Source organism: Pseudomonas sp. D3-10, from assembly GCF_051132175.1.
Taxonomy (GTDB): Bacteria; Pseudomonadota; Gammaproteobacteria; order Pseudomonadales; family Pseudomonadaceae; genus Aquipseudomonas.
The window spans coordinates 1,252,372-1,482,283 of sequence record NZ_CP071668.1 but is presented as its reverse complement, the minus strand read 5'-3'; the positions used below and the strand labels follow the sequence as shown (position 1 = coordinate 1,482,283).

Here is a 229,912-nt window from a genome sequence, read left to right as displayed (position 1 = left end):
AGTGGTCAGCTTTGGCAGGCGCGAGACTTCAATCAATTGTTTGATCTGCGCCGCACGGGCTTTCTGCTCGGCCTTTTCCTGCTGCTGACGGTTGAGCTCCTGGTCGCGCTTGACCTTTTCGGCCATGGCTTCCTGAGCCGCCCGCTGCTGGGAATCATCCAGTTCGACCTGGCCTTTGTGGGCCAGGCGCTGCTGTTTCTGTTTCTCTTTGCCGACCTGCTTGGCCTGCTTTTGGTTGACCAGCCCTGCTTTGAGCAACTGGTCGCGAAGGGAAAGGCTCATGGTGCTTACTCACTTAGGCAACGGCCTCAGCCACAGCTGGGCAAATTCTTTTCCTGACGTTTGGCTTCGCCCCACAAGGCGTCCAACTCTTCGAGGGTGCAATCTTCCATGGGACGACGGGTGTCGCGCAATGCCTGTTCGATAAATCGGAACCGTCGCTCGAACTTTGCGTTGGCGCCACGCAGGGCAGTCTCGGGATCGACCTTGAGGTGTCGCGCCAGGTTGACCACGCTGAACAACAGGTCACCCACCTCGTCATTGATGGCAGCCGGATCATTGTCCGCCATGGCTTCGAGCACTTCGTCCAGCTCCTCGCGAACCTTGTCCAGTACCGGCAACGGTCCCGGCCAGTCGAACCCCACCTGTGCGGCACGCTTCTGCAACTTTGCCGAACGGGACAAGGCCGGCAGCGCCGCTGGCACATCGTCGAGCAGCGACAATTGCTCGGGCGCCGACGTCTTTTCAGCTCGCTCCTGTGCCTTGATTTCCTCCCAGCGCTGCTTCACCTGCTCTTCGCTCAGGCGCGGAATATCCACGGGCGCATACAACTCGCCGGTGGGAAACACGTGGGGATGGCGACGGATCAGCTTGCGGGTGATGCTGTCGACCACGCCGGCGAACTCGAAACGGTTCTCCTCCCGGGCCAACTGGCTGTAATACACCACTTGGAACAGCAGGTCGCCCAACTCACCCTGCAAATGATCAAGATCGCCACGCTCGATCGCGTCAGCCACTTCATACGCTTCTTCCAAGGTATGGGGAACGATGGTGGCGTATGTTTGCTTGATGTCCCAGGGGCAACCGTACTGCGGGTCCCGCAGCCGGTTCATCAGGTGGAGCAGGTCTTCGAGGCTGTACATCAATCCGTCCCGTCACAAAAAAACATGTGGGAGCGAGCTCCCACATCAACCAAGACAACCAGCGATCAGCCCGGCGTCCGATTACGCCGGGTCTCGATGATGTTCGGCAACTGGGAAATCCGCCCCAGCAACCGCCCCAACGCGTCCAACCCCGGAATCTCGATGGTCAGGGACATCAGCGCGGTGTTGTCTTCCTTGTTCGAGCGGGTATTCACCGCGAGCACGTTGATGCGTTCGTTGAGCAATACCTGGGACACGTCACGCAGCAAGCCGGAACGGTCGTAGGCGCGGATGACGATGTCCACTGGATAAGTGAGCACCGGCACCGGGCCCCAGCTGACCTGGATGATCCGTTCCGGTTCGCGACCCGCCAATTGCAGCACTGACGCACAGTCCTGGCGGTGGATACTCACGCCGCGACCCTGGGTGATGTAGCCGACGATCGCATCCCCCGGCAGCGGCTGGCAGCAACCGGCCATCTGGGTCATCAGGTTGCCCACGCCCTGGATCTGGATGTCGCCGCGTTTGCCCGGCTTGTAGCCGGTGGCCTTGCGCGGAATCAGCTCCAGTTGCTCGTTGCCCCGCTCCGGCTCCACCAGCTGCTGGGCTAGGTTGACCAGTTGCGCAAGGCGCAGGTCGCCGGCACCAAGGGCGGCGAACATGTCCTCGGCGGTCTTCATGTTGGCCTTTTCGGCCAGCTTGTCGAAGTCCACCTGCGGCAGGCCCAGGCGACTCAGCTCGCGTTCGAGCAAGGTCTTGCCGGCGGCGACGTTCTGGTCGCGGGCTTGCAACTTGAACCAATGGACGATTTTCGCCCGTGCCCGCGAGGTGGTGATGTAGCCCAGGTTCGGGTTCAACCAGTCGCGGCTCGGCGTGCCGTGCTTGCTGGTAATGATCTCGACCTGCTCACCGGTTTGCAGGCTGTAGTTGAGCGGCACGATCCGCCCGTTGATCTTGGCGCCACGGCAGTTGTGGCCGATCTCGGTGTGCACCCGGTAGGCGAAATCCAGCGGCGTCGCGCCTTTGGGCAAGTCGATGGCATGGCCGTCAGGCGTGAAGATGTAGACCCGGTCCGGTTCGATATCGACCCGCAATTGCTCGGCGAGGCCGCCGATGTCGCCCAGTTCCTCGTGCCATTCCAGCACTTGGCGCAGCCAGGAGATTTTTTCTTCGTAATGGTTGGAGCCGGACTTGACGTCGGTACCCTTGTATTTCCAGTGGGCACAGACCCCCAGCTCTGCTTCCTCGTGCATGGCGTGGGTGCGGATCTGCACTTCCAGCACCTTGCCCTCCGGGCCGATCACGGCGGTGTGCAACGAGCGGTAGCCGTTTTCCTTGGGGTTGGCGATGTAGTCGTCGAATTCCTTCGGAATGTGCCGCCACAACGTGTGGACGATACCCAGCGCGGTGTAGCAGTCACGCATTTCAGGGACCAGCACGCGAACGGCGCGGACGTCGTAGATCTGGCTGAATTCCAGGCCCTTGCGCTGCATTTTTCGCCAGATGGAATAGATATGCTTGGCCCGGCCGCTGATATCGGCTTCCACGCCGGTGGCCTGCAGCTCTTCGCGCAACTGGGTCATGACGTCGGTGATGAAGCGTTCGCGATCCAGGCGTCGCTCGTGCAGCAACTTGGCGATCTGCTTGTACTGGTCGGGCTCCAGGTAGCGGAAGGACAAATCCTCCAGCTCCCATTTGATGTGACCGATACCCAGGCGATGAGCCAGCGGCGCGTAGATGTCGAATACTTCCCGCGCAACGCGATTGCGCTTCTCGTCGTCGGCGGATTTCACGGCGCGGATCGCGCAGGTACGCTCGGCGAGCTTGATCAACGCGACACGCACGTCGTCGACCATGGCAACGAGCATCTTGCGCAGGTTTTCTACCTGGCCCTGGGTGCCCAGCACCATGGATTGCCGCGGACTGAGGCTGGCGCTGATTGCCGCCATGCGCAGCACACCGTCGATCAGCTTGGCGACCACGGTGCCGAAGCGCTGGCTGACGACCGGCAGTTGGATCTGCCCTTCGCGCACGCCGCGGTACAGCACCGCGGCGACCAGCGAATCCTGGTCCAGCTTGAGGTCGGCGAGGATCTCGGCGATCTCCAGGCCCGTCTGGAAACTCGAGGTGCCTTCGGACCACAGGTTCTTCGCCGCATTGTGTTGCTGCTCCGCCTCGCGAGCGAACTCGCAAGCGGCCTTCAAGGCTTCGCGATCCAGTGCCGTGTCGATACTGACCGCGTGATCGAGCCAAGCCTCGAGATTGATACTGCCGTCAGTGTTGATCGGCTGGTGTGCTCTCACCTGTACCATCTTTACTTACCTTCCCTACGACGCAGATTCAATGCGTCAACATCGCTGACCTTCGTTGCCCGTGTTTCCGCCCAGGGCCGTGGCGGAGTGCACGAACGGGTCAGTCGGACAAGCCATCCTGGCTCGCTTCAAATAACGCCATGGCCTCGACATGCGCCGTCTGAGGAAACATATCGAGAATCCCGGCACGTTTTAACCGGTAGCCCTGCTTGATCAATTCGACCGTGTCCCGCGCCAAAGTTGCCGGGTTGCACGATACATAAACCAACCGCCTGGCACCCAGGGATGCCAGCTTGCGCACCACCTCGAAAGCACCGTCACGGGGTGGGTCCAAGAGTACCGCAGAAAAGCCTTCGCCGATCCATTCGGCCCCCGCCAATGGCTGGGATAAATCGGCCTGAAAAAAAGCAGTGTTATGCAAATTGTTGCTGACGGCGTTGGCCGCGGCACGGTCGACCATGGCTTGCACGCCTTCCACCGCCACCACCTCGCGCACGCTTTTGGCCAGTGGCAAGGCAAAGTTGCCCAGGCCGCAGAACAGGTCCAGCACCCGCTCTTCGGAGCGAGGCGCTAGCCATTGCAAGGCCTGGGCGACCATCGCTTCGTTGACGGCGGCGTTTACCTGGATGAAATCCCCTGGCCGGTAAGCCAGGTCCAGGTCCCAGGTTTCCAGGCGATAGCCCAGGGAGCGTCCCGGATCGACCGGTTGCGGCTCGCCTTCGCCATGCAGCCACAGTTGGGCTTCGTGGAACGCACAAAAATCCTTGAGGATCGTCAGGTCGGCTTCCGACAGTGGCGCCATATGCCGCAACAGCAGCGCGAGGGACGAGCCGGCGAACAATTCCACATGGCCCAACGCCTGGGGCTTGCCCAGGCGACGAAGCATCTGGGGCAAGCGGCTCATGATCGGCTGCAAGGGCTGTACCAGCACCGGACATTGGTCGATGGCGACAATGTCCTGGCTGCCGACGGCACGCAAACCCACTTCGAGCTTCTTCGCTTTCTGATCCCAACGCACTGCCACCCGGGCTCGACGCCGGTAGCCAAACTCCGGCCCGCTCAAGGGCTCGGCCCATTCTTGCGGCTCTACGCCCGCCACCCGTGACAGCTGCTCGGCGAGCATGCGCTGTTTAAGGGCGAGTTGTTCGTTGTGGGGCAGATGCTGCACGCTGCATCCACCGCAGCGACCGGCATGGACACACGGCGCGGCACGACGCAGCTCGCTGGGCGAAAACACCCGTTCAGTGCGGGCCTCGACCACCTTGCCGTGGGCACCGAGCACCCGCGCCTCGACTTCTTCACCGGCCAGGGCGCCGATGACAAACCAGGTGCGCCCGTCGACAAACGCAATGCCCCGGCCATCGTTGGCCAGGCGTTCGATGGTCAAGCGCTGCTTTTTACCGGTGGGCACTTGCGGGGCCCGGCTTCCGCCGCTGGGCTGGAAGCGCAAGCCTCTTTCTTGCTTGGCCATCAGTTGGGCGCGTCGAAAATGCCGGTCGACAGGTAACGGTCGCCACGGTCGCAGATGATCGCGACGATCACCGCATTCTCAACTTCCCGGGACAGGCGCAGCATGCCCGCCACGGCACCGCCCGAAGACACGCCGCAGAAGATGCCTTCTTCCCGCGCCAGGCGCCGGGTCACGTCCTCGGCTTCGCTCTGGGCCATGTCGATGATGCGGTCCACGCGGTCGGCCTGGTAGATCTTCGGCAGATACTCTTCGGGCCAGCGGCGGATGCCGGGGATGGCCGAGCCTTCCATTGGTTGCAGGCCAACGATCTGTACGTTCGGGTTCTGTTCTTTCAAATAGCGCGACGTGCCCATGATGGTGCCGGTGGTGCCCATCGAGCTGACGAAATGGGTGATCGTGCCGTCGGTCTGGCGCCAGATCTCAGGGCCGGTGGTGGTGTAGTGGGCTTCTGGATTGTCGCCGTTGGCGAACTGATCCAACACTTTGCCACGCCCCTCGGCCTGCATGCGTTCGGCCAAGTCCCGGGCGCCCTCCATGCCTTCTTCCTGGGTTACCAGGATCAATTCGGCGCCATAGGCTGTCATCGCGGCCTTACGCTCGGCGCTGGAATTGTCGGGCATGATCAGGATCATCTTGTAGCCCTTGATCGCCGCCGCCATCGCCAGGGCGATGCCGGTATTGCCGGACGTCGCCTCGATCAGCGTATCGCCGGGCTGGATCTGGCCCCGCAACTCGCCGCGGGTGATCATCGACAGCGCCGGTCGGTCCTTGACCGAACCCGCCGGGTTATTCCCTTCGAGCTTGAGCAAAAGCGTATTGCTGGTCGCGCCAGGCAGGCGCTGCAGGCGAACCAGCGGAGTGTTGCCGACGCAATCGGCGATGGTTGGGTACTGCAAAGTCATGGCGTATTCGCAATCCGGGCTGCGGGGGCGCCTATCATACCGGCAAACCGGGCGAGGCCATATCACGCAAAGTGAGGGGGTTATGGCTTATGGGAATAAGCCTTTAGGAATCGGTGCAGTCCCGTGGCGAGGGAGCTTGCTCCCGCTGAGTGGCAAAGCCGCCCCAATCGGGACTTCGCGGTATTTCAGGCCGTTTGTAAGGGGCCACTTCGCGCCCCAGCGGGAACAAGCTCTCTCGCCACGTCGGCGGTGTGCGGCTCAACGGCCAGCAGCCGCAGATTCAAGCGCAACCCTTTCACGCCATTGTGCGCCCACACCCGCCCGCCTTGGCGCTCCACCGCGTTGCGAGCGATGCTCAACCCCAATCCAAACCCGCCGTTCCCTGGCCGGGAGCCATCCAGGCGGATGAACGGATCGAAGATGCGGTTGAGATCCTGCTCGGCCACGCCGCCGCCTTCATCTTCCAGCCACAGCAGCCAGAACCCATCCTCACGCCGACCATCCAGGCGCACAATGCCGCCGGGCGGTGAATGGCGAATAGCGTTACGCAGGATGTTTTCCAAGGCCTGAGCCAAAGTATTGAGGTTGCCTTGCACCCAGCAGCTGGCGTCGACGGCGCATTGCAACTGGCTCGCCGGCCAGCCGGTTTCGTAGCAGGCGTTTTCGGTGAGCATTTCCCACAGCGCCTGGACCTGGATCGCTTCGGCGGGCAACGGCGCCCGGTCGGTATCGAGCCAGGCCAGTTGCAAGGTGTCTTCGACCAGCCCCTGCATGCAGTCGACTTCCCGGGCGACGCGCTCGCGCAGGCGAATCAGGTCCTGCTCACTGTCGCCCGCCACCTGCAAGCGACTCAAGGGCGTGCGCAATTCATGGGACAGGTCTCGCAGCAGTTGCTGTTGCAGGGCGACGGTGGATTGCAGGCGTTCGGACATTTGATCGAAAGCGCGGCCCAGTTCGCCCAGTTCGTCGGCGCGATCGGTGGTACGGGCAGGCAGGCGCACGTTCAACTGATCGGCGCGCCAGGCATTGGCCTGTTCGCGCAGCTGATTGAGCGGCACCACCAGCAAGCGATACAGCCCGACACACAGCAGCAGGGTAAACAGCCCAGGAATGACACCGTTGGTGATCACGCGCCAGAACACTCGATAACGTCCCGGCAGGAAACGCTCGGGCAGTTCGATCACCAAGCTGCCGATGGACGGATTCTCTGGGAAAGGCACCCGCAACCACGGCCGTCCCTTTTTGTGGATGGGCCAATCGAGGCCGCGCAGAAAGGTGAGGCGCTCGATTTCCCTGTCCGTGAGCGGGTGTTCGCTCAGTGACTGCAAGTCACCGCCAATCACCCCTACCCAGCTCGCTTCACGATATTGCATAGCGTAGACCCATTGATCGACGCCCGCGCTTCCATCGGTCAGCCACGCCTGCTCAGCTTCGGCGGCGTATCGCGTGAGGGTGCCGCGGGCTTCGTCCGACAGGAACTGATTGCGCACTTCCATGTAGCGCCCCCAGGACCAGCTCAGCCAGATCATCAGCAAGCAGAACGCTACCAGCAGGCATGCCAGCTTCCAGAACAGCGAGTGCCTGCCGGGCAGGTCAGACCATTTCATCGACAACACTCAAGACATAGCCTTTGCCCCACACCGTGCGCAATTCGCGCTGGGTATAGCCGATGGCCTTGAGCTTGCGGCGTATCTGGCTGACATGCATGTCCAGGCTGCGATCGTGGGGGACGTAACCGCGCTGTAACACGTGCTGGTACAGGAAGGCCTTGCTCAACACTTCTTCGCCGCTGCGGTGCAGCACGTCCAGCAAGCGATATTCGCTGCGCGTCAACCCCGCCCATTGTCCCTGGACCTGCACATCGCTGCGCTCTTCGTCGAAACCCAGATCCTGGCTCTGGCGCAGGATCGCCACCTGGGCCGGACGTCGGTCCAGCGCGACTCGCCGCAGGATGGCCTCGATGCGCACCCGTAGCTCCACCATGCTGAAGGGCTTGGGCAGGTAGTCGTCAGCACCAAGGCGAAAGCCACTGATGCGATCCGCTTCGGCGCCCAGCGCGGACATCAGCAACACCGGCGTCGCCTGGCGCTTGCGCAAATGCGTCAACACCGCGAGACCGTCCAGGCCGGGCAGCAGGATGTCCATCAACACGACGTCAAAAGCCTGCCGGCAGGCGATATCCAGGCCTTCCTGGCCGTTCTGGCACCAAGTGACGTCGAACCCGCTGCGGCCCAGATGCTCATGAACATAAGCACCCAGTACGGGGTCGTCTTCTATGGAAAGGATACGGGGCGGCACGGCGGCGTGGGGGATCATCAGTTTCTGCAAATAATTCTCAGTTGAGCAATTATTCAAGATCGCCTCCCTACAGGCAACCGCCGCGTATCGCCCCGCTCAATCCTGGCAGCGACGCGGATGCACGGCGACATGAATTTTACGGAGAAGGCTCGCCTGCAAATCGCTACACTGCGCAGGTGTTGCGTGCCGGATGCGCGCAAAGCTCAATCAGACCGCTGGATGCAGGAGACAAGGTGTGCTCAAGAAACTGGGAATCAAAGGCCGTGTGCTGTTGCTGACCCTGTTGCCAACCAGCCTGATGGCGCTGGTTCTGGGCGGCTATTTCACCTGGATGCAGCAATCGGACCTGCATGCCCAACTGCTGCAAAGGGGCGAAATGATCGCCGAACAGCTGGCGCCGCTGGTCGCCCCCGCCCTTAGCCGCCAAGACACCGAACTGCTGGAGCGCATCGCCACCCAGTCCCTCGAGCAAGCCGATGTCCGGGCCGTGACCTTCCTGGCCCCCGACCGCGCTCCGCTGGCCCACGCCGGCCCGACCATGCTCAACCGGGCACCGGAAGGCAACAGCAGTCAACTGCTGCAACGCACCGGCAACGACGCCACCCGCTACCTGCTGCCGGTGTTCGGCAAGCACCGCAACCTGGCCGGCGAACTGATCCCCGAAGAGGCCGACCGCCTGCTGGGCTGGGTCGAGCTGGAGTTGTCCCACAGCGGCATGTTGCTGCGCGGTTACCGCAGCCTGTTCGCCAGCCTGCTTCTGATCGCCGCCGGGCTGGGATGCACCGGGCTATTGGCCTTGCGCATGGGCCGCACCATCAACCGTCCGCTGAGCCAGATCAAGCAGGCCGTGGCGCAGCTCAAGGATGGGCACCTGGAAACCCGCCTGCCACCGCTGGGCAGTCAAGAGCTGGATGAATTGGCGTCGGGCATCAATCGCATGGCCGGGACCTTGCAGAACGCCCAGGAGGAATTGCAACACAGCATCGACCAGGCCACCGAAGACGTGCGCCAGAACCTGGAAACCATCGAGATCCAGAACATCGAGCTGGACCTGGCCCGCAAGGAAGCCCTGGAAGCGAGCCGGATCAAATCCGAGTTCCTGGCGAACATGAGCCATGAGATCCGCACGCCGCTCAACGGCATCCTGGGTTTCACCCATCTATTGCAAAAAAGCGAACTGACCCCGCGCCAGCTCGACTACCTGGGCACCATCGAAAAATCCGCCGACAGCCTGCTGGGCATCATCAACGAAATCCTCGACTTCTCGAAGATCGAGGCCGGCAAGCTGGTGCTCGACAGCATCCCGTTCAACTTGCGGGACCTGTTGCAGGACACCCTGACCATCCTCGCCCCCGCCGCCCATGCCAAGCAATTGGAATTGGTGAGCCTGGTCTACCGGGACACGCCGCTGTCGCTGGTGGGCGACCCGCTGCGTCTCAAGCAGATCCTCACCAACCTGGTGAGCAACGCCATCAAGTTCACCCGGGAAGGCACCATCGTCGCCCGCGCGATGCTCGAAGACGAGCACGAAGACAGCGTGCAGCTGCGCATCAGCATCCAGGACACCGGTATCGGCCTGTCCAGCCAGGACGTTCGCGCGTTGTTCCAGGCGTTCAGCCAGGCCGACAACTCCTTGTCCCGGCAACCCGGCGGCACCGGGCTGGGCCTGGTGATTTCCAAGCGGCTGGTGGAACAGATGGGCGGCGAGATCGGCGTGGACAGCACGCCAGGCGAAGGCTCGGAGTTCTGGATCAGCCTGCGCCTGCCCAAGACCCGCGACGACGCCGAGGATCTCCCCGGCCCGCCGTTGCTGGGCCGGCGGGTGGCCGTCCTGGAAAATCACGAGTTGGCGCGCCAGGCTTTGCAGCACCAGCTCGAAGACTGTGGCTTGCAGGTCACGCCGTTCAACACGCTGGAGAACCTGACCAACGGGGTCACGGTTGCTCACCAGACCGAACAGGCCATCGACCTGGCGGTGCTCGGCATCACCAGCAACGACATGCCACCCGAGCGCTTGAACCAGCACATCTGGGACTTGGAACACCTGGGCTGCAAAGTCCTCGTGCTGTGCCCTACCACCGAACAAACGCTGTACCACCTCTCCGTCCCGAACCCCCACAGCCAATTGCAGGCCAAGCCGGCCTGCACGCGCAAGTTGCGGCGGTCGCTTTCCGACCTGGTCAACCCGCGCCCAACGCGCAACGAACCCAATGAACCGGTGGCCAGCCGAGCGCCAAAGGTGCTGTGCGTGGACGACAACCCGGCGAACCTGCTGTTGGTGCAAACCCTGCTCGAGGACCTGGGCGCCCGGGTGCTGGCGGTGGAAAGCGGGTACGCCGCGGTCGAGGCGGTGCAACAGGAAACCTTCGACCTGGTCCTGATGGATGTGCAGATGCCCGGCATGGACGGTCGCCAGAGCACCGAGGCGATCCGCCAATGGGAAAGTGAGCGGCATTGCACACCGCTGCCGATCGTTGCCCTCACTGCCCACGCCATGGCCAACGAAAAACGCGCCCTGCTGCAAAGCGGTATGGATGACTACCTGACCAAGCCCATCAGCGAGCGGCAGCTGGCCCAGGTCGTGCTCAAATGGACCGGCCTGGCCTTGCGCAACCAGGTGCCGGACCGGGGCGCGGACGCCCATCGCAGCGGTGAGCTGCTGGTGCTCGATCATGAAGAAGGCCTGCGCCTGGCCGCCGGCAAGGCCGACTTGGCGGCGGATATGCTGGCGATGCTGCTGGCATCCCTCGAAGCCGACCGGGAGGCGATTCGCCAGGCCAGCGAAGCCAACGATCACAACGCCCTGATCGAGCGGGTCCACCGCCTGCACGGTGCCACGCGCTACTGCGGCGTACCGCAACTGCGCGCGGCCTGCCAGCGCAGCGAAACCCTGCTCAAGCAGAAGGATCCGAAGGCCGCGGCGGCCCTGGAAGACCTGGAGCTGGCCATCAATCGCCTGGCCAGCGAGGCTCGCATCAGTGCCTGACCCACGAAGCGTTGGCCGCCATCGCCACGACCACACTGGATAACATCGCAGCCTGGGCCGCCGGCGCGCCGCAGAACCTGATAGATAGCTGACTCGCCTTTCTTTGAAGCGAGCTTGCTCGCGATAGCAATGGATCAGCCAGCTTTGAAGTGACTGACACACCGCTATCGCGAGCAAGCTGGCTCCCACAGTGAATGGAGTTTCGTCGGCCAACCTTTCATCGAGTCCATGCCCCAGCCATGCCCCGTGCTAGCATGTCGCGCCTATTTGGAGGACCCATGGCCGAACATGATTTTCGCTACACCCTGATGAACCCGCAGCACACCTTGACCGAGGTCCGCGCCCTGGCGCCAGGCCGTTACCAGGTCACTGGCAATGGCGGTTCGATCCAGGCCAACGACGTATTGCTCGTGACCCTCAAGGGCAGCAAGGACCTGTCCATGCGCCTGACCGTGGACACCGTTCGCCATCTGCTCAAGCCAATGGGCCAGTGGACCGCCATGACTACCGGCCCGGTATTCGGCGAACTGGCGATCCACACCTGGCAGGTCAATTGCGACCGCTGCACCAAGGAACTGAGCTTCGAATTCGCCGTCGATGCCAAGCTCGGCACCAAGGCCCAGAAACCGGCCGCCACCGCGCGCATTGCCGAGCTGGGCTGGCAGACGGTCGGCGAGAGGCATCTGTGCCCCCAATGCCAGGAAGCCGCTTGATGAAACGCCTGTTCCTGGCCACGCTGGTCGGCGCTGGCCTGATGGGTTGCGCCGCCGATCCGGTGCAGCTGCAGCAAAACCGCAGCTATATTCTTGAATGGATCGGTGAGCGGCCATTGATGGACTACAGCCACCTGACCATCACCCTCGGCGATGATGGCCGGGCCTATGGCAATGCCGGCTGCAACCATTGGTTTGCGCCCTACACCCTGGAAGGCGACCGGCTGAGTTTCGGCAAGATCGGCAGCACCCGCAAACTCTGCCCCCCGGCAGTGATGGAGCAGGAGACGCGATTCTTGCAGGCGCTACAGAAAGTCGAACGCTGGGATGTTTCCCCCATCGAACAGATGCGTTTCTGGCCCGCCCAGGGCAAGCCGCTGCGCTGGTGGTTGGAGGAAGGCTGAAGCCTTGCCTGACCAGGCACTGGCGAGGGAGTTGCTCCCTCGCCACTGAACCCGCTATTTCAGCGCCTGCAACGCCTCCAGCTTCGCCATCACCGCCGCCGCCGTCTGCTCCCCAAGCAATTGCTCACGCACCTTGCCCTGGTTATCGATGATGTAGGTCACCGGCAATCCTTCGCTGCGAGGGATATCGAAGAATTCGGCCGGGTCCTGGGCCAATACGCTGAAGCGAATCCCCATTTTTTCGCTGGCGCTCCTGAGCTCTTCACCCTGTACCTGATCGAAGTTGACACCGAACACGCCCACGTTTCGACCCTTGAGCTGCTCGGCGAGCGCGTTGAATTCCGGAATTTCAGTGCGGCAGGGTGCGCACCATTCGGCCCAGTAATTGAGCACCACCCATTGTTTGTCCAACCGCTTCGAAGCGATCGGCTGGCCGTTCTGGTCCACCCCATAATCGTTTCCACAGCCGGCGAGCAATAGAATGCCGAAAAAAGCCAGTGCCGCCGCCAATCGCCTTGTCATGTGCCAATCCTTGTCTGAAATGTGAACGCTGGCCGCCCATCACGTGCTAGGCGCCGCGCTGCACAGTAGAATAGCCGCCACCTTACGCAAGATGCGACCTGCTCATGACTGATCTGACGCTTTATCACAACCCGCGCTGCTCCAAATCCCGCGGTGCGCTGGAACTGTTGGAGGCCCGCGGCCTGACGCCCACTGTCATTCGTTATCTGGAAACCCCGCTCGACGCCGAGCAGCTCAAGGCCTTGCTGGGCAAGCTTGGCATCAGCGCGCGGCAATTGCTGCGCACCGGCGAGGACGAGTACAAGGCGCTGGACCTGGCCAACGAGAACCTGGGCGAGAACGATCTGATCGCTGCCATCGTCGCCCATCCAAAGCTCATGGAACGGCCGATCCTCGAAGCCGGCGACAGAGCCGTGATCGGCCGTCCGCCGGAAAAGATTCTGGAGATCCTGCCGTGAGCACGCCGTACATCCTGGTGTTGTATTACAGCCGCAGCGGCTCTACCAACGAAATGGCCCGGCAGATTGCCCGGGGCGTCGAGCAGGCCGGCCTGGAAGCGAGGTTGCGTACGGTGCCGGCGATCTCCGCCGAGTGCGAGGCGGTGTCGCCGGACATTCCGGAACAAGGCCCGCTGTACGCCACGCTCGATGACCTGAAAAATTGCGCCGGCCTGGCCCTCGGCAGCCCGACCCGTTTCGGCAACATGGCCGCGCCGCTGAAATACTTCCTCGACGGCACCAGCAACCTTTGGCTCACCGGAGCCCTCGTCGGCAAGCCGGCCGGCGTGTTTACCTCCACCGCGAGCCTGCATGGCGGCCAGGAAACCACCTTGTTATCGATGATGCTGCCACTGCTGCATCACGGCATGCTGATCACCGGCCTGCCTTACAGCGAGTCGGCCTTGATCGACACCCAGGGCGGCGGTACGCCCTACGGGCCGAGCCACCATGCTGGCGCCGATGGCAAAAGCGGCTTGAACGAACACGAAGTTGCCTTGTGCCGCGCCTTGGGATTGCGCCTGGCGAAAACCGCCCTGTTGCTGGAGAACGGCCGTGGCTAAGAAGCCGAAAATCCTGCCGCCCATCCAATGGCTGGAGCCACGCGTACGCATCGCCCGCGCCGTCAGCCTGCTGTGCTTTTTCGGCTTGGTGGGGTTGCTCAGCGCGTATTACTTGCTCATCGCCGACCTGCACGGCGCGCGCCCGTGGGTGATATTGCTGATCGAATTGGTGCCCCTGCTGATCCTCGCGCCGGGCATGCTCAGCGGCAGCGCCCGCGGGCATTCCTGGATGTGTTTCGTGGTCAATCTGTATTTCATCAAGGGCGCCCTGGCCGCCTACGATCCGAACCGGCATGTGTTCGGCTTGCTGGAAATGGCAGCGAGCGTGGCGGTGTTCTGCTCGGCGTTGCTGTACGTACGCTGGCGGTTTCAGTTGAATCGGCGGTTGGCTGGCGAAGGCGATATCGCCGTTGCCTGATACGCCGCCTTCGCGAGCAGGGCTCGCTCCCACAGTGGACTTGTAAACGCTGAAAATCCCCTGTGAAAGCGGGCTTGCTCCGGGCGGCGTTCCGACGATGGCCGCAACTTGGCCTCAATGATTCACTGTGTAAGCCAGCATCATCGAGATCTGCGACATCGGCCGCCCGCCACTCTCTTCATGCCACTGGTTGAAAGCTGCCTGCACCGTCGCAAGATCCCGCAGGCTCGTGGGGGCTTTGTCGATGATGTCTTGGGCATTGAGCGCCGCTACCACGTCATAACTGGGCACGAATGTGTCCTTGCCCATCATCCGCAGGAAACGCGGTGCCGACAGGCCGCCCAGTTGATGGCCGTGTTTCTTCAGATAAGTCCACAGGCCCACGATGTCAGTCACAGGCCAGTCGGCGACCAGCGCCCCAAAGCTGCCCTTTTCGTGGGCCACGTCCAGGATCAACTGCGCGTTGCGCGGTACGCTCTTGAGCTTGCCCAGGTGGCGAATGATCCGCGCGTCCTGCATCAGCCGCTCCAGGTGCTCGGCGCCCATCAGCACGACTTTCTCCGGATCAAATTTGAAGAACACCTCTTCAAACGCCGGCCACTTGGCGTCCACCAGGCTGTGCTTGAGCCCGGCGCGAAACACCCGCAGGGCCATGGTCGAGAGGTAGCGGTCGTCGCTGATCTTGCGCAGTTGCGCCGGGGTCTTGGGTACAGGCAGGTGGGCTTCCAGTTCAGCCGCCGAACCGAAGCGGTTCAGACAATACTCGTGCAGCCACTTGTAATCGCGCATGCCCTCTCCTGGTATTGAAAAAGAAACGGCGCTCGCAAGCGCCGTGGATAAAACCGGTTGGCAACCTTACAGGTTCACCACATTGACGAACCGCGGCGTGGCGTTTTCGTCGATGCGCAGGTTGGTGAAGTCGAACAGGTTGCGGTCCGCCAGTTGCGACGGGATGACGTTCTGCAAGCCGCGGAAAATGCTCTCGGTACGGCCCGGAGTCTTGCGCTCCCATTCCTGGAGCATTTCCTTGACCACCTGGCGCTGCAGGTTTTCCTGGGAGCCGCACAGGTTGCACGGGATGATCGGGAATTGCTTGAAATCCGAATAGGCCTGGATGTCCTTCTCGTTGCAATACGCCAACGGGCGAATCACCACGTTGCGCCCATCGTCGGCCCGCAGCTTGGGTGGCATGGCCTTGAGCGAGCCGTTGTAGAACATGTTGAGGAAAAAGGTCTCGACGATGTCGTCGCGGTGGTGACCCAGGGCCATTTTGGTCGCGCCAATCTCGTCGGCGAACGTGTAGAGCGTTCCGCGGCGCAAGCGTGAGCACAGCGAACAAGTGGTCTTGCCTTCGGGAATCAGTTCCTTGACCACCGAATAGGTGTCTTTCTCGACGATGTGGTACTCGACGCCCAGCGACTCGAGGTAGGCCGGCAGCACATGTTCCGGGAACCCAGGCTGCTTCTGGTCCATGTTGACCGCGACGATGTCGAACTTGATCGGTGCAACCTTCTGTAAATGCATCAGCACGTCGAGCAAGGTGTAGCTGTCCTTGCCGCCGGACAGGCAGACCATGACCTTGTCGCCGTCCTCGATCATGTTGTAGTCGGCGACCGCCTCACCGGCCAGGCGGCGCAGGCGCTTTTGCAGTTTGTTCTGGTTGACCGTAAGAGTGCCCATGACGCGAAATCCGTGAGGTGTGACGAAAGGCCGGCATTTTACGCAAAAAACTGGCTGTCGGCGAAGGCTGACGACAGGTGCCTTTATGGCGAGGGGATTTATCCCCGTCGGGTTGCGCAACCCTGCGCACAGACCTAACGGCGATTAGCGTTCCCCGCTACAGCGCGATTTGCTCTAAGCGCCCCATCCCCTTGAGGGCCACTCCTTCTTATACTGCGGCATAAGGTCGCACACACTTACAGACCTTTACTTACCTGGCCAATTGGCCCGTAGGCGCTCCGTTGGGGGGCGATGGCAATAACAAAGGAGTGACTGACTATGATCCATCATGTCGTGGGGCTCTTTACCCACCCTGATCAAGAATGGAAGGAAATCCGTGGCGATCAGGAGGAAAGCATCAGCCACATGTACCTCACCCACACGCTGATCCTGGCGGCCATCCCGGCGGTATCGGCGTTCATCGGTACCACGCAGGTAGGATGGGTCATCGGCAATCGTCCACCGGTCATGCTCACCCAGGAAAGCGCCCTGTGGATGACCATCATGTCTTACCTGGCCATGTTGGGCGGCGTGGCGGTGATGGGAGCGTTCATCCACTGGATGGCTCGCACCTATGACGCCAACCCGAGCCTGGCTCGCTGCGTCGCGTTCGCCACGTACACCGCGACACCGCTGTTCATCGGCGGCCTGGCGGCGCTCTATCCCCACATGTGGCTGGGGATGATCGTCGGGACCGCGGCGATCTGCTACACGGTCTACCTGTTGTACGTAGGGCTGCCGACCTTCATGAACATCCCTCAGGACGAAGGTTTCCTGTTTTCCAGTTCGGTGCTGGCCGTGGGTTTGGTGGTGCTGGTGGCGATCATGGCGTTCACGGTGATTGTCTGGGGGCTGGGCGTGGGCCCGGTCTATACCAATTGAAGGATTATTGAAGGATTAAGGCTCTCCAACCAAAATCGATCTGCCACCACAGGCCGCCGCAAGGCGGCCTTCCTCTGTGCGTGGTTCTGCCTGGGACGACCGCTGGGCGCCTCAACGATTCGCAACGGCCAACGCTTGCGGCATACTCGGCTTTCTGGAGACCCGTAAAGCATGCTCGAGCAACTCAATACCCGCGTCGAAGAGTGTTATCAACAAGCTGAATCCTTTTTCAAACGTCCTTTCAAACGTCCGGTGGTCAGCCTCAAGTTGCGCGGCCAAAAGGCCGGTGTCGCGCACCTTCATGAAAATCTGCTGCGCTTCAATCCACAGCTGTACCAGGAGAACGCCGAGGATTTCCTCAAGCAGACGGTGGCCCATGAGGTCGCGCACCTGATCGCCCACCAACTGTTTGGCGACCGTATCCAGGCCCATGGAGAGGAATGGCAACTGATCATGCGTGGGGTCTACGAACTGCCACCCAACCGTTGCCACACCTACGAGATCAAACGCCGTACCGCAACCCGGTACATCTACAAATGCCCTTGCGACGGCAGCGACTTCCCATTCACGGCGCAACGCCACCGCCTGGTGCGCCAGGGGCGGCGGTACTTGTGCCGTAGCTGCCGCAATACTTTGGTGTTCAGTGGGGAGACGCGGGTCGAGTAGCTGTTTTTTGTAGTGTCCAGGCTGACGCTTTCGCGAGCAGGCTCGCTCCCACGCTGGATTTTCGGCGTCCACAAATCACCTGTGGGAGCGAGCCTGCTCGCGATGAGGCCAGAAAGGACGCTACACAACGACCCTGTCATCACGCAGCCCGGCAATCCGCTCCTCACTGAACCCCAACTCACCCAACACCTGGTCCGTGTGCGCTCCCAGCCTCGCGCCGATATGCCGAGGCTCGGGCAGTCCTTCGGAAAACTTCAACGGACAGGCCATCTGCGCCTGAGTCGAACCATCCCCTCGGGGCACCTGCTTGACCAATTCCCGAGCCTGCAATTGCGCATGCCCCACGGCCTCCTCCAGGCTCAGCACCGGCTCGACGCAGGCGTCGACCCTCGCGAACAAGCGGCACAGCTCGTCGAAGTCGTGTTTCTCGAACTCGGCTTGCAGTGCCAGTTTGAGGGCCTGTTGCTGTTCAAGCTTGGGCGATAGCCCCTGGACCGCCAGTTCCGGCCGCCCCAGCGTCTCGCAAAGGGCCTGCATGAAGACCGGCTCCAGGCTGCCCACCGACATCCATCGCCCGTCGCGTGTACGGTAATAGTCATAGAAGCTGCCGCCGTTGAGCACATGATTCTCCCACCCAGGCGTCACATCGCAGGCCAGGTAACCGGCGCCAGCCAGTGCGTTCAGGCTGAAGACGCAATCGGTCATGCTCACGTCCAAGTGCTGCCCCTGCCCGGTCTGCTGACGTGCAATCACCGCGGCCAACAGCCCGATCACCCCGTGCAAAGAGCCGCCGGCGATGTCGGCCACTTGCATCCCCAGCGGCAACGGCCCGCTGCCGACACGCCCGGTGTGGCTCGCCAGACCCGCCAATGCCAGGTAGTTGATGTCATGACCGGCACGCGCCTGATAGGGGCCGGTCTGGCCGTAGCCGGTAATCGACACATAGATCAGCCGCGGATTGATCGCCTTCAGGGCTTCATACCCCAACCCCAATCGCTCCATCACGCCGGGACGGAACTGCTCGAGCAGGATGTCATGGTCGTCCAACAGTCGCTTGATGATTTCCAGCGCCGCCGGTTGCTTGAGGTCCAGGGCCAGGCTGCGCTTGTTGCGGTTGAGGTAGGCATGGCTGGCCGAGACGTCCTGGTCATGGGGCGGCAGAATCCGCAACAGATCCGGACGGTCCGGCGACTCGATCCGCAGCACCTCGGCGCCCATGTCTGCCAGCAACAGCGAGGCGAACGGCCCCGGCAGCAGGGTCGAGAAATCCAGTACCTTGAGCGATGCCAATGGGCCTTGCATGGAAAATCTCCGCTTCGGATGTGCATCCAAGACTAGGCAGGGGCTTGCGTTGAGGCAATTACCAAGCGTGTCGTTTAGGCTGACAAATCCGCTCAATCCAGAGGGCCGTCGTGGCGAGGGAGCTTGCTCCCGCTGGGCTGCGCAGCAGCCCCTTGCGTATTACACGAAGCCCCTCAGTGGCAGGTACATCCTGGGGTCGCTCCGCAACCCAGCGGGAGCAAGCTCCCTCGCCACAAAAAGCACTTCACCCGGAAAGCACGGCCCAACAAAAAACCCGCCGAAGCGGGTTTCTTGTTACGGGCTGAAGCTTACTTGGTTGGCAGCGCGGTTTCGGCCGTTGCAACCGCGTCGTCGTCTTCACGCACGTCGGAGATACCGCGACCACCGGAGGCCAGTTCGGTCTGCAACTGGTCTTCGTCCAGCTCCTTGACCCACTTGGCGACCACGATCGTGGCAACGGCGTTGCCCACCAGGTTGGTCAGGGCACGGGCTTCGGACATGAAGCGGTCGATACCCAGGATCAGCGCCAGGCCCGCCACAGGCAGATGGCCCACGGCCGACAGGGTCGCCGCCAGCACGATGAAACCACTACCGGTCACGCCGGCAGCGCCTTTGGACGACAGCAGCAGGACCAGCAACAGGGTGATCTGATGCGTGATGTCCATTGGAGTGTCGGTGGCCTGGGCGATGAACACCGCGGCCATGGTCAGGTAGATCGAAGTACCGTCGAGGTTGAACGAGTAGCCAGTCGGGATCACCAGACCCACCACGGATTTCTTGGCACCCAGGCGCTCCATCTTGATCAGCATGCGCGGCAGGGCCGATTCCGAGGAGGAGGTACCCAGCACGATCAGCAGTTCTTCACGGATGTAGCGGATCAGCTTGACCACGCTGAAGCCGTGGGCGCGGCAGATGGCGCCCAGCACCACCAGCACGAAGACCACGCAGGTGATGTAGAAGCAGATCATCAGCTGGCCCAGTTGCACCAGCGAACCGACACCGTAGGCGCCGATGGTGAAGGCCATGGCGCCGAACGCACCGATCGGGGCCAGCTTCATGATCATGTTGATGATGATGAACATCACGTGGGCGAAACGGTCGATGAAGTCCAGCACCGGCTTGCCATAAGAACCCAGGCGATGCAGGGCGAAACCGAAGAGCACCGAGAACATCAGCACTTGCAGGATGTCACCGTTGGCGAACGCGCCGACGATGGTGTTAGGGATCACGTTGAGAATGAAGGCAACGATGCTCTGGTCTTTACCGGCATTGATGAAGCCGGCGATCTTGCTGGTGTCCAGGGTCGTTACGTCGATGTGCATGCCGTTGCCCGGTTGCACGACGTTGACCACGACCAGGCCGATCAGCAGGGCAATGGTAGAGACAATTTCGAAATACAGCAGCGCGTAGCCGCCGGTCTTGCCGACCGACTTCATGTTTTGCATGCCGCCGATACCACTGACGACGGTACAGAAGATGATCGGGGCGATGACCATCTTGATCAACTTGATGAACCCGTCACCGAACGGCTTGAGGGCAACGCCGGTCTGCGGGTAGAAGTGGCCGAGCAAAATGCCGATGGCAATGGCTACGATTACCTGGAAATACAGGGATTTGTACAAGGGCTGACGAGTCGTCATGGCAAACCTTCCTCAAGAGTCCCGTATGACAACATCCACCTGTTGTCCACGACACCTCAATTGCGAACCCTCCTGCACTGGAGGGATTTGTTTTGTCGGCTGCACGGGGCAGACCTGCACAGGACATCGCAAGGCCCGTGCCATTTTTAAGAAATGCCCTACAACCCGCGTCCCATAACGTTTTTGTTTATTCATCGTCGATTAAACAGGTGGCGAAGGATGGCGGATTCCCGCCAAGACTCCATTTCTCACTCCTGGATTTGGCGGATATCCGCCTTGTCCAGCGCAGACGCCCTGCTACCATCGCTCGCCTAACGGACGGATCTATGCCTCATGCGCCAACGCACAATTGCCAGCCATTTCGCCCGCGCAGCCCTGGGTGGCGCGCGCCGGCAAGGCTTTGACTATTCGTCGCTGCTGCAACAGCTGGGCATCAGCCCGGAGTTGCTCGACGAGCCGCGGGCACGCATCGCGCCCGAGCAGTTCGCCCGCCTGTTGCAGGCGCTGTGGGTGGCGTTGGGGGACGAATACCTGGGATTCGGCAGCGCCCCGAGTAAACCGGGGACGTTTGCCATGATGTGTCACACGTTGATCCACTGTCGGACCCTGGGCAAAGCCCTGCAACGCGGCCTGTTGTTCTACAGCCTGTTTCCCGATGCGCCGAGCCTGATCCTGGAGAGCGAAGGCGACCGGGTACGGTTGACCCTGGACGAGTCGACGCTACGCGACCCTGATCACTTCCTGGCGGAAAGCCTGCTGGTCATCTGGCATCGCCTCGGCAGTTGGCTGATCGGCCAACGGATCGGCCTGGAACAGGCCACCTTCAGCTACGCCAAGCCCAGCCACGGCGCAGAATACGACCTGCTGTTCCCTTGCCCGCTGGTCTTCGAGGCCCGACGCAGCAGCTTGTTGTTCCATGGTCGCTACCTGGAAATGCCCTTGCTGCAGGACGAGCGAACCCTCAAGCATTTTCTCGAACGCTCCCCCGCCGACCTGCTGTCGCGCCCAGACGACGGCCACAGCCTGACCAGCCAACTGCGCCGCCTCCTCAGCCGCGACACGGCGCGCTGGCCCGACCTGGACACCGTCGCCGCACACCTGCACATCAGCGCCCAGACGCTGCGCCGGCACCTTCGCGAAGAAGGCACCAGCTTTCAGGAGCTCAAGGATCAGTTGCGGCGGGATATCGCCATCTACCATTTGGGCCGGGCGGATCTGTCGTTGCAGCAGATTGCCGAACAGTTGGGATTCTCCGAGCCGTCGGCGTTTCATCGGGCGTTCAAGAAGTGGACCGGGGTGACGCCGGGGGCTTATCGGGAGTTGGAAAACTGATGGGGGATATCCCACTTCTGTGGTGTGCTGCCCTGTGGCGAGGGGATTTATCCCCGCTGGGCTGCGAAGCGGCCCCCTGCATTCTGTCTGACACACCACCGCCACCCATTTGGGGCTACTGCGTAGCCCAGCGGGGATAAATCCCCTCGCCACAGGGGCTCGCGACACACTGAAACGCCACTCAAACCACCGGAAAAAGAATCCGAAACGCCGCGCCGCCCAACTCCGAATCCCCCAGGGTCAATCGCGCGCCGTAGCTTTCGATGATGTCCTTGACCACCGCCAACCCGATTCCCTGCCCCGGATGCTGGCGATCCAATCGCTCGCCCCGTTGGAGAATCCGCGCACGCTGGTCCGGTGGCACACCCGGGCCGTCGTCCTCGACGCTCAACTCCGTACCGCCGAGGGTCTGGTGCATGCTGACCCGAACCTCCCCCAGGCATAGCCGATAAGCGTTCTCCAAAAGGTTGCCGAGCATCTCCAGGAGGGCGCCCTGTTCGATCGGCACCTGGCCCTGCTCAGGCAGATCGAAATCGACCCGAACGCGCTTGTCGCGATAGACCTTGTCGAGGGTGTCGCACAGGCTTTGCAGCACTGGACGCAAGGGCACCTGGTGCCGCACCAGACCGCTTTTACGCAGGCTGGCGCGCTGCAACTGATAGCCGATCTGCTGGCTCATGCGTTCGATCTGGGTTTGCAGCACCCACGCCTGTCCACGGTCCTGGGGGCGCCGGGCCATGTCTTCGCTGACACCTTGCAACACCGCCAGCGGGGTCTTCAGGCTGTGAGCCAGGTCATCGAGGGAGTCCCGATAACGGCTGCGCTGCTCGCGCTCGCTGTGCAACAGGCGGTTGAGGGAGCCGGTCAGGCGCAACAGTTCGCGGGGGTGGGCGGAGCTGAGGCTTTCGCGGGTGCCTGCTTCGATTTCATCCAGCTCCTGGCTCAGGCGCCGCAAGGCGCGCAACCCCCAGGTCAGGCCGATCCACAACAGCGCCAGCAATACCGCCAGGGCAGCGCCAAACCCCAGGTAAAGATTGTCCCGCAGTCCTTGCAAGGTGACCTCATAGTCGCGCACCGGCTGCAGGGTAACGATACTGAACGCCGCGCTCTGGCCGCCCAACAACTTGACCTCGACGTCATAGACGAAGAACTCCTGGCCGTTATCCTCGCGGATCCGCGCGAACTGGTTGCCCTGCCCGTCGTAGCGCGGCACGTAGTTGATGCGCTCTTCCTGGGTCGCCTTCGAACGCCAGACCAGGCGTCCGTCGCGATCATAGATGTAGCCCAACAGCCGGGCATCGGCGAGGTTGTAGCGTTCGTCGGGCAGTTGCGCCGGCATCTTCAGTCGATTGTTTTCCACCCGGGCGGCGGAAATCAGCGTGGTCACATCCGACGCCAGGCGTTGCTCGATGGATTCCTGCAACGCCAGACTGAACGCGCCTTGCATCGCCGGCAGCAACGCCAGCATGAACAACACCGCCAGGGTCATGGCGGCCAGCATCAAGCGCAGCCGCAGGGAACGAATCACTGGCAGCGCTCGTTGAACAGGTAACCCAGGCCCCGCACGGTGTCGATCGGCTTGAAGCCGGCCGGGGCTTCCAGTTTGCGGCGCAAGCGGCCCACCAACACTTCGATGACATTGGGATCGCGCTCGTCGTCATCCGGATACAGCTGCTCCATCAAGCGGTCCTTGGCGACGACCTGCTGGTGATGGCGCATCAGGTATTCGAGGATGCGGTATTCGTAGGCCGTCAGCGCCAGCGGTTCTTCATCGAGGGACGCCTGCTTGCGGTTGAGGTCGAGCAGCAATGGCCCGGCGACGATGGTCGACTGGGTGAAACCGCTGGAGCGGCGCAGCAGGGCGTTGAGCCGGGCCTCCAGCTCTTCGAACTGGAACGGCTTGACCACATAGTCGTCGGCCCCGGCGGCGAGGCCTTCGACCTTGTCCTGCCAGTTGCCGCGGGCGGTCAGGATCAGGATCGGGAAGGACTTGTCCTGGGAACGCAGGCGGCGAATCAGTTCCAGGCCGCTGATACCCGGCAGGCCCAGGTCGATCACCGCCAGGTCATGATTGAACTCGCGGACCTGATACAAGGCCTCTTCGGCATTGGCCACGGCCTGCACCACATGGCCGCTGTCGGTGAGACGGGTTTGCAGGTGATGACGCAACAGCGCTTCGTCTTCGACAACCAATAGTTTCATGGGCCTCTCCCAGGCGATTCAAGACAGCAGGTATCGAACAAGGCGCCGGGTCGTCTTGGGCCGACCCGGCTGCACGTCTCCATTGCCTGCCGCCTAGAACGTGTAGTTCGCGGACAGGTAAGTCTGGGCGCTGCTGGTCAGGTCCAGGGAGCCGACCTTCGCGCCCCCGTGCGGGCTCATCTCAGTGCTGGCATTGCTGCGCAGGTAACGGTACCCCAGTTCCACCGAGGTGTTTCGCGAAATTTGTTGCAGGACGCCGCCCTGCAAGCCAACGGCGTAGCCGATGTCGGTGTCGCGGCTGAAGCCCGGGGAGTCCTGGGTCAACTTGGTCAGCCCCGCCGTGCCACCGCCGAACAATTTGGTGCTGCTGGTCACTGGATAAAACACATCGTAGCTACCCAGCAGGTTTTCCTGGCGCAACTTGATGCCGTTGTGGCTCCCCGACACGTTGTCATAGGTAGCGTAGTAGCGGCCTTGATCGTTCTGCCGGCCCAGGCGCAGGCCGTAGGTGGTGTCCTTGCCAATGACGCCATCGGCGTTCGGATTGCCCAGGTTCCGGTCCAGCGCATTGGATTTCTTGACCTTGTCACTGGTCTGGCCGAGGGTCAGGCTGGCGAAATTGTCATCGGCATGGGCCATGGCAGTGGCACCCAATACAGTGAATGCAAGCAGCAGTTTTTTCATATGAGTCATGATCAGTTCCTTTTGAAGCAAGGGTTGTGTGAAGTCGCCGCCACGATAGCCATTGCTCCCTGAACCCTCCTTGAACGTTCTCTGAACCTGGGCTGAATGAATCGGCTAGTCTGTGTGCACCCACTTTTTTAAGGAGATCGATCATGCGCAGATTGCTTGCCGTTGTACTTCTGGCCTTGAGCAGCGCCAGCCACGCCGCCATCCAGACCCAGGAGATTCCTTACACCAGTGCCGACGGCACGAAGCTGATCGGCTATTACGCCTACGACGACGCGGTCAAGGGCCCGCGCCCGGGCGTGGTGGTGGTGCATGAATGGTGGGGACTGAATGATTACGCCAAGCGCCGCGCCCGCGACCTTGCCGGCCTGGGCTACAGCGCCCTGGCGATCGACATGTACGGTGACGGCAAGAATACCGAGCACCCCAAGGACGCCCTGGCCTTCATGCAGGCCGCGCTCAAGGACGGCAAGGCGGCCAGCGCGCGCTTTCAGGCCGGGCTCGACCTGCTGAAGAAACAACCGCAGACCGATCCGGACAAACTTGCCGCCATCGGCTATTGCTTCGGTGGCAAGGTGGTGCTGGACGCCGCTCGCCAGGGCGTCCCATTGGCTGGCGTGGTGAGTTTCCATGGCGCCCTCGTCACCAAAACCCCGGCCACCCCAGGCAGTGTCAAAGCCAAGATCCTGGTGGAGCACGGCGCGCTGGACAGCATGGTCACCGAAGACAACGTGACCGCGTTCAAGAGCGAGATGGACAAGGCCGGCGCCGACTATAAGTTCGTCAGCCTCGACGGCGCCAAGCACGGCTTCAGCAACCCCGACGCCGACCGTCTGAGCCACGGCGAACATGGCGGGCCGGACATCGGCTACAACAAGGAAGCCGATGAGAAGTCATGGGCGGACATGCAGAAGTTCTTCAAGAAGATTTTCTGACACATACCGTTCTTGTGGCGAGGGAGCTTGCTCCCGCTCGACTGCGTAGCGGTCGCCTACAATCTTGGGGCCGCTTCGCAGCCCAGCGGGAGCAAGCTCCCTCGCCACAAAAGCATCCGGCTCTCAGCCTCTCCCACTACCCAGCCTCAAGCCAACCCGGCAAAATGCCGGGCATGAACCCACTCCCCGCCCTGCCCGCCTGCTGCTCGCCACTGGATGAACAGTGGCTGCTGCCCGATGCCCTGGCCGATACGGTGCTGCTCAGTACTCGTTTCGATCCGCTGCTGCTCGTCGCCGCCGATTTCCCCAACAGCGCCATCGAACCGCCAGCGAGCATCCAGCGCTCGGTGGCCAAGCGCCAGGCGGAGTTCCTCGCCGGGCGAGTCTGCGCCCGGGCGGCCTTGCATCGGCTTGATGGAATCGCCTGTATTCCCGCCATCGGCGAAGACCGCGCGCCGGTGTGGCCCGCTCATGTCAGCGGTTCGATCACCCACAGTACCGGCCGGGCGGCCGCCATTGTCGCGCAGAAGCAGCGTTGGCAAGGGCTGGGCATGGACCTGGAAAACCTGCTCGACCCCGAACGCGCCGAGCGCCTGGCGGGTGAGATCCTCACGCCTGCGGAACTGCTGCGCATGGCGACCGTCTCGCGCGATGATCGTGCGCTGCTGGTTACGCTGACCTTCTCGGTCAAGGAAAGCCTGTTCAAGGCGCTGTACCCGATCGTTGGGCAACGTTTCTATTTCGAACATGCCGAGGTGCTGGAGTGGTCCCATGATGGGCAGGTGCGGCTGCGACTACTGACCGATCTTTCGCCCGAGTGGCGCCATGGCAGTGAGTTGCAAGGGCAGTTCGGGGTGAGGGATGGGCAGTTGTTGAGCCTGGTGGGGATCGAGGCCTGAGACCTCCAGTGCCTGCTCTCGAAGGGGCGGCATAGGCGCCGCACCTTTCAGGACCGATCCTGATGCCTCGGCCAACTCAAGCTGAAACACGCCCCGCCCAGGCTTTTGCTCTTGTTGATCAAGGCCCGGCCGTCATGCCAATGAATGATCCGGCGCACGATCGACAGCCCCAATCCATGGCCACCCGAGGCGCGGGCCCGGCTGTCGTCCAGGCGCAGGAACGGCTTGAATACCCGTTCCCACGCGGCCTCCGGCACCCCCGGCCCGTCATCCTCGACGTCGACCCGGCAGCGCAACTGGCCCACCTGGTAACTCACTGTCACCCGTGATCGGGCATGGCGCATGGCGTTGCCCACCAGATTCTGCAGGGCGCGATGCAGGAAACGCGGCTCAGCCTCGACCCAGGCGTCGTCGCAATCGGCGGCCGACAGGCACAGGCCACGCTCCACCGTGATCCCGGCGCGTAAAGGTCCCAGTTCTTCTATGACCTGATTGACCAGCGCATCCAGATCCACCCGCTGGAAGTTCAACGCCGGCGACCCCTGCTCCAGGCGCGCATACGTCAGCATTTCATCCACCAACCGATCCAGGTCTTCGATGTCGTGGTCCATGCCCGCCAGGTATTTGTCCCGGGCCTCGGGCGTGCTGGCGCTGCCGAGCATTTCCAGGCCGAAACGCAGGCGCGCCACCGGTGTGCGCAATTCGTGGGACACCGCGCGCACCAGCTCCCGCTGGATCGCCAACAACTGCTGCAAGTGCTCGGCCATGGCGTTGAACGCAGCGGCCAGACGCCCCACCGAATCGGCGCCCCGGGCCGGCACGCGGGTCTCCAGGCTGCCCTGGGCAATCTGGGTGGCGGCCGATTCCAGGCCGCGCAGCCGTCGCTCCAACTGGCGTACCAGCAGGTAGACGATCAAACCGATCAGGCTCAAGCCCAGCGCCGCGATCAGCACCAGCCATTCGGGCGGGTACGGATTCATCTGGTACAAGGGGCCGATTTCCAGGACCCACGGCGTGCCAACCATCCCGGCGAATACCCGGATCGAGTCGCCGCCCTTGCCCAGGGCCATCACCGTATCGCCCTCGGACACCCGACGACGCTGGTCTTCGTCCATGTCCGCCTGGTCGACGGTCATCAGGCGCAGATCGAAACCGAAGCCCTTTTCCTGTTTGAGTTGTGCAAGCCGCTCGGGCTGCTCGGCCACCGGGTAACGCACCAGTTCGTCGGCCAGTAAATAGATTGTCGCCCGGGCCAATTGCTCACTGATCTGGCGAACCTCCCCTACCAATGTCAACTGCTCGCCGTCGCTGACCAGCCGATAGACCTTCGCCGCGTGGGGGCCGGTCTGTTCCACCAGGACCTGCCCGCGCAGCACGCGGGTGCGCTGGCCCAGGTCGAGGTCGGCCTGGCTGAGCGCCTGCAGTTCCAGCGGGATGCCCAGCAGGCGCGCCCACACCGCCAGGGCACGACGGCGCTCCGTGCCGTTCATCGGCCGCAGATTATCGGCCATCAAGGAAAACGTGCCATGGGCCAGGCGCTCGCGGTACTGCTCGGCACGCGTCTGGTTGAGCTGATGCAGCGCCAGTACGCCCAGTACCGCGACCAACACCAAGGCCGCGCACATGCCGCCATAGATGCGCAGGAAGATCGAGTTCACGGAGCGGCGTCTACGCAAGCTTCGGGAACGAACAGGTAGCCTTTGCTGCGAATGGTCTTGATCAACCGTGGATGGTCGGGGTCGTCACCGATCTTGGGGCGGATGCGCGAGATGCGCACGTCGATGGAGCGGTCCTGGCCGTCGTAGCCGATCCCGCGCAGGGCAGTGAAGATTTCCTCGCGAGACAGGATGCGTCCGGCATTGGACACCAGCAGCCACAGCAGGTCGAATTCGGCGCTGGTCAGCTCGATCCCCTTGTCCTGCAACCAGGCTTCGCGCAAGGCGTCGTCGACCACCAGCGGCCCGAACTCCAGGCGGCGCGGTTTCTGCGGCACGGACGGCTCCGGCTCGCTGCGCCGCAACAGGGCTTGGATGCGCGCCAGCAACAGACGTGGCCGCACCGGCTTGCAGACGTAGTCATCAGCCCCAAGGTCCAGGCCCTGGATCTGGTCGGTGTCGTCGGTACGCGCCGTCAGCATGAGGATCGGGCCGTCGTAGTGCTCGCGCACTTTGCGGCAGATGCTCAGGCCATCTTCGCCGGGCAGCATCAGGTCGAGGATCACCAGGTCCGGCTGCTCGTCGATGATCCGCTGCGCCGCGACCGCGCCGTTGCCCTCGATGGCGACGCGAAGGCCATTGCTTTCCAGGTATTCGCGGGTCAGCTCGGCCAGACGCTGGTCATCCTCGACAATCAATATCTGCCAGGCTTCTTGTTCCACTGGGGGCCTCTTATTGTTGTGGGGCACATGGAACTCTGTGGGAGCGAGCTTGCTCGCGATGGCGGTGGGTCAGCCAGCATCACCGTTACCGGTCCGACGCTATCGCGAGCAAGCTCGCTCCCACAATGCCCACCGCCCCTCCATCGTTTGTCATGTTAAAGGAGGATAAACACGCCCATGCACCGGCCGATTGTATAAACGCGGCTTGCGCAGAAAACAAGCGGACAAATGCGTTCGGTCGGGCTGGATTTGTGTGGTAACGTCCGCGCCCGCAAAAAACTCCGGCCGGTTTTCGAGTCGTCAGAATCGTTGAAAAAAGGCTCGCTCCAGCTAGGTCGCGGCCTACAGAGGAGTTCCTCGTTTCGCACACAAATTACGCACAGGCTTATCCACAGGCAGCACGTTGATTCATGTCCGAAAACGCATTATCTTGTAGCCCGCCGCGTAAAAAACCCTACATGTAGGGTTTTCGGCCAAAAACCAAACACAAGTCGGATAGAGAATTCAAGCGCTTTTCTCGCCTCTGTCCTTCTGCAACACCGCTGTTTCACAAGTCCAGACCGCCCCTGCGGATGGCAACCGTTTCCAAAGTCGAAAACGACCGGAACGGTACGGGTGTTGCAGTCCTTTGCTGCCACCTTGATAAACCAGGTTCCGAGCCCAGGCTCGCGATCCAAGAACTTCGGATGGACGCGACGCCGCAGGCCCGCGCCCTACTGTCCCGAAGTTGTTATACCCGGCGCCAGTCGGTTGTAGTGCTTCAGGACGGAACGGTGGGCACCGTGATGGTGCCCAAATAAACATAGAGAACGTGGAGACACCCATGCACACCGACACAACTCGCGAGAACCCGCAGGGCACCGCGCCGCTGGCCGCCGATTCGAGCCCGGATCTGTCCGCCACCGCGCCGGGCCAACTGCGCGTGATCAAGCGTAACGGCACTGTCGTTCCCTACACCGATGACAAGATCACCGTCGCCATCACCAAAGCGTTCCTCGCAGTTGAGGGCGGCACCGCTGCCGCCTCGTCGCGAATCCACGACACCGTCGCCCGCCTGACCGAACAGGTCACCGCGACCTTCAAGCGTCGCATGCCTTCGGGCGGCACCATCCACATCGAAGAAATCCAGGACCAGGTCGAACTGGCCCTGATGCGTGCTGGCGAGCAGAAAGTGGCTCGCGACTACGTGATCTACCGTGACTCCCGCGCCAAGGAGCGCGCCACCCGCGCGCCGGCCGACGCGCCGGTCCAGGCTCACCCTTCGATCCGCATCGCACGCGCCGACGGCAGCCTCGCGCCGCTGGACATGGGCCGGCTGAACACCATCGTCACCGAGGCCTGCGAAGGTCTGGAAGAAGTCGATGGCGACCTGATCCAGCGCGAAACCCTGAAGAACCTCTATGACGGCGTCGCCCTCAAGGACGTCAACACCGCCCTGGTGATGACCGCGCGGACCCTGGTGGAACGCGAGCCGAACTACTCGTTCGTGACCGCGCGCCTGCTGATGGACACCCTGCGCGCCGAAGGCCTGAGCTTCCTGGAAGTCGCCGAGAGCGCGACCCACCACGAAATGGCCGACCTGTACGCCAAGGCCCTGCCGGCCTATGTCGCCAAGGGGATCGAGTACGAATTGCTGAACCCTGTCCTGGCCGAATTCGACCTGGAAAAACTCGGCAAGGCGATCAACCACGAGCGTGACCAGCAATTCACCTACCTGGGCCTGCAAACCCTGTACGACCGTTACTTCATCCACAAGGATGGCGTGCGCTTCGAACTGCCGCAGGTCTTCTTCATGCGCGTGGCCATGGGCCTGGCGATCGAAGAGAAGCAGCGTGAAGACCGTGCGATCGAGTTCTACAACCTGTTGTCGTCCTTCGACTACATGGCCTCGACCCCGACCCTGTTCAACGCCGGCACCCTGCGTCCACAGCTGTCGAGCTGCTACCTGACCACCGTGCCGGACGACCTGTCGGGCATCTACGGCGCAATCCACGACAACGCCATGCTGTCCAAATTCGCCGGTGGCCTGGGCAACGACTGGACCCCGGTCCGCGCATTGGGCTCGTACATCAAGGGCACCAACGGCAAATCCCAGGGCGTCGTGCCGTTCCTCAAAGTGGTCAACGACACCGCCGTTGCGGTCAACCAGGGCGGCAAGCGCAAGGGCGCGGTCTGTGCCTACCTGGAAACCTGGCACATGGACATCGAAGAGTTCATCGAGCTGCGCAAGAACACCGGTGATGATCGTCGTCGTACCCACGACATGAACACCGCCAACTGGATCCCTGACCTGTTCATGAAGCGCGTCTTCGATGACGGCAAGTGGACCCTGTTCTCGCCGTCCGAAGTGCCGGACCTGCATGACCTGACCGGCAAGGCCTTCGAAGAGCGCTACGAGTACTACGAAGCCCTGACCGAGTACAACAAGATCAAGCTGTTCAAAGTCGTCCAGGCCAAAGACCTGTGGCGCAAGATGCTGTCGATGCTGTTCGAGACCGGCCACCCATGGCTGACCTTCAAGGACCCGTGCAACCTGCGCAGCCCGCAGCAGCACGTGGGCGTGGTCCACAGCTCGAACCTGTGCACCGAGATCACCTTGAACACCAACAAGGACGAGATTGCGGTCTGCAACCTGGGCTCGATCAACCTGCCGAACCACATCGTCGACGGCAAGCTGGACACCGCCAAGCTGCAACGCACCGTGAACACCGCCGTGCGCATGCTCGACAACGTGATCGACATCAACTACTACTCGGTGCCGCAAGCGAAGAACTCCAACTTCAAGCACCGTCCGGTCGGCCTGGGCATCATGGGCTTCCAGGACGCGCTGTACCTGCAGCACATCCCGTACGGTTCGGACGCTGCGGTCGAGTTCGCCGACAAGTCCATGGAAGCGGTCAGCTACTACGCGATCCAGGCTTCCTGCGACCTGGCCGACGAGCGCGGTTCGTACGAGACGTTCCAGGGTTCGCTGTGGTCCCAGGGCATCCTGCCGCTGGACTCGCAACAGATCCTGATCGCCCAGCGCGGCGAGAAGTACATCGACGTGGATCTGAAGGAAACCCTGGACTGGGCACCGGTTCGCGCCCGTGTGCAGAAAGGCATCCGTAACTCCAACATCATGGCCATCGCACCGACCGCCACCATCGCCAACATCACTGGCGTGTCGCAGTCGATCGAACCGACCTACCAGAACCTGTACGTGAAATCGAACCTGTCGGGCGAATTCACCGTGATCAACCCGTACCTGGTTCGCGACCTCAAGGCCCGCGGCCTGTGGGACTCGGTCATGATCAACGACTTGAAGTACTACGACGGTTCGGTGCAGCAGATCGAGCGCATCCCGCAAGAGCTCAAAGCGCTCTATGCGACCGCGTTCGAAGTGGACACCAAGTGGATCGTAGACGCCGCCAGCCGTCGCCAGAAGTGGATCGACCAGGCTCAGTCGCTGAACCTGTACATCGCCGGCGCCTCGGGCAAGAAGCTGGACGTGACCTACCGCATGGCTTGGTACCGTGGCCTGAAAACGACTTACTACCTCCGTGCCTTGGCCGCCACCAGCACCGAGAAGTCGACCATCAACACCGGCAAGCTGAACGCGGTTTCCGCTGGCGGCAACCACGGTGATGACTCAGTCCTGGCTGCTCCAGCAGGACCTGCGCCAGTGCCAAAAGCCTGCGCGATCGATGAGCCGGATTGCGAAGCTTGCCAATAAGCTGAGCGGGTGGGCGCGTAAAGGCGCCCGCTGAAAGAAGCCCCCCGATAGACCGCTGGTTTATCGGGGGTTTTCTTTTGCCTGGCGAAAAGTAGGCGCCTGGGCCTGCCTCTTCGCGAGCCTGCTCGCGAAGAGGCAGGCCCAAACAATACAAAACTGAAGCTCATGAAAAAGCCCCTCTTTCGAGGGGCTCCTTGTGCAGCTTTCAAGCGACCTTCGGCATCAAGCCATCTGAATGATGGTCTGCATGATGGTGCTCTGGGTAGAGATGGTCTTGGCGTTCGCCTGGTAGTTGCTCTGCGCCTTGATCAGCTCGACCAGTTCGTTGGTCAGGTTGACGTTGGACTCCTCCAGGGAGTTGGAGACGATCGACCCCAGGGTGCCGGTCTGTGGAGCATCGTAGCCCGGGATACCCGAGGCGAACGTTTCCTTCCAGCTGGTGCCGCCTACTGGCTGCAGGCCTTGCTCGTTGGTGAAGCTGGCAAGGGCGATCTGGCCGATCGGCTTGGTCTGGTTGTTGCTGAAGTTGGCGAGCATCACACCGCTGCCATCGATGGTCAGGTTGGTGATCTGGCCGGTGGCGTAGCCGTTCTGGGCAGGAATCGAACGAGCGGTGTCGGCGTTGAACTGAGTGGTGTTGCCCATCGAAATCGTGATGGTCGGTGCGCTGGCGGCGCCGTTGGCGGTCCAGGTTCCGTTGGTCACGGTGCCCGGAACCCAGCCGGTCAACACCAGATCGCTATTGACGGTCGCTGGCGGAGTGGTGACCGTGGTCAACTTGCCGCTCGAATCGAAGTTCATGGTCGAAGGAACAGGCGCGGTCGCACCGGTCGTGGTCGGCAAGCTGCCATTGAGGTTACGACCATCGATCAAGGTATAGACGTTCCAGGTATTGGAGCCTGTCTTGACCATGTATTGGTCCATCGAGTGCTGGTTACCCTGGGTGTCGTAGATCGGGGTGGTGAACTGCTTGGTAAAGGTCGCCGTGTCAGCCGGGTTGAACGCGGCAGTGATCGGCGTCGCCGTCGAGTTCAGGTTGATGGTCGACGAAACCAGGCTGGTGGCTTGCGGCGGCAGGTTCGAGGTGTCGATGCGCAGGTCGGTCAGGATACCGTTGAGGATCTTGCCGTTGGCATCCACGCCATAGCCCTGCAAACGAGCCGTGCCATCGCTGTTGGTGACGTAGCCTTCCTTGTCGGTCTTGAAAGTACCGGCACGGGTGTAGCTCAGGGAGCCGTCGTTGCTCAGGACAAAGAAGCCCTGGCCCTGGATCCCCATGTCCAGCACGTTGCCGGTGTTGTTCACGTCACCCTGGCCGAACTGCTGGGAAACGTTGGCCAGGCGCACGCCGTTGCCGACGGTCTTGCTGCCCGAACCCAGCTTGGTGGCCGAGTAGACGTCTTCGAATTCCGCGCGGGACGATTTGAAACCGGTGGTCGCCACGTTGGCGATGTTGTTGCCGGTCACGTCCAGCTGTTTGTTGGCTGCATAGAGACCGCTAAGGCCGATGTTGAAAGACATGTTGACTCCTTTTGCCGGTTAGTCGGCTCTACATACCAATAGTTTGTACTTTGGACAGGGCGATGCTGCCCAGCCCGGCCAGGTTGAGCATCAGCTCACCGCCCGTCTGGCTGATCGTCACGCTGCTGACCGTGGCCGGCAGGTTGGTGATCAGCGACGTGGCCTTGCCATCGATGGTGGTCGAGGCCGCGAAGGTGTACGTGCCCGACTCTACCGTCGTGCCCGCGTCGTTCTTGCCGTCCCAGATGAAGGCAGAGTTGCCCGACTTCTGGCTGCCCAGGTCGATGGTGCGGACGGTCTTGCCATCCTTGTCCATGATCTTGACGGTGAGGGAGGACACCGCCGCCGGAACCACCACGGTGCCGTTGAGGCTCTTGGAGGTGTCGACCACGGCCTTGTCACCCGGAGCGATCACCGAGCGGCCGACCAGGGACGAAGCCTGCAACGCTTGTGACGAGTTGTAGTTGCCGGCAATGCCGCTCACGGTTTCGTTGAGCGTGGTGATGCCTTCCAGGCTGCTGAATTGCGCCAGTTGGGCCACGAACTCACCGTTGTCCTGGGGTTCCAGCGGGTTCTGGTTTTTCAGCTGGGTCACGAGCAGTTGCAGGAACGCATCCTTGCCCAATTCCTGGTTGCCACTCGCCGCATTGGTCGCCGCACCCAGGCCATCGGCCTTGGTATTGGTCTTGACCGAGGAGTTGGCCAGAATCTCGTTGAGGCTCAAACCGCCTGTTGTATTGGTGACGCTCATATGAATCGCCCCTTATCACTGACCGAGGGTCAGGACCTTCTGCATCATGGTTTTGGCGGTGTTCATCATTTCGACGTTGGTCTGGAACGAACGACTGGCGGAAATCATGTCGGCCATTTCTTCGACGACGTTGACGTTCGGGTAATAGACATAACCCTTGGCGTCCGCGGCCGGATGGTTTGGCTCGTAACGTGCTTCGAGGTTGCTCTGGTCTTCAACGACGCCGAGCACCTGTACGCCCTGCCCCGCCGCGTCCTGGTCCTGGAACAGCGAATCGCTGCCGCCGGATTGGCCACCCTGGAACATGGTGGCGAACACCGGGTGACGGGCGCGGTAGGTCTGGTCGATGCTTGACGAAACGGTCTCGGCGTTGGCGATGTTACTGGCGACGGTGTTCAGGCGAGTGGTCTGGGCACTCATGGCACTGCCGGCGATGTTGAAAACGCTCGCGATCGACATGACTTACTCTCCACGCAGGGCCGATACCAGCCCTTTGAATTTACTGTTGAGCAGGGTGAAGCTGGCTTGGAAGTTCACGGAGTTTTCCGCGTAGTTGGACTGTTCCAGTTGAGCGTCCACGGTGTTCTGGTCGACCGAGGGCTGCATCGGCGTGCGATACATCAACGATTCGTCGCCGCTGCCTACGCCTTCGGCTTCGATATGACGGCTGTTGGTCATGTTCAAGGCGAAGTGGCCGTTCTTGGTCTTCTCGTTCTGCTCGGCGAGTACCTTGGAAAAGTCCAGGTCACGGGCCTTGTAGTTCGGCGTGTCGGCGTTGGCGATGTTGTTGGCCAGGACTTCGGCACGCTGGGCGCGGAAGCTCAGGGCCTGTTCGTGGATACCGAGCGCTTTATCGAAGCTGATGCTCATGTCGGAAACCTTTGGGTGACCAGAATGTACGTACGAAGGCTTTAGCAAGCGCCGTGCCACTTTCCGAAAGCCCGTAAACCGGGGCTTTGCGGGCAACGGCAAAGCGGCAATGCCAGAAAAGCGGCAATCGGTTTCCGCCGGATGCCGCTTTTCTGCCGCTTTCGCAAGATGAATGCATTCCATTGTGGGAGCGAGCCTGCTCGCGAAAGCGGTGTGTCAGTCCGCATCGACATCGCCTGGAATATTGCTTTCGCGAGCAGGCTCGCTCCCACAGGGGCAGCAGCGACCGATAAAAAAAGGGAGCCCCGTGGGGCTCCCTTTTTTTTAACCCAAGCCAATCACTTCGCCTGGTAAATGATCCCCGGGCTGCACTGGACCATCTGGTAATGGTCCGGCAAACCGTTCAACGCCTCGGACGCACCCAGGAACAGATAACCACCCGGCTTCAGGGTGCTGTGGATGCGCATCAGGATGTCCTTCTTCACCTCAGCGGAGAAGTAGATCAACACGTTGCGGCAGAACACGATGTCGAACTTGCCCAGGCTGGCGTAACTGTCCAGCAAGTTGAACGAGCGAAACTCCACGCGGCTCTTGATGGGCGCCTTGACCACCCATTTGCCCGGTCCCTTGGCGTCGAAATAACGTTGCAGGCGATCGGGCGACAGGCCGCGGCCGATGGCCAGGCTGTCGTACTCGCCGGTCTTGCAGTTGTTGAGCATGGTCCCGGACAGGTCGGTGGCGACGATCTGCACGCCGCCTTTCAACTGGCCAATGTTGGTGCGCTCGAACTCATCAATGGACATCGACAAGGAATAAGGTTCCTGCCCCGACGAACAGGCCGCCGACCAGATCCGCAGGCGCTGGCCCGGGCTGGCCTTGATGGCCGCCGGCAATACCTTGTTCTTCAATACCTCAAAGGGATAGGTGTCACGAAACCACAGGGTTTCGTTGGTGGTCATGGCGTCCACGACCATCTCGCGCAAGCCACTGCGCGGCTGGGTCTGGATACGCTGAACCAACTCGCCCAATGACTTGATGCCCTGTTGTTCCATCAACTTATTGAGACGGCTCGACACCAGGTACTGCTTGTTTTCACCAAGCAAGATGCCACAGGCTTTTTCCAGGAAGACCCGGAACTGTTCGAAATCCAAATTACCCGTAGACAAAATACCGCCTCTTTTCACTGTATTGACTTGCCGGGCGCACAACGCGCCCGACCTTTAGCCTGCTGACTTGATTCGCTCGACGACTCGGGAAGCGAGGTCATCGGGCCGGAACTTGGCCAGGAAGTCATCGGCGCCGACCTTCTTGACCATTGCCTGGTTGAACACCCCAGACAACGAAGTATGCAAGATGATGTGCAGCTTTTGCATGCGCGGGTCGCCGCGGATTTCCGATGTCAGCGTGTAGCCGTCCATCTCCGGCATCTCGATGTCGGAGATCATCATCAGGAACTCCTCTTCCGGCTTCTTGCCTTCGTCGACCAGGTTGCGCAGGTAATCCAGCGCTTGCCGCCCATCGTTCAGCGCAATCACTTCGACGCCGACCGTTTGCAGGCAACGCGTGACCTGCTTACGGGCCACCGAGGAGTCGTCGACGGTCAGCACCCGCAGGGAAACCGCCTTGTGCTGGGTCTCGGCATCTATCACGCCAACGGAAATCGTTTCCGGGGTCGGCGCCACTTCGGCGAGGATTTTCTCCACGTCGATGATTTCCACCAACTGGTTATCGACCCGGGTCACCGCCGTGAGGTAGTGGTCGCGGCCGGTCCCTTTGGGTGGTGGATGGATCTCTTCCCAGTTCATGTTGACGATGCGCTCCACCGATCGCACCAGGAACCCTTGGGTCTTGGTGTTGTACTCGGTGATGATCACAAACGGATTGCTCTGGTCCAGCAGTCGGCCGGAACCGGTCGCCATCGCCAGGTCGAGAATCGGGATGGTCGCTCCCCGGATATTCGCCACACCGCACACGACGGGACTGGATTTCGGCATCAGGGTCAGCTTGGGGCATTGCAGCACCTCGCGAACCTTGAACACGTTGATCCCATACAATTGTCGGCCGTCGAGACGGAACAACAACAGCTCCAGGCGATTCTGACCCACCAGCTGTGTGCGCTGGTTTACCGAATCCATCACTCCCGCCATGCCCTGACTCCTACCTAACGCTAATGTGTCCGACGCGCATTCATCACTAAACGGCACGGGGCTTGCTATTGAACCGGCATGAACGCACAAACGACATTTTCTCGACGCCTGACCACTCACTGCCGCCACTGGCTCGGTGCACTGCTGGCTGCCTGCCTGCTCGCTTCGGGCGGTCCTGCCCTTGGTGCCGCTGCGGTAACCTTGCCTGATCTCCTTATCGGCGTCACTCAGGGCTTTCTTGAGTTCACCGTAGAAGACTATCTGGCAACCAGTCAAACCGAAGGTCGCTACGAGATTGAAGTCAACCAGCTCGACCCGCGCCTGCGGATGCCGATGTGCGACAAGGAATTGACTGCCTCGCTGGAGAGCCCGGCCAGGCCCCTGGGCCGCGTCACGGTGAAGGTTCGTTGCGATAGCGCCGCGCCCTGGACGGTGTTCGTGCCCGCTCAAGTGCGCCTGTACCGGGAAATTGTCACCACCACTCGCCCACTCAAGCGGGCCGGGATCGTCGAGCCGCAGGACGTGGTGCTGCGTGAGCGCGACGTCAGCCAGATCAGCCAGGGTTTCCTGACGTCCGTCGATGAGGCCATTGGGCAGAAACTTGTCCGACCAATGGTCGCCGACCAGGTGGTGACCCAGGTGCATCTGGAACAGGCCGAGGTGGTTCGCAAGGGCGACCAGGTGGTCATCACCGCTCGCAGCGGCACCCTGGCCGTGCGGATGCCCGGCGAGGCCCTGGCCAACGGTGGCATGCGCGAACAGATTCGGGTGAAAAACCTCAATTCCCAACGGGTCATCAAGGCACAGGTGATAGCGCCTGGCCAGGTGGAAGTGGCTATGTAAGAGGCTGTAAGGAGGGTAGACAGGCTGGCGCTTGACCTCGGTGTTCCCTAGACTGTGCCTTGTACGAAGGCAAGCGCGGACGTGCGCTCGTTCATTTGAAAAATGAGCCTAAAGTTTTTTTGGGGATGGCCGAAAACATGGCAAGCGTCCAAATACCCAGAGGTTTTTTACCATGGTCATCGATTTCAATCGTTTAAACAGCTCCTCGCCCCTGACAGGCACTGCGCGCACCAGCGCCAGCAAGGAAACCGTCGAAACCGACAAATCCAAGCCAGCCGACCAGGCCGCCACTGTCAGCAACGGGGAATCGGTACACCTCAGCAATGAGGCTCAACAGTTGCAGAAGGTCACTGACAAGCTGCGCGATCAACCTGTCGTCGACAACGCCCGCGTGGCCGCGTTGAAAGCAGCAATCGCCGATGGCAGCTATCAAGTCGACAGCAACCGTGTAGCCAGCAAGCTGCTCAACTTCGAAGCCCAGCGCTAGGCCCCCGCCTGCGCCAGGCTTTTGGACGCTTAAGACCCAAGGCCAGCCATGCACGACACTCATTTATTGCAACTGATCATCGACGACTTCGCTCCAGCGCAACAATTGTTGGAGCTGTTGCAGACCGAAGCCCTGGCATTGCACGGGCGGGACATGCCCCTGCTGGAAAATATTCTGGCGCAAAAGCAGGCATTGATCATTTTGCTCGACCAGCATGGCCGCAAGCGCAGCGAAATCCTCGCCAGCCTCAACCTGCCCGCCGATAACAGTGGCCTTGAGCAATTGGCCAGCCAATCGTCGATCGGCGATCAGCTGTTGTCGCAAAGCGCCGTGCTCAACGACCTGCTCAACCAGTGCCAGGCCGCCAATGCTCGAAACGGCCAGTCTATCCAGATGCAACAGGCCGCTACCGCCAATCAGTTGCGTATTCTCAATGGCGGCGAAATCCCGACGCTCTATGACGCTCGCGGCTCGACCGCGAAAATGGTCAAGCACCGCCCGCTCAGCCAGGCCTGAAGCGAACGATGCCGGAGCACTATCAACGCGCGATACATGCTGGCAAAATGCTGGCTCTTTGTAGTCGTATTTTGCCTGGAGATTGACCCACCGTGTTCAATGCCTCAAACGCGGATGATGCTCCGCAGCCGCCCAAGGTCCTCGCCACCCCTCTGGAAATCTCCGGCAATCTGCGGATGCTGCAAGACAGTCACGACCCGCTGATCATCACCTTCCACGAGCGCAGCCAGCGGTTCCAAAGTTACCTGGTGGATGTCGATCGCGAAACCAACACCATCGCCCTGGACGAAATGATTCCTCGGGACGGTGAACGTTTCCTACTGGCCGGCGAGCCGTTTCGCGTCGAGGGTTTCCATGACGGCGTGCGCATCGCGTGGGAGGGCAACGGCCCATTAACCATTCAGGAATCGAGCGATGGCCGCTGCTATCGCGGCGCCTTGCCTGAAGAAGTGGTTTATCACCAGCGCCGCAACGCCTTCCGGGCCGCATTGAAACTGGCGCAACTGGTGAACGTGGAGTTGGGTGGCGACAAGCTCAAATCACCGGTGAATGGCAAGCTGCTGGATATTTCCGCAACCGGCTGCAAGCTGCGCTTCGATGGCGATATCACTGAACGGCTGCAGCTGGGCCAGGTTTACGAGCGCTTCATCGCCGCCCTACCGTTTGGCAGCATGACCGCGCCGGTGGAGCTGCGCTACCTGCATTTCGAAGAGCGGATCAACACCACGTTCGCAGGCGTGCGCTTCCATAACATCAGCGGCCTGGTACAACGCCAGGTGGAACGCTTCGTGTATCAATTGCAGCGTGAAGCCCGTCGGTTCGATAAAGACGATTTCTGATTTCCGGCGCGCTATAAAAACGGGCAATCCCTTTGCAAGGATTGCCCTTTTTTATGCCGGTCTCAGGGCCTGGCCTGGGTGAAATCGGACGGTGGCAGTTCGTCGTCGGCGCCTTCGGTGACCGGCTCCAATTCAGGTTGAGGCTCGGGCTCGACGTCCGGATTGGGCGAGGCCTGCATCTGCTCCTGCACCACTTGCTCGTCGACCCGCGGATCGAGGCACGCCACCAAGGGTGAACTGGTCATGTTGTCCGGCATGGCCACGTGATGCAGCGGCGCGTCGTCGACCTGGTGCAGGTTGGTGACCGCTTTCGGTCGGATCCGCCATACCAGCAGCAAGGCAAACAGGGCAAAAAAGCCATAGAGCATCTGGCTGCCGTACAGCTTCATCAGCACCCCGGCCACCAACGGGCCGATGCTGGCGCCCACGCCGTAGGTCACTAGCAGCATCGCGGTGAGCGACACCCGGCGATCACCCTCGACGTGGTCATTGGAAAACGCGACCGCCAGCGGGTACAGGCAAAACTGCACCAACGAACAGCAGAAACCGGCGATGAACAATACTTCCAGCGGCGCCTTCGACAGGATGGCCAGCGGTAAGGCACACACCACCAGGGCCAGTGCGAAGCAGCGGATCAACAGGGCCCGATCGTAACGATCCGACAGCCAACCCAGCGGCCATTGCACCAGCAGGCCGGCAAAGATGCAGCAGCCCATGAACAAGCCGACCTGCTCGGTACTCAGGCCCTGCTGGGAGGCGTACAGCGGTGCCAGGCCGTAGAAGGAGCCGACGATCAGCCCGGAGCCCAACACCGTGGTCAACGATTGCGGTACGCGCTTGATAAAGAAGCGCGGCTCCATCGGCGCCGGATGCAACGGCGCCGGGTGAATCCGCCGGGTCAATGCCACCGGCACCAGGCACAGGGCGAAACACAACGCCACCAACATCAGCAATTCAAGGCCCAGGGCCGGATGCATGACCAGGATCAGTTGGCCCAGCACCAGCCCCAGGTAGGAAGCAATCATATAGCCGCTGAACACTACCCCGCGTTGCTTGGCATCGGCCTGCTCGTTGAGCCAGCTTTCGATAACCATGTACTGGCACATCATGCCCAGGCCGACAATCATCCGCAGCACGATCCAGGCCGGCAGCCAGTTCACCAGGCCATGGCCCAATACCGCCGCACCGACGATCCCGGCGCAAGCCGAATAGGCGCGAATATGCCCAACGCGGCCAATCAGCCGGTGGCCGATCTTGCCGCCCAGCACCAGGCCAAAATAGTTCGCCGCCATCAGCGCACCGACCCATAGGCTGTCCACGTTGTCGGCGGCCAGGCGCAGGGCCAGGTAAGTACTCAGAAGGCCTGAGCCGATGAGCATCATCAGCGAGGCGAAATAAAGCGCTCGAAAAGGTTTCCAGATTTGGCGCATCGGCGTTCCGAGCGGCTCCTTGAGGTAAGTAAGGGCTATCTTTGGAAGATAGCCCGAATGCGACGGTTCGTTATGCCTGGGCCGCCAAAACGCGCCGCTCCCAGGGCGTGATTTCGTCAAAGAAACTGGTCAGTTCCAGGGTTTTCGAGGCAACGTAACCTTCGATGAACTCGCTACCGAACAGTTCCTTCGCCAAGTGGCTACGCTTGAGACGTTCAAGCGCTGCATGCAAGGTACATGGCAAAGACAGATTCTCCGGCACCTCGAACTCGCCCTGGATCGCGGCACCCGGTTCCAGGCGATTCTCGATGCCATGGAGCCCCGCCGCCAGACTGGCGGCAATCGCCAGGTAAGGGTTGGCATCGGCTCCCGGCAAGCGGTTCTCGACCCGCCGGGCTACCGGCGCACTCGCAGGAATGCGCAGCCCGGCCGAACGATTGTCATGGGACCAACAGGCATTGTTTGGCGACGCGAATGGATGGCAGAGGCGGTGGTAGGAATTCACGTTTGGCGCGAACAGCGCGGTGAAATCCGCCATGCCGGCCTGCTGCCCGCCAATGAAGTGCCGGAACGTCGCGGTCGGCTCGCCCGCATCGTCGCTGAATACATTGCGACCGCTGCCCAGCTCGACGACGCTCTGGTGAATGTGCATCGAACTGCCCGGCGTTCGCGCCAGCGGCTTGGCCATGCAGACCACCGTCAGGCCATGCTTGAGGGCCACCTCCTTGAGCAAATGCTTGAACAGGAACGTCTGGTCGGCCAACAGCAGAGCATCGCCATGGAGCAGATTGATTTCAAACTGGCTGACGCCCATTTCATGCATGAACGTGTCGCGCGGCAGGCCTAGCGCTGCCATGCACTCATAGACTTCGGTGAAGAACGGTCGCAGGCCGTTGTTGGAACTGATGCTGAACGCCGATTGGCCATCTTCGCGACGACCATCCAGGCCCATCGGCGGCAGGAATGGCTGGGAAGGATCCGGGTTGGGCGCGAACACAAAAAACTCCAGCTCCGTCGCCACCACCGGCGCTAGCCCGAGCGCCGCATATCGAGCGATCACGGCCTTGAGCTGACCGCGCGTCGACAGAGGTGAGCTTTCGCCGCTGAGCTCATCGGCGTCGCAGATCGCCAAGGCGCGTGGCGGATGGCTCCACGGCAGCCGGTGGATCTGCTGTGGATCGGCCACCAACGCCAGGTCGCCGTCGTCACTGCCGTAAAAGCGCGCTGGCGGATATCCGCCCATGATGCATTGCAGCAGCACACCGCGCGCCATCTGCAACCGCCGGCCTTCAAGGAAGCCCTCGGCGCTCATTACCTTGCCCCTGGGTACGCCATTCAAATCCGGCGTGACACATTCAATCTCATCAATGCCCGTCAATCGCTGTGCGAGTGAACACTGGCCATCGGTCGTCATGACGCAATCCTTGTTATGTGCGAGCCGCGAACGGCAACCCGTACAAAATAGGCTCCGGCTGTTCGGAATATCAAGCATCCCGAGACAATAAACATCTGACGGGGATATGGACAGCTCAGGGCAGGTAAAGCCTGAACACCCCACCGCCCAGCACACCGCCATTGGCAATCTCGGTATGCCCGCTCAAGCCGCCACGCTGATGCAACCCGGCGATCCTGGCGGCGAAATACAGGCCAAGGCCGGTGCTGCCGCTGCTGTGGTTGATGCCCTGCACATACTCGGCCTGGCGCTCGATCATTTCGGCCGGGTAGCCTTCGCCGTCGTCATTGATCGTCAGCACCAATTGCCCAGCCTCGTCGCTCACGCTGATCAACAACGCCTGTCGCGCGTGGCGAATGGCATTGTTGATCATGTTGTCGAGCACCGACGCGATCAGCTCACGGTCGAAGAAACCCAGCGGGCTCAGCGGATCGACCTCATAGGTGGCCATGATCCCGCGACTGCGGAACACGTCCTGATGGCCGGCCAACTGCGCTTCGATGAAGTCATCCAGTTCGTGGTAGGCCGGATGCAGCGGCAATTGATTCACGCCCAGCTTGTATAACCCGAGCAACTGCACCAGCAGCCCATTGAGATGGGCAAACTCGAACTCCATCACGCCCTGCTCCGAGGTCTGCCGCGAAGGTTCCGGCAGGCGCTCGAGCCATTGCGTATGAGCCTGCATGAGCAGGGTCAGGGAGTTTTTCATGTCATGCACGGTAGACGCGATCACCGTGGAGAAATCGAGAGCTTGTTCGCTGTCATTCATCGCCAAATGCCTTGCTTCGCAGTTTCTGATAACGCGCAAAACGCGCATCGGTGTCGGGCATCATGCCCACCAGTTTCAGGCAGGCACGGCATTCCTGCAGCAGCTGCGATTCAACACTGGTATCGGTGCCGTGCAGCAGGGATTGCGCCATGTTCAGGGCAATACTGATGTTCTTCGGCTGCAGCTTCAGTGCACGCCGGAACAATTCCCGCGCCTCGGGTAACGCGCCGGTCTTGTAGACACGCACGCCTTCGCGGTTCAGCTCGGCGGCGGCGTTGCCCTGGTTAAGGATATTCGGGTCGTCGGTGAGCTTGGCAATGCCCTGCATCACGGTCGGATCATCGCCATAGATCTCCGCGCAGTTCTTGAGCATCGATTCGCCGGCGCTGGTCTGGCCGAGCATCTGTAGCTGCTTGGCCACCAGCAGCGCGGCTTCGGCACTCATGAACTGTTCCATGCCGTCGAGACGCTGCAAGGCTTGCTCGGTGAGCTTTTCGGCGGTTTCGGCATCATTGAGCAACAGGCTCGTTGCTTTCATCAGCCGCGCCCGGACCTGCAGGCCCGGATCGCTGGGGTTATCTTTCGCCACCGCGCTAAGCGTGGTGTTGATTTCCAGCCTCGTCCGGGTGTCCAGGCCCTTCTCGCTGCCCTTGCTGATCAAGGCATGGGCCAGGCCAAGGTTGCTCTCCGGATCCTTGAATCGCGATTGCGCGCCCTGCCCGACCGCCTGGCGATAGGCTTTCGACGCGGTCTCGTAATCCTCGTTGGTCATCGCCAGCTTGCCCAGCAGCGACTGCCGACGCACCGCCAACGGCGATAACCGCACCGCTTCCTCCAATACGTTCTGGGCCTGCTTCGTGTCGCCTTCAGCCACCAACACGTCGGCCATGCCGTCGTACAGGGCCGGCATCATCGGAAAGACTTTCAGGGCTTTTTCATAGACAGCCTTGGCTTCGCCTATCTGCCCGCGCTTGAACAACAACTTTCCCAACCCCGCGTACGCCCACGGCAACGGGCGATCCGCGATGATGGAGTTGTACAACCGCTCAAGGGCCTCGTTCTGATTCAGGTCGCGCAGCGCATCGGCCCGATAACGCAGGCACAGTGGGCCGTAGCGCGGGTCCTGCTTGCACAGGGCGATGCAAGCATTGAGCACTTCCATCGGCTTGCCACGATCGAGCGCCTGCAGGATCGGTTTGAGCAACGTTTTGCGCTGCTCCAGGCGCTCCAACCGCTGGGCCAGGCCGGAGCGATTGAATGGTTTGGTCAGGTACGCATCCGGCTCATGTTCCAGGGCACTGAGCACCATGGCCTGGCTGGTCTCGGCGGTCACCATGAGAAATACGCTCTCATGGCTGATCAACTTCTCGACCATCAGGTCTTCCAGCACCTGCTGGCCGTTCTTGCGCCCGTCGCCCAGGTGATAATCCTGCAAGATGAAGTCATAACGCTTCTGCGAACACATGCGCAGCGCCACTTCACCGGTATCGGCGGTGTCCACGTCCTTGACGCCCAACTCCCGCAACATCGACCGGACGGAGCTGCGGAAATCCGAGAAATCATCGACGATCAGAAAACTTTTTTGGTGGTACGCCAGCATCGAGGATGTCCAGGCAAATAAGAAAATGAACTCAATGGCAAAACAAACGAAACACCGCCTCACGGCCGGCAAAGCGCGCAGATGATAGACAGCCGCGACGCATACCGCGAGCCGTTCCAGGACGCCGGGACGTCAGGAAAGGAGACTCATCGGGTTATCGGCCGCAAACGGGGTTCCGTTAGAAGATCGTGGGGACTTGCAGGGCTGCGGGATAATAATGGTGTCCCAGGGCAGGTTCGAACTGCCAACCTTCCCCTTAGGAGGGGGATGCTCTATCCAATTGAGCTACTGAGACACGGGTCGACCACGAGAAACGCGGTGCGTTGGACGGCGAGCATGTTAACGGTCACTCTCGCGTTTGTCATGTCGTCGCTGCCTATTAAGTGTAGGCAAATAGTACGACCCTTACGCCACGCCAAGGGAAGGCCGCCCAAATATGGCGCCATTCATCTATCCACAGCCTCCGGGCCTAGGAAATCGGCCTTTTGCCACTATCCTATACGTAACTAGAAAGGCAGACGTTTAGTTGCGTATCGGTTATCCGCCCAACGGTATGGCACAACGACACGATGCAGTGGTCACAAAATGCGGAACCTGTGTGTTTTTCAAACCAGTCCGCATTTTTTGAGAAGAGTACTGGCATAACGCCTTTACCCGGATCAGAATTTGTCACAGAATTGGCGCCAATGATCTGGCAATTTTGAGGCATGATGCGGCCTCTTAACATTCAGGTTGAACATTTGGCAACGGGCCTTGTCCTATCGACATCCTGCGGCCAATCCCCAGAACCGCTCCCCTGAACTAACCGGTTAAATAAATATGCGCCCATTGAAACAGGCAATTTATTCCAGCCGTACGGCTGACAAGTTCGTCGTGCGTCTGCCAGACGGAATGCGGGAACGCATTGCCGAGGTGGCTCGTAATCATCACCGCAGCATGAACTCTGAAATCATCGCGCGCCTTGAGCAAAGCCTGATTCAGGAAGGTGCGTTGGGTGAAGAATTGAGCATGCGCCTGGACAGCCCGGAGCTGTCGCTGCATGAGCGCGAGTTGCTTCAACGCTTCCGACAACTCTCCCATCGCCAGCAGAACGCCCTCGTTTCGCTGATTGCTCATGATGCCGAAATGGCCGCTGACGCGTCCTGATCGTGTCCAGGGTAATAAAGCCAGCTTAACGCTGGCTTTTTTTTCGCCCGGCGTTTGGCGACCTGGGGGGCGGGGAAACCATCACCCAGAAAAAAACCCGCCAGTCAGGCGGGCTTCTTGATAAGCCACTCAGAGCAGGAAAATCGTCGCCAAGCCCAGGAAGATGAAAAACCCGCCGCTGTCCGTCATGGCGGTGATCATCACGCTCGCACCCATTGCTGGGTCGCGCCCCAGGCGCGCCAGGGTCATGGGGATCAAGACGCCCATCAGCGCGGCCAACAGCAGATTGAGCGTCATCGCCGCAGTCATGACCACGCCCAGCGACCAGCTGCCATACAGCAAGTACGCCACGACCCCGATCACCCCTCCCCAGATGACGCCATTGATCAACGCAACGGCCAGTTCCTTGCGCATCAAACGCGATGTATTGCCGGTACTGACCTGGTCCAATGCCATGGCGCGGACAATCATGGTGATGGTCTGGTTGCCGGAGTTACCACCGATACCGGCAACGATGGGCATCAACGCCGCCAGTGCGACCAGCTTTTCGATGGAGCCTTCGAACAGGCCGATGACGCGGGACGCGACAAAAGCCGTGATCAGATTGATCGCCAGCCAGGCCCAACGGTTACGCAGGGACTTCCAGACCGAGGCGAAAATGTCCTCTTCTTCCCGCAGACCCGCCATGCTGAGGACTTCGCTTTCGCTTTCCTCACGGATCAAGTCCACCATTTCGTCGATGGTGAGACGGCCGATCAGCTTGCCGTTCTTGTCCACCACCGGCGCAGAAATCAGGTCGTAACGTTCGAATGCCTGGGCCGCATCGTAGGCGTTTTCGTCAGGATGGAAGCTCACAGGGTCGCTGGCCATCACCTCGGCCACTTGCTTCTCCGGATCGTTGACCAAAAGACGCTTGATAGGCAGAACGCCTTTGAGCACGCCGTCATAATCGACCACGAAGAGTTTGTCGGTATGACCCGGCAATTCCTTGAGTCGCCGCAGATAACGCAAAACCACTTCAAGGCTGACGTCCTCGCGGATCGTCACCATCTCGAAGTCCATCAGCGCACCGACCTGCTCCTCGTCATAGGACAATGCCGAACGCACACGCTCGCGCTGTTGACCATCAAGAGCTTCCATCAGCTCATGGACAACGTCGCGTGGCAATTCGGGGGCAAGGTCGGCGAGCTCGTCGGCGTCCATCTCCTTGGCCGCTGCGAGAAGCTCATGGTCATCCATGTCTGCGATCAGGGTTTCACGAACCGAGTCGGACACTTCGAGCAGGATGTCGCCGTCGCGATCGGCCTGGACCAATTGCCAGACGGTCAGACGCTCTTCCAGCGGCAAGGCTTCAAGGATGTAGGCAACGTCGGCCGAGTGCAGATCATCGAGCTTACGTTGCAACTCGACGAGATTCTGCCGATGTACCAGGTTCTCGACCCGATCGGAATGCGGACCTTCCTGGCGATGCGTGAGGTCTTCCACGACGCGCTGGCGATGCAACAGCTCAACGACTTGAGCGAGGCGATCCTGAAGGCTTTCCTGCGTTTTTTTTACTTCTATTTCAGTCATAGGCGAACTCCACTCCCAGCAGTGGAGCACGCCGGAAGGATCAATCAGTTAATTCATGATTGGCAAAAAGAGATATTGAGTAACTACTGGGTAAGTCCATGAAGATATTCCAAAGCCCCGGCGGGGCTGACGGGCGCAATCATACACCGCTTGGCGCCGTAACACGTTAAAAAATCATGGCAAGAACAAGTGCTTGCGAGACAAACCTGAACACAGGCTGAACGTCTGTTTCTACGACGACTTATCCTGAAAAGAAAACACAGCCCCAGGGAGAAATGTCACAGCTATCCTTTTTTATTTACCGTCAAGGAGGACGGCAGCATGCCCGTAAGCCGCTATCTGTTTCTGCTCGCCACCCTGCCCTGCCTGCCTCTCTGGGCTGCCGATCACGTTGTGCACCGCTGCGAAAACAGTGCTGGGAAAATCACGTTCACAACCCACAGTTGCGAGCCGGGAGAAACCCTGACAATGCAGCAGGTTCATACATACAGCCCGCCCCCTATCGAGCCGATGCTGCCCGAAGCCGAAGGTCGGCAAACATCCAGCAACAAAACCAGACGCAAGGAACCGACCATTGTTGGCCAACTCAAGGACAGCTGTGGAAACCAGATCAACATCAACCAGCGCCGCGAAGCCATCCTGAAGCGACGAATCGTTGTCGGCATGAGCGAACAAGACGTCGTCAGCGCGCTTGGCAAACCGGATACGATCAAGGTTCGAAATTCGAGCACTCGGTACACCTACAAGACACAGAAAGGTCGGAGCGCAGAGGTCGTGTTCGACGAGAAGGGATGCGTGAAAGGCAAATCGTAGACAGCAAAAAGCCCGCGTTAAACGCGGGCTTCTTGGTGTATGGTGCACTCGACAGGATTCGAACCTGTGACCGCTCGGTTCGTAGCCGAGTACTCTATCCAGCTGAGCTACGAGTGCAAGTTGTGGTTTTATACCAGATCACAACTGGTTGAAGCCAAGTTATTTGCATTGCTGCAAGCAACTCTTAAATGGTGCACTCGACAGGATTCGAACCTGTGACCGCTCGGTTCGTAGCCGAGTACTCTATCCAGCTGAGCTACGAGTGCATTTGTTGCCGCGCATTATAGGTCGCCGAATCTTTTTGTAAAGCGCTTTTTTCAGTAATTTCAATCACTTACCGATCAAGCAAGATAACAGCGCACTAAACGAATAATGGCGGAGAACGGGGGATTCGAACCCCCGACACCCTTTTGAGGTGTACTCCCTTAGCAGGGGAGCGCCTTCGGCCACTCGGCCAGCTCTCCGCAACACGGGGCGTATATTAACCACCTTCATCCCCGTTTGCAAACATAAAAATCGATAAAAATTAATGGCTTGGTTCGTCGTCCTTCTCTTTCTTGATACGCAGGTAGATTTCCTCCCGGTGCACAGCGACCTCCTTCGGCGCATTGACGCCGATACGCACTTGGTTTCCTTTGACGCCGAGCACGGTCACGGTGATTTCGCCATCGCCAATAATCAGGCTCTCTGCGCACCGACGGGTCAGAATCAGCATACGTTTCTCCTCACGCGATTCAGTTCAGGAACAACAGTCTGCAAAAAAAGGGCATGGGTCCTACAACCGAAACGCTCGCGGCCCACAGGCCTAGTATTGACCAGCGGGTGCAAAAGAACAGTTTTGGAACATGCCATTCAGAAAAACAAAGGGCGCGGTCGAAGCCGCGCCCTCAGGCAACGCCTTACTCGCCCTGTCGGGCTGCGGCGTCGAGTTCAAAAGCCGTGTGCAGGGCGCGCACGGCGAGTTCCAGGTACTTCTCCTCGATCACCACGGAAACCTTGATTTCCGAGGTGGAGATCATCTGGATATTGATGCTTTCCTTGGCTAGGGACTCGAACATGCGGCTCGCCACGCCCGCGTGGGAGCGCATGCCAACACCAACGATCGAGACCTTGGCAATCTTGGTATCGCCCACCACTTCCCGGGCGCCAATCTCGTCGGCCGTCTTCTTCAGCACGGCTTCGGCGGACTGGTAGTCGTTGCGGTGCACGGTAAAGGTGAAGTCGGTGGTGTTATCGTGCGCAACGTTCTGCACGATCATGTCGACTTCAATGTTGGCGGCACTGATCGGCCCCAGAATCTTGAAGGCCACGCCGGGAGTGTCTGGCACGCCACGGATGGTCAGCTTGGCTTCATCGCGGTTGAAAGCGATGCCGGAAATGATCGGCTGTTCCATGGATTCCTCTTCATCAATAGTAATGAGGGTGCCCGGACCCTCCTTGAAGCTGTGCAGGACGCGCAGCGGAACGTTGTACTTGCCGGCGAATTCAACCGCGCGGATCTGCAATACCTTGGAACCGAGGCTGGCCATTTCCAGCATCTCTTCGAAGGTAATCTTGTCCAGGCGCTGAGCCACGGGCACAACCCGTGGGTCGGTGGTATAGACGCCATCCACATCGGTGTAGATCTGGCACTCGTCAGCCTTGAGGGCTGCTGCCAGCGCGACACCAGTGGTATCGGAACCGCCACGACCAAGGGTGGTGATGTTGCCGTGCTCATCCACACCCTGGAAACCGGCGACAACCACGACACGACCGGCCTTCAGGTCACCACGAATTTTCTGATCGTCGATCTGCAGGATACGCGCTTTGTTATGCGCGCTGTCCGTCAGGATACGGACTTGGTTACCGGTGTAGGACACCGCCGGCACGCCACGCTTGATCAGCGCCATGGCCAGCAAGGCGATGGTCACCTGCTCACCAGTGGAAACGATCACATCCAGCTCGCGGGGGACCGGTTGCTGGTCGCCGCTGATTTGCTTGGCCAGATCGATCAGACGGTTGGTCTCGCCGCTCATTGCCGACAGCACGACCACCAGGTCATCGCCAGCGTCACGGAATTTCTTAACCTTGTCGGCGACTTGTTCGATTCTCTCGACGGTGCCGACCGAGGTGCCTCCAAATTTCTGTACGATCAAAGCCATTTCAAAGCCGCCTCTGCCCGTGAAGGGCGCCCAAATAATCACTCAACAGCGGCCGGGTCCGCCTTGGCGAACCCGGGGCGCCGCCTTAAATACCCTGCTCTACAAATGCAACGGTCTGGGTCAATGCCGCGTCCAGGGCGCCGGCATCGGTACCGCCGCCTTGCGCCATGTCTGGACGACCACCGCCCTTCCCGCCCACTGCCGCAGCGGCCTGCTTCATCAAATCACCGGCTTTGAGTTGGCCAGTCAGGTCTTTGGTCACGCCTGCGACGAGAACGACCTTTTCCTCATGGACACCGCCGAGCAGGATCACTGCGCGGCCGAGTTTGTTTTTCAGTTGATCGACCAGCGCCAACAAGGCCTTGCCGTCTTGGCCGTCGAGACGCGCGGCCAGCACTTTCACGCCCTTGACGTCCACGGCCTGGGCTGACAGATCGTCGCCCGCGGCGCTGGCGGCCTTGGCCTGCAACTGCTCGAGTTGCTTTTCCAGCGCGCGGTTGCGCTCCAGCACAGCCGACAGCTTGTCGATCAGGTTGTCGCGACTGCCCTTGATCAGGCTGGCCGCTTCCTTGAGTTGTTCTTCCGCCGCGTTGAGGTACGCCAGCGCCGCTGCGCCAGTGACGGCCTCGATACGTCGCACGCCGGAGGCCACGCCGCCTTCGCTGATGATCTTCAGCAGGCCGATGTCGCCGGTGCGATTGGCATGGATGCCACCGCACAGCTCAACGGAGAAGTCGCCCATGCTCAGTACACGGACACTGTCCCCATACTTCTCGCCGAACAGCGCCATCGCGCCCTTGCGCTTGGCGGTCTCGATATCGGTTTCTTCGGTTTCTACCGGTGAGTTCTTGCGGATCTGCGCGTTGACAATGTCTTCCAGCGCCTTGATCTGCTCAGGCTTGATGGCTTCGAAGTGGCTGAAGTCGAAGCGCAGGCGCTGGCTGTCCACCAAGGAGCCTTTCTGCTGGACATGCTCGCCCAGCACCTGGCGCAACGCTGCGTGCAGCAAATGCGTGGCGGAGTGGTTCAGGGAAGTCGCGTGGCGAACCTCGGCATCGACATGAGCGGCCACTGGGGCGGCGATCATCAGGCTGCCGGAAGCCAGCACGCCGTGGTGCAGGAAGGCACCGCCGGTCTTGGTGGTATCGCGTACATCGAAGCGCGAGTTGCCCGCCTGCAGGTAACCGCTGTCGCCGATCTGGCCGCCGGATTCGGCGTAGAACGGTGTCTTGTCCAGCACGATCACGCCTTCCTGGCCTTCGCTCAGGATGTCGACCGACTGCCCATCCTTATAGATGGCGACGATCTTGGCCGAACCGGTGGTCGCGGCGTAGCCGGTGAACTCGGTCGCCACGTCAACCTTGACCACGCTGTTGTAGTCCATGCCGAAGGAGCTCGCGGAGCGCGCACGCACACGCTGGGCTTCCATCTCGCGCTCGAAACCTTCCTCGTCGAGGGTCAGGTTGCGCTCGCGGGCGATGTCGCCAGTCAGGTCCATCGGGAAGCCGTAGGTGTCGTACAGTTTGAACACCACATCGCCCGGGACCACGTTACCCTTGAGTTCGGCCAGGTCCTGCTCGAGGATCTTCAGGCCTTGCTCCAGGGTCTTGGCGAACTGCTCTTCTTCGCCCTTGAGCACGCGCTCGATATGCGCCTGTTGGGTCTTGAGTTCCGGGAAGGCTTCGCCCATCTCGGCCACCAGCGCCCCGACGATCTGATAGAAAAAACTACCCTTGGCGCCCAGCTTGTTGCCGTGGCGGCAGGCGCGGCGGATGATCCGGCGCAGCACATAACCGCGGCCTTCGTTGGAAGGCAGTACACCGTCGGCAATCAGGAAGCCGCAGGAACGGATGTGGTCAGCGACTACTTTCAGCGAAGCCTGGTTGTCGTTGGTGCAGCCGATGGCCTTGGCCGACGCGCTCAGCAGGCTCTGGAACAGGTCGATTTCGTAGTTGGAGTGAACGTGCTGCAGCACCGCGCTGATCCGCTCCAGGCCCATGCCGGTGTCCACCGACGGTGCTGGCAGCGGATGCAACACGCCATCGGCGGTGCGGTTGAACTGCATGAAGACGTTGTTCCAGATTTCGATATAGCGGTCACCGTCTTCTTCCGGCGAGCCCGGTGGGCCACCCCAGATGTCGGCGCCGTGATCGTAGAAGATCTCGGTGCAAGGGCCGCATGGGCCGGTGTCACCCATGGTCCAGAAGTTATCCGACGCGTAGGGCGCACCCTTGTTGTCGCCGATGCGCACCATGCGCTCAGCCGGGACACCGACGTCCTTGGTCCAGATGTCATAGGCTTCGTCGTCGGTGGCATAGACCGTTACCCAAAGTTTTTCCTTGGGCAGGTTCAGCCATTTGTCAGACGTGAGGAACGTCCAGGCAAAGGTAATGGCGTCACGCTTGAAATAATCACCGAAGCTGAAGTTGCCCAGCATCTCGAAGAACGTGTGGTGACGAGCGGTATAGCCGACGTTTTCCAGGTCGTTGTGCTTGCCGCCGGCGCGCACGCACTTCTGGCTGCTCACCGCACGGGTGTAGGCACGTTTTTCCTGGCCCAGGAAGCAGTCCTTGAACTGGTTCATCCCCGCGTTGGTGAACAGCAGGGTCGGGTCGTTGCCCGGAATCAAAGAGCTGGAGGCTACTCGGGTGTGGCCTTGCTCTTCGAAGAAGCGAAGGAAGGCTTCACGGATTTCTGCGCTTTTCATTAGGTTCTTCCACGGAGGCTGCGGCCAAAGGCCTGTGCAAAACGTCAACAGACGGAGCAACGGCAAAGGGCCGCATTATATCGGCCCTTCGCGTGGGGTACAGCGTGTTTATGCGATAGAAACTATCAATTACCCCGGTTCCCGGGTCATTGGCGGGAAAATTCGACGAAAGTGGTGATCACGTGATCGATTTGCGCCGCGCTCACGTCCATGTGCGTCACCATTCGCAGCCGTGAAGCCGCGCTGAGCTTGACGCCCCGCTCATCGGCAAACGCCTTGATCGCCTCGGCCCGCTCACCCATTTGCACGTAGACCATGTTGGTATGCACCGGCTCGACCTCGTAGCCCGCCGCGCGCAAGCCTTCGGCGAGCCTCTGAGCATTGGCGTGGTCATCAGCCAGGCGCTGGACGTTATGGTCCAGGGCATACAGCCCCGCCGCAGCGAGGATCCCGGCCTGGCGCATCCCCCCGCCAACCATTTTGCGCAGCCGGCGGGCCTTGCCGATCAGCTCGACCGTGCCGCACAGCACCGAGCCCACCGGAGCCCCCAGCCCCTTGGACAGGCACACCGACACCGAATCGAAATGTTGGGTGATTTCCCGGGCATCGACATTCAGCTTGACGGCGGCGTTGTACAACCGTGCCCCGTCCAGATGAAGGGCAAGCCCATGCTCCTGGGTAAAGCGCCGGGCTCGGGCCAGGTAATCCAGCGACAGCACCTTGCCCTGCATGGTGTTTTCCAGGGCTAGCAGTCGTGTGCGGGCAAAGTGGAAATCGTCGGGCTTGATCGCCGCCGCGACGTGCGCCAGGTCTAACGAGCCATCCCCCTGCACTTCGAGAGGTTGCGGCTGGATCGAACCAAGCACCGCCGCGCCGCCGCCCTCGTATTTGTAGGTGTGGGCTTGCTGGCCGACGATATATTCGTCGCCGCGCTCGCAATGGGCCATCAACCCCAGCAGGTTGCTCATGGTGCCTGAGGGCACGAACAGTGCCGCGGCAAAACCCAGGCGCTCGGCGAGCTCGGCTTCGAGACGGTTGACAGTCGGGTCTTCGCCATACACATCGTCGCCGGTCGGCGCGCTGGCCATGGCATCCAGCATGCCGGCGGAGGGTTGGGTGACCGTGTCGCTGCGAAGATCGATAACACTCATGAATCTGGCCTCGGGTTCTGGTGGGGAAAATTCCCTTTCTAAGGGCAATTACTGCGGGCATGGCGCGGAATAATCAAGCCCAGGACCACACGAACCATCCAAATCACCTGTGGTAGCGAGCTTGCTCGCGATGGCGGCAGTACGTCCACATCGATGCAAGCTGAACCACCGCTATCGCGAGCAAGCTCGCTCCCACAGGGGCTTATGTGTTAAAAATCCTCCGCCGTCACAAAATGTGCCGGCAAAACGTTCTCAGGGCGGGGTGCGATTCCCCACCGGCGGTAATTGCGCGCAATGCGCATAGCCCGCGAGCGCTTGGCACTACACGGCTTTCGCGGTGCAGCGGCAAGGTCAGCAGACCCGGTTTGATCCCGGGGCCGACGGTCATAGTCCGGATGAAGAGAGAACGGGATCGACACCCAAGGGCCGACTGCGACTCTGTGCGCGGCGTACCCTCGAATCCCCTTCGATTCATGACGCCCTGTTTTTTACACAAACAGGAACCAGAACATGCAACCCACCGCAATCGACAGCAAGACCAAAACCCATCCGGGCGAGCGCGTCGCGTTCATCCAGGCCTGCTGGCACAAGGAAATCGTCGACCAGAGCCGCAAAGGCTTCGTCGCCGAAATGATCAGCCAGGGCTACCAGGAAAGCGACATCGACTTCTTCGAAGTCGGCGGTGCCTTTGAAATCCCGCTTCACGCCAAGTTGCTGGCCAAATCCGGCCGTTACGCCGGTATCGTCGCTGCCGGCCTGGTGGTGGATGGCGGGATCTACCGCCACGAGTTTGTCGCCCAATCGGTCATCACCGGCCTGATGCAGGTCCAGTTGGAAACCGAGGTACCGGTGTTCTCGGTCGTGCTGACGCCGCATCACTTCCATGCAGGCGAAGAACACCAGAAGTTTTTCTTCGAGCACTTCGTACACAAGGGTCAGGAAGCGGCGAAGACGTGTGCCGATACGCTGCATAAGACTCGGGCGTTGCGTCGCAGTGAGCAGCGGGCGGTAGCGGTTTAAAAGCCGCTAAAAAACCTGTGGGAGCGAGCTTGCTCGCGATAGCGGTGCTCCAGCCGACATCCTTGTCGCTGACACTCAGCTATCGCGAGCAAGCTCGCTCCCACAGGGGTTCAGCGGCGTGCGTGAGATTCGGGTCAGGCCAAGTTTTCGTCAGTCGCTGGCACGATCAGGATGCCGGCCCGCAAACCATTCTTCACCTTGGGGTTCGGGAAGATGATCCGGGCGCCCTCTTCTTCGATCACCCAGCGGGTCTGGGCGATGTCTTCGGCCAGCACATAGCCTTTATCCAGCTCCGAGAAATTCTCGATGTCCGCGGGCAGATTCAGGCGGAAGCTGTCGCTGTGCTTGATGATTTCCCGCGCCACGCTGAACAGTTGCAGGCCGTCCAGGCTGTCCTCCAGCTCGGGCTCATTGCCTTCGATGATCTGCTGCAGACGGGTTTCCAGCATGTTGACGTTGACGCCGTCGTTTTGCCCGAACGGCCGGGCCTTGCCCAGTTCCAGGGTGAAGGACTCGGCACCGAGCTGGTCGTAGGTGTAGGCGCTGAATACGATGGAGGGCTTGTTCTGCAGCAACACTGCTTCCATGGCCGCCGCGCGCAGGCGCGCCAGTTCACGGCGTGAGTGCTGGCGGCCTTCTTTCCAGGGGTACAGGGCGAACTGCTCGATCTTCGAGCCGCGAATGGCGGTGTGCAGGTCGTAGTGCAGACGGCTGCGGTCCGGCACGCTGAAAAAACTTGCGGCCAGGCGCTCCAGCTCACAGGCGCGCAACGCCTCGGGCCCGCCACTCAACTCATGACGACCATTGAACAGCCGGTTGACGTCCTGCTCGACAAAGCGCTCGCCGCGACGGATTGCCTCGGGATTCCCGAACAGGAACAGAATGCGCGCCCGGGGCTTCAGGTCGCCACGGGCAATGTCATGCAACAGCCGGTCAAGCAATTCGATCGGCGCGGTTTCGTTGCCGTGGATACCCGCCGACAGCAGCAGGTCCAGGCCATTATCCCGGGCTTCGGGCGGCTTGACCTCCAGCGCGCCCTCGCTCAGCCAGCGCATCCGTACGCCTTCGACAGTCAGTTGAGTCTTCTCCGCCGGTTCACGGCCGGCGAGGGTCAGTTCAAGCAGTTTGCCGAGGGCGAGCATAATGCGGTTTCCTTAATGGTCGTGGCCGCAATCCGGGCCATGGACATGGTCATCGTCGCCGACGTCCGCCGGTTCCATTTCCAGTTGCAGGCTGACCAGGTTGGTCGCCAACGGACGCAACAGCAGGTTGGCGTATTCCTCGTCTCCTTCCTCCACGTCGACGCCGATCAGCAACTGACCACGGCCGTCCTGCTGGATCCACAGTTCCTTGCCCTGCCACATCACCGCGACGCGGGTGCAGGAGGTTTCCAGTTGCGTGCCGTCGGTGTCTTCAAGAATCAGCTGCAGGGTATCGCTCATGTTTTTACATTCTCGTCTGGGGGTAAGGCAACGCGCCCTGCTTTGACTGTAGTCAGGTCGCGCGCGCTTTCAATTGATCTGGAAAGGATAGACCGAGCCAAGTTTAAGGATTTGTGTCAGCTCATCCAGGGCCGACCGGCATTCAAGCAGCAACTGCGGGTCCGCCAGGTCGTTTTCGGCCATGCGGTCGCGGTAGTGGCGCTCGACCCACTGGGTCAGCGAATCGTACAGCGGCGCGGTCATGATAACCCCTGGGTTGACGGCGGCCAGCTCGGTTTCGTTCAACGCCACGCGCAACCGCAGGCACGCCGGGCCGCCACCGTTCTGCATGCTTTGCTTGAGGTCGAAGACCTTCACTTCCCGGATGACCCCGCCAGAACCCGTCAGGCCTTGCAGGTACTGCCAGACGCGTTCGTTGCTGCGGCACTCTTCCGGCACGATCAACAGCATCGAGCCATCGGGACGCGAAAGCAATTGGCTGTTGAACAAGTAGGAACGCACCGCGTCATCCACGGTGACCGCCGAACGCGGTACACACACCGACTGAAATTTCCCACCAACCTTGGCGAGTTTGCAGCTCAGCTCGGCCAGCATCGTGTCGGTCTCGAGAAACGCATCCTCGTGATAGAACAACACCTCGCCATTGCCCACTGCGATCACGTCGTTGTGGAAAACCCCCTGGTCGATCACCGCCGGGTTCTGCTGGGCGTAGACCACGCCCTCTTCGCTCAAGCCGTGCAGGCGGGCGACGGCGCGGGACGCTTCGAGGGTCTGGCGCGCCGGGTATTTCTGTGGCGAAGGGAAACGGCTGTCGAATGCACTGCGACCGAACACGAAGAACTCGACACCGGCTTCGCCATAGGCGCGACAGAAACGCGTGTGGTTGGCCGCGCCTTCGTCGCCGAACTGTGCCACCGCCGGCAATGCGGCGTGGTGGGCGAAGTGTTGCGCGTTGGCAAACATCGCCCCCAGCACGCGACTGGTGGTCGGGTGTTCTATGCTGCGGTGGTATTTGCAGTTGAGGTTGGCGGCGGTGAAATGCACGCGACCGTCAGCCGTGTCGGCGCTCGGGCTGACGGTGGCGGCGTTGGCTACCCACATGCTCGAGGCCGAGCAACTGGCAACGAGCAACGGCATGGCTTCTTTGGCGGCCTGCTGGATGACCTGGGCATCGCTGCCGGCAAAGCCCAGCCGGCGCAAAGCCGCTACGTCCGGGCGCTCCTGCGGCGCCAGCACCCCTTGCTGGAACCCCATGTCCATCAGCGCTTTCATTTTCGCCAGGCCTTGCAATGCCGCTTCCTTGGGGTTGGAAGATTGCTGGCTGTTGCTCTGGGAGGCGACGTTGCCGTAGGAAAGCCCGCCGTAGTTATGGGTCGGCCCCACCAGACCGTCAAAGTTGACTTCATAGGATTTCATCAGCGAGGCTCCACGAGAATCTGTTTTTATAGGCATCAGTAAAGACCGCAGTGCGGGCTTCGTCGGATCGCCGCCCGGAGCAGGCTCGCTCCCACAATGGATTGTGCAAATCCCTGTGAGAGCGAGCCTGCTCGCGAAACGGACTACACCATTTTTACGCCAGGCGTCAGGCTCGCCGGCATGACCAGGCTCGGCGTTTCCAGGGAAGCCACCGGATACGAGCAATAATCCGCCGCGTAATAAGCGCTGGCGCGGTGGTTGCCCGAGGCACCGACACCGCCGAACGGCGCGCTGCTGGCGGCGCCGGTCAGTTGTTTGTTCCAGTTGACGATACCGGCGCGGCTTTGCAGCCAGAACTGCTCGTAGCGTTCCTGGGAATCCGAAAGCAAGCCGGCGGCCAGGCCATATTGAGTATTGTTGGCTTCGCTGATCGCGCCCGCGAAATCCTTGTAGCGAATGACCTGCAGCAACGGCCCGAACAATTCCTCGTCGGGGCGCTCGGCCACGGCAGTGACATCGAGGATCCCTGGCGTCAACAACGCAGCCTGGGGTTGCGGCTGGGTCATGGCCAACAGCGGCACGGCGCCCTTGCCCAGTAAATGGTTTTGCGCATCCATCAGAGCCTTCGCGGCGGCAAGGGAAACCACCGAGCCCATGAACGGCGCCGGTTGCTGGTCGAAGGCCCCGACGTCGAGGGTCGAGCTGACCTGCACCAGGCGCGCCAGCAAGGCATCGCCCCAGGCGCCTTCCGGCACCAGCAAGCGGCGCGCGCAGGTGCAGCGCTGGCCGGCGGAAATGAATGCGGACTGGATGATGGTGTACACCGCCGCATCGACGTCGGCCACCTCATCGACCACCAACGGATTGTTGCCACCCATTTCCAGGGCGAGGATCTTGTCCGGGCGACCGGAGAACTGTTGGTGCAGAAGATTGCCGGTACGGCTGGACCCGGTGAAGAACAGCCCGTCGATCCCTGGTTCCGCCGCCAGGGCAATACCGGTTTCCCGCGCGCCTTGCAGCAGGTTCAACACGCCTGCCGGCAGGCCCGCCTCCTCCCAGCACTTGACCGTCAACTCGGCGACTTTCGGCGTCAGCTCACTGGGCTTGAACAACACGCAATTGCCCGCCAGCAGCGCAGGCACAATGTGCCCGTTGGGCAAGTGACCAGGGAAGTTGTAAGGACCGAACACCGCCACCACACCGTGGGGCTTGTGGCGCAGCACGGCGGTAGCGTCGCCCAGAGGGCCGCTTTTCTCGCCGGTGCGCTCGCGGTAGCTCTGCACTGAGATGGCGACTTTGTTGATCATGCTGGTGACTTCGGTGGCGGCTTCCCACAAGGGCTTGCCGGTTTCCTCACCAATGCAACGGGCCAATTCGTCAGCGTGCGTCTTCAGGGTGTCGGCGAACGCTTCCAACACCTGGATGCGCTCATCCAGCGAGCGTCGCGCCCAGTCCGGGAATGCCTGGCGCGCCGCCTGCACGGCGGACTCCACCTGCGCCGCCGTCGCGCCTTTTCCAGACCACAGCACTTGCTGGGTCACCGGGTTCAACGACTCAAAGACGTCGCCCTGGCCTTCCAGCCAACTTCCAGCGATGTACAACGATTTCATTATTTCGACTCCCGAGCGGCAGACAACGCCACGGCACGCACCTGGTCGCCAGCGTTGAGTTGAAGACGTTTGGCGGTCAGTGGATCGACCACCAGGGTGCCCGCGGCGAAACGCGCCGGCGCCGCCGTGATGCGGCAGTCCTGGCATTTGCGGTTATGAATGAGAAATGGCGTGGCGTCATCGCCGGGCGTGCCAACGGCCAGAACCAGCGCCTGGCTGTCGCGGATCGCGCGGATCTTGCCGGTCTCGCACTCGATGGCCGGGCCAGCGTCGAAGATGTCGACGTAGCCCTGGTAACTGAATCCTTCGCTCTTGAGCATCGACAGCGCCGGCTCGGTGTCGGGATGGACCTGGCCGATCACGGCCCGGGCGTCCTCGGACAAGAAGCAGGTGTACAGCGGGAACTTGGGCATCAGCTCGGCGATGAACGCTTTGTTACCGACCCCGGTCAGGTAGTCGGCCTGGCTGAACTCCATCTTGAAGAAGTGCCGGCCCAGGCTTTCCCAGAACGGCGAGCGCCCGTTGTCGTCGGACATGCCGCGCATCTCGGCGATGATCTTGTTGCCGAACAGCTGTGGGAATTCGGCGATGAACAGCAGCCTCGCCTTCGCCAGCATCCGGCCATTGAGGCCATTGCGGTAGTCCGCGTGAAGGAACAGCGAGCACAGCTCGGAATTGCCCGTCAGGTCGTTGGCCAGGAACAACGTCGGGATCTCCCGATAGATGTTCAGCTCTTGGGAAGCACTGACTGTCAGGCCAACCCGGAAGTTGTACCAAGGCTCACGCAACCCCACGGCGCCTGCGATGGCGGAAATACCTACCACGCGACCGTCATCGTCTTCGAGCACGAACAGGTAGTCCGCGTCGCCACGCCCAGCTTCGCCGCGAAAGGTCTTTTCGGCCCAGCCAACCCGATGGGCCAGACGCTCTTCATTGGCCGGCAAGGTGGTCAGGCCGGTGCCGGTGCTGCGGGCCAGGGCGATCAGAGCGGGTAAATCGCTGCTGCGTACGGGACGAACGATCATGCTATCTCCTCGAACGGGCCGCTCATGCCACCCGCGAAAACTGCTGTTTAAACCGCTACCAGGCGCACGCTGGCGCCTTCGCCAACACCCAGGGCTTCGGCTGCTTCCATGTCCAGCGTCACAGGTTTGCCTGGCGCGTAGTCGAGGTCGAGCAATACGGCGCGGTAATCCTGGAGTTGGGCATTGGCCACCAGGTACTGCCGGCCGGCGCCCTTGACGGTTTCGCCGATCTTCACCGGCACCACGCGGCTCTGGGCGATCGAGCGGATCCCCGAGACGCGAGCGTGCAGGGTCGGGCCGCCGTCAAAGATGTCGATGTAGTGATCGGTCTCGAAACCCTCGCGCATCAGGATGTCGAAGGTGATCTGCGCGCGCGGGTGGACCTGGCCCATGGCTTCCTGGGCGGCATCCGGTAACAGCGGTACGTAGATCGGGTAATGCGGCATCAGCTCGGCGAGGAAGGTCCGGCTTTTCAACCCGCACAGGCGCTCGGCTGCGGCATAGTTGAGGTCGAAGAAGTTGCGACCGATGGCGTCCCAGAATGGCGAGTCGCCGTTTTCGTCGCTATAGCCGACGATCTCGGTCACCACCGAATCGGCGAAACGCTCCGGGTGGCTGGCGACAAACAGCAGACGCCCGCGCGAGTTCAGCTCCGACCACGGCGAACCCACCAGTTCCGGGACCACGTAGAAGCTGGTCAGCAAGCTATTGCCGGTCAGGTCGTGGCACTGGGAGAGTACGTGGATCTTGTTGTGGATCTTCAGCTCACGGGAAGCGTGGACGAAGGTCTCGTTGCGGAAGCTGTAGAACGGTTCGGAATAACCCGCCGAAGCGACAATGGCCGAACAGCCGGCCAATCTGCCGGTGGCGGTGTCTTCGAGAACGAAGAAATAACTTTCTTCACCATTGAAGCTGACTTCGGCGGCAAACGAGGCCTCGCTTGCGGCGATCTTGTCGCTCAAGCGTTCCACGTCATCCGGCAAGGAAGTGACACCGATCGGACTGTCCGCAGCCAGACGCTGTACCTCGCCCAGATCAGCCATTTGCGCGGGGCGCATCACCAGCATGGTGTCACTCCTTAACTTGAAATAAAGGGTTCGACCGTAAGATCGATACACAGAAAATAAAACCGGACATTAACCCAGACATTGCAGTGGATCTCCTGTGGGAGCGAGCCTGCTCGCGATGCCGACGGCTCGATCTGCCTGGCGGACCGAGGCGGCCGCAATCGCGAGCAGGCTCGCTCCCACAAAAGCCGGCCCCAATGGAGCCGGACTAGTCTGAACTCAGCCTTGGGTCAACTTCACCGCGGCCCGCTCGAAGCGGTCCAGGCCGGCGTCGATGTCGGCGTCTTCCACCACCAGGCTCGGAGCGAAGCGGATCACGTCCGGGCCGGCTTGCAGGATCATCAGGCCTTCCTGTTCGGCGGCGTTGAAGATGTCCTTGGCCTTGCCCTTCCAGGCGTCGTTCAGCACGCAACCGATCAGCAGACCCAGGCCACGCACTTGGGTGAACAGGCCGTACTTCTCGCCGATCTGCAACAGCCGGGTCTTGAATTTGTCGTGCTTGGCCTTGACGCCATTGAGCACTTCAGGGGTATTGACCACATCGATTACCGCTTCGGCCACCGCGCAGGCCAGCGGGTTGCCGCCGTAGGTGGTGCCGTGGGTGCCGACGACAAGGTGCTTGGCCAGCGCTTCGGTGGTGAGCATCGCCGCGATCGGGAAACCGCCGCCCAGGCTCTTGGCGCTGGTGAGGATGTCCGGGACCACGCCGTAATGCATGTAGGCGAACAGCTCGCCGCTACGGCCCATGCCGGTCTGCACTTCGTCGAAAACCAGCAGTGCGTTGTGTGCATCGCACAGTTCACGGGCGCCCTGCAGGTAGGCCAACTCGGCCGGCAACACACCGCCCTCGCCTTGGATGGGTTCCAGCACCACGGCGCAGGTCTTGTCCGAGACCGCCGCTTTCAGAGCCGCCAGGTCGTTGTAAGGAACGTGGGTGATGCCAGTGATTTTAGGGCCGAAACCATCGGAGTACTTCGACTGTCCGCCTACGTTGACGGTGAACAGCGTCCGGCCGTGGAAACTGTTGAGCGCGGCGATGATTTCATATTTTTCGCTGCCGAACCGATCGAACCCGACCCGGCGGGCCAGCTTGAAAGCGGCCTCGTTGGCTTCGGCGCCGGAGTTGCAGAAGAATGCGCGCTCGGCGAAGGTCGCATCGACCAGTTTATGCGCCAGGCGCAGGGCTGGCTCGTTGGTGAACACGTTTGATACGTGCCACAGCTTATTGGCCTGCTCGGTCAGTGCACCGACCAGCGCCGGGTGGGCATGGCCCAGTACGTTGACCGCGATACCGCCCGCAAAGTCGATCAGCTCGCGACCGGACTGGTCCCACACGCGCGAACCGGCACCACGCACAGGAATGAAGGCTGCAGGTGCATAGTTGGGAACCATCACCTGGTCGAAATCGGCGCGTTGTACCGCGGCTTGCTCAACGGACATCGGAGTCTCCTGAAGAGGAACACCCGCCTGGAACTGGCGAGCTTGGTAAGGATTGTAAGGACAGTTTTCAGCCCGGCCTTGCCGCCAAGCGACAACTTCTTATAGCGCCAACCCACGTTTTGCGCGGGTTTACGGCAATGCGACAAATAGCGTCGCAATGGCGCAGTTTAAACGTTGCGGTTGTATTTGAGGCACCTGCATCCACGTTTCCGCTGCCAGGCACAAAACACCTGTGGGAGCGAGCTTGCTCGCGATGGCGCAGTGTCAGTCACCTTCAGCATTGACTGACACTCCGTCATCGCGAGCAAGCTCGCTCCCACAGTTTTTGTGTTGACCGCTCTATCCGCAGTCTTACCATTTAGCCGCGCTCGGACGGCACTGAAGACAATTCGAACGGGCTGCTGCTACGCCGCTGGTTGCGATCTTCCCGCGGCGTCGCGCCGAAGAAGTTGCGGTAGGCGCTGGAGAAGTGTGGCCCCGAGGAGAAACCACAGGACAGGCCGATCTGGATGATGGATTTGCTGGTCTGCATCAACATCTGCCGGGCCTTGTTCAGGCGCAGCTCCAGGTAATACTGGCTCGGCACGCGATTGAGGTACTGCTTGAAGATCCGCTCCAGCTGCCGGCGGGACACGCACACATGTTGGGCGATCTCGTCGGTGGTCAACGGCTCTTCGATGTTGGCTTCCATCAACAGCACGGCCTGGGTGAGCTTCGGATGACTGGAACCCAAGCGGTTCTGCAACGGAATACGCTGGCGTTCGCCGCCTTCACGGATGCGCTCGACCACCAGTTCTTCCGACACCGCGCCAGCCAGTTCGGCGCCGTGGTCCCGGGCCAGCACCGCCAACAGCAGATCAAGCACCGACATGCCGCCGCAAGCGCTCAGGCGATCGCGGTCCCAATCAAACAAATGGCTGGTGGCGATGACCTTGGGGAAGCGCTCGGAGAAGTCATCTTGCCAGCGCCAGTGAACGGCAGCTCGATAGCCATCGAGCAAACCCAACTGCGCCAGCGGATAGACGCCAGCGGACAAACCGCCGATGACGCAACCCGCGCGCACCAATTGCTTGAGGGCGCTGCTCAGCGGCGAGGCCAGCGTCGTTGGTGGCTCGTCGGCCACCAGAAACAGTTTCTGAAGACCTTCGAGCTTGCCGACCCAGGATTCACCGGGTAACTGCCAAGCGCCCTCGGCCGGTGGCTCGGCTTGCAGGAACGACAATTCGTAGACCACGTCCGGATGCACGCGCTGGGCGACACGCAAGGCCTCCTCGGCCAGCGCCAGCGTCAAGGCTTTAGTGCTGGGCCAAATCAGGAAACCTATTCGATGGGCAGTCATGGCGGGCAATCCGAAGCGAAAACAGTGTTAAAGCCGAAAGCGGCTGCAACCAAACTAGACCATCTGGCGCATGGCGCGCAGCATGATCCAATCCGGTGCGTAACGGGAGCGATTACTTGAGGCTGCCCGACAGAAATTGTTGCAGGCGCTCCGATTGCGGGTTGACCAGCACTTCCCGTGGGTTGCCGCTTTCTTCAACGATGCCTTTGTGCAGGAATACCAACTGGTTCGACACTTCGCGGGCAAAGCCCATTTCATGAGTCACCACCACCATGGTCCGGCCTTCCTGCGCCAACGCCTGCATCACTTTGAGCACGTCGCCCACCAATTCAGGGTCGAGGGCCGAAGTCGGCTCATCGAACAGCATCACCTCCGGCTCCATCGCCAGCGCCCGGGCGATCGCCACGCGCTGCTGCTCGCCGCCGGACATGTGGCCTGGGTAGGCGTCCTTGCGATGGGCCACGCCGACCTTGTTCAGGTAGTGCTCGGCCTTCTCCCGCGCTTCGGCCTTGGCCACGCCCAATACATGCACCGGCGCTTCCATGATGTTTTCCAGGGCGGTCATGTGGGACCACAAGTTGAAGTGCTGGAACACCATCGACAACCGCGAACGCATGCGCTGCAGTTGCTTTGGGTCCGCGGCCTTCATGGCGCCGTCCTTGCCTGCTACGAGCTTCAACTCTTCGTTGTTGAGCAAGATCTTGCCGGCATGGGGTTGCTCAAGCAGGTTGATGCAACGCAGGAAGGTACTCTTGCCGGAGCCACTGGAGCCGATGATGCTGATCACATCGCCGGCGGCGGCTTTCAAGGACACGCCCTTGAGCACTTCGTGACTGCCATAGCGTTTATGCAGGTCTTGGACTTCAAGCTTGTACATGCGGTCGGTTCTCACAAAACGTCAATCGTTGAGCAGTCGATCGGATCGATGCGTTATCAGTGCTTGCGCGGGGCCAGGTAACCCAGCCAGCGGCGCTCGGCCAGCTTGAACAGGCGCACCAGGATGAAGGTCAGGCACAGGTAGAACACGCCGGCCGTGATGTAGGCCTCGAACGGCAAGTAGTACTGCGCATTCACCGTGCGCGCGGCACCAGTGATGTCGATCAAGGTGACGATGGACGCGAGACTGGTGGTCTGCAGCATCATGATCACTTCGTTGCTGTATTGCGGCAGCGCCCGGCGCAGGGCCGAGGGCAGCAGGATCCGGCGATACAGCTTGTAGCGCGACATACCCATCGCCTTGGCCGCCTCGATCTCACCGTTGGGCGTGGCCCGCAGGCTGCCGGCGATGATTTCGGCGGTGTAGGCGCTGGTATTGATGGCGAACGCCAGGCACGCACAGAACGTCGCGCTGGACAGCCACGGCCAGAGGAAGCTTTCGCGCACGACGGCGAACTGCGCCAGCCCGTAATAGATCAGGAACAACTGCACCAGCATCGGCGTGCCGCGAATCACATAGGTGTAGAGCCACGCCGTCATGTTGACGACCGGCTGCTTGGACACCCGCATCAGCCCCAGGGGCAGCGCCGCCAACAGGCCGAAGAACAGCGACAAGGCCAACAGCTTCAGGGTGGTCAGCAAGCCGTTGAAGTACAGCGGCAAGGCTTCAATGATGACGTTGTAGTCGAAGATCATAGATCAGCCGCCCTTACGCCTACCGAGTAGCGCTTCTCAAGGTGACGCAATGCCAGCAACGAAACGCTGGTGATCACCAGGTACATCGCCGCCACTGCGAGGAAGAAGGTGAAAGGCTCGCGGGTGGCATCCGCCGCCTGCTTGGCCTTGAACATCATGTCTTGCAGGCCCACCACGGAAATCAGCGCGGTGGCCTTGGTCAGTACCAACCAGTTGTTGGTGAAGCCCGGGATCGCCAGTCGGATCATCTGCGGCACCATCACCCGGAAAAACACCTGGAACCCACTCATGCCGTACGCCATGCCCGCCTCCGCCTGGCCCTTGGGGATGGCCATGAACGCGCCGCGGAAGGTTTCCGACAGGTAGGCGCCGAAGATGAAACCCAGGGTGCCGATACCGGCCGCCAGCGGATTCAGGTCGATGTAGTCGTCATAGCCAAGCATCGGCGCCACACGGTTGAGCAAGTCCTGGCCGCCGTAGAAAATCAGCAGGATCAACACCAGGTCCGGAATGCCGCGGATTACCGTCGAATACAGGTCGCCCAGCCACGCCAGCCAACGCACCGGCGAGAGGCGCAGCGCGACACCAATCAACCCCAGGACGATGGCCAGGGCCATGGACGACAAGGCGAGCTGAAGCGTCAACCATGCGCCATCGAGGATGACAGCCCCGTAGCCTTTCAACATGATTCAGGTCCTCGAAAGTGGGATGAAAAAATGGCGCAAACCGCAGAAATCCTGTTGCTTGCGCCATTTCGCCGCAGTGGCGGGACGTGTTACTTGCCGTAGATGTCGAAGGCGAAGTATTTATCCTGGATCTGCTTGTACTTGCCGTTCTCGCGAATGGCAGCGATTGCAGTGTTGATCTTGTCTTTCAACGCGTCACCCTTGCGAACCGCGATACCCACGCCGTCACCGAAGTATTTGACATCGGTGAAGGCCGGGCCAACAAACGCAAAGCCTTTGCCCGCGTCAGTCTTCAGGAAACCGTCATCCAACAGCGTGGCGTCGGCCACGGTGCCGTCGAGGCGACCGGCGGAGACGTCCAGGTAGATCTCGTTCTGCGAACCGTACGGCTTGATCTCGGCACCCAGCGGGGCCAGGACTTCACGTGCGAAACGCTCGTGGATCGAACCGCGCTGCACGCCAATGTTCTTGCCCTTGAGCTCGGCCAGGCCGTCGCTGACCTGGGTGCCGGCCTTCATCACCAGACGGGCCGGGGTGTTGTAGTACTTGTTGGTGAAATCAACGGATTTCTTGCGATCTTCAGTGATCGACATCGACGACAGGATCGCGTCGATCTTGCGTACCTTGAGCGCCGGAATCAGGCCGTCGAACTCTTGCTCGACCCACACGCACTTGACCTTCATCTCTTCACACAGCGCATTGCCGATGTCGTAGTCGAAGCCGACGATGCTGCCGTCCGGAGCCTTGGAGGCAAACGGAGGGTAAGCGGCTTCGATACCGATTTTCAGGGGCTTCTCATCAGCGAAGGTCGGCAGGGACAGCACGGACAGTGCCAGGGCGCCAAGCAGCACAAGTTTCTTCATCTTGGGACTCCATCGGTAAAGGGCGAAAACGGCAGAGTGAGCAACAGCCCAATATGCGAATGGGTGGAACGAACTTTGGTGCTGCGTCCGACAAGCGCGCATTTTATTCAACGCAGGCCACGACGAGCGAGTGATCGGCATTCTAACGACAGGCCCGAAGCCGATATTTCTTCAATGCGACAACAAATTACAGAAGCACCGAGAAAGCTGTTCGAGCACATTGACAGCCCCGCAAATACATGCAAGAGCAAAGGAAAGGGAACCGATCCATGCTGCAAATAGCGGGCCCATTATTGGCAAACCCTTCTAATCCGGCAAGCACAGCGTGTCGGCTTGTTTTTCGAGATGCGTGAAAACGCCCTGCGACGGGGCTTGGCGTTTCACATCGCCCCGTTGTGGCGCCTTTGGTTACACATTTCGAAACGTCGGTAACGTTCAGACGCTTCTTACATTGAACGCCGATCTTTATTCATCCATCAAACCCGTGGCGAGGGAGCTTGCTCCCGCTGGGCTGCGCAGCAGCCCCAAAAGCCAGGCACCGCGTTTGTTCAGGCATACCGCATTGACCGGTTTACGACTGCTGCGCAGCCGAGCGGGAGCAAGCTCCCTCGCCACAAAGGCACCACACTTCAAGCCCTCCCAGCGCGCCCATAAAAAAACCCCGCCCGGCAAATACCGGGCGGGGCTCTTGGGTACTACATGCGACCGTCAGGCGACGTTCATGGTCTTGTGCGTCTCGATCAGGTGCGCCACCACACCCGGATCGGCCAGGGTGGAAATATCACCCAAACCGTCGTATTCCGCCGTGGCAATCTTGCGCAGGATGCGGCGCATGATCTTGCCGGAACGGGTCTTCGGCAGGCCCGGCGCCCACTGAATGACATCCGGCGAGGCAATCGGACCGATCTCCTTGCGCACCCAGTTCTTCAGTTCCAGGCGCAGGGCCTCGCTGGTCTCTTCGCCGGCATTGAGGGTGACGTAGACATAAATGCCCTGCCCCTTGATGTCATGCGGCACACCCACGACCGCCGCTTCGGCGACTTTCGGGTGAGCGACCATTGCGCTCTCGATCTCGGCGGTGCCCATGCGGTGACCCGACACGTTGAGTACGTCATCCACCCGGCCGGTGATCCAGTAGTAGCCGTCCTCGTCGCGACGCGCACCGTCGCCGGTGAAATACATGCCGCTGAAGGTCTTGAAATAGGTATCGACAAAACGGTCATGGTCGCCGTACAGGGTACGCGCCTGGCCTGGCCACGAATCGAGGATCACCAGGTTGCCTTCGGCAGCGCCTTCGACCAGGTTGCCGAGGTTGTCCACCAGTGCCGGCACCACACCGAAGAACGGCCGAGTAGCGGAACCTGGCTTCAGCGCCGTAGCGCCTGGCAACGGGCTGATCAGCACACCGCCCGTTTCGGTCTGCCACCATGTATCGACGATCGGGCAACGCTCCTTGCCGACATTCTTGTGGTACCAATCCCACGCTTCCGGGTTGATTGGCTCACCCACCGAACCCAGCAGGCGCAGGCTGCTGCCATCGGCGCCTTCGACGGCGGCGGTGCCAGAGGCCATCATCGCGCGAATAGCGGTAGGCGCGGTGTAGAGAATATTGACCTTGTGCTTGTCGATCACCTTGGCCACCCGGGTGATGTCCGGGTAGTTCGGCACGCCCTCGAACAGCACCGTGGTCGCGCCGTTGGCCAGCGGGCCATAGACGATGTAGCTGTGGCCGGTGACCCAGCCCACGTCGGCGGTGCACCAGTAGATCTCGCCTGGCTTGTAGTCGAACACCCGCTCATGGGTCAGCGCGGCGTACAACAAGTAGCCAGCCGTGGTGTGCTGCACGCCCTTGGGCTTGCCGGTGGAACCGGAGGTGTAGAGGATGAACAGGGCCTCTTCGGCGCCCATTTCCTTCGGCGCGCATACGGTGCCGGCGACCTTCATCAGGTCCTCGTACCAGATGTCGCGGTGCTGGTTCCACTTGATGTTGCCCGCCGTGCGCTTGCACACGATGACTTTCTGGATGCTGCTGGTTTCCGGGTTGGTCAGCGCATCGTCAACGTTCGCCTTGAGCGGGATTTTCTTGCCAGCACGAATGCCTTCGTCGGCGGTGATCACCACTTTGGATTTGCAGTCGATGATCCGGCCGGCCAGTGCTTCAGGGGAGAAACCGCCGAACACCACCGAGTGAATCGCGCCGATGCGGGTACAGGCCAGCATCGCTACCACGGCCTCGGGGATCATCGGCATGTAGATGGTCACCACGTCGCCACGATGCACGTCCTGCCCGCGCAAGGCGTTGGCGAACTTGCAGACTTCTTCGTGCAGCTCGCGATAGGTGATATTGCGGCTCTCGGAAGGATCGTCGCCTTCCCAGATGATCGCGACTTGATCGCCGCGCTCGGCCAGGTGTCGGTCGAGGCAGTTATAGGAAACGTTCAAGGTGCCATCGGCAAACCACTTGATGTCGACATGGTGGTCGTCGAAAGAAGTCTGCTTCACCGTGGTGAAAGGCTTGATCCAATCGAGGCGCTTGGCCTGCTCGCGCCAGAAGCCGTCCGGGTTGACGACCGACTGCTGGTACATGGCCTTGTAGGTCGCCTCGTCAGTCAGCGTATTGGCCGCTACCTCGGGACGAACGGGATACACAGAAGCCGCACTCATCTTTCTTACCTCGGTGACAATAGTTGTTTTTGTATGATCCCGTTGTAGCCCGGGGCGGGCCTATAGAACCATTCGACGATGGTAGTAACAAGTCCCTACAAAATGTCGGTACTAACTGGCAAACGCACTTGAAGATATCTTCATGTGGCGAGCAAGCCTGCTCGCGAAGGCGCTGGGTCAGCCATCATCGATCCAACGAAAAGTCAGCCGATTGTTACCAGATCAACCAACAGTGTTTATCAAAACCGAGTCTGTTTGCCCCCGCCCCCAACTTCTAAAATCCACCTCGCCAACCGGCAAACACGATTGACGCAACACAGCCCCCACGAAGGCCGTTGATCCAACTTCCAAAACTCGCTCCACACGCAGCCCCAAAAAGGCTGCGTGCCCCCACTCGACCTCAACAAAGGTGAAATACAGATGAAAGCTTTATGGGTTCTGGTCCTCGGCAGCCTCTGCACCACCGCGATGGCTGACGAAACCCCGACCGATCTCGCGCAGCAAAAACCGGCTATCGAGGAGTACACCTACTCCAGCCACTTGGACATTGCCAAGGTCCTTTCCATGAGCACGATCCCGAACGTTTGCGAAGTGGTCCCGGCAACAATGGAATACGAAGACTCCAAGGGCCAACGCCACATCCTGCGCTACCGCGTCCTGGGCAACGGTTGTTCCGACAGCTGATCACAACCAGCAATCCCACGGCCCGATACCGATCGGGCCTGGTTGTGTCTGGAGCCACCAAAAAGCGCCAGAAAACACAACATGTAGTGCAAAACGGCAAAAATCGATCATTTTGTGATCAAAAAAAGTCGTCACCCTATCCATGCGAAAAAAAACTTCAGCGGTCAAAGCCTTGTAAACCCGCGCTCCCATGCGGATACGCCCCTCACCACCCCTCCCGTGAGCTATTTCGCCGCACCACGTAGGCAAAAAAGTCCTTATAATGCCGCCTTAAACGGGCCTGCAATATTCCCTTACAGGGATCACGCCAGCCTGGAGCCAACGCAGGGGGCAATCGCCTTCCCGCTCTACCGCCGCTCCGGAATGACCCGTACATTTTTCTGTTTATTGCCTGCGTCAGCTGCTGCAACAAACGATTTTTCAAGATCCACCGCGGCCAGTAGGCCTTATCGGGCATCTGGCCCTCACGCAGGAGACGACACGTCATGCTGAGCTGGGACGAATTCGACAAAGAAGACGGCGAAGTTGCCGTAAAAGGCGCCAACGCCGGCCACGCTTCTGAAGCCAACATGGACCGCCTCGACAGCGCCGGCGGTGCCGCCGCCCTCGAAGCCCGCGCCGTGACGGCCAGCGACTCGGCCGCGATCATTCGCGCCAAGGCGGCCCTCGACAAACTCGACGTCGCCGAAGGCCTCGCCGAACTCGAAGGCGCCTCCGCCCGTGTCGCCGTCGATGAAAAGCGCATGATCAACTGCCGCGCCGACCTCAACCAGCTCGTGCCATTCAAATACGACTGGGCCTGGCAGAAGTACCTGGACGGCTGCGCAAACCACTGGATGCCGCAAGAAGTCAACATGACCGCCGACATCGCCCTCTGGAAAAACCCGGAAGGCCTGACCGACGACGAACGCCGCATCGTAATGCGCAACCTGGGCTTCTTCTCTACCGCCGACTCCCTGGTTGCCAACAACCTGGTCCTGGCCGTGTACCGCCTGATCACCAACCCGGAATGCCGCCAGTACATCCTGCGCCAGGCGTTCGAAGAGGCGATCCACACCCACGCCTACCAGTACTGCATCGAATCGCTGGCCATGGATGAAGGCGAAATCTTCAACATGTACCACGAGATCCCATCGGTCGCGAAGAAAGCCGCCTGGGGCCTGAAATACACCCGTTCGATCTCCGATCCGAAGTTCGAAACCGGCACCCCGGAAACCGACAAAGAGCTGCTGCGCAACCTGATCGCCTACTACTGCGTTCTGGAAGGCATCTTCTTCTACTGCGGCTTCACCCAGATCCTGTCCATGGGCCGCCGCAACAAAATGACCGGCGTCGCCGAGCAGTTCCAGTACATCCTGCGCGACGAATCCATGCACCTGAACTTCGGCATCGACGTGATCAACCAGATCAAAATCGAAAACCCACACCTGTGGGACGCCGAGATGAAGGAAGAAGCGACCCAGATGATCCTGCAAGGGACCCAACTGGAAATCGAATACGCCCGCGACACCATGCCTCGCGGCGTGCTGGGCATGAACGCGGCGATGATGGAGGACTACCTCAAGTTCATCGCTAACCGTCGTCTGTCGCAGATTGGCTTGAAGGAAGAGTATCCAGGAACGACCAACCCGTTCCCTTGGATGAGCGAGATCATGGACTTGAAGAAAGAGAAGAACTTCTTTGAGACGCGCGTGATTGAGTATCAAACGGGTGGGGCTTTGAGCTGGGATTGATTCGAAAGGAAAATCCTAGGCTGCATGCGTCACTGAAAACCCCGTGAAAGCGGGGTTTTTTACATTCAAAACCAGGCTTGGTTCAGCGCCTCCGATTTGGGGCGTTTGATGAGCAAGCACCTCGATGAGCGCATGACCCGAAAGCTTGATCCTGTCCAGCGCCGGATCATGCTCGTGCATGTCCACGGCTTGACCGAAGAACGTCTGATGCTGAGCGAGTCAGGCGTCTATGCATTGCTGGTTTATCACTACTGCCCTGAAGATCGATTGCTGCGTGAGTGAATCACGCATCAGGTGGTGCCAACCCTGCGGGATGAGCGCTACTCCCATAAGGTGGAACGGCCTACGTTGAGCGTGTTGGATTGGCCGAAGATGTCGCTCTGCATGCTGCACTGGCAGGATGAACCATGGATTCGCTTGCGGGACATGCCGGCGGTGCTGGTGGATGATCCGTTTAGTCAACATGAGTCTTGGTGGCGGAAAGCTTCTCGGATTTCGCGAGGGTTTTGAGTATTCAATCATTAGCTGCCGTCCGTGTTCGGGCGGCGGTTTTTTTGTTGGGAATATTGAATTGGGGCTGCTGCGCAGCCCAGCGGGAGCAAGCTCCCTCGCCACGGGTGTAGGCTCTGAGAGCTTCAGCGTCTGTTGATAGAAAAGAATTGATGGGGATATGTAATGACGAAAAAGATAAGAAGTGAGGCCTTCGAGTCGATTCACAGCTCGGCCGAAGCGCTGCTGAAAATCGGCGCTATCAACGAGGTCACCATGCGAGAGTTCGACGAGGCGTGCATGGCTGAGGTATCTGCTGAAATCTCAGATCAAGAGGATTTACCTACAGTCAGAGCATCCAGATAAGGCTTGCCGGCCTTGGTGATCACCACTCTGTCGCCCTGCCATGCACGCGCACCCAGTTGTAAGAGCTGGGACCTCGCTTCGTGCAGGGTTACTTGAACCTGTTCGCTCATACACCGTCTTCGCTCATTCGCCTGGGCCATTCTCGCCACCCTTTACCTTTTTAGTGGCTCTGAGAGTAGCAACTCTACCGGGCTGCTCTGTGGACTTTCGTTTAGGGTTGGCGCCGCGAGCGGGCGCTTTGGGGTCCGGTTTTTGCGGTCGGGGTGGCGGCGTGTAAAGAGGTACAGCAGCCATCAACCCCAAGCGCAGTCCAAACTTTCTCAGGATCGCGTCGAGGGTGCTGATGCTCGGATTACCCTTGTCCTTTTCGATCTGGTAGAGAGCCTTTGTCGACATCTTGCACATAACTGCGAACGTCTCTTGGTCGAGACCAGTAACCTCAAGTCTCAGCCGGCGAATAGAGGTTCCCAGGGTTTGGGTCCCTGTCACATCGTTCACCCGTGTTCTCTTTCATCGCAATTCTATTTGTTGTTTCGGCAATATAATGCCGGTTATCCGGAAGGTCAGGCCATAACCGGTATTATGATACCGATTACGTCAATCTGGGACCGGAAAAGGGGCTGCTGCGCAGCCCAGCGGGAGCAAGCTCCCTCGCCACTGGCTAATGTCAGGGCACAGGTGGGCGGCAGGCTTGATGGTTGGGTTGGGTTTGGGAATCGCGAGCAGGCTCGCTCCCACAGGAGTTCTTTGGTGGGTTGAAACTTTGGGTGCAGCCCGCCACGTCCTTCGGTATTAATACACTTCCTCTCACGGACCCGAGCCCCGATGAAATTCGACACTGCCTATTGCCTCAGCCTCGATGCCAAGCTTTCGATCTATGACGTTCGGGATCTGAATTTCGACGAGACCATGGCATTCGACTCGGCCAAGGAGCGCTTTCAGTGCCCCAACGATGCCTGTCGGGCGGAGTTTGAAGAGGGGAATCGGCTGACGACGTTCAATGCCAAGAACGTCAATTACATCCGCACGCCGCATTTCAAGAACCAGCCCACTACCCGGCATATCGAGGGCTGTCCTTATGTCAGTCCGAAAATGCCAGGGCAGGAGGCGGAAAGCGTTGAGGCAGATGACGACCGCGAGGAGTATTTTCCGTCGGAGCTGTTGCTGACTCGGCGTCAGTACGTGCGCAAGCTGTCCGACCCGTCGGATAACGTTGAAGCGAATCGGCCTACGCTCTCATCCGTATCTTCCCACGGTGATAACGATCATTCCGCGCAGGATTCAACACCGGACAAAACCAGTGTCTTCGCCCACCCGGTGGAATGTTTCGTTTCGAATTTCGATAACAAGGACCTGCTCAAGCGCATGCCGTTGAAGATTGGCGAGCACACGGCGCCCTACGGCTCGTTCTTCAAGAAGATCGAGTATTTGCAGGACAATAAGGGCTTGATTTACTGGGGCAAGATCAAGGAGATAAAGGATTACACCCTGAGCTTTCGCATCGACTTCGAAGCAAAGGTCTGGTTCAAGCAGCCGGACGAGGCGAAGAAAAAACCTTACTCGGTCAACGTTTACCTGAGCAAGAAGCTGATCGATAACTACCGAAAGCGCAAGGCGTTCCTGGCAGAGATCAAGCACGCCATCGACAGTGATGCGCCGTTGTATTGCTTCTTTTATGGCGTCACGCCGGAGTTGAAGCAGGTGCCGAGCAAGAAGAACCCCGAAGAAACGTTCGGGGTGTTCAGTGCCAATATCGAGAACCTGGATCACTTCATTATTCGGGAGGCGCCGGGGTTGGCTGAAGACTGATCCGGCTGAAGGCCCGTACGAGCCTGCGTAAACCCATTGCCCTGGACCTGGGCTATGACAGCCCAGCGGCGTTTTCCACCATGTTTCGCCGGACGCTCGGCCATGCTCCAAGCACCTGGCTGGAGATGACCGCCGGTCATTGATCAAAAAAATGAGATTGATCGGGACTCAAAACAACTGTACAAAAACACAGTATTTTTGAAACCCCCAGCTTTGGAGCACCCCATGGCCTCTCTCGCAATCAAAACCACCCTGGAACGCATCGCTGTCTATCAATTTACCCCCGCCCACAGTGCGCAGGCCCGAGCCATGCTGGGCTGGAGTGTTGAGGAGCTGTCCCGGCAATCCGGTGTATCGGTCCAGGCTATCCGCCGCTTCGAGGCTGGTGGCGAGTTGCTCGATGTGACCCGCTTGGCCCTGGCCTTTCGCCTGGAGGCCGAGGGCCTGGTGTTCTTCCCCGGCTTCGCACCGGGGCGCGGCATGAACATCAAGGGTGCGACGCCGGACCCGATGGGGCGGCCTGATTACGCGATGATCGAATAACACCGTTTGTGCAAGTGCTAGGCGATACCCGCTTGGTCCTGGTACGCCGAGGGTTCCACATCCAGCCACCAGGCGCGGCCACGTTGCGGTTGCGTCAGGGTGAAGGCTTCGCCCATTTGCGGCGTGGTGATACAAACGTTGCGTTCCGCGGCCAGGGCCAGGATGCGATTGAAAGGCTCATACCAGGCATGCATCGCCAGGTCGAATGTGCCGTTGTGGATTGGCAGTAGCCAACGACCCTTGAGATCGATATGGGCCTGCAAGGTCTGCTCCGGCTGCATATGGACATGGGGCCAATCCACGTTATAGGCGCCGGTTTCCATCAGCGTCAGGTCAAAGGGGCCGTATTGCTCGCCGATGCGCTTGAAACCTTCGAAGTAACCGGTGTCGCCGCTGAAGAAGATTCGCGTGTCGCCATCGATCATTACCCATGAGGCCCACAAGGTGCTGTTGCTGTCGAACAGGCCTCGACCGGAAAAATGTTGGGAAGGCGTGGCGATGAAATCGATACCGTCCACCTCGGTGCCCTGCCACCAGTCCAACTGGCGCACCTTGCCGGCGTCGACGCCCCATTTGACCAGAGTGTCGCCCACGCCCAGGGGCGCCAGGAAGTGACGGGTCTTGGCCGCCAGCTTGAGAATGGCTTGATGGTCGAGGTGGTCGTAATGATCGTGGGACAGGATCACCGCTTCGATCGGCGGCAATTCCTCCAGGCTGATGGGTGGTTGATGAAAACGCTTCGGGCCTGCCCATTGCACGGGTGAAGCACGCTTGGAGAACACCGGGTCGGTCAGCCAGAACTTGTCCCGCAGCTTGAGCAGCACCGTGGAATGACCGAGGCGGAAGGCGCTGTGGTTCGGCGCGGCCAGCAGCGCGGCTCGACTCAACAGTTGTACATCGATGGCGCCCGCAGGACGGGTGGAGCGGGGCTTGTGGAAAATCATGTTCCAGATGATGCGCAGGGTCGTGCCAAATCCTTCACGCGGCGTGAAGGCATGGTTGCGATATTTGCCCTGGTCTTGCCGCGAGGACTCATGGGCAGGAGGATGGTTGGTCGAACAAGAGGGATGGGTCATGGTGCGATAACTCCAAGGGCGTCCGCACGTATGCGCTTCGCCGTTGCGGGACGCTGAATGGCCGTTGCATGTACCCTCAGCCGCCTTATTCAAAACTACACCACTCGGTGTAGTTTCCAGATTGCATGAATCGAAAGAGCAAGTAAACTACCGAGTGTAATTTTCCTTTGCCGACGAACTGCCCATGACCGCACCGCAGCGCCTTACCGAGCGAAAACGCGAAGCCATTCTCCAGGCCGCGATTGCAGAATTCCGCAACAGCGGTTTCGAAATCACCAGCATGGACAAGATCGCGGCGACGGCAGGCGTGTCGAAGCGCACGGTGTACAACCACTTCCCAAGCAAGGAAGAACTGTTTGCCGAAATCCTGAATCGGTTATGGAACAGCATCACCGCAGAACAGGACATGCCCTACAGCCCGCAAACGCCGCTACGGGAGCAGCTTCAAACGTTGCTGCAAGCCAAACTGCAATTGCTGGCGAACGAGAATTTTCTCGACCTGGCGCGCATCGCCATCGCCGCAACCATTCATTCCCCGGAGCGAGCCCAGGACATGGTGTCGCGCATGGGGCAGCGCGAGGAAGGCCTGACTGCCTGGATTCGCCAAGCCCAGGCCGATGGCCGCTTGAAACCCGTGGAGCCGGCATTTGCCGCCCAACAGATGCACGGGTTGCTCAAGACGTTTGCGTTCTGGCCACAGGTGTCGATGGGGCAACCGAGCCTGACCAAGGAGGAACAAACCCACGTGATCGAATCGGCCCTCGACATGTTCCTGAATCGGTACCAAGCCTGAACCTCAGCCCCACCGCAAATTGCGCCCCAATTCATCGAACAAGGTCACCACCGAGCGCAGGGCCCGGCAGTCCGGTCGGGTCAGAAGCCACAAAGCCGTGTCATAGCCCTTCAACGGTTCGCCAAGTGGGATCAGTCCTTTATCTTCATTGATCAGAAAGTCAGGCAGTGCCGCAATCCCCAGACCTGCCCTCACCAGTTCGGTGACCGACAGCATGCTGTTGCAGCGATAGGCAGGCACTACGCCGGGTAGATGCTGGCGACGCCAGGCCACCGTGGGGTGGTCGGGGAGGAAATCGTCCGGTGCGATCCAGGTCATGGCGGCCAGGTCATCCGCATACGCCGCGCGAAGATACGTAGCGCCGGCGCATACCCGGTAAGCCACATGGCCCAGGTTGCGACCGACCAGGTGTTCCGGCGGTGTACGGGTCAGTCGCAACGCAATGTCGGCATCGCGGCGGCTGAGGTTGGCGAAGTCGTTCGAAGTGCTCAACTCAAGACTCAACGCCGGATAAGCGGGCATGAAACGCGCCAGCGCCGGCAGCAACAACGTTTGCAGGACTGAGTCGCTGCAGGTCAGGCGTACCGTCCCGCTAATCACCTCACCGCCCTGCTCCACGCCCACTCGCGCCGCCTCCAACGCCTGCTCGGCGCGCTCGGCTTGTTCGGCCAACGCCTGGGCCAGGCTCGTGGGCAAATATCCAGAGCGGCTTTTTTCAAACAAGGGCAGGCCCAAGGCCGCCTCCAGCCGACGTACCGAACGAAACACCGTGGACACGTCCACCTGCAGGAGGCGAGCGGCCCGGGACAGCGAGCCGCCACGGACCAGCGCGAGGATCAGGGATAGATCGGGGTAGTCCAGACGATAGTGCGTCGCTGCATTGATCACTTGGGTGAACGCCAATATTGATTGCGTGAACGCCAATCTATAGTGGCCACCAGGAATCAACAAGCGGCGAGCCTCCCATGGATAAACAACGTCCTTTAAACATCGCCCTGATCGGCGATCACGACCCTCAAATCACCGCTCACCGGGCGATCCCCCTCGCACTCGAGCTCGCGGGCAAGCAAACCAGCCTTGAAATCCGCTTCCAATGGCTGGGAACGTCGCACATCACCAACACCGCCGTGCTGGAGGATTTCGACGGTGTCTGGTGCGTGCCCGGCAGCCCGTACCAACATGAAGAAGGGGCCTTACGGGCCATTCGTTTTGCCCGCGAACAGCGTCGGCCTTTCCTCGGCACCTGCGGCGGTTTTCAGCATGCGGTGCTGGAATACGCCCGCAACGTGATGGGCTGGGCCGACGCCGTCCACGGCGAAACTTCCCCCGAAGCTGAACGGGCACTGTTGACGCCGCTGAGCTGTGCGCTAGTGGAAACCATCGACAGCCTTCAACTCGATGCGGAGTCGTTGATTGCCAAGGCTTACGGCCGCCGGACGGTATCGGAGGGCTACCATTGCCGTTTCGGCGTCAACCCGGATTTGGAAAAGGATTTGTTGAATCAGCGGCTGCACGCCGTTGCCCGGGATTCGGACGGCGGCCTGCGAGCGGTTGAACTTCAAGGCCATCCGTTTTTTGTCGCGACGCTGTTCCAGCCTGAACGCGCAGCATTGGAAGGCCGCGTGCCGCCGCTGGTCAGCGCGTTTGTCGAAGCCTGCGCGGAGGAAAGGACATGAGCGCCCATTATTACGCCGTGATTTTCACTTCCCTGCGTACCGACGGGGACCAAGGCTACGCCGAAGCCGCCGAGCACATGTTGACCCTTGTCCAGGAGCAACCCGGATTTCTCGGCATCGAATCAGCCCGTGGCGACGACGGCCTGGGAATCACCGTGTCCTATTGGCGAGATGAAGCTGCAATCCTGGCGTGGAAGCAGCATCCCGAACACAGCGCGATCCGTGAGCGAGGCCGCGCGACCTGGTATGCCCATTGCCAGACGAGGGTGTGCAAAGTCGAACGGGACTATGCCTTCCAACGCCAGACTTGATATCGGCCACAAAACCAGTGGGGGCGAGCTTGCGATGGCGGTGTGTCAGTCACGATGATGCTGGCTGATCCACCGCTATCGCGAGCAAGCTCGCTCCCACACTATTCCCCGGTGGTCACACCTTCGTTGTTGAGCACCAATTCCTTGTGGGAGCGAGCCTGCTCGCGATGGCGGTGGACCGGGTCACGATGATGCTGGCTGGTCCACCGCTATCGCGAGCAGGCTCGCTCCCACACTATTCCCCGGGGTGCACGCAGTCATTGGTCAGTACCAATTCCTAGTGGGAGCGAGCTTGCTCGCGATGGCGGCGTGCCGGGTCACGATGATGCTGGCTGGTCCACCGCTATCGCGAGCAAGCTCGCTCCCAAACTATTCCCCGGTGGTCACACCTTCGTTGTTGAGCACCAATTCCTTGTGGGAGCGAGCCTGCTCGCGATGGCGGTGTGTCAGTCACGATGATGCTGGCTGATCGACCGCTATTGTGAGCTAGTGGCGTGGGAAAAATCTGCTTTACGCAGATCAATGTCGGTATGGCGATAGCGTCCGCAGCGTTCAGTTGTTAAAAGAGAGGTTTACAGAAACCTGCGAAAGGATCTCGAGCATGCCCCGCACCTTTACTCGTAGCGCCCTGATGTTGAGCCTGTTGCTCGGACTCGGTCCGACACATGCCGCCGAGGCGCCGCAACCCAAAGCCCTGGCGAACCGTCAGGGCATTCCACATCCAGCGGTCATCGCCCATCGCGGCGCATCGTTCGACGCACCGGAATCCACCGCCGCCGCCTACAAGTTGGCCCGCGACCTGGGTGCCGACTACCTTGAGCTCGACCTGCAACGCAGCAAGGACGGCGTTCTGTTCGTCTTGCACGACGACAGCCTGCTGCGCACCACCGATGTCGCGACCAAGTTTCCAGAACGCAAGGACAACACCGCCAACACCTTCACCATGGCCGAACTCAAGACGCTGGACGCCGGCAGCTGGTTCAACGCGGCCTACCCGGACCGTGCGCGGCCTTCCTTCGTGGGCTTGAAAATCCTTACGCTGGACGAAGTCATCAACATCGCCGAGGGCAACCCTCAGCAAAAGCCAGGGCTGTACATCGAGACCAAGGAGCCCAAGCTGTTTCCCGGCATCGAGCGCGACCTGAAGGATAAATTGCAAGACCGAGGCTGGCTGAGCCCATCCGGCTCCAAGCTGGCCAAGCGCGCCCTCGGCGTGGGCCAGGGCAAAGGCAAAGTGGTCTTGCAGACCTTCGAGAAAAGCAGCCTGGAACTGCTGCACAAGGAAATGCCGAAGGTTCCGAAAATCCTGCTGCTGTGGGTGGGCGAAGGCAACATCGAGCCTAAATCCAAAGTGACGTTCGGCGAGTCCGGTGAAACCGACAAAGCCGTGTACTACGCCAAGCAAGAGCCCAAGGACAAGGGCGAGTTCGAGCAATGGGTCCAGTACGCCAAGGCCAACGGCGCCATCGGCACCGGCCCTTCGGCGGCGTTGACCCATGGCGGGAGCCAGAGCTATGCGGACCTGGTGAAACCGTGGATGAACCAGTACACCCACGACCAGGGTTTGCTGGTACATGTCTACACCGTGGATGAGCCGGTGGACTTCAAGAAAGTGATGGATGCCGGCGTGGATGGCATTTTCACCAATCGGGCCAGTGAGTTGCTCAAGTACTTCAAGCGTCCCGAAACAGGAACCGTGGCGCAACTACTGAAGAAGAACGGTTACTGAGCGAGTGCAGGATCAGGGTATTTAACAAAGTTTTTCGAATTAAGGATGAATTAAGTTGCCAGAGATAATCTGAACCCACTTAAACGACTCACCCTTTGACGACACCAAGGAAATACAACATGAAAACTTTGACTGCCCTGTTCACCGCTACTGCCCTGACCCTCACCGCTGGCCTTGCCCAGGCTGATGTTCGCGTCGACCAGATTCCTCAATTGGTAAAGGAAGGCAAGATCAAATCCCTGGAATCGATGAATGCCGAAGCCCTGAAGTTGCACCCGGGCGCGACCATCACCGATACCGATTTGGATAATCACTTCAACGGCTACGAATATGAAGTGGAACTGCGCGACGCCAAAGGTCAAGAATGGGATGTAGACTTTGACGCCACCACTGGTAAAGTTCTGAGCAACAAGCAAGATAATTAATCAGTCGCGAAAAGAGCCGCCCAACTTTCAAGTTGCGCGGCTTTTTCACGTACGTATGTAAAGCTGTGCCAGGCCGGGACGCCACAGCCCAACCGTCACAAAACCTTCAAAAATCCCTGCAATGATGCCGCTCAAGTGAACCTGTCGCCGCGACGGGCACTCCCCGCCAGCGAGCCTCAATGAACCACAGCATCGACCAAAGCCATCGCGACCCGGATCTGTTCGGCCTGCTCTACGGATTCAGCTTCCGCCCCGGCGAGCGCGGGCGAGAGATCGGTTCGGCCCAGGCCCTGCAAAGCCTGCAGCAACCCCAGGATCCTGATGAATTCCTATGGTTGCACTTGAACCTTGCCCACGCCGCGTGCGAGCGCTGGATGAAAAATCACCTGGCCTTGCCCCAAGAGTTCTTCGAAGCCTTGCACGAAGGCTCGCGCTCGACCCGCATCGAGCACGTGGACTCGGCCTTGCTCGCGGTGGTGAACGACGTCGTATTCAACCTCAGCAACATGGTGTCTTCGGATGTGTCCACGTTATGGGTTTGCGTGAGCAGTCGGCTGATCGTCAGCGCGCGGTTGCAGCCCTTGCACTCGGTCGACAAGCTGCGCTCATCGGTCAAGGCCGGGGAAAGCTTTCGCTCGCCGCTGGAATTACTCGTGCATTTGCTGCGCGACCAGGGCGAGGTACTGACCCAGATCGTGCGCAAGACCAGCCTCAGCGTCGACCAGATCGAGGACCAGTTGCTGTCTTCGCGGGTCTCGACCAACCGCGCCGAACTGGGCAGCCAACGCCGGGTGCTGGTGCGCCTGCAACGCCTGTTGGCGCTGGAACCGGGGTCGTTGCTGCGGCTGCTCAATCGCCCGCCGCAATGGTTGCAGAAAGAAGACGTCAAGGAGCTGCGCAAATCCACCGAGGAGTTCGCCCTGATCATCAACGACCTCACCGCGTTGGGCGAGCGGATCAAGCTGTTGCAGGAAGAAATCGCCGCCAACCTCAACGAACAAAGCAACCGCACACTGTTCACCCTGACGGTGGTCACGGTGCTGGCACTGCCGATCAACATCATCGCCGGTTTCTTCGGCATGAATGTCGGTGGCGTGCCGCTGGCGAGCGATCCCGAGGGTTTCTGGATCCTGGTGGCGCTGGTCGCCACCTTCACACTATTCGCCGGCCGCTGGGCGTTTCGCAAGCGGCGCGATTATTGAACTGGTTCACTTCAAGTTTGCATGGAACCTTGTGGCGAGGGAGCTTGCTCCCGCTCGGCTGCGCAGCAGTCGTAAAAGCTGTCGCACCGCGCTGAATGGCTTTGGGGCAGCTGCGCAGCCCAGCGGGAGCAAGCTCCCTCGCCACGGGTGTTACCAAGCCCTATTCAAAACAGATCAATGCCATCAGGCACTCAGCCGCGCCGTCACTTCGTTCAGTTGGCCCGACAACCCTTGCAAATCCCGACTGGCCGCTTCGGTACGCTGGACGTTATCCAGGTTGGTGCTGGCGATACAGGTGATTTCAGTCAGGTTGCGCGAGATGTCCTCAGCCACGGAGGTCTGCTCTTCGGCCGCCGTGGCAATCTGGCGGTTCATGTCGCGAATCGCTTCGACGGCCTGGGTAATGCGTTCGAGCATTTCGCCGGCCTGGGTCACTTGCTCGACACTTTCCTCGCTGCGCGACTGCCCGCTTTCAATGGCCTGGGCCGCGTCCACCGCACCGGTTTGTACCGTCTGGATGATCTGGTTGATCTCGATGATGGACGCCGCCGTACGCTGGGCCAGGCTGCGCACCTCATCGGCCACCACCGCAAAACCGCGCCCGGCTTCACCGGCCCGGGCCGCTTCGATGGCGGCGTTGAGGGCCAGCAGGTTGGTCTGTTCGGCGATCCCGCGAATCACTTCCAGCACCTTGCCGATGCGCCCGCTGTCGGTTTCCAGGCGACGGATCACCGTGGCGGTGTTCGCAATCTCGCCGCGCATCTGGGTGATGGTGTGGATGGTGCCGTGCATGACCTTCTCGCCCAACTGTGCCGAGTGATCGGCATCATCGGCCGCCCGCGCCGCGTCGGCGGCATGGCGGGCGACTTCCTGGGCGGTAGCGGACATTTCATTCATCGCGGTCGCCACTTGATCGGTGCGTTCGAATTGCTCGCTGGTGCCCTGGCTCATCAGGCTGGCGATGGCGTTGAGCTCGCCGCTGGCGCTGTCCAGCTCCGTGGCGCTGCGTTGCAGGCGGTTGAAGGTTTCAGCGAGGAAGTCACGCAGCGTATTTGCCGCGAGGGCCAGGTCGCCCAGTTCATCTTGACGCGTGCTCGATACACGCTCGGCGAAACGCCCACGGCTCAGTTGAGTCACGTATTCGATGAGGTTACGGATTGGCTGCACCAGGTTGCGGTTGACCAGCCAGAGACTCAGCATGCCGACCAGCAAAGCCGAGACCAGCATGATCACGGTGCCCAGCAGGATCGTGCGATCAGCACCGGCACTGATCAGCGCCGATTGCTCATTGCCCAATTTATGCAGCTCCACCACCAACTCGCTCATCTGGTCACTGGCGGCACGGTCGAAGCCCTTGACCGCCGCATCCCCCGCCGCGGCGTCTGCGCCAGAGGCGACAAACGCATCACGGCCTTTTTGATAGGCGGCGCCCAGTTGTGCGTGCTCGCTTTGCAGACGTTCGATGCGTGTCCTGATCGGTGCCGGAACACCGTCATGCTTGATCAACTCACCCAAAAGGTTCTGGACATCGCGCTGGCGATCGTCGAACTCCTTCCAGTATTTTTCCAACTCTGCCGGCTGCTTGCCGCGCAACAGAACGTTTTTCCACTCCTGGACCTGCACCTTGAATTGCAGGTTGGCCTCGTCGATCAACTGCGAGGCGCGCAAAGGGCCATCGATGAGGTTTCGATAATTGTGGATGCCATCGGAAAGAAAGTGAAAGGACGCCAGGGCGATCAACAGCATCGCCAGCAGGCTGCCGCTCAGGAGAGCCAGAATCTGGGCTCTCAGGGATTTTTGTACAAACATGGAATCGATCTCTTCGAATAAAAGGACGTCCATGTCCTGGGGCTGCTCTCGCAACTGCATGTGCAGAATTCCTAGACGAGATCGGCTTGAATGCCTTGTTCTTGAGCCTCGCCGACCACCGGTAGCAAGCTTGCTTTCGCTGGCTGGACATGACCTGTCCAGACAAGCCCATCGGTCGCTCCATCTGAATTTAAAAGTCTTTTTGTCATTTCTACTGGGGTATCCTGCCCAGGCTTTTTAAAAGCGCGGATCTACCAGATCTATCCAACAGACTTTGCGAGGAGCGCGATATGCACGAGATTCCTAATCTCCCCTTCCCTAGCCTGCACGAACCTGAGCAGACGACCCCGCTACAAGCCGGAGGGCAACCCGCCTCCCAGCAAACCGAGCCGCAGCAAGCCACTGAATGCCGTCAGGCCGACAGCGAAGACTGATCCACCCGCACCACCAGACTGTGTGGAAAGCGCTAAGATGCGCTTTCCACACCGCCTGAATCCGAGCCCCACCATGACCGACGAAACTTCCTCCTTCAGCCCGGCCCAGGCCAGCGTGTTGATCGGCACAGCCGAAAAAATGGTCGAGATCTGGACCCGCCTCTCTCCCGAGAAACAGGCCGCCCTGCTGGCGCGGTTCGGCACGCAGGAAAATGCCTTGGCCGCACTGGTCACCACGCACCTGGTCGCTGGCAAGACCACACCTGAATCTCCGTCCGGCAAATAGTTTTACTTTTCCACGCTCCATCCTGTCGGTCGCCGTTATCATAAGCAGCCTATCTATCCTGCTGCCCCGTGGACCTTCCCCCATGCCAGATTCCCAGCGCCCCATGGCGGTCACGCTGCAAGTCGTTTCCATTGTCCTGTTTACCTTCATCGGCTATCTGAACATCGGCATTCCGTTGGCCGTGTTGCCCGGATTCGTCCACGGTGAGCTGGGATTCGGCGCGGTGATCGCCGGGCTGGTGATCAGCGTCCAGTATTTGGCTACTCTGCTCAGCCGTCCTTATGCGGGACGCATCATCGATAACCTCGGCAGCAAGCGCGCGGTCATGTTCGGCCTGGCCGGGTGTGGTTTGAGCGGCGTGTTCATGCTGGTTTCTGCCTGGACCGCCGGCATGCCGGTCCTGAGCCTGACCAGCCTGTTGATCGGTCGCCTGGTGCTGGGCAGCGCGGAGAGCCTGGTGGGCTCGGGCTCGATTGGCTGGGGCATCGGCCGGGTCGGCGCGGCGAATACCGCCAAGGTCATCTCGTGGAACGGCATCGCCAGCTACGGCGCGCTGGCGATCGGCGCGCCGTTGGGGGTATGGCTGGTGAAATCCCTGGGGCTTTGGAGCATGGGCGTCAGCATCCTCCTGCTGGCCGTGCTCGGGCTGGCGTTGGCCTGGCCAAAAACCGCGGCCCCCATCGTCGTCGGCGAACGCCTTCCGTTCATGCATGTGCTGGGGCGAGTATTGCCCCACGGCTGCGGCCTGGCCCTGGGCTCCATCGGTTTCGGCACCATCGCCACCTTCATCACCCTGTATTACGCCACGCAGCATTGGGACAACGCGGTGCTGTGCCTGAGCCTGTTCGGTGCCTGCTTCATCGGTGCGCGCCTGCTGTTCGGCAATTTGATCAACCGCCTCGGCGGGTTCAGGGTCGCGATCGCCTGCCTGTCGGTGGAAACCCTGGGCTTGTTGCTGTTGTGGCTGGCGCCGGATGCGCAGTGGGCCCTGGCAGGCGCGGCGTTGAGCGGTTTCGGCTTTTCCCTGGTGTTCCCGGCGTTGGGCGTGGAAGCGGTCAATCTGGTGCCGGCCTCCAGCCGTGGAGCCGCGGTGGGGGCTTATTCGCTGTTCATCGATTTGTCGCTGGGCATCACCGGACCACTGGCCGGGGCAATCGCCGCCGGTTTCGGCTTTGCCTCGATTTTCCTGTTCGCTGCGCTGGCGGCCCTGGGTGGGCTGGGCCTGAGCGTCTACCTGTACCGGCAGGCCCCTCGCTACCGCGAAGAGCGGGAGAAGAACTAGAAATCCACCTTGCCGCGTCCGGCCTTGATCGAGCCGCGTTTGGTCTTGGATTCGAGGCGACGCTTTTTCGAGCCCAGGGTCGGTTTGGTCGGACGGCGTTTCTTTTCGATCTTAGTAGCGCTGAGGATCAGTTCGACAAGGCGCTCCAGTGCGTCCGCCCGGTTCTGTTCCTGCGTGCGGTACTGCTGGGCCTTGATGATCAACACCCCGTCGCTGGTAATGCGACTGTCGCGCAGGGCCAGCAGCCGTTCCTTGTAGAACTCGGGCAACGACGAGGCCGGAATATCGAACCGCAGGTGCACGGCGCTGGAAACCTTGTTGACGTTCTGCCCACCGGCGCCCTGGGCGCGAATGGCCGTCAGCTCGATCTCGGCGTCCGGGATGTGCACGGTATTTGAGATGACAAGCATGGAAAGTGTCCGGTGTCAGGGCCCACAGGATACCGCGAATTCCCAAGGCAACACCTGATCCCTGCCAGATACAACAAACCCGGCACTCGGCCGGGTTTGTCTTCTTTCAGCAGTGCTTACTTGGCGGCAGCCGCCACAGCGAGCTCATGCCGAGCCTCGCGCTTGTTCTTGATCACATAGCACACCCACATGAACACCACCCACACCGGAATCGCGTAGACCGAGATCTGAATGCCGGGGATAAGCAACATCACGCCGAGGATGAACACCACGAAAGCCAGGCAGACGTAGTTGCCATACGGATACCACAACGCCTTGAACAAAGGCGCCTGGCCAGTCTGGTTCATGTGCTGACGGAACTTGAAGTGCGAGTAGCTGATCATTGCCCAGTTGATCACCAGCGTGGCGACCACCAACGACATCAACAACTCCAGCGCATGCTGCGGGATCAGGTAGTTCAGCAGAACCGCCACCAGCGTGATCGCCGCCGAAGCCAGGATCGAACGCACCGGCACGCCCCGCTTGTCGATTTTCGCCAGCGCCTTGGGCGCATCGCCCTGCTCGGCCATGCCCAGCAACATGCGGCTGTTGCAGTAGGTGCCGCTGTTGTACACCGACAGTGCAGCGGTCAGCACCACGAAGTTGAGGATGTGCGCCGCGGTGTCGCTGCCCAGCATCGAGAACACCTGCACGAACGGGCTGCCGCTGTAGGCGTCGCCCGAGGCGTTGAGCGTGGTCAGCAGGCTGTCCCATGGCGTCAGGGACAACAGCACCACCAAGGCACCGATGTAGAAGATCAGGATCCTGTAGATCACCTGGTTGATGGCCTTGGGGATCACGGTTCTCGGCTTGTCGGCTTCAGCCGCGGTGAACCCGAGCATCTCCAGGCCGCCGAAGGAGAACATGATGATCGCCATCGCCATGACCAGCCCGCTCACGCCATTGGGGAAGAACCCTCCGTGGGACCAGAGGTTGGTCACCGACGCTTGCGGGCCGCCGTCACCGCTCACCAGCAGATAGCTACCCAGGGCAATCATGCCGACAATCGCCACGACCTTGATGATCGCGAACCAGAACTCGGCCTCGCCGAAGACCTTGACGTTGGCCAGGTTGATCGCATTGATCAGGATGAAAAACGCCGCCGCCGACGCCCAGGTCGGGATATCGGGGGCCCAATAATGGATGTACTTGCCGACCGCGGTCAGCTCGGACATGCCCACCAGGATATACAGAATCCAGCAATTCCAACCCGACAGGAACCCGGCGAAACCGCCCCAGTACTTGTGGGCGAAATGGCTGAAGGAGCCGGCCACCGGCTCTTCGACGATCATTTCGCCCAACTGGCGCATGATCATGAAGGCGATGAAGCCGCAAATGGCATAACCGAGGATCATCGACGGGCCGGCTGATTTCAGCACCCCCGCCGAGCCGAGGAACAAGCCGGTGCCGATCGCGCCACCAAGGGCGATCAGTTGAATGTGGCGATTTTTCAGGCCGCGTTTCAGCTCGCCCGAATGCGAGTTTTGTCCACTCATGAAAAGGGTCTCACGCAAGGTTTGATGATGTTCGTTAGACGTTGCCGCTCGAATCGGATCTCAAGCAGCGCCGATCAAACCCCAGCGCAGGCACCAGGAATTCAGCGTTTTTACAACGGTCATGCGTCACCTGTTTGTTTTTATCTGTGACGAAATCGAACCCGACACGCTTGTGGCGTGGCGGAATGAACAAGGCGGATAACCTTGAAAATGCGTGGGTACGCGAAGGGTCACAGTAAAACGCGGCGCATTGTACACCGCTGACCCCCTGCTGCCAGACATCACCGGATCAGCGTGTCGTTTGCCGGGATCGCACGGGGCCGCCTCGAACGTGTCGGGCGGCTGCGAAAAGATGTCCGGGCTCTTGCGAGCCGTTGATGTGAGCGATGCAAAAAGCGTCACCACAGAAGAATGGAAACGGAGCTACGGCGTTCATTGCGCCTCCTTGTTGTTATTCGCCTGCACGACAGGCATGGGACGCATCTCACCCTTGAAGCGCCCGTGAAACAAGCGGCCCGGCGCCTTTCGAAATAGGAACGCCAAGCCGGCGCGGAAGTTTTTTCTTACAGCTGGGAGAAGCGCCGGGCATTGCCAGCGAGACGGGCAATCTCCGTAAGCATTTCTTTACAAGCCGTAACGCAAACTTTCCGTTCGGGAGGTTTTCGGAAGCTGACTGCAAATTGACGGTAGATAGCTGCCTAACCAAAAAGGAATGCCAGTCGGCTGTTTTGAAAGGGGTAAACCGGGTCGCAGAAAATGGAACAAAAAGTTCAAACGAAAAAAATAAAATAATTTTTTGCATTCCAAAAAACCGTCGACTAGGTTTTCAGCCACTTGCCAAGGCATCTTGCCGGCGAGTTTTTGCGGTGCCGATTCCGCCGGGCATGGCTCGCCGGATCGGCCCGCGTTTTCCGCAAAAGTCATCTAGGAGATTCACTATGCAAGCACTGGACAAAGACTTGGAAACCGAACTGCAACTGGACGAATGGTTCGAGGCACCGACCCATGAAGCCGCCGTTGAAATGATGCAAGCCGATGCCGTCGTTCCGTTCGGCACGGCGATGTGGCCTCTGTAAGCGATACCCGGCGGAGCTGATCCGGCCGGTCGGCTCCGCCACTTGCTGTCAGGACGCCAAATCAATCGTCAGGGAAGAATAAGCATGGACACACAACGAGCCATCTCACATTTCCTTTACTACCTCGAACATCATCCCGCCCTGGCCGGTATCCAGTCCGCCAAGGTCTTGCTCGGCCACACCGCAGACTACGAAGCGCTGGTCGCCAGCATCTCCGAACAGGCCGGCGCCTCGCCGTTCCGGTTCAGCACCATGCGCCTGGATCTTGAAACCACCGAGCGGCTGTCCCAAGCCATTGCCGACAGCGATCTGTACATTTTCTTCTACGACTCATCCACCCTTCCCAACCCGCGCCCCGATGGCCCGGACTTCGTCCGCGCATTGCAGGGAGTGATGGCGGACAACTGGAAGAAATCGCTGCTGTTCAAGGACTACGGCGAGTACTTCCATGACACCTTCAGCGTTATTCCCCAGCGCATCGCCGGGCTCAACAGCCACCTGATCCGCCGCATGTCCCAGGCCACCACGTTGAGCTTCGAGGACCACCACGGATCGTATTTCGACACCCCACTGAACAGTGTCAAGAAGTGGACGGACATCAACGGCGTCGGCAACTACGACCTTGCGCCTGGTGAAATCGCCACCCACAGCGACACCATCAATGGCCGTGTGAAGTTCGTCGGGACCTTCCTCAGCACGATCCCATTCGCCCGCAAATACGGCGTGCTGCAATCGCCATTGGAGCTGTGGATCGAAGATTCCACGATCCAGAAAATCGCCACCGATGTCCCAGGCCTGGAACACGATTTCAACCGGTACCTGGACGCCAATCCTTCCAACCGGCGCATCGAGGAACTGGGGATCGGCACCAACGAAGGGGTCAAGAGCCTGTATGCCCGCAATGCCGGTTTCGAGGAGCGCCATTGCGGCTTGCACCTGGGCCTCGGTGGCGGGGCCAAGGGCAGCCATCATCTGGATCTGATTTTCGAAGGCGGTGTGCTGGCGCTGGATAACGAGCCGATGTTCGACGGGCGGTTTGTGCTTTAGGCTGAAATTGATCGTGGGGGCTGCTGGCGCCATCGCGAGCAAGCTTGCTCCCACAGTTGATCATCAGTGAACCATGGGGCTGTGCTCGACGCGGTCCTTGTGGGAGCGAGCCTGCTCGCGAAGGCTGACTCAAAGGCATCACATCACTAAAAGCCAGGCAAAAAAACGCCAACCCAACGGTTGGCGTTTTTCCTTGCAGCTAAAAGCCAGAAGCCCGCAGCTGTTTTACTCTGGCTTACGACGCCCAAACCCCGGACGCTGTCCCGAACCCGCCGGCGCACCACGACGCTTGCCCGACGGTGCATCGCGATCGGCCAGGATGATGCCCGGACGCTTTTTCGGCGCAGGCTTGGCCGGACGCTTGGTGTCGGCCGGGCGATCCGCGACGGGCGTACCACGGCCAGCCGGGGCGCGGCCTTCGCCACGCTCGGTACGACCGTTGGCCGGACGCGGTGCGCGAGGACCACGCTCGCCGTCCTGGCGAGGTGCTGGCTTGCGCGCCGGGCGCTCGCCTTCGATCTGCGGCTCGCGGGAAGGACGCGGGCCGGTCGCTACGCCGTCGGCCGCCGGGCGCAGCGTACGCACGCGCTCGGTCTTGCCCATCGGACGCGAGGATTTGCGCTGCATCCGCTCCAGCTTATCCTTGCTCTTGGCGGTCATCTGCGGCATCGCCACAGGCTTGAGCCCCACTTCGGCCGCCAGGATGTCGACTTCCTGTTGGGTCATTTCACGCCAGCGACCCATCGGCAGGTCGGAGTTGAGGAACACCGGGCCGAAACGCACGCGCTTCAGGCGGCTGACCACCAGTCCCTGGGATTCCCACAGCCGCCGCACCTCACGGTTGCGACCTTCCATCACCACGCAGTGGTACCAATGGTTGAAACCTTCACCGCCCGGCGCCTGCTTGATGTCGGTGAAACGCGCGGGACCGTCTTCCAGCACGACGCCGGCCTTGAGGCGCTCGATCATCTCGTCGTCGACTTCGCCACGCACACGCACGGCGTATTCGCGGTCCATTTCGTAGGAAGGGTGCATCAGACGGTTCGCCAGCTCACCGTCAGTAGTGAACATCAGCAAACCGGTGGTGTTGATGTCCAGGCGGCCGATGTTGATCCAGCGGCCTTCTTTGGGGCGCGGCATCTTGTCGAACACGGTCGGACGGCCTTCCGGGTCGTCACGGGTGCAGATTTCGCCGTCGGGTTTGTTGTACATGATCACGCGGCGCACCGTTTCGGCGGCCTCTTCACGCTTGATCACCTTGCCATCGATGGTGATGGCGTCGTGCATGTCGACGCGCAGGCCCAAGGTGGCGTCTTTGCCATTGACCTTGATGCGGCCCTGGGTGATCCACGCTTCCACGTCACGGCGCGAACCGACGCCGATGCGGGCAAGGACCTTCTGCAGCTTTTCGCCTGCTGGGCCGATTTCCTGGCTGTCGTTCTGGTCTTGGTCGTTCATTTCTGGGCACCTCCCGGTGTGGTCGAGCCAGGCTTGGCCTGGCACTTGAAAACAGGTCGTTCGGCGAAGGGATCGCCAAAGGGTCGCGAATCATACGCTCGTTGAGGTGATTGCGCATCAGAGACTAGCTGATCTGAATGCACGCAGCGTTTTTTCCGCTGATCGGTGGTGTGCAGGTCGGTGGAGTCTCATCGCTCCCACAGGGTGACAGCGGTGTGTCAGTCGATAGATTCAATCCTCAAACTGACGCCGTTCGTTTTCGATCGCTTCAGCCAGGGCGCGGGCTTCGGCCTCCTCCTCGCTCAGTTCGGGTTCCGGCGGCGCAAGGGCGGCGACGGCGGCCAGCAGTTTTTCCCGGGCCTCGGCAACGCCGAGAATGTCCCCTTGGGGCTCTGGCTGCGGCGCGTGCTCGGTTTCACTCAACAGCGGCGTCGGTTCATCCGTCTCCTCCTCAGGGGCCGGACCTTCACGCAGCAGGTCGTCGAAGTCGGTCTTAAGGCCCTCCTCCATGCTGTCCAGTTCCAGGAGCAACGAATGGAAACTGGTCTCTTCCTTCGGTTCCTCCGGCTCGGCACTGGCATCGGCCAATTCCTGCAGGCCCTGGGGCACTGGAGCATCGTCGAATTCCAGCATCGGCTCGGGTTCCAGCTCACGCAATTCGGCCAGCGGCGGCAAGTCGTCGAGGTTCTTCAAGTTGAAATGATCGAGAAAAGCCTTGGTGGTGGCGAACATTGCCGGCTTGCCCGGCACGTCGCGATAGCCGACGACGCGGATCCACTCGCGCTCCAGCAACGTCTTGACGATGTTGCTGTTGACCGCCACGCCGCGCACGTCCTCGATCTCGCCGCGCGTGATCGGTTGGCGATAGGCGATCAGCGCCATGGTTTCTAGCAGCGCCCGGGAATAACGCTGAGGCCGCTCTTCCCACAGGCGCCCTACCCACGGGGCAAATTTCTCACGGATTTGCAGGCGGTACCCGGACGCCACCTCCTTAAGCTCGAAAGCCCGACCCTCGCAGGATTTGCCCAACAGCGTCAGGGCTTTTTTGAACACGGCGGGCTCGGGCCGCTCGCCTTCTTCGAAGAGTTCGAACAGCCGCTCCATCGATTGCGGCTTTCCAGAGGCCAACAGGAAAGCTTCAAGCAACGGCGCCAGCTCGCGGGGTTCAGTCAGGTTCATTGATTTGCTCGTTATTCGGCTCGGGCTCGCACATGGATCGCTGCGAACGGCTCATTCTGCACCAGCTCGACCAAGGATTCCTTGACCAATTCCAGGACTGCCATAAACGTTACCACCACGCCCAGCCGCCCCTCTTCGGCGGTGAACAGCTCGACGAAGGGCACAAAACCGCCGCCCTTGAGCCGCTCCAGCACATCGCTCATGCGCTCGCGGGTGGACAGCGCCTCGCGGCTGACCTGGTGACTTTCAAACATATCGCCCCGGCGCAGAACCTCGGCCATGGACATCAACAACTCTTCGAGGCTGACGTCGGGCAACAACTTGCGCGCCCGCGCCTCGGGGGCATCGAGCTTGGGCACCACCACATCGCGCCCCACCCGGCTCAAGCCGTCGATGCCTTCGGCGGCCGCCTTGAAGCGTTCGTATTCCTGCAAGCGGCGGATCAGCTCGGCCCGGGGATCGTCTTCTTCCTCTTCGACCTCGGCCGAGCGCGGCAGCAGCATGCGTGACTTGATCTCGGCCAGCATCGCCGCCATCACCAGGTATTCCGCCGCCAGCTCCAGACGCACCGATTGCATCAACTCGACGTAACCCATGTACTGGCGGGTGATTTCCGCCACGGGAATGTCGAGGATATTGATGTTCTGTTTGCGGATCAGGTACAGCAGCAGGTCGAGCGGGCCTTCGAAGGCTTCAAGGAAAACCTCCAGCGCATCCGGCGGAATGTACAGGTCCAACGGCATTTCCATGACCGCCTGGCCGTAGACCATGGCGAACGGCAACTCCTGCTGCGCGCCGGCCTGGCTGTCTACGCTGTCGACAACCGTTTCCACCACCGACATTCAGGCCTCGACCATGAACGGCGTCGGATCACCGCAACCGACGCGCACCACTTGCGGCTCGCCGTCAGCCAGATTGATCACGGTGGACGCTTTCATGCCACCGGAACCGCCGTCGATGATCAGGTCGACCTGGTGTTCGAGCAACTGGCGAATCTCGTAGGGGTCGGTCAACGGATCGGTCTCGCCGGGCATGATCAGTGTCACGCTCATCAAGGGCTCACCCAGCTCCGCCAACAGCGCCAGCGCAATGGGATGGCTTGGCACCCGAAGGCCGATGGTGCGCTTTTTCGGGTGCAGCAGCAGCCGCGGGACTTCCCGCGTGGCATTGAGAATGAAGGTGTACGGTCCCGGTAAATGGGCCTTGAGCAAGCGGAAGGTGCCGGTATCGATCTTGGCGAACAACCCCAACTGTGAAAGATCGCTGCAGATGAGCGCGAAGTTGTGCTTGTCATCCAACTGACGCAGGCGTCTTACCCGCTCGACGGCGTTTTTATCGCCGATCTGGCAACCAATGGCGTAGGACGAGTCGGTGGGATAAACCACTACGCCACCGCTACGGATGATTTCCACCGCCTGTTTGATCAGGCGCGCTTGCGGGTTTTCCGGATGAATCTGGAAAAATTGACTCACGTGTTCTACCTGTTCAGACGTCAGCGATAACGGGATCATGTTTGAATCTACACCATAGTGGTGGCAGATCTTCCGGCAAGGGGCGGTATTCGCCAATCTCGGACCAGCCCCCCGGGCCATGGAAATCGCTGCCGGCGCTCACCAGCAGTCCAAACTCCCGGGCGAGGATCGCCAGGCTGCCGACCTGTTCGGCCGGCTGATGGCCATTGACCACTTCGATGGCATGGCCCCCTGCTTGAATATAGTCGGCTATCAGGCGCCGGCGTTTGCTGCGGGTGAAATCGTAGTGCCAGGGATGCGCCAGGCTGATCCAGGCTCCGGCGGCCCGCAGCGTCCCGACCGTTTCCTCGAGCGTCGGCCAATGCTGCTTGACGTCCCCCAGCTTGCCGGCCCCCAGCCATTTGCGAAAGGCTTCGGCGCGGTCCTTGACGAAACCTTCGCGCACCATCCAGTCGGCAAAATGTGGCCGGGCCGGCGCGTTGCCGCTATCGCCCAGCTCTTGCTGGATCTGCCGGGCGCCTTCCAGCGCACCGGGCATGCCCTTGAGGGCGAGCTTGCGGCTGATTTCTTCGGAACGCAGCCAACGACCGTCGCGCAGCTCGACAATGGCCTGGACCAGGGACGGTGCGTTGACATCAAAACCGTAGCCCAGCACGTGGATGGTCGCTCCGCCCCAGGTACAGGACAATTCGACCCCGTTGACCAACTGCATGCCCAAGGCGGTCGCGGCGCTACGCGCCTCATCGAGGCCTTCCAGGGTATCGTGGTCGGTCAGGGCCAGGACTCGCACGCCGTGCTCGTACGCCCGCGCCACCAGAACCGCAGGCGCCAGGGCGCCATCGGAGGCCGTGCTATGGCAGTGCAAATCAACATTCACGAGACTTTGTTACCTCAAATCAGCTGGCCCTATCGCGGCCAAGGATGTTTGTTATTATGCCGCCACATCCTGCTCCTGGCTGCCACTGTGAAACAATTCATCGATTTCATCCCGCTCCTGCTGTTTTTCATCGTCTACAAGCTTGATCCTCGAACCGTCGACATTGCCGGTCACTCCTTGACTGTAGGTGGTATCTACAGCGCCACCGCGGTGTTGATCATCAGCTCCCTGGTGGTCTACGGCGCGCTGTTCATCTCCCAGCGCAAGCTGGAGAAAAGCCAGTGGCTGACCCTGATTGCCTGCCTTGTATTCGGCAGCCTGACCTTGGCCTTTCACAGTGAGACCTTCCTTAAATGGAAAGCCCCGGTGGTCAACTGGCTGTTTGCCCTGGCCTTCATCGGCAGTCACTTCATCGGTGATCGCCTGTTGATCAAGCGCATCATGGGGCACGCCATCAACCTGCCAGAAGTGATCTGGACCCGCTTGAACATCGCCTGGATCGCATTCTTCCTGTTCTGCGGCGCCGCCAATCTGTTCGTTGCGTTCACGTTCCAGGCGTACTGGGTCGACTTCAAGGTCTTCGGCAGCCTGGGCATGACGTTGCTGTTCCTGATCGGCCAGGGGATCTACCTGTCCCGCCATCTGCACGATGCCGACCCCACCACGCCAAAAACCGAGGACTGACATGCTCTACGCAATCATTGCTACCGATGTTGCCGATTCCCTGGAAAAACGCCTGGCCGCCCGCCCCGAGCACCTGGAGCGCCTGCAAAAGCTCAAGGCCGAAGGTCGCGTCGTGCTGGCCGGGCCGCACCCTGCGGTGGACAGCAACGACCCAGGCGCCGCCGGTTTCACTGGCAGCCTGATCGTGGCGGAGTTCGACTCGCTGGCCGCCGCGCAAGCCTGGGCCGAGGCCGACCCGTTCGTGACGGCCGGCGTCTATGCCAATGTCATGGTCAAGCCGTTCAAGCAAGTCCTGCCGTAACCCTCCGGGCGCGATGAGCCGTCCTGGCTCATTGCGCTCATTTGCTCATTTGCTCATTTGCTCATTTGCTCATTGTTCTCGTCGGCCTGCCGACAACCTGTCTAATCAGCCTAATCTCGATTGGAATTCAGGAGTTGCAATGCGCAAAGGTCCGTTGTGCCTGTTGTTGGTCACGTTAGCGATCGGGGCGCCCGCCCACGGCGAGGAAAGCATGGAGGCCGCTCATTCGGCGCCCTTGTCCTTGAGCGCGGGTGGCCATATCACCGAACTGCAGCAACGCTTGAAAGACAGCGAGCGCATGCGTGAAGAACTGACTCAACAACTGCAGAACGCCAACGGCGAGCGCGAAACCGCGCTGGTGGGACGGCTGCGTCAGGAAAACCAGCGCCTGAGGCTGCAACTCAAGGAAGCCCAGGCCAACCCCCTGCCACGCCTGCTGACTGACCAACAGCAATGGTTCGTCATTGGCGCCGGGGTAGCGCTATTGGCCCTGCTCTGCGGTATCTTTGCCAGCGGTGGACGTAGACAACGTCGGCAATGGCTAAATTGAGTGAGTCATGAGCGAGCTGTTACTGATAGATGATGACCAGGAGCTGTGTGAGCTCCTTGGCAGTTGGCTGGGCCAGGAAGGTTTCCAGGTCCGTGCTTGCCACGATGGCCTGAGCGCCCGCAAGGCCCTGGCCGAAACCGCCCCCTCGGCGGTGGTGCTGGATGTGATGCTGCCCGACGGCAGCGGCCTGGAACTGCTCAAGCAACTGCGCAACGATCACCCGGAGCTGCCGGTGCTGATGCTCTCGGCCCGTGGCGAGCCGCTGGACCGCATCCTTGGCCTGGAGCTGGGCGCTGACGATTACCTGGCCAAGCCCTGCGACCCACGGGAACTGACCGCCCGCCTGCGGGCCGTGTTGCGTCGCAGCCATCCGGCGGCGGTTTCCAGCCAGATCGAACTGGGTGACCTGACCTTCAGCCCTGTGCGGGGGGTGGTCAACATCGATGAACAGGAACAAACCCTCACCGTATCTGAAAGCCGCCTGCTCGAAGCGTTGCTCAAGCAGCCGGGCGAGCCCCTGGACAAGCAGGAGCTGGCGCAGATCGCCCTGGGCCGCAAGCTGACCCTGTACGACCGCAGCCTCGACATGCACGTAAGCAACCTGCGCAAGAAAATCGGCCCCCACCCCGACGGCAGGCCGCGCATCGTGGCCCTGCGTAGCCGGGGGTATTACTACAGCCTTTGAACACGGCTTGAACCAAGAGACATGGCTAACCCTGTGGCGAGGAAGCTTGCTCCCGCTCGGTTGCGCAGCAACCGCAAGATCTTTGGAGCCGCTTCGCCCGAAGCGTCGGACCGGCCCAGCGGGAGCAAGCTCCCTCGCCACGGGGATTGTGTTCAGACTCCGAGATTTGTCAGGTCTGCACAAAAACGTCTTTACCCAAGCTTTACCCACCCCTGACCGCCGCTGACCTTGATCTCCGTAATCTGCACACATCCGGAACTGACCGGGAATGAGACAAGGAGAGACACCATGCGCAAGACCTTTACCGCCCTGCTGTTCGCCGCTGCCCTGCCGACCGTCGCCATGGCCATGCCCGAAGGTCCAGGCCCGATGGGCCCGATGGATGGCCCGCGCCACGGCGGCCAGATGCACGATAAAGGCCCGTACAGCCAACTGGACCTGAGCCGTGAACAACGCCAGCAGATCCGCCAGATCATGGGCGAGCAACGCCACGAACAACGGGAACTGGTGGACAAATACCTGGCCAAGCTCTCGCCAGCCGACCAGAAAGCCATGAAAGATGAAATGGACGCTCGGCATCAGAAAGTCGATGCGCAGATCCGCGGTCTGTTGAAACCCGAGCAGCAAAAGGCGTTTGATGCGATCCAGAAAAAACGCGCCGAACGTCGGGCCGAATGGGCCGAATTCAAGGCCTGGAAAGCGCAACAGCCGCAAAAAGCGCAATAATGCACTGAAGCACCATCAGCCCAACGGCACATCGCCGTTGGGCTTTCTTTGTTTTCGAGGATAACTCCGTGCGTTCATTGTTCTGGCGCGTCCTGGCCAGCTTCTGGTTGGCCATCGCTCTGGTGGCGGGACTTTCGATTCTCTTGGGCCATATGTTGAACCAGGACGCCTGGATCCTCAGCCGCCATCCGGGCCTCAACACCCTGGCCGAAGAGTGGACGCAGACTTACGAAAGCCAGGGCGAAGATGCCGCCCAGGACATCCTCAAACAACGCAAGCGCGAGTATCACGTCGATGTCCAGGTGCTCAACGAAAGCGGCGACCCGGTGGTGCGCGGCACGTTCCCACATCGGGCCGCTGCCTTCGAGGCGCGACAGAACAACGACGAACGCCGCCTGCCCTGGCGGCGCCTGACCGACGAATTCACCAGCGCCAAGACCGGCGACACCTATCTGTTCATCTATCGCATTCCCCACCCCGAATTGGACGCCTGGCATCGCGACAGCCTGCTCTGGCCCCTCAGCGCCTTGGCGATTGCGCTGGTGGTGCTGACCCTGTTCAGCCTGCTGGTGACGCTTTCCATCACCCGGCCGTTGAGCCGGCTGCGCGGCGCGGTGCACGATCTGGGACAAGCGACCTACCAGCAGAACAGCCTCGCCAAGCTGGCCAACCGACGGGACGAGTTTGGCGTGTTGGCCACCGATTTCAACCGCATGGGTGCGCGCCTGCAGAGCCTGATCGCCAGCCAGCGCCAATTGCTGCGCGACGTGTCCCATGAACTGCGCTCGCCCTTGGCCCGACTGCGCATCGCCCTGGCGCTGGCGGAGCGGGCCAGCCCCGAAGAGCGCGAAAAACTCTGGCCGCGCCTGACCCGCGAATGTGATCGCCTGGAAGCGCTGATCAGTGAAATCCTGGTTCTGGCGCGGGTCGATGCCGACAACGCCAGCGCCGAAGAAGTTGATCTCAACGGTCTGCTGATCAACCTGCAAAAAGACGCCCAGATGGCTTCACCGGAGCAGATCGTGCAGTTGGAAACGGAACCGGGCCTGACCCTCAAGGGCTGGCCGACCATGATCGAGCGGGCCGTGGACAACCTGTTGCGCAATGCACAGCGCTTCAGTCCCAACGGGCAGCCCGTTGAAATGCGCGCGGTGCGCCAGGGGGAACGAATTCTTATCAGCGTGCGCGATCACGGGCCTGGCGTGGAGGCGGAGCATCTGGGCCAGTTGGGCGAACCGTTCTACCGCGCCCCCGGCCAGACCGCCGCTGGCCACGGCCTGGGCCTGGCGATCGCCCGCCGCGCCGCCGAGCGCCATGGCGGCACGCTGGGACTGGCCAACCATCCCGAGGGCGGATTCATTGCGACGCTGGAATTGCCGTTGGTGCCAGGGGCGGTGGTCTCCCCTACAGAACAACAGTGAACCCGTGGCGAGGGAGCTTGCTCCCGCTCGGCTGCGCAGCAGTCGCAAACCGGTTGGCTGGATTTACCTGTTGCACCGCGGCGCCTGGTTTTGGGGCTGCTTCGCACCCCAGCGGGAGCAAGCTCCCTCGCCACAGGAATCAAGTGCACCCCGATCAAACCAAACGATAATTCCTCTTATTCAAACTGCCCCGCCCTGTTAGACTTTGCGCCCGCGTTTCACTCGTCCCGCAGGATTTCCAATGTTGTCGTTGCCTCTTCGCTTATGCGCTCTGTTCCTGGCCCTGGGCCTGAGTGCCTGCGATGACGCCCCGCGTTTCACCCAGGCCGAACCCGGCGAAGCCAAGTCCGGCGGCGGCGCGACGGTGCGCAAGGCTGATCAGAACGCGTTCTCCCTGCCTTCGGCCAACCTGCCCCCCTCGCGACGCGTGGATTTCAGCGTCGGTAACAGTTTCTTCCGCAGCCCGTGGGTGATTGCGCCCTCGACCACGACCGCCCGCGACGGCCTCGGACCGCTATTCAATACCAACGCCTGCCAGAATTGCCATATCAAGGATGGACGCGGCCATCCACCGGCACCCGATGCGAGCAGCGCGGTATCGATGCTGGTGCGCCTGTCGATTCCTGACGCGCCCCCCTACGCCAAGGTCATCGAGCAGCTCGGCGTCGTGCCGGAGCCGGTCTATGGCGCGCAATTGCAAGACATGTCGGTTCCTGGCGTCGCGCCGGAGGGCAAGGTACGAGTCGACTACACCCCGGTGCCGGTGCGTTTTGCCGACGGCACCGTCGTGGAGCTGCGCAAGCCGGCCTTGCAGATCACTCGATTGGGTTATGGCCCGATGCACCCCGACACGCGTTTTTCGGCCCGCGTCGCCCCGCCCATGATCGGCCTGGGTTTGCTCGAGGCCATCCCTGAAGACGCCATCCTGGCGAATGCCCAGGCTCAGGCGCGGGCGAAAAACGGTATCGCCGGCCGTCCGAACATGGTCTGGGACGATGTCCAGCAAAAGGCCGTGCCGGGGAGGTTCGGCTGGAAGGCCGGCCAGCCGAACCTCAATCAACAGAACGTTCATGCGTTTTCCGGGGACATGGGCCTGACAACCAGTCTGCGGCCGTTCGACGATTGCACCGAGGCCCAGGCCGATTGCAAACGCGCGCCCAACGGCAACGGCCCACAGGGCGAGCCGGAAGTCAGCGATAACATCCTGCGCCTGGTGTTGTTCTACAGTCGCAACCTCGCGGTGCCGGCCCGCCGCGATGTGGATTCGCCCCAGGTGCTGGCGGGCAAGAATCTGTTTTTCCAGGCGGGCTGCCAATCCTGCCACACCCCCAAATACACTACGTCCGCCAATGCTGCCGAACCGGAGCTGGCGAACCAGGTCATCCGCCCCTACACCGACCTGCTGCTGCACGACATGGGCGAAGGCCTGGCTGACAACCGCAGCGAGTTCAAGGCCAGCGGTCGTGACTGGCGGACCCCGCCGCTCTGGGGCATCGGCCTGACCGAGACCGTCAACGGCCATACCCAATTCCTGCATGATGGTCGCGCCCGCAACCTGCTCGAAGCCGTGCTGTGGCATGGCGGCGAAGCCCAGGCGGCGCAGCGACAGGTTCTAGCATTCAATGCCGAGCAGCGCGCTGCGTTGTTGGCTTTCCTGAATTCTCTTTAAACTTGATTTCCGAAACGGGAGCCCGACATGTTCCGTCCCAAGCTGTTATTCACCAGTCTCGCCGCCATCGCCCTCGGCGCTTGCTCGCCCCAGGACCCGCAGGCGGTCACGTCGGCCGCCATTGCCAAGCAGGTGATCCTGCCGACCTACAGCCGCTGGGTCGAAGCTGACCGGCAGTTGGCGACCAGCGCCCTGGCGTTCTGCCAAGGCAAGGAAAACCTGGAAACCGCGCGCGCCGATTTCCTCAAGGCGCAAAAAGCCTGGGCAGAGCTGCAACCGCTGCTGATCGGTCCGCTGGCCGAGGGCAACCGCGCCTGGCAGGTGCAATTCTGGCCCGACAAGAAGAACCTGGTCGGTCGCCAGGTCGAGCAATTGGTCAACAGCCAGCCGCAGATCGACGCCGCCGGCCTGGCCGAGTCCAGCGTGGTCGTGCAAGGGCTCTCGGCCTATGAATACCTGTTGTTCGACGCGAAAATCGACATGGCCGACAGCGCTCAGAAAGCCAAGTACTGCCCGCTGCTTACCGCCATCGGCGAACGTCAGAAGCAACTGGCCGAAGAAATCCTGTCGGGCTGGAACAGCAACGACGGCATGCTCGCCCAGATGAGCAAGTTTCCCAACCAACGCTACGCCGATTCCCACGAAGCGATCGCCGATCTGCTACGGGTCCAGGTCACTGCGCTGGACACCCTGAAGAAAAAACTCGGTACGCCGATGGGCCGCCAGAGCAAGGGCGTGCCGCAACCATTCCAGGCCGACGCCTGGCGCAGCCAGTCTTCGCTGCAAGGGCTGGAAGCCAGCCTGAAAGCCGCCAGGACCGTGTGGGCCGGCGTCGACAACAAAGGCCTGCGCGGCCTGCTGCCAAGCGACCAGAAACCGCTGGCCGACAAAATCGACGCTGCCTACGACGCGTCGCTGAAGCTTTTTGCCAGCAGCCAACGCTCGCTTACCGAAATGCTCGGCGACGACGCCGGGCGCCAGCAACTCAACGAGTTGTACGACAGCCTCAACGTCGTCCACCGCCTGCATGAAGGCGAATTGGCCAAGGCGCTGGGCATTCAACTGGGCTTCAACGCCAACGACGGTGACTGATCATGTTTCGACGTCAGGCTCTGGCGCTCGGCAGCTTGCTGCTGGGCGCGGTTACCCTGGGCGGCTGGACGCTGTTCAAGCAAAAGGACAAGAGTCCGCTGCTGCTTTCGGCACGGGACGATGGTGAAGGCAATCACTTCGCCGTCGGCTATCGATTGGACGGCACCCGGGTGTTCGCCACCCAGGTCGGCCAGCGCTGCCATGACATCATCAATCACCCGACGCTGCCGATCGCGTTTTTCGTTGCCCGCCGTCCAGGCACCGAAAGCTATCTGATCGACCTGCGCGACGGCAGGCTGCTACAAACCATCGCCTCGCGGCCGAACCGGCATTTCTACGGCCATGCGGTGATCCACAAGGGTGGCGAATGGTTGTACACCACGGAGAACGACACTCGCGATCCGGGCCGCGGCCTGCTGGGCATGTACCGCTTCGAAGGCGAGCGGCTGGTGCACAGCGGCGAAATTCCAACCCATGGCATCGGTCCTCATCAGGTGTCGTGGATGCCCGACGGCGAGACGCTGGTGGTGGCCAACGGCGGCATCCGCACCGAGGCCGAGAGCCGGGTCGAGATGAATCTCGATGCCATGGAACCCAGCCTGGTGCTGATGCAGCGCGACGGCACGTTGTTGAGCAAGGAAACCCTCCCTCAGCAAATGAACAGCGTGCGCCATTTGGGCATTGCCAGCGACGGGACCATCGTCTCCGGCCAGCAATTCATGGGGGCGGCCCACGAGCCGTCGGAACTGCTGGCGATCAAGCGCCCGGGCCAACCCTTCAAGGCGTTCCCGGTGCCCGAATACCAATTGCAAGCCATGGGGCACTACACCGCCAGCGTCGCCGTGCACAGCGAACTGCGCCTGGTGGCCCTGACGGCTCCACGGGGCAACCGCTTTTTCATTTGGGACCTGGATAGCGGCGAGGTTCGCCTGGACGCGCCTTTGCCGGATTGCGCCGGAGTCGGCGCGGTGGCCGACGGCTTCGTCGTGACGTCGGGCCAAGGGCGCTGCCGCTACTACGATTGCCGTCAATCACAATTGGTTGCAAAACCGCTGGACCTGCCGGCAGGGCTCTGGGACAACCATTTGCACCTGGCCTGAGCGAGGGAGCGAAGGGCGTCGGTGCAAGGCGCCCTGATTTTTCGGAACAATCCTACACCCCACCGACCCTAGAGCATCTGGAATACCCCGCGCACTCAGGGTAATGTGCCCGCCTATCTGTATTTTCTCTCAGCTCTTTTCCAAGGAAGTGGAACATGCTGCGACGCCGCATGCTGATCATGTTGGGTGTTGTCCTGCTGGTGGTGCTGTTGCTGGCAGGCTACAAGGCCTTCTCCATCTACCAGCAGATCCAGATGTTTTCTGCCCCGAAACCACCAGTCAGCGTTGCCGTGGCCAAGGCCACCGAGCAGCCCTGGCAGTCTCGCCTGCCCACCGTCGGCAGCCTCAAGGCCTCGCAAGGCGTTGACCTGAGCCTGGAAATTGCCGGGACGGTACAAAAGCTTCAGTTCGAATCGGGGCAGAAGGTCAAGGCCGGCCAACCGCTCCTGCAACTGGACACCGAAGTCGAAAGCGCCCTGCTGGAAACCGCCCAGGCGGACCTTGGCCTGTCGCAGCTGGATTTCGGCCGGGGCCGGCAACTGGTAGGCAGCCAGGCGATTTCCAAGGGTGAGTTCGACCGGCTCTCAGCCCAGTTGAAGAAAAACCAGGCCACGGTCAACCAGCTCAAGGCCTCGCTGGCAAAGAAACACATCGTCGCGCCGTTCAGCGGCACCATCGGCATTCGCCAGGTGGACATCGGCGATTACCTGGCCAGCGGCACGGTGATCGCCACCCTGCAGGACCTCAGCAGCCTGTATGTGGATTTCTATGTCCCGGAACAGTCGGTGCCTCGACTCGCCGTGGCCCAACCCGTCAATGTCAATGTCTCGGCCTACCCAGGCCAGACGTTCGTCGGCACCATCAGCGCCATCAATCCCAAGGTCGAGGACAGCACCCGCAACGTGCTGGTGCGCGCGACCCTCGCCAACCCCGACGGCAAGCTGCTGCCCGGCATGTTCGCCGACCTGCAGGTGATCCTGCCGGACGTGGCTGCCGGGATCGTCGTACCGGAAAGCGCCGTGACCTACACCCTCTACGGCAACTCCATGTACGTAGTGACCCAGAAGAAAGCCGCCGACGGCAATGTCGAGAAAGATGACAAGGGCCAGCCGGTCCTGATTGCCGAGCGCCGCTTCGTCGAAACGGGAGAGCGCCGGGACGGGCAAGTCCTGGTGACCAAGGGCCTGCAAAGTGGCGAGGAAGTGGTCATCGGCGGCCAGATCAAGCTGGACAACGGTACGCCCGTCGCCATCAGTGACGACAAGACCCTGACCGAACAGAACAGCTCGCCGCGCGCGGACTGATCAAGGAACCCCCATGGCTTTTACCGATCCGTTCATCCGCCGCCCGGTGCTCGCCACCGTGGTCAGCCTGTTGATCGTGCTGCTGGGCTTCCAGGCCTGGAGCAAACTGCCCCTGCGTCAGTATCCACAAATGGAAAACGCGCTGATCACGGTGACCACCGCCTATCCCGGGGCCAACGCCGAGACCATCCAGGGCTACATCACCCAGCCGATGCAACAGAGCCTGGCCAGTGCCGAGGGCATCGACTACATGACCTCGGTCAGTCGGCAGAATTTCTCGGTGATCTCGGTCTATGCCCGCATTGGCTCCAACAGCGACCGGCTCTTCACCGAACTGCTGGCCAAGGCCAACGAAGTCAAGAACCAGTTGCCCCAGGATGCCGAGGACCCGGTGCTCAGCCGTGAGGCTGCCGATGCCTCGGCGCTGATGTACATCAGTTTCTTCAGCAAGGAACTGAACAACCCGCAGATTACCGACTACCTGTCGCGGGTGATCCAGCCGAAGCTGGCGACACTGCCCGGCATGGCCGAAGCGGAGATCCTCGGCAACCAGGTCTTTGCCATGCGCTTGTGGCTGGACCCGGTCAAGCTCGCGGGCTTTGGCCTGACCGCCGCCGACGTGACCAACGCCGTGCGCCAGCACAACTTCGTCTCCGCCGCCGGCGAGGTGAAAGGCGAATACGTCGTCACCAGCATCAACGCCAACACCGAACTCAAGTCCGCCGAAGCCTTCGCAGGCATACCCCTCAAGACCGACGGCGACAGCCGCGTCTTGCTACAGGACGTGGCGCGGGTGGAGATGGGCGCCGAAAACTACGACACCATCAGTTCCTTTGGCGGCACGCCCTCGGTGTACATCGGCATCAAGGCCACGCCCGGCGCCAACCCGCTGGATGTGATCAAGGAAGTTCGCAAGATCATGCCGGAGATGGAAGCCCAGCTTCCGACCAACCTCAAGGCCGAGATCGCCTACGACGCCACGCTCTTCATCCAGGCCTCCATCGACGAGGTGGTAAAAACCCTGTTTGAGGCGGTCCTGATCGTCATTGTCGTGGTGTTCCTGTTCCTCGGCGCCTTGCGTTCGGTGCTCATCCCGGTGGTGACCATTCCCCTGTCGATGATCGGGGTCATGTTCTTCATGCAGTTGATGGGCTATTCCATGAACCTGCTGACACTGCTGGCCATGGTGTTGGCGATCGGCCTGGTGGTGGATGATGCCATCGTGGTGGTGGAGAACATCCATCGACATATGGAGGAAGGCAAGACCCCGTTCGACGCTGCCATAGAAGGCGCCCGGGAAATCGCCATGCCGGTGGTTTCGATGACCATCACGCTGGCGGCGGTTTACGCGCCTATCGGCCTGCTCGAAGGCCTGACGGGCGCGCTGTTCAAGGAGTTCGCCCTGACCTTGGCCGGGGCGGTGGTGATATCCGGCATCGTCGCCCTGACCCTGTCGCCGATGATGTGCGCGATGCTGCTGCGCCATGACCAGAATTCCTCGGGGCTGGCCCATCGGCTGGACGTAATCTTCGAACGCCTGAAGAACCGTTACCAGCGCATGCTTCATGCCACGCTCGAAACCAGGCCCGTGGTGCTGGTGTTTGCGGTGATCGTGCTGCTGTTGATACCGGTATTGATCATGTTCACCAAGTCCGAGCTGGCGCCAGACGAAGACCAGGGCATCATATTCATGATGGCCAATGCACCAAAGACGACCAACCTCGATTACCTGAACGCCTATACCGATCACTTCATCACGATCTTCAAGGAATTCCCTGAGTACTATTCTTCCTTTCAGATCAACGGCTATAACGGCGTGCAGTCGGGCATCGGCGGGTTCCTGCTCAAGCCCTGGAACGAACGCAACCGCACCCAGATGGAGATCCTGCCGGAGGTCCAGGCCAAGCTGGAAAGCATCCCGGGCCTGCAGATCTTTGGCTTCAACCTGCCCTCGCTGCCGGGCACGGGCGAAGGGTTGCCCTTCGAGTTCGTCATCAATTCGCCGAAGGACTACACGACGCTTCTGCAAATTGCCGAGCGAGTCAAGAAACGGGCGCTAGAGTCCGGCAAGTTCGCCTTCATGGACATTGACCTGGCTTTCGACAAGCCCGAGGTCGTGGTGGATATCGATCGGGCCAAGGCTGCCCAGATGGGTGTTTCCATGCAGGACCTGGGCGGAACCCTGGCGACGTTGCTGGGCGAGTCGGAGATCAACCGCTTTACCTTGGAAGGACGCAGCTACAAGGTAATAGCCCAGGTCGAACGACCGTTCCGGGACAATCCGGACTGGCTGAACAACTACTACGTCAAGAATGCTCAGGGTGAATCGCTCCCGCTCTCGACGCTGATCAAGGTCAGCGACCAGGCACGACCGCGGCAACTGAACCAGTTCCAGCAGCTCAACGCCGTGACGATCTCGGGTTTCCCCACGGTGAGCATGGGCGAGGCCATCGAGACGGTCCGCCAGATCGCTCGCGAGGAAGCACCGGTGGGGTTCGCCTTCGACTACGCAGGGGCTTCACGCCAATTCGTACAAGAAGGCAGCGCGTTGTGGGGAACCTTCGCCCTGGCCCTGGCGATCATTTTCCTGGTGCTGGCGGCGCAGTTCGAGAGCTTCCGGGATCCGCTGGTAATCCTGGTGACGGTGCCCTTGTCAATCTGCGGCGCATTGATCCCGCTGTTCCTCGGCTGGTCGAGCATGAACATCTATACCCAGGTAGGCCTGGTTACGTTGATCGGGCTTATCAGCAAGCACGGCATCCTGATCGTCGAGTTCGCTAACCAGCTACGCAAGGAACAAGGGCTGAGCCCGCGCGAGGCCGTGGAACAAGCCGCATCGATTCGTCTGCGGCCAGTGTTGATGACCACTGCGGCGATGGTATTCGGCATGGTGCCGTTGATCCTGGCCACCGGTGCCGGGGCGGTGAGCCGCTTCGACATCGGCACAGTGATCGCCACGGGAATGTCGGTGGGTACCTTGTTCACACTGTTCGTATTGCCTTGCGTCTACACCTTGCTGGCAAAACCGCAGAAGCGGTAACACAGGCTGCCGGAACAATGCTGACCTAAAAAAACAAAGGCCTCGCAAATGCGAGGCCTTTGTTTTAAGTCATGAAACTCAACTTTGCGGCTTCATGCCTTGAGACAGGCCAAACATGAACAACAGCAGATCGTTGTCCGGTTGGATCGCCTCGCTGGCCTTGGCAATCCGAGGCACAGGGCAATGGGCGCCCACCGTGGAGGCACTGAGAATCTGCGAGCGCGGCTGTTCCCATACCGCCACCGCCATTGACGTAACTGCCAGGGCTCCGATCAAGAACAAACCTCTAGCAATTTCTACTTTCATCGCTATAAACCTTTGATAGCGCTGCCAAACGCCGTTGTATAAAAGTAGACGAGTTTTTTCCAGTCGCCATCGTGGAACGACGAATGGCGCCGCAGCTGCCTCATGTCGTGGGCGGCCGCGCTGCGGGCAGTCAGGCGTTGACGGCATTTTTCCAGGTCCAGCAGTGCGATTTCAGCCTTGGCCGACTCGCCCTCCCCTGTTACACGCACGAATACGTGCTTGATATAAAGACAGCCATGCTGCCAGCGCCCTTTGTGCATGCGAGCCAGGTTTTCGGCCAACGCCTGGAGGATACGGTCATGCACCGCCTCGCCATGACGTTCGCGCCCACCCGCGGCGTACCATTGTTCGATTTCCTCGAAACCGTCCAACGCTTGGGTAACCAACAGCGCGCGCCATTTATGTACCGGGTCCCTCTGCGCACCGCAGAAAACCACCTGGGGCACCGTGACATTGAGTTCTGTCAGGGCCACCAAGGCTCGCTCTTCGCGCAAGACAGTCGGACGGCCGAAGGGGTGCAACAAGCTGCGGTAGATATGGCCGGTCTGGCGCTTGGAATAGAGCAATCCGTCGCCGTCGTTGATCCGTTGCACACCGCTTTCACCGCCCCGCCGCGTGTTGGGTTCCTCTACCCAGTCACCCCTTTGATTCCAAAAATGATCAAAGCAACTGCGAGAAGCCGCCGGGGCTTCTACTGCTTGTACAACCATGCCCATTACCCCTTGCGTAATACATAAACTCGCCACATGGCATAGAGCGGTAGGAAATCCAGTTGTTCCTGGATGCGGAAGCCAGCTTGTCGAAATTCGGCCTCCACTGTAGCAACCGGTAACACAAATCGGTTCTGGTAGTCTTTCTGCCCACGGGTTCGCTCAAGACGCTTGCGTTTCCAAGCCTTGAAATTGCCATCGACCCACAATGAAACGATGACGCTGTCGCGGCTGACACGCCCGAATTCACGCAGGATTGCCAGGCGATGCGCGGGTTCACCGATGTGGTGCAACAAACGCATGCAGAAAATGCTGTCAACGGCGTTATCAGGCAAGGCGATGTCGAACGCAGAAGTGTGCAAAGGTTGTACCCGTTTTACGACATCGGCGGGTTGGACGCTCATTGCTGTTTGCAGCATGGCTGCGGAATTGTCCGCGCCGATGATGACCCGGTTCGATTTCTCGGCCAACAAGGGCCAGAAACGTCCGGCGCCACAGGGAAGGTCCAGTACCAGGCCAGGGTCACCGGCCAGGGCCAAGGCGCGGCGCGCCAGTTGCTGGTCGCGCCGATTGGAGAGGCGGCGGCTGAACCCGCTGCGGTGTTTGTGGAAATATTGCCTGGCGTGTTGCTCGTCGTACTTTTCGGAAAAATCCAGCTTGATGGCTTTGGACATGGGGGGCCCTCCGTTGTTGATGGGCCCAGCCTATGAACAGATGTGTCATCGCCTCGTGAAAAAACCGTCATGGATCTGAACCAATCATTTCAAGGCTTTTCCGGGACGCACTTCAACCCTTTGGATTCAGCTCCACCTCGAAACGGCAACCGTTGGGCTCCATCGTACTGAGGCTCACTGTCCAGCCCTGGTCCTCGCAGATTCGCTGTACCAGCGAAAGGCCCAGCCCCAAGCCCTCGCCACGCTTTTCATTACCTCGCACGAATGGCTCGAACATCGCCTCGCGCTTCTCTTCGGGGATGCCCACGCCGCTGTCCTCGACCATGAACCCAGTGACCGTCAGGGAGACGCGGATAAACCCCTGGTCGGTGTAATGCAAGGCATTACGCAGCAAGTTGCCCATGACGGCGGTCAGGAATGTGGCGTTGTACAGCGTATCGGCCGTTTGCCCGGGCTCGAAGATCAACGTCAAACCTTTGGACTCGATCGGCGCGCGCCAGACACCGAGCAGGTTGTCCGCTACCTGTCCAAGGGTCGAGCGAGGGGAGATTCCATTGTCTTCGCGCTGGGCCCGGGCAAGCATGAGGAAGGTCTGCACCAACTCACGCATCTCCTCACTGGCCCGGTTGATGCGTTCAACCTGGGTACGCCCCCGCTGGTCAAGCGCCGGGTTTTCCAACAGCAATTCGCAAGACGTGGCCAGGACCATCAACGGCGTGCGCAATTCATGGCTGACGTCGCTGGTGAACAAACGTTCACGGGTCAAGGCTTGGCGCAATCGGCCCAACGTAGCGTCGAACGCCACGGCCAGCTCGCCCACTTCGTCGGCGGCATAGTCCGGCGCGAGCGGCGGGGCAAGTCCAAGGAGCTGGTCGCGATGCCGCACTTGGCGAGCCAGACGCACCACAGGTGCCATCACTCGACGTGCCAGCACCCATCCGAGGAATACCGCCAGCGCCAGGCTGAGCACGAAGCCCACCAACACCACGGCGAACAGTACCCGTTCGCGTTCCTCGAAATCGCTCTGGTCTTGCAACAATACGTAATGGCGACCGTCAACGATTTCCACCATCGCGTGGTAGGACAGTTGCTCACGAAACACTTCATGAAAACCCCGATCCAGGTGACGCAGGTCCTTGGGCAACTCGAAGTCACCCGGACCGCCGCTGAAATAGAACAACTGATCGGGTTCAGGCCGATGACTCCAGTCGGAGACGCTGTCCATCAGCAGCAGACGTTGCAGGTCACCGCCAAGGCCGGCGGAAATCAGTTTTTCCTCCACCAGGTGAACGGTTGCCACGATGCCCAGGGCAAATGCGCCCGCCACCAACGCGCTCATCAAGGCGAACGCGATGATGATCCGTTGGGCAAGGCTCTGCTTAAACTCCATCCCGGCCCTCGGCCAAGCGGTAACCGACGCCATGCACCGTGTGCAGCAGTGGTTTCTCGAACGGTTTGTCGATCACCTGGCGCAGTTGGTGGACGTGGCTGCGCAGGCTGTCGCTGTCCGGGCAATCATCGCCCCACAGGGCTTCTTCGAGGATTTCCCGGCGCAGCACGTGGGGGCTTTTCTGCATCAGTACCGCGAGCAACTTGAGGCCAACGGGGTTGAGCTTGAGCAACCGGCCCTCACGGGTCACTTCCAACGTGTCGAGGTCGTAGCTCAGGTCGCCGACCTGCAACGCGCGACGCCCGCCACCCTGGGCCCGACGCATCACCGCTTCGATCCGCGCGGCCAGCTCCGACAACGCAAAAGGCTTGACCAGGTAATCGTCAGCCCCGGACTTGAATCCCTGCAGGCGGTCGTCCAGCTGGTCCCGCGCGGTGAGCATGATCACCGGCGTATCACGCCGGGCGTCTTCACGCAGGCGCTTGCACAAGGTGTAGCCATCGATGCCTGGCAGCATGATGTCGAGCACGATCAGGTCGTAGTGCTCGGTCGCGGCCAGGTGCAAACCCGACAAACCATCCTGGGCACAATCGACGGTATAACCCTTGAGTCCCAGGTAATCGGCCAGGTTGGCCAGGATGTCGCGGTTGTCTTCGACCAATAGAATTCGCATGGGCATCTCTCCTGCACACGTAGGCAATCGTCGTGGCCCGCGCAGCTTAAGGCCAAGCGTGTTCCGCGGCTAGGGTTGTCTCGGCTGGGGTTGGGGCATTGACGAGTTTTTCACCCCGCATTCACGCCTGCCCAACGCGACGCGGACGAGACTGGGCGCAACCTGCTGCTCAAGAACATCCACAAAAGGTACTGTCCATGGTTTGCGCTAGCCTTCGCCCTGTTTCAAGGCCATTGAATTTCGGAATCGCGCTGGGGGTGCCTGTAGTTGTTGCGCTGATCCTGGTGGTGCTGGAACTGACTACGCTTGACATGGACCTTGCCAGGCTTTTCTACAGTGCGGCCGAGGGCGGATTCATCGGACGGCATAGTTTTTTTCTCGAAGACATCCTGCACGACCGGGCCAAGCAGATGGTCATCGTCTTCTGCATCCTGGCGGTCGCGGGGTTCATCGCTTCGTTTTTTGTCGATCGCCTCACACCGTTCAAGCGTGAACTCGGTTGCCTGGTCTTATCGCTAGCGCTGGCAACGGCGTTTGTCACGCCGCTGAAGGCCGTGACGGCGGTGCAATGCCCTTGGAGCCTGAAGGAGTTTGGCGGCAAGGAAACCTACAGTGAATTGCTGAGCCCGCGCCCGGCCACTGACAAGCCCGGCCGTTGCTGGCCCGGCGGACATGCCGCAACGGGGTTCACGCTGTTTGCGCTGTTCTTCGTATTACGCGACCGCCGTCCCCGCCTGGCCCGTCAATCACTGGTATTTGCCTTCGCACTGGGCACCGTTTTCTCCGTGGGTCGGATGATGCAAGGGGCGCATTTTTTCTCCCATAACGTGTGGACAGCGGTGTTCTGTTGGCTGATCTGCCTGGGGTGTTACTACTTCGTGCTGTATCGACCGGCTGCCATGGCTGATCGCGCAGCGCTGAACCAACCCGCTAACGCCTGAGCATGGGAATAACCCTGTGGGAGCGAGCTCGCTCGCGATTGCGGTGTGTCAGTTTCCATATCTGGCACTGATGTACCGTCATCGCGAGCAAGCTCGCTCCCACAGGTCCCCCCAGGAAAAATGCGCCCCCGCGCCAAAATCCAAGGCAATAAAAAACCCCGCTTGCTTTCGCAGGCGGGGTTTTTCGCTACAGGTGTAAGGCTGGCTTACATCATGCCGCCCATGCCACCCATGCCGCCCATGTCTGGCATGCCGCCGCCAGCTGGAGCGTCTTCCTTGATTTCAGCGATCATCGCCTCGGTGGTGATCATCAGGCTGGCAATCGACGAAGCCGCTTGCAGAGCCGAACGAGTCACTTTGGCTGGGTCCAGGATACCCATTTCGATCATGTCGCCGTATTCGCCGGTAGCAGCGTTGTAACCGTAGTTACCCGAACCCTGCTTGACCTTGTCGACCACTACGCTTGGCTCGTCGCCGGAGTTGGCAACGATCTGACGCAGAGGTGCTTCGACAGCGCGACGCAGCAGTTGGATACCGACGTTCTGGTCGTCGTTGTCGCCTTTCAGCTCGCTGATGGCTTGCAGAGCACGAACCAGTGCCACGCCGCCGCCAGGTACCACGCCTTCTTCAACGGCTGCGCGGGTTGCGTGCAGGGCGTCTTCAACGCGGGCTTTCTTCTCTTTCATTTCAACTTCGGAACCGGCGCCAACCTTGATCACCGCAACGCCGCCGGACAGTTTGGCCAGACGCTCTTGCAGTTTTTCACGGTCGTAGTCGGACGAGGTCTCGGCCACTTGTGCACGGATCTGGGTCACACGAGCCTGGATATCGGCATCGTTGCCAGCACCGTCGATCACGGTGGTGTTTTCCTTGGACAGGATCACGCGCTTGGCGTTACCCAGATGCTCCAGGGTGGTGCTTTCCAGGCTCAGGCCGATCTCTTCGGAGATAACGGTACCGCCGGTCAGAACGGCGATGTCCTGCAGCATGGCCTTGCGACGGTCGCCGAAGCCTGGAGCCTTGACGGCTGCAACCTTAACGATGCCACGCATGTTGTTCACAACCAGAGTCGCCAGGGCTTCGCCTTCGACGTCTTCAGCCACGATCAGCAGTGGGCGGCCGGCTTTGGCAACGGCTTCCAGCACTGGCAGCATTTCGCGGATGTTGGAGATCTTCTTGTCGACCAGCAGGATCAGCGGGCTGTCCAGCTCGGCAACCATGGTATCTGGCTTGTTGACGAAGTACGGGGACAGGTAGCCACGGTCGAACTGCATGCCTTCAACAACCGACAGTTCGTTTTCCAGGCCCGAGCCTTCTTCAACGGTGATCACGCCTTCCTTGCCGACTTTTTCCATGGCTTCGGCAATGATGTCGCCGATGGAGTTGTCGGAGTTGGCGGAAATGGTACCAACCTGGGCGATCGCCTTGGAGTCAGCGCAAGGCTTGGCCAGACCCTTCAGTTCCTTGACGATGGCGATGGTCGCCTTGTCGATGCCGCGCTTGAGGTCCATCGGGTTCATGCCGGCAGCGACGGCTTTCAGGCCTTCGTTGACGATCGACTGGGCCAGTACGGTCGCGGTGGTGGTACCGTCACCAGCGTCATCGTTGGCACGGGAGGCAACGTCTTTGACCAGTTGCGCGCCCATGTTTTCGAAGCGGTCCTTGAGCTCGATTTCCTTGGCTACGGAAACGCCGTCCTTGGTGATGGTCGGAGCGCCGAAGCTCTTCTCGATGATCACGTTACGGCCTTTCGGGCCCAGGGTCGCTTTTACTGCGTCAGCCAGGACGTTGACACCGGCGAGCATTTTCTTGCGGGCGGAATCGCCGAATTTAACTTCTTTAGCAGCCATGATCGATATTCCTTAAATACTTTGTAGTAGCGGGAAAATGAGCGGGGAAATCAGCCTTCGAGAACAGCGAGGATTTCGTTCTCGCTCATGACCAACAGGTCTTCGCCGTCGACTTTCACAGTGTTGCTGCCGGAGTAAGGGCCAAACACAACCTTGTCACCCACTTTCACGGCCGGCGCACGTACTTCACCGTTCTCCAGTGCCTTGCCTGGACCTACAGCGAGAACTTCACCGTGGTTGGCTTTTTCAGCAGCCGAACCTGGCAGGACGATACCGCCAGCGGTTTTCTTCTCTTCTTCGCTGCGACGGATGACGACGCGGTCATGCAGAGGACGAAGCTTCATTGTCGATCTCTCCTAATTTTGGTTTTCATCGGCCGGTGTAGTCCCGGCGGGTTTAACAAAAGCCGGCGGAGCCGGGGTGCGGTTCGTCAAGCGAACCGCGGAAGTCTGTCCAGTGTCGCCACCGGAAACCTTGCGGTGACCCATACATAAGGGCGTGCAAGTCGATTACAAGGGGCGGCGATGAAAATTTTTGCTTTACGAAGGCTCAAACGGACACGGCACCCGAAGGTGCCGTGCTGCTCGATAGTTGCTTGGGAAAGTTGATTGAAGGGTCACTTGGGATCGCGATGTTCGAATTCGCCTTCGATCACGTTCGGCTCGCGACCTACGGGCTCCCTGGGGGCCGGGCCGCCCCGGGACTGAAGATCATCGGCGAACGCTCGCTGGCGCATCGCCTGCTCTTCGGCACGCTGGCGCATCTTGTTGGCGAGCAAGCGGCGGGTGAACGGCAACAACATGACCAGGCCCAGCACGTCGCTGATAAAACCAGGCAGGATCAACAGGCCGCCACCCAAGGCCAGCATCAGTCCTTCCAGCATGGTCTGCGCAGGCAGCTCGCCACGGTTCAGGCTTTCACGGGCACGCAACGCCGTGGCGAGGCCGGCGATGCGCAACACGAAGACGCCGAGCATCGAGCCGAGAATGACCAGCAACAGCGCCGGGAAGAACCCGATCGCACCGCTGACCTTGACGAATACGAACAGCTCCAACACCGGGAACAGCAGAAAGAGCAATAAAAATGGGCGCATCAAAGGGTTCCTCAACGCAAGAAGACCTTGCTATGAAAACCTAAATGACGTCGCCCTTTCGTGAATTCAAGCATCGACCTCGGCATTTTTTGGCCATTGCTCGGCGTGAGCCAGATAAACCAAGGCTTCGCGCACTTGTGTCGGCGTGTTGCAAGGGTTCGGAAACGCCAGCCAATACAGCCCTTGTCCGATGCGCAAGTGCATACCTTCGCTGTCGATGCCGACCAAACGCGCCGGTTCGTTTTTCGGCAGGCCGCTCAACTCCACGTAATGGGCGATGGCCTTGGCGTGATCAGCGTTCATATGGTCGATCATGCTGGTTTCAGCCTTGCCGGCGAACGGGTTGGAGAGGATTACCTGATCGATCCAGTGAATGGCGCCGAAACCCCCGATGTAGCGATGGCGCACCGGGTCGAGCACCCAGAAGTCGAAGTCGTGGGCCTTGTGATAGTTCTGCGACTCGGGAAAGTAGCGGTAATAACGCTCGGCGGCGGCATCGATGGCAACGCTATCTGCGAGTTTACGGGCCTCGGCCAGGTAGGTCAGGCGCCCCACGGCCTGTACATCCTCAGCGCCCCGCTCGCCCACCAGCATGGAACACTTGGGGTCTTTTTGCAGGTTGTGAGTGTGCTGGGCGATACGGCTGATCAAGACCAGCGGCCGGCCCTGGTCGTCCAGGCAATAGGGGACCACGGAGCCGAACGGAAAGCCGGGCATGGATTTGGAATGGGTGGAGAGCACTCCACGGTACTCCTTGAGCAACAGTTCCCGGGCATGCTTGGCTGCTTCGACGCTCAATTTATGACTCCTTTAATGAAATCCGTCTAGAAAACGATCAGGCGAGTGGAGTAATGTTCCGACACCTCTGGACTGTCTCGCTTGCAGCCGGGCCAAACCCGCAAATCGAGCGCTACCTAAACAGTCCCTCCACCGCTGCGCCATCTGGACATGAGAATGCAACTCACTGACAAAATAATCATTATCACTGGCGGTTGCCAGGGCCTGGGGCGTTCCATGGCCGAGTATTTCGCCGGCAAGGGCGCGAAGCTGGCGCTGGTCGACCTCAATCAGGAGAAACTCGACCAAGCGGTCGCCGCCTGCGCCTCCAAGGGCGTCGAGGCTCGCGCCTACTTGTGCAACGTCGCCAATGAAGACCAGGTGATCGACATGGTGGCCCGCGTTGCGCAGGACTTCGGCGCGATCCATGGGCTGATCAATAACGCTGGCATCCTGCGCGATGGCCTGTTGCTCAAGGTCAAGGACGGCGAAATGACCAAGATGAGCCTGGCCCAGTGGCAGGCCGTGATCGACGTGAACCTTACAGGTGTGTTCCTGTGCACCCGTGAAGTGGCGGCCAAGATGGTCGAGCTGAAGAACAGCGGCGCGATCATCAATATCTCGTCGATCTCCCGCGCCGGCAACATCGGCCAGACCAACTACTCGGCCGCCAAGGCCGGCGTGGCCGCTGCCACCGTGACCTGGGCCAAGGAACTGGCGCGCTACGGCATCCGTGTGGCGGGCATCGCGCCGGGGTTCATCGAAACCGAAATGACCCTGGGCATGAAACCAGAGGCCTTGGAACGAATGACTTCGGTGATCCCGCTCAAGCGCATGGGCAAGCCTGAGGAGATCGCGCATTCGGCGGCCTACATCTTCGAAAACGACTACTACACCGGTCGGATCCTGGAGATGGATGGTGGAATGCGGATCTAAACCCACCGCCTAGCAAAATGTGGGAGCGAGCTTGCTCGCGATGGCGCCGGGTCAGCTTGCATCAATGTTGAAATGTCAGACCGCTATCGCGAGCAGGCTCGCTCCCACAGTGGATAGGGTTTCACTCTATCAATCGTCGCTGACGGTGATGTTCGGCATCACAGGCGACGCGGCTTCCTGCAATACGATCCGCGCGCCGACGTGGCGAGCCAGCTCTTGGTAGACCATGGCGATCTGGCTGTCCGGCTCGGCGATGACGGTTGGCTTGCCACCGTCTGCCTGCTCGCGGATCACCATCGACAACGGCAGCGAGGCCAGCAGTTCGACGCCGTACTGGGTTGCCAGTTTTTCCCCACCGCCTTCACCGAACAGATGCTCGGCGTGCCCGCAGTTCGAGCAAATGTGCACGGCCATGTTCTCCACCACGCCCAGCACTGGGATGTTCACCTTGCGGAACATCTCCACGCCTTTGCGCGCATCCAGCAAGGCCAAGTCCTGGGGCGTGGTGACGATCACCGCGCCGGCCACCGGGACTTTCTGTGCCAGGGTCAGCTGAATATCGCCGGTGCCTGGCGGCATGTCGATGACCAGGTAATCCAGGTCGCCCCAGGCGGTTTGCGTGACCAACTGCAACAAGGCGCCGGACACCATCGGCCCGCGCCAGACCATGGGGGTGTTGTCATCGGTCAGGAACGCCATGGACATGACTTCTACGCCGTGTGACTGGATCGGCACGAACCATTTCTGATCCTTTATCTGTGGGCGAGTACCCTCGGCGATGCCAAACATGATGCCCTGGCTCGGACCATAGATATCCGCATCGAGAATCCCGACCTTCGCACCTTCACGGGCAAGCGCCAGCGCCAGGTTGGCGGCAGTGGTGGACTTGCCCACGCCGCCCTTGCCCGAGGCGACCGCGATGACATTCTTGACGTTCGCAAGCCCAGGCACCTGGGCCTGGGCCTTGTGAGCGGCAATGACGCTGGTCACTTCGACCTTGGCGGCCGTGACACCGTCCAGGCCCTCGATGGCCATTTGCAGCATTTGCGCCCAACCCTTCTTGAACAGATCGGCGGCGTAGCCGATTTCCAGATGGACAGTGACGCGATCGCCCTGGATATCGAGGGCCCGCACGCATCCGGCGCTGACCGGGTCCTGGTTCAGGTAAGGGTCGGTGTACTGGCGAAGGACGGCTTCCACCGCTGCGCGATTGACGGCGCTCATGGGCAACTCCGATAGCAAGACTTGAAAACAGGCCGCTATCCTACGCCGCACATGCTTTTGTGGCGACCCGATTACCATTCGAACGCTGACCTTCTTTGGCGAGGGGATTTATCCCCTCGCCAAAGGTTGGGCCTGTGCTCTCCAGCAATGCATCTGGAAACAGGCCCGTGGGGTGAAATATATTTCCCGGCGCTTTATAGTGGCCGACCTCCGTTTCATCAAGTAGCCGAGCCCCATGTCCGAGCCACGCAAGATCCTCGTCACCAGCGCCCTGCCCTACGCCAATGGTTCGATCCACCTTGGCCACATGCTGGAATACATCCAGACCGATATGTGGACGCGCTTCCAGAAACATCGCGGCAACCAATGCATTTATGTCTGCGCCGACGACGCCCACGGCTCGGCCATCATGTTGCGCGCGGAAAAAGAAGGCATCACCCCGGAACAACTGATCGCCAACGTCCAGGCTGAACACAGCGCCGACTTTGCCGAGTTCCTGGTGGACTTCGACAACTTCCACTCCACCCACGCCGAAGAAAACCGTGAGCTGTCGAGCCAGATCTACCTGAAGCTGCGTGACGCCGGGCATATTTCCACCCGGTCGGTGACCCAATATTTCGACCCGGAAAAGAAAATGTTCCTGGCCGACCGCTTCATCAAGGGCACCTGCCCGAAATGCGGCACCGAGGACCAGTACGGCGACAACTGCGAAAAATGCGGCGCCACCTACGCCCCGACCGACCTGAAAGACCCGAAATCGGCGATTTCCGGTGCAACCCCGGTGCTCAGGGACTCCCAGCATTTCTTCTTCAAGCTGCCGGATTTCCAGCAGATGCTGCAGACCTGGACCCGCAGCGGCACGCTGCAGGACGCGGTTGCCAACAAGCTCGCCGAGTGGCTCGACTCGGGCCTGCAGGAGTGGGACATTTCCCGCGATGCGCCGTACTTCGGCTTCGAGATCCCTGGCGAGCCAGGCAAGTATTTCTATGTGTGGCTGGACGCGCCCATTGGCTACATGGCCAGTTTCAAGAACCTCTGCGACCGCACCCCAGGGCTGGACTTCGACGCCTTCTGGGCCAAGGATTCCACCGCCGAGGTGTATCACTTCATCGGCAAGGACATCGTCAACTTCCACGCGCTGTTCTGGCCCGCCATGCTCGAAGGCGCCGGTTTCCGCAAACCGACCGGCATCAACGTCCACGGCTACCTGACCGTCAACGGCCAGAAGATGTCCAAGTCCCGCGGCACGTTCATCAAGGCGCGGACCTACCTGGACCACCTGTCGCCGGAATACCTGCGTTACTACTACGCCGCCAAGCTCGGCCGTGGCGTCGACGACCTGGACCTGAATCTCGAAGACTTCGTGCAGAAGGTCAACTCCGACCTGGTGGGCAAGGTCGTCAACATTGCCAGCCGTTGCGCCGGTTTCATCCACAAAGGCAACGCTGGCGTGCTGGTTGCCGGTAACGCCGCGCCGGAACTGACCGACGCCTTCCTCGCCGCCGCGCCAAGCATCGCCGATGCCTATGAGAGCCGCGACTTTGCACGCGCCATGCGCGAGATCATGGCCCTGGCCGACCGCGCCAACGCGTGGATCGCCGACAAGGCACCCTGGTCGTTGGCCAAGCAGGACGGCAAGCAGGATGAAGTCCAGGCGATCTGCGCCCTGGGCATTAACCTGTTCCGCCAACTGGTGATTTTCCTCAAGCCGGTGCTGCCGCTGCTGGCCGCCGATGCCGAAGCGTTCCTCAACGTCGCGCCCCTGTCCTGGAACGATCACCAGACCCTGCTGAGCGATCATCAGTTGAACGAGTTCAAGCCGCTGATGACCCGCATCGACGCGACCAAGGTGCAAGCGATGATCGACGCCTCCAAGGAAGACCTGGCCGCCAGCCAGACCGACACCGGCGGCCCGAGCGGCAACGGCGAACTGGCCAAGGACCCGCTGTCGCCTGAAATCGACTTCGACGCCTTCGCGGCGATCGACCTGCGCGTGGCGCTGATCGTCAAGGCTGAAGCGGTCGAAGGGGCCGACAAGCTGTTGCGCCTGACCTTGGACATCGGTGACGAGCAGCGCAACGTGTTCTCCGGCATCAAGAGCGCCTACCCTGACCCAGCCAAGCTTGAAGGCCGGCTGACGATGATGATCGCCAACCTCAAGCCACGCAAAATGCGTTTCGGTATTTCCGAGGGCATGGTGATGGCGGCGGGCCCCGGCGGCGAAGAGATCTACCTGCTAAGCCCCGATAGCGGCGCCAAGCCGGGCCAGCGGATCAAGTAACGCAACTGCACGCGGCACCGATCCCACAGTCGCTAACGAGTGACTGTGGGATTTTCATATCTGGCTCGCCGTCACGGTGTGCCGGATAATGCCCATCCTGTCACAGGCCCTATCGCCCCATAGCCATGACCGAAATCCTCTTATCCCTGTTGAGCGCGGCCCTGATCAACAACCTGGTGTTGCATTGGCCGCTGGGCGTCGATCCGTTGCTGGCAGCCAAGGGTCGAAGCCAGGTGCATGCCCTGGGCCTGGCGACGGCGTGCCTGATGCTCTGTGTCGGGAGCGTGGGCTATCTGATCGACCAATGGTTGCTGGTCCCGGCCGGCCTGGCGTCAATGCGGCTCTTGCTATGGCTGCCCCTGAGTGTCTTGCTGATCAGGCCGGTGCTGGGGCTGCTGAGGCACTGGCTGCCCATGCTGCCGCTTGCTGGCTTGTGGCCGCTGCTACTCGGCAATGTCGGTATATTGGGCGTCACGCTGCTCAATAGCCGGGAGGCCACCGGCCTGGGCCACGCCATGTCCTTGAGCCTGGGTGGTGGACTGGGTTTCTGGCTGGTGTTGAGCCTGTTCGAAGACTTGCGACAGCGAATCCACGACAACGATATTCCCATGCCCTTGCGGGGGCTGCCGATCCAACTGATCAGCGCCGGCCTGATGGCAGTGGCGTTTCTCGGATTGCGCGGGCTGGTCAAGACATGAACCTGATTCAACACATCGATGCCCTGCTTCCGCAAACTCAATGCGGCAAGTGCGGTCACCCCGGGTGCAAGCCCTATGCCGAAGGGATCGCCCAGGGTGAGCCGATCAACAAATGTCCGCCTGGCGGACGGGAAACCATCGCAGCCTTGGCCGAACTGATGCGGGTGCCGGCCTTGGAGCTGGACGCCAGTCGCGGCGCGGCACCGGCGCAAATCGCGTTTATCCGGGAAGCCGAATGCATCGGCTGCACCAAGTGCATCCAGGCCTGCCCGGTGGATGCGATTGTCGGCGCGGCAAAGCTGATGCACACCGTTCTCATCGACGAATGCACCGGCTGTGATCTTTGCGTGGCGCCTTGCCCGGTGGATTGCATCGAGATGCGGCCATTGCCGGTGGCGACGGTAACGCCGATCGTGGGAGGACTCGCCTCCAGCGACGAGGAGCGGCAAGCGCGAGCCGCCAAGCGCAATCACGCTCGTCAGCGTTTCGAGCAACGCAACGCGCGCTTGCGTCGTGAAGATGAGGCGCGCCAAGCCGAGCGCCTGGCCAGAATCCAGCGGAACGCCCAACCGGCCCGGGCGCAGCCACTCGATCCCGTGCAGGCAGCATTGGAGCGAGTGCGCGCGCAGAAAGCCGCCACCGCGGATGCCGCCCTGAAGAAAGCCAAGGTCGATTTGGCCATGAGTCGGGCACAGTTGCACAAGTCCTTGAGAGCGTTCGGCCATCCGCCGACCTACGAGCAACAGTCACGGCTGATCGTGCTGCAACGCCAGTTCGAAGCGGCAGAACAGGCATTGGCCCAACTGGAAAGCGCTGCGTCGCCCGCCACGCCGGCACCGGCACCGGTACCGGCAAATGACGCCGAACTGAAGCGGGCCAAGATTCAGCTGGCGATGCGTCGCGCCGAACTCAGCAAGGCCCGGGCGGCCGCTGCCTCTGCGGAGCAGCTTCAAGCATTGGAGCAAGCCGTCAAGGACGCCGAGCGGCAGGTGGATGTCCATGCCGCTCGCTGATCCGCTGGACGAACGGCTGCGCCAGGCGATGCGGCGTGTACTGCTGGCGACGTTGCCCGGCGTACTGGCCTCGATGTGGTTCTTTGGTTGGGGTGTGTTGCTGAACCTGTTGTTGTCCGGGCTGACCGCGCTGGCGGTCGAGGCGCTGATATTGCGTTTGCGGCGACGACCCATCAAGCCAGACCTGGGCGACGGCAGCGCATTGGTCAGTGCCACCTTGCTGGCCCTGGCCTTGCCAGCGTATTGCCCTTGGTGGCTGACCGTCACGGCGGTCGCCTGCGCCTTGTTGTTTGGCAAGCACCTTTGGGGTGGGGTCGGCAGCAATCCGTTCAATCCAGCAATGCTCGGGTATGCCCTGGTATTGATGGCGTTCCCCCAATACATGAGCCAATGGCCAACGACCCATGGCCTGGGCCCGATGGACGGTTTGCGCCTGGTCGCCGACATGGGCCAGCCCCCCGATGGCTGGGCCGGCGCCACCGCGTTGGACAGTTTGCGGGTCAACACCAGCCTGACCATCGACGAGCTGTTTGCCAGCGACCCGGCGTTCGGCCGCTGGGGCGGACACGGTGTGGAGTGGATCAACCTGGGGTTCCTTGCCGGCGGCCTGTTCCTGCTGCAACAACGGATTTTCACGTGGCACGCCCCAGTGGGCATGCTGGCCAGTCTGTTCACCGTCAGCCTGTTGTTCTGGAACGGTTCGGGCTCGGATTCCCACGGTTCGCCACTGTTTCATCTGCTGACCGGCGCAACCATGCTCGGCGCGTTTTTCATCGTGACCGAACCCGTGTCGGGCGCCAAAGCCCCGTTTGCCCGACTGTTGTTCGGCGTAGGCGCGGGGGTGCTGGTCTACGTGATCCGCACCTGGGGTGGGTTGCCGGACGGCATAGCGTTTGCGGTGTTGTTGATGAATCTCGGCGTGCCGGCCCTGGAGCGCTTCGTCGAGGCACGACAAAGGCGCCCGCTGACATGAAAAAAATCGCCGGCGTTGCGATCCTTGTGTCGCTTGGCGGCCTTGCCATCGGCGCCACGTACCTGGTGCAAACCGGTACCGCGGGGCGCATCGAGGCGCAGCGCCAAGCCATCGCCAACCGGACCTTGCTCGACATACTGCCGCCCGACCGTTACGACAATCAGCCGATGGCGCAACCGCTCATCGCGGCTCCGGTGGCGCTGCCCCGCAGCACATTGCTGGGCGCTTACCTGGCAACTCGCGACGCAGTGCCCAGCGCCGTGTTGCTAAGCAGCCAGGTACAGGGCTACGAGGGCAGCATCGAGCTACTGATCGCCGTGGATACGACAGGACGCGTGTTGGGCGTAAAAACCCTGCGCCAGTCGGAAACTCCCGGCCTCGGCGCGGCGATAGCCGGCTGGCCGAATGCCTGGCTGCAAACCTTCGAGGGCAAGTCGAGCCAGGTGCCCGCCGATGAGAGTTGGGCGTTGAAAAAGGATCACGGCCAGTTCGACCAGTTGGCTGGCGCGACGGTCACATCCAGGGCGGTGCTCCAGGCTGTCCACGATGCGTTGCGTTACTTCGACGGGCATAAGACGCAGCTGACGGGAGCGATCAGTCATGAATAACTCCGTACCCTGGTCCCGCGGCCTCGTGCTCGTTCCTCTGGTGGGAGCCAGCGACTCGCTGGTGAATGCGCTGGTCCTGTGGCTCGCCTGGGTCTTGATCAGCCTCGCCCACGGCTCGACACTGGCATTGCTGGGGCCGCGCCTCACGGACCGCCAGCGACTCATCGCATCCTGCGTCGTGGCCGCCGCCATGACCGCCTGCGCCGACCTCCTCGTCCAGGCCTGGATGTTGGAGCGCCATGGCGCGCTGAGCATGTACACCGCATGGATCGCACTGAGCTGCGTGACCCTGGAACAATCCGCTGTCGTCGAGCGCCGCTGGATTGCTCACCTCAGGTTGGCGGCGCAGTTCGGCCTCTTGATCGTCAGCCTGGGCGCTTTGCGCGAGCTGATCGGCAGAGGCGTGCCAATGGCCCTGCTCGCTCCCGGCGGATTCATTCTGCTCGGTCTGCTGCTCGCCGCCTATCAAGCCTGGACAGGCACCAAACCCCGTTCGACCCAAGAGGAAACGCCGCGCCCATGAACGCCGCAAAACGTCTGGAAATCTTTCGTCGTTTTCATGAAGACAACCCCGAGCCAAAGACCGAACTGGCCTACTCTTCCCCTTTCGAGTTGCTGATCGCGGTGATTCTATCGGCCCAATCCACCGACGTCGGTGTCAACAAAGCCACGGCCAAGCTTTTTCCCGTAGCCAATACACCGCAGGCGATCCTTGCCTTGGGCGTCGAAGGGCTGTCCGAGTACATCAAGACGATCGGGCTTTTCAACAGCAAGGCGAAAAACGTGATCGAGACCTGTCGCCTGCTGATCGAGCGTCACGGCGGTGAGATTCCCCAGTCCCGCGAAGCGCTGGAAGCTCTTCCAGGTGTCGGTCGCAAGACCGCCAATGTGGTTCTCAATACCGCATTCCGTCAGTTGACGATGGCCGTCGACACCCACATTTTCCGCGTCAGTAACCGGACTGGGCTGGCGCCGGGCAAGAACGTGGTGGAAGTGGAAAAGAAGCTCATGAAATTCGTCCCCAAGGATTACCTTCTGGATTCACACCACTGGCTGATCCTGCATGGGCGTTACGTCTGCCTGGCCCGCAAGCCCCGTTGCGGGAGCTGCCGGATCGAAGACCTATGTGAATATAAGCACAAGACATCGGACGATTGATGCGCTATTGCTTTTACGCATCCGCCGATTGAAAAAATCTTTTTTACCCGCCGGTTGTTTATCGATATAAGGAGCGCCAATGGCAGTCTTAGCCTGGAGTCGACCCCATGAGTACTGGCAAAGAACAACTGGATGTAGTGGAAGACGATTTCGTCGCCGTTGAAGGTGACGATGCGGAACCTGTTGTCGTGGAAGTGGCAAAAACCAACCTGAGTAAACGCCGCACCATCGACAACCTGTTGGAAGAGCGTCGTCTCCAAAAGCAACTCGCCGATTACGATTTTGATCTCTGACACGTAAAAGCCTCCCAGATGGAGGCTTTTTACTGTACGCGTGCCCGATTCAGACCAGTCCATTTCGTTGTGCCAGTTCAATCAGGTCCACCAGCGAACGGGCATTGAGCTTCAACAACAAGCGGGTTTTGTAGGTGCTGACGGTCTTGTTGCTCAGGAACATCCCATCCGCGATCTCTTTGTTGGTCTTACCGCGAGCCAGTTGCTGCAGCACCATCATCTCTCGCCCGGACAAACGTTCCACCATATCCGACTCGCTGGCATTGCCAAGGCTTGAACGCACCGTGTGCAATGCCTGGTTGGGAAAATAGCTATAGCCCGACAGCACCGCTTTTATCGCACTCAACAGTTCGGTCAGGTCCTGCTGTTTGCATACATAGCCGGCGGCCCCCGTTTGCATGCAGCGCATCGAAAAATGTCCAGGGGCCTGGGAAGTCAGCACCAGCACTTTCAATGGCGAAGGATTGATGGTCAGGCGAGCGATAACCTCCAATCCATCCAACTTCGGAATTCCAATATCCAGAATAACGATGTCGGGCATTTGTTCCCGGGCAATCTGCAATGCATCGACGCCGTTATCCGTTTCGGCAATAACTTCATATCCATGACGCTCCATCAGCAAACGTACAGCAAGACGAATGACGGGATGATCATCCACGATCAGCACTTTATTCATGGGCAAATCCAACTTCGCTGTTCGAATTTTTAGAGCACGCACAATAGCCTAGTCATTTCTTCCTTGGCATGTCGTCCCCCCCTTACCGCTCGCAGCGAAAGACGCAACCTACAAGCAACGCAGAAAAATCCTACAAATAACCTTCGAAATAATGTGCCATGAATTTTCCCGAGGGGTGCGAACGGCAATTCTCACGCGTCGAACACCCTATGAATAATGCGCCTTCTCGTCAAAAACCTGATTACCTGCCACCCAGGGAAAAGCATTTCCCTCATAAAAAGTTAACGATTTATTTATAGACAAACCGCAAAAGTTTAGCTCGGAAGATTCAGTTTTCTGTATAAAAAAGACTCCACTTACCAGCACACGAAAGAGAACGCTGCCTGATCGCAGGGTTATTCTAGCGGCCCGGCAATTTCATTTATTCGATCAACTCAAACAATCGAGCACACTATTACTTATGAGCACCCACCATGAAAAGATCATTAAGAACCATCGCCAACCCCCTGACACTGATCGCTGTATTCGCAACGATCTCCGAAACTTCCGCAGCTATTTCCTTGCCGTTTCTGGATGATGAAGAGCGAGAGTACTATGTATGGTTCCTCATCAGCTTCCCGTTTTACCTGTTATTTCTTTTCTTTATCACACTCAACTTCAACTACCGTTCCTTGTACTCGCCCTCGGATTTCCACAAGACCAAGCACTTCATAAGGGGTGCGGCTGAGTCATCCTGTCGGCGTAGACGTAGATCACTTCAAGGACGCAAGGCTGATTTCCTGTCGCAGTCTTATCGATGGAATAAGTGCACGGCTCTGGACGATGCGTTCAAGCACACTTCATCCCACCCGTCGGTCGACATGTATTGGGCTAAGGACTCGGGACGGCGTCTTGAGGGCAAAACCATCATCGTCTTCGTTGTTTACAACGGGAACGGCGCAGGGACACTGCCGGATAAACAGGCGGGGTGAGCCATAAGGGAAACGGCTGCAGCGACACACGGGATGGGGAAATAACAGAAAACGGCCTGCCATGCGGCAGGCCGTTTTCGGATTGCATCAGAACAGCTTGCGACCCTTGTTCGCCGCGATGCGCATGCGCAGGGCGTTGAGCTTGATGAAGCCGGCCGCGTCGGCCTGGTTGTAGGCACCACCGTCTTCTTCAAAAGTGGCGATGTTGGCATCGAACAGCGAGTCGTCGGACTTGCGCCCGGTCACGATCACGTTGCCCTTGTACAGCTTCAGGCGCACGACACCGTTCACATTGACCTGGGAGGCATCGATCATCTGTTGCAGCATCAGACGCTCAGGGCTCCACCAGTAGCCGGTGTAGATGAGGCTGGCGTACTTGGGCATCAACTCATCCTTCAAGTGAGCCACTTCGCGATCCAGGGTGATCGATTCGATCGCCCGGTGGGCGCGCAGCATGATGGTGCCGCCTGGGGTTTCGTAGCAACCACGGGACTTCATACCGACATAGCGGTTCTCGACGATGTCGAGGCGACCGATGCCGTGTTCGCCACCGATGCGGTTCAGGGTCGCCAGCACAGTGGCCGGGCTCATTTCCACGCCATCGAGCGCAACGATGTCGCCATTGCGATAGGTCAGTTCCAGGTATTGCGGGGTATCGGGAGCCTTCTCGGGGGAGACGGTCCAACGCCACATGTCTTCTTCGTGCTCGGTCCAGGTGTCTTCCAGCACGCCGCCTTCATAGGAGATGTGCAACAGGTTGGCATCCATCGAGTACGGAGATTTTTTCTTGCCATGACGCTCGATCGGGATCGCGTGCTTCTCGGCGTAGTCCATCAGCTTTTCACGGGACAGCAAGTCCCACTCGCGCCATGGAGCAATGACCTTCACGCCCGGCTTGAGGGCATAGGCACCCAGCTCGAAACGTACCTGGTCGTTGCCCTTGCCGGTCGCCCCATGGGAAATGGCATCGGCACCGGTTTCGTTGGCGATTTCGATCAAGCGCTTGGCAATCAGCGGACGGGCGATGGACGTGCCCAGCAGGTATTCGCCTTCGTAAACAGTGTTGGCGCGGAACATCGGGAAGACGAAGTCGCGGACGAATTCTTCGCGCAGGTCATCGATATAGATCTCTTTGACGCCCATGGCCTGGGCCTTGGCGCGTGCAGGCTCGACTTCCTCGCCCTGTCCCAGGTCAGCGGTGAAGGTCACCACTTCGCAGTTATATGTGTCCTGCAGCCACTTGAGGATCACCGAAGTGTCCAGGCCGCCGGAATACGCCAGAACGACCTTGTTTACGTCCGCCATGCCATCACTCCACGGGTTGTACGGAAAGCCGGCAAGTCTAACGTCCACCGCGGATAATTTACAGAGGCGCGACAGCTTATGACGACGAAGCGACAGATTATGTCAGCTGCGCGACGATCAAGGCGCGATCAGGAAGTGCGCGCAGTAGCCGCAGCAGGCGTAGCCGCCTTGGCCGGGGCCACCGGCGTCGCCGGCTTGCCCGGCGCGGCAGCGGGCGCCATGGCAGGCACCGCAGGCGTTGTCGCAGGGGTTGGCGGCTGTGGGGCCGAGGCCGGTGCGGCGCCCCGCTCCAGTTTTACCAGCACACGACGGTTCTTGGCCCGATTGGCGGCGTTGGTATTGGGCACCAGCGGATAACGCTCGCCATGGAAGCGAACGGTGAACTGAGACTCCTGGAAGCCGTTGGCCTTGAAGAAGTCCTGGACGGCCAGGGCCCGGCGGCGCGACAGCTCGCGGTTGGTCAGGCGGTTGCCACTGTTGTCGGAGTGGCCGTCGAGTTCGACATGATTGACGCTCGGGTCAGCCTTGATGAAGTCGAGCATGACCTGCAACTGAGCCTTGGCCTGGGCGTCGAGCTCGATGCCTTCGCCGGGAAAACCGATCTGGGTTTGCTTGATCTGTTCGAAGTTCTTCGGCAACAGCTTCGCGACACAGCCCTGGTAATCGTTGAACGCCTTGTTGAAGCGCACGGGCAACAACCGGACTTCCGACACCCGCCCATCGTCGGTGTTACGCCGCACCACGGGGCTGCGACCTTCCATCAGCCCGCTGATCAAGCGGCCCGCCTGCACCTGGGAGCTGTTGAACAGCACATCGCCGCTACCGATCCTGACCGAGCCCAGGTTGATATCGCCTCGTCCTGGCTGCCAGGGCGCCGCCGCCGCCAGCAACGTCGCGGAGCCGCCACCGAGCATCGGGTTATAGGCCTTGAGCCGGAACGTGGCCTGCTCGCCCGCCTTGCGCACGAATTCGCCGCTGCCAAAATCGGTGATCGGCTGACTCAGCCGACACTCGAACTTATCGCCTTCGACCGTCCACTCAATGCTCTCCAGACGGGTCTGGAAAGTGAGCGCCATCGCAGGAAGGCTGGCAAACACACTGAGCAAGGCTAGATAACGCTGGCGCACGGGAGGCTCCACTGGCTTTTATACGGAAATCGAAAAACGCTGGGCATGCCGCTTGGCCTAGACACTGCACGCAATCGTGGCACACCTGAAGGGGCTATCGGTAACTTGCGGCAAAACTTGATAGCGGGTGCCCGGATCGGTCTTTTCCGGTAGCATTCGCCAGAGATTTACCCGCCTGGAAGCCCCCCATGTCCGACCGCCTGACCCTGCTGCGTCCCGACGACTGGCATATTCATCTTCGCGATGGTGCTGTGTTGACCCATACCGTCGCCGATGTCGCGCGCACTTTTGGCCGCGCCATCATCATGCCTAACCTGGTTCCGCCCGTGCGTAACGCTGCCGAGGCCGATGGCTATCGCCAGCGCATCCTGGCTGCACGCCCGGCTGGCAGCCGCTTCGAACCGCTGATGGTGCTTTACCTCACCGACCGCACCCAGCCCGAAGAAATACGCGAGGCCAAGGCCAGTGGTTTCGTCCACGCGGCCAAGTTGTACCCCGCTGGCGCCACCACCAACTCGGATTCCGGTGTCACCAGCATCGACAAGATCTTCCCTGCGCTGGAGGTCATGGCCGAAGTCGGCATGCCATTGTTGATCCATGGCGAGGTCACCCGGGGCGACGTCGATGTGTTCGACCGCGAGAAGATCTTCATCGACGAGCACATGCGTCGCGTCGTCGAACGCTTCCCGACGCTAAAGGTGGTGTTCGAGCACATTACCACCGGCGATGCCGTGCAATTCGTCAACGAGGCCTCGGCCAACGTCGGCGCGACCATTACCGCACACCACCTGCTGTACAACCGCAACCACATGCTGGTGGGCGGGATCCGGCCGCATTTCTACTGCCTGCCGATCCTCAAGCGCAACACCCATCAGGAAGCCTTGCTGGACGCCGCCACCAGCGGCAGCGCCAAGTTCTTCCTGGGCACCGACTCGGCGCCCCACGCCCGTCACGCCAAGGAAGCCGCCTGCGGTTGCGCCGGCTGTTACACCGCCTACGCCGCCATCGAGATGTATGCCGAGGCATTCGAGCAGCGCAACGCCCTGGACAAGCTCGAAGGTTTCGCCAGCCTGCATGGCCCACGCTTCTATGGCCTGCCGGTGAACACCGATCGTATTACCCTGGTTCGCGATGAGTGGACCGCCCCTGCCAGCCTGCCGTTTGGCGAGCAGACTGTCATCCCGCTGCGCGCCGGTGAAAAACTGCGCTGGCGCCTGCTGGAGGAAAACGCGTGAGTGAAGATCATTTCGATGACGAACTGGACGGCAACGGCGGCTCAGGCGGCCCGCGCCATCCAATGGCGGCTCGCTTCCGGGGTTATCTGCCGGTCGTGGTCGATGTAGAAACCGGCGGTTTCAACTCGGCCACCGATGCGCTGCTGGAAATCGCCGCGACGACCATCGGCATGGACGAGAAAGGCTTCGTCTTCCCCGACCACACCTATTTCTTCCGGGTCGAACCGTTCGAAGGCGCCAACATCGAAGCGGCTGCCCTGGAGTTCACCGGGATCAAGCTCGATCATCCGCTGCGCATGGCCGTCAGCGAAGAAACCGCGCTGACCGACATCTTCCGTGGTGTGCGCAAGGCGCTGAAGGCCAACGGTTGCAAGCGAGCGATCCTGGTTGGCCACAACAGCAGCTTCGACCTGGGCTTCCTCAATGCCGCCGTGGCGCGCCTGGACATGAAGCGCAACCCTTTCCATCCGTTCTCCAGCTTCGACACGGCCACCCTTGCAGGCCTGGCGTATGGCCAGACCGTGTTGGCCAAGGCGTGCCAGGCAGCCGACATCGATTTCGATGGCCGTGAAGCCCATTCGGCCCGCTACGACACCGAGAAAACCGCCGAGCTGTTTTGCGGCATCGTCAACCGGTGGAAGGAAATGGGTGGCTGGCAGGATTTCGACGACTGACATCAGCCTGGCTCTTTGTGGCGAGGGATCTGTGCTGCGCCAAGAAACGTCCATAAAAAAACCGGCCCATCGAGGGCCGGTTTTTTTATGCATGGGTGCGCTTACAGCTTGTCGCTGTGCTCGCCCAGGTAGGCAGCTACACCTTCAGGCGATGCGGTCATGCCCTTGTCGCCTTTTTTCCAGTTGGCCGGGCAGACTTCGCCATGCTCTTCGTGGAACTGCAGGGCGTCAACCAGACGGATCAGCTCTTCCATGTTACGTCCCAGCGGCAGGTCGTTGATGATCTGCGAACGGACCACGCCTTTGTCGTCGATCAGGAACGCGCCACGGAAGGCCACGCCGCCTTCGGACTCAACGTCGTAGGCCTTGGCGATTTCGTGCTTCATGTCGGCAGCCATGGTGTATTTCACCGGGCCAATGCCACCGGCATTGATGGCGGTGTTGCGCCAGGCGTTGTGGGTGAAGTGCGAGTCGATCGAAACGGCGACCACTTCAACGTTGCGCGCCTTGAAGTCGTCCATGCGGTGATCCAGTGCGATCAGCTCGGACGGGCAAACGAAAGTGAAGTCCAGCGGGTAGAAGAACACCAGGCCGTATTTGCCTTTGATGGCCGAGGACAGGGTGAAGCTGTCGACGATTTCGCCATTGCCGAGGACGGCGGGAACGGTGAAGTCAGGGGCTTGTTTGCCTACGAGTACGCTCATTGGATATCTCCTGGTGTAGTAACGTGAAAACAAGGTCCGCGCCAGCCTGCCACCCTCAGGCGACAGCCCTGTGACACGAACCCGCTTTGCAAGGACCGACCATCATACACCGCACGTTTGGCCTGTCCTCAACGGTTTTTTGGCGGCCCTGGAAATCCGATGCCCGCTTGATGGCAGGCGCTCGACGCCGTTCGTCAACCAGCGCAGGAAACCACTTTGACAATCATTCTCGTTCACATTAAGATCCGTCTCAATTGAGTCACAACCAGCGACGGTTCTCACTTATGTATGTATGCCTCTGCACTGGCGTCACCGACGGACAAATCCGCGAAGCGATCTATGAGGGTTGCTGCAGCTACCGGGAAGTCCGCCAGGCCACCGGCGTAGCCAGCCAATGCGGCAAATGCGCCTGCCTCGCCAAGGAAGTGGTGCGTGAAACCCTCGCCAAAGTTCAGACCGCGCAAGCCTCGATCCCTTATCCGGCAGAATTTACGGCCGCATAAATCCAGATATTCAAAGAACCGGACTCAATGTCCGGTTTTTTTATGCCCGAAAATCAAATGCTTAGCTTCCAGACGCGGAACACAAACATTCTTATTCCGATTAATTTTCATTTATTATTCAATAACTTAGGTTTGACACTCGTAATAGCTCGGCTCAAACTCCGCCTTAATACACAGTTATCAGGGCAGGCCCTCATCATGAAAGGCGACATTACAGTCATCCAGCATCTCAACAAGATCCTTGCCAATGAGCTGGTCGCGATCAATCAGTACTTCTTGCATGCACGCATGTACGAGGATTGGGGCCTGAACAAGCTGGGCAAGCACGAGTACCACGAATCCATCGATGAAATGAAACATGCGGACAAGCTGATCAAGCGAATCCTGTTTCTCGAAGGCCTGCCGAACGTCCAGGACCTGGGCAAGCTGCACATCGGCGAACATACCCGTGAAATGCTCGAATGCGACCTGCGCATCGAGCGCACCGGCCACGCCGACCTGAAAGCCGCCATTGCCCATTGCGAAAGCGTTGGCGACTTCGGTAGCCGCGAACTGCTGGAAGACATTCTCGAATCCGAGGAAGAGCACATCGACTGGCTCGAAACCCAGCTGGGCCTGATCGACAAGATCGGTCTGGAAAATTACCTGCAATCGCAGATGGGCGAAGAATAAGCGCCCTCGAAAGCAAGCCATTAAAAAGCCCCGCCCTCTTTCGAGGTGCGGGGCTTTTTATTGCCTGGATGGCCAGGCTCCTACAGTACTGCGGTCGATCAGGCTTCGGACTTGTTAGCCGCCGCTGCTTCCACAGCTGCCTTGATCGTGGACTGCAACGAACCGTCGGCGGCCATCTCGGTCATGATGTCACTGCCGCCGATCAGCTCACCGCCAACCCACAACTGTGGGAAGGTTGGCCAGTTGGCATACTTGGGCAGGTTGGCGCGGATTTCCGGGTTCTGCAGGATGTCCACGTAGGCGAACTTCTCGCCACACGCCATCACCGCCTGAGCAGCCTTGGCCGAGAAGCCGCACTGTGGGGCGTTCGGCGAGCCTTTCATGTAGAGCAGGATGGTGTTGTTGGCAATCTGTTCTTTGATCGTTTCGATGATATCCACGGAGCACCTCGGCTTGAACTTTTGCGACTACAGATGTCGACACGGTGGCGCATTGTAACGGAAAGCCGAGCACCTTGCTCGGTCCGCCCCGGGGACAATTTTACGCAGCCGCCACCTTCACCGGAACACCGTTCAGCGCCGCGTTGCCGGATAACTCATCGAGCTGGCGCTCATCGGTCAGGTCGTTGGCGCTGGACCCAGGCTGTCCGCTGGCGATGGTCATCTGCACGCCAGGACGAGCATGCCCCCAACCGTGAGGAAGGCTGACCACGCCTTTCATCATGTCCGGGCTGCTCTGGACCTCCACTTCAATCACGCCGACCCGGGAGCTGACCTTCACGCGCTGCCCATCGACCAGCCCCCGGCTGGCAAGGTCTTGCGGATGCATCAGCAATTGATGACGCGGCTTGCCTTTCACCAGCCGGTGGAAATTATGCATCCATGAGTTATTGCTGCGCACATGGCGCCGGCCAATCATCAACAACTCGTCCGCTGCCGGCGCTCGCAACGCGGCAAAGCGCGCCAGGTCGGCGAGGATGACGGCGGGCGCAGCCTGCACGCGGCCATTTTCGGTTTTCAACCGGGCCGTCAGATTGGGCTTGAGCGCTCCGAGTTCGATACCGTGGGGATGATCGAACAGCGTTGCCAAGGACAACCTGTAGGGCGAAGCATCGCCATACATCCCGGCTCGCAGGCCGAAATCGATCATCTGCGCCGGCGGCATCGTCGGCTTGAGCTCCTTGCCGGTCCGGGCGGCAAAAGCCTTGGCCAGGCCGACAAAAATTTCCCAATCGTGCAGCGCTCCCTCGGGCTTGGGCAGGATGGCCCGGTTGAAGCGGCTGACGTTACGCACGGCGAACAGGTTGAACGTGGTGTCGTAATGATCATTTTCCAGGGCCGAGGTCGACGGCAGGATCAAGTCGGCGTAGCGCGTGGTTTCGTTGATGTACAAGTCGATGCTGACCATGAACTCAAGCCCATCCAGCGCTTGCTCGAGCTGCCGTCCGTTAGGCGTGGACAGCACGGGGTTGCCGGCCACGGTGACCAGCGCACGGATCTGCCCTTCGCCCTCGGTGAGCATTTCTTCAGCGAGGGTCGATACAGGCAACTCGCCCGCATATTCGGGACGCCCGGATACACGGCTTTGCCAGCGATTGAAATGCCCGCCCGAAGTGGTCGCCACCAAATCCACCGCTGGCTCGGTGCACAGTGCCCCGCCCACTCGATCGAGATTGCCGGTCACCAGGTTGATCACTTGGATCAGCCAGTGGCACAGCGTGCCGAAAGCCTGGGTCGAAACACCCATCCTGCCATAGCACACGGCCGACGGCGCGGCAGCGAAATCACGGGCCAATTGGCGGATCTGCGGGGCAGGCACCCCACAAAGCGGGCTCATGGCCTCTGCGGTGAAAGGTGCAACGGCCTGGCGCACCTCTTCGAGGCCGTCCACCGGCAAATGACTGCCACGCGTCAGTCCTTCGCTGAACAAGGTGCCAAGCAAGCCAAACAGCAGCGCGGCATCGCCGCCGGGGCGTACGAATACATGCTGGTCGGCGATGGCCGCCGTCTCGCTGCGCCGCGGATCGACCACCACCACCCGGCCGCCCCGGGACTGGATTGCCTTCAGCCGTTTCTCCACATCCGGCACGGTCATGATGCTGCCATTGGAAGCCAGCGGATTACCCCCCAGGATCAGCATGAAATCGGTGTGATCGATGTCCGGTATCGGCAGCAGCAAGCCGTGACCGTACATCAAGTGACTGGTCAGGTGATGGGGCAATTGATCAACCGAAGTCGCCGAAAAGCGGCTGCGGGTTTTCAACAAGCCGAGGAAATAGTTGCTGTGGGTCATCAATCCATAGTTGTGCACGCTGGGGTTGCCCTGATAGACCCCCACCGCGTTCTGGCCGTGGCGCTCCTGGATCGCCGCAAGGCGTTCGGCCACCAAGGCAAAGGCGTCGTCCCAGGCGATGGGCAGCCACTCGCCGCCGACTCGTTGCATGGGCTGGCGCAGGCGGTCCGGATCGTTCTGGATATCCTGCAACGCCACGGCCTTGGGGCAGATGTGCCCACGACTGAAACTGTCCAGCGGATCACCCTTGATCGAGGTGATCGCCAGGCCTTGGCCTTCGGTTTCGGTGGTTTCGAGAGTCAGGCCACAGATGGCCTCGCACAGATGGCACGCACGGTGATGGAGGGTCTTGGTCATGGCCAGCCTCTGTTTTATTCGTAGCGGGCACTTTGGGCCGCGGGAACAAAACTATGGCGCGGGATGCCCGGTAGCGCCAGCGACGTTCGTCCTGTGAATCGCCAGGCATCATGCCCGCCGATGCGTCGCTGTCAAGGCTGCTCGGGAGGAGGCGCCAGCAGTTGGATTTCCTCGATGGTCTGCACTTCCTCCTGGGCCATGGGCACCCCGGTCAACTCGCCAATCAAGCGCCAGTGCTCATCGAGACCACCGCTGATCGTGGCCATCCGATCGATCATGCGGCGCCCCGCCGCCTTGGTCACTTCGTCATCGCTGCGCAGCAATTCGAATGACATGGACGTCACCGAAGCGGTCAGGTGGGTCAGGGTGCGTGCCGTCAGCCCCAACAGTTCCATCAGTCGTTGCTCTTTCGAATCCATTTCGGGGCTCCTGCGGCTAGGGGTTCATTTATAACCCAGGGTCCTGCATTAGGAAATATTTCACATTGGGCAACAGACCGACGACCCGGGCCAGCGGGTCAAAAACCGACCGCCAACCACCCGATGCCCGCCCAGCTCGATTGCCAAGCGACGCAACGCCAGTGTACAAATGAACCCGCTGCTGTCAGGAAACCGGCCTCAACCACGCCAATGCAACTCTGCATTGGCCTCGCTGAAATCCCTCATAACCGTAGCCTATTGGTAAGACGCGACATTTAATGTCAATATCGCGCCTTTCCCCTATTTCGTCGCCCCGTGCGGCTTTTGCCGCAGGTCTCGCCCGTTTTTCCATGAAACAAGGCTCTGAGCATCTGCGGTCCGTTACAAAAAGGTAGTCAATCATGAGCGCAAGGCACTTTCTCTCCCTGATGGATTTCACGCCCGATGAGTTGCTCGCCGTGATCCGTCGAGGCGTTGAGCTCAAGGACCTGCGTAAACGCGGCGTACTGTTCGAGCCCTTGAAAAACCGTGTGCTGGGGATGATTTTCGAGAAGTCATCCACGCGCACGCGCATCTCTTTCGAAGCCGGCATGATCCAGCTTGGCGGCCAGGCGATTTTCCTGTCGCCCCGCGACACTCAACTGGGACGTGGCGAGCCGATCAGCGATTGCGCCATCGTCATGTCGAGCATGCTCGACGCCGTGATGATCCGTACCTTTGCCCACAGTACCCTGACCGAATTCGCCGCCTATTCCCGCGTGCCGGTGATCAACGGCCTATCCGACGATCTGCACCCTTGCCAGCTGTTGGCCGACATGCAGACCTTCCTCGAGCACCGCGGCTCGATCCAGGGCAAAACCGTTGCCTGGGTCGGCGATGGCAACAACATGTGCAACAGCTATATAGAAGCGTCGATGCAATTCGACTTCCAGCTACGGATCGCTTGCCCTGAAGGCTATGACCCGGATGCAGAACTGCTCGTCAAGGCCGGGGACCGGGTGTCGCTGGTCCGTGATCCGAAGCTGGCCGTGGCCGGCGCGCACCTGGTGAGCACCGACGTCTGGACCTCCATGGGCCAGGAAGAGGAAGCCGCCAAGCGCGTCAAGCTGTTCGCGCCGTTGCAGGTCACACGGGCCCTGCTCGACCTGGCGGACGCCGAGGTGCTGTTCATGCATTGCCTACCCGCCCATCGCGGCGAGGAAATCAGCCTCGACCTGCTGGAAGACCCGCGATCCGTCGCTTGGGACCAGGCAGAAAACCGTCTCCACGCACAGAAGGCCCTGCTCGAATTCCTCGTCGAGCCGGCGTATCACCACGCATGAGTCACTCCTTGTTACTGAATCTGCATAACCTGGCCTGCGGGTACCAGGACCAGCGAGTCGTCCAGAACCTCAACCTGCACCTCAATGCGGGCGACATCGGCTGCTTGCTGGGCTCGTCCGGGTGCGGCAAGACCACGACCCTGCGGGCCATCGCCGGTTTCGAACCGGTACACGAAGGCGAGATCCAGTTGGCCGGGGAAATCATTTCCCGCGCGGGTTTCACCTTGGCCCCGGAAAAACGTCGCATCGGCATGGTATTCCAGGACTACGCACTGTTCCCGCACCTCAGTGTCGCCGAGAACATGGCATTCGGCATTCGTAAACACCCTGGCAAGAACCGTGTGGTCGAAGAGCTGCTGGAACTGGTCAACCTGAAGAACCTCGGTAAACGTTTTCCCCATGAGCTCTCCGGAGGCCAGCAACAACGCGTGGCGCTCGCCAGGGCATTGGCGCCCGAGCCGCAATTGCTGCTGCTCGACGAGCCCTTCTCCAACCTCGATGGCGAGCTGCGACGCAAGCTCAGCCATGAGGTGCGGGACATCCTCAAGGCTCGCGGCACCAGCGCGATTCTGGTGACCCATGACCAGGAAGAAGCCTTCGCCGTGAGTGATCATGTCGGCGTATTCCGGGAGGGTCGGCTGGAACAGTGGGATACGCCCTACAACCTTTACCACGAACCCCTGACGCCTTATGTCGCCAGCTTTATCGGCCAGGGCTATTTCATCCGAGGCCGGCTCGACAGCCCGGAATCAGTGCAGACCGAATTGGGGACGCTACGGGGAAACCGGGCCTATACCTGGCCCATCGGCAGTGCCGTGGATGTGCTGCTGCGCCCGGACGATATCGTCTACGCGCCTGACAGCCCGCTCACGGCTACCATCGTCGGTAAGACTTTTCTGGGCGCTTCGACCTTGTATCGCCTGCAATTGCCGACGGGTGCGCAACTGGAATCGATTTTCCCAAGCCACGCCGACCATCAGGTCGGGGCGACTGTCGGTATTCGCGTGGCCGCCGAACACCTGGTGCTGTTCCAGGCCTCGGGCAGTACGGCAGCGCATTTGCCGTCGATCGACAGCGGCGTGCGACGGCATAGCGTCGCCAATTGACGCTACACCCTGTGGGAGCGAGCAAGCGCGCCCCCACAGAACCTCATTGACCTCAACCGACTGATAGAGTCCCGCTGGCCACCAACGTGGCATGCCCACCGATCTTCACCCGGTCACCTTCCAGCCGGCAGAACAATGCCCCTCCCCTTGCCGAGCATTGATACGCCGTCAGCCCGAGCTTGTTCAGCCGCTTGGACCAGTAGGGAATAAGGCTGCAATGAGTCGACCCGGTGACCGGATCCTCATTGATACCAATCGCCGGAGCAAAATAGCGCGAGACGAAATCGTGCTTGCTTCCCGGCGCGGTCACGATCGCGCCAGGCCATGGCAGTTTCGCCAGGGCCGCCATGTCCGGCTTGCATTCGAGCACCGCCTGCTCCGACTCCAATACCACGAACAATTCGTTGGAACTCAGCACATCCACCGCCTCGACACCCAAGGCACTCTGGACCGCCAGGGACGCGCCCAATTCGGCCGGCACGATGGCAGGGAAATCCAACCACAGCCGTTCGCCCTCGCGCGTGACGCTCAGCGCTCCGGATTTGCAGATGAAGTCCAGCCGCTCCACGGTTTCGTGATAGACCTCGAACAACACATAAGCGCTGGCCAACGTGGCATGACCACACAAGGGCACCTCGGTGGTCGGGGTGAACCAGCGGATATGCCAGTGCTGGTTTTCGCGCACCAAAAACGCGGTTTCAGCCAGGTTATGTTCGGCGGCAATCTTTTGCATCAGGTCATCGGCAAGCCAGGCATCGAGCCGATAGACCATCGCCGGGTTACCGCCAAAGGGCCGGTCACTGAACGCATCGACCTGATGAAACGCAAGCTGCATGGCACATCTCCTTTTTTATGATGCGTGAGCATGAGCTGCGCAGGCACCGTTTATCCAGTGACAGATCGACACAATTTTCGCCTTACACATTGAAAGGTTGGACGCCTGGACGGTTGGAAAGATTCATCCTGGCAGAGGCGCTTGCTCCTCACCCGCGGCCAATATCCGCAAACGCCGCTCCGGTATGCTCCGCCAGCAACGCGGGCGCCAACTCCACCTCCAGGCCTCGTCTTCCCGCGCTGACGAACACAGTGGGGAACGGCTGTGCGGATGAGTCGATAAACGTGCGCAGGCGCTTCTTCTGTCCCAGCGGACTGATGCCCCCCAGCAAATAACCTGTCGAACGCTGCGCGGCGGCTGGATCGGCCATCTCGACTTTCTTTACCCCGGCCGCATGGGCCAGCGCTTTGAGGTCCAGACTCCCGGCGACCGGCACCACCGCCACCAGCAATTCACCTTTCTCACTCGCGGCCAACAGCGTCTTGAACACTCGCGCCGGTTCCAGAGCCAGTTTCTCTGCGGCTTCCAGACCATAGGACGCGGCCTTGGGGTCATGTTCGTAACTGTGAATACGATGTTCGGCACGCACTTTTTTCAGCAGATCCAATGCGGGGGTCATGACCGCTCCTGACAGGGAAACAACAAAAAGAGTGGCGAGAATTCTAAGCGATCCCCAGGCAAAAGGCTGCGCAGACCGCCGATGTCGACGCCGCGCCACGCCGGAAAAATTCATTATGGAACGAATAATCCCAATATGACCGACGGTTCACTTTCGACCTTTGACAGCGGCGTTTCTTGTCTATATTTTTTCGAAACTGAAAGCAGAAACGCGTGTCTCAAGCAACACCCCGAGCGCAGGATGGGGATCCGGCACTCGGCGAAAAGGCGACGACGGGTTGTTTTCCGCCGCGCAGGACAACAAAAAGAACCGAGGTTTGAATGACGACTGCTTTACAACAACCTTCGCTCTCCAGCCAATGCCTGGCGGAGTTCCTGGGTACGGCCCTGTTGATTTTTTTCGGCACCGGTTGCGTTGCAGCGCTCAAGGTCGCGGGCGCCAGTTTCGGCTTGTGGGAAATCAGCATCATCTGGGGCGTCGGTGTCAGCATGGCGATTTATTTCAGCGCGGGCATTTCCGGCGCACATCTGAACCCCGCCGTCAGCATCGCCCTGTGCATTTTCACTGACTTCGAAAAACGCAAACTGCCTTTCTATATCGTTTGCCAAGTGACCGGCGCGTTCTGCGGCGCACTGCTGGTCTACACGCTGTACAGCAATTTGTTCTTCGATTTCGAACAGTCCCGCCACATGATCCGGGGCACCGTGGCCAGCCTCGAACTGGCGTCGGTGTTCTCCACCTACCCCCACCCGGCACTGTCCACCGGCCAAGCTTTCCTGGTCGAGATGATCATCACCGCCATCCTGATGGGCGTGATCATGTCCTTGACCGATGATAACAACGGCCTGCCGCGCGGCCCGCTGGCGCCGCTGCTGATCGGCTTGCTGATCGCCGTGATCGGCAGTTCGATGGGGCCACTGACAGGTTTCGCGATGAACCCGGCGCGGGATTTCGGTCCGAAATTGATGACTTTCTTCGCTGGCTGGGGTGAAATTTCACTCACCGGGGCGCGTGACATTCCATACTTCCTCGTACCGATTTTTGCGCCGATCCTTGGCGCATGCCTGGGTGCTGCTGCTTATCGCGGGCTCATCGCTCGCCACCTGCCCAGCGCCGTGGTTGCTGCAAAGGAGCCAGAGCCGGCCATTGATGGCAAGCCCAGAACGTCCTGAAACAGTCGGCGCGGGCGCCTGTCATTCGAGCTCCCGCCCTGGCCTCTTCCTTAATTACGTTACCTAAGTCCCAAGGCAATCGACATGACCGACATTGAGAATAAGAACTACATCATTGCCCTCGACCAGGGCACGACCAGCTCACGTGCCATTATTTTCGACCGTGACGCCAACGTGGTCTGCACGGCCCAACGAGAATTCGTCCAGCATTACCCACAGCCAGGCTGGGTCGAACACGATCCGATGGAGATCTTCGCCACCCAGAGCGCGGTCATGGTCGAAGCGCTTGCCCAGGCCGGGCTGCATCACGACCAGGTCGCCGCCATCGGCATCACCAACCAGCGCGAAACCACGGTGGTCTGGGACAAGTCGACCGGCAGGCCGATCTACAACGCCATTGTCTGGCAATGTCGGCGCAGCACTGAAATCTGCCAGCAGCTCAAGCGTGACGGCCATGAGCAGTACATCAGCGAAGCCACCGGCCTGGTCACCGATCCGTATTTTTCCGGCACCAAGCTCAAGTGGATCCTGGATAACGTCGAAGGCAGCCGCGAGCGCGCACGCAACGGCGAGTTGCTGTTCGGCACCGTGGACAGCTGGCTGATCTGGAAATTTACCGGCGGCAAGGTCCATGTCACCGACTACACCAACGCCTCGCGCACCATGCTTTTCAACATCCATACGCTGGAGTGGGACGCGAAGATGCTCGACATCCTCAACATCCCTCGGGAAATGCTGCCGGAGGTCAAATCGTCCTCACAAATCTACGGCCGCACCAAGAGCGGCATCGCCATCGGCGGTATCGCCGGTGACCAGCAGGCCGCCCTGTTCGGCCAGATGTGCGTGGAACCGGGCCAGGCGAAAAACACCTACGGCACCGGCTGTTTCCTGCTGATGAATACCGGTGACAAAGCGGTCAAATCCAATCACGGCATGCTCACCACCATCGCCTGCGGCCCTCGCGGTGAAGTGGCCTATGCCCTGGAAGGCGCAGTGTTCAATGGCGGGTCTACCGTTCAGTGGCTGCGCGATGAACTGAAGATCATCAACGATGCGCTCGACACCGAGTACTTCGCCAACAAGGTCAAGGACAGCAATGGGGTGTATCTGGTCCCGGCGTTCACTGGCCTGGGCGCGCCTTACTGGGACCCTTATGCCCGTGGCGCGCTGTTCGGCCTGACCCGTGGCGTGCGGGTCGACCATATTATCCGGGCCACGCTGGAATCCATCGCCTACCAGACCCGCGATCTGCTCGACGCCATGCAGCAAGACTCCGGCGAGCGCCTCAAGTCCTTGCGCGTAGACGGCGGCGCGGTGGCCAACAACTTCCTCATGCAATTCCAGGCGGATATCCTTGGCACCCAGGTCGAACGCCCAAAAATGCGCGAAACCACTGCCCTCGGTGCAGCGTACCTGGCCGGCCTGGCGTGCGGTTTCTGGAGCAGCCTGGAAGAACTGCGCGGCAAAGCGGTAATCGAGCGTGAGTTCGAACCGCAACTGGACGAGCAAGCCAAGGAAAAACTCTACGCTGGCTGGAAAAAAGCCGTCAGCCGCACCCGCGATTGGGAGCCCCACGAAGACGCCGAATAAGGCCCGTTAAAGTTCTGAAACTGGTCGGGAGGGGATTCCTGCGGCATCATGGGCAAATTTTGAATGGCAGCCCAAAGGAAGCCCCATGAATCTGCCTCCCCGCCAGCAACAAATCCTCGAACTGGTCCGCGAACGCGGCTATGTCAGCATCGAGGAAATGGCGCAATTATTCGTCGTCACCCCACAGACCATCCGCCGCGACATCAATCAATTGGCGGAAGCGAATCTGTTGCGCCGCTATCACGGCGGCGCGGCTTACGATTCAAGCGTGGAAAACACCGCCTACGCCATGCGCGCGGACCAGATGCGCGATGAGAAGCAACGCATCGCCGAAGCCATCGCCGCCCAGATTCCCGATCACGCGTCGCTGTTCATCAACATCGGCACCACCACCGAATCCATCGCCCGGGCGCTGCTCAATCACAACCACCTCAAAGTCATCACCAACAACCTGCACGTGGCGTCGATCCTCAGCGCAAAGGATGATTTCGAAGTCCTGATCGCCGGCGGCAATGTGCGACGCGACGGCGGCGTGGTTGGCCAGGCCAGTGTCGACTTCATCAGCCAGTTCAAGGTCGACTTCGCCCTGGTGGGCATCAGCGGCATCGATGAGGACGGAAGCCTGCTGGACTTCGATTACCAGGAAGTGCGGGTGTCCCAAGCCATCATCGCCAACGCTCGGCAGGTGCTGTTGGCAGCAGATTCCAGCAAATTCGGGCGCAACGCCATGGTCCGCCTGGGCCCGATCAGCCTGATCGATTGCCTGGTAACCGACCAGCAGCCCGTGCCAGCCCTGGCGCATCTGCTGACCCAGCACAAGATTCGATTGGAAGTGGTCTAGCTCCGCGCCCCGTGCCCAGAACCCTGGTGGCGAGGGGGTTTATCCCCTCGCCACAGAAGCATTCCGCAATTCTCTTTTTGTTCGAAAATTTTCCTTTCGGCGGCATTCGATCAGTATTTTCAATCGAATCCAACTGGCCGTTGCCGTTTTTATGGGCTAGTATTTTTCGCAAATGAACATTAATGTTCGAATTCAAATATTTCGAAAAGAGCCCGAGGCCAGCCGATGCCCACTACCACCTTGCCTACGCCCCCTCTCGCAGAGATCTATGACATCGCCGTTATAGGCGGCGGCATCAATGGCGTGGGGATCGCTGCGGACGCGGCCGGTCGCGGCCTTTCGGTGTTCCTTTGCGAAAAGGACGACCTCGCCAGCCATACTTCTTCAGCCAGCAGCAAGCTGATACATGGCGGCCTGCGCTATCTCGAACATTATGAATTCCGCCTGGTGCGCGAAGCGCTGGCCGAGCGCGAAGTCCTCCTGGCCAAAGCCCCACACATCGTCAAGCAGATGCGCTTCGTGCTGCCCCATCGGCCGCATCTTCGCCCCGCCTGGATGATCCGCGCCGGCCTGTTCCTTTACGATCATCTGGGCAAGCGCGAGCAGCTCGCCGGCTCCAGGAGTTTGAAATTTGGCGCTGACAGCGTACTGAAAAGCGAAATCACCAAGGGCTTCGAATACTCGGACTGCTGGGTTGACGACGCCCGGCTGGTGGTACTCAACGCCATGGCGGCGCGGGAAAAAGGCGCCCACGTACATACCCGCACCCGCTGCGTCAGCGCCCGTCGCAGCAAGGGCCTTTGGCAGTTGCATCTGGAGCGTGCCGACGGCAGCCTGTTTTCGATCCAGGCCAAGGCCCTGGTCAACGCCGCCGGCCCGTGGGTGGCCAAGTTCATTCGTGACGACCTGAAGATGGAATCGCCTTACGGTATCCGCCTGATTCAGGGCAGCCACTTGATCGTTCCGAAACTCTACGAAGGCGAGCATGCGCATATTCTCCAGAACGAGGACCAGCGCATTGTCTTCACTATCCCCTACCTGAACCAGTTCACCCTGATCGGCACGACAGATCGCGAATACACCGGCGATCCGGCGAAGGTCGCGATTACCGAAGGCGAAACCGATTACCTACTGAAAGTGGTCAACGCCCACTTCAAGAAACAGGTCAGCCGCGACGACATCCTGCACAGTTATTCCGGCGTCCGGCCGTTGTGCAACGACGAGTCCGACAACCCTTCCGCCGTAACCCGGGATTACACCCTGGCGCTTTCTGCCGCAGGTCAAGAGGCGCCACTGCTTTCGGTATTCGGTGGCAAGCTGACCACTTACCGCAAGCTGGCCGAATCGGCGATGGCGCAACTGGCGCCATACTTTACGCAGATGCGTCCAAGCTGGACCGCCCTGGCAACCTTGCCGGGGGGCGAAAACATGACGACCCCGCAGGCGCTGTGCTCGGCGATTCGCGACAAGTTCGACTGGCTGCCGACCGACATCGCCCGCCGCTGGGCCACCACGTACGGCAGCCGCACCTGGCGCATGCTCGAAGGCGTACACAACCTCGTCGACCTGGGCGAGCACATTGGCGCAGGCCTCTACACCCGCGAAGTCGATTACCTGTGCAGCGACGAGTGGGCCATCGATGCCCAGGACATCCTCTGGCGCCGCAGCAAGCTGGGCTTGTTTACCACCGCCGCAGAGCAGGACAAGCTCCAGCAGTATCTGCAAAAGGTCGAGCACAATCGGCGCAAAATTGAAGCGGCGTGACAGTACCCGCAAGACCAAAAGCCCCTGAATCTACGATCCAGGGGCTTTTTGCATTTTGGAACACACCGCCTATCCCACGGATTGGTGGGGCTCAAGCCATTCGGTTTTCCGAACACGACCCAGCGGTCAGTTCGGCAAACCGGATAAACAAAAGACCAAAAAGCTGAAACAAAACATTAATTTCCTTTAAAAACAACATGATAGTGATAGGCCACTGGCCTGGCACGAGTCATGCTCTACACTCGTGGAGACGAACGCCTGTTACGCCAACACAACAGGAGCTTTCAGGCATTCGAAGCACTCAGGGCCGGTGAACCGGCCGAATACAAAAAAAACAATGTCGAGGAAACATCGATGCGCATCGTTCCCCATCTCCTGGGCGCAGCCGTTGCTGCCGCTCTGATCAGCACTCCGGTATTCGCAGCCGAACTGACCGGCACGCTGAAAAAGATCAAAGAGTCCGGCGTCATCACGCTCGGCCACCGCGACGCCTCCATTCCGTTTTCCTATATCGCGGACGCTTCCGGCAAGCCCGTCGGCTACTCCCATGACATCCAGCTGCAAGTCGTCGAAGCCCTGAAAAAAGAGCTGGACGTGCCGAACCTGCAGGTCAAGTACAACCTGGTCACCTCGCAGACCCGTATCCCACTGGTGCAGAACGGCACCGTGGACCTGGAGTGCGGCTCCACCACCAACAACGTCGAGCGTCAGCAACAAGTCGCCTTCTCGGTTGGCATCTTCGAGATCGGCACCCGGCTGCTCTCCAAGAAAGATTCCAAATACAAGGATTTCGACGATCTCAAGGGCAAGAACGTCGTGACCACCGCCGGCACCACGTCCGAGCGCATCCTCAAGGCGATGAATGCCGACAAGCAAATGGGCATGAACGTCATCTCCGCCAAGGACCACGGCGAATCCTTCCAGATGCTGGAATCGGGCCGTGCCGTCGCGTTCATGATGGATGACGCCCTGCTGGCCGGCGAAGCCGCCAAGGCCAAGAGGGCGACCGACTGGGAAGTAACCGGTACTCCCCAATCCTACGAAATCTATGGCTGCATGATGCGTAAGGGCGACGAGCCGTTCAAAAAGGTTGTCGATGACGCCATTGTCGCCAGCTACAAGTCTGGCGAGATCAACAAGATCTACGACAAATGGTTCACCCAACCTATCCCGCCTAAAAATCTGAACCTGAACTTCCCGATGAGCGACGAGCTCAAGGCTTTGATCGCCAACCCGACCGATAAAGCGGCTGACGATAAGAAATCCTGATTTCTGACTAACCTTACCTCCTGGAAGGGCGCGGCCCTTTCCAGGAGTGTGTCATTCCCTGCTGGAACCAAAGGAAACACTCGCAACGGTAAGTCGAGCCGTGAGTGTGTGCCCGATCCTCAAGATTGGGCGGGAAAGGATTTCCCCCTGCAGATACTTGTACATCGAACGATCTGAGGGGAGACCCTAATGAATTACAACTGGGACTGGGGCGTGTTCTTCAAGTCCACCGGCGTGGGCAGCGAGATTTATCTCGACTGGTACGTGGCCGGCCTGGGCTGGACCATCGCCATCGCCGTCGTCGCCTGGATCATTGCCCTGCTGCTGGGCTCGATCCTGGGTGTGATGCGTACCGTGCCGAACCGGCTGGTATCGGGCATCGCGACTTGCTACGTGGAACTCTTTCGTAACGTGCCACTGCTGGTTCAACTGTTCATCTGGTACTTCCTGGTGCCGGACCTGCTGCCCGCCGACATGCAGGAGTGGTACAAGCAGGACCTGAACCCGACCACCTCGGCCTACCTGAGCGTCGTCGTGTGCCTGGGCCTGTTCACCGCCGCGCGGGTCTGCGAACAGGTGCGCACCGGCATCCAGGCGCTGCCGCGCGGCCAGGAATCCGCTGCCCGGGCCATGGGCTTCAAACTGCCGCAGATCTATTGGAACGTGCTGCTGCCCCAGGCCTACCGGATCATCATTCCGCCGCTCACCTCGGAATTCCTCAACGTCTTCAAGAACTCCTCCGTGGCGTCGCTGATCGGCCTGATGGAGCTGCTCGCGCAGACCAAGCAGACCGCCGAATTCTCGGCCAACCTGTTCGAAGCCTTTACCCTGGCGACGCTGATCTACTTCACGTTGAACATGAGCCTGATGCTGCTCATGCGCATGGTCGAGAAGAAAGTCGCGGTGCCCGGCCTGATCTCCGTGGGGGGTAAATAATGGAATTCGACTTCACAGGCATCATCCCGGCCATTCCCGGCTTGTGGAACGGCATGGTGATGACTCTCAAACTGATGGCCCTGGGTGTCGTCGGTGGGATTATCCTGGGGACGATCCTGGCGCTGATGCGCCTGTCCCACAACAAGCTGATCTCCAACATCGCTGGCGCCTACGTCAACTATTTCCGCTCGATCCCGCTGCTGCTGGTCATCACCTGGTTCTACCTGGCGGTCCCGTTCGTGCTGCGCTGGATCACTGGCGAAGACACGCCGATCGGCGCGTTCGGCTCCTGCGTCGTGGCGTTCATGATGTTCGAGGCGGCGTACTTCTGCGAAATCGTCCGGGCCGGCGTGCAGTCGATCCCCAAGGGCCAGATGGGCGCGGCACAGGCACTGGGCATGAATTATGGCCAGGTCATGCGCCTGATCATCCTGCCCCAGGCGTTCCGCAAGATGACCCCGCTGTTGCTGCAACAGAGCATCATCCTGTTTCAGGACACCTCGCTGGTCTACACGGTCGGTCTGGTGGACTTCCTCAATGCTTCGCGAGCCAATGGCGACATCATCGGCCGCTCCAATGAGTTCCTGATCATCGCAGGTCTCGTGTACTTCACAATCAGCTTTGCCGCCTCGCTGCTGGTCAAGCGTCTGCAAAAAAGGTTCGCCGTATGATCTCTATCAAAAACATCAACAAGTGGTATGGGGACTTCCAGGTACTGACCAATTGCAGCACCGAGGTCAGCAAAGGCGAGGTTGTGGTGGTGTGCGGGCCGTCGGGTTCGGGCAAGTCCACGCTGATCAAGTGCGTGAACGCCCTTGAGCCCTTCCAGAAAGGCGACATCGTGGTCGATGGCACGTCCATCGCCGACCCGAAGACCAACCTGCCAAAACTGCGTTCGCGGGTGGGCATGGTGTTCCAGCACTTCGAACTGTTCCCGCACCTGACCATCACCGAAAACCTGACCATCGCGCAGATCAAGGTGCTGGGCCGCAGCAAGGAAGAAGCCACCAAGAAAGGCCTGCAACTGCTAGAGCGCGTCGGTCTGTCGGCCCACGCCCACAAGCACCCGGGCCAGCTCTCCGGCGGCCAGCAGCAGCGCGTGGCGATCGCCCGTGCGCTGGCGATGGACCCGGTGGTAATGCTGTTCGACGAACCGACCTCGGCGCTTGACCCGGAAATGGTCAACGAAGTGCTCGATGTGATGGTGCAACTGGCCCACGAAGGCATGACCATGATGTGCGTGACCCACGAAATGGGCTTCGCCCGCAAAGTGGCGAACCGGGTGATCTTCATGGATCAGGGCCAGATCATCGAAGACTGCCCGAAAGAAGAGTTCTTCGGCGACATCAGCGCCCGCTCCGAACGTGCACAGCATTTCCTTGAGAAGATTCTGCAGCACTAAGCATCGCCTTTTCTAGGCGCGCTTGTCCTTGTGGCGAGGGAGCTTGCTCCCGCTGGGTCGCGCAGCGGCCCTAAACCGGAAATGCAATGTCTCTGGCATACCGCATGAACCGTTTTGCGGCTGCTTTGCAGCCGAGCGGGAGCAAGCTCCCTCGCCACAGGACCGCGTTCGAAGGACGACCGCCGCCACACTGGTTGACCCAAGGCTTCTGTGATGAAATGCGACCCCACTCTTTATCGCGCCGCGCCGCCATCACTCGCCGTGAAACCCCGCCTGATCCGCCATCTGTTCCTGCCGCCGCTGGTCATTGCGTTGATGATCGGCCTGGGTTACCTCGGCTTCTGGATCAGCGAGCACTATGGCATTCGCGGCCTCGCCGAGAATGGCGAGCGTCAGTTGGAGCTGCACGCCCGCGCGGTGGAGAGCGAAATCAGCAAATACACCTATTTGCCCAGCCTGCTGGAACTTGAATCCAGCGTCTCGAAATTGCTCGACGACCCGACGCCCGAGCATCGCAAGACCGTCAACGAATACCTTGAGGGCCTGAACCGGCGCAGTCGCAGCCGGGCCATCTACGTCATGGACACCACCGGCCGCGTCATGGCCACCAGCAACTGGCGCGACGTCGACAGCTACCTGGGGGAAGACTTGTCTTTCCGCGCCTATTTCCAGAACGCCGTGCGCGGCCAGCCGGGGCGCTTCTATGGCATCGGCAGCACCAGCGGCGAACCCGGTTATTACCTGGCCCATGGCCTGGAGCAACAAGGCAAGATCATCGGCGTGGCCGTGGTCAAGGTCCGCCTCGAAGCCATGGAGGAGCGCTGGCAGCGGGCCCGCCTGGAAGCCTTCGTCAGCGATGAGAACGGCATCATCATCCTCTCCAGTGATCCGGCGCGGCGGCTCAAATCGGTGCGTCCGCTGAGCGACGAAACCAAGGAGCGCCTGGCCCGCAGCCTGCAATATTACTGGTTCCCGCTCAACGAGCTGATCCCTCTGGCGCGGGAACGGCTGGCCGAGGGCATGGAGAAGCTGACTTTCCCCGCCAACACCGAAATCGCGGCTGACCAGCGCGCCACCAGCTACCTTTCCCAGACCCGGCCGCTGAGCGACACACCGTGGAATTTCACGTTACTGACCCCGCTCGAAGACCTGCGCCGCCAAGCGATCAACCAAGGCATTCTGGTGGCCGTGGCGTTTGCCCTGGTGGCTTTCCTGCTGATCGCCTGGAACGAACGTCGCAAAGTCATCGCCACCCGCCTCGCCGCTCGCGAAGCGTTGCAAGAGGCCAACAATCAGCTCGAACGTCGGATTACCGAACGCACCACCGACCTGCGGGCCAGCAACGAACGGCTCAAGGGCCAGATCCGCGAACGACGGCAGGCCGAAGAGACCTTGCGGCGCGCCCAGGACGAACTGGTGCAAGCCGGCAAGCTGGCGGCCATCGGCCAGATGTCCACCAGCATCGCCCATGAACTCAACCAGCCTTTGGCCGCCCTGCGCACCCTGTCGGGCAATACCGTGCGCTTTTTGGAAAGGGGCCAGCTGGATATCGCCAGCGCCAATCTCAGGACCATCAACGACCTGATCGATCGCATGGGTCGGATCACCGCCAGCCTGCGCGCCTTCGCCCGGCGCGGCGACGACAAGGGCCGGGCGAGCCTGGGCAAGGCTGTCGGGGCCGCGCTGCAATTGCTGGGCGCGCGCCTTGAAAAACTCGACATCCAGATCCACACGGCATTCGAAGACGTTCAGGTCCAGATCGACCAGACGCGCCTGGAACAGATCCTGGTGAACCTGATCGGCAATGCCCTTGACGCCATGCAGCTGCAACCCGCGCCGAAGCTGTGGCTCGAAGGCCAAGGCAGCGATGGCAAGTATCGTCTGCGGGTGCGGGATAATGGCCACGGCATCGACCCGGAGGCTCGCAAGCATCTGTTCGAACCGTTCTTCACCACCAAACCCGGCGAACAAGGCCTGGGCCTTGGCTTGACGCTTTCGGCAAGCCTGTGTGCCGCCGCCGGCGGACATTTGGGAGTCGAGCATCCGGAGGATGGTGGCACCACGTTTATCCTCAGTTTACCGTTGGTAAGCCTTTTACCTGCCGAGCCGCTATGAACAACGACCTGAGCGTATTGATCGTCGAAGACGACCCCCACGTCCTGCTGGGCTGCCAGCAGGCCTTGAGCCTGGAAGATATTCCCTGCATTGGCGTGGGCAGCGCCGAAGAGGCCCTTGAGCGGGTCGGCGATGATTTTGCCGGCATCGTCATCAGCGACATCCGCCTGCCGGGCATCGACGGCCTGGAACTGCTGACCCGCCTCAAGGCCCGGGACCGCAGCCTGCCGGTGGTGTTGATCACCGGCCACGGCGATATTTCCATGGCCGTAGGCGCGATGCAGAAAGGCGCCTACGATTTCATGGAAAAACCGTTCTCCCCCGAGCGCCTGGTGGACGTTGCACGCCGCGCCCTGGAACAGCGCAGCCTGGCCCGGGAAGTTTCTTCGCTGCGCAGGCAACTGGCCGAGCGTGATTCCCTGGAAGGCCGCATCATCGGCCGCTCGCCGGCCATGCAACACCTGCGCGAGCTGATCGCCAACGTCGCCGACACCTCGGCCAACGTGTTGATCGAAGGCGAAACCGGCACCGGCAAGGAATTGGTCGCCCGTTGCCTGCATGATTTCAGCCGGCGCCACGACAAGCAGTTCGTCGCGCTGAACTGCGGTGGCCTGCCGGAGAACCTGTTTGAAAGCGAGATTTTCGGCCACGAGGCCAACGCTTTCACTGGCGCGGGTAAGCGCCGGATCGGCAAGATCGAGCACGCCGATGGCGGTACGCTGTTTCTCGATGAAGTAGAGAGCATGCCCCTGCCCTTGCAGATCAAGCTATTGCGCGTGTTGCAGGAACGCACCCTCGAACGCCTGGGGTCGAACCAGAGCGTGGCCGTGGATTGTCGAGTGATTGCCGCCACCAAGTCCGACCTGGACGAAATGGGTCGGACCGGGCAGTTCCGCAGCGACCTGTATTACCGCCTCAATGTGGTGACGCTGGAGCTGCCGCCCCTGCGGGAGCGGCGCGAAGACATCCTGCAACTGTTCGAACATTTTCTCCAGCAATCGTCCCTGCGCTTCGACCGTACCGTGCCGGAGCTGGACAACCACACTCTGTCGAACCTGATGAGCCACGATTGGCCGGGCAACGTGCGCGAGCTGCGCAACGTCGCCGAACGTTACGCCCTGGGCTTGCCGGCGTTCAAGAAAGCCGGCACCAGCACCGGCAGCCAAGGCCTGGCCTTCGCCGAAGCGGTTGAAGCCTTCGAGCGCAACCTGCTGGTGGATGCGTTGCAACGCAGCGGCGGCAACCTGACCCAGGCCAGCCAGGAACTGGGCATGGCCAAGACCACGCTCTTCGACAAAGTCAAAAAATATGGCCTGAGCCACTGACCTGGGACATGAACCTGTGGATCTTATTTTCAAGGCCGCGCTCGGCGCAGCCGTTGTCGTCATCCTGGCGATGCTCGCCAAGACCAAGAACTATTACATCGCCGGGCTGGTGCCGCTGTTTCCGACCTTTGCGCTGATTGCCCACTACATCGTCGGCAAGGGCCGCTCGGTGGATGACCTGAAGACCACCATCGTGTTCGGCATGTGGTCGATCATTCCGTATTTCGTCTATCTCGCGACGCTGTACGTGATGGTCGACCGGATGCGCCTCGAAGCGTCATTGGCCGTGGCTGCCGTCGCCTGGTTGATGGCGGCGACGGTGCTGGTCAGTGTCTGGGTGAGGATCCACGGGTGATTCGCTGCACGGATCGATGGCTCAATAGCCGACAGTGAACCGCGTCCGCGAAAACTGCGGCGCCTGGACCTCATCGATCATCGCAATGGCGTAGTCGGCGAAGCCGATCCAACTGCGCCCGGCGTTATCGAACAGCAAGTGATCCTTGCCGACGCGGAACTGGCCGGTGCGTTCGGTTTCGACGAACTCCGCCGAGGGCGAAAGGAAGGTCCAATCGAGGTCCTGCTCCTTGCCCAACACGTCCAGGAACAACGCTCCGGCCGTGGCTTCGGCCAGGTATTCCTCCGGGAAGCCCTTGCTGTCGATCACGCGGCTGTTATCCGGCAACAACAACGAACCGGCACCGCCCACAACCAGCAGGCGCTTGACTCCGGCGGCCTTCACCGGTGCGACAACCTTGTCGGCTGGCACCGTGGCGAAATGCGCAGCACTGATGACCACGTCGTGGCCTGCTACCGCTGCGGTCAGTGCCTCGCTGTCCAGTACGTCCAACTGCTTGCTGACCACTCCCGCCCGTGTGCCGATTTTTCCGGTGTTGCGGGCAATGGCCGTCACGCTGTGACCACGGCGCAAGGCTTCTTCCAGCAATTGGCTGCCGGCCCGGCCTGTAGCGCCGATGATTGCGATGGTGCTCATGGGATTCTCCTATGGTTATTCGTAGTGATTACTTCAACGCGTTCTAGAACCATGAACACGTTCGTGGCGAGGGAGCTTGCTCCCGCTGGGCTGCGCAGCAGACCCAGTATTTTTGCGACTGCTTCGCAGCCGAGCGGGAGCAAGCTCCCTCGCCACAAAAGCGTCCAGATCAAAGTTCGGGTTTCACCACCTCATTTCGCCCTTCGCCACCTTGGCGCTCAGCTCCAGGGAACTGTCCTCCCCCAGCTGTGGATAGCGTAGTTTCATGGCGGCGATCAGTGCGGCGGAATTCTTGGCCTTGGCGGTTTCTTCGTCGAAGGCCTTGATGTAATCGGCGGTGAAGCGCACTGGCGCCAGGGAACGAGCGCTTTCGCCCAGGTAATGGCCGGGGATCACGGTGGTCGGTTGCAGCTTTTGGATGTTATCCAGCGTCGCCAGCCAATCCTGGTGGGATTGCGGCGTCTGGGTATCGGCCATCCAGACGTGAATGTTCTCCGCCACCACCACACCTCCCACCACCGCCTTGATCGACGGAATCCACACGAAACTGCGGTCCGGCTGAGGGCCGTCAAGGCCGATGACCTGCAAGCGCTTGCCTTCCAGCGTCAAACTGTCGCCCTTGAGCACTTGGGGCACCAGCGTCTTTGACGGCGCGTCGGTCTTCAGGATCGGCCCCCAATATTTCAACTTGCCATCGGCAGTGGCCTTGATGTGCTCCACGGTTGGCGCGGATGCGAGGACTTTGGCTTCCGGGAAAGCGGCTACCAGGGTTTGCAGGCCAAAATAGTAGTCGGGGTCGCCGTGGCTGATGTAGATCGTGGTCAACCGCTTGCCACTGGCGCGGATTTTTTCCACGACCTGCTCGGCCTGGGTTTTGCCAAATTGGGCGTCCACCAGGATCGCCTCTTTTTCACCGCTGACCAATACCGAAGTCACCGGGAAAATCGCCGCCGCGCCGGGGTTGTAGACGTCGAGCGTCAAGTCGGCGGCCCAGGCCTGGGCCGTGATGGCCAGCGCTGCGGTCGCCAGCGACAAGCGTTTTAGAAGAGTGAAACCGGTCATGAGGTGCTCCGTTGTGCAATGGCCCGCAAGGGAATGAACGGAGCTTAGTTGCCAGACTCAGTACAAAAAATGCGATGCTGGGACATAGTTTGTTTCTAAAATCGGGCAGATCATGGATCGTCTACAAGCAATGCGAGTGTTCGTCACCGTGGTGGACCTGGGCAGCCAGTCGGCGGCGGCCGAGCACTTGGACCTGTCGCGGCCGGTGGTATCGCGCTATCTGGCGGAGCTGGAAGATTGGGTCGGTGCCCGGCTGATGCACCGCACCACGCGCAAGCTGAGCCTGACGGCCGCAGGCACGGAGACCCTGCCCCGCTGCCGGCAGATGCTGGAGCTGTGCGGCGACATGCAAGCGGCCGTCAGCACGCCCGAAGACGCGCCACGGGGCATGCTGCGCATCAGCGCCAGCCCCTCGTTCGGCCAGTCGCAATTGGCGAGTGCGATGGCCGAATACGTCCAGCGCTACCCGGGCGTGAGCGTTGACCTGCAAATGCTCGATCGCACCGTCAACCTGGTGGACGAACGCATCGACCTGGCGATCCGCATGAGCAACGATCTCGATCCGAACCTGATCGCCCGGCGTCTCACGGTATGCCGTTCGGTCATCTGCGCCTCCCCCCGCTACCTGCGCGAACATTCGACACCGCAACGGGTGGAAGACCTGAGCCAGCACAACTGCCTGACCCATTCCTACGTAGGCAAAAGCCTCTGGCATTTCGAGCAGGACGGCGAACAGCTGTCGGTGCCGGTGCAGGGCAACATCAGCGCCAACGAAGCCAGCACCTTGCTCCAGGCAACGATAGCCGGCGCCGGTGTGGCGATGCTGCCCAGCTACCAGGTCGGCCCTCATATCCAGAACGGCGAACTGGTGCGCCTGCTGCCCCACGCCGAACCGCGCCGGATGAACATGTATGCGGTGTATGCCTCACGCAAGCACATGCCCTCGGCGTTGCGCAGCCTGCTGGATTTTCTGGTGCTCAGGTTTCCCGAAACACCTGAATGGGATGTGGGGTTGTAGCTACCTCTGCGGGAACCTTTGTGGGAGCGAGCTTGCTCGCGATAGCGGTGTATCAGTCAATAAAAGGGTGGCTGACACTCAGCCATCGCGAGCAAGCTCGCTCCCACAAGGGATCTCTGTACAGCCTTAAGCCTTGCGCCAGTATTTCACCATTAGCCCGCCCCAAGGCATACTTGCCACCCTCCGCATTCCAGAACCCAAAGCCGCCCCATGCGTATCCACGTCAGTTTCATCGACCGCGTCGGCATCACCCAGGAAGTCCTGGCCTTGCTTGGTGGGCGCAATCTCAACCTGGATGCGGTGGAAATGGTCCCGCCCAACGTCTACATCGACGCCCCGACTCTCAGCCCACAGGTGCTGGATGAGTTGCGCGAGGCGCTGTTCAGCGTGCGCGGCGTGCAGGCGGTCACGGTGGTGGACATCCTGCCGGGCCAGCGCCGGCACTTGCAGCTCGATGCCTTGCTCGCCGCCATGACCGACCCGGTGCTCGCCCTGGACAGCGCCGGCAAGGTGTTGCTCGCCAACCCGGCGCTGATCGCCCTGTACGGTCGCGAACCGGCCGGGGAAAGCGTCGCGGAGCTGTTCGATGACGCGGCGCTGCTGGATGCGCTGTTGGAAAACGGTTTTCGCTTGCCGCTGCGGGAAATCACCGTCAACGGCCAGACGCTGCTCCTCGACGCCACGCCCATCACCGATGCCGGGGCGCTGCTGACGCTTTATCAGCCCAACCGTATCGGCGAACGCCTGTCGGCGTTGCACCACGATCACGCCGAAGGCTTCGACGCGCTGCTGGGAGAATCCCCGGCGATCCGCACCCTCAAGGCCCGCGCCCAACGGGTCGCGGCCCTGGATGCACCGCTGCTGATCCAAGGCGAGACGGGCACCGGCAAGGAACTGGTGGCCCGCGCCTGCCACGCCATCAGTGCCCGACACAGCGCACCGTTCCTGGCCCTCAACTGTGCGGCACTGCCAGAAAACCTGGCCGAAAGTGAACTGTTCGGCTACGCCCCAGGCGCCTTCACTGGCGCGCAACGGGGCGGCAAGCCCGGGCTGATGGAGCTGGCGAACCAGGGCACGGTATTCCTCGATGAAATCGGCGAAATGTCGCCGTACTTGCAAGCCAAGCTGCTGCGTTTCCTGAACGATGGCAGCTTCCGGCGGGTCGGCGGCGACCGGGAAATCAAGGTCAACGTGCGGATTCTCAGCGCGACCCACCGTAACCTGGAGAAAATGGTCAACGAAGGCTCGTTCCGCGAAGACTTGTTCTATCGCTTGAACGTGCTCAATGTCGAAGTCCCGCCGCTGCGTGAACGCGGCCAGGACATCCTGCTGCTGGCGCGGTATTTCATGCAGCAGGCCTGCGCGCAGATCCAGCGCCCGGTCTGCCGCCTGGCCCCTGGCACTTACCCGGCCTTGCTGGGCAACCGCTGGCCGGGCAACGTGCGGCAATTGCAGAACGTGATCTTCCGCGCCGCCGCCATCTGCGAAAGCAGCCTCGTGGATATCGGCGACCTGGACATCGCCGGCACCTCCGTGGCGCGTCAGGGCGACGTCGAAGTCGAAAGCCTGGAGCAGGCGGTGGAAAGCTTCGAGAAGCACCTGCTCGAAAGCCTCTACGCCAATTACCCTTCTACTCGCCAGCTCGCCAGCCGACTGCAGACCTCCCATACCGCAATTGCCCATCGGTTGCGCAAGTACGGGATTTCCGGGAAGCCGTAGCTTTACTCGGCTACCTGTGGGAGCGAGCCTGCTCGCGAAAGCGGTATATCAGCCAACATCATTATTGACTGAAAAACTGCTTTCGCGAGCAGGCTCGCTCCCACATTGGTCTGAGGCGTATTTGAAAGTTAGTCAAAAACGACCTCCATCTGTACTGAAAGCGCTACAGCGGAACGATATCGCTACACCCCGCGCTGACCTGCTCTGCGCAACGCTTTGATCCCGCAACGATTTTTTCCAGGCGCCTAGCTGTAGCGTTTTCGCTACATCTTGTAATAGCGAGCGCGCTGGAAAACCATCCAATACATTGATAAACAAAGACTTTTAAACATTGGCCACGTTCTTGCTAAGGGTTTAACCATTCGGCCGGGCCAAGCCCCGCGCCTTTCTTCGCGTCCACCAGACGAGTCTGGCCCCAGGAGTTTCCATGAGCGAGTTGCGTTTCACTGAAGATCACGAATGGCTGCGCGCCGAAGCCGACGGCAGCGTCACCGTAGGCATTACCGCTTTCGCGCAGAACGCGTTGGGCGACGTGGTTTTTGTGCAACTGCCTGAATTGCAGGCCTACGCCAAAGGCGACGAGGCCTCCACCGTTGAGTCCGTCAAGGCCGCCAGCGGTGTGTACATGCCACTGGACGGTGAAGTGCTGGAAGTGAATGAAAAACTCGGCGACAGCCCGGAGCTGGTCAACGAAGATCCGATGGGCGAAGGCTGGTTCTTCCGTTTTAAACCGACCGACGCCGATGCAGTGGCTAAGCTGTTGGATCAAGACGCCTACGACCGCCTGATCAAAGCCAACGCCGAAGCCTGAGGAGCGCACCATGACCGTTAATCTCGGCACCGCCAACGAATTCATCGCCCGCCACATCGGCCCGCGTGCAGGCGACGAGCAAGCCATGCTCGAACGCCTGGGCTACGACTCCCTGGAAGCCCTGAGCGCCAGCGTGATCCCGGAAAGCATCAAAGGCACCAGCGTCCTGGACATGGGCGACGGCCAGAGCGAAGCCGATGCACTGGCCTCGATCAAGGCCATCGCCGGCAAGAACCAACTGTTCAAGACCTACATCGGCCAGGGCTACTACAACTGCCATACGCCGGCACCGATCCTGCGCAACCTGCTGGAAAATCCGGCCTGGTACACCGCCTACACCCCTTACCAGCCGGAAATCTCCCAGGGCCGTCTCGAAGCACTGCTGAACTTCCAGACCTTGATCAGCGACCTCACCGGCCTGCCGATCGCCAACGCCTCCCTGCTGGACGAAGCCACCGCCGCCGCCGAAGCCATGACCTTCTGCAAGCGCTTGAGCAAGAACAAGGGCAGCAATGCGTTCTTCGCCTCCGTGCACAGCCACCCGCAGACCCTCGATGTGCTGCGCACCCGTGCCGAGCCCCTGGGCATCGACGTGGTCGTGGGCGACGAGCGCGAACTGAGCGACGTCAGCAGCTTCTTCGGCGCACTCTTGCAGTACCCGGCCAGCAATGGCGACCTGTTCGACTACCGCGAGCTGACCGAACGCTTCCACGCGGCCAATGCCCTGGTGGCCGTGGCCGCCGACCTGCTGGCCCTGGCCCTGCTGACCCCTCCGGGCGAGTTCGGTGCCGACGTTGCCATCGGCAGCGCCCAGCGCTTCGGCGTTCCCCTGGGTTTCGGCGGTCCGCACGCGGCCTTTTTCTCCACCAAGGATGCGTTCAAGCGCGACATGCCGGGCCGGCTGGTCGGCGTTTCCGTGGACCGTTTCGGCAAGCCGGCCCTGCGCCTGGCGATGCAGACCCGCGAGCAACACATCCGCCGCGAGAAAGCCACCAGCAACATCTGCACCGCCCAAGTTCTGCTCGCCAACATCGCCAGCATGTACGCTGTGTACCACGGTCCCAAGGGCCTGGTGCAAATTGCCAACCGCATCCATCACCTGACCGCGATCCTTGCCAAGGGGCTGGGCGCGCTGGGTCTGAAAGTCGAGCAAGAAAGCTTCTTCGACACCCTGACGCTGCACACTGGCGCGCAAACCGCCGCGCTGCACGACAAGGCCCGCGCCCAGCGCATCAACCTGCGTGCAGTGGACGCCGAACGCCTGGGCCTGTCCCTGGACGAAACCACCAACCAGGCTGACATCGAAGCACTGTGGAGCCTGTTGGCCGACGGCAAGCCTCTGCCGGACTTCACCGCACTGGCTACCAGCATGCAAAGCCGCATCCCGGCCGAGCTGGTGCGCCAATCGGCGATCCTCAGCCACCCGGTGTTCAACCGCTACCACTCCGAAACCGAGCTGATGCGCTACCTGCGCAAGCTCGCCGACAAGGACCTGGCGCTGGATCGCACCATGATCCCGCTGGGTTCCTGCACCATGAAACTCAACGCCGCCAGCGAAATGATCCCGGTGACCTGGGCAGAGTTCGGCGCCCTGCATCCGTTCGCCCCGGCCGAGCAAAGCGCCGGCTATCAGCAACTGACCGACGAGCTCGAAGCCATGCTCTGCGCCGCCACCGGCTATGACGCGGTTTCGCTGCAACCCAACGCCGGTTCCCAGGGCGAATACGCCGGCCTGCTGGCGATCCGCGCCTATCACCAGAGCCGTGGCGAAGACCGTCGCGACATCTGCCTGATCCCGTCTTCGGCCCACGGCACCAACCCGGCCACCGCCAACATGGCCGGCATGCGCGTGGTCGTGACCGCCTGCGATGCCCGTGGCAACGTCGACATCGAAGACCTGCGGGCCAAGGCCATCGAGCACCGCGAGCACCTCGCCGCGCTGATGATCACCTACCCGTCCACCCACGGCGTGTTCGAGGAAGGCATCCGCGAGATTTGCGGCATCATTCATGACAACGGCGGCCAGGTGTACATCGACGGCGCCAACATGAACGCGATGGTCGGCCTCTGCGCCCCAGGCAAATTCGGCGGCGACGTCTCGCACCTGAACCTGCACAAGACCTTCTGCATTCCCCACGGCGGTGGCGGCCCGGGCGTCGGCCCGATTGGCGTCAAGTCGCACCTGGCGCCGTTCCTGCCGGGCCACGCCAACATGGAACGCAAGGAAGGCGCGGTGTGCGCGGCGCCGTTCGGCAGTGCGAGCATCCTGCCGATCACCTGGATGTACATCCGCATGATGGGCGGCGCGGGCCTCAAGCGCGCTTCACAGCTGGCGATTCTCAACGCCAACTACATCGCCCGTCGCCTGGAAGAGCATTATCCGGTGCTCTACTCCGGCAGCAACGGCCTGGTGGCCCACGAATGCATCCTCGACCTGCGCCCGCTCAAGGACAGCAGCGGCATCAGTGTCGATGACGTGGCCAAGCGCCTGATCGACTTCGGTTTCCACGCCCCGACCATGTCGTTCCCGGTGGCCGGCACGTTGATGATCGAGCCGACCGAAAGCGAATCCAAGGAAGAGCTGGACCGCTTCTGCGACGCCATGATCTGCATCCGCGAAGAAATCCGCGCGGTGGAAAACGGCAGCCTCGACAAAGACGACAACCCGCTGAAGAACGCCCCGCACACCGCGGCGGAACTCGTCGGCGACTGGACTCACCCCTACAGCCGCGAGCAGGCGGTGTACCCGGTGGCGTCGTTGATCGAAGGCAAATACTGGCCGCCAGTCGGTCGGGTCGACAACGTGTTCGGCGACCGCAACCTGGTCTGCGCCTGCCCGTCGATCGAAAGCTACGCTTAAGGTAAGTGGAGGGCGGTCCATCCGCCCTCCGAATCTTCCCCTGTGGGAGCGAGCTTGCTCGCGATAGCGTACTGTCAGTCGTCACTTGAGTGACTGTCACACCGCTATCGCGAGCAAGCTCGCTCCCACTAGGGCCTGAGTCACATCTTCAAAGTCGATCCCATAAAAAGAAACCGGAGAAACACCATGTCGTTAAGCGTGTTCGACCTGTTCAAGATCGGCATCGGTCCTTCCAGCTCCCACACGGTCGGTCCGATGCGTGCCGCGGCCCGTTTCGTCGAAGGGTTGCGTCGTGATGAGTTGCTCAATACCACTGCCAGCGTCAAAGTCGAGCTGTACGGCTCGCTCGGTGCCACCGGCAAGGGCCACGGCAGTGACAAGGCCGTGCTGCTGGGCCTGGAAGGCGAGCATCCGGACACCGTGGACACCGAAACAGTGACCGCCCGGCTCCAGGAGATCCGCAGCAGCGGTCGCCTGAACCTGCTCGGCGAGCACACCATCGAATTCAACGAAAAACTGCACCTGGCGATGATCCGCAAACCGTTGGCCTACCACCCCAACGGCATGATCTTCCGCGCCTTCGACGCCGCCGGCCTGCAAGTGCGCAGCCGCGAGTACTACTCGGTAGGCGGCGGCTTCGTCGTGGATGAAGACGCCGCCGGCGCCGACCGTATCGTCGAAGATGCCACGCCCCTGACCTTCCCGTTCAAGAGCGCAAAAGATCTGCTGGCCCACTGCAGCACCTACGGTCTGTCCATCAGCCAGGTCATGCTGACCAACGAAAGCGCCTGGCGCCCCGAAGCCGAGACCCGCGCCGGCCTGCTGAAGATCTGGCAGGTCATGCAGGATTGCGTGGCGGCGGGCTGTCGCAACGAGGGGATCTTGCCGGGCGGCCTCAAGGTCAAGCGCCGGGCTGCGGCGTTGCATCGCCAGTTGTGCAAGAACCCTGAAGCGGCCTTGCGCGATCCGCTGTCCGTGCTGGACTGGGTCAACCTGTATGCCTTGGCCGTCAACGAAGAAAACGCCTTCGGCGGCCGTGTCGTCACCGCGCCCACCAACGGTGCGGCGGGCATCATTCCGGCCGTGCTCCACTACTACATGCGCTTCATTCCCGGGGCCAACGAAGATGGCGTGGTGCGATTCCTGCTGACCGCCGCCGCCATCGGCATCCTCTACAAGGAAAACGCCTCCATCTCCGGTGCTGAAGTTGGCTGCCAGGGTGAAGTTGGCGTGGCCTGCTCCATGGCCGCCGGTGCGCTTTGCGAAGTGCTGGGCGGTACCGTGCAACAAGTGGAAAACGCCGCCGAAATCGGCATGGAACACAACCTCGGGCTCACCTGCGACCCCATCGGTGGCCTCGTCCAGGTGCCCTGCATCGAACGCAATGCCATGGGCTCGGTAAAGGCCATCAATGCGGTGCGCATGGCCATGCGCGGCGATGGTCATCACTTCGTCTCCCTCGACAAAGTCATCCGCACCATGCGCCAGACCGGCGCCGACATGAAAAGCAAATACAAGGAGACCGCCCGCGGCGGTCTGGCGGTCAACATCATCGAATGCTGATGCGTGCCCCTTTCATTTTCCAGGAGCTGATATGTCCACCGAACAACTGTTGAAAACCCCGCTGCACGCGCTGCACCTCGAACTCGGCGCCCGCATGGTGCCATTCGCCGGCTACGACATGCCGGTGCAATACCCCTTGGGCGTGATGAAAGAACACCAGCACACCCGGGATCAGGCCGGGCTGTTCGATGTGTCCCACATGGGCCAGATCCGCCTGACCGGCGCGGGTGCGGCCAAGGCACTGGAGACGCTGGTGCCGGTGGACATCATCGACTTGCCCGTGGGCATGCAGCGCTACGCCATGTTCACCAACGACAACGGCGGCATCCTCGACGATTTGATGGTCGCCAACCTGGGCAATGATGAGCTGTTTTTGGTGGTCAACGCGGCGTGCAAGGATCAGGACCTGGCCCACCTGCAAGCGAACATCGGCGGTCAGTGCAGCATCGAGCCGCTGTTCGAAGCCCGCGCCCTGCTCGCGCTGCAAGGCCCAGCGGCCGTGACCGTGCTCGCGCGTCTGGCGCCGGACGTGGCGAAGATGACCTTCATGCAATTCCAGCGCGTCACTCTGCTGGGCGTGGATTGCTTTGTCAGCCGTTCGGGCTACACCGGTGAAGACGGTTTCGAGATTTCCGTGCCGGCCGCCGATGCGGAGAAACTCGCCCGCGCCCTGCTGGCCGAACCGGAAGTCGCCGCCATCGGCCTTGGCGCCCGTGATTCCCTGCGCCTGGAAGCGGGCCTGTGCCTCTACGGCCACGATATGAACACCGAGACCACACCCATTGAAGCCAGCCTACTGTGGGCGATTTCCAAGGTCCGCCGCGCCGATGGCGCACGCGCCGGGGGCTTCCCCGGGGCGGAAACTGTTTTTGCCCAGCAACAGCAAGGCGTGAAGCGCAAACGTGTCGGCCTGCTGCCCCAAGAACGCACACCGGTGCGTGAAGGCGCGGAGATCGTCAACGAAGCCGGCGAGATCATCGGCACGGTTTGCAGCGGCGGGTTCGGGCCGACATTGGGCGGTCCATTGGCGATGGGTTATCTGGACAGCGCCTTCGTCGCCTTGGACACACCGGTCTGGGCCATTGTGCGTGGGAAAAAAGTGCCTTTGCTTGTAAGCAAAATGCCATTCGTTCCGCAGCGCTACTACCGTGGTTGATTGGTTGTTTCTATAAGTAACGCGGTTTCGTTATACGTGCACTAATGTGTAACGCAACCGCCATAAAAAGGTGCATGTAGTGATATTCAACCGGGCTTATAACGCTACGGAACTATCGGACTAGCCTTTTGAATAAGCCCCCTCCCGCAAAACATCTAAAACGCCAGCAAGCTGAGCAAATCCGGGGCCTTCAGGGGGGTTGTTTTTTCCTTGGAAGTTGGCGTAGAGTTTCGTCACTGTGTTTGCATGGGTCGCTTGGATCGTGACCTGGGCAGTAGCCTAAGAAGTTAGCTACAACCCGTTCGACGTCATCTTACTTTCCTGCAACCCAGCCCCAGTACTCTTTCGTCTGGAAAGAGGCTGTCATTAATTTAGCGTCAAGGAAATAAGAAAATGGCTGAACGTCAGAGCGGTACCGTCAAGTGGTTCAACGACGAAAAAGGTTTTGGTTTCATCACTCCTGAAAGCGGTCCGGATCTGTTCGTGCACTTCCGCGCCATCCAGGGCAACGGCTTCAAGAGCCTGAAAGAAGGCCAGAAAGTCACTTTCGTTGCCGTGCAAGGCCAGAAAGGCATGCAGGCTGACGAGGTTCAAGCCGAAGGCTAAGCTTTCGCAAACTAAAAAGCCCCTGATTGATATCAGGGGCTTTTTTATGGGCGTAAATCCGTAAAATGGCTTCTTTTTGGTTCGAGGCCGTCATGTCGAAACACGTGCTCACCCCACAGGGTGACTTCCCTCCCGCCGGCCTGGGCCGTCGCCTGGCCGCGATGTTCTATGATTTTTTGCTGTGCACGGCGCTGCTGATCGTCACCGGTGGCGTGTACAAGATGATCCAGATGATGATCATCGGCGAAGAAAAGATGCGTGCCCTTACCGACGCCGGCGCGCTGGATGGCGATCCGCTGCTGTCCACGGTGTTGCTGTTCGTGCTGTTCGGCTTCTTCGCCAAGTTCTGGACCCACAACGGCCAGACCCTGGGCATGCAGGTCTGGTGCATCCGCGTGCAGAACGCCGATGGCACGGCCATTAGCTTGTGGCAGGCGTTGTTGCGATTCGTGGTGTCGATTGCGTCATTGCTGCTGGTGGGCGCCGGATTCATCTGGGCGCTGTTCGACAAGCGCAAGCGGGGCTGGCATGACATCTATTCGGATACGCAGTTGGTGCGGATCCCGAAGAAGAGCAAATAGGAACGCACACAAACCCCGTGGCGAGGGAGCTTGCTCCCGCTCGGCTGCGCAGCAGTCGTAATCCAGCCAATGCGGTATGACTGAATAACCCCGCAGTGTCTCGTTTGGGGCTGCTTCGCAGCCCAGCGGGAGCAAGCTCCCTCGCCACAAAAAGCCTGGCAGGCCTCAAATCTGTTCAGCGTCAGGCATTACCCGCCAACTTCATCCGCGCCGCCTGGGTGAAGTCCAGCATGCGCTTGAGCGGGCGAATCGCCTGGGGGATCAATGCCGGGTCGACGAATATTTCGTTGCTGCCTTCCTTGAGCGCCTGGAGCGTGCGTTCCAGCGTGTTCATCGCCATCCATGGGCAGTGCGCGCAACTGCGGCATGCCGCGCCGTTGCCGGCGGTAGGGGCTTCGATGAAGACCTTGTCCGGGCACAGCTGCTGCATTTTGTAAAAAATGCCGCGGTCGGTGGCGACGATCAGCGTCTTGTTCGGCAAGCTCTGGGCGGCGGCAATCAACTGGCTGGTGGAACCCACGGCATCCGCCAGTTCGATCACCGACGTCGGTGACTCCGGGTGCACCAGGATGGCGGCGTCCGGGTACAGCGCCTTCATATCTTCCAACTGCTTGGACTTGAACTCTTCGTGGACGATGCAGGCGCCGTCCCAGAGCAACATGTCGGCGCCGGTCTTGCGCTGGATGTAAGTGCCCAAGTGCTTGTCCGGACCCCAGATGATCGTCTCGCCGTTGTCCATCAGGCTCTCGACGATTTCCAGGGCACAGCTGGACGTCACCACCCAGTCCGCACGGGCCTTCACGGCCGCCGAAGTGTTGGCATACACCACCACGGTGCGCTCCGGATGCTGGTCGCAGAACGCCGAGAATTCATCCACCGGGCAACCCAGATCGAGGGAGCAAGTGGCTTCCAGAGTCGGCATCAGCACGCGTTTTTCTGGGTTGAGGATCTTGGCGGTCTCGCCCATGAACTTGACCCCGGCCACCACCACGGTCTTGGCCGGATGGGCGTTGCCAAAGCGGGCCATTTCCAGGGAGTCGGAGACACAGCCCCCCGTCTCCTCGGCCAGGGCCTGAATGACGGGGTCACAGTAGAAATGCGCAACCAGCACCGCGTCCTGAGCCTTGAGCTCGGCGGCAATGGCGGCGCGGTACCAGGCCTCTTGCTCGGCGGACAGCGGCTTGGGCTGCTTGGCATCGAGGTGAGCCTGGACCAGAAGGCGTTCGGAAATCTGCGTCATGTTCGCAAGACCTATAGGCGCGTTTAGCGCGAAAGTCGAGTATACACCCGGCTCCGGACCACTCGGGTACCGCCGGGAAAGTGAGTGTCATCAGGCACGGGACAGCGTGAAGCCGGCAAGGCTACAGAATATCCCGCCGTTGCAAAAGATCATTCTGACCTGTGCCCCGGCAGACGACTTTGCGCCTGCACCTGTGGTTCTGAGCGTGACGTATTTAATTTATTCAATTCCCCCAGCCAGTTTTCAGTTTGCCGAGCCCAACGCGGCCGGGCCTAAATGGCGCTTTCTTCCCCGCCAAGGCCTTGTCATGGAAAACGTTCAAGCCTCAAGTACCCGCGTATTCTGGCTGATGACCAGCATCGTATGCGTGGCGCTGAATCTGCGCCCTTCGATGGCGGCGGTCGGGCCTTTGCTATCCGCCATTCGGGGCGAAGTGCCCCTGACGTTCAGCATGGCATCGTTGCTGACGATGTTGCCGGTCATGGCCATGGGCTTGGCAATGTTCCTGGGCCTGCGAGTCGCCCTGCGCATTGGCGAACACCGCACCATTGTCCTGTCGCTGGTAGTCATCGGCCTTGCCACGGTCTCGCGCCTGTACCTGGATAGCGCCGAAGCGTTGATCATCAGCGCCGTTTTGGCCGGCATCGGCATCGCCCTGATCCAGGCGGTGCTGCCAGCCCTGATCAAGTCGCGGCTTGGCGATAACGTCTCGTTGTTCATGGGGCTGTACGTCACGTCGATCATGGGTGGCGCGGCCATCGCGGCGTCATTTTCCCCGTTCGTCCTGGCGCAGACGGGCAGCTGGCGTATCGGCCTGGCGATCTGGGCATTGCTGGTGCTGGTCGCGCTGGGCTGCTGGCACGCTCAACGCTCGGTCGTCATGCCATTACCCAGAGCACCGGGACGACAACAGGGCTCGTTCTTTGCCAACCGCCGGGCTTGGCTGCTGGCCCTGTTCTTCGGTCTGGGCACCGCGTCCTATACGTGCGTACTGGCCTGGCTGGCGCCGTATTACCTGGAAAAAGGCTGGAGCGAACAGCAGGCCGGCCTGGTCTTGGGGTTCCTCACTGCGATGGAAGTATTGTCCGGCCTGGTCACCCCGGCAATCGCCAACCGCAGCCAAGACAAACGCCCGATACTGACGGTACTGCTGACATTGATCATGGCTGGCTTCTGCGGCTTGATCCTCAGCCCGGATCGCTTCAGCCTGCTATGGCCATGCTTGCTGGGGCTCGGTATCGGCGGTCTGTTCCCGATGAGCCTGATCGTCTCCCTCGACCACCTGGACGACCCGCGCCGGGCCGGCGCGTTGACGGCATTCGTGCAAGGCATCGGTTACCTGATCGCCGGCCTGTCGCCATTGATTGCCGGAGTGATCCGTGACCAATCGGGCAGTTTCGAATGGGCGTGGTGGTCGCTTGCGGTGGTGATGGGGCTGATGATCCTGATGGTGTTGCGCTTCAACCCCAGGCAATACGCGCGGCATATTGGCTAGTCGTCGCTGTCGTAGCAAAACATCTACCCTGCCGAAAGATAAACGGCCAAGGCTCCTGTATAAAGGAGACCTTCGTGGGAACAGGATGTTACGCAAGGATGGCGCCGAGATTAGCTGATGCTCATTAGTAACCTGCTTCGAAAGCTGGATATGCAAGACCTGATGGTGTTCGTCGCCGTGTTCGAACAGCGCAGCGTCACCCAGGTTTCCGAAGCCCTGTGTGTCAGCCAGTCGACCGTCAGCTATTGCCTGAAAAAACTGCGCACCAGCTTCGAAGACGAACTGTTCACCGTGACACGCGCAGGCATGAGCCCCACTCAGAAGGCCATCGTCATGTATGGCCAGGTGCTGGGGGTGCTCAACACGATCAACCAATGCCACTCCGGCATCCAGCCATTCGATCCACATCAGGAAGAGATCACATTCAATCTCTGCGCGCCTGAATACTTCGAACTCCTGATCCTTCCGAAGCTGGTCAAGCGCTTCATCGGCAACCGTGTTCCGGTGGTGATCAACACCACGAAGTTCCGGCGCGATATTCCGGTCGACGCGCTGAGGGACGATCGCTTCGATCTTGCAGTGGGTTTCGGCCCGCATTTCCATGGCGATGCCAAGGGTCTGCAATCACGGGTACTGCTGACGGATGAGCTGGTGTGCGTGGTGGATAAACATTTCCCGGGCCCAGGGCAAGCGTTCAGCCTCGACGCATTTGTCGCGGGGCAGCATGTATTTCCGACCCCTTGGACATCCGACACCAACATGATCGATGGCTGGCTCGCTCGCCAGGGCTCCAGGCGACAGATCGTCGCGCGCGCCAACAGCTACGTGACAGCCTTGGCCCTGGTCACTGGAACCGACTATATCCTGACCCTGCCCAAACGCATCCAGGCATTGCTTTGCGACGACCAACGATTCGGCGAGCGCCAGCCGCCACCGGGGCTGCCGGGCTTTACGCTTGAGATGATGTGGAGCGAAAAAGCGAGCCAGGACAACCGGAACACCTGGTTGCGCCAGCAGGTCATGGACGTTTGCGCCGAGGTCGGCCAGCGCTGACCACGGCATCGATCCGACTTTTTCGCGGGCAAAAAAAAATCCGGAAATCCTCACTTTCGTGGGCCTTCCAGACTTTTAAAACTACAGAAAATGGTGGGTCGTGTGGGATTCGAACCTACGACCAATTGGTTAAAAGCCAACTGCTCTACCAACTGAGCTAACGACCCTCTGTGTGGTGGCGCGTATAATACTGATTTTTAAGGACTATTCAACACCTAATTTCAAAAAAATCAAAAATAAGGTGTTGGATCGCTCACACCCGCCGCAGCGAAGCCTTCGGCACGCAGCCGGCAGCTGTCGCACTTGCCGCAAGCGCGCCCTTGATCGTCGGCCTGATAGCACGAAACGGTAAGCCCATAGTCGACGCCAAGGCTCACGCCCGCCTTGACGATTTCGGCCTTGCTGAGGTTTTGCAGCGGCGCTAGGATGCGGAAACCCTGTCCCTCTACACCGGCCTTCGTCGCCAGGTTGGCCATGCGCTCGAACGCCTCGACGAACTCCGGTCGACAATCCGGATAACCGGAATAGTCCACCGCATTGACGCCGATGAAAATATCCCGCGCCTCCAGCACCTCGGCCCAGCCCAGCGCGAGGGACAGAAACACGGTGTTGCGCGCCGGCACGTACGTCACCGGGATACCTTCGCTCGGCGCTTCGGGAACATCGATGGCGCTGTCGGTCAGGGCCGAACCGCCAATGCCGTTGAGGTTCAGGCCGATGACTTTGTGCTCGACCACGCCCAGATCCCGGGCGACCCGTTCAGCGGCCTGCAATTCTGCACGGTGGCGCTGGCCGTAATCGAAACTCATGGTGTAGCAGCGATAACCTTCGGCACGAGCCATGGCCACGACGGTTGCCGAGTCCAGGCCGCCCGACAGCAGGATGACCGCGCGTTTTTCAGCAGTGGTTGAATGTTCAGTCATGTCAGCGCCCCGGCTCGTCGTTCCAAAGATATTTATGCAACTGCAATTGCAGGCGCACCGGCAAATTGTCCGCCACCACCCAATCCGCCAGATCCCGCGCATTGAGGTCGTGATGACTTGGCGAAAACAACACCTCGCCGGCTCGCTGGTCGAGTCCATGCTGGATCAGCTTGGACACCGCCCAGTCATAGTCTTCCCGGGAGCAGATGACAAACTTGACCTGGTCGTTGCGGGTCAACAGTTCAATGTTCTCGTAGCGGTTGCGATGTGCTTCCTTGGAACCAGGCGTCTTGAGGTCCACGACGCGACTGACGCGGGGATCGACCGCCGAGATATCCAGCGCACCGCTCGTTTCCAGCGAGACCTCATAGCCAGCGTCGCACAACTGCTTGAGCAAAAGGATGGCATTGGGCTGCGCCAATGGCTCGCCCCCAGTGACGCAAACATAGCGCGGACGGAAGCCGGCCACTTGTTCGAGAAGATCGTCGAGGGTTCGCATTGTGCCGCCGCTGAAGGCATAGGCGCTGTCGCAGTACTGGCAACGCAACGGGCAGCCGGTGAGGCGCACAAAAACAGTGGGCAGCCCGGCCGTTCGCGTTTCACCCTGCAAAGAGTAAAAAACTTCGGTAATTCTCAATGTGTCTTGCATAGTCGCCACGGGCGTAACAGCTAAACAGGCTGTCCGCCTCCGTCAGGCACTTCGAGGAACCCCGCCAACGCGTAGATCCCAGGAAGCGTGTTTCATAAAAAGGGCGTGAATTCTAACGAAAAAACCCGCGACAGGCGCGGGTTTCTTCAAAGCAGGTCAAACAGCCTTACATGCGTTGCAGATCACGCTGGGCCAACTGGGCGGCGGAAGTCCCCGGATACTGGGCCACCACCTGCTGCAGAATGCCCTTGACCTTGTCGGTGTGACCGAGGCGGCGTTCTACGTCAGCGAGCTTGTACAGCGAATCCGGCACCTTGGCGTGCTTGGGATACAGCTGCGAAACCTTGGCGAACGCCTGGCCGGCGCCTTGCAGGTCGCCCTTGGCCAGGTTCACTTCGCCCAGCCAGTATTGAGCGTTACCCGAATATTGACTGTTGGGGTATTTGCGCAGGAAAGCGGTAAAGGCCTGGCTGGCCTTGTCGAAATCCTTGGCCTTGATCAGGTCGAAGGCAGCATCGTAATAGAGCTTTTCCTTCGCCGGATCCGCCGGTTCGCCACCGGCTGCAGGTGCTGCTGGAGCGCTAGCCCCAGCGCCTGCGGCTGCACCGGGGGCGTTCAAGTCGCCACCGGCTGGAGAATTCTCAGGAGTCGCGGCAGGTGCAACGCCGGTTCCTATGCGCCGATCAAGATCCTGGTATCGCTCCAGGCTTTCCTGCTTCATGCGCGACACTTCATTTTGCAGAACTTCAATCGCGCCTTGTTGGCGTGACAGTTGATCCTGCATTTGCTGCAGTTGGTTGAACAGCTCGCCCTGTGCCGAGACAGGGGCCGAAACCCCTCCCCCGGCATAGGCGCCGTTCGTACCGTAACCCGCAGGCGGATAGCTGCTCCCGCTATTGTTATAGCCGGAGTCGTTATCGACCACAGGAACCGCAGCCCACGCCGCAAGCGGCGCGAGGCTGAGAGCCAGGACAGTTACAGCACGACGGCACGTTCGCATGACGAATTACTTACGCAGTTCGACGCGACGGTTTTGAGCCCAGGACTGCTCGTCGTTGCCGGTAGCAACTGGACGCTCTTCGCCGTAGGAAACCAGTTCCAGCTGAGCTGGGGAAACACCTTGCAGAACCAGGTAGCGTTGAACGGCTTTCGCACGACGCTCGCCCAGTGCCATGTTGTACTCACGAGTACCACGTTCGTCGGTGTTGCCTTCCAGAACAACGCGAGCGCCGTTACCTTTCAGGTCTTTGGCGTGAACGTCCAGAGCGCGCATGGCTTCTGGCTTCAGGTCCGAGCTGTCGTATTCGAAGTAGAAGGTGGTGATTGCGCGCAGAGCAGCTTCTTCGCTCAGGGAGCCGTCAACTGCACCAGTGTTAGCGCCGTAACCAGCGTTTGGATCAACAGCGCCTTCACCGGCGTTGTCGCCGCCTTTGGACGAGCAACCTACAGCTACAGCCATGGCCAGAGCCAGCGCAGCAAATTTACCAAACTTCAGCATTTCCATCGTGAAACTCCTAATGAACCCCAGTGTGTTAAGTAAAACGTATTGCGCCGCGTCAGTTCAGGTAAGGGGACCAGGACGGTTCTCTGACTTCGCCTTGAGCGGTAGGAAGCGGGAGCCTCACGCGTCCATTAATGGACACGAGCATCAAGACTCCCCGGCCCTGCTGGCGGGTGGCGTAGATTACCATGGTGCCGTTGGGCGCAACAGTAGGTGACTCGTCCAGAGTGCTATCAGTTAGGATTTTTACGCTACCGCGCTGCAAATCCTGGGCCGCCACCTTGAAATTGGTGAAACCGTCCTGGCGATGGATCATCACCAGAGTCTTTTCGTCCGCCGACAATTTAGGGTTGGCGTTGTAGTTGCCGACGAAAGTCACTCGCTCGGCACCACCGCCACCGGCGCTGGTCTTGTAGATCTGTGGCTTGCCACCGCGGTCGGAGGTGAAGTAGATGGTCGAACCATCCTTGCCCCAGAACGGTTCGGTGTTGATGCCAGGGCCATTGGTCACGCGCGAGATCGAGCGCGAAGCCAGGTTCATCACGTAGACGTCCGGGTTGCCGTCCTTGGACAGTACGAATGCCAGGCGCGAACCGTCCGGCGACCAGGCTGGCGCGCCGTTCAGGCCTTCGAAGTTGGTGATCTGCTCACGGCGACCGGTGTCGATGTGTTGCACGAAGATACGCGGACGCTTCTGCTCGAACGATACGTAGGCGATGCGCTTGCCATCGGGGGCAAAACGCGGCGACAGGATCGGCTCGCGCGATTGCAGCAAGGTCACCGCGCGCGCGCCGTCATAGTCGGAGCGTTGCAGGGTGTAGCGGGTGTTGTTCTCGGAGAAGCGCTCGGCCGTCACGTAAAGCATGCGGGTAGAGAACGCGCCCTTGATGCCGGTGAGTTTTTCGAACGACTGGTCGGAGATGTAGTGGGCCATGTCGCGCAGTTGGTCGACACTGCCCGATACGCTGCCGGTCAGCACTTGCTGCTCGGTGGCGACGTTGAACAAGGCGTACTGCACCTGCAGGCGACCGCCCGCCGGAACGATGCTGCCGACCATGATGTACTGGGCGCCCAGCGCCTTCCAGTCACGGTAGATCACTTCGCTGGCCTGGGTCGGCAGGCTGATCATGTTCTGCTTCGGAATCGGCGCGTAGTAACCGGAGTTACGCAGGTCGTTGCCGATGATCTCAGCCATGTCATCCGGCAAGACACTGCCGCCCTGCCAACCGAACGGAACGACGGCGATCGGCGTCGCCCGGTCGCTGCCGCTGGTGACCAGGATGTTCTTTTCCTCTGCTACCGCTATCCCTGCCAAGCAGCAGATAACGACGAGCATTGATCGAAGAAGGTTTCTCACAAGGCTAGATCCTCAGGTGTGAATGTCATCTTGAACGAACGATACGGAGCAAAATCGCTCGGCTTCATCCCTTGCATTTCCGTCAACCGCCCAATGTTCTTGACCGCCGCGACCGCCGAAGCGTCGAACGGACCATCGCCACTGGACTTGGCTACGCTGACCGAGGTAACCGTACCGTCGGGCAACATGCCGATTTGCAATACAACTGTCATGCCTTTGCGCGCCGAAGGTGGACGAGCCCAGCCTTCCGCCGCCCGGGCGCGAATCAGATCGTCGAAACTACCGGCGACTTCATCGCCCTGCTCGTCGGCCAATGCCTGCTCGCGTTCCGGCGTGTCGGAAAGCAAATCTGCCAGGGCCTGGGCCTTTTTCTCTTCGGCGGATTTACGCGCTGCGTCCTGGGCCTTTTTCTTGGCGGCGTCGGCGGCGGCTTTCTTCTTCGCGTCTTCGGCGACTTTCTTCTTCGCCTCTTCAGCTTCAGCTTTCTTCTTGGCGTCCTCGGCCGCTTTTTTCTTCGCGTCCTCGACAATCTTTTTCTTCGCTTCTTCAGCGGCCGCTTTCTTGGCCTCTTCTTCAGCGGCTTTCTTGGCTTCTTCTTCGGCTTTCTTCTTGGCTATATCAGCCAATTGTTTCTCTTCTGCCTTCTTGGCCTCGGCGGCTTTCTTCGCGTCATCGGCTTTCTTGGCTTCGTCTGCCTTTTTAGCCTCGTCCGCTTTTTTTGCCTCATCGGCCTTTTTCGCTTCTTCGGCCTTTTGAGCAGCTTCCTCTTTCTTTTGTTCCGCTGCCCTTACGGCTTCCTGCTCGACCTTTTTCTGCTCCATCTGCTCGACTTCGGTCTGGCGCGCAGCGGATTTCTTCGCCTCGCCGGCAAGCTTCTGGTTGGTCTGCGTGGTGGCCTGGCTTTTGGACTTGAGCTGGTACAGGGTCGCCTGCACGATCGGCTTGGCCGGCGGCAGCTCCGGGGTCATGGCAAAGCTGACAAACAGCATGCCGAACACCAGCACATGCAGGCCGATTGCCAGAACACTGGGCCAGAAGTAGCTTTCCGAGGCGGACGGCTCTCGCTGTTGCTGCATCAGGGGGCCTCGGTGATCAAGCCAACATTACCGACCCCGGCTTTCTGCAGGCCGCCCATGGCGCCCATCACGGCGCCGTAGTCGACGGTCTTGTCGCCACGAATGAACACCTGCGTACGCTTGCCATTGCTGTTGCCGGCATTGATGATCTTGGTCACCGCGTCGGTCATCTGCGGCAAGGTCATGGCCCGGTCCTGCTGCTTCTCGGTGTCCACTTCACTGCCAAGATTCCAGTAGTAGGTCTTGTCAGCCTTGATCGAAATGGTCAGTACCTGGGTGTTGTTGTCCTGCGGCAAGGCTTCGCTGGAAACCTTGGGCAGATCGACCTTCACGCCCTGATTGAGCATGGGCGCGGTCACCATGAAGATGACCAGCAGCACCAGCATCACGTCGATGTAGGGCACCACGTTCATCTCGGCAACCGGCTTGCGCTTGTTTCGGGCTCGAGCGATTAAAGCCATCGGGAAATACCTGCTTATTCTTCGCTGGTGTGCACTTTGCGGTGCAGGATCGCCTGGAATTCATCGGCGAAGGTGTAGTAGCGGCTGGTCAGCGTTTCGCTGCGGGCAGCGAAACGGTTGTAGGCGATAACGGCCGGGATCGCCGCGAACAGGCCGATGGCGGTGGCGATCAGTGCCTCGGCGATGCCCGGGGCCACGGTGGCCAGGGTCGCTTGCTGGGCGGATGCCAGGCCACGGAAGGAGTTCATGATCCCCCAGACGGTACCGAACAGGCCGATGTACGGGCTGACCGAACCGACGGTCGCCAGGAACGGCAAACCTTGTTCGAGCTTTTCTTCTTCGCGGGAGATGGCCACGCGCATCGCACGGGCCACGCCTTCCATCACCGCTTCAGGGTCGACGCCCGGTTGCTGGCGCAGACGGGAGAACTCCTTGAAGCCGGCGCGGAAGATCTGCTCGACGCCCGAATCCGGGTCCGGGTTGCTGCCGGCCTGGCGGTACAGCTTGGACAGGTCGATACCGGACCAGAAGCGCTCTTCGAAGCTCTCCAAGGCACGGCGACCGGCGCGCAGCATGTTGCTGCGCTGAAAAATCATGATCCATGAGGTCACCGATGCGGCTACCAGGGTCAGCATTACCAGTTGCACCACGACGCTGGCATTGCTGACCAGGCTCCACATGGAGGAATGGTCGACGACGTTAGCTTCCACGCTTTATCTCCTGCTCTGAGTGTGTACCCGCGCCGCTCACGCCGGCAAAGGCCGCGCGTAGAGCTTCGGGAATGGCCCGGGGTTTCAAACTATGGGTGCGCACACAGGCCACCAAAAACTGCCCTTCGCAGAGCAGCGCATTATCCGCAGCGCGCCTGACCTGCTGCTTGAAGCGCAGGCTGACGCGGTTCAATTCGATGACATCGGCAGTCACCACAAGCTCGTCGTCCAGTCGCGCCGGCGCGTGGTAGCGCGCTTCGCTGGAATGCACGACGAATAACAGGTCCTCCCCTGCCAGCGCGGATTGGGCGAAACCCAGTTCCCGCAGCCGTTCGGTTCGAGCCCGTTCCATAAACTTGAGGTAATTGACGTAGTAAACGATGCCGCCGGCATCGGTGTCCTCGTAATAAACGCGACAGCGATGTGCGAACGACTCCAGCCCGTTTTGCGCGCGCATACTCTAGTGCTTACTCCTCAGGTTGCCAATCCGGCCAGGCAACTGTTTTTTCATTCTCGAACGCATTGACGCTCCAGGCGTGGTCTGGGACAGCACGAACTGAAAAAAAGTCGTCGTACAGCGCGCGCTCAATCGTCTACCGCATCGAGGAACTCGTCTACCACCGGCATCTCCCCCATTCGTGTCGGGATGTTTAAGCCGAAGTGCAGATAAGCATGACGCGTCACCACGCGCCCGCGTGGGGTGCGCATGATATAGCCTTGTTGGATCAGGTAGGGTTCCAGCACGTCTTCAATGGTGTGACGCTCTTCGCTGATGGCGGCCGCCAGGCTGTCCACGCCCACTGGGCCACCGTCGAATTTCTCGATCATGGTCAACAGCAGGCGCCGGTCCTGATGATCGAAACCGCGCTCGTCGATGTCCAGCAGGTTCAAGGCCAGGTCCGCGATCGGCTTGGTGATGTGGCCCTTGGCCCGGACTTCGGCAAAGTCCCGGACCCGACGCAGCAGGCGGTTGGCGATACGCGGTGTACCCCGGGCGCGCCGGGCGACTTCGTACGCACCGTCCGGGTCCAGCGGTAACCCGAGGATGCCAGCCGAGCGGCTGACAATCGTTGCCAGGTCGGCGTTGCTGTAGAACTCCAGGCGCTGGACGATGCCGAAACGGTCCCGCAACGGATTGGTCAGCATGCCGGCGCGGGTGGTGGCGCCCACCAGGGTAAAAGGTGGCAAGTCGAGCTTGATGGAGCGCGCCGCAGGCCCCTCGCCGATCATGATGTCGAGCTGAAAATCTTCCATGGCCGGGTACAGCACTTCCTCGACGATCGGCGACAGCCGGTGGATTTCGTCGATGAACAGCACGTCATGGGGCTCCAGATTGGTCAGCAGCGCCGCAAGGTCGCCTGGCCGCTCGAGCACCGGCCCGGACGTGCTCTTGATCGACACGCCCATCTCCTGGGCAATGATATTGGCCAGGGTGGTCTTGCCCAAGCCCGGCGGGCCGAAGATCAGGGTGTGGTCCAGCGATTCGCTGCGCCCACGGGCTGCCTGGATGAACAGCTCCATCTGCTCGCGCACGGTCGGTTGGCCGATATAGTCGGCCAGGCTGACGGGGCGAATCGCGCGGTCCTGGACTTCCTCGCGGTCTCGGGGCGCGCCCGTGGCGGCAATCAGACGATCGGCTTCAATCACTTAAATCATTCCCTTCAGGGCGCGGCGAATCATGTCTTCGGTACTCAAGCCTTTTTCCTTAATCGCGGAAATCGCCTTGCTGGCTTCTTGAGGCTTGTAGCCCAGGGATATCAGCGCGGTGACCGCATCGTTTTCAGCACTGGCTGCCGGTGCGGGCGCATCCGGCTGGTTCGGAACGAGCGCGAACATTGCCGGCACCGCCTCCCAGGCCTTGAAGCGGTCCTTGAGCTCCACCAACAGGCGCTCGGCGGTTTTCTTGCCGACCCCCGGCACCTTGGTCAAGGCCGAGGTGTCCTGGGACTGCACGCAACGAATCAGCTCGTCGACTTCCAGGCTCGACATCAAGGCCAGGGCCAGTTTCGGGCCAACACCATTGAGACGGATCAATTCGCGGAAGAAATCGCGCTCGCGCTTGCCGACGAAGCCATAGAGTAACTGCGCATCCTCGCGCACGACCAGATGAGTGTGCAGCGTCAGCGGCTCACCGACCGACGGCAAGCGATACAGCGTGGTCATCGGCACCTCGAGCTCATAGCCCAGGCCGTTTACATCCAGAATCAGGTGCGGCGGCTGTTTTTCAGCCAGGGTGCCGCGCAAGCGTCCAATCACGTTTCAGATCCTTGGGCGTTGGCCAGCCACTGGCTGGCGAATAACAACACGAGCAGAAGGCCGACGACACAGGCGCAATTCGCTCGGGCTCATGAATGAAGCGCTGATGCTATCAGAGACGCAGGCGCCCGCCACGACTGCGTGCGGTTCCCAGGCCATGGGGCAACAGGCTGGAACGGGTGTGGGCATGGCAAATGGCGATGGCCAGGGCGTCAGAGGCGTCTATCTGCGGCTTGCTGACCAGTTTCAACAAGTGCATCACCATCATCTGCACCTGCTCCTTGTTCGCCGCGCCAGTGCCGACGACCGCCTGCTTGACCTGGGTCGCCGTGTATTCGGCAATCTCCAGGCTTTCCTCGGCGCCCGCCACAATGGCCGCCCCCCGGGCCTGCCCCAACTTCAGGGCGGAGTCGGCATTGCGGGCCATGAAAACCTTTTCGATGCCCATCGTCACCGGACCGTAGGTCTGGATGACTTCGCGCACGCCGCGATAAACAATCTGCAAGCGCTCGTGCAGCTCGCCCGCGCCGGTGCGGATGCAACCAGAGGCGACGTACACGCAGCCGCGACCGGTGTCGCGAACCACGCCATAGCCGGTGATGCGCGAACCAGGGTCGATACCAAGGATTAAAGTCATAACGCCTGCGAAAGGTAATGCGGTTGCAAAAGGATACAGCTCATCAAAGGCTTTCAGTGAATCCGTGGCGAGGGAGCTTGCTCCCGCTTGAGTGCGAAGCGCTCACAAAAAAGGTCTGCTGCGCAGCCCAGCGGGAGCAAGCTCCCTCGCCACGATGATTTCAAACAAACCTCATGCAGCATTACGCCTATCAGCCGAGTTGTTCAGCCACCGACTCAGGAATATCAGCGTTGGAATAAACGTTCTGCACGTCATCCAGGTCTTCCAGCATGTCGATCAGCTTGAGCACTTTCTCGGCGCCTTCCAGGTCGAGTTCGGCGCTGGTGGTCGGTTGCATCACGATTTCCGCGTCGGCAGGCTTGAAACCGGCCGCCTCAAGGGCGTTGCGCACGGCATAGAAGCTGGCGAACGACGTGAACACGTCGAACGAACCGTCCTCGTGACCGACCACATCATCGGCATCGGCCTCCAGGGCCGCTTCGGTCAGGGCATCCTCATCAATACCCGGCGCGAAGCTGATCTGCCCCTTGCGCTCGAACAGATAAGCCACCGAACCGTCAGTGCCCAGGTTGCCGCCGCATTTGCTGAATGCGTGGCGCACGGCCGCGGCGGTGCGGTTGCGGTTGTCGGTCATGCATTCGACCATCACCGCCACGCCGCCCGGGCCGTAGCCTTCATAAGTCAGCTCCTCGACATTGTCGGCCTCGGTCGCACCGGCGCCACGGGCGATCGCTCGGTCGATGATGTCGCGACTCATGTTCGCGCCCAAGGCCTTGTCCAATGCCAGGCGCAAGCGCGGGTTGGAGCCCGGATCGCCGCCACCCTGGCGGGCCGCGACTGTCAGTTCACGGATCCACTTGGTGAAGATCTTGCCTCTCTTGGCATCCTGACGTTCTTTGCGGTGCTTGATGTTCGCCCACTTGGAATGACCTGCCATAACTCGCTCCGGTTTTTCTCTGGAACATTGCCCGCCCCCGCGCATGCGCGGTAGCCGACAAGCAAAAATATCGACCCCAATGAAAAGGCGCATCCGAAGATGCGCCCTCTCAAGAGCCAGCCTTACTCAGCCTTTGGCTGTTCACGCAGACGAATGTGCAACTCGCGCAATGCCTTGGCATCCACGACGCCAGGCGCCTGGGTCATGACATCCGCCGCGCTCTGGGTTTTCGGGAACGCGATGACTTCGCGGATCGACTGGGCGCCGGTCATCAGCATCACCAGGCGATCCAGACCGAAGGCCAGGCCACCATGAGGCGGCGCGCCGTACTTCAAGGCGTCCAGCAGGAAGCCGAACTTCTCTTCCTGTTCCGCTTCATCGATACCCAACAGGCGGAACACGGCCTGCTGCATTTCCTTGCGGTGGATACGGATCGAACCGCCACCCAGCTCGGTGCCGTTAAGGACCATGTCGTACGCACGCGACAGGGCGGTGGCCGGGTTGGCCTCCAGCTCTTGTGGCGAGCACTTCGGCGCGGTGAACGGGTGGTGCAGCGCGGAGAAGCTGCCGTCGTCGTTTTCTTCGAACATCGGGAAATCAACGACCCACAGCGGAGCCCACTCGCAGGTCAGCAGCTTCAGGTCGTGACCCAGCTTGATGCGCAATGCGCCCAAGGCTTCGCTGACGATCTTGGCCTTGTCGGCACCGAAGAACACGATGTCGCCATCGACCGCGCCCACGCGATCGAGGATCACGTTGAGGTTGTCCTGCGGGATGTTTTTCACGATCGGCGATTGCAGGCCATCGACACCCGCCGCGCGCTCGTTGACCTTGATGTAGGCCAGGCCCTTGGCACCGTAGATGCCGACGAACTTGGTGTAGTCGTCGATCTGCTTGCGCGGCATGCTCGCGCCACCGGGAACGCGCAGGGCAGCGATACGGCATTTCGGATCGTTGGCCGGGCCGCTGAATACCTTGAACTCCACTTCCTTGAGCTGATCGGCCACGTCCACCAGCTCCAGCGGAATACGCAGGTCTGGCTTGTCGGAACCGTAGCGGCGCATGGCTTCTTCGAAGGTCATGTGCGGGAAATCGCCGAATTCCAGGTCCAGCACTTCCTTGAACAGGTTGCGGATCATGCCTTCGGTCAGGCCCATGATGTCTTTTTCATCGAGGAAGCTGGTCTCGATGTCGATCTGGGTGAACTCAGGCTGACGGTCGGCACGCAGGTCTTCGTCGCGGAAGCATTTGGCGATCTGGTAGTAGCGATCGAACCCGGCCACCATCAGCAGTTGCTTGAACAGCTGTGGCGATTGCGGCAAGGCGAAGAAGCTGCCGGGGTGGGTACGGCTCGGCACCAGGTAATCGCGGGCGCCTTCCGGCGTGGCGCGGGTCAGGATCGGCGTCTCGACGTCGAGGAAGCCGTTCTCGTCCAGGTAACGACGGATGCTGGTGGTCATGCGCGAACGCAGACGCAGCTTCTCGGCCATTTCCGGACGACGCAGGTCGATGAAACGATAGCGCAGGCGGGTTTCCTCGCCTACGTCGGAATATTCGTTGAGCGGGAACGGCGGGGTTTCCGCCTCGTTGAGCACTTCCAGCTCGTAGCCCAGCACTTCGATCATGCCGGACGCCATATTGGCGTTGCCAGCGCCAGCCGGGCGCAGGCGCACCTTGCCGGTGATCTTGACGACGTATTCGCTGCGCACGCGGTCGGCGGTGGCGAAGGTTTCGGCGCGGTCAGGATCGAACACTACCTGGGCCAGGCCTTCACGATCACGGATATCGAGGAAAATCACCCCGCCATGGTCACGGCGACGATGGACCCATCCGCAAAGAGTAACTTCCTGACCTTCCAGGCTTTCGTTCAGTTGGCCGCAATAATGGCTGCGCATCATGGTAGTGGTTTCACTTCTCGTAATTCGAAATTCGGTTGGAGGCCCTGCCCGTGCAAGAACCCGCGCGTGTTCAACTCAGTCAGCCTTGTCGCCACCGGCCAGGTTCTTCTTGGCGCCGGTCTTGAAGTCGGTTTCATACCAGCCCGTGCCGCCGAGGCGGAAACCAGGCATGGACAGCATCTTTTTCAGCTCCGGCGCTTGGCAGGCGGGGCAATCGACCAGCGGTGCCGCGCTGATTTTTTGAATGGCTTCCATCTGATGACCACAGGAAGCACATTGATAGTCGTACATCGGCATGGGGGTTGTCTCGGCGATCAGGTTATTCACGCAAAGCCCGGCTTTGCGGCAAAGAGCGGGATTATATCCATTAAATGCGGCCTGTGCAGCCGTAAGACCGCACAGTCATTGCCGATAATATCGTTCAGCCAAGACCCGGATCACTCCCGTGCATTTCCTTCAGGCTGTGAACCACGCAGACAACGCGCACCAGCCCGCTGAAATTACGCACGCCGCCATGACGCAGGTGGACCTCCCTGTCCACATGGGACAGCAAGGTGCTGACGGAGCAGCTGTTGAGCTGCGCCAGGTCACCGAGAATATCCCAATAGACCTGCTCCAGCCGCAGGCAGGTGGCGAATCCGTTGAGCCGGATGGAGCGGGCCAGCGGCCGCGCCAGTTGCATGTCAAAACCACTGACGAACGGGTCGATCTTCACGGACTGCGGTCGTCCGCGCACACTTTCCCTGGGGTCTTTTCCTTGGATCATACCGTTGACACTCCTTTGCCATACGAACCTCAGTCGGAACAACCGATCTGTGGTGCTATGGAAGCTCAACTGGATCGCCAGTTCCAGATGACTTTTTGACCATCAACGTAGGACAAGCCAACAGGGCGCTGGCGATGAATCATGCGTTCCTACACGCAGTGGCGGGCGATGACGCCAACGGCAGCACCATCGCCGGCCCGGGGCTTAGCGATCTTCCAGCAACGAACGCAACATCCACGCGGTTTTTTCGTGAACCTGCATACGCTGCGTCAACAGGTCGGCGGTGGGCTCGTCGCTGACCTTGTCCAATAAAGGAAAGATACCGCGAGCGGTGCGCGTCACCGCTTCCTGCCCCTCGACCAATTGCCGGATCATATCCTCTGCCGCCGGTACGCCCTCTTCCTCCTTGATGGAAGACAAACGCGCATACACCGAATAAGCGCCAGGCGCCGGGAAGCCGAGCGCACGGATTCGCTCGGCGATCGAATCCACCGCCAGCGCCAGCTCGTTGTATTGTTCTTCGAACATCAGGTGCAAGGTGCGGAACATCGGCCCGGTAACGTTCCAGTGGAAGTTGTGGGTCTTGAGGTACAGCACATAGGTGTCCGACAGCAGCCGCGAAAGTCCGTCGACGATGGACTTGCGATCTTCTTCGCTGATACCGATATCAATTGCCATGGTTGATCTCCTGACGATGGTGAATTCACTCTAGCGGGTGTCGCCGTCGATAGCCTGCGACAAATCGCCAGCCATCCTGAACCGACAAGCTGGGACGTCGGACGGTTCCGGCAAGACGGTGAAAATTCAACATCCATTGCCCGTCGCCGGCAAGCGTCCCTCCCATGCCCCTGGCCGACGAACAGCGTGCCGCGCCTCTGTAACACGTTTGAGAAGGCCCCGGCTTTGCTGTTAAATAGGCAGTGTGTCGCTACGCCTATTTTTCCGGGCGTCGCGCATAGGCTGATCCGGGTGCGTGTTCCTACGCCTCTCATTTCTGGAGCGAACCGCCCCCGACCAGCTCTTCCTTGTGATCTGTCTTAACCGTGAGCCAATCAAAATGTTGAAAATCGTCCACTTGCTAATGGGCGCAGCTGCCCTGCTGCTGTCCTTCATCCCTAGCCTGGGTTCCGAAGCCACACCTTACCTGCAACATCCCGACGCGCTGTACCTGGCCTTTTTCGGCCTGCTCAACCTGACCCTGGCACCCGTCATCCCTTACTGGAACAAAGGTCCACGTCATCAACTGCAAAACCTTGTCAGCGGCTTGCTGGTACTGGCTGTTGCCTTGCAAACCCTGTCCCTGCTGGCGCCCATGCCGGAAATCGGCGGCCAACCCGCCATCCTGTCCAGCCTGGCCGCGGCATTGCTCGCTGTCTTGCTGCACCTGGCCGTCAGCTTCTACAAGAAGTCGTCGCCAGCGGCCGCCTCCCAGAACTACGACATGTCCAACCGCGATACCGGCACCGTGAAGTGGTTCAACACTTCCAAGGGGTTCGGCTTCATTTCCCGCGACTCCGGCGATGACATTTTTGTGCATTTCCGGGCCATTCGTGGCGAAGGCCACCGCGTTCTGGTCGAAGGCCAGCGCGTGGAGTTCTCGGTGATGCATCGCGACAAGGGCCTACAGGCCGAAGACGTGATCGCCGCGCTACCGCGCCGCTGATCCGGGCGAAAAAAAACCGCGACGCAGCCTGGCTGCTCGCGGTTTTTTATCGACTGCCGTTCGGACCGGTCAGTAATGCGGCGGTGGCGCGTCTTCCTCGAAGGATTCGAACTGCCCGGCCATTTCCTCCTGGCGCTTGAGTAGCGCCGCCATCTGCAGCTGCAAACGCTCAACGACTCGTTGCTGCTCCACCAGCACGTCATTCAATGCCTGGATAGTGTCATCCTGAAACGCCAGGCGGCTTTCCAGGTCTGTTACGCGCTCTTCAAGATTCATGGTCTCAGCCCTCCAGAAACTTGAAATCATCGGTCAACACCGCTCGCAACCGTTCGCGGATGGCCGCTACCTGCCCGGCATCATAAGGCTGGGCCGGGTGCTTGCCCCAGACCGGCGCCGGCCAGGCGGCATCCTCTCGCTTGCGTACGATCACATGCATGTGCAATTGACTGACGACGTTACCCAAGGTTGCAACATTCAGCTTGTCGGCATCGAACGAGTCCTTGAGCGTTTCAGCCAGTGCCGTGGTTTCTTTCCACAACTGCGATTGATCAGCGTCATCCAATTGAAACAATTCACTGATATTTTCCCGTCGCGGCACGAGGATGAACCACGGGTAGTTCGAGTCATTGGACAAGAGCAAGCGGCACAGCGGGAAATCGCCGATGGGCAATGTGTCTTGTTGCAATCGTGGATCTAAGGCAAACACCGGCGTACTCCTCGCTCGTTGATCGATGGCCCGATGCGACGCCCTTCGGGCTGCCACCGGACGCAGGCCGCCAGCATACCTGTGAACGGCGCAACGTTCACTGCGCACCAATACCGGGCGCCCGGAATCGTAAAAGCGCATTTTGCAGGTAGCTGGCACAAGCGCTGTTCTCTTTTCGTCCAGCGTTGAGAATTTTTGCACCAAAACGGCACAATGCGTCTACGCTTTGTGTTCGTGGCATCCGTGTTTTACCCACTGACGGGGTGAACCGGTAACGTTTTTGGTTGTCCCGCGAGGTTTATCGGCTTCAAACATGTCAGCTGCCCAGCAGTCAACCCCATTTAAAACAAGGCCTTTGGAGCCCGGTTTCATGAGGTTTCGCCGCAACCGCAGCTAAAATGTGAAAAAAATGTGAACGAAAACCGGGTTTGTGCATGCTTGTTGCATTCATGCCCATATCGCCTACAGGGCATCGCCGGACGCGAAACCTGCAGGCATGAGAATTAAAGTGGCAAGGCTGCCCTCAGGAGCTTCAAGCGTTGTACTTATGGACTCTTTACGCCGATGGTGGAAAAAAGAGCAACTTGAAGTTGTCTTCCACCTACCTCGGAGCAGCTGAATTACGACATGGATCGAGCCATTGGCGACATGGTCGTAAAGAAGCTGAAAGGTTGAATGGGCAAGTATCGCCAAAGAATGTCGGCGTGATATAAGTTTGCGCCGACACAAAAAGAAAGAGCCGCCCAGATAATAAAACAGGTGGGACGGCAGTACTCTTAAAACCAAAGGAGCAAATCACGATGCGCGTGATGAAGTGGAGCATGATCGCACTGGCCGTTGCTGCAGCAGCCAGTACTCAAATGGCTACGGCCGCACCTTTCGTAAGTGACCAGTCTGAAGCCAAAGGCTTTGTCGAAGACGCAAAGTTCGACTTGCTGCTGCGCAACTATTACTTCAACCGTGATAGCAAGAACGGTGGCGACGACCAGAAAGACTGGACCCAGGGTATCTGGGGCAACTTCAGCTCCGGCTACACCCAAGGTACTGTTGGCGTCGGCGTCGATGCATTCGGTTACCTGGCATTGAAACTGGACGGTGGCGACGGCACCGGCGGCACCGGCAACATGAGCCGCGACGCCGATGGCGATGTAAACGACAGCCAGGGCAAGGCCGGCGCAGCGATCAAATTCCGCGTCTCCAAGACCGAGCTGAAAGTCGGTGACATGCAGCCAAGCACTGCTCCAGTGTTTGCCGTTGGCGGTTCCCGTATCCTTCCTCAAACTGCCAGCGGTTTCCAACTGCAGAGCAGCGAAGTCAAAGACCTTGACCTCGAAGCCGGTCACTTCTACTCGGGTACCAGCCAGGATCGTAACTCCCGCAATGGCGGCCTGTACGCAACCTACGCTGGTGTCGAAGCCAACACCATCGACTACCTGGGCGGCAAATACGCGATCAGCGACAACCTGAGCGCATCGCTGTACGGCGCCAAGCTGGAAGACATCTGGAACCAGTACTACGCCAACCTGAACTACACCATCCCAATGGGTGGCGATCAGTCGTTGAACCTGGACGGTAACATCTACCGCACCACCGATGCCGGCAGCGCCGAAGCCGGTGACATCAGCAACACGACGTTCTCCCTGGCAGCTGCTTTCTCGTTCCTGAAAGCACACACCGTCACCGTGGCCTTCCAGAAGGTCAACGGCGACACGCCGTTCGACTACATTGGCGTGGGCAAGAACAACCGCGGCGGCGACTCGATCTTCCTCGCCAACTCCATCCAGTACTCCGACTTCAACGCACCTAACGAGAAGTCTGCCCAGGTCCGTTATGACCTGAAGATGGCTGAGTACGGCGTTCCAGGTCTGAGCTTCATGACTCGCTACGTCAAAGGTTGGGACATCGACGGCACCAACACCCCAACAGGCAGCGCTTACGCCGGCATCTACGGCGACAACGGCAAGCACAACGAAACCAACTTCGAAGCCAAGTACGTTGTCCAGTCTGGCCCAGCGAAAGACCTCTCCTTCCGCATTCGTCAAGCTTGGCACTACGCTAACGAAGACGAAGGCGAAGGCGACGTGAAAGAGTTCCGCCTGATCGTCGACTACCCGATTTCGGTTCTGTAATTGCCGAAAGTCAGTTTGCGGTAATCAAAAAAAGGCCCATCTTCGGATGGGCCTTTTTTATGCTCGCTACTTTTGGATGCCTGATCGGATCCGACAAGCGAAGCGGTTACGCCGACGTGGATTCATGAACCATCCGAATCACCCGCTGCGGAAACGGAATATCAATGCCCGCCTCCTTCAAGCGGTCCCGCGCCTGTTCGTTAAGCATGAACATCACGTTCCAGTAATCCGCGGTCTTGACCCAGATACGCAGGGAAACCGTGATCGAGCTATCGCCCAAGGTCGAAATCACCGCTTCTGGCGCAGGATCAGCCAATACGCGCTCGTCCTTGGCCAACTCCAGCAATACTTCCCGAGCCTTTTGCAGATCGGCCTGGTAATCCACTCCCACGTCGAACACGACTTTGCGGGTGGGCTGGCGATTGGTGTTGGTGATGATGCCGTTGGACAGATTGCCGTTCGGCACGATAACTGTCTTGTTGTCACCGGTACGCAGCACCGTGTGGAAGATCTGGATACTGTCGACCGTGCCGGCCACGCCTTGGGCTTCAATCCAATCGCCAATGCGGAACGGACGGAACAGCAAAATCAGCACGCCGCCGGCGAAGTTCGCCAGGCTGCCCTGCAAGGCCAGGCCAATCGCCAGGCCTGCCGCACCGATGGCCGCTACGAACGACGTGGTTTCCACGCCGATCATCGACGCGACGCTGACGATCAGCAATATCTTGAGGATGATGTTTGCCAGGGTACCGATGAACCCTTGCAAGGCGAGGTCGGCGTTGCGCAAAGCCAAAAGCGCCCCGAGTTTCTGCGTAACCTTGTTGATCAGCCACCAACCGATGGCCAGGGTAACGATTGCCAGCAGTACACGACTGCCGTACTCCATGATCATCGGTATCCAAGCCTGGGAAGCCTTGACCAGGTGGTCCACTTCAGCGTTCAAGTCCATCGTGTTCTCCTTTTTTCCCGTTGCACGCAACACCCGTGCAAACACTGTGTGGCCAAACATCGCCTCCGCTGGTGACCCAGCAGCGCCTTTTTGATGGGTCGCTGCCTTACCGGCGGGAGCAGCATCGAGCCACTGTCATTGCGAACAGCCTGGTGTCAGTCGCGGAAGTTATTGAACTGTAGCGGCATGCCGAACTCCTTGCCGCGCAGCGCGGCGATGGCTTCCTGCAAGTCGTCACGCTTCTTGCCGGTCACCCGCACCTGCTCGCCCTGGATGGCGGCCTGGACCTTGAGCTTGGCGTCCTTGATGTGGGCAACGATCTTCTTTGCCAGTTCCTTGTCGATGCCTTCCTTGAGCACGGCGTCCTGCTTCATCAGCTTGCCCGACGCATAGGCGTCCTTGACTTCAAGGCACTGCACATCGATCTTGCGCTTGACCAGCGCCAGCTTGAGGATTTCGATCATCGCCTCGAGCTGGAAGTCGGCCTCGGCGGTCAGGTTGACAGTCAGATCCTTTTCCTTGAACTCGAAGCTGCCCTTGCCCTTGAGGTCATACCGACGGTCGAGTTCCTTGACGGCGTTTTCAACGGCGTTGGTGACTTCGTGCTTGTCCAGTTCGGATACCACGTCGAATGACGGCATGTAGTGTTCTCCAAATAAAAAGGCGCGCTCATGACAAAGGCGCGCACTTGGCTTGTGGTTAAAATCGGGCTCATTATAACGGGTCTTTTCCCGCCTTTACCGCGAGCCCTTCAGATGCCTGCGCCAAACCGAGTAAAAAACTGATGTCCACCACCTGGCATGTCCTGGGAGCCGGCAGCCTCGGCACGTTATGGGCGACGCGCCTGGCCCGGGCCGGCCTGCCGGTGCGGCTGGTGCTGCGCAATGAAAAGCGGTTGCAGGCTTACCGCGAGGCCGGCGGCCTGACCTTGGTGGAACAAGGCCAGGCGCAGTGTTACCCGGTGCCCGGCGAAACCGCGCAAGGCACCGAGCCTATTCAGCGGCTGCTCCTGGCGTGCAAGGCCTACGACGCGGAAGCAGCCGTGGCTTCGATTGCCCATCGACTGGGCGCCGAGGCGGAACTGATCCTGTTGCAGAACGGCCTCGGCAGCCAGGACGCCGTGGCGAACCGCGTGCCCCAGGCCCGCTGCATCAGCGCTTCCAGCACCGAAGGCGCGTTTCGCGATGGCGATTGGCGCGTGGTGTTCGCCGGCCACGGCTTCACCTGGCTGGGCGATCCGGCCCAGCCGGTGGCACCGGTCTGGCTGGATGACTTGGCCGCCGCCGGCATCCCCCATGAATGGAGCGCCGATATCCTCACCCGCCTTTGGCGCAAACTGGCCCTCAACTGTGCGATCAACCCACTCACGGTACTGCACCATTGTAAGAACGGTGGCCTACAGGACCACCGCTGCGAAGTGGCGACCCTTTGCGCCGAACTCACCGACCTGCTTGAACGCTGCGGCCAGCCTGCGGCGGCCGAAGACTTGCAGACGGAAGTCGAACGGGTGATCCAGGCCACCGCCGCCAATTATTCCTCGATGTACCAGGACGTCGCCAACCAGCGGCGCACCGAAATCAGCTACCTGCTCGGCCATGCCTGCGCGGTCGCCCAGCGGCATGGCGTGGCGGTGCCGCATCTCGGACAAATGCGCGAGCGACTGATCGCCCACCTGCACAACCTTGGATTGCCCAGCGACTGAGCAGCGGCTACGCTGGCCCTCGTGTTCCTTGTTAGCGACGAGTCCGATGCCATTGCGCCAGCGCCTTGAAAATCTACCGGTCGGCCAGAAACTGCTGGCGGCCCTGTTGGTGTTGTTGACCACCGTTTTACTGGTGGCCAACCTGACCTTCATCAGCGCGGCCTATTACATTTCCCAGGAAAGCATGGCCCCCCAGGCGTTGCAGACCATTGGCCGGCTGGTGGCCAACCCGAGCCTGATCGCCGACGCGCTGCAATCGCCGCAAAGCGCCCAACGCCTGCTCGATGAGCTCAACAGCTACGCCCCGCTGCGAGCAGCGGCACTCTACGATGGACAAGGCGAACGGCTGGCCCAGCTGCAACAGGGCGAAAAACTCAGGCTGCCGGAACATTTCCGCCACATGCAAACCTGGCAGGCCGGCGAGTTCCGCAGCAACCAGGTCATTACCCTGCCCCGTCCCGGCACCTCGCCGGGCCATCTCTTGCTGGTCGCCAGCAGCGAATTGCCCACCGCGTTCTACACCGGCACGTTGACCGCCAGCCTCGGCATCCTCATCTTCAGCGTGCTGCTGTGGCTGGTCATTGCCCAGCAGATCAAGCGGCTGATCACCCAACCGATCCACCAGCTCGAAGAGTTGTCGCGCCAGGTGACCCGCGAGGAAAACTATTCCCTGCGCGCCGCCCGGGGCAACCACGACGAAATCGGCAGCCTGGCCGAGGCGTTCAACACCATGCTGTCGCGCATCGAAGCCCGCGAACAGCAACTCAAGCGAGCCCGTGACGATTCCCAGGCCGCCTATGACCAGGCCCAGGGGCTGGCGGAGGAAACCCGCCACACCAACCGCAAGCTGGAACTGGAAGTCCAGGTGCGCAGCAAGATCGAGAAAAAACTCACCGGCTTCCAGAACTACCTCAACAGCATCATCGACTCCATGCCGTCGGCCCTGATCGCCCTCGACGAACAGCTCTACGTCACCCAATGGAACCAGGAAGCCAGCGCGCTCTCCGGCACACGATTGGACGAAGCGCTGAACCAGCCGATCTTCCTCGCCTTCGAACCGCTCAAGCCCTATCTGCCACAGCTCAAGCAGACGGTCGAGCAGCACACCGTGGCCAAGATCGAGCGTGTCACCTGGACCAAGGACGACGAAGCCCGGCATTACGCCCTCACGTTCTATCCGTTGATGGGCGGTGCCGGGCGGGGCGTGGTAATCCGTATCGATGACATTACCCAGCGCTTGTCGCTGGAAGAAATGATGGTGCAATCGGAGAAGATGCTCTCGGTCGGTGGCCTCGCGGCGGGCATGGCCCATGAGATCAATAATCCGCTCGGAGCGATCCTGCACAACGTGCAGAACATCCGCCGACGCCTGTCGGCGGAACTGCCGAAGAACCTCGAACAGGCCGAGCAGTTGGGCATCGAGTTGCCGGTGATCTACCGTTACCTGGAGAGCCGGGAAATCCCGCAACTGCTCGACGGCATCCAGCAGGCCGGTGCCCGGGCCGCGAAGATCGTCACCCACATGCTCAGCTTCAGTCGACGCAGCACCCGGCAGATGGCCCCCTGCGACTTGCCCGCTTTGATCGACCAGGCCGTCGAGATTGCCGGCAACGATTTCGACCTGGCGATCGGTTTCGACTTCAAAGGCCAGGCCATCATCCGTCAGTTCGACCCGAACCTGGGGCCGGTGCCCGGCACCGCCAACGAACTGGAGCAGGTGTTGCTCAACCTGCTGAAAAACGCTGCCCAGGCCATCCATCAGCGCCAGGACGACGGCGAGCCCGGCCGTATTATCCTGCGCACCCGGCTGAATCCACCGTGGGCGGAAATCCAGGTCGAGGACAACGGCATCGGCATGAGCGAGAACGTGCGCAAACGCACCTTCGAACCGTTCTTTACCACCAAGGAAATCGGCCAGGGCACGGGCCTCGGGCTGTCGGTCTCGTATTTCATCATCACCAACAACCACAAGGGCCAGATGGAAGTGCAATCCGCGCCAGGCCAGGGCACTTGCTTCACCCTGCGCCTGCCGCTGGCGGGCACTTCGATCGTGGCCCAGGAACACAAGCAAGTGGAGCGCTGAACAATGGGTTTTCGCCTGTCGAAGATTTACACCCGCACCGGTGACAAAGGTGAAACCGGGCTGGGGGATGGTCGCCGCGTGGCGAAGGACCACCCGCGGGTCGAGGCGATCGGCGAAGTGGATACGTTGAACAGCCAGTTGGGCCTGTTGCTGGCCGGTCTGGCCGAGGAAACGGCCCGGCATCCCGCGCTGGAAGACGTCATCACGGTGTTGGCGCCATGTCAGCACCGCTTGTTCGACCTGGGCGGTGAATTGGCGATGCCGGCTTACCAGGCTTTGGACAACGCGGAAGTCGAACGGCTGGAAGCGGCTATCGACGTATGGAATGAAGAGCTCGGGCCGCTGGAAAATTTCATCCTGCCCGGCGGCTCTTCCCTGATCGCCCAAGCCCATGTCTGCCGAAGCATGGCCCGCAGCGCCGAGCGTCGTTGCCAGCAATTGAACGCAGTGGAGCCGCTGGCCGGGCCGGGGCTGGCCTACATCAATCGATTGTCGGATCTGTTGTTCGTGGCCGCGCGGGTCATTGCCCGGCGCCAAGGGGTGGCTGAGGTACTTTGGGAGGCGGCGGCCAAGCCTGGAAGCTGATCTGTCAGTCTGCCATCGCGAGCAAGCTCGCTCCCACAGGGGTTTTGTGACCGCCAAAAATCCAATGTGGCAGCGAGCTTGCTCGCGATGGCGTCAGTTGTTGCACACTCTCACGCCTCAGGCCAAAACGCCCGAATTCCCGCCACGCCCTGGGCCCCGGCGTCCCATGCCTTTTGCCGCTCATCCGGCCCTACTCCGCCCAACAGGTAGACCGGCCTGTCGAAGCCCTCGATCAACCGCGCCGCTTCGTCCCATCCCAGCGGCTTGGCATCGGGATGGGTCTGGGTCGGCTGCACCGGCGAGAGCGTCACGAAATCCACGTCCATCTGCTGCGCCAGGGACAGCTCTTCTGCGTTATGGCACGAGGCTGCCAGCCAGCGATCCTTGCCGAACGGTCGACCGGCCGCCGCATGCTTGCGCAGTTGTGCGGCGGTGATGTGCCAGCCGGCCGACGGGAAATCCCCCAGCCATTCGAACGGCCCCTTGAGCATCAGCTGGGCCTTGCCGGCACACAGCCCCACCGCGTCCACCGCCAGATCACGGTATTGCGGATCGTAGCCGTTGGGCGCGCGCAGTTGGACCAGCTTGATCCCACCCCCTATCGCCTTCTGCAAGCCGCGCAGCAAGGCCGGCGTTTCGAGGCCTTCGGGCGTAATCAGGTACTCGCCGGGCAAACGGGCCGCCGCGACGATCGGCTGATTGGCCGCCGGAAATTCATAATTCGTCAACTCACGGGCCGTCACCCAGGCCAACGGCTGGCCTTCGGCACCGTGGGGCTCGCCACTGAACGCCGAGACTTCCCAGACGTCCAGCAATACTTGCTTGTCCGGGTAGTCATGACGCACCTTGATCAGCGGCCGAGCGGCGCCGACAACGATGCCCAATTCTTCATGAAGCTCCCGGGCCAGGGCGGTCTCGACGGATTCATCCGCCTCGACCTTGCCGCCAGGAAACTCCCACAGGCCACCTTGGTGCTGGGTATCGGCCCGCCGGGCGATCAGGATTCTGCTGGCGGCATCGCGAATGACCGCCGCCGCTACGTGGATTCGTTTCACCGCGCTATTCCTCAGCGTTGATGGAGTCGGTTCCGGCCCATCGCGAGCAAGCTCGCTCCCACACGAACGACACTGTTGCCCTGTGGGAGCGAGCTTGCTCGCGATAGGAGCGCCTCGGTCTTAAGTCCGATACTCAGCGTTGATCTTTACGTACTCGTGGGACAGGTCAGTGGTCCAGATGGTTTCGCTGCAATCACCCCGTCCCAGCTCGATGCGGATAGTGATCTCTTCCTGCTGCATCACGGCCGCGCCCTGGGCTTCGGTGTAGGTTGCGGCGCGGGCGCCCTGGCTGGCGATGCACACTTCGCCAAGGAACACGTCGATCTTGCTCACGTCCAGCTCAGGCACGCCGGCACGGCCGACAGCGGCGAGGATACGGCCCCAGTTCGGGTCGGAGGCGAACAATGCGGTCTTGATCAGTGGCGAGTGCGCCACGGTGTAGCCGACGTCCAGACATTCCTGGTGATTGCCCCCACCATTGACCTGCACGGTCACGAACTTGGTCGCGCCTTCGCCGTCACGGACGATGGCCTGGGCCACTTCCATGCACACTTCGAACACCGCCTGCTTGAGGGCCATGAACAGCGGGCCGCTGGCCTCGGTGATCTGCGGCAGGTTGGCCTTGCCAGTGGCGATCAGCATGCAGCAGTCATTGGTAGACGTGTCGCCGTCGATGGTGATGCGGTTGAACGACTTGTTGGCGCCGTCGAGCATCAGGTCTTGCAGCACCTGGCGCGAAACCTTGGCGTCTGTGGCGATGTAGCCGAGCATGGTCGCCATGTTCGGGCGGATCATGCCGGCGCCTTTGCTGATGCCGGTGACCGTGACGGTGACGCCGTCGTGCTGGAACTGGCGGCTCGCGCCCTTGGGCAGGGTGTCAGTGGTCATGATGCCGGTGGCGGCGGCGGCCCAGTTGTTTTCCGAGAGGTCATCAAGGGCGGCTTGCAAGGCGCCTTCGATTTTCTCGACCGGCAGTGGTTCGCCGATTACACCGGTGGAGTAAGGCAGTACCTGGTTGGCGTCGACGCCCGTCAGTTCAGCCAGCTTGGCGCAGGTGCGCTCGGCGGCGGCCAGGCCTGGCGCGCCGGTGCCGGCATTGGCGTTACCGGTGTTGGTCAGCAGGTAACGCACCGGTCCCTGCACGCGTTGCTTGGCCAGGATCACCGGCGCGGCGCAGAACGCATTGAGGGTAAACACGCCCGCGACCGTCGAACCCTCGGCGCAACGCATCACCACCACATCCTTGCGCCCGGGGCGCTTGATGCCCGCCGAGGCGATACCGAGTTCAAAACCGGCAACCGGGTGCAACGTTGGCAACGGACCAAGACCAACAGCCATGAATGCGCTCCTTAATAGATAAATCGACGCCGTCTTCATCGAAACGGCGAATCAAATGGCAAAACGCCGCGACAGGGGTTACCTGTCGCGGCGCGGGTCGTTCAGCGTTGAAACGGGATTATTGAATCTGCCCGTGGCAATGCTTGTATTTCTTGCCCGAGCCGCAATAGCACAGCTCGTTACGGCCTAGCTTCTGCTCGTTGCGCACCGGCGCGGTGGCCAGTGCAACATCCACGTCGACACCTTCTTCCATCGCCTGGGCCACTTCCAGCCCTGGCGCTTCGGCGTGTTCGAACTGCATGCGGGCAGCCAAGGCTTCGGCTTCCTGGCGCAGGCGAGCTTCTTCTTCAACCGGGTCTTCGCGGCGAACCTGAACGTGGGACAGCACACGAATCGAGTCGCGCTTGATGGAATCCAGCAGCTCGGAGAACAGCGTGAAGGACTCGCGCTTGTATTCCTGCTTCGGGTTCTTCTGGGCGTAGCCGCGCAAGTGAATACCGTGGCGCAGGTGATCCATGGTCGACAAGTGGTCTTTCCACAGGTCGTCCAGCACGCGCAGCACGATCTGCTTCTCGAAGGAACGCAGCGCCTCGGCGCCGGCCTGGTCTTCTTTTTCGTTGTACGCGGCGATCAGTTCGGCCAGCAGCTTCTCGCGCAGGGTTTCCTCGTACAAGTGGTCGTCTTCGTCGAGCCACTGCTGGATCGGCAACGACACGCCAAAATCGCTGCGCAGGGAGGCTTCCAACCCAGCGACGTCCCACTGTTCCGGCAACGATTGCGGCGGGATGTGGGCGCTGATGGTCGCGTCGAGTACTTCACGACGGAAATCGGCGATGGTTTCGCCAATGTCGTCGGCGGCCAACAAGCTGTTGCGCATGTGATAGATCACTTTACGCTGCTCGTTGTTGACGTCGTCGAACTCCAGCAATTGCTTGCGGATATCGAAGTTGCGGCCTTCGACCTTGCGCTGGGCCTTTTCGATGGCGTTGGTCACCATGCGGTGCTCGATCGCCTCGCCTGGCTGCATGCCCAGGGCCTTCATGAAGTTCTTCACCCGGTCAGAGGCGAAGATGCGCATCAGGCTGTCTTCCAACGACAGGTAGAAGCGGCTGGAGCCTGCGTCACCCTGGCGACCGGCACGGCCACGCAGCTGGTTGTCGATACGGCGGGATTCGTGACGCTCGGAAGCGATCACCTGCAAGCCGCCGGATTCGAGCACTTGCTGGTGACGCTTCTGCCAGTCGGCCTTGATCTGCGCGATCTGCTCGGGGGTCGGGTTTTCCAGGGAAGCGACTTCCACTTCCCAGTTGCCGCCCAGCAGGATGTCGGTACCACGGCCGGCCATGTTAGTGGCGATGGTCAACGCACCCGGGCGACCGGCCTGGGCGATGATCTCGGCTTCTTTCTCGTGGAACTTGGCGTTCAGGACCTTGTGCTCGATGCCTTCCTTGGTGAGCAGGTTGGACATGTGCTCGGAGGTCTCGATGGTGGCGGTGCCCACCAGGATAGGACGGCCCTGGGCCATGCCTTCCTTGATGTCATTGATGATCGCCGCGTATTTCTCTTCGGCGGTCAGGAACACCAGGTCGTTGTAGTCTTTGCGCGCCAGCGGCTTGTTCGGCGGAATCACCACCACTTGCAGGCCGTAGATCTGGTGGAATTCGAACGCTTCGGTGTCAGCGGTACCGGTCATGCCGGACAGCTTGTTGTACAGGCGGAAGTAGTTCTGGAAGGTGGTGGAGGCCAGGGTCTGGCTCTCGGCCTGGATGTTCAGACCTTCCTTGGCCTCGATGGCCTGGTGCAGACCTTCGGACAGGCGACGGCCCGGCATGGTGCGGCCGGTGTGCTCGTCCACCAGCACGACCTGGCCGTCCTGCACGATGTATTCGACATTGCGGTGGAAAAGCTTGTGGGCACGCAAGCCGGCATAGACGTGGGTCAGCAGGCCCAGGTTATGGGCCGAGTACAGGCTTTCGCCTTCTGCCAGCAGGCCGACGCGGGTCAGCATCTCTTCGATGAACTGGTGGCCGGATTCGTTGAGCTCGACCTGGCGGGTCTTCTCGTCGACGGTGTAGTGACCGGCCTGAGTGACTTCGCCTTCGACTTCTTCCACGTGCAGCTTGAGCTGCGGGATCAACTTGTTGATCTCGATGTACAGCTTGGAGCTGTCCTCGGCCTGACCGGAAATGATCAGCGGGGTACGGGCTTCGTCGATGAGGATGGAGTCGACTTCGTCGATGACGGCAAAGTTGAGTTCACGCTGGAATTTTTCTTCCATGCTGAACGCCATATTGTCGCGCAGGTAATCGAAGCCGAATTCGTTGTTGGTGCCGTAGGTGATGTCCGAGGCGTAGGCGGCGCGTTTCTCTTCCGGCGGCTGGAACGGCGTGACGACGCCGACGGTCAGGCCGAGGAACTCGTAGAGCGGGCGCATCCAGTTGGCGTCGCGGCGGGCCAGGTAATCGTTGACCGTGACCACGTGTACGCCCTTGCCGGACAATGCATTGAGATACACCGCCAGGGTCGCCACGAGGGTCTTGCCCTCACCGGTACGCATTTCGGCGATCTTGCCTTCGTGCAAGGTCATGCCGCCGATCAACTGGACGTCGAAGTGACGCATGCCCATGACCCGCTTGCCGGCTTCGCGGCAGACCGCAAAGGCTTCGGGCAGGATCTGGTCAAGGGTCTCACCCTTGGCGATGCGGTCCTTGAATTCGGCGGTCTTGGCGCGTAACTGATCGTCCGAAAGGGCCACCATTTGCTCTTCGAAGGCATTGACGATCTGTACCGTCTTGAGCATGCGCTTGACTTCACGCTCATTCTTGCTTCCAAAAAGTTTCTTTAACAAAGGCGCAAACATATCGGCAGGATCTTCCACACTAAAGGGATGGAGGGCGGCCCCGTGAGTCGCCCGTGCAGCCCTCATGGCCGCATGCGAACGAGCATTCTACCCGGAAACGATGGTGAGGAAAGTGGCGTTATTCCACGATGCTGGCACAGCGCTGTGACGGGGCCTCCCTAAAATAAGGGCTTTTGCGCGAACTTCAACCCACAAAGCGCATAAGTTACTTATTGATTGTGTGGGATAAAAGCCGCTGGGCGACAGGGCGGCGGGGCGACCGGTGCTTCTGCTACCATGGCGCCTCTGTCATTTTGCGGTATTCAACCATGGCCTTCCGCCCTCTTCCAGCCAAGGCGCCCGCCGTTCTGCTGCGCGAAGCCAAGCCGCTGAAAGCCATTTTCGGCCACGCCAGGCGCCTCGGTCATCTGCAACGGCTGGTGGACAGCCAGTTGCAGCCCGCCGCGCGTGAGCATTGCCACGTAGCGTCCTGGCGCGAAGGCAGCTTGTTGCTGATCGTCACTGACGGCCATTGGGCCACGCGCCTGCGCTACCAACAGAAGCGCCTGCTGCGTCAATTGCAGGCATTCGATGAATTCGCCAACCTGACGCGGATCCTGTTCAAGGTCCAGCCGCCGACCGTACAGGCCGGCGCCAAGGGACATACCCTGGACCTGTCCACCGACGCGGCCGCGACCATCCAGGCCACCGCCGAGGGCATCAGCGACCCTAACCTGAAGGCGGCGCTGGAGCGGTTGGCGGCACATGCGCGGCCCAAGGATTGAGATTTCTGGCGCCTGTTAGATAGCTATCGCGAGCAAGCTCGCTCCCACAGGGGATCTAGGCGAACACAAATTTTGTATCTGGCAGAAACCTACTGTGGGAGCGAGCCTGCTCGCGATGGGCGCGACTCGTTCTTCGATCTACCGCCGCTTACTGCCACCCAACAACGACCCCATCAACCCCCGCACCAACTGCCGGCCCAGTTGATTGGCCGCTTGGCGCATCGCTGATTTCAAGGCCTGGCCCGCCGCGGTGCCAAGGAACTCCCCGGCCTTTTCGGTAAAGCTTGGCTCTTCAGCGGTGGGCTTGCCCGGTGTCGCTTCGGCTTGTGGTTCCAGCCCCTTGCGGCCCATCAGCACTTCATAGGCCGACTCGCGATCAATAGGCTTGTCGTAACGTCCCTGCAACGGTGAACTGGCAATCAACCCGGCCCGCTCGGCCTCGCTCAGCGGCCCGATACGCGACTGCGGCGGCGCCACCAGCACGCGCTGGACGATTTCCGGCGTGCCTTTTTCTTGCAGGGTGCCGACCAGGGCTTCACCGATGCCCAGTTCGGTGAGTACCGCCAAGGCATCGAATTGCGGGTTCGGTCGGAAACCCTCCGCCACCGCCCGCAAGGACTTCTGTTCCTTGGCGGTAAAAGCCCTCAGGCCGTGCTGGATGCGCAATCCCAACTGTGCCAGCACATCGTCCGGCAGATCCCCCGGCGACTGGGTCACGAAATACACCCCGACGCCCTTGGAGCGGATCAGTCGCACCACTTGTTCCAGGCGATCCTGCAGCGCCTTGGGCGTGCCGGCAAACAACAGGTGCGCCTCGTCGAAGAACAGCGCGAGCAAGGGTTTGTCCGCGTCGCCGCGCTCGGGCAGTTGCTCGAACAGCTCGGCCAGCAGCCACAGCAGGAATGTCGCGTAGACCTTCGGCGCTTCATGGACCAGGCGGCTGGCGTCCAGCAGATGAATACGGCCGCGACCATCGCTGGCCGGTTGCAGAATGTCCTCCAACTGCAACGCCGGCTCACCGAACAAGGCGTCGGCCCCTTGCTGTTCCAGCGTGGACAAGCGTCGCATCAGCGCCTGGCTGGAACCCGTGGTCATCAGGGCGGCATCGTCCCCTAGCAATTCGGGGTTGTCCTTGAGGTGGTTGAGCAGCGCCTTCAAGTCCTTGAGGTCCAGCAGCAACAGGCCTTCCCGATCAGCGACCTTGAACGCCGCGTACAACGCCGATTGCTGGCTGTCCGTCAGTTCCAAAAGGCTGCCGAGCAACAACGGGCCCATTTCACTCAAGGTAGTGCGCAGCGGATGACCCGATTGGCCGTGAATGTCCCACAGCGTCACCGGATAAGCCTGGGGCTTGTGGCCAAGCCAAGGCATGCCGGCGATACGCTCGGCGATCTTGCCCTGGGGAGCGCCGGCAGCACCGAGGCCGCACAAGTCGCCCTTGATGTCTGCCGCGAAGACGGCCACGCCGGCATCGCTGAACATCTCGGCCAGGCGCTGCAGAGTAACGGTCTTGCCCGTGCCGGTGGCACCCGCCACCAGTCCATGGCGGTTCGCCAGGCGCATGGCCTGGGCGACAGGTTGGCCGGCAAGGTCGGCCCCGATGATCAGTTGCGATGAGTCAGGCATTTCGTCACCCGTGGTGTTTGCGATATGACGCCATTTTGCGCGCTTATATAAAAGCATGCCTGGGCATTAGGGCGTTGGCAGCAGGAATAATAGCTGCGAATCAGGGCGGGCCCTATCGCGAGCAAGCTCGCACAGGGTTGTGGTACGCACAGGTCCCATGTGGCAGCGAGCTTGCTCGCGATGAGGCCCTGTCAAACCCAGCAATACTCCACTGACAACCCGCCCTCACAACCCCAACCGAACATCTATTCTTACTAAAGGTCAACACAGGAGAACACAGACCGGAGGGACGTTCATCGTGCATATAGCGGACATAACCATGTTCTACGCCCCCGCCAGCGGTGGCGTGCGCACTTATCTGGATGCCAAGCACCGGCGCCTGGGCAATCGGCCCGGTATCCGCCATAGCCTCTTGATTCCTGGCGCTCACCTGAGTGAGCAAGACGGAATCTATAAAGTTCCAGCCCCTCCGCTCCCCTTTGGCAAGGGTTATCGCTTCCCGCTTCGCCTGGCGCCCTGGCGTAATGTCCTGCGCGACTTGCAGCCTGATCTCATTGAAGTAGGCGATCCCTATCTCACCGCCTGGGCGGCCCTCGATGCCCGGCGCCAGCTCGATGTGCCTGTCATCGGTTTTTATCATTCAGACTTGCCGCTGCTGGTCAGCAACCGCATGGGAAGCTGGTTCACGCCCAACATCGAGGCCTACGTCAGCAAGTTGTACGGCAACTTCGACCGAGTCCTGGCCCCCAGCCAGGTCATGGCCGACAAACTGACCGGGCTGGGCGTCAAGAACGTCTATGTACAGCCCTTGGGCGTAGACCTCCAGACCTTCAACCCCGCCGCCCGCGACCCCGAATTGCGGGCGGAGCTGGGCATCGCCGAAGACGCGCGATTGCTGATCTTCGCCGGTCGCGGCTCCAAGGAAAAAAACCTGCCGGTGCTGCTCAAGTGCATGAAACGCCTGGGCGAGCGCTACCACTTGTTGTTGGTCGGTTCTTCGATGCCCGCCCTGGTGCCGGACAATGTCACCGTCATCGACGAATTCTGCCCGGCGCCCCAGGTCGCCCGGCTGATGGCCAGCGCCGACGCGTTGCTACATGCTGGCGACCAGGAAACCTTTGGCCTGGTGATCCTCGAAGCGATGGCCAGCGGCATCCCGGTGGTAGCGGTCGCCGCAGGCGCGTTCAGCGAAATCGTCCAGGAGGACTGCGGTCTGCTGTGCACACCTGACAATCCGCAGGCCATGGCTAATGCCGTTCGACAGCTGTTCGCCGAAGGTTGCGAGCAACGTGGCGCCAGGGCTCGGCGACACGTAGAGCGTCATTACGCCTGGGACACGGTGGTCAATAGCCTGTTGGGCCATTACTACAGTGTGCTCGGCGCAGAGATGCCGCTGCTGGCCAATGGTTGAGGCGACGTCGATGGCAATGAATCCCACCCCCAGCCTGCTGTTGGTGCTCCATGACGTCGCGCCCCAGACCTGGCCCGACTACCAGCCCTTCGTTGAAGCCGTCGACGCCCTTGGCCAGGTGCCGATGACCTGGCTGGTGGTGCCGGATTTCCATCATGCCAATGCGCTGGACGATCACCCCGGCTTCAGGCGCTTGCTGGACGGCCGGGTCGAGCGCGGCAATGAATTGGTCTTGCACGGTTACTACCATTGCGACGACGGCCCGCCCGCCCTTCATCCCAAGGACTTTTTCATGCGGCGGGTCTACACCCACGAAGGCGAGTTCTATGGATTGTCCGAAGAGGCCGCCCTCGCTCGCCTACGAGCCGGTATCGAAATCTTCCAGCGGTACCAATGGCCGCTCCAAGGTTTCGTCGCGCCCGCCTGGCTGATGAGCGAAGGCACCCGGCAAGCCTTGCGCCAGCTGCCTCTGAGCTACACCAGCGATACCCAACACCTTTACCGTTTGCCCGAGTTCACCCAGATCGATGCGCCGGGCCTGGTCTGGAGCGCGCGCAGCGCCTGGCGCCGGGGCCTGTCGAAAATCATCAGCGACCAGCGCGAACAGCGCTGGCGCCAGGCACCTGTGATTCGCCTGGGGCTGCACCCGGTGGACATGCGCCACGGTTTTTCCCGGGATTATTGGCTACGCACCCTGCAGCGCCTGCTTGAGGACGGACGTGTGCCGATGACCAAGGCCGGCTGGCTGGCAACCCAGAGCCTGCGGGTCAGTAACGCCGCATGAAGCGATTGATCTGGCTGGTCGCCGCCCTGCTCATCGCGCTTGTGGTGCCGATGCTGGTGGGCGGTGGGGAAATGTGGTCGCGGGTGCAGCGCTTTCCGTTGTCGCTGCTGTTGGTCATGCTCGGCATGATTGTGCTGTGCTGGGCGCTGAACTCGATGCGCCTGCGTTTGCTGCTGGGCGAGCACCGTGGGCGCATCGGCGCGGTCAAAAGCATGGGCGTGGTGATGTCCACCGAGTTCGCCATGTGCGCGACGCCCGGCGGCAGCGGCGGCCCCTTGACGCTGATGGCCCTGCTGGCGCGCAACGGCGTGCGCCCGGCCCATGGCAGCGCCGTATTCGCGATGGATCAGTTGAGCGATCTGCTGTTTTTCCTGTGTGCCTTGCTGGGCATCCTGTTCTACGCGCTGTTCCAGAACCTCAGCCAGCGCATGGAATGGATGCTGGCGTTGAGCGCGATTTCGATGTTCGGCGGCCTGGCCTGCTGCGCCCTGGTCGCGCGCTACCATCGCCGGCTGATTCTGCTGGGTGCCCGAGTGCTGCGCCACCTACGGGTGAAAACCAGCACTCGCCGGCGTTGGGGACGCAAGATCCTCAATTTCCTGGCGGCGTTCACCGATACGTTGAAGTTGCCCCGAATGACACTTTTCCAAGTGTTCGGCCTGACCTGCCTGCACTGGGCGCTGCGCTACAGCGTGCTTTATCTGGCATTAAAAGGGCTGGGGGCGGATTTGCAATGGGCGTGGAGTTTCCTGATCCAGATGCTCTCTCTGAGCGCGGGGCAGTTCAGCCTGCTGCCGGGCGGCGCCGGAGCGGCGGAGTTGACCTCGGCGGCGCTACTGGCGCCCATGGTAGGAAAATCCACCGCGGCGGCGGCGATTCTGATCTGGCGAGCGGTGACCTATTACTTCTATCTGCTGGCCGGAGGGCCAGTGTTTTTCCTGATGGTCGGGCGACCATTGATCAAGAAGCTGATCAGGCTCAGGCAGGCCTGACCCATTATTGATTGGGTTCGGACTCGCCCTGAGGCTTGTCGTTCAGCTCGTCCCAGAGCTTCGCGGCGTCGGGAAACTCAGTGCCGTCCTCGGGGCTCAAAGCGTCGGGATCGTAGCGGCTCAGGCAGCCCTCGCCCACGGTTGGCGGAGCTTTGGCGGTGGCTTTGTCCAAGGGATCGGTCATGGTCCACGCCCTCTCAAGGCTAATCGTGGCGAGGGAGCTTGCTCCCTCACCGGGTTCTGCGTTGGATCAGAATACGACGGTCTTGTTGCCGTGTACCAACACGCGGTCTTCCAGGTGATAACGCAAGCCGCGCGCCAGCACCATCTTCTCCACGTCGCGACCGAATCGCACCATGTCTTCAATGCTGTCGCTGTGGCTGACACGCACCACGTCCTGCTCGATGATCGGGCCGGCGTCCAGCTCTTCGGTCACGTAGTGGCACGTTGCGCCGATCAGTTTCACGCCGCGCATCGATGCCTGGTGGTACGGCTTCGCGCCGACGAAAGACGGCAGGAAGCTGTGGTGGATATTGATGACCTTGTGCGCGTATTCGCTGCACAGCGATGGCGGCAGGATTTGCATGTAGCGGGCCAGCACCACCACTTCAGCGTCATGCTGCTTGACCAGCCGCGAGACTTCAGCGAACGCCGGCTGCTTGTCCTGCGGATTGACGGGGACGTGGTAATAAGGAATGCCGTGCCACTCCACCATGCTGCGCAAGTCGTCATGGTTGGAAATGACGCACGCGATGTCGCAATCCAGCTCATCGCTGTGCCAGCGGTGCAGCAAGTCAGCCAGGCAATGAGACTCGCGGCTGGCCATCAGCACCACGCGCTTTTTCTGCGCGGTATCGGTGATACGCCAATCCATCGAGAACTCTTCAGCAATCGGGGCGAATGCCTCGCGAAAGGCTTCGAGGCCAAAGGGCAGCGAGTCGGCGCGGATCTCGTGGCGCATGAAGAACCAGCCACTTTGGTTGTCCGAGTGATGGCTCGCTTCAGTGATCCAGCCATTATGGGACGCCAGAAAGTTACTGACTTTAGCAACGATACCGACGCGGTCCGGGCAAGCGATCACCAGCCGAAAAGTGCGCATGAGGGGAACTCCAGAACTTCGCAAAAAGGCGGCCATTCTAGCCATTGCGTAGCAAAACTGCAGTATCGATCGCACACCCTGCCCGCCCGGGACCACCGAGGCTGCGCGCGACGTGGCCTGTGGCTGCGCCGCAATTGTGTGAACGGATATGAAGACAGCATCGAGTATTTATTTGCGATGCCCATTTCCATGGCACCCGCACTATTTAACTAAATAAACACGGCTTAAATGTTTACTTGATGAAACTGTCTGATTACTATTGCTTCACTGTCTCCTTGTCACCAGCGTCCTACATAAGGTAGTCCCCATGTCTCTGATCACCGAATACAACGCCACAAAACAAGCTATTGAAGAATTGCAACAACGTCTGGCCGACCTCTCCAAAGACGACAAACTGCAAAAAGAATTGGAATTCGAAGGCAAACTGCGCACGCTGATGGGCGAATACTCCAAGTCCCTGCGCGATATCATTGCCCTGCTGGATCCAGAAGCCAAGTCGGGTAAAGCACCCCGCGGCGCGGTAAAAACGACCGGCACCAAACGTGCTCGTAAAGTTAAGCAATACAAAAACCCGCACAATGGCGAAGTCATCGAAACAAAAGGTGGCAACCACAAGACGTTGAAAGAGTGGAAAGCCAAGTGGGGCGGTGACGTGGTAGAAGGCTGGGCAACCCTGCTGGGCTAAGCCTCGCCAGCGGCGCCGCGCGTTAAGAGGTGGAGCCTGCAAGCAGAAACGCCAGCGATTTGCTGGCGTTTTTTTATGCCTGGTTTTTTACCCTGGCTTTCAATAGCTACGTGGCAGTTTAGAGGCTAAAACGTTTGCGCAATTGTTGGCTGTAGCCCTGCCATTGCATCAGCACATCGCGCTGCAACGGCGAAGATAGGTCCATCCATTCTGTCATCGCCTCATCAAAATTGCTCAGCGTATTCGGCGCGCCCCATTCAGGCAAAGACAGGCGTTGCTGGCAAAAAAGTGTCCAACGCTGTTGTTCCGCTGGATCCAAGGTCTCCGGAAAGTTGCGCGCACGATATCGAAACAATAATTCCGGCAGGCGTTCATCATCGAATGGCCACTGCTGTTGGGCCAAATCAGACGGATCCGCCATGCGAACTTGTTCACATAAACGGCGATCACGATCACCGAGAAACCCTGCATATAATTGCTGCTCGGGATCTTCGCTGGCAGTGAAGTCTTCTTGCCCGTAAATAGCCTGGAGTTTGTCTTGCCAGACGTGTTGTGCGTCACTTAGCCGCAGCGCCCGCTGATGCACGCCCTCCATGTCCAGCTGCAGCCGTAGTTGGTCCTCGGCGCGCAAGACAGCCAGCGGCGCAACCACCGGGCATTTGTTGATGTGGATGAGTTTAAGGGGGACCGGCAGCTCACCGTCGAGCAAGTCTTCGCGGCGGGTATACAACCGCTGGCGCAAAAGCTGCGCGTCATGGTCAAGCAAGCCCTGGGGGTCCAGGTGTAAGTCACAGACGATCAAGGCGTTGCGGTTCTTCGGGTGCCAGGCCAGCGGCAGCACCACGCCAATGTAGTTTCGCGCCGCCGAGAAGCGCCCGGATATATGCACCATCGGCTGCAACAGGCGGATCTGGTCCATCACCTTCTGCTTGCCGCGCAACTGGAACAACCAGTCGTAGAGCCGGGGTTGTTTTTCGCGGATCAACCGGGCCAGGGCGATGGTCGCGCGCACGTCCGACAGCGCGTCATGGGCCTGGCCATGGTCGATGCCGTTGGCGGCCGTCAGGCGTTCGAGCTTGAGGGTGACGCGGCCATCCTCCTGCGGCCAGACGATGCCCTCGGGGCGCAGCGCATAGGCGGCGCGCACCAGGTCGATGAGGTCCCAGCGGCTATTGCCGCCCTGCCATTCCCGAGCGTATGGATCGAAGAAATTGCGATACAGGCTGTAGCGAGTCATTTCGTCGTCGAAGCGCAAGGTGTTGTAGCCGGCACCACAGGTCCCAGGCGCAGCCAATTGCGCATGGACGCGTGTCATGAAGTCGGCTTCGCTCAAGCCCTTTTCCGCCAGGCACGCGGGCGTAATGCCGGTGATGGCGCAGGCCGCCGGGTGGGGCAGGATGTCATCGCTGGGCCGGCAATACAGGTTCACCGGCTCGGCGATTTCGTTGAGATCGAAATCGGTACGTATTCCCGCCACCTGCAAGGGGCGGTCGCACCGTGGGTTGATGCCGGTGGTTTCGTAGTCGTACCAGAAGATGGAAGTCACGGGGTGTTCCTGGGCTGAGGACTGGCGAAGTCTAGGCGTTCGTACCCTGCGCCCGCCAGCCTTCGCGCCTTTAATCCTGTTGCAGGCCATGAAATGACATACACGGCCATATCGTGCGCCCGCCCGAAGACTGATAGGCTCTGTACGAAATGTATCCGCACTCGCCCATACTGCGTTGAAACGGGGCTCGGAATGCTTATGTACTCCAGTACATTCCACTTCCTCGCCCCGTTTCGCCTTGTCTGGCCTTCGCGCGAACACATTCATACAGACCCTAGCATCTGCGCCGAGATCGAACGTTCGAACGGCCATCACAGGTTGCCCATGCTCGAGACACCAGCACTGCAAAGGAACGCGCCGCTGCCGCCGCCACTGGACACGCGTTACCAGGTCGAAACGCCCGAAGGCATCGACCTGCCACTGCGCCCGGCGGGGCTGATGCCTCGTGCGCTGGCCTTCGCCATCGACCTGGTGATACGCGGGCTGGTGCTCGGCCTGTTCTTTGTCGTCCTGGCGTTCTTCGGCGAACTGGGGATCGGCCTGGGCTCGATCCTGCTGTTCATCGTCAGCTGGTGGTACATGGTGTTGTTCGAGGTGCTGAACCAGGGCCGCTCCCCCGGCAAGCAGATCATGGGGTTGCGCGTGGTGCAGGATGATGGTCGGCCGATCGGCTGGTCTGCCTCGTTGATCCGCAACCTGCTGCGCTTCGTCGACATGCTGCCGTTCGGCTACACCTTTGGAGCGCTCTGCTGCCTGCAACACCCGACCTTCAAGCGCTTGGGCGACCTGGCCGCTGGCACGCTGGTGGTTTATCGCGAGCAACCGGTCAAGCGTCCCGAATTGCCAATGGCCCGGCCGCTACGCCCGCCCTTTGCCCTGGCCCTGGTGGAACAACGCGCCGTGCTGGGTTTTGCCGAGCGCCAGGCACAATTGTCTGACGCCAGGGTCACCGAACTGGCGGCAATCCTGGCCGCGCCATTGAAGGTGCACCCCACCGGGGCCGTGGCTGAACTCAATGGCATCGCCCGCGGCCTGTTGGGGCCGACATGAAGCAAAGCCTGTTCGAAAGCCGCCACCAAGGGGAATGGGAACACCTGTCCCGCCTGCTCGACCAACTGGAGCGCCGCCGCAACGTCCCCCAGAGCAGCGACTTTCCCCACGCCTATCGACAGCTCTGCCAACACCTGGCGCTGGCCCAGGCCCGGGGCTACAGCAGCTTGCTGGTGGACACCTTGCAGCAACTGGCGCTGCGCGGACACCAGCAACTCTACCGGGACCGCAGCCGCCCCTCGACCGGCCTGTCGACTTTTATCCTGGCCGGCTTCCCCCGCCTGGTGCGCGAACAATGGCGATTCGTCCTGGCGGCGGGCCTGATGTTCATCGGCAGCCTCGTCGGCGTCAGCTTGCTGGTGTACCTGTTCCCCGAGCTGGTCTACAGCCTGCTGAGCGTCGAGGAAGTCAGCCAGATCCGCGGCATGTACGACCCGGCGGCGGGGCACCTGGGGCGCTCGATCGAGCGGGCCGCCAGCGAGGATTGGGTGATGTTCGGCTACTACATCATGCACAACATCGGGATTGCCTTTCAGACATTCGCCAGTGGTTTGCTGTTCGGCCTGGGCAGCGCGTTCTTCCTGTTCTTCAATGGCCTGACCATCGGCGCGGTGGCCGGGCACCTGACCCAGATCGGCTCGGGCGGGACGTTCTGGTCGTTCGTCATTGGCCATGGCGCTTTCGAGTTGACTGCCATCACCCTGGCCGGTGCCGCGGGCCTGCAACTGGGCTGGGCGCTGATTGCGCCGGGACGCCTCACGCGGGGCGAAGCCTTGCGACTGGCCGCCGGCAAAAGCGTGCTTATCATCGCCGGGGTGATCCTCTTCCTGCTCATTGCAGCGTTCGTCGAGGCCTATTGGTCCTCCAGCGCCGCGACACCCTCCACCAAATACACCATCGGCGCGCTACTGTGGCTGCTGGTGATCGGTTACCTGCTGTTCGCCGGGCGAGGCCAGCATGCGCCTGAGTGACGTCACGGTAGCGATCCGCCCACGCACCACCTGGGAAGCCATGGACCTCGGCGTACTGATGACCCAGCAGCACCGGCGGTTGCTGATGGCCAGCTGGGCCATCGTCACACTGCCGGTGTATGCGCTACTGACCTTGTTGCTGTGGGACTCGCCCTCCTTGGTGGTGTTTATATTCTGGTGGCTGAAACCGGCCTTCGAACGCCTGCCCCTGTACATCTTGTCCAAGGCGCTGTTTGGCGAGACGCCGACCTTGAAACAGGCCTTGCGCCAATGGCCGACGCTGCTCAAGCCACAATTGCTGGCCAGCCTGACCTGGCGCCGGCTGAGCCTGAGCCGCAGCTTCCTGATGCCCGTCGTGCAACTCGAAGGGCTCGCCGGCGAGGCACGAGAGCAGCGCTTGCGCGTGCTGCTGCAACGCAACGGCGGCGCCGCGCAATGGTTGACCATCCTCGGCGTGCACCTGGAGACCGTCTTGTGGTTCGGCCTGATGGCCCTGTTCTATCTATTCGTGCCGCAACAAGTCGAACTGGAATGGGACTGGCAAACCCTGATCGCCGTCGCCGAACACGATTGGCTGTGGCTCGAACACCTGCTCAATGTCCTCTATCCGCTGCTGCTGATTGTCTGGGAGCCGATCTACGTCGCCTGCGGCTTCAGCCTCTACCTGAATCGACGCACCCTGCTGGAAGCCTGGGACATCGAGCTGGTGTTCCGCCGCCTGCGCCAACGCCTGGGCACCGTAGCGCCTGCCCTGGCGCTGCTCGCCCTGACCCTCCTGCCGCTGGCGCCACCCGCATGGGCCGATGACAACAGCAACGCACCCCAGAGCCCTCGCCTGCTCAACCAACCCGTCACCAGCCAAGCCTCTCGCGAGCGCATCAAGGCGATCCTCGACGCACCCCCTTTCAAGAATCCGGAAACCGTGACGCGCTATCGATTCGGCAAAGAAGCCACCGAATCGGCCGAAACCGATGAAGCCCCCGGCTGGCTGAAATCGATGTTCAACTGGAGCGCCAAACGCTTCGAAACGATCGCTGCGCTGATCCAGGCGCTGCTCTGGGCCACGCTGGTGGGCGCGATCGTCTGGCTGGCCTGGCACTATCGTGAACGGCTCAAGGCGCTCGCCAACTACCGGCCAACGAAACGCCTGCCGGCGGAGCGCCCCGCGCCGGCACGCATGTTTGGCCTGGATATCCGCGAAGAGAGCTTGCCGAACGATGTCGCGGCCAGCGCCGAGCAGTTGTGGTCCGACGCGCCACGCGAGGCGTTGGGCCTGTTGTACCGAGCGCTGCTCAGCCGTTTGCACCATGAGTTCAACATGCCCCTCAAGCCGGCCGACACCGAAGGCCAGGTGTTGCAACGGGTTGAACAGCTCCAGCACGAACCGCTGATGGCCTTCAGCAGGCACCTGACCCTGCATTGGCAGAACATTGCCTATGGACACCGCCCTCCGCCCGCCCATCTGCAACAGCAGTTGTGCAATGGCTGGCGCGAATTGTTCGGCCCCGGAGCGTCCCGATGAGCCAGCGCACGGGGTGGGTGATCGGCGCAGTCGGTGCCGCGTTGACCTGTGCGTTGGCGGTGTACCTGTACCTCAAGGCCGTGCCCTATCAGGAAACCATCGAGCACGGCCCCTCCCCCGAAGCCCAGGCCAACCCGTACCTGGCCGCCGAACGATTCTTGCGCCAGCAAGGCATCAATGTTGAACACGCCAACAGCCTGGACATGCTGCCCACGCTCGAACCGCACCAACGCAGCCTGTTGCTGTTGGGCGAACGCAGCAACATGACGCCACGGGAAGTCGACCAGTTGATGAACTGGACCCGCGCCGGCGGGCGCCTGCTGTTCGTCGCCGAGGCCTTGTGGGACGACAGCACGAACAGCAGCGGCGACCTGCTGCTGGACCGCGTGCGCCTGCGCCAACTTTTGAGCAAGGACCTCAAGGCACCGGAGCCGGAGCTGATCAAGGATCCCTACCCCGAATTGACCAAACTGTACCTGGAAGACGAAGAGGCGCCGGCCTACATCGGCTTCGACACCGACTTTCACCTCGAAGACCCGCTGAACCTCGCCCAGGCCTGGGCCAACAGCGCGGCGGCGACTCACCTGATGCAACTGAGTCACGGTCTGGGCACGATCACCGTGCTGACCGACGCCGAGCTGTGGAAGAACGACCAGATCGACCAGTACGACAACGCCTGGCTGCTCTGGTACCTGAGCGCCGATAACGACGTCACGCTGCTGTTCAATACCGACCACGACAACCTGCTGACCCTGCTGCTGCGCTACTTCCCTCAGGCCATCGTGGCGCTGCTGGCCTTGATCACCCTTTGGCTGTGGCGGTCGGCGGTGCGCCATGGCCCGCTGCAACAACCGGCGCCCAAGGCGCGACGCCAACTGCAAGAACACCTGCAAGCCAGCGCCGCCTTCCAGTTGCGCCACAACGGCCAGCAACACCTGCTGCACAGCCTGCAACAGGACGTGCTGCGCCGGGCGCGCCAGCTTCATCCGGGTTTCGAACAACTGGTGGTCGCCGAACAATGGCAAGTGCTAGCTCGTCTGACGCGCCAACCCACGCGAACCATCAGCCAGGCCCTCAGCCCTCGGCCGAAACAACGCCTGTCCAGCGCCGACTTCTGCCGTCAGGTCGGCCTTTTGCAAACCCTCAGGAATGCCTTATAAACCGTTAGGAGAACGCCAGAATTGACGACTGAACAGAACGAGCCCTCAGACAACCAGGCCCACGCCGCCCAGCAACGCCAGCGCGCCAGTCAACTGGCCCAGGCGATCCGCACCGAGCTGCACAAGGCCGTGGTCGGCCAGGCAGCCGTGATCGATGATGTGCTCACGGCGCTGATCGCCGGCGGTCATGTCCTGCTCGAAGGCGTTCCCGGGCTGGGCAAGACGTTGCTGGTGCGCGCCCTGGCCCGCTGTTTTGGCGGGGAGTTCGCGCGTATCCAGTTCACCCCGGACTTGATGCCCAGCGACGTCACCGGCCATGCGGTGTACGACCTGCAGAGCGAGCAGTTCAAGTTGCGCAAGGGGCCGGTGTTCACCCACCTGCTGCTCGCCGACGAGATCAACCGCGCGCCGGCCAAGACCCAGGCGGCGTTGCTCGAAGCCATGCAGGAGCGCCAGGTCACCCTCGAAGGCCGCGCGCTGCCGATCGCCCAGCCATTCATGGTGCTCGCGACCCAGAACCCGATCGAACAGGAAGGCACCTACCCGTTGCCGGAGGCCGAGCTCGACCGTTTCATGCTCAAGGTGCGCATGGACTACCCCGACGCCGATCAGGAATTGAACATGGTGCGCCAGGTCAGCCGCTCGGCCCGCGCCGACATGCTCGACGTTCAGCCGTTGCGCACGGTGTTGCAAGCCAAGGACGTGCAAGCGCTGCAACGCATCGCCAGCGAGCTGCCGATGGACGACCAGGTGCTCGACTACGCCGTGCGCCTGGCCCGCGCCACCCGCACTTGGCCGGGCCTGACCCTGGGGGCCGGGCCTCGGGCTTCGATTGCCCTGGTGCGTTGCGCCCGCGCGCGCGCGATGTTGCGCGGCGGCGAATTCGTGGTGCCGGACGACATCAAGGGCTGCGCCCTGGCCGTGCTGCGCCACCGCGTACGGCTGGCGCCGGAGCTGGACATCGAAGGGCTTTCGGTGGACCAGGTGCTGGGGCAGTTGCTCGATCAAGTCTCGGCCCCACGGTTGTGAATTTTTCTCGGACCGAAGTGCTCTGCGTGGCGAGGGAGCTTGCTCCCGCTGGAGGCGCAGCCTCCCCTTGCGGTGTGTCAGTCAAATCCAGGGGGCCGCTTCGCAGCCCAGCGGGAGCAAGCTCCCTCGCCACGGGAAAGTCGCGACCATGAAACCCTCCCGCCTTTTGCTCGCCTGGCTCGCGATCCTGCTGACCGTCGGCATTGTGCTGGGTGCATTGCGCGCGCTGGGCATCGCGGTGCCCTCGACTTTGCTGTCGATCCACTGGGGCTTGCTGTTGGCGCTGCTGGCCCTGTCGATACTCGACGCGGTGCGCGTCCGCCGCCTGCCCTCGCCCGGAGTCCAACGCCATTTGCCCGGCAGCCTGGCCCTGGGCCGATGGAGCGAAGTGCGCCTGGGCATCCGCCACGACCTGCCCCAGCCATTGGAAATCGAGATTTTCGATCACGTGCCCAATAGCCTGGACTTCGAACAACTGCCTGTTTCAGCACAACTACAACCCGGCCAGCTCACCCAGCTCGGCTACCGCGTCCGCCCGCTCAAGCGCGGGCACTTCACCTTCGAACATTGCGAAATCAACCTGCCCAGCCCAATGGGCCTGTGGAGCGACAAACGCCTGATCGACGCGCTCGACAGCACCCGCGTCTACCCGGACTTCGCCCGTCTGTACGACGGCGAACTGCTGGCGGTGGACAACTGGCTCAGCCAGCTCGGCATCCGCCAGCGGCAACGCCGCGGCCAAGGCCAGGAATTTCATCAATTGCGCGAATTCCGCGAAGGCGACAGCCTGCGCCAGATCGACTGGAAAGCCACCGCCCGCCACCGCACGCCCATCGCCCGGGAATACGAAGACGAACGCGATCAGCAAATCATCTTCATGCTCGACTGCGGCCGGCGCATGCGCAGCCAGGACGGCGAGCTGTCGCATTTCGACCACGCCCTCAACGCCTGCCTGCTGCTCAGCTACACCGCCCTGCGCCAGGGCGATGCGGTGGGCCTGAGCACTTTTGCCAGCGAACAGCCGCGCTACCTCGCCCCGGTCAAGGGCACCGATCAACTCAACGTGTTGCTCAACAGCGTCTACGACCTGGACAGCAGCCAACACCCCGCCGACTACCAGGCCGCCGTCACCCAACTGCTCGCCCGGCAGAAACGCCGGGCTCTGGTAGTGCTGGTGACCAACCTGCGGGACGAGGACGACGAAGAACTGCTGGCCGCCGTCAAACGCCTGGGCCAACGCCATCGCGTGCTGGTGGCAAGCCTGCGCGAAGAAGCCCTCGACCGCCTGCGCCAAGCGCCGGTGCACACCGTGTCTGACGCGCTGGCTTATTGCGGGACGGTGGAATATTTGAGTGCGCGGGCGACGTTGCATGAACGGTTGAGTGCCCATGGGATGGCGGTGTTGCAAGCTCGGCCCGGGGAGTTGGGGGCCGAGCTGGTGACGTTGTATCTGGGGTGGAAGAAGGGTGGGAATTTATAGGCAACAGACGGTTCAGTCGCCATAAAAAACAAAGCACTGTCCCGGTAGCAGTTGCCCAAAGCCAATGGAAGTGATCGAACATAACGTCAGATCTTACTCAAGACACTGCCAGAAATTGGGGGAGACGGGGAAATCTCTCTGAATAAGGGCATCAAGAATTGCAACGCAAACGAATAGTCTCGCACCGTGTTGGTTGAAACAGTCCACCTCAACGGACTGCTCCCCCGCTCCATTACCAAAAGTTCTCCCAACGGCGGATCAAACACCAGGTTCTCGGACTCACTCCCCCGCACGTATTTAAGACAGACCTGGGCATCCGGAGCACCCGCTAAAAAACTGTCGCCGTATTCCAGCTCTATCGTGATCTCGACGGGAGCGGATAGTCGCTCGGCTATGAAAAACGGTGTGCACAAGCGTCATCCAGTCGGGCCAAAGTCCCGCACTTGATGGTGGCTGTTCGCAGGGCGCCCTTGGGCGCGCCGGGCTTCGTTTTTCCACCGGTCGACTAACCTGCGTCCAGCCGCCACCCCTCGTTTAGTCGCGAAACGGGTGGCAGCCTTAATTACGGAAAAACGTTCATGATCAAACCAACCCCCAATCCCCCAAAACCCGCTCCCCGTAAAACCGTCGACGAGCAAAAACTCGACAAAGCCGCGAAAAAAGCCCTCGATCACTACCTCAAGCCCGCTCCCACCCAACCAGCCAAAAATCAACGACAACTGGACTGTTTCATCGTCGCCCCCGACGCCGACCCGGAAGGCTTGCTGGTACATAGCTACGAAACCTTCTGCTCGGTGAGCACGCTGATTCTGGATTTATCGGAAGAACTGGAAGGCGCCCCGCGCAACCTGGCGTTGGCGATTCATCAGATGGGCGAGATGGGGGTGTTGTTGCTGGAGAAGTTGTTGGATGGCGAGGCGAAGGTGCTGCGCTAAAGGCTACGCAGGCACAGGCGACTGAATAAGTATCTAGAAGTTAATGCAGAACCTGTGGGAGCACTGCTCGCGATGGCGATTTCAAGACCGCCATCGCGAGCAGGCTCGCTCCCACAGGATTGATGACAAACGGGAAAACCGGGCTCACGCCGACTCTGGTAGCTGATAGAAGCTGAAGTACTGCCGCAGTGCGCTCACCAGTTGTCCGTATTCAGGCGGTGCCCACTGCAGGCTGAAGCCCGCGTCGAAATGTTGCGGTGTCACGTCCTCGCGGCACCACAGGCAATGGGCTTTTAAACGGATCTGCTGCTGCGGTCCTTCCTCGGCGGGCAGTTTCAGGCGCAGGTCGAAATCCGCACCGATCATCAAGGGCAAATGGCTGATGAGCATCAGGCCGTTTTCCGAAACGTTGCCCAAAAAACCAATGGGTTTGCCGTTTATGCCGTTGAACACCTCAAGGAAATACGCCAGCTGATGTCGTGCAATCTGCCGCTCTTTGTACATGTCTTGTATCACTTTTGAGTAGCCGATAACCCGGCCAATCCAGTGCTTCGGAACGGGCTCATCCCTGCCCGCTCTCCCCGACTCCGATGCCAGACACCCTCTGGCTGGCCAAATGCTACCGGTGACAGGTGACGCTTCGAAATTAGAGTTCTGGCTCTAGCCACGTTTTGTACAACTATAGTCCAAGCGGGAGCATCGGCCAGCCGGATTCGATACCAGTCATCGGTCGACAACTGGCTCGCGGAAGGGTTTCGAATACATCAAATTCAGAACGACGTGGGACGGATCGCCGAGGCGCTGCGGGTGGGGTAATGACCCAGGCTCTGTAGGGTTTCGAGCCGTGCGCGGGCGCGGTAGGCGTACTCGCTGTTGGGGTACTGGGTGAGGATGAACTGGTAGGTTTGCGCCGCGTCGACGTAGAGCTTCTGCCGCTCCAGGCACTGGCCGCGCATCATCGAGACTTCCGGCTGCATGTAGCGACGGGCACGGCTGGCGCGGTCGACTTTGGACAGCTCGAGCATCACCTGCTCGCAGTTGCCCCGCTCATAGGCCTTGTAGGCCAGGTTCATGTGGTGGTTCATCGACCAACGGGTGCAGCCCGTGATACTCAGGGCGAGGGCAATAAAAAGCACGAATCGCATGGGGAGGTTCTCCTGTCTTGAGCTCTGTATCGACCTGGCGGGGAAAATCTTCAGCACGAAAAACCTCCACGGTGAACACGTGTGTGGCGAGGGAGCTTGCTCCCGCTGGGCTGCAGAGCAGCCCCGGATTTTTGCGGTCGCTACGCAACCGAGCGGGAGCAAGCTCCCTCGCCACAAGAGCGATGTTCGGCTTAAGCAGTTAAAGGCGCAAAAATTTTCAGGAATGTTCATTTCGAAAAAGAAACGAATAAGTAGTGCATATGAACAATGACTACACCCAAAGACCATAGTAGCCTTCGCTGGCGCTTGAACTTGAGGAGTCTTGCATGTCCGTCCGTCGCACCAAAATCGTCGCTACCCTTGGCCCGGCCAGTAACTCGCCGGAAGTTCTCGAACAGCTGATTCTGGCTGGCCTGGACGTTGCCCGTCTGAACTTCTCCCACGGCACCCCCGACGAGCACAAGGCTCGCGCCAAGCTGGTGCGTGACCTGGCCGCCAAGCACGGCCGTTTCGTTGCCCTGCTGGGCGACTTGCAAGGCCCGAAGATCCGTATCGCCAAATTCGCCAACAAGCGCATCGAGCTGAAAATCGGTGACAAATTCACCTTCTCCACCAGCCACCCGCTGACCGAAGGCAACCAGCAGGTAGTCGGCATCGACTACCCGGACCTGGTCAAGGATTGCGGCGTGGGCGACGAACTGCTGCTCGACGACGGTCGCGTGGTGATGCGCGTCGAAACCGCCACCGCCACTGAACTGAACTGCGTCGTGACCATCGGTGGCCCGCTGTCGGACCACAAAGGCATCAACCGTCGCGGCGGCGGCCTGACGGCACCGGCCCTGACCGATAAAGACAAGGCCGACATCAAGCTGGCCGCGGAAATGGAAGTCGACTACCTCGCCGTGTCCTTCCCCCGTGACGCAGCAGACATGGAATACGCCCGTCAACTGCGCGACGAAGCCGGCGGCACCGCCTGGCTGGTGGCCAAGATCGAACGCGCCGAAGCCGTGGCCGACGACGAGACGCTTGACGGCCTGATCAAGGCGTCCGACGCCGTGATGGTGGCCCGTGGCGACCTGGGCGTGGAGATCGGCGACGCCGAGCTGGTGGGCATCCAGAAGAAGATCATCCTGCACGCACGCCGCCACAACAAAGCGGTGATCGTCGCGACCCAGATGATGGAGTCGATGATCCAGAACCCGATGCCGACCCGCGCCGAAGTGTCCGACGTAGCCAACGCCGTGCTGGACTACACCGACGCGGTGATGCTGTCGGCCGAAAGCGCCGCCGGCCTCTACCCGCTCGAAGCGGTGCAGGCCATGGCGCGTATCTGCATCGGCGCAGAGAAGCACCCGACCGGCAAGACCTCCAGCCACCGCATCGGCAAGGAATTCACCCGCTGCGACGAAAGCATCGCCCTGGCGACCATGTACACGGCCAACCACTTTCCGGGCGTCAAGGCGATCATCGCCCTCACCGAGAGTGGCTACACGCCGCTGATCATGTCGCGTATCCGCTCCTCGGTGCCGATCTACGCCTTCACCCCGCACCGCGAAGCCCAGGCGCGCGCCGCGATGTTCCGTGGTGTGTACACCATTCCGTTCGACCCGGCTTCGCTTGAGCCGCACGAAGTCAGCCAGAAAGCCATCGATGAACTGACCAAACGCGGCGTCGTGGAAAAAGGCGACTGGGTCATCCTGACCAAGGGCGACAGCTACCACACCACCGGCGGCACCAACGGGATGAAGATCCTGCACGTTGGCGACCCGATGGTTTGATGATCGGTTGCTGAACACAAAAAGCCCCGCCATGTGAATGGCGGGGCTTTTTTGGTTTTTGCTTTTGGACATTGGGTGTCTGGACGGGCGCTATCGCGAGCAGGCTCGCTTCCACAGGGGTTCTGTGCGCGCCGCGAATCCTATGTGGGAGCGAGCTTGCTCGCGATGGCGATCGGTCAGACGCCGCCATTGCCGCGGGTAAGAAACACATCCGCCAACAACTGATTCCTCGGCAAACCCGCCAGGTACAAGCGCTTGGCAAACGCCTCGACCCAGCCAGGATGGCCGCAAACCAGCGCCTGGGTCTGGCGCGACGCCAGGCGCATCTGCGCGAGCGCCGCTGGCGCCTCGGCTGCGGTCAACAGCTCGATGCTCAGGTTTGAGTGCTTGGCCGCCAATGCCGCCAGGGGTTTGTCCAGATAATGCCCGGCGGCATCACGGGCCACATGAATAAGCCGAATCGCACCCTGATGCTGCTGGCGCAACGCTTCGCGCAAGATGCCGAACAGCGGCCCCAGACCGGTGCCGGACGCCAGCAGCCACAGCGGTTTTTCATGCCAGTCGGGATCGTAATGCAACGCGCCGCCACGCAGTTCACCGAGGCGGATCGGGTCGCCGCTGGTCAGGCGTCGAGCGGCGCCGATGAATTGACCGGGGACGTGGCAATCGAGGTGAAATTCCAGGAAGCGATCCTCTTCGGGCAGGCTCGCCAATGAGTACGGCCGGGCGATGTCGCCAGCCCACAGCACCAGATGTTGTCCGGCGCGATAGCGCAGCGGTCGCTCCGGGGTAATGCGCAGGCGCAGCACGTCGGAGCCCAGCCAATCCACCGCCGCCACTTTGGCGGCTTGGCCGTCGCGTTGTGGGTCGAAGGTGTGGATTTGCACGTCCTCCACCACCTGGCATTGGCACGCCAGTCGCCAGCCTTGATCACGCTGCGCCGGGGCCAGGGCATCGGGGCGACTGTCGCGCACGTCGCCGCTCAGGCATTGCACCAGGCACGCGTGGCAACTGCCGGCGCGGCAACTGTAGGGCACGGCCACGCCTGCCTGGTTCAACGCATCCAGCAGGTTACTGCCCGCCGCCACCGACCATTGCCGGCCGGCGACTTTCAACTCAGGCATCGACGTTCTCCCAGGCGGCGGCACAACGGTTGCGGCCGTCTCGCTTGGCACGGTACAAGGCCTGGTCGGCGCGCTGCAAGGCGCTGTCCAGGTCATCGCCCATTTCCAGCATCGTCATGCCCACAGACAGGCTGAGAGTGCCCACCCGCAGGTCGGTCAATTCCACTTGGGTGAACGCCAGCCGCAAGCGCTCGCAACAGGCCGTCAGGCGCGCGGGGTCGCAGGCGGGCAGCAACATTACGAATTCTTCGCCACCGTAGCGGGCCAATACGTCGCCTTCACGCAGGCACGCCGTGGCGACACCGGCAAACGCCTGGAGCACCTGGTCGCCCGCCGCATGGCCGTGCAAATCGTTGATGCGCTTGAAATGGTCCAGGTCGATCAAGGCCAGGCCATGGGCGACGCCGGGCCTGAGGGTATTGAGTTCGCGGCTCGCCAGGCGCAGGAAATGCCGGCGATTGAACAGGCCGGTCAGTTCGTCGGTGGCGACCAGGTCTTCGAGCTGGCGCATCATGCCGCGCAGGGTGTCCTGGTGCGCCTGCAAGGCAAACCGGCGCTGGCGCATGCGTTGGCGCGAGGTCTGGACATAGCGGGCATACAACACCAGCCACACCAGCACGATGAACAGCACGGACACTTGCAGACCGGCCAGCGTCGGATCGGGCAGCCGAAAGAAGTAACCGTCCCACAGCGTGATGCCGGTAAAGCTGATGAACACCAGCGTGGCGCAGCGCACAAAGGCCCGCCGCGTCAGGTGGAACAGCCCGAACAAGAGGATCAGCACATAGAACACCAGGAACACGCCGCGGGCCTGGTCCAGGTGCGCCATCATCCAGGTCTGCCAGCCCAGGCCGATCCAGACCTGTATTTCCGTCAGGCTGGGGTCGGCGAAGCGCAGGTTGCGATCGGTGATGAACAGCGCGAACAAACCAGCCTGGCACAGCACCACCAACAGCGTGCCGATGATGGCGCCACGCAACGAGTCGAGGTAATGGCCACTGAAAAACGCCAACCACAGCAACACCAGTGCCAGCGCATAAGTCGTGGCGGCCAGGGCGAAGCGTTTGAGCAAAAGACGTTGAATGGCGTTATGGGTCAATCGGTGACTCACCATGGAAAAGAGGAACTGATAGAGCTGTCCTACGCTACAGGCCAGACGCCACTTTAGTGGCGTGTTCGACAAATGACCATTCAATTCTGGCTCAGAAAAATGGCGTCAAAGCAATGGCCCAGATTGACGCATCGCCAGGCTTCGCCGATGCCCCCGTGGCGAGGGAGCTTGCTCCCGCTCGGTTGCGCAGCGACCGCAAAATTCGGGGCCGCTTCGCAGCCCTGCGGGAGCAAGCTCCCTCGCACCGGTTTTCACTTTCCAACGGTTCAATCCGTCGTGATCACGAGCAACCTCGCCCCCACAGGCTTCCCTGCCTGCGATATACTGCCGCGCCTTTTTAGCGTCGCGCCAGCATGCCCGGCGTGCCTTAAGAGGTGCCGTCCGTCGACCGATGCACCCAAGCGGGCGGCACCTTATTGAATGTTCCCGTCTTAGAGAGGAGCGCGACTCATGACCGTGATCAAGCAAGACGACCTGATTCAGAGCGTTGCCGACGCCCTGCAGTTCATTTCCTATTACCACCCCGTGGATTTCATCCAGGCGATGCACGAGGCCTACCTGCGCGAAGAATCGCCGGCGGCCCGTGACTCCATGGCGCAGATCCTGATCAACTCGCGCATGTGCGCCACCGGCCATCGGCCGATCTGCCAGGACACCGGCATCGTGACCGTGTTCGTGCGCGTGGGCATGGACGTGCGTTGGGATGGCGCGACCATGAGCCTGGACGACATGATCAACGAGGGCGTGCGTCGCGCCTACAACCTGCCGGAAAACGTCCTGCGCGCATCGATCCTCGCCGACCCGGCAGGCGCGCGCAAAAACACCAAGGACAACACCCCGGCGGTCATTCACTACTCCATCGTCCCGGGCAACACCGTGGAAGTGGACGTGGCGGCCAAAGGCGGCGGTTCCGAGAACAAGTCGAAGATGGCCATGCTCAACCCGTCCGACTCCATCGTCGACTGGGTCCTGAAGACCGTTCCGACCATGGGGGCCGGCTGGTGCCCACCGGGCATGCTCGGCATCGGCATCGGCGGCACCGCCGAGAAAGCCGCGGTGATGGCCAAGGAAGTGTTGATGGAATCCATCGACATCCACGAGCTCAAGGCCCGCGGCCCGCAAAACCGCATCGAAGAGATGCGCCTGGAGCTGTTCGAGAAGGTCAACCAGTTGGGCATCGGCGCCCAGGGCCTCGGCGGCCTGACCACCGTGCTTGACGTGAAGATCATGGACTACCCGACCCACGCCGCCTCCCTGCCGGTGTGCATGATCCCCAACTGCGCCGCCACCCGTCACGCCCACTTCGTGCTGGACGGCACTGGCCCGGCCTCGCTGGAAGCGCCACCGTTGGACGCCTACCCGGAAATCGTCTGGGAAGCCGGCCCGTCGGCACGTCGCGTGAACCTCGACACCCTGACCCCGGAAGACGTGCAAAGCTGGAAACCGGGCGAAACCGTGCTGCTCAACGGCAAGATGCTCACCGGTCGCGACGCGGCGCACAAGCGCATGGTCGAGATGCTGAACAAGGGTGAAACCCTGCCGGTGGACCTCAAGGGTCGCTTCATCTACTACGTCGGCCCGGTTGATCCGGTGGGCGACGAAGTGGTTGGCCCGGCCGGCCCGACCACGGCCACGCGGATGGACAAGTTCACCCGCCAGATCCTCGAACAAACCGGCCTGCTGGGCATGATCGGCAAATCCGAGCGCGGCCCGACCGCCATCGAAGCGATCAAGGACAACAAGGCCGTCTACCTGATGGCCGTTGGCGGTGCCGCTTACCTGGTGGCCCAGGCGATCAAGAAATCCAAAGTCCTGGCCTTCGCCGAACTGGGGATGGAAGCGATCTACGAGTTCGAGGTCAAGGACATGCCGGTGACTGTCGCCGTGGACAGCAAAGGCGAGTCGGTACACATCACAGGCCCGGCGATCTGGCAGCAGAAGATCAGCGAAAGCCTGGCGGTGGAAGTGCAGTAACACGCATTTTCTCGCGCTGAAGAAGGCCGGTGAGCGACACGCTCATCGGCCTTTTTTATAGCGCACAACAACCCCCTGTGGGAGCGAACCTGCTCGCGATGGCGGTGGGTCAGTTGGTGAAGATGTTGGCTGTGCCGCCGCTTTCGCGAGCAGGCTCGCTTCCACAAAGTCATTGAGCACACCATTCATCGGGTAAACCCACCGACCTGTCAGATCTGACAGGTTACACCCCTGCTCTCCCTTGGCATCCTCACCCTGGCCGGAAACAACCCCGGCCAGGGTCCAAGGGAATAACGACAAATGGCCGAACAAGCCCCCCTTCAAATCATCACGCCCACGATCGCCGGCAGTGCGTCAATCGCCACCTTCGGCAACAGCCTCGGCCCGGTCGGCACGCGGGGCGCCGCCTCCATCGAGTTGCCCCTGCCGATATCGAGCGCCCGTCACCTGACGCCGACGTTGGCCCTGCAGTACAACAGCCAGGGCGGCAACGGTGTATTCGGCATCGGCATGCAGCTGTCGATCCCCAACATCTGGCGCAAGACCAGCAAAGGCGTCCCCCGTTACGGTGACGAGGATGTCATGGTCGGCCCCGACGGCGTGGACCGTTGGCCTGATCTCGAAAGTCAGACCAGCCGCAGAATCGGCGACGAGACCTTCGCGGTGACGCGGTATTTTCCGAGGATCGAGGGCACGTTCGATATCTACGAACTCTGGACATCCATCGAAAGCCAGCCGTTCTGGCGGGTGCAAGGCAGCAACGGCCACGTGTATTGCTATGGGAAAAGCCCGAACTCGCGCATTGCCGACCCGCAAGTCCCCTCGCGTATCGCCGAGTGGCTGCTGCTGGAAGAGGTCAGCCCCCTAGGCGAACACATCTATTACGAGTACCAGGCCGACCCCTGCCCCTCGCAAGGCCCTCACGACTACCGTGCCCAGCGTTACCTGCGGCGGGTGTGCTACGGCAACGCCACGGCCAGCGAAACCTTGTATTGCTTCGAAGATGAAGACCCGGCGAACCTCCCCTGGCACTTCCACTTGCTGTTCGATTATGGCCAACGCGCCCTCGGTCTGGATGAAAAACCCGCTTGGTCGGCCCTGGACGAAAACGCCTGGCAACTGCGCAGCGACCCGTTGCACGTGTATCGATATGGTTTCGAGGTGGGCACGCGGCGCCTCTGCCAGCAGGTGTTGATGTTCCATCAGTTCCCCGCCGAAACCCACAACGAACCCGCGCTGGTGCGCCGGCTGTTGTTGCAATACACCAGCACCCCCCTGTGCTACAGCCTGTTGACCGCCGCTCATTACCAGCATTGGGACGCCAGGGATCGGGTGGAATACATGCCCCCCGTAGAACTCCAATACAACGCGTTCGAGCCGAACCTGATACCCAAGGTTTTTTTTGCCCTGGAGAACATGCCCGCCCTGGAGGACAGCCGACGCTACCAGTGCGTCGATCTCTACGGCGAAGGCATTCCCGGCTTTTTATGCCGCTACAGCAACGGTTGGTACTACCGCGAGCCCGAGCGCGCCCCCGGTGAGGATCCAGACGAAGTCGGTTACACCCCGTGGACACTTCTGCCAAACATTCCAATCGCCGCCGACAACACGCCGGTGATGCAACTGCTGACCGATCTATGCGGCGATGGCCGCCTCAATTGGGTCATCGCCCAACCCGGCATGAATGGTTTCTACACGCTCAACCCGGACCGCAGTTGGTCGACGTTCAACGACTTCAAGCGCTTCCCCACGGAGTTCCTGCACCCTGCCGCGCAATTGGGCGACCTGACGGGCGACGGCCTGCGCTCCCTGGCGATGGTCGGCCCCAAAAGCGTGCGGCTGTACGCCAACCTCCGTCACCTCGGGTTCGCCTCCGGCGTGGACGTTCCCCACGAACCGGACAGCACCCTGCCATTGTTCAGCGATGATCGCAGCGAACTGGTGCTGTTCGCCAATATGCTGGGGAGCGACAGCACCGAGCTGTGCCGTATCCGCTGCAACGAAATCAAGTGCTGGCCAAACCTGGGCCATGGGCGTTTCGGCAAGGGCTTTGTGATGAGCGCGCTGCCCTTCACCTACACCGAGTTCAACGCCGAACGGGTGCGGATCGCCGATCTGGACGGTTCCGGCGCGCCGGCGCTGATCTACCTGCGCAGCGACTGTTTCGAAATCTACTTGAACCATGGCGGCAATTGCCTTGAACAGACACCCGTGCGGGTGCCCTGGCCGGAAGGCATGCGCTACGACAACCTCTGCCAGGTCACCCTGGCCGATCTGCAAGGTTTGGGCTGTGCCAGCCTGCTCCTGAGTATTCCCCATCACAGCGCGGACATGAAACCGCACCATTGGCGCTACGATTTCGTCGCGGCACGGCCCTACTTGCTCAACGCCACGAACAACAACATGGGCATGAGCAGCACCGTCGCCCACCGCAGCAGCGCGCAGTTCTGGCTGGACGAAAAAGCCCAGCGCGCGACGCGGGGCGAAGCGCTGGACTGCTATTTGCCCATGGCCTTGCCGCTGGTGGCCCGGCAACAACAGCTGGATGAAATAACTGGAAACTGCCTGACCCAGGGATTTACTTACTACGAAGGCGACTACGACAGCTATCACCGCGAATTCAGAGGGTTCGGCCGGTTGTATCAGCTCGACAGCGAGGTGCCTTCGGGTAATCGGGAAAGGGATTTCACCGCACCGGTACTGGTCAAGACCTGGTTCCACACCGGGCGTACCGTCGACCAGCTCCTCAGGGATTGTTTCGATGCCGACACCGACGCGCCGCCCCTGGGCCCCACGCTGCTGACCCGGCTTCATGAACAGGACAAAGCCGACGAAATCATCGTCCCCGACCCGGACACCGCTAGGGAAATGGCCTACGCCCTGGGCGGTCATGTACTGCGCAGCGAGACCCACCACGGCGAGTCGTCCGACTCCACCAAGCCCTACACCGTGTCCCGGCACCGCTATTTGTTGCGCCACCCCCATGACCACCATAAAAGTCTGCTGATACTGGCGCTGGAAACGGTCCTCCATCATTACGACGGTTTCATCAACGACCCCCAAGCCCTGCATACCGTCAACCTCGGATGGGACCTCTACGGCCAACTGGAACACGGTTTCGTTGTCCATTACGCCCGGCGCCTGAGCGCAGCGGACGAGCCGCCCTTCGAGGACGAAGACGAGAACAATTGGTGGCGTGACGCCCACGACGATCAGCAGCAGGTGTATCACCTGACCGAAAGCCTGGCCGCCTATAAACACCTTTTCGATGAAAATGGACCCCGACAACGGCTCGGCCTACCCTGGCGCGCACGGACCAACGGGCTTCAGCTACCAAAAGGCCCGCTTCCAAACGGACTGAACCCGCAGCAGGTCAGCTACGAATGCTTGCTTGAACATTGCGATTCCGAGGAATGGAAAAGCGCCCGCGTGCTGATCGCCCTGGAAGAACAAAGCTACCTGAGTGACGCACCGTTCCAAGCCTTGCGCGGTCCGTTGGAAGTGGCCGAATTCGACAAGCAGGCGCTGGAGGCCTACGACGTCGTGCCCGAACCGTTCGATATCCGCGAGCAACTGGAACTGGTCGGCTACGAGCCGATGAAACTGTTCCTGCCTGAAGACCCGGAGGAGGACGCAGCGCGGAACCTGTGGTCGAAAAAAGTCGGTTTCGCCACCTACCTGCCACTCGAAGGCTTTTTCCATATCAGCGCGTTACAGGAAACCCTGAGCCACGGCATCACGACGAGCGAATACGACGCCTATCAGTTGATGCCCATCGCCGTCACCCTCCCGGACGGCTGCGCGACCCATATCGGGTACGACTACCACTCGCTGTTGCCCTGCCGGATCATCGACGCCAACGACAACGTTCACGAGGCGCTTTACGGTCCCGCCGGCCTGCCCTTGGGCGTCAGTTTCCATGGGACCGAGAACGGCATTCCCGCAGGTTTTTATCCCATCGACGACTATGAACCACCCGATGATTTGTCGCCCCGCCACGCCATCGAGGACCCCGAAGCCACCCTGGGTGATATCGCCAGCGCAGCGCGCATCGACAACCTGAGCTGGATGGGCGAGCTCGATTTGTCGCTGGTCCTGCCGGCGCAGCGCGACGAATGGATCAATGCCCGATATGTGCTGCCCAGCGGCCATATCCGCGCTTCGGCGCGGGTGCGCCTGGCCCGGTTGAAAACCCGCACCGCCGGCGAAGCGCTGCTATGGGCGCTCATGCAGGCCACCGCCCGGGAGCCGGCCCACCGTGTCGTACTGAGTGCCGATCGCTACCCGGACGACCCCTTGCAGCAGATCCGCATCGCCCTGGGCGCCGTCGATGGATTCGGACGCGCTTTGCAAACCAAGCAACTGGTGGAGCCCGGCGTCGCCTACGCCGTCGCCGAGAACGGCTCGCTGCTGTTGGGCCCCGATGACAAACCGATACAGTACGAGGCCGACCCGCGCTGGCGCGTCAGCGAACGGGTCGAGTACAACAACAAGGGGCTGGTGACCCGTGTCTATCGCCCCTATTTCGCCGATGCCTGGCGCTACATCAACGACGCCTCGCTGCGCGAGCATGGCTATCATGACCAGCAGTTCTATGACCCACCCGGACGCCTGGTCAAGGTCATCAATGCCAAGGGGCACGAGGCCTGGCACGTTCATCATCCGTGGTACCAGTGTGCTCACGATTACAACGACACGGAGCCGGGGGCCTGAGCAATGGGCCCAGTTCATCAAGACCCCCATCGTGGCGGTGTTCGACGGGCGAGATGGGCCTGTCTGCAGAGAAGTCATGTATTGCAGTCATCCGTGACAAGTGAACCGCGAAACCAGACGACGTCCTCCATCCGAACCAGCCGAAACCAGTTTCCTGGCACGACGCCCGGGCCTGTTTGGCGCACGCAAGCAACATGGTATGGTTCGGCCCCGACTTCTACCGGTTCGCGCCTGCATGCTGCCGACTCCCCGTACCCTGCGCCTGTTCCTTGCCATTGCCCTGATCCTCGTCGGCGCCGCCCTGGCCGCCACTCTGGCCGTGCGCCACGCTGAACGTGAGGCCCTGGAAGAAGACGCCAGCCGCGCGAGCCAGCAATTGGCGCTGTACGCCAACTCATTGCACACCTTGATCGAACGCTACCGCGCCCTGCCCGCCGTGCTGGCGCTGGACCCGCAGTTGCGTGACGCCCTCAAGGGGCCGGTCAGCGCGGCGCAACAGGATGCCTTGAACCGCAAGCTGGAAAAAATCAACGGTGCCGCGCAGTCCTCGACCCTGGAGCTGCTGGACCACACCGGCCTGGCGATCGCCGCCAGCAACTGGCAGTTGCCCAGCAGCTACGTCGGCCACAACTATGGCTTTCGTCCCTATTTCCTCCAGACCCGCACCCAAGGCACCGGGCGCTTCTATGCGGTGGGCGTGACCAGCGGCATCCCCGGCTATTTTCTGTCCAGCGCGGTCACTGGCGATAGCGGCGAGTTCCTCGGCGCGATGGTGGTGAAGCTCGAGTTTCCCGAGCTTGAGCGCGAATGGCGCCAGGGCAGCGACACCCTGTTGGTCAGTGATGCGCGCGGGGTCATTTTCATCGCCAATCGCCCCGGTTGGCGTTATCGCCATTTGCAACCCTTGACCGACAGCGACCGCGCCGAGCTCAAGGCCACGCGCCAGTACGACAAGCAACCGTTGCAACCCCTGGCCTTCGATCCGCTGCGACGCTTCGACGACAACAGCCACCTGACCCGCGTCGAGGCGCCCGAGGGTACGGCGCAGTACCTCTGGGAATTCCTGCCGTTGGCCGGCGAAGGCTGGACCCTGCATTTGCTGCGTCGACCACAGATCGCCTTCGAAGACCTGCGCAACGCCGGGCTCGCCGCCGCCGGGTTGTGGCTGGCGCTGGTGTTTCTGTTGCTGTTTCTGAACCAGCGTTGGCGCCTGGCGAAACTGCGCCAGCGCAGCCGCCAGGAACTCGAACGACTGGTGGACGAACGCACCCGAGAATTGCGCACCGCCCAGGACGGCCTGGTGCAATCGGCCAAGCTGGCGGCACTGGGGCAGATGTCGGCGGCGCTGGCCCACGAGATCAACCAGCCGTTGACCGCCCAGCGCATGCAACTGGCAACCCTGCGCCTGCTGCTGGAGCACGGCCGCGTCGACGATGCCTATAAAGCCCTCAAGCCGGTGGACGACATGCTGACCCGCATGGCGGCCCTGACCGGCCACCTGAAGACCTTCGCCCGTAAGAGCCCCAGCGGCCTTCGGGAACGCCTTGACCTGGCGGCGGTAGTCGACCAGGCCCTGCAATTGCTCGACACGCGCCTGCGGGACGAAAACGTCAGTACCGTCTTGCACCTGACGCGTCCGGCGTGGGTGCGCGGCGATGCCATCCGTCTCGAACAGGTGTTGATCAACCTGCTGCGCAACGCCGTCGACGCCATGGTCGAACAGCCCCTCAAGCGCCTTGAAGTGCGCCTGCAAGCCGATGAACAACTGTGGCGCCTGACCGTCAGCGACAGCGGCACCGGGATCGCCGAAGAACATCTGGCCCAGGTGTTCGACCCGTTCTTCACCACCAAGGCGGTGGGCGATGGCCTCGGGCTGGGGCTCGCTGTTTCATTTGCGATCATCCACGAATCCGGCGGGCGGCTGACAGCGGACAATCATGACAACGGCGCGGTATTCTGCGTGACCTT

At 60.8% G+C, this 229,912-nt stretch carries 216 protein-coding genes, 5 tRNA genes, 4 pseudogenes and 1 riboswitch (2 of these 226 running past the window's edge); of the genes and pseudogenes, 107 read left to right on the top strand and 118 right to left on the bottom strand.

What is annotated here, in order from left to right:
• From J3P90_RS06560 to J3P90_RS06530, 7 genes are all read right to left on the bottom strand, one after another.
• A protein-coding gene (locus tag J3P90_RS06560) for a DUF2058 domain-containing protein (RefSeq protein WP_420767454.1) crosses the window boundary here: on the bottom strand, nt 1-282 show its 5' portion. The gene continues 258 nt to the left of window position 1, outside the view; the window shows 282 of its 540 coding nt (coding positions 1-282); its start codon is at nt 280-282; its stop codon lies beyond the left edge, outside the window.
• A gap of 26 nt (nt 283-308) precedes the next feature.
• Entirely contained in the window at nt 309-1,142 is an 834-nt protein-coding gene (mazG, locus tag J3P90_RS06555) for a nucleoside triphosphate pyrophosphohydrolase (protein WP_420767455.1), read from the bottom strand.
• Between the two features lie 65 nt (nt 1,143-1,207).
• Entirely contained in the window at nt 1,208-3,454 is a 2,247-nt protein-coding gene (gene relA / locus J3P90_RS06550) for a GTP diphosphokinase (RefSeq protein ID WP_030142406.1), read from the bottom strand.
• Nucleotides 3,455-3,554: 100 nt separating this feature from the next.
• Nucleotides 3,555-4,925, bottom strand: a complete 1,371-nt coding sequence (gene rlmD / locus J3P90_RS06545; protein ID WP_434675993.1) for a 23S rRNA (uracil(1939)-C(5))-methyltransferase RlmD — start codon at nt 4,923-4,925, stop codon at nt 3,555-3,557.
• Nucleotides 4,925-5,827 carry a cysteine synthase CysM gene (gene cysM, locus J3P90_RS06540; protein ID WP_420767457.1) on the bottom strand — a complete coding sequence of 301 codons (903 nt, stop codon included), beginning with the start codon at nt 5,825-5,827 and terminating at the stop codon, nt 4,925-4,927. The genes rlmD and cysM overlap by 1 nt, the downstream gene beginning before the upstream one ends.
• 185 nt (nt 5,828-6,012) lie before the next feature.
• On the bottom strand, nt 6,013-7,434 hold the full coding sequence (locus J3P90_RS06535; protein ID WP_434675992.1) for a histidine kinase sensor domain-containing protein: 1,422 nt from the start codon (nt 7,432-7,434) through the stop codon (nt 6,013-6,015).
• Nucleotides 7,421-8,143, bottom strand: a complete 723-nt coding sequence (locus tag J3P90_RS06530) for a response regulator transcription factor (protein ID WP_434676549.1) — start codon at nt 8,141-8,143, stop codon at nt 7,421-7,423. The genes J3P90_RS06535 and J3P90_RS06530 overlap by 14 nt, the downstream gene beginning before the upstream one ends.
• 217 nt (nt 8,144-8,360) lie before the next feature.
• On the opposite strand from J3P90_RS06530, the gene J3P90_RS06525 reads away from it, so the two are divergent.
• The 4 genes and pseudogenes from J3P90_RS06525 (at nt 8,361) to J3P90_RS06510 (ending at nt 12,228) form a co-directional block, all read left to right on the top strand.
• On the top strand, nt 8,361-11,111 hold the full coding sequence (locus J3P90_RS06525; protein ID WP_434560203.1) for a response regulator: 2,751 nt from the start codon (nt 8,361-8,363) through the stop codon (nt 11,109-11,111).
• Nucleotides 11,096-11,203: pseudogene (locus J3P90_RS06520) on the top strand (2-hydroxyacid dehydrogenase); the annotation flags it as partial. The gene J3P90_RS06525 and the pseudogene J3P90_RS06520, both read left to right, overlap by 16 nt.
• 186 nt (nt 11,204-11,389) lie before the next feature.
• The gene (locus J3P90_RS06515) at nt 11,390-11,824 is read left to right on the top strand and encodes a hypothetical protein (protein WP_434607300.1); all 435 of its coding nucleotides are present in this window, start codon (nt 11,390-11,392) and stop codon (nt 11,822-11,824) included.
• A complete protein-coding gene (locus J3P90_RS06510; protein WP_420767461.1) occupies nt 11,824-12,228 on the top strand; it encodes an META domain-containing protein in 405 nt (134 codons plus the stop codon). The genes J3P90_RS06515 and J3P90_RS06510 overlap by 1 nt, the downstream gene beginning before the upstream one ends.
• A 54-nt stretch (nt 12,229-12,282) precedes the next feature.
• On the opposite strand, the gene J3P90_RS06505 is transcribed toward J3P90_RS06510, so the two are convergent.
• Entirely contained in the window at nt 12,283-12,750 is a 468-nt protein-coding gene (locus tag J3P90_RS06505; protein WP_434560205.1) for a TlpA family protein disulfide reductase, read from the bottom strand.
• A gap of 104 nt (nt 12,751-12,854) precedes the next feature.
• Here J3P90_RS06505 and arsC point away from each other — a divergent pair, with 104 nt between their 5' ends.
• From arsC to J3P90_RS06490, 3 genes are read left to right on the top strand one after another with little or no spacing between them, the layout of a single operon-like run.
• The gene (arsC, locus tag J3P90_RS06500) at nt 12,855-13,208 is read left to right on the top strand and encodes an arsenate reductase (glutaredoxin) (RefSeq protein WP_420767463.1); all 354 of its coding nucleotides are present in this window, start codon (nt 12,855-12,857) and stop codon (nt 13,206-13,208) included.
• The gene (wrbA, locus tag J3P90_RS06495; RefSeq protein ID WP_420767464.1) at nt 13,205-13,810 is read left to right on the top strand and encodes an NAD(P)H:quinone oxidoreductase; all 606 of its coding nucleotides are present in this window, start codon (nt 13,205-13,207) and stop codon (nt 13,808-13,810) included. Before arsC ends, wrbA begins: the two co-directional genes overlap by 4 nt.
• On the top strand, nt 13,803-14,228 hold the full coding sequence (locus J3P90_RS06490; protein ID WP_434560209.1) for a DUF2069 domain-containing protein: 426 nt from the start codon (nt 13,803-13,805) through the stop codon (nt 14,226-14,228). Before wrbA ends, J3P90_RS06490 begins: the two co-directional genes overlap by 8 nt.
• Before the next feature lie 114 nt (nt 14,229-14,342).
• Here J3P90_RS06490 and J3P90_RS06485 read toward each other — a convergent pair whose 3' ends face one another.
• Both J3P90_RS06485 and ttcA read right to left on the bottom strand, forming a co-directional pair.
• Nucleotides 14,343-15,017 (bottom strand): DNA-3-methyladenine glycosylase I, encoded by a 675-nt coding sequence (locus J3P90_RS06485; protein WP_420767466.1) that lies wholly within the window; start codon nt 15,015-15,017, stop codon nt 14,343-14,345.
• Nucleotides 15,018-15,083: 66 nt separating this feature from the next.
• The gene (gene ttcA, locus J3P90_RS06480) at nt 15,084-15,908 is read right to left on the bottom strand and encodes a tRNA 2-thiocytidine(32) synthetase TtcA (RefSeq protein ID WP_030142418.1); all 825 of its coding nucleotides are present in this window, start codon (nt 15,906-15,908) and stop codon (nt 15,084-15,086) included.
• 318 nt (nt 15,909-16,226) lie between these two features.
• On the opposite strand from ttcA, the gene J3P90_RS06475 reads away from it, so the two are divergent.
• Nucleotides 16,227-16,829 carry a Yip1 family protein gene (locus J3P90_RS06475; protein WP_039591896.1) on the top strand — a complete coding sequence of 201 codons (603 nt, stop codon included), beginning with the start codon at nt 16,227-16,229 and terminating at the stop codon, nt 16,827-16,829.
• A gap of 171 nt (nt 16,830-17,000) precedes the next feature.
• Nucleotides 17,001-17,495 carry a SprT family zinc-dependent metalloprotease gene (locus J3P90_RS06470; RefSeq protein ID WP_030142420.1) on the top strand — a complete coding sequence of 165 codons (495 nt, stop codon included), beginning with the start codon at nt 17,001-17,003 and terminating at the stop codon, nt 17,493-17,495.
• A gap of 120 nt (nt 17,496-17,615) precedes the next feature.
• Here the strand turns inward: J3P90_RS06470 and J3P90_RS06465 are convergent, their stop codons facing one another.
• Complete coding sequence (locus J3P90_RS06465) at nt 17,616-18,797, bottom strand: CaiB/BaiF CoA transferase family protein (protein WP_434675991.1); 1,182 nt, start codon at nt 18,795-18,797, stop codon at nt 17,616-17,618.
• 308 nt (nt 18,798-19,105) lie between these two features.
• A complete protein-coding gene (locus J3P90_RS06460; RefSeq protein WP_420767470.1) occupies nt 19,106-20,437 on the bottom strand; it encodes a dicarboxylate/amino acid:cation symporter in 1,332 nt (443 codons plus the stop codon).
• A 333-nt stretch (nt 20,438-20,770) separates the two neighbouring features.
• Here J3P90_RS06460 and J3P90_RS06455 point away from each other — a divergent pair, with 333 nt between their 5' ends.
• Nucleotides 20,771-21,769: an AraC family transcriptional regulator gene (locus tag J3P90_RS06455; protein ID WP_420767471.1), complete on the top strand. Its 999-nt coding sequence runs from the start codon at nt 20,771-20,773 to the stop codon at nt 21,767-21,769.
• A gap of 181 nt (nt 21,770-21,950) precedes the next feature.
• On the opposite strand, the gene J3P90_RS06450 is transcribed toward J3P90_RS06455, so the two are convergent.
• The 3 genes from J3P90_RS06450 to J3P90_RS06440 form a co-directional block, all read right to left on the bottom strand.
• Nucleotides 21,951-23,297 carry an ATP-binding protein gene (locus tag J3P90_RS06450; RefSeq protein WP_434560213.1) on the bottom strand — a complete coding sequence of 449 codons (1,347 nt, stop codon included), beginning with the start codon at nt 23,295-23,297 and terminating at the stop codon, nt 21,951-21,953.
• Entirely contained in the window at nt 23,294-23,971 is a 678-nt protein-coding gene (locus J3P90_RS06445; protein WP_434560215.1) for a response regulator, read from the bottom strand. Before J3P90_RS06445 ends, J3P90_RS06450 begins: the two co-directional genes overlap by 4 nt.
• A gap of 93 nt (nt 23,972-24,064) precedes the next feature.
• On the bottom strand, nt 24,065-24,664 hold the full coding sequence (locus J3P90_RS06440; RefSeq protein WP_420767474.1) for a hypothetical protein: 600 nt from the start codon (nt 24,662-24,664) through the stop codon (nt 24,065-24,067).
• A gap of 143 nt (nt 24,665-24,807) precedes the next feature.
• Here J3P90_RS06440 and J3P90_RS06435 point away from each other — a divergent pair, with 143 nt between their 5' ends.
• The gene (locus J3P90_RS06435; RefSeq protein WP_434560219.1) at nt 24,808-25,596 is read left to right on the top strand and encodes a dienelactone hydrolase family protein; all 789 of its coding nucleotides are present in this window, start codon (nt 24,808-24,810) and stop codon (nt 25,594-25,596) included.
• 173 nt (nt 25,597-25,769) lie between these two features.
• Nucleotides 25,770-26,495 carry a 4'-phosphopantetheinyl transferase family protein gene (locus J3P90_RS06430; RefSeq protein ID WP_434675990.1) on the top strand — a complete coding sequence of 242 codons (726 nt, stop codon included), beginning with the start codon at nt 25,770-25,772 and terminating at the stop codon, nt 26,493-26,495.
• 47 nt (nt 26,496-26,542) lie between these two features.
• Here the strand turns inward: J3P90_RS06430 and J3P90_RS06425 are convergent, their stop codons facing one another.
• Both J3P90_RS06425 and J3P90_RS06420 read right to left on the bottom strand, forming a co-directional pair.
• Nucleotides 26,543-28,153, bottom strand: a complete 1,611-nt coding sequence (locus tag J3P90_RS06425; protein ID WP_420767477.1) for an ATP-binding protein — start codon at nt 28,151-28,153, stop codon at nt 26,543-26,545.
• A complete protein-coding gene (locus J3P90_RS06420) occupies nt 28,150-28,872 on the bottom strand; it encodes a response regulator (RefSeq protein WP_420767478.1) in 723 nt (240 codons plus the stop codon). The genes J3P90_RS06425 and J3P90_RS06420 overlap by 4 nt, the downstream gene beginning before the upstream one ends.
• Nucleotides 28,873-29,695: 823 nt before the next feature.
• Here J3P90_RS06420 and J3P90_RS06415 point away from each other — a divergent pair.
• Nucleotides 29,696-32,587 (top strand): ribonucleoside-diphosphate reductase subunit alpha, encoded by a 2,892-nt coding sequence (locus J3P90_RS06415; protein ID WP_420767479.1) that lies wholly within the window; start codon nt 29,696-29,698, stop codon nt 32,585-32,587.
• Between the two features lie 222 nt (nt 32,588-32,809).
• Here the strand turns inward: J3P90_RS06415 and flgE are convergent, their stop codons facing one another.
• The 6 genes from flgE to J3P90_RS06385 form a co-directional block, all read right to left on the bottom strand.
• Nucleotides 32,810-34,108 (bottom strand): flagellar hook protein FlgE, encoded by a 1,299-nt coding sequence (flgE, locus tag J3P90_RS06410; protein WP_434607330.1) that lies wholly within the window; start codon nt 34,106-34,108, stop codon nt 32,810-32,812.
• A gap of 28 nt (nt 34,109-34,136) precedes the next feature.
• Complete coding sequence (flgD, locus tag J3P90_RS06405; protein WP_420767481.1) at nt 34,137-34,859, bottom strand: flagellar hook assembly protein FlgD; 723 nt, start codon at nt 34,857-34,859, stop codon at nt 34,137-34,139.
• Nucleotides 34,860-34,874: 15 nt separating this feature from the next.
• The gene (gene flgC / locus J3P90_RS06400) at nt 34,875-35,318 is read right to left on the bottom strand and encodes a flagellar basal body rod protein FlgC (protein ID WP_039591882.1); all 444 of its coding nucleotides are present in this window, start codon (nt 35,316-35,318) and stop codon (nt 34,875-34,877) included.
• Nucleotides 35,319-35,321: 3 nt separating this feature from the next.
• Nucleotides 35,322-35,729, bottom strand: a complete 408-nt coding sequence (flgB, locus tag J3P90_RS06395; protein ID WP_420767482.1) for a flagellar basal body rod protein FlgB — start codon at nt 35,727-35,729, stop codon at nt 35,322-35,324.
• 338 nt (nt 35,730-36,067) lie between these two features.
• Entirely contained in the window at nt 36,068-36,895 is an 828-nt protein-coding gene (gene cheR, locus J3P90_RS06390; RefSeq protein ID WP_420767483.1) for a protein-glutamate O-methyltransferase CheR, read from the bottom strand.
• 54 nt (nt 36,896-36,949) lie between these two features.
• The gene (locus tag J3P90_RS06385) at nt 36,950-37,876 is read right to left on the bottom strand and encodes a chemotaxis protein CheV (RefSeq protein WP_434675989.1); all 927 of its coding nucleotides are present in this window, start codon (nt 37,874-37,876) and stop codon (nt 36,950-36,952) included.
• Between the two features lie 78 nt (nt 37,877-37,954).
• Here J3P90_RS06385 and flgA point away from each other — a divergent pair, with 78 nt between their 5' ends.
• From flgA to J3P90_RS06365, 4 genes are all read left to right on the top strand, one after another.
• Complete coding sequence (gene flgA / locus J3P90_RS06380; protein WP_420767485.1) at nt 37,955-38,719, top strand: flagellar basal body P-ring formation chaperone FlgA; 765 nt, start codon at nt 37,955-37,957, stop codon at nt 38,717-38,719.
• A gap of 172 nt (nt 38,720-38,891) precedes the next feature.
• Nucleotides 38,892-39,206 carry a flagellar biosynthesis anti-sigma factor FlgM gene (flgM, locus tag J3P90_RS06375; RefSeq protein ID WP_420767486.1) on the top strand — a complete coding sequence of 105 codons (315 nt, stop codon included), beginning with the start codon at nt 38,892-38,894 and terminating at the stop codon, nt 39,204-39,206.
• A gap of 48 nt (nt 39,207-39,254) precedes the next feature.
• Complete coding sequence (locus tag J3P90_RS06370) at nt 39,255-39,722, top strand: flagella synthesis protein FlgN (RefSeq protein WP_434560225.1); 468 nt, start codon at nt 39,255-39,257, stop codon at nt 39,720-39,722.
• A gap of 92 nt (nt 39,723-39,814) precedes the next feature.
• A complete protein-coding gene (locus J3P90_RS06365) occupies nt 39,815-40,561 on the top strand; it encodes a flagellar brake protein (RefSeq protein WP_420767488.1) in 747 nt (248 codons plus the stop codon).
• A gap of 62 nt (nt 40,562-40,623) precedes the next feature.
• Here the strand turns inward: J3P90_RS06365 and J3P90_RS06360 are convergent, their stop codons facing one another.
• From J3P90_RS06360 to J3P90_RS06340, 5 genes are all read right to left on the bottom strand, one after another.
• A complete protein-coding gene (locus J3P90_RS06360; protein WP_420767489.1) occupies nt 40,624-41,991 on the bottom strand; it encodes an MFS transporter in 1,368 nt (455 codons plus the stop codon).
• Between the two features lie 70 nt (nt 41,992-42,061).
• A complete protein-coding gene (locus J3P90_RS06355; RefSeq protein WP_434611646.1) occupies nt 42,062-43,303 on the bottom strand; it encodes a glutamine synthetase family protein in 1,242 nt (413 codons plus the stop codon).
• Between the two features lie 217 nt (nt 43,304-43,520).
• Complete coding sequence (locus J3P90_RS06350) at nt 43,521-44,213, bottom strand: sensor histidine kinase (RefSeq protein WP_434607338.1); 693 nt, start codon at nt 44,211-44,213, stop codon at nt 43,521-43,523.
• Nucleotides 44,206-45,813, bottom strand: a complete 1,608-nt coding sequence (locus J3P90_RS06345) for a response regulator (protein ID WP_420767491.1) — start codon at nt 45,811-45,813, stop codon at nt 44,206-44,208. The genes J3P90_RS06350 and J3P90_RS06345 overlap by 8 nt, the downstream gene beginning before the upstream one ends.
• A gap of 218 nt (nt 45,814-46,031) precedes the next feature.
• Nucleotides 46,032-46,108: transfer RNA gene (locus tag J3P90_RS06340), tRNA-Arg, on the bottom strand.
• 524 nt (nt 46,109-46,632) lie between these two features.
• On the opposite strand from J3P90_RS06340, the gene J3P90_RS06335 reads away from it, so the two are divergent.
• Nucleotides 46,633-46,959 (top strand): Arc family DNA-binding protein, encoded by a 327-nt coding sequence (locus tag J3P90_RS06335; RefSeq protein ID WP_003178899.1) that lies wholly within the window; start codon nt 46,633-46,635, stop codon nt 46,957-46,959.
• A 129-nt stretch (nt 46,960-47,088) separates the two neighbouring features.
• Here J3P90_RS06335 and mgtE read toward each other — a convergent pair whose 3' ends face one another.
• Complete coding sequence (gene mgtE / locus J3P90_RS06330; RefSeq protein WP_420767492.1) at nt 47,089-48,531, bottom strand: magnesium transporter; 1,443 nt, start codon at nt 48,529-48,531, stop codon at nt 47,089-47,091.
• A gap of 321 nt (nt 48,532-48,852) precedes the next feature.
• On the opposite strand from mgtE, the gene J3P90_RS06325 reads away from it, so the two are divergent.
• Entirely contained in the window at nt 48,853-49,344 is a 492-nt protein-coding gene (locus J3P90_RS06325) for a cell envelope protein SmpA (RefSeq protein WP_434675988.1), read from the top strand.
• A gap of 40 nt (nt 49,345-49,384) precedes the next feature.
• Here the strand turns inward: J3P90_RS06325 and J3P90_RS06320 are convergent.
• The 7 genes from J3P90_RS06320 to ltaE all read right to left on the bottom strand — a co-directional run bounded on the left by J3P90_RS06320 (nt 49,385) and on the right by ltaE (nt 55,343).
• A tRNA-Arg gene (locus J3P90_RS06320) sits at nt 49,385-49,461 on the bottom strand.
• Between the two features lie 72 nt (nt 49,462-49,533).
• A tRNA-Arg gene (locus J3P90_RS06315) sits at nt 49,534-49,610 on the bottom strand.
• 107 nt (nt 49,611-49,717) lie between these two features.
• Nucleotides 49,718-49,808, bottom strand: a tRNA-Ser gene (locus J3P90_RS06310).
• Nucleotides 49,809-49,870: 62 nt separating this feature from the next.
• The gene (gene csrA / locus J3P90_RS06305; protein WP_003178872.1) at nt 49,871-50,059 is read right to left on the bottom strand and encodes a carbon storage regulator CsrA; all 189 of its coding nucleotides are present in this window, start codon (nt 50,057-50,059) and stop codon (nt 49,871-49,873) included.
• A gap of 184 nt (nt 50,060-50,243) precedes the next feature.
• Nucleotides 50,244-51,485, bottom strand: a complete 1,242-nt coding sequence (locus J3P90_RS06300) for an aspartate kinase (protein ID WP_039591870.1) — start codon at nt 51,483-51,485, stop codon at nt 50,244-50,246.
• Between the two features lie 85 nt (nt 51,486-51,570).
• A complete protein-coding gene (gene alaS, locus J3P90_RS06295; protein WP_434607342.1) occupies nt 51,571-54,192 on the bottom strand; it encodes an alanine--tRNA ligase in 2,622 nt (873 codons plus the stop codon).
• 146 nt (nt 54,193-54,338) lie between these two features.
• Entirely contained in the window at nt 54,339-55,343 is a 1,005-nt protein-coding gene (gene ltaE / locus J3P90_RS06290) for a low-specificity L-threonine aldolase (RefSeq protein ID WP_434675987.1), read from the bottom strand.
• Between the two features lie 244 nt (nt 55,344-55,587).
• Nucleotides 55,588-55,755: riboswitch (FMN riboswitch) on the top strand.
• Nucleotides 55,756-55,853: 98 nt separating this feature from the next.
• On the opposite strand from ltaE, the gene J3P90_RS06285 reads away from it, so the two are divergent.
• Entirely contained in the window at nt 55,854-56,363 is a 510-nt protein-coding gene (locus J3P90_RS06285) for a 6,7-dimethyl-8-ribityllumazine synthase (protein ID WP_434607346.1), read from the top strand.
• Between the two features lie 134 nt (nt 56,364-56,497).
• On the opposite strand, the gene astE is transcribed toward J3P90_RS06285, so the two are convergent.
• From astE to acs, 13 genes are all read right to left on the bottom strand, one after another.
• Entirely contained in the window at nt 56,498-57,505 is a 1,008-nt protein-coding gene (gene astE, locus J3P90_RS06280; RefSeq protein ID WP_434675986.1) for a succinylglutamate desuccinylase, read from the bottom strand.
• A 12-nt stretch (nt 57,506-57,517) separates the two neighbouring features.
• Nucleotides 57,518-57,805 (bottom strand): hypothetical protein, encoded by a 288-nt coding sequence (locus J3P90_RS06275; protein ID WP_003178862.1) that lies wholly within the window; start codon nt 57,803-57,805, stop codon nt 57,518-57,520.
• A gap of 69 nt (nt 57,806-57,874) precedes the next feature.
• A complete protein-coding gene (astB, locus tag J3P90_RS06270; protein WP_434675985.1) occupies nt 57,875-59,221 on the bottom strand; it encodes an N-succinylarginine dihydrolase in 1,347 nt (448 codons plus the stop codon).
• Between the two features lie 143 nt (nt 59,222-59,364).
• Nucleotides 59,365-60,834 carry a succinylglutamate-semialdehyde dehydrogenase gene (gene astD / locus J3P90_RS06265; protein ID WP_434676548.1) on the bottom strand — a complete coding sequence of 490 codons (1,470 nt, stop codon included), beginning with the start codon at nt 60,832-60,834 and terminating at the stop codon, nt 59,365-59,367.
• Nucleotides 60,831-61,856 carry an arginine N-succinyltransferase gene (gene astA, locus J3P90_RS06260; protein ID WP_420767500.1) on the bottom strand — a complete coding sequence of 342 codons (1,026 nt, stop codon included), beginning with the start codon at nt 61,854-61,856 and terminating at the stop codon, nt 60,831-60,833. The genes astD and astA overlap by 4 nt, the downstream gene beginning before the upstream one ends.
• Nucleotides 61,857-61,903: 47 nt before the next feature.
• Nucleotides 61,904-62,923, bottom strand: coding sequence for an arginine/ornithine succinyltransferase subunit alpha (gene aruF / locus J3P90_RS06255; protein WP_420767501.1), 1,020 nt, complete (start codon nt 62,921-62,923; stop codon nt 61,904-61,906).
• A gap of 219 nt (nt 62,924-63,142) precedes the next feature.
• On the bottom strand, nt 63,143-64,363 hold the full coding sequence (locus tag J3P90_RS06250) for an aspartate aminotransferase family protein (protein ID WP_420767502.1): 1,221 nt from the start codon (nt 64,361-64,363) through the stop codon (nt 63,143-63,145).
• A gap of 358 nt (nt 64,364-64,721) precedes the next feature.
• Entirely contained in the window at nt 64,722-65,702 is a 981-nt protein-coding gene (gene argR / locus J3P90_RS06245; protein WP_420767503.1) for a transcriptional regulator ArgR, read from the bottom strand.
• 112 nt (nt 65,703-65,814) lie between these two features.
• Nucleotides 65,815-66,579, bottom strand: coding sequence for an ABC transporter ATP-binding protein (locus J3P90_RS06240; RefSeq protein WP_434560239.1), 765 nt, complete (start codon nt 66,577-66,579; stop codon nt 65,815-65,817).
• A 56-nt stretch (nt 66,580-66,635) separates the two neighbouring features.
• Complete coding sequence (locus J3P90_RS06235) at nt 66,636-67,334, bottom strand: ABC transporter permease (protein WP_420767505.1); 699 nt, start codon at nt 67,332-67,334, stop codon at nt 66,636-66,638.
• Entirely contained in the window at nt 67,331-68,020 is a 690-nt protein-coding gene (locus J3P90_RS06230) for an ABC transporter permease (protein ID WP_420767506.1), read from the bottom strand. Before J3P90_RS06230 ends, J3P90_RS06235 begins: the two co-directional genes overlap by 4 nt.
• A gap of 89 nt (nt 68,021-68,109) precedes the next feature.
• Nucleotides 68,110-68,883, bottom strand: a complete 774-nt coding sequence (locus J3P90_RS06225) for an ABC transporter substrate-binding protein (protein ID WP_420767507.1) — start codon at nt 68,881-68,883, stop codon at nt 68,110-68,112.
• A gap of 708 nt (nt 68,884-69,591) precedes the next feature.
• A complete protein-coding gene (gene acs, locus J3P90_RS06220; RefSeq protein WP_420767508.1) occupies nt 69,592-71,547 on the bottom strand; it encodes an acetate--CoA ligase in 1,956 nt (651 codons plus the stop codon).
• Nucleotides 71,548-71,967: 420 nt separating this feature from the next.
• Here acs and J3P90_RS06215 point away from each other — a divergent pair, with 420 nt between their 5' ends.
• From J3P90_RS06215 to J3P90_RS06205, 3 genes and pseudogenes are all read left to right on the top strand, one after another.
• On the top strand, nt 71,968-72,231 hold the full coding sequence (locus J3P90_RS06215) for a DUF2790 domain-containing protein (RefSeq protein WP_420767509.1): 264 nt from the start codon (nt 71,968-71,970) through the stop codon (nt 72,229-72,231).
• A 485-nt stretch (nt 72,232-72,716) separates the two neighbouring features.
• Nucleotides 72,717-73,964: a ribonucleotide-diphosphate reductase subunit beta gene (locus J3P90_RS06210; protein ID WP_024776511.1), complete on the top strand. Its 1,248-nt coding sequence runs from the start codon at nt 72,717-72,719 to the stop codon at nt 73,962-73,964.
• A 63-nt stretch (nt 73,965-74,027) separates the two neighbouring features.
• Nucleotides 74,028-74,474: pseudogene (locus J3P90_RS06205) on the top strand (BRO-N domain-containing protein); the annotation flags it as partial.
• Nucleotides 74,475-74,782: 308 nt separating this feature from the next.
• On the opposite strand, the gene J3P90_RS06200 reads toward J3P90_RS06205, so the two are convergent.
• Together J3P90_RS06200 and J3P90_RS06195 are read right to left on the bottom strand one after the other, a co-directional pair.
• Nucleotides 74,783-74,929 (bottom strand): type II toxin-antitoxin system Phd/YefM family antitoxin, encoded by a 147-nt coding sequence (locus J3P90_RS06200; RefSeq protein ID WP_434675984.1) that lies wholly within the window; start codon nt 74,927-74,929, stop codon nt 74,783-74,785.
• Between the two features lie 13 nt (nt 74,930-74,942).
• Nucleotides 74,943-75,215 (bottom strand): hypothetical protein, encoded by a 273-nt coding sequence (locus J3P90_RS06195; RefSeq protein WP_434676547.1) that lies wholly within the window; start codon nt 75,213-75,215, stop codon nt 74,943-74,945.
• A gap of 429 nt (nt 75,216-75,644) precedes the next feature.
• Between J3P90_RS06195 and J3P90_RS06190 the strand changes: the two genes are divergently transcribed.
• The 3 genes and pseudogenes from J3P90_RS06190 to J3P90_RS06180 all read left to right on the top strand — a co-directional run bounded on the left by J3P90_RS06190 (nt 75,645) and on the right by J3P90_RS06180 (nt 77,171).
• Complete coding sequence (locus J3P90_RS06190) at nt 75,645-76,628, top strand: hypothetical protein (RefSeq protein ID WP_434675983.1); 984 nt, start codon at nt 75,645-75,647, stop codon at nt 76,626-76,628.
• 35 nt (nt 76,629-76,663) lie between these two features.
• Nucleotides 76,664-76,771: pseudogene (locus J3P90_RS06185) on the top strand (AraC family transcriptional regulator); the annotation flags it as partial.
• An 82-nt stretch (nt 76,772-76,853) separates the two neighbouring features.
• Nucleotides 76,854-77,171 (top strand): helix-turn-helix domain-containing protein, encoded by a 318-nt coding sequence (locus J3P90_RS06180; protein ID WP_060740988.1) that lies wholly within the window; start codon nt 76,854-76,856, stop codon nt 77,169-77,171.
• 17 nt (nt 77,172-77,188) lie between these two features.
• On the opposite strand, the gene J3P90_RS06175 is transcribed toward J3P90_RS06180, so the two are convergent.
• Nucleotides 77,189-78,247 carry an MBL fold metallo-hydrolase gene (locus tag J3P90_RS06175; RefSeq protein ID WP_434675982.1) on the bottom strand — a complete coding sequence of 353 codons (1,059 nt, stop codon included), beginning with the start codon at nt 78,245-78,247 and terminating at the stop codon, nt 77,189-77,191.
• 184 nt (nt 78,248-78,431) lie between these two features.
• Here J3P90_RS06175 and J3P90_RS06170 point away from each other — a divergent pair, with 184 nt between their 5' ends.
• Entirely contained in the window at nt 78,432-79,040 is a 609-nt protein-coding gene (locus J3P90_RS06170) for a TetR/AcrR family transcriptional regulator (RefSeq protein WP_434627774.1), read from the top strand.
• A 3-nt stretch (nt 79,041-79,043) separates the two neighbouring features.
• Here the strand turns inward: J3P90_RS06170 and J3P90_RS06165 are convergent, their stop codons facing one another.
• A complete protein-coding gene (locus J3P90_RS06165; protein WP_434675981.1) occupies nt 79,044-79,991 on the bottom strand; it encodes a LysR family transcriptional regulator in 948 nt (315 codons plus the stop codon).
• A gap of 14 nt (nt 79,992-80,005) precedes the next feature.
• On the opposite strand from J3P90_RS06165, the gene J3P90_RS06160 reads away from it, so the two are divergent.
• The 5 genes from J3P90_RS06160 to J3P90_RS06140 all read left to right on the top strand — a co-directional run bounded on the left by J3P90_RS06160 (nt 80,006) and on the right by J3P90_RS06140 (nt 84,383).
• Nucleotides 80,006-80,716 carry a CTP synthase C-terminal region-related (seleno)protein gene (locus tag J3P90_RS06160; protein ID WP_434675980.1) on the top strand — a complete coding sequence of 237 codons (711 nt, stop codon included), beginning with the start codon at nt 80,006-80,008 and terminating at the stop codon, nt 80,714-80,716.
• A complete protein-coding gene (locus J3P90_RS06155) occupies nt 80,713-81,027 on the top strand; it encodes an antibiotic biosynthesis monooxygenase family protein (protein WP_420767518.1) in 315 nt (104 codons plus the stop codon). Before J3P90_RS06160 ends, J3P90_RS06155 begins: the two co-directional genes overlap by 4 nt.
• A 601-nt stretch (nt 81,028-81,628) precedes the next feature.
• A complete protein-coding gene (locus J3P90_RS06150) occupies nt 81,629-82,756 on the top strand; it encodes a glycerophosphodiester phosphodiesterase (RefSeq protein ID WP_434675979.1) in 1,128 nt (375 codons plus the stop codon).
• Between the two features lie 119 nt (nt 82,757-82,875).
• Nucleotides 82,876-83,181, top strand: coding sequence for a PepSY domain-containing protein (locus tag J3P90_RS06145; protein WP_434648695.1), 306 nt, complete (start codon nt 82,876-82,878; stop codon nt 83,179-83,181).
• Between the two features lie 179 nt (nt 83,182-83,360).
• Nucleotides 83,361-84,383, top strand: a complete 1,023-nt coding sequence (locus tag J3P90_RS06140; protein WP_420765180.1) for a transporter — start codon at nt 83,361-83,363, stop codon at nt 84,381-84,383.
• 183 nt (nt 84,384-84,566) lie between these two features.
• Here J3P90_RS06140 and J3P90_RS06135 read toward each other — a convergent pair whose 3' ends face one another.
• Together J3P90_RS06135 and J3P90_RS06130 are read right to left on the bottom strand one after the other, a co-directional pair.
• Complete coding sequence (locus tag J3P90_RS06135; RefSeq protein ID WP_434635632.1) at nt 84,567-85,271, bottom strand: methyl-accepting chemotaxis protein; 705 nt, start codon at nt 85,269-85,271, stop codon at nt 84,567-84,569.
• Between the two features lie 228 nt (nt 85,272-85,499).
• A pseudogene (locus tag J3P90_RS06130) lies at nt 85,500-85,583 on the bottom strand (hypothetical protein); the annotation flags it as partial.
• Between the two features lie 899 nt (nt 85,584-86,482).
• Between J3P90_RS06130 and J3P90_RS06125 the strand changes: the two are divergent.
• The 3 genes from J3P90_RS06125 to J3P90_RS06115 all read left to right on the top strand — a co-directional run bounded on the left by J3P90_RS06125 (nt 86,483) and on the right by J3P90_RS06115 (nt 88,194).
• Entirely contained in the window at nt 86,483-86,626 is a 144-nt protein-coding gene (locus J3P90_RS06125; protein WP_434675978.1) for a hypothetical protein, read from the top strand.
• 37 nt (nt 86,627-86,663) lie between these two features.
• On the top strand, nt 86,664-86,912 hold the full coding sequence (locus tag J3P90_RS06120; protein ID WP_434560259.1) for a hypothetical protein: 249 nt from the start codon (nt 86,664-86,666) through the stop codon (nt 86,910-86,912).
• A gap of 82 nt (nt 86,913-86,994) precedes the next feature.
• Nucleotides 86,995-88,194 (top strand): MFS transporter, encoded by a 1,200-nt coding sequence (locus tag J3P90_RS06115; protein ID WP_434560261.1) that lies wholly within the window; start codon nt 86,995-86,997, stop codon nt 88,192-88,194.
• Here the strand turns inward: J3P90_RS06115 and arfB are convergent.
• From arfB to J3P90_RS06100, 3 genes are all read right to left on the bottom strand, one after another.
• Entirely contained in the window at nt 88,191-88,604 is a 414-nt protein-coding gene (gene arfB / locus J3P90_RS06110) for an alternative ribosome rescue aminoacyl-tRNA hydrolase ArfB (protein ID WP_420765184.1), read from the bottom strand. The two genes, J3P90_RS06115 and arfB, sit on opposite strands and share 4 nt — an antisense overlap.
• Nucleotides 88,605-88,720: 116 nt before the next feature.
• Complete coding sequence (locus J3P90_RS06105) at nt 88,721-90,139, bottom strand: amino acid permease (RefSeq protein WP_420765185.1); 1,419 nt, start codon at nt 90,137-90,139, stop codon at nt 88,721-88,723.
• A gap of 624 nt (nt 90,140-90,763) precedes the next feature.
• Nucleotides 90,764-91,063 carry a hypothetical protein gene (locus J3P90_RS06100; RefSeq protein ID WP_434607373.1) on the bottom strand — a complete coding sequence of 100 codons (300 nt, stop codon included), beginning with the start codon at nt 91,061-91,063 and terminating at the stop codon, nt 90,764-90,766.
• Nucleotides 91,064-91,077: 14 nt separating this feature from the next.
• On the opposite strand from J3P90_RS06100, the gene J3P90_RS06095 reads away from it, so the two are divergent.
• Nucleotides 91,078-91,215, top strand: a complete 138-nt coding sequence (locus J3P90_RS06095) for a hypothetical protein (RefSeq protein WP_003178782.1) — start codon at nt 91,078-91,080, stop codon at nt 91,213-91,215.
• An 84-nt stretch (nt 91,216-91,299) separates the two neighbouring features.
• Nucleotides 91,300-92,262, top strand: coding sequence for a leucyl aminopeptidase (locus J3P90_RS06090; protein WP_434607375.1), 963 nt, complete (start codon nt 91,300-91,302; stop codon nt 92,260-92,262).
• A 225-nt stretch (nt 92,263-92,487) separates the two neighbouring features.
• Here the strand turns inward: J3P90_RS06090 and rluB are convergent, their stop codons facing one another.
• From rluB to J3P90_RS06065, 5 genes are all read right to left on the bottom strand, one after another.
• Nucleotides 92,488-93,720 (bottom strand): 23S rRNA pseudouridine(2605) synthase RluB, encoded by a 1,233-nt coding sequence (rluB, locus tag J3P90_RS06085; protein ID WP_420765188.1) that lies wholly within the window; start codon nt 93,718-93,720, stop codon nt 92,488-92,490.
• Between the two features lie 231 nt (nt 93,721-93,951).
• The gene (scpB, locus tag J3P90_RS06080) at nt 93,952-94,899 is read right to left on the bottom strand and encodes an SMC-Scp complex subunit ScpB (protein WP_420765189.1); all 948 of its coding nucleotides are present in this window, start codon (nt 94,897-94,899) and stop codon (nt 93,952-93,954) included.
• 11 nt (nt 94,900-94,910) lie between these two features.
• Complete coding sequence (locus J3P90_RS06075) at nt 94,911-95,609, bottom strand: segregation and condensation protein A (RefSeq protein ID WP_186706403.1); 699 nt, start codon at nt 95,607-95,609, stop codon at nt 94,911-94,913.
• Between the two features lie 132 nt (nt 95,610-95,741).
• Entirely contained in the window at nt 95,742-96,371 is a 630-nt protein-coding gene (locus J3P90_RS06070; RefSeq protein ID WP_039591791.1) for an L-threonylcarbamoyladenylate synthase, read from the bottom strand.
• A gap of 13 nt (nt 96,372-96,384) precedes the next feature.
• Nucleotides 96,385-97,248: a PHP domain-containing protein gene (locus J3P90_RS06065; protein WP_434607379.1), complete on the bottom strand. Its 864-nt coding sequence runs from the start codon at nt 97,246-97,248 to the stop codon at nt 96,385-96,387.
• Between the two features lie 87 nt (nt 97,249-97,335).
• On the opposite strand from J3P90_RS06065, the gene J3P90_RS06060 reads away from it, so the two are divergent.
• The 11 genes from J3P90_RS06060 to J3P90_RS06010 all read left to right on the top strand — a co-directional run bounded on the left by J3P90_RS06060 (nt 97,336) and on the right by J3P90_RS06010 (nt 109,820).
• Nucleotides 97,336-97,932: a septation protein A gene (locus J3P90_RS06060; protein ID WP_420765191.1), complete on the top strand. Its 597-nt coding sequence runs from the start codon at nt 97,336-97,338 to the stop codon at nt 97,930-97,932.
• Between the two features lies 1 nt (nt 97,933).
• A complete protein-coding gene (locus J3P90_RS06055; protein ID WP_420765192.1) occupies nt 97,934-98,233 on the top strand; it encodes a YciI family protein in 300 nt (99 codons plus the stop codon).
• Between the two features lie 139 nt (nt 98,234-98,372).
• Nucleotides 98,373-98,783 carry a translation initiation factor 2 gene (locus tag J3P90_RS06050; RefSeq protein ID WP_434607382.1) on the top strand — a complete coding sequence of 137 codons (411 nt, stop codon included), beginning with the start codon at nt 98,373-98,375 and terminating at the stop codon, nt 98,781-98,783.
• A gap of 7 nt (nt 98,784-98,790) precedes the next feature.
• Nucleotides 98,791-99,468, top strand: coding sequence for a response regulator transcription factor (locus J3P90_RS06045; protein WP_434560269.1), 678 nt, complete (start codon nt 98,791-98,793; stop codon nt 99,466-99,468).
• Between the two features lie 288 nt (nt 99,469-99,756).
• The gene (locus J3P90_RS06040) at nt 99,757-100,194 is read left to right on the top strand and encodes a Spy/CpxP family protein refolding chaperone (RefSeq protein ID WP_434675977.1); all 438 of its coding nucleotides are present in this window, start codon (nt 99,757-99,759) and stop codon (nt 100,192-100,194) included.
• 68 nt (nt 100,195-100,262) lie between these two features.
• Nucleotides 100,263-101,615, top strand: coding sequence for a sensor histidine kinase (locus tag J3P90_RS06035; RefSeq protein WP_434560271.1), 1,353 nt, complete (start codon nt 100,263-100,265; stop codon nt 101,613-101,615).
• Nucleotides 101,616-101,856: 241 nt separating this feature from the next.
• Entirely contained in the window at nt 101,857-103,284 is a 1,428-nt protein-coding gene (locus J3P90_RS06030; RefSeq protein WP_434560273.1) for a di-heme oxidoredictase family protein, read from the top strand.
• 27 nt (nt 103,285-103,311) lie between these two features.
• Entirely contained in the window at nt 103,312-104,376 is a 1,065-nt protein-coding gene (locus J3P90_RS06025) for an imelysin family protein (RefSeq protein ID WP_434675976.1), read from the top strand.
• A gap of 2 nt (nt 104,377-104,378) precedes the next feature.
• Nucleotides 104,379-105,476 (top strand): DUF1513 domain-containing protein, encoded by a 1,098-nt coding sequence (locus tag J3P90_RS06020; RefSeq protein WP_420765199.1) that lies wholly within the window; start codon nt 104,379-104,381, stop codon nt 105,474-105,476.
• A 155-nt stretch (nt 105,477-105,631) separates the two neighbouring features.
• A complete protein-coding gene (locus J3P90_RS06015) occupies nt 105,632-106,780 on the top strand; it encodes an efflux RND transporter periplasmic adaptor subunit (RefSeq protein WP_420765200.1) in 1,149 nt (382 codons plus the stop codon).
• 13 nt (nt 106,781-106,793) lie between these two features.
• Nucleotides 106,794-109,820, top strand: coding sequence for a multidrug efflux RND transporter permease subunit (locus J3P90_RS06010; RefSeq protein WP_420765201.1), 3,027 nt, complete (start codon nt 106,794-106,796; stop codon nt 109,818-109,820).
• 78 nt (nt 109,821-109,898) lie between these two features.
• On the opposite strand, the gene J3P90_RS06005 is transcribed toward J3P90_RS06010, so the two are convergent.
• The 5 genes from J3P90_RS06005 to colR all read right to left on the bottom strand — a co-directional run bounded on the left by J3P90_RS06005 (nt 109,899) and on the right by colR (nt 113,573).
• Complete coding sequence (locus J3P90_RS06005; RefSeq protein WP_420765202.1) at nt 109,899-110,126, bottom strand: hypothetical protein; 228 nt, start codon at nt 110,124-110,126, stop codon at nt 109,899-109,901.
• Between the two features lie 2 nt (nt 110,127-110,128).
• The gene (locus tag J3P90_RS06000; RefSeq protein WP_420765203.1) at nt 110,129-110,836 is read right to left on the bottom strand and encodes a lipopolysaccharide kinase InaA family protein; all 708 of its coding nucleotides are present in this window, start codon (nt 110,834-110,836) and stop codon (nt 110,129-110,131) included.
• A gap of 5 nt (nt 110,837-110,841) precedes the next feature.
• On the bottom strand, nt 110,842-111,510 hold the full coding sequence (locus J3P90_RS05995) for a class I SAM-dependent methyltransferase (protein ID WP_420765204.1): 669 nt from the start codon (nt 111,508-111,510) through the stop codon (nt 110,842-110,844).
• Between the two features lie 112 nt (nt 111,511-111,622).
• Nucleotides 111,623-112,900, bottom strand: a complete 1,278-nt coding sequence (locus tag J3P90_RS05990) for a sensor histidine kinase (RefSeq protein ID WP_420765205.1) — start codon at nt 112,898-112,900, stop codon at nt 111,623-111,625.
• The gene (gene colR, locus J3P90_RS05985; RefSeq protein ID WP_039591775.1) at nt 112,890-113,573 is read right to left on the bottom strand and encodes a two-component system response regulator ColR; all 684 of its coding nucleotides are present in this window, start codon (nt 113,571-113,573) and stop codon (nt 112,890-112,892) included. Before colR ends, J3P90_RS05990 begins: the two co-directional genes overlap by 11 nt.
• A 197-nt stretch (nt 113,574-113,770) precedes the next feature.
• On the opposite strand from colR, the gene J3P90_RS05980 reads away from it, so the two are divergent.
• Nucleotides 113,771-114,514, top strand: coding sequence for a phosphatase PAP2 family protein (locus tag J3P90_RS05980; protein ID WP_434607391.1), 744 nt, complete (start codon nt 113,771-113,773; stop codon nt 114,512-114,514).
• Nucleotides 114,515-114,720: 206 nt separating this feature from the next.
• Here the strand turns inward: J3P90_RS05980 and groL are convergent, their stop codons facing one another.
• The 4 genes from groL to J3P90_RS05960 form a co-directional block, all read right to left on the bottom strand.
• Nucleotides 114,721-116,364, bottom strand: a complete 1,644-nt coding sequence (gene groL, locus J3P90_RS05975) for a chaperonin GroEL (RefSeq protein WP_030142514.1) — start codon at nt 116,362-116,364, stop codon at nt 114,721-114,723.
• A 50-nt stretch (nt 116,365-116,414) separates the two neighbouring features.
• Nucleotides 116,415-116,708, bottom strand: coding sequence for a co-chaperone GroES (locus J3P90_RS05970; protein WP_039591772.1), 294 nt, complete (start codon nt 116,706-116,708; stop codon nt 116,415-116,417).
• 272 nt (nt 116,709-116,980) lie between these two features.
• On the bottom strand, nt 116,981-117,457 hold the full coding sequence (locus J3P90_RS05965; protein WP_420765208.1) for an FxsA family protein: 477 nt from the start codon (nt 117,455-117,457) through the stop codon (nt 116,981-116,983).
• 66 nt (nt 117,458-117,523) lie between these two features.
• Nucleotides 117,524-118,255 (bottom strand): HugZ family protein, encoded by a 732-nt coding sequence (locus J3P90_RS05960; protein WP_434675975.1) that lies wholly within the window; start codon nt 118,253-118,255, stop codon nt 117,524-117,526.
• 156 nt (nt 118,256-118,411) lie between these two features.
• Here J3P90_RS05960 and J3P90_RS05955 point away from each other — a divergent pair, with 156 nt between their 5' ends.
• On the top strand, nt 118,412-119,170 hold the full coding sequence (locus J3P90_RS05955) for an SDR family oxidoreductase (RefSeq protein ID WP_434675974.1): 759 nt from the start codon (nt 118,412-118,414) through the stop codon (nt 119,168-119,170).
• Between the two features lie 129 nt (nt 119,171-119,299).
• On the opposite strand, the gene apbC is transcribed toward J3P90_RS05955, so the two are convergent.
• Nucleotides 119,300-120,394, bottom strand: a complete 1,095-nt coding sequence (apbC, locus tag J3P90_RS05950; protein WP_420765211.1) for an iron-sulfur cluster carrier protein ApbC — start codon at nt 120,392-120,394, stop codon at nt 119,300-119,302.
• A gap of 235 nt (nt 120,395-120,629) precedes the next feature.
• Between apbC and metG the strand changes: the two genes are divergently transcribed.
• The 8 genes from metG (at nt 120,630) to J3P90_RS05910 (ending at nt 127,418) form a co-directional block, all read left to right on the top strand.
• Nucleotides 120,630-122,675, top strand: a complete 2,046-nt coding sequence (gene metG, locus J3P90_RS05945) for a methionine--tRNA ligase (protein WP_420765212.1) — start codon at nt 120,630-120,632, stop codon at nt 122,673-122,675.
• 125 nt (nt 122,676-122,800) lie between these two features.
• The gene (locus tag J3P90_RS05940) at nt 122,801-123,373 is read left to right on the top strand and encodes an Rnf-Nqr domain containing protein (RefSeq protein ID WP_434675973.1); all 573 of its coding nucleotides are present in this window, start codon (nt 122,801-122,803) and stop codon (nt 123,371-123,373) included.
• Complete coding sequence (gene rsxB / locus J3P90_RS05935; RefSeq protein ID WP_434675972.1) at nt 123,370-124,386, top strand: electron transport complex subunit RsxB; 1,017 nt, start codon at nt 123,370-123,372, stop codon at nt 124,384-124,386. Before J3P90_RS05940 ends, rsxB begins: the two co-directional genes overlap by 4 nt.
• On the top strand, nt 124,373-125,359 hold the full coding sequence (locus J3P90_RS05930) for an RnfABCDGE type electron transport complex subunit D (RefSeq protein ID WP_434675971.1): 987 nt from the start codon (nt 124,373-124,375) through the stop codon (nt 125,357-125,359). Before rsxB ends, J3P90_RS05930 begins: the two co-directional genes overlap by 14 nt.
• Nucleotides 125,356-125,967 carry an RnfABCDGE type electron transport complex subunit G gene (locus tag J3P90_RS05925; protein WP_434675970.1) on the top strand — a complete coding sequence of 204 codons (612 nt, stop codon included), beginning with the start codon at nt 125,356-125,358 and terminating at the stop codon, nt 125,965-125,967. The genes J3P90_RS05930 and J3P90_RS05925 overlap by 4 nt, the downstream gene beginning before the upstream one ends.
• On the top strand, nt 125,960-126,490 hold the full coding sequence (locus J3P90_RS05920; RefSeq protein ID WP_434675969.1) for an Rnf-Nqr domain containing protein: 531 nt from the start codon (nt 125,960-125,962) through the stop codon (nt 126,488-126,490). The genes J3P90_RS05925 and J3P90_RS05920 overlap by 8 nt, the downstream gene beginning before the upstream one ends.
• Complete coding sequence (nth, locus tag J3P90_RS05915; RefSeq protein WP_420765218.1) at nt 126,487-127,125, top strand: endonuclease III; 639 nt, start codon at nt 126,487-126,489, stop codon at nt 127,123-127,125. The genes J3P90_RS05920 and nth overlap by 4 nt, the downstream gene beginning before the upstream one ends.
• Before the next feature lie 107 nt (nt 127,126-127,232).
• Nucleotides 127,233-127,418 carry a PA3496 family putative envelope integrity protein gene (locus tag J3P90_RS05910; protein WP_420765219.1) on the top strand — a complete coding sequence of 62 codons (186 nt, stop codon included), beginning with the start codon at nt 127,233-127,235 and terminating at the stop codon, nt 127,416-127,418.
• 49 nt (nt 127,419-127,467) lie between these two features.
• Here the strand turns inward: J3P90_RS05910 and J3P90_RS05905 are convergent, their stop codons facing one another.
• Nucleotides 127,468-128,094: a response regulator gene (locus J3P90_RS05905; RefSeq protein WP_420765220.1), complete on the bottom strand. Its 627-nt coding sequence runs from the start codon at nt 128,092-128,094 to the stop codon at nt 127,468-127,470.
• Nucleotides 128,095-128,567: 473 nt separating this feature from the next.
• On the opposite strand from J3P90_RS05905, the gene J3P90_RS05900 reads away from it, so the two are divergent.
• Nucleotides 128,568-129,065, top strand: coding sequence for a hypothetical protein (locus J3P90_RS05900; protein WP_434675968.1), 498 nt, complete (start codon nt 128,568-128,570; stop codon nt 129,063-129,065).
• Between the two features lie 87 nt (nt 129,066-129,152).
• On the opposite strand, the gene J3P90_RS05895 is transcribed toward J3P90_RS05900, so the two are convergent.
• Both J3P90_RS05895 and J3P90_RS05890 read right to left on the bottom strand, forming a co-directional pair.
• Complete coding sequence (locus J3P90_RS05895; protein ID WP_024779511.1) at nt 129,153-130,370, bottom strand: argininosuccinate synthase; 1,218 nt, start codon at nt 130,368-130,370, stop codon at nt 129,153-129,155.
• 128 nt (nt 130,371-130,498) lie between these two features.
• The gene (locus J3P90_RS05890) at nt 130,499-131,497 is read right to left on the bottom strand and encodes a flagellar protein MotY (RefSeq protein ID WP_434675967.1); all 999 of its coding nucleotides are present in this window, start codon (nt 131,495-131,497) and stop codon (nt 130,499-130,501) included.
• Between the two features lie 188 nt (nt 131,498-131,685).
• Between J3P90_RS05890 and pyrC the strand changes: the two genes are divergently transcribed.
• Both pyrC and rnt read left to right on the top strand, forming a co-directional pair.
• On the top strand, nt 131,686-132,732 hold the full coding sequence (pyrC, locus tag J3P90_RS05885; protein WP_420765223.1) for a dihydroorotase: 1,047 nt from the start codon (nt 131,686-131,688) through the stop codon (nt 132,730-132,732).
• On the top strand, nt 132,729-133,406 hold the full coding sequence (rnt, locus tag J3P90_RS05880) for a ribonuclease T (protein WP_420765224.1): 678 nt from the start codon (nt 132,729-132,731) through the stop codon (nt 133,404-133,406). The genes pyrC and rnt overlap by 4 nt, the downstream gene beginning before the upstream one ends.
• A gap of 101 nt (nt 133,407-133,507) precedes the next feature.
• Here rnt and J3P90_RS05875 read toward each other — a convergent pair whose 3' ends face one another.
• On the bottom strand, nt 133,508-134,110 hold the full coding sequence (locus J3P90_RS05875; RefSeq protein WP_039591751.1) for a peroxiredoxin: 603 nt from the start codon (nt 134,108-134,110) through the stop codon (nt 133,508-133,510).
• A 284-nt stretch (nt 134,111-134,394) separates the two neighbouring features.
• Between J3P90_RS05875 and J3P90_RS05870 the strand changes: the two genes are divergently transcribed.
• Nucleotides 134,395-134,613, top strand: a complete 219-nt coding sequence (locus tag J3P90_RS05870) for a bacterioferritin-associated ferredoxin (protein WP_039591750.1) — start codon at nt 134,395-134,397, stop codon at nt 134,611-134,613.
• Nucleotides 134,614-134,811: 198 nt separating this feature from the next.
• Nucleotides 134,812-135,285, top strand: a complete 474-nt coding sequence (bfr, locus tag J3P90_RS05865) for a bacterioferritin (protein ID WP_053124544.1) — start codon at nt 134,812-134,814, stop codon at nt 135,283-135,285.
• 98 nt (nt 135,286-135,383) lie between these two features.
• Here bfr and grxD read toward each other — a convergent pair whose 3' ends face one another.
• From grxD to J3P90_RS05850, 3 genes are all read right to left on the bottom strand, one after another.
• Entirely contained in the window at nt 135,384-135,725 is a 342-nt protein-coding gene (grxD, locus tag J3P90_RS05860) for a Grx4 family monothiol glutaredoxin (protein WP_186569763.1), read from the bottom strand.
• Between the two features lie 100 nt (nt 135,726-135,825).
• Nucleotides 135,826-137,934, bottom strand: coding sequence for a molybdopterin oxidoreductase family protein (locus tag J3P90_RS05855; RefSeq protein WP_434675966.1), 2,109 nt, complete (start codon nt 137,932-137,934; stop codon nt 135,826-135,828).
• A 131-nt stretch (nt 137,935-138,065) separates the two neighbouring features.
• Nucleotides 138,066-138,353: a hypothetical protein gene (locus tag J3P90_RS05850; RefSeq protein WP_420765227.1), complete on the bottom strand. Its 288-nt coding sequence runs from the start codon at nt 138,351-138,353 to the stop codon at nt 138,066-138,068.
• A gap of 401 nt (nt 138,354-138,754) precedes the next feature.
• On the opposite strand from J3P90_RS05850, the gene argF reads away from it, so the two are divergent.
• Both argF and J3P90_RS05840 read left to right on the top strand, forming a co-directional pair.
• Nucleotides 138,755-139,675 (top strand): ornithine carbamoyltransferase, encoded by a 921-nt coding sequence (argF, locus tag J3P90_RS05845; RefSeq protein ID WP_434675965.1) that lies wholly within the window; start codon nt 138,755-138,757, stop codon nt 139,673-139,675.
• Complete coding sequence (locus tag J3P90_RS05840; RefSeq protein WP_434675964.1) at nt 139,672-140,781, top strand: ABC transporter ATP-binding protein; 1,110 nt, start codon at nt 139,672-139,674, stop codon at nt 140,779-140,781. Before argF ends, J3P90_RS05840 begins: the two co-directional genes overlap by 4 nt.
• A 52-nt stretch (nt 140,782-140,833) precedes the next feature.
• Here J3P90_RS05840 and J3P90_RS05835 read toward each other — a convergent pair whose 3' ends face one another.
• Together J3P90_RS05835 and ybaK are read right to left on the bottom strand one after the other, a co-directional pair.
• A complete protein-coding gene (locus J3P90_RS05835) occupies nt 140,834-141,616 on the bottom strand; it encodes a PhzF family phenazine biosynthesis protein (protein ID WP_420765230.1) in 783 nt (260 codons plus the stop codon).
• A 148-nt stretch (nt 141,617-141,764) separates the two neighbouring features.
• Nucleotides 141,765-142,235 carry a Cys-tRNA(Pro) deacylase gene (gene ybaK, locus J3P90_RS05830; protein ID WP_420765231.1) on the bottom strand — a complete coding sequence of 157 codons (471 nt, stop codon included), beginning with the start codon at nt 142,233-142,235 and terminating at the stop codon, nt 141,765-141,767.
• 320 nt (nt 142,236-142,555) lie between these two features.
• On the opposite strand from ybaK, the gene J3P90_RS05825 reads away from it, so the two are divergent.
• The 11 genes from J3P90_RS05825 (at nt 142,556) to J3P90_RS05775 (ending at nt 155,004) form a co-directional block, all read left to right on the top strand.
• On the top strand, nt 142,556-143,407 hold the full coding sequence (locus J3P90_RS05825; protein WP_434675963.1) for an MIP/aquaporin family protein: 852 nt from the start codon (nt 142,556-142,558) through the stop codon (nt 143,405-143,407).
• Between the two features lie 84 nt (nt 143,408-143,491).
• Nucleotides 143,492-144,997: a glycerol kinase GlpK gene (glpK, locus tag J3P90_RS05820; RefSeq protein ID WP_420765234.1), complete on the top strand. Its 1,506-nt coding sequence runs from the start codon at nt 143,492-143,494 to the stop codon at nt 144,995-144,997.
• An 85-nt stretch (nt 144,998-145,082) separates the two neighbouring features.
• On the top strand, nt 145,083-145,838 hold the full coding sequence (locus J3P90_RS05815; RefSeq protein ID WP_420765235.1) for a DeoR/GlpR family transcriptional regulator: 756 nt from the start codon (nt 145,083-145,085) through the stop codon (nt 145,836-145,838).
• Between the two features lie 225 nt (nt 145,839-146,063).
• On the top strand, nt 146,064-147,602 hold the full coding sequence (gene glpD, locus J3P90_RS05810) for a glycerol-3-phosphate dehydrogenase (RefSeq protein ID WP_420765236.1): 1,539 nt from the start codon (nt 146,064-146,066) through the stop codon (nt 147,600-147,602).
• A 354-nt stretch (nt 147,603-147,956) separates the two neighbouring features.
• Complete coding sequence (locus J3P90_RS05805; RefSeq protein WP_420765237.1) at nt 147,957-148,871, top strand: glutamate/aspartate ABC transporter substrate-binding protein; 915 nt, start codon at nt 147,957-147,959, stop codon at nt 148,869-148,871.
• Between the two features lie 189 nt (nt 148,872-149,060).
• Nucleotides 149,061-149,807 (top strand): amino acid ABC transporter permease, encoded by a 747-nt coding sequence (locus J3P90_RS05800; protein ID WP_053124568.1) that lies wholly within the window; start codon nt 149,061-149,063, stop codon nt 149,805-149,807.
• A complete protein-coding gene (locus J3P90_RS05795; RefSeq protein ID WP_030140772.1) occupies nt 149,807-150,478 on the top strand; it encodes an amino acid ABC transporter permease in 672 nt (223 codons plus the stop codon). Before J3P90_RS05800 ends, J3P90_RS05795 begins: the two co-directional genes overlap by 1 nt.
• Nucleotides 150,475-151,209, top strand: a complete 735-nt coding sequence (locus J3P90_RS05790; protein WP_018614195.1) for an amino acid ABC transporter ATP-binding protein — start codon at nt 150,475-150,477, stop codon at nt 151,207-151,209. The genes J3P90_RS05795 and J3P90_RS05790 overlap by 4 nt, the downstream gene beginning before the upstream one ends.
• Nucleotides 151,210-151,422: 213 nt before the next feature.
• The gene (locus tag J3P90_RS05785; RefSeq protein WP_434560307.1) at nt 151,423-153,324 is read left to right on the top strand and encodes a sensor histidine kinase; all 1,902 of its coding nucleotides are present in this window, start codon (nt 151,423-151,425) and stop codon (nt 153,322-153,324) included.
• Between the two features lie 44 nt (nt 153,325-153,368).
• Entirely contained in the window at nt 153,369-154,649 is a 1,281-nt protein-coding gene (locus J3P90_RS05780; protein WP_434676546.1) for a sigma-54-dependent transcriptional regulator, read from the top strand.
• A 25-nt stretch (nt 154,650-154,674) separates the two neighbouring features.
• A complete protein-coding gene (locus J3P90_RS05775; protein ID WP_212800569.1) occupies nt 154,675-155,004 on the top strand; it encodes a GlpM family protein in 330 nt (109 codons plus the stop codon).
• 21 nt (nt 155,005-155,025) lie between these two features.
• Here J3P90_RS05775 and J3P90_RS05770 read toward each other — a convergent pair whose 3' ends face one another.
• Nucleotides 155,026-155,640 carry an NAD(P)-dependent oxidoreductase gene (locus J3P90_RS05770; RefSeq protein WP_420765240.1) on the bottom strand — a complete coding sequence of 205 codons (615 nt, stop codon included), beginning with the start codon at nt 155,638-155,640 and terminating at the stop codon, nt 155,026-155,028.
• 183 nt (nt 155,641-155,823) lie between these two features.
• Complete coding sequence (locus tag J3P90_RS05765; protein WP_434675962.1) at nt 155,824-156,702, bottom strand: MBL fold metallo-hydrolase; 879 nt, start codon at nt 156,700-156,702, stop codon at nt 155,824-155,826.
• 112 nt (nt 156,703-156,814) lie between these two features.
• On the opposite strand from J3P90_RS05765, the gene J3P90_RS05760 reads away from it, so the two are divergent.
• The 8 genes from J3P90_RS05760 to J3P90_RS05725 all read left to right on the top strand — a co-directional run bounded on the left by J3P90_RS05760 (nt 156,815) and on the right by J3P90_RS05725 (nt 167,016).
• Entirely contained in the window at nt 156,815-157,720 is a 906-nt protein-coding gene (locus J3P90_RS05760; RefSeq protein WP_420765242.1) for a LysR family transcriptional regulator, read from the top strand.
• 210 nt (nt 157,721-157,930) lie between these two features.
• On the top strand, nt 157,931-159,439 hold the full coding sequence (locus J3P90_RS05755; protein ID WP_420765243.1) for a sigma-54-dependent transcriptional regulator: 1,509 nt from the start codon (nt 157,931-157,933) through the stop codon (nt 159,437-159,439).
• A 427-nt stretch (nt 159,440-159,866) separates the two neighbouring features.
• Nucleotides 159,867-160,250, top strand: a complete 384-nt coding sequence (gene gcvH / locus J3P90_RS05750; RefSeq protein WP_434675961.1) for a glycine cleavage system protein GcvH — start codon at nt 159,867-159,869, stop codon at nt 160,248-160,250.
• 10 nt (nt 160,251-160,260) lie between these two features.
• Nucleotides 160,261-163,110: an aminomethyl-transferring glycine dehydrogenase gene (gene gcvP, locus J3P90_RS05745; RefSeq protein ID WP_434675960.1), complete on the top strand. Its 2,850-nt coding sequence runs from the start codon at nt 160,261-160,263 to the stop codon at nt 163,108-163,110.
• Between the two features lie 186 nt (nt 163,111-163,296).
• On the top strand, nt 163,297-164,673 hold the full coding sequence (locus J3P90_RS05740) for an L-serine ammonia-lyase (protein ID WP_434607430.1): 1,377 nt from the start codon (nt 163,297-163,299) through the stop codon (nt 164,671-164,673).
• A gap of 31 nt (nt 164,674-164,704) precedes the next feature.
• Entirely contained in the window at nt 164,705-165,829 is a 1,125-nt protein-coding gene (gene gcvT, locus J3P90_RS05735; RefSeq protein WP_434675959.1) for a glycine cleavage system aminomethyltransferase GcvT, read from the top strand.
• A gap of 393 nt (nt 165,830-166,222) precedes the next feature.
• Nucleotides 166,223-166,435 (top strand): cold-shock protein, encoded by a 213-nt coding sequence (locus tag J3P90_RS05730; protein ID WP_003365337.1) that lies wholly within the window; start codon nt 166,223-166,225, stop codon nt 166,433-166,435.
• A gap of 92 nt (nt 166,436-166,527) precedes the next feature.
• Nucleotides 166,528-167,016 (top strand): RDD family protein, encoded by a 489-nt coding sequence (locus J3P90_RS05725; protein ID WP_434675958.1) that lies wholly within the window; start codon nt 166,528-166,530, stop codon nt 167,014-167,016.
• Nucleotides 167,017-167,197: 181 nt separating this feature from the next.
• Here the strand turns inward: J3P90_RS05725 and nadA are convergent, their stop codons facing one another.
• Nucleotides 167,198-168,256: a quinolinate synthase NadA gene (gene nadA / locus J3P90_RS05720; protein WP_420765249.1), complete on the bottom strand. Its 1,059-nt coding sequence runs from the start codon at nt 168,254-168,256 to the stop codon at nt 167,198-167,200.
• A gap of 307 nt (nt 168,257-168,563) precedes the next feature.
• On the opposite strand from nadA, the gene J3P90_RS05715 reads away from it, so the two are divergent.
• Both J3P90_RS05715 and J3P90_RS05710 read left to right on the top strand, forming a co-directional pair.
• Nucleotides 168,564-169,751 (top strand): cyanate transporter, encoded by a 1,188-nt coding sequence (locus J3P90_RS05715; RefSeq protein ID WP_434560323.1) that lies wholly within the window; start codon nt 168,564-168,566, stop codon nt 169,749-169,751.
• 117 nt (nt 169,752-169,868) lie between these two features.
• Nucleotides 169,869-170,804, top strand: coding sequence for a LysR family transcriptional regulator (locus J3P90_RS05710; protein ID WP_434675957.1), 936 nt, complete (start codon nt 169,869-169,871; stop codon nt 170,802-170,804).
• A gap of 91 nt (nt 170,805-170,895) precedes the next feature.
• On the opposite strand, the gene J3P90_RS05705 is transcribed toward J3P90_RS05710, so the two are convergent.
• From J3P90_RS05705 to J3P90_RS05620, 18 genes are all read right to left on the bottom strand, one after another.
• Nucleotides 170,896-170,971 (bottom strand) — tRNA-Lys (locus J3P90_RS05705).
• Between the two features lie 63 nt (nt 170,972-171,034).
• Nucleotides 171,035-171,727, bottom strand: coding sequence for a 7-cyano-7-deazaguanine synthase QueC (gene queC / locus J3P90_RS05700; protein WP_420765252.1), 693 nt, complete (start codon nt 171,725-171,727; stop codon nt 171,035-171,037).
• 1 nt (nt 171,728) lies between these two features.
• Nucleotides 171,729-172,376 (bottom strand): 7-carboxy-7-deazaguanine synthase QueE, encoded by a 648-nt coding sequence (gene queE, locus J3P90_RS05695; RefSeq protein ID WP_434675956.1) that lies wholly within the window; start codon nt 172,374-172,376, stop codon nt 171,729-171,731.
• A gap of 166 nt (nt 172,377-172,542) precedes the next feature.
• Nucleotides 172,543-173,376, bottom strand: a complete 834-nt coding sequence (gene ybgF / locus J3P90_RS05690; RefSeq protein ID WP_420765254.1) for a tol-pal system protein YbgF — start codon at nt 173,374-173,376, stop codon at nt 172,543-172,545.
• Between the two features lie 6 nt (nt 173,377-173,382).
• Complete coding sequence (gene pal, locus J3P90_RS05685; RefSeq protein WP_042121796.1) at nt 173,383-173,880, bottom strand: peptidoglycan-associated lipoprotein Pal; 498 nt, start codon at nt 173,878-173,880, stop codon at nt 173,383-173,385.
• Between the two features lie 52 nt (nt 173,881-173,932).
• Entirely contained in the window at nt 173,933-175,234 is a 1,302-nt protein-coding gene (tolB, locus tag J3P90_RS05680) for a Tol-Pal system beta propeller repeat protein TolB (protein ID WP_039591701.1), read from the bottom strand.
• On the bottom strand, nt 175,231-176,310 hold the full coding sequence (gene tolA, locus J3P90_RS05675; protein ID WP_045156747.1) for a cell envelope integrity protein TolA: 1,080 nt from the start codon (nt 176,308-176,310) through the stop codon (nt 175,231-175,233). The genes tolB and tolA overlap by 4 nt, the downstream gene beginning before the upstream one ends.
• Nucleotides 176,310-176,762 carry a protein TolR gene (gene tolR, locus J3P90_RS05670; protein WP_162254906.1) on the bottom strand — a complete coding sequence of 151 codons (453 nt, stop codon included), beginning with the start codon at nt 176,760-176,762 and terminating at the stop codon, nt 176,310-176,312. Before tolR ends, tolA begins: the two co-directional genes overlap by 1 nt.
• Nucleotides 176,763-176,785: 23 nt before the next feature.
• Nucleotides 176,786-177,481, bottom strand: coding sequence for a protein TolQ (gene tolQ / locus J3P90_RS05665; protein ID WP_030140798.1), 696 nt, complete (start codon nt 177,479-177,481; stop codon nt 176,786-176,788).
• Nucleotides 177,471-177,938, bottom strand: a complete 468-nt coding sequence (ybgC, locus tag J3P90_RS05660) for a tol-pal system-associated acyl-CoA thioesterase (RefSeq protein ID WP_434675955.1) — start codon at nt 177,936-177,938, stop codon at nt 177,471-177,473. Before ybgC ends, tolQ begins: the two co-directional genes overlap by 11 nt.
• A gap of 128 nt (nt 177,939-178,066) precedes the next feature.
• Complete coding sequence (ruvB, locus tag J3P90_RS05655) at nt 178,067-179,128, bottom strand: Holliday junction branch migration DNA helicase RuvB (RefSeq protein ID WP_175363048.1); 1,062 nt, start codon at nt 179,126-179,128, stop codon at nt 178,067-178,069.
• The gene (gene ruvA, locus J3P90_RS05650; RefSeq protein WP_039591695.1) at nt 179,129-179,737 is read right to left on the bottom strand and encodes a Holliday junction branch migration protein RuvA; all 609 of its coding nucleotides are present in this window, start codon (nt 179,735-179,737) and stop codon (nt 179,129-179,131) included.
• 112 nt (nt 179,738-179,849) lie between these two features.
• Nucleotides 179,850-180,374, bottom strand: a complete 525-nt coding sequence (ruvC, locus tag J3P90_RS05645; protein ID WP_024776477.1) for a crossover junction endodeoxyribonuclease RuvC — start codon at nt 180,372-180,374, stop codon at nt 179,850-179,852.
• A gap of 190 nt (nt 180,375-180,564) precedes the next feature.
• Complete coding sequence (locus tag J3P90_RS05640; protein ID WP_434560327.1) at nt 180,565-181,311, bottom strand: YebC/PmpR family DNA-binding transcriptional regulator; 747 nt, start codon at nt 181,309-181,311, stop codon at nt 180,565-180,567.
• 122 nt (nt 181,312-181,433) lie between these two features.
• Nucleotides 181,434-183,209, bottom strand: coding sequence for an aspartate--tRNA ligase (gene aspS, locus J3P90_RS05635; RefSeq protein WP_420765257.1), 1,776 nt, complete (start codon nt 183,207-183,209; stop codon nt 181,434-181,436).
• Nucleotides 183,210-183,284: 75 nt separating this feature from the next.
• Complete coding sequence (locus J3P90_RS05630; protein ID WP_003178589.1) at nt 183,285-183,506, bottom strand: FmdB family zinc ribbon protein; 222 nt, start codon at nt 183,504-183,506, stop codon at nt 183,285-183,287.
• Nucleotides 183,507-183,630: 124 nt separating this feature from the next.
• The gene (locus J3P90_RS05625; protein ID WP_434560329.1) at nt 183,631-183,975 is read right to left on the bottom strand and encodes a ribbon-helix-helix domain-containing protein; all 345 of its coding nucleotides are present in this window, start codon (nt 183,973-183,975) and stop codon (nt 183,631-183,633) included.
• Nucleotides 183,976-184,179: 204 nt separating this feature from the next.
• On the bottom strand, nt 184,180-184,653 hold the full coding sequence (locus tag J3P90_RS05620) for a Dps family protein (protein ID WP_039591690.1): 474 nt from the start codon (nt 184,651-184,653) through the stop codon (nt 184,180-184,182).
• Between the two features lie 379 nt (nt 184,654-185,032).
• On the opposite strand from J3P90_RS05620, the gene J3P90_RS05615 reads away from it, so the two are divergent.
• Complete coding sequence (locus tag J3P90_RS05615) at nt 185,033-185,638, top strand: cold shock domain-containing protein membrane protein (RefSeq protein ID WP_420765259.1); 606 nt, start codon at nt 185,033-185,035, stop codon at nt 185,636-185,638.
• Nucleotides 185,639-185,707: 69 nt separating this feature from the next.
• On the opposite strand, the gene J3P90_RS05610 is transcribed toward J3P90_RS05615, so the two are convergent.
• Both J3P90_RS05610 and J3P90_RS05605 read right to left on the bottom strand, forming a co-directional pair.
• On the bottom strand, nt 185,708-185,914 hold the full coding sequence (locus J3P90_RS05610; RefSeq protein ID WP_420765260.1) for a SlyX family protein: 207 nt from the start codon (nt 185,912-185,914) through the stop codon (nt 185,708-185,710).
• 4 nt (nt 185,915-185,918) lie between these two features.
• Nucleotides 185,919-186,344 carry an HIT family protein gene (locus J3P90_RS05605; RefSeq protein WP_420765261.1) on the bottom strand — a complete coding sequence of 142 codons (426 nt, stop codon included), beginning with the start codon at nt 186,342-186,344 and terminating at the stop codon, nt 185,919-185,921.
• Between the two features lie 800 nt (nt 186,345-187,144).
• Here J3P90_RS05605 and J3P90_RS05600 point away from each other — a divergent pair.
• Nucleotides 187,145-188,473 carry an OprD family porin gene (locus tag J3P90_RS05600; protein WP_434675954.1) on the top strand — a complete coding sequence of 443 codons (1,329 nt, stop codon included), beginning with the start codon at nt 187,145-187,147 and terminating at the stop codon, nt 188,471-188,473.
• 106 nt (nt 188,474-188,579) lie between these two features.
• Here the strand turns inward: J3P90_RS05600 and J3P90_RS05595 are convergent, their stop codons facing one another.
• Nucleotides 188,580-189,422, bottom strand: coding sequence for a mechanosensitive ion channel family protein (locus tag J3P90_RS05595; RefSeq protein ID WP_420765263.1), 843 nt, complete (start codon nt 189,420-189,422; stop codon nt 188,580-188,582).
• Between the two features lie 155 nt (nt 189,423-189,577).
• The gene (locus J3P90_RS05590) at nt 189,578-190,063 is read right to left on the bottom strand and encodes a YajQ family cyclic di-GMP-binding protein (protein WP_434675953.1); all 486 of its coding nucleotides are present in this window, start codon (nt 190,061-190,063) and stop codon (nt 189,578-189,580) included.
• 143 nt (nt 190,064-190,206) lie between these two features.
• Between J3P90_RS05590 and J3P90_RS05585 the strand changes: the two genes are divergently transcribed.
• From J3P90_RS05585 to J3P90_RS05575, 3 genes are read left to right on the top strand one after another with little or no spacing between them, the layout of a single operon-like run.
• Nucleotides 190,207-191,124: a putative 2-dehydropantoate 2-reductase gene (locus tag J3P90_RS05585; RefSeq protein ID WP_434675952.1), complete on the top strand. Its 918-nt coding sequence runs from the start codon at nt 190,207-190,209 to the stop codon at nt 191,122-191,124.
• 46 nt (nt 191,125-191,170) lie between these two features.
• Nucleotides 191,171-193,207: a sensor histidine kinase gene (locus J3P90_RS05580; RefSeq protein ID WP_434675951.1), complete on the top strand. Its 2,037-nt coding sequence runs from the start codon at nt 191,171-191,173 to the stop codon at nt 193,205-193,207.
• A 3-nt stretch (nt 193,208-193,210) separates the two neighbouring features.
• Nucleotides 193,211-193,792: a cob(I)yrinic acid a,c-diamide adenosyltransferase gene (locus J3P90_RS05575; protein ID WP_434675950.1), complete on the top strand. Its 582-nt coding sequence runs from the start codon at nt 193,211-193,213 to the stop codon at nt 193,790-193,792.
• 110 nt (nt 193,793-193,902) lie between these two features.
• Here the strand turns inward: J3P90_RS05575 and J3P90_RS05570 are convergent, their stop codons facing one another.
• The 3 genes from J3P90_RS05570 to secA form a co-directional block, all read right to left on the bottom strand.
• Nucleotides 193,903-194,847: a Nudix family hydrolase gene (locus J3P90_RS05570; protein WP_434675949.1), complete on the bottom strand. Its 945-nt coding sequence runs from the start codon at nt 194,845-194,847 to the stop codon at nt 193,903-193,905.
• Between the two features lie 120 nt (nt 194,848-194,967).
• On the bottom strand, nt 194,968-196,185 hold the full coding sequence (argJ, locus tag J3P90_RS05565) for a bifunctional glutamate N-acetyltransferase/amino-acid acetyltransferase ArgJ (protein WP_420765268.1): 1,218 nt from the start codon (nt 196,183-196,185) through the stop codon (nt 194,968-194,970).
• A gap of 118 nt (nt 196,186-196,303) precedes the next feature.
• Nucleotides 196,304-199,045 (bottom strand): preprotein translocase subunit SecA, encoded by a 2,742-nt coding sequence (gene secA / locus J3P90_RS05560; RefSeq protein ID WP_420765269.1) that lies wholly within the window; start codon nt 199,043-199,045, stop codon nt 196,304-196,306.
• A 308-nt stretch (nt 199,046-199,353) separates the two neighbouring features.
• Between secA and J3P90_RS05555 the strand changes: the two genes are divergently transcribed.
• A complete protein-coding gene (locus J3P90_RS05555; protein WP_420765270.1) occupies nt 199,354-199,809 on the top strand; it encodes a DUF721 domain-containing protein in 456 nt (151 codons plus the stop codon).
• 138 nt (nt 199,810-199,947) lie between these two features.
• Here the strand turns inward: J3P90_RS05555 and J3P90_RS05550 are convergent, their stop codons facing one another.
• Nucleotides 199,948-201,435, bottom strand: a complete 1,488-nt coding sequence (locus J3P90_RS05550; RefSeq protein WP_420765271.1) for a helicase HerA-like domain-containing protein — start codon at nt 201,433-201,435, stop codon at nt 199,948-199,950.
• A gap of 319 nt (nt 201,436-201,754) precedes the next feature.
• Between J3P90_RS05550 and J3P90_RS05545 the strand changes: the two genes are divergently transcribed.
• From J3P90_RS05545 to J3P90_RS05535, 3 genes are read left to right on the top strand one after another with little or no spacing between them, the layout of a single operon-like run.
• Nucleotides 201,755-202,846 carry a glycosyltransferase family 4 protein gene (locus J3P90_RS05545; protein WP_420765272.1) on the top strand — a complete coding sequence of 364 codons (1,092 nt, stop codon included), beginning with the start codon at nt 201,755-201,757 and terminating at the stop codon, nt 202,844-202,846.
• Nucleotides 202,847-202,856: 10 nt separating this feature from the next.
• Nucleotides 202,857-203,630 carry a DUF2334 domain-containing protein gene (locus J3P90_RS05540; protein WP_434675948.1) on the top strand — a complete coding sequence of 258 codons (774 nt, stop codon included), beginning with the start codon at nt 202,857-202,859 and terminating at the stop codon, nt 203,628-203,630.
• A complete protein-coding gene (locus J3P90_RS05535; RefSeq protein WP_420765274.1) occupies nt 203,627-204,622 on the top strand; it encodes a lysylphosphatidylglycerol synthase transmembrane domain-containing protein in 996 nt (331 codons plus the stop codon). The genes J3P90_RS05540 and J3P90_RS05535 overlap by 4 nt, the downstream gene beginning before the upstream one ends.
• 4 nt (nt 204,623-204,626) lie before the next feature.
• Here J3P90_RS05535 and J3P90_RS05530 read toward each other — a convergent pair whose 3' ends face one another.
• Together J3P90_RS05530 and purU are read right to left on the bottom strand one after the other, a co-directional pair.
• Complete coding sequence (locus J3P90_RS05530) at nt 204,627-204,806, bottom strand: hypothetical protein (protein ID WP_434675947.1); 180 nt, start codon at nt 204,804-204,806, stop codon at nt 204,627-204,629.
• Nucleotides 204,807-204,872: 66 nt separating this feature from the next.
• Nucleotides 204,873-205,721 (bottom strand): formyltetrahydrofolate deformylase, encoded by an 849-nt coding sequence (gene purU / locus J3P90_RS05525; protein WP_420765276.1) that lies wholly within the window; start codon nt 205,719-205,721, stop codon nt 204,873-204,875.
• 307 nt (nt 205,722-206,028) lie between these two features.
• Between purU and mvaT the strand changes: the two genes are divergently transcribed.
• Entirely contained in the window at nt 206,029-206,406 is a 378-nt protein-coding gene (mvaT, locus tag J3P90_RS05520) for a histone-like nucleoid-structuring protein MvaT (RefSeq protein ID WP_420765277.1), read from the top strand.
• Between the two features lie 118 nt (nt 206,407-206,524).
• Here mvaT and sbcB read toward each other — a convergent pair whose 3' ends face one another.
• Nucleotides 206,525-207,952 (bottom strand): exodeoxyribonuclease I, encoded by a 1,428-nt coding sequence (gene sbcB, locus J3P90_RS05515; RefSeq protein WP_434675946.1) that lies wholly within the window; start codon nt 207,950-207,952, stop codon nt 206,525-206,527.
• Between the two features lie 324 nt (nt 207,953-208,276).
• On the opposite strand from sbcB, the gene J3P90_RS05510 reads away from it, so the two are divergent.
• From J3P90_RS05510 to J3P90_RS05480, 7 genes are all read left to right on the top strand, one after another.
• A complete protein-coding gene (locus tag J3P90_RS05510; RefSeq protein WP_420765279.1) occupies nt 208,277-209,002 on the top strand; it encodes an RDD family protein in 726 nt (241 codons plus the stop codon).
• Complete coding sequence (locus J3P90_RS05505) at nt 208,999-209,973, top strand: stage II sporulation protein M (protein WP_434675945.1); 975 nt, start codon at nt 208,999-209,001, stop codon at nt 209,971-209,973. The genes J3P90_RS05510 and J3P90_RS05505 overlap by 4 nt, the downstream gene beginning before the upstream one ends.
• Complete coding sequence (locus tag J3P90_RS05500; protein WP_434560347.1) at nt 209,960-211,495, top strand: DUF4129 domain-containing protein; 1,536 nt, start codon at nt 209,960-209,962, stop codon at nt 211,493-211,495. Before J3P90_RS05505 ends, J3P90_RS05500 begins: the two co-directional genes overlap by 14 nt.
• Nucleotides 211,492-212,655 (top strand): DUF4350 domain-containing protein, encoded by a 1,164-nt coding sequence (locus J3P90_RS05495; RefSeq protein ID WP_434675944.1) that lies wholly within the window; start codon nt 211,492-211,494, stop codon nt 212,653-212,655. Before J3P90_RS05500 ends, J3P90_RS05495 begins: the two co-directional genes overlap by 4 nt.
• A gap of 21 nt (nt 212,656-212,676) precedes the next feature.
• A complete protein-coding gene (locus J3P90_RS05490; RefSeq protein ID WP_434675943.1) occupies nt 212,677-213,684 on the top strand; it encodes an AAA family ATPase in 1,008 nt (335 codons plus the stop codon).
• Between the two features lie 148 nt (nt 213,685-213,832).
• Complete coding sequence (locus tag J3P90_RS05485; RefSeq protein ID WP_434675942.1) at nt 213,833-215,164, top strand: DUF58 domain-containing protein; 1,332 nt, start codon at nt 213,833-213,835, stop codon at nt 215,162-215,164.
• Between the two features lie 578 nt (nt 215,165-215,742).
• Nucleotides 215,743-216,099 carry a DUF6124 family protein gene (locus J3P90_RS05480; protein WP_434560363.1) on the top strand — a complete coding sequence of 119 codons (357 nt, stop codon included), beginning with the start codon at nt 215,743-215,745 and terminating at the stop codon, nt 216,097-216,099.
• A gap of 144 nt (nt 216,100-216,243) precedes the next feature.
• Here J3P90_RS05480 and J3P90_RS05475 read toward each other — a convergent pair whose 3' ends face one another.
• Nucleotides 216,244-216,603 (bottom strand): PilZ domain-containing protein, encoded by a 360-nt coding sequence (locus tag J3P90_RS05475; RefSeq protein WP_420765292.1) that lies wholly within the window; start codon nt 216,601-216,603, stop codon nt 216,244-216,246.
• Between the two features lie 266 nt (nt 216,604-216,869).
• The gene (locus J3P90_RS05470; protein WP_420765293.1) at nt 216,870-217,244 is read right to left on the bottom strand and encodes a tetratricopeptide repeat protein; all 375 of its coding nucleotides are present in this window, start codon (nt 217,242-217,244) and stop codon (nt 216,870-216,872) included.
• 326 nt (nt 217,245-217,570) lie between these two features.
• Between J3P90_RS05470 and pyk the strand changes: the two genes are divergently transcribed.
• Nucleotides 217,571-219,022: a pyruvate kinase gene (pyk, locus tag J3P90_RS05465; protein ID WP_039591415.1), complete on the top strand. Its 1,452-nt coding sequence runs from the start codon at nt 217,571-217,573 to the stop codon at nt 219,020-219,022.
• Nucleotides 219,023-219,198: 176 nt separating this feature from the next.
• Here the strand turns inward: pyk and J3P90_RS05460 are convergent, their stop codons facing one another.
• Nucleotides 219,199-220,146, bottom strand: coding sequence for an iron-sulfur-binding ferredoxin reductase (locus J3P90_RS05460; protein WP_434675941.1), 948 nt, complete (start codon nt 220,144-220,146; stop codon nt 219,199-219,201).
• Nucleotides 220,139-221,245 (bottom strand): GGDEF domain-containing protein, encoded by a 1,107-nt coding sequence (locus J3P90_RS05455; RefSeq protein WP_420765296.1) that lies wholly within the window; start codon nt 221,243-221,245, stop codon nt 220,139-220,141. The genes J3P90_RS05460 and J3P90_RS05455 overlap by 8 nt, the downstream gene beginning before the upstream one ends.
• A 462-nt stretch (nt 221,246-221,707) precedes the next feature.
• On the opposite strand from J3P90_RS05455, the gene J3P90_RS05450 reads away from it, so the two are divergent.
• The 3 genes from J3P90_RS05450 to J3P90_RS05440 all read left to right on the top strand — a co-directional run.
• Nucleotides 221,708-223,231, top strand: a complete 1,524-nt coding sequence (locus J3P90_RS05450) for a fumarate hydratase (RefSeq protein WP_039591419.1) — start codon at nt 221,708-221,710, stop codon at nt 223,229-223,231.
• A gap of 300 nt (nt 223,232-223,531) precedes the next feature.
• Complete coding sequence (locus J3P90_RS05445; protein ID WP_434675940.1) at nt 223,532-227,944, top strand: SpvB/TcaC N-terminal domain-containing protein; 4,413 nt, start codon at nt 223,532-223,534, stop codon at nt 227,942-227,944.
• A gap of 235 nt (nt 227,945-228,179) precedes the next feature.
• Nucleotides 228,180-229,912, top strand: partial view of a sensor histidine kinase gene (locus tag J3P90_RS05440; RefSeq protein WP_434675939.1) — the 5' portion only. The gene runs 34 nt beyond the window's last position; only the first 1,733 of its 1,767 coding nucleotides appear in the window; it begins with the start codon at nt 228,180-228,182; the stop codon falls past the right edge of the window.

Coding starts and splice junctions, on each gene's coding strand:
- mazG (WP_420767455.1), bottom strand. CDS start 1,142: ATGTACAGCCTCGAAGACCTGCTCCACCTGATGAACCGGCTGCGGGAC.
- relA (WP_030142406.1), bottom strand. CDS start 3,454: ATGGTACAGGTGAGAGCACACCAGCCGATCAACACTGACGGCAGTATC.
- rlmD (WP_434675993.1), bottom strand. CDS start 4,925: ATGGCCAAGCAAGAAAGAGGCTTGCGCTTCCAGCCCAGCGGCGGAAGC.
- cysM (WP_420767457.1), bottom strand. CDS start 5,827: ATGACTTTGCAGTACCCAACCATCGCCGATTGCGTCGGCAACACTCCG.
- J3P90_RS06535 (WP_434675992.1), bottom strand. CDS start 7,434: ATGAAATGGTCTGACCTGCCCGGCAGGCACTCGCTGTTCTGGAAGCTG.
- J3P90_RS06530 (WP_434676549.1), bottom strand. CDS start 8,143: ATGATCCCCCACGCCGCCGTGCCGCCCCGTATCCTTTCCATAGAAGAC.
- J3P90_RS06515 (WP_434607300.1), top strand. CDS start 11,390: ATGGCCGAACATGATTTTCGCTACACCCTGATGAACCCGCAGCACACC.
- J3P90_RS06510 (WP_420767461.1), top strand. CDS start 11,824: ATGAAACGCCTGTTCCTGGCCACGCTGGTCGGCGCTGGCCTGATGGGT.
- J3P90_RS06505 (WP_434560205.1), bottom strand. CDS start 12,750: ATGACAAGGCGATTGGCGGCGGCACTGGCTTTTTTCGGCATTCTATTG.
- arsC (WP_420767463.1), top strand. CDS start 12,855: ATGACTGATCTGACGCTTTATCACAACCCGCGCTGCTCCAAATCCCGC.
- J3P90_RS06485 (WP_420767466.1), bottom strand. CDS start 15,017: ATGCGCGATTACAAGTGGCTGCACGAGTATTGTCTGAACCGCTTCGGT.
- ttcA (WP_030142418.1), bottom strand. CDS start 15,908: ATGGGCACTCTTACGGTCAACCAGAACAAACTGCAAAAGCGCCTGCGC.
- J3P90_RS06475 (WP_039591896.1), top strand. CDS start 16,227: ATGATCCATCATGTCGTGGGGCTCTTTACCCACCCTGATCAAGAATGG.
- J3P90_RS06470 (WP_030142420.1), top strand. CDS start 17,001: ATGCTCGAGCAACTCAATACCCGCGTCGAAGAGTGTTATCAACAAGCT.
- J3P90_RS06465 (WP_434675991.1), bottom strand. CDS start 18,797: ATGCAAGGCCCATTGGCATCGCTCAAGGTACTGGATTTCTCGACCCTG.
- J3P90_RS06460 (WP_420767470.1), bottom strand. CDS start 20,437: ATGACGACTCGTCAGCCCTTGTACAAATCCCTGTATTTCCAGGTAATC.
- J3P90_RS06455 (WP_420767471.1), top strand. CDS start 20,771: ATGCGCCAACGCACAATTGCCAGCCATTTCGCCCGCGCAGCCCTGGGT.
- J3P90_RS06445 (WP_434560215.1), bottom strand. CDS start 23,971: ATGAAACTATTGGTTGTCGAAGACGAAGCGCTGTTGCGTCATCACCTG.
- J3P90_RS06440 (WP_420767474.1), bottom strand. CDS start 24,664: ATGACTCATATGAAAAAACTGCTGCTTGCATTCACTGTATTGGGTGCC.
- J3P90_RS06435 (WP_434560219.1), top strand. CDS start 24,808: ATGCGCAGATTGCTTGCCGTTGTACTTCTGGCCTTGAGCAGCGCCAGC.
- J3P90_RS06430 (WP_434675990.1), top strand. CDS start 25,770: ATGAACCCACTCCCCGCCCTGCCCGCCTGCTGCTCGCCACTGGATGAA.
- J3P90_RS06415 (WP_420767479.1), top strand. CDS start 29,696: ATGCACACCGACACAACTCGCGAGAACCCGCAGGGCACCGCGCCGCTG.
- flgE (WP_434607330.1), bottom strand. CDS start 34,108: ATGTCTTTCAACATCGGCCTTAGCGGTCTCTATGCAGCCAACAAACAG.
- flgD (WP_420767481.1), bottom strand. CDS start 34,859: ATGAGCGTCACCAATACAACAGGCGGTTTGAGCCTCAACGAGATTCTG.
- flgC (WP_039591882.1), bottom strand. CDS start 35,318: ATGTCGATCGCGAGCGTTTTCAACATCGCCGGCAGTGCCATGAGTGCC.
- flgB (WP_420767482.1), bottom strand. CDS start 35,729: ATGAGCATCAGCTTCGATAAAGCGCTCGGTATCCACGAACAGGCCCTG.
- J3P90_RS06385 (WP_434675989.1), bottom strand. CDS start 37,876: ATGGCGGGAGTGATGGATTCGGTAAACCAGCGCACACAGCTGGTGGGT.
- flgA (WP_420767485.1), top strand. CDS start 37,955: ATGAACGCACAAACGACATTTTCTCGACGCCTGACCACTCACTGCCGC.
- flgM (WP_420767486.1), top strand. CDS start 38,892: ATGGTCATCGATTTCAATCGTTTAAACAGCTCCTCGCCCCTGACAGGC.
- J3P90_RS06370 (WP_434560225.1), top strand. CDS start 39,255: ATGCACGACACTCATTTATTGCAACTGATCATCGACGACTTCGCTCCA.
- J3P90_RS06360 (WP_420767489.1), bottom strand. CDS start 41,991: ATGCGCCAAATCTGGAAACCTTTTCGAGCGCTTTATTTCGCCTCGCTG.
- J3P90_RS06355 (WP_434611646.1), bottom strand. CDS start 43,303: ATGAGCGCCGAGGGCTTCCTTGAAGGCCGGCGGTTGCAGATGGCGCGC.
- J3P90_RS06350 (WP_434607338.1), bottom strand. CDS start 44,213: ATGAATGACAGCGAACAAGCTCTCGATTTCTCCACGGTGATCGCGTCT.
- J3P90_RS06345 (WP_420767491.1), bottom strand. CDS start 45,813: ATGCTGGCGTACCACCAAAAAAGTTTTCTGATCGTCGATGATTTCTCG.
- J3P90_RS06335 (WP_003178899.1), top strand. CDS start 46,633: ATGCGCCCATTGAAACAGGCAATTTATTCCAGCCGTACGGCTGACAAG.
- mgtE (WP_420767492.1), bottom strand. CDS start 48,531: ATGACTGAAATAGAAGTAAAAAAAACGCAGGAAAGCCTTCAGGATCGC.
- J3P90_RS06325 (WP_434675988.1), top strand. CDS start 48,853: ATGCCCGTAAGCCGCTATCTGTTTCTGCTCGCCACCCTGCCCTGCCTG.
- csrA (WP_003178872.1), bottom strand. CDS start 50,059: ATGCTGATTCTGACCCGTCGGTGCGCAGAGAGCCTGATTATTGGCGAT.
- J3P90_RS06300 (WP_039591870.1), bottom strand. CDS start 51,485: ATGGCTTTGATCGTACAGAAATTTGGAGGCACCTCGGTCGGCACCGTC.
- alaS (WP_434607342.1), bottom strand. CDS start 54,192: ATGAAAAGCGCAGAAATCCGTGAAGCCTTCCTTCGCTTCTTCGAAGAG.
- ltaE (WP_434675987.1), bottom strand. CDS start 55,343: ATGAGTGTTATCGATCTTCGCAGCGACACGGTCACCCAACCCTCCGCC.
- J3P90_RS06285 (WP_434607346.1), top strand. CDS start 55,854: ATGCAACCCACCGCAATCGACAGCAAGACCAAAACCCATCCGGGCGAG.
- astE (WP_434675986.1), bottom strand. CDS start 57,505: ATGCTCGCCCTCGGCAAACTGCTTGAACTGACCCTCGCCGGCCGTGAA.
- J3P90_RS06275 (WP_003178862.1), bottom strand. CDS start 57,805: ATGAGCGATACCCTGCAGCTGATTCTTGAAGACACCGACGGCACGCAA.
- astB (WP_434675985.1), bottom strand. CDS start 59,221: ATGAAATCCTATGAAGTCAACTTTGACGGTCTGGTGGGGCCGACCCAT.
- astA (WP_420767500.1), bottom strand. CDS start 61,856: ATGATCGTTCGTCCCGTACGCAGCAGCGATTTACCCGCTCTGATCGCC.
- aruF (WP_420767501.1), bottom strand. CDS start 62,923: ATGCTGGTGATGCGCCCCGCGCAAATGGCTGATCTGGGCGAGGTACAG.
- J3P90_RS06250 (WP_420767502.1), bottom strand. CDS start 64,363: ATGTCCGTTGAGCAAGCCGCGGTACAACGCGCCGATTTCGACCAGGTG.
- argR (WP_420767503.1), bottom strand. CDS start 65,702: ATGACTGCCCATCGAATAGGTTTCCTGATTTGGCCCAGCACTAAAGCC.
- J3P90_RS06240 (WP_434560239.1), bottom strand. CDS start 66,579: ATGTACAAGCTTGAAGTCCAAGACCTGCATAAACGCTATGGCAGTCAC.
- J3P90_RS06235 (WP_420767505.1), bottom strand. CDS start 67,334: ATGATCTTCGACTACAACGTCATCATTGAAGCCTTGCCGCTGTACTTC.
- J3P90_RS06230 (WP_420767506.1), bottom strand. CDS start 68,020: ATGTTGAAAGGCTACGGGGCTGTCATCCTCGATGGCGCATGGTTGACG.
- J3P90_RS06225 (WP_420767507.1), bottom strand. CDS start 68,883: ATGAAGAAACTTGTGCTGCTTGGCGCCCTGGCACTGTCCGTGCTGTCC.
- acs (WP_420767508.1), bottom strand. CDS start 71,547: ATGAGTGCGGCTTCTGTGTATCCCGTTCGTCCCGAGGTAGCGGCCAAT.
- J3P90_RS06215 (WP_420767509.1), top strand. CDS start 71,968: ATGAAAGCTTTATGGGTTCTGGTCCTCGGCAGCCTCTGCACCACCGCG.
- J3P90_RS06210 (WP_024776511.1), top strand. CDS start 72,717: ATGCTGAGCTGGGACGAATTCGACAAAGAAGACGGCGAAGTTGCCGTA.
- J3P90_RS06200 (WP_434675984.1), bottom strand. CDS start 74,929: ATGAGCGAACAGGTTCAAGTAACCCTGCACGAAGCGAGGTCCCAGCTC.
- J3P90_RS06195 (WP_434676547.1), bottom strand. CDS start 75,215: ATGTCGACAAAGGCTCTCTACCAGATCGAAAAGGACAAGGGTAATCCG.
- J3P90_RS06190 (WP_434675983.1), top strand. CDS start 75,645: ATGAAATTCGACACTGCCTATTGCCTCAGCCTCGATGCCAAGCTTTCG.
- J3P90_RS06180 (WP_060740988.1), top strand. CDS start 76,854: ATGGCCTCTCTCGCAATCAAAACCACCCTGGAACGCATCGCTGTCTAT.
- J3P90_RS06175 (WP_434675982.1), bottom strand. CDS start 78,247: ATGACCCATCCCTCTTGTTCGACCAACCATCCTCCTGCCCATGAGTCC.
- J3P90_RS06170 (WP_434627774.1), top strand. CDS start 78,432: ATGACCGCACCGCAGCGCCTTACCGAGCGAAAACGCGAAGCCATTCTC.
- J3P90_RS06160 (WP_434675980.1), top strand. CDS start 80,006: ATGGATAAACAACGTCCTTTAAACATCGCCCTGATCGGCGATCACGAC.
- J3P90_RS06155 (WP_420767518.1), top strand. CDS start 80,713: ATGAGCGCCCATTATTACGCCGTGATTTTCACTTCCCTGCGTACCGAC.
- J3P90_RS06150 (WP_434675979.1), top strand. CDS start 81,629: ATGCCCCGCACCTTTACTCGTAGCGCCCTGATGTTGAGCCTGTTGCTC.
- J3P90_RS06145 (WP_434648695.1), top strand. CDS start 82,876: ATGAAAACTTTGACTGCCCTGTTCACCGCTACTGCCCTGACCCTCACC.
- J3P90_RS06140 (WP_420765180.1), top strand. CDS start 83,361: ATGAACCACAGCATCGACCAAAGCCATCGCGACCCGGATCTGTTCGGC.
- J3P90_RS06135 (WP_434635632.1), bottom strand. CDS start 85,271: ATGTCCGCTACCGCCCAGGAAGTCGCCCGCCATGCCGCCGACGCGGCG.
- J3P90_RS06125 (WP_434675978.1), top strand. CDS start 86,483: ATGCACGAGATTCCTAATCTCCCCTTCCCTAGCCTGCACGAACCTGAG.
- J3P90_RS06120 (WP_434560259.1), top strand. CDS start 86,664: ATGCGCTTTCCACACCGCCTGAATCCGAGCCCCACCATGACCGACGAA.
- J3P90_RS06115 (WP_434560261.1), top strand. CDS start 86,995: ATGCCAGATTCCCAGCGCCCCATGGCGGTCACGCTGCAAGTCGTTTCC.
- arfB (WP_420765184.1), bottom strand. CDS start 88,604: ATGCTTGTCATCTCAAATACCGTGCACATCCCGGACGCCGAGATCGAG.
- J3P90_RS06105 (WP_420765185.1), bottom strand. CDS start 90,139: ATGAGTGGACAAAACTCGCATTCGGGCGAGCTGAAACGCGGCCTGAAA.
- J3P90_RS06100 (WP_434607373.1), bottom strand. CDS start 91,063: ATGACTTTTGCGGAAAACGCGGGCCGATCCGGCGAGCCATGCCCGGCG.
- J3P90_RS06095 (WP_003178782.1), top strand. CDS start 91,078: ATGCAAGCACTGGACAAAGACTTGGAAACCGAACTGCAACTGGACGAA.
- J3P90_RS06090 (WP_434607375.1), top strand. CDS start 91,300: ATGGACACACAACGAGCCATCTCACATTTCCTTTACTACCTCGAACAT.
- rluB (WP_420765188.1), bottom strand. CDS start 93,720: ATGAACGACCAAGACCAGAACGACAGCCAGGAAATCGGCCCAGCAGGC.
- scpB (WP_420765189.1), bottom strand. CDS start 94,899: ATGAACCTGACTGAACCCCGCGAGCTGGCGCCGTTGCTTGAAGCTTTC.
- J3P90_RS06055 (WP_420765192.1), top strand. CDS start 97,934: ATGCTCTACGCAATCATTGCTACCGATGTTGCCGATTCCCTGGAAAAA.
- J3P90_RS06050 (WP_434607382.1), top strand. CDS start 98,373: ATGCGCAAAGGTCCGTTGTGCCTGTTGTTGGTCACGTTAGCGATCGGG.
- J3P90_RS06045 (WP_434560269.1), top strand. CDS start 98,791: ATGAGCGAGCTGTTACTGATAGATGATGACCAGGAGCTGTGTGAGCTC.
- J3P90_RS06040 (WP_434675977.1), top strand. CDS start 99,757: ATGCGCAAGACCTTTACCGCCCTGCTGTTCGCCGCTGCCCTGCCGACC.
- J3P90_RS06030 (WP_434560273.1), top strand. CDS start 101,857: ATGTTGTCGTTGCCTCTTCGCTTATGCGCTCTGTTCCTGGCCCTGGGC.
- J3P90_RS06025 (WP_434675976.1), top strand. CDS start 103,312: ATGTTCCGTCCCAAGCTGTTATTCACCAGTCTCGCCGCCATCGCCCTC.
- J3P90_RS06020 (WP_420765199.1), top strand. CDS start 104,379: ATGTTTCGACGTCAGGCTCTGGCGCTCGGCAGCTTGCTGCTGGGCGCG.
- J3P90_RS06015 (WP_420765200.1), top strand. CDS start 105,632: ATGCTGCGACGCCGCATGCTGATCATGTTGGGTGTTGTCCTGCTGGTG.
- J3P90_RS06010 (WP_420765201.1), top strand. CDS start 106,794: ATGGCTTTTACCGATCCGTTCATCCGCCGCCCGGTGCTCGCCACCGTG.
- J3P90_RS06005 (WP_420765202.1), bottom strand. CDS start 110,126: ATGAAAGTAGAAATTGCTAGAGGTTTGTTCTTGATCGGAGCCCTGGCA.
- J3P90_RS06000 (WP_420765203.1), bottom strand. CDS start 110,836: ATGGTTGTACAAGCAGTAGAAGCCCCGGCGGCTTCTCGCAGTTGCTTT.
- J3P90_RS05995 (WP_420765204.1), bottom strand. CDS start 111,510: ATGTCCAAAGCCATCAAGCTGGATTTTTCCGAAAAGTACGACGAGCAA.
- J3P90_RS05990 (WP_420765205.1), bottom strand. CDS start 112,900: ATGGAGTTTAAGCAGAGCCTTGCCCAACGGATCATCATCGCGTTCGCC.
- colR (WP_039591775.1), bottom strand. CDS start 113,573: ATGCGAATTCTATTGGTCGAAGACAACCGCGACATCCTGGCCAACCTG.
- J3P90_RS05980 (WP_434607391.1), top strand. CDS start 113,771: ATGGTTTGCGCTAGCCTTCGCCCTGTTTCAAGGCCATTGAATTTCGGA.
- groL (WP_030142514.1), bottom strand. CDS start 116,364: ATGGCTGCTAAAGAAGTTAAATTCGGCGATTCCGCCCGCAAGAAAATG.
- J3P90_RS05970 (WP_039591772.1), bottom strand. CDS start 116,708: ATGAAGCTTCGTCCTCTGCATGACCGCGTCGTCATCCGTCGCAGCGAA.
- J3P90_RS05965 (WP_420765208.1), bottom strand. CDS start 117,457: ATGCGCCCATTTTTATTGCTCTTTCTGCTGTTCCCGGTGTTGGAGCTG.
- J3P90_RS05955 (WP_434675974.1), top strand. CDS start 118,412: ATGCAACTCACTGACAAAATAATCATTATCACTGGCGGTTGCCAGGGC.
- apbC (WP_420765211.1), bottom strand. CDS start 120,394: ATGAGCGCCGTCAATCGCGCAGCGGTGGAAGCCGTCCTTCGCCAGTAC.
- metG (WP_420765212.1), top strand. CDS start 120,630: ATGTCCGAGCCACGCAAGATCCTCGTCACCAGCGCCCTGCCCTACGCC.
- J3P90_RS05940 (WP_434675973.1), top strand. CDS start 122,801: ATGACCGAAATCCTCTTATCCCTGTTGAGCGCGGCCCTGATCAACAAC.
- rsxB (WP_434675972.1), top strand. CDS start 123,370: ATGAACCTGATTCAACACATCGATGCCCTGCTTCCGCAAACTCAATGC.
- J3P90_RS05930 (WP_434675971.1), top strand. CDS start 124,373: ATGCCGCTCGCTGATCCGCTGGACGAACGGCTGCGCCAGGCGATGCGG.
- J3P90_RS05925 (WP_434675970.1), top strand. CDS start 125,356: ATGAAAAAAATCGCCGGCGTTGCGATCCTTGTGTCGCTTGGCGGCCTT.
- J3P90_RS05920 (WP_434675969.1), top strand. CDS start 125,960: ATGAATAACTCCGTACCCTGGTCCCGCGGCCTCGTGCTCGTTCCTCTG.
- nth (WP_420765218.1), top strand. CDS start 126,487: ATGAACGCCGCAAAACGTCTGGAAATCTTTCGTCGTTTTCATGAAGAC.
- J3P90_RS05910 (WP_420765219.1), top strand. CDS start 127,233: ATGAGTACTGGCAAAGAACAACTGGATGTAGTGGAAGACGATTTCGTC.
- J3P90_RS05905 (WP_420765220.1), bottom strand. CDS start 128,094: ATGAATAAAGTGCTGATCGTGGATGATCATCCCGTCATTCGTCTTGCT.
- J3P90_RS05900 (WP_434675968.1), top strand. CDS start 128,568: ATGAAAAGATCATTAAGAACCATCGCCAACCCCCTGACACTGATCGCT.
- J3P90_RS05895 (WP_024779511.1), bottom strand. CDS start 130,370: ATGGCGGACGTAAACAAGGTCGTTCTGGCGTATTCCGGCGGCCTGGAC.
- pyrC (WP_420765223.1), top strand. CDS start 131,686: ATGTCCGACCGCCTGACCCTGCTGCGTCCCGACGACTGGCATATTCAT.
- J3P90_RS05875 (WP_039591751.1), bottom strand. CDS start 134,110: ATGAGCGTACTCGTAGGCAAACAAGCCCCTGACTTCACCGTTCCCGCC.
- J3P90_RS05870 (WP_039591750.1), top strand. CDS start 134,395: ATGTATGTATGCCTCTGCACTGGCGTCACCGACGGACAAATCCGCGAA.
- bfr (WP_053124544.1), top strand. CDS start 134,812: ATGAAAGGCGACATTACAGTCATCCAGCATCTCAACAAGATCCTTGCC.
- J3P90_RS05855 (WP_434675966.1), bottom strand. CDS start 137,934: ATGACCAAGACCCTCCATCACCGTGCGTGCCATCTGTGCGAGGCCATC.
- J3P90_RS05850 (WP_420765227.1), bottom strand. CDS start 138,353: ATGGATTCGAAAGAGCAACGACTGATGGAACTGTTGGGGCTGACGGCA.
- argF (WP_434675965.1), top strand. CDS start 138,755: ATGAGCGCAAGGCACTTTCTCTCCCTGATGGATTTCACGCCCGATGAG.
- J3P90_RS05840 (WP_434675964.1), top strand. CDS start 139,672: ATGAGTCACTCCTTGTTACTGAATCTGCATAACCTGGCCTGCGGGTAC.
- J3P90_RS05835 (WP_420765230.1), bottom strand. CDS start 141,616: ATGCAGCTTGCGTTTCATCAGGTCGATGCGTTCAGTGACCGGCCCTTT.
- ybaK (WP_420765231.1), bottom strand. CDS start 142,235: ATGACCCCCGCATTGGATCTGCTGAAAAAAGTGCGTGCCGAACATCGT.
- J3P90_RS05825 (WP_434675963.1), top strand. CDS start 142,556: ATGACGACTGCTTTACAACAACCTTCGCTCTCCAGCCAATGCCTGGCG.
- glpK (WP_420765234.1), top strand. CDS start 143,492: ATGACCGACATTGAGAATAAGAACTACATCATTGCCCTCGACCAGGGC.
- J3P90_RS05815 (WP_420765235.1), top strand. CDS start 145,083: ATGAATCTGCCTCCCCGCCAGCAACAAATCCTCGAACTGGTCCGCGAA.
- glpD (WP_420765236.1), top strand. CDS start 146,064: ATGCCCACTACCACCTTGCCTACGCCCCCTCTCGCAGAGATCTATGAC.
- J3P90_RS05805 (WP_420765237.1), top strand. CDS start 147,957: ATGCGCATCGTTCCCCATCTCCTGGGCGCAGCCGTTGCTGCCGCTCTG.
- J3P90_RS05800 (WP_053124568.1), top strand. CDS start 149,061: ATGAATTACAACTGGGACTGGGGCGTGTTCTTCAAGTCCACCGGCGTG.
- J3P90_RS05795 (WP_030140772.1), top strand. CDS start 149,807: ATGGAATTCGACTTCACAGGCATCATCCCGGCCATTCCCGGCTTGTGG.
- J3P90_RS05790 (WP_018614195.1), top strand. CDS start 150,475: ATGATCTCTATCAAAAACATCAACAAGTGGTATGGGGACTTCCAGGTA.
- J3P90_RS05785 (WP_434560307.1), top strand. CDS start 151,423: ATGAAATGCGACCCCACTCTTTATCGCGCCGCGCCGCCATCACTCGCC.
- J3P90_RS05770 (WP_420765240.1), bottom strand. CDS start 155,640: ATGAGCACCATCGCAATCATCGGCGCTACAGGCCGGGCCGGCAGCCAA.
- J3P90_RS05765 (WP_434675962.1), bottom strand. CDS start 156,702: ATGACCGGTTTCACTCTTCTAAAACGCTTGTCGCTGGCGACCGCAGCG.
- J3P90_RS05760 (WP_420765242.1), top strand. CDS start 156,815: ATGGATCGTCTACAAGCAATGCGAGTGTTCGTCACCGTGGTGGACCTG.
- J3P90_RS05755 (WP_420765243.1), top strand. CDS start 157,931: ATGCGTATCCACGTCAGTTTCATCGACCGCGTCGGCATCACCCAGGAA.
- gcvH (WP_434675961.1), top strand. CDS start 159,867: ATGAGCGAGTTGCGTTTCACTGAAGATCACGAATGGCTGCGCGCCGAA.
- gcvP (WP_434675960.1), top strand. CDS start 160,261: ATGACCGTTAATCTCGGCACCGCCAACGAATTCATCGCCCGCCACATC.
- J3P90_RS05740 (WP_434607430.1), top strand. CDS start 163,297: ATGTCGTTAAGCGTGTTCGACCTGTTCAAGATCGGCATCGGTCCTTCC.
- gcvT (WP_434675959.1), top strand. CDS start 164,705: ATGTCCACCGAACAACTGTTGAAAACCCCGCTGCACGCGCTGCACCTC.
- J3P90_RS05730 (WP_003365337.1), top strand. CDS start 166,223: ATGGCTGAACGTCAGAGCGGTACCGTCAAGTGGTTCAACGACGAAAAA.
- J3P90_RS05725 (WP_434675958.1), top strand. CDS start 166,528: ATGTCGAAACACGTGCTCACCCCACAGGGTGACTTCCCTCCCGCCGGC.
- nadA (WP_420765249.1), bottom strand. CDS start 168,256: ATGACGCAGATTTCCGAACGCCTTCTGGTCCAGGCTCACCTCGATGCC.
- J3P90_RS05715 (WP_434560323.1), top strand. CDS start 168,564: ATGGAAAACGTTCAAGCCTCAAGTACCCGCGTATTCTGGCTGATGACC.
- J3P90_RS05710 (WP_434675957.1), top strand. CDS start 169,869: ATGCTCATTAGTAACCTGCTTCGAAAGCTGGATATGCAAGACCTGATG.
- queC (WP_420765252.1), bottom strand. CDS start 171,727: ATGACTGAACATTCAACCACTGCTGAAAAACGCGCGGTCATCCTGCTG.
- queE (WP_434675956.1), bottom strand. CDS start 172,376: ATGCAAGACACATTGAGAATTACCGAAGTTTTTTACTCTTTGCAGGGT.
- ybgF (WP_420765254.1), bottom strand. CDS start 173,376: ATGCGAACGTGCCGTCGTGCTGTAACTGTCCTGGCTCTCAGCCTCGCG.
- pal (WP_042121796.1), bottom strand. CDS start 173,880: ATGGAAATGCTGAAGTTTGGTAAATTTGCTGCGCTGGCTCTGGCCATG.
- tolA (WP_045156747.1), bottom strand. CDS start 176,310: ATGCAGCAACAGCGAGAGCCGTCCGCCTCGGAAAGCTACTTCTGGCCC.
- ybgC (WP_434675955.1), bottom strand. CDS start 177,938: ATGCGCGCGCAAAACGGGCTGGAGTCGTTCGCACATCGCTGTCGCGTT.
- ruvC (WP_024776477.1), bottom strand. CDS start 180,374: ATGACTTTAATCCTTGGTATCGACCCTGGTTCGCGCATCACCGGCTAT.
- J3P90_RS05640 (WP_434560327.1), bottom strand. CDS start 181,311: ATGGCAGGTCATTCCAAGTGGGCGAACATCAAGCACCGCAAAGAACGT.
- aspS (WP_420765257.1), bottom strand. CDS start 183,209: ATGATGCGCAGCCATTATTGCGGCCAACTGAACGAAAGCCTGGAAGGT.
- J3P90_RS05630 (WP_003178589.1), bottom strand. CDS start 183,506: ATGCCGATGTACGACTATCAATGTGCTTCCTGTGGTCATCAGATGGAA.
- J3P90_RS05625 (WP_434560329.1), bottom strand. CDS start 183,975: ATGATCCAAGGAAAAGACCCCAGGGAAAGTGTGCGCGGACGACCGCAG.
- J3P90_RS05620 (WP_039591690.1), bottom strand. CDS start 184,653: ATGGCAATTGATATCGGTATCAGCGAAGAAGATCGCAAGTCCATCGTC.
- J3P90_RS05615 (WP_420765259.1), top strand. CDS start 185,033: ATGTTGAAAATCGTCCACTTGCTAATGGGCGCAGCTGCCCTGCTGCTG.
- J3P90_RS05610 (WP_420765260.1), bottom strand. CDS start 185,914: ATGAATCTTGAAGAGCGCGTAACAGACCTGGAAAGCCGCCTGGCGTTT.
- J3P90_RS05600 (WP_434675954.1), top strand. CDS start 187,145: ATGCGCGTGATGAAGTGGAGCATGATCGCACTGGCCGTTGCTGCAGCA.
- J3P90_RS05595 (WP_420765263.1), bottom strand. CDS start 189,422: ATGGACTTGAACGCTGAAGTGGACCACCTGGTCAAGGCTTCCCAGGCT.
- J3P90_RS05590 (WP_434675953.1), bottom strand. CDS start 190,063: ATGCCGTCATTCGACGTGGTATCCGAACTGGACAAGCACGAAGTCACC.
- J3P90_RS05585 (WP_434675952.1), top strand. CDS start 190,207: ATGTCCACCACCTGGCATGTCCTGGGAGCCGGCAGCCTCGGCACGTTA.
- J3P90_RS05580 (WP_434675951.1), top strand. CDS start 191,171: ATGCCATTGCGCCAGCGCCTTGAAAATCTACCGGTCGGCCAGAAACTG.
- J3P90_RS05575 (WP_434675950.1), top strand. CDS start 193,211: ATGGGTTTTCGCCTGTCGAAGATTTACACCCGCACCGGTGACAAAGGT.
- argJ (WP_420765268.1), bottom strand. CDS start 196,185: ATGGCTGTTGGTCTTGGTCCGTTGCCAACGTTGCACCCGGTTGCCGGT.
- secA (WP_420765269.1), bottom strand. CDS start 199,045: ATGTTTGCGCCTTTGTTAAAGAAACTTTTTGGAAGCAAGAATGAGCGT.
- J3P90_RS05555 (WP_420765270.1), top strand. CDS start 199,354: ATGGCCTTCCGCCCTCTTCCAGCCAAGGCGCCCGCCGTTCTGCTGCGC.
- J3P90_RS05550 (WP_420765271.1), bottom strand. CDS start 201,435: ATGCCTGACTCATCGCAACTGATCATCGGGGCCGACCTTGCCGGCCAA.
- J3P90_RS05545 (WP_420765272.1), top strand. CDS start 201,755: ATGTTCTACGCCCCCGCCAGCGGTGGCGTGCGCACTTATCTGGATGCC.
- J3P90_RS05540 (WP_434675948.1), top strand. CDS start 202,857: ATGGCAATGAATCCCACCCCCAGCCTGCTGTTGGTGCTCCATGACGTC.
- J3P90_RS05535 (WP_420765274.1), top strand. CDS start 203,627: ATGAAGCGATTGATCTGGCTGGTCGCCGCCCTGCTCATCGCGCTTGTG.
- J3P90_RS05530 (WP_434675947.1), bottom strand. CDS start 204,806: ATGACCGATCCCTTGGACAAAGCCACCGCCAAAGCTCCGCCAACCGTG.
- purU (WP_420765276.1), bottom strand. CDS start 205,721: ATGCGCACTTTTCGGCTGGTGATCGCTTGCCCGGACCGCGTCGGTATC.
- mvaT (WP_420765277.1), top strand. CDS start 206,029: ATGTCTCTGATCACCGAATACAACGCCACAAAACAAGCTATTGAAGAA.
- J3P90_RS05510 (WP_420765279.1), top strand. CDS start 208,277: ATGCTCGAGACACCAGCACTGCAAAGGAACGCGCCGCTGCCGCCGCCA.
- J3P90_RS05505 (WP_434675945.1), top strand. CDS start 208,999: ATGAAGCAAAGCCTGTTCGAAAGCCGCCACCAAGGGGAATGGGAACAC.
- J3P90_RS05500 (WP_434560347.1), top strand. CDS start 209,960: ATGCGCCTGAGTGACGTCACGGTAGCGATCCGCCCACGCACCACCTGG.
- J3P90_RS05495 (WP_434675944.1), top strand. CDS start 211,492: ATGAGCCAGCGCACGGGGTGGGTGATCGGCGCAGTCGGTGCCGCGTTG.
- J3P90_RS05485 (WP_434675942.1), top strand. CDS start 213,833: ATGAAACCCTCCCGCCTTTTGCTCGCCTGGCTCGCGATCCTGCTGACC.
- J3P90_RS05480 (WP_434560363.1), top strand. CDS start 215,743: ATGATCAAACCAACCCCCAATCCCCCAAAACCCGCTCCCCGTAAAACC.
- J3P90_RS05475 (WP_420765292.1), bottom strand. CDS start 216,603: ATGTACAAAGAGCGGCAGATTGCACGACATCAGCTGGCGTATTTCCTT.
- J3P90_RS05470 (WP_420765293.1), bottom strand. CDS start 217,244: ATGCGATTCGTGCTTTTTATTGCCCTCGCCCTGAGTATCACGGGCTGC.
- pyk (WP_039591415.1), top strand. CDS start 217,571: ATGTCCGTCCGTCGCACCAAAATCGTCGCTACCCTTGGCCCGGCCAGT.
- J3P90_RS05460 (WP_434675941.1), bottom strand. CDS start 220,146: ATGCCTGAGTTGAAAGTCGCCGGCCGGCAATGGTCGGTGGCGGCGGGC.
- J3P90_RS05450 (WP_039591419.1), top strand. CDS start 221,708: ATGACCGTGATCAAGCAAGACGACCTGATTCAGAGCGTTGCCGACGCC.
- J3P90_RS05445 (WP_434675940.1), top strand. CDS start 223,532: ATGGCCGAACAAGCCCCCCTTCAAATCATCACGCCCACGATCGCCGGC.